Source organism: Solirubrum puertoriconensis, assembly GCF_001483135.1.
Classification (GTDB): Bacteria; Bacteroidota; Bacteroidia; order Cytophagales; family Hymenobacteraceae; genus Solirubrum; species Solirubrum puertoriconensis.
The window spans coordinates 1-228983 of record NZ_LNAL01000008.1; the positions used below are offsets into that span (position 1 = coordinate 1).

The 228983-nt window shown below is 59.2% G+C and carries 209 protein-coding genes, 1 tRNA gene and 1 rRNA gene (1 of these 211 running past the window's edge); 115 read left to right on the forward strand and 96 right to left on the reverse strand.

The annotated features are described in order from the left end of the window. The 4 genes from ASU33_RS14075 to galK form a co-directional block, all read right to left on the reverse strand. Window positions 1-493, reverse strand: a 16S ribosomal RNA gene (locus ASU33_RS14075); the annotation flags it as partial. A gap of 807 nt (window positions 494-1300) precedes the next feature. Continuing rightward, the gene (locus ASU33_RS14085) at window positions 1301-3139 is read right to left on the reverse strand and encodes a glycoside hydrolase family 13 protein (protein WP_078063153.1); all 1839 of its coding nucleotides are present in this window, start codon (window positions 3137-3139) and stop codon (window positions 1301-1303) included. A 157-nt stretch (window positions 3140-3296) separates the two neighbouring features. Continuing rightward, a complete protein-coding gene (locus tag ASU33_RS14090) occupies window positions 3297-4352 on the reverse strand; it encodes a UDP-glucose--hexose-1-phosphate uridylyltransferase (RefSeq protein WP_059071508.1) in 1056 nt (351 codons plus the stop codon). A 36-nt stretch (window positions 4353-4388) separates the two neighbouring features. Beyond that, window positions 4389-5561: a galactokinase gene (gene galK, locus ASU33_RS14095; RefSeq protein WP_059071509.1), complete on the reverse strand. Its 1173-nt coding sequence runs from the start codon at window positions 5559-5561 to the stop codon at window positions 4389-4391. A 498-nt stretch (window positions 5562-6059) separates the two neighbouring features. Here galK and ASU33_RS14100 point away from each other — a divergent pair, with 498 nt between their 5' ends. The 3 genes from ASU33_RS14100 (at window position 6060) to ASU33_RS14110 (ending at window position 11309) form a co-directional block, all read left to right on the forward strand. Continuing rightward, window positions 6060-7649 carry a family 43 glycosylhydrolase gene (locus tag ASU33_RS14100; protein ID WP_286130562.1) on the forward strand — a complete coding sequence of 530 codons (1590 nt, stop codon included), beginning with the start codon at window positions 6060-6062 and terminating at the stop codon, window positions 7647-7649. Window positions 7650-7770: 121 nt separating this feature from the next. Then, complete coding sequence (locus tag ASU33_RS14105) at window positions 7771-8826, forward strand: aldose epimerase family protein (protein WP_059071511.1); 1056 nt, start codon at window positions 7771-7773, stop codon at window positions 8824-8826. A 302-nt stretch (window positions 8827-9128) separates the two neighbouring features. Next, window positions 9129-11309, forward strand: a complete 2181-nt coding sequence (locus ASU33_RS14110; RefSeq protein ID WP_059071512.1) for a bifunctional alpha,alpha-trehalose-phosphate synthase (UDP-forming)/trehalose-phosphatase — start codon at window positions 9129-9131, stop codon at window positions 11307-11309. 234 nt (window positions 11310-11543) lie between these two features. Here ASU33_RS14110 and ASU33_RS14115 read toward each other — a convergent pair whose 3' ends face one another. Together ASU33_RS14115 and ASU33_RS14120 are read right to left on the reverse strand one after the other, a co-directional pair. Beyond that, the gene (locus tag ASU33_RS14115; RefSeq protein ID WP_059071513.1) at window positions 11544-13331 is read right to left on the reverse strand and encodes a glycoside hydrolase family 15 protein; all 1788 of its coding nucleotides are present in this window, start codon (window positions 13329-13331) and stop codon (window positions 11544-11546) included. Window positions 13332-13430: 99 nt separating this feature from the next. Next, entirely contained in the window at window positions 13431-13667 is a 237-nt protein-coding gene (locus ASU33_RS14120) for a hypothetical protein (protein WP_059071514.1), read from the reverse strand. 256 nt (window positions 13668-13923) lie between these two features. Between ASU33_RS14120 and ASU33_RS14125 the strand changes: the two genes are divergently transcribed. Then, window positions 13924-14940, forward strand: a complete 1017-nt coding sequence (locus ASU33_RS14125) for a helix-turn-helix transcriptional regulator (RefSeq protein ID WP_059071515.1) — start codon at window positions 13924-13926, stop codon at window positions 14938-14940. Between the two features lie 102 nt (window positions 14941-15042). On the opposite strand, the gene pdxH is transcribed toward ASU33_RS14125, so the two are convergent. The 3 genes from pdxH to ASU33_RS14140 all read right to left on the reverse strand — a co-directional run bounded on the left by pdxH (window position 15043) and on the right by ASU33_RS14140 (window position 18903). Next, window positions 15043-15672 (reverse strand): pyridoxamine 5'-phosphate oxidase, encoded by a 630-nt coding sequence (pdxH, locus tag ASU33_RS14130; protein ID WP_059071516.1) that lies wholly within the window; start codon window positions 15670-15672, stop codon window positions 15043-15045. Window positions 15673-15897: 225 nt separating this feature from the next. After that, on the reverse strand, window positions 15898-18417 hold the full coding sequence (locus tag ASU33_RS14135) for a DUF5686 and carboxypeptidase-like regulatory domain-containing protein (RefSeq protein WP_059071517.1): 2520 nt from the start codon (window positions 18415-18417) through the stop codon (window positions 15898-15900). Window positions 18418-18830: 413 nt separating this feature from the next. Further along, window positions 18831-18903 (reverse strand) — tRNA-Met (locus ASU33_RS14140). Between the two features lie 235 nt (window positions 18904-19138). On the opposite strand from ASU33_RS14140, the gene ASU33_RS14145 reads away from it, so the two are divergent. Beyond that, a complete protein-coding gene (locus ASU33_RS14145; RefSeq protein ID WP_059071518.1) occupies window positions 19139-19327 on the forward strand; it encodes a hypothetical protein in 189 nt (62 codons plus the stop codon). A gap of 7 nt (window positions 19328-19334) precedes the next feature. Here ASU33_RS14145 and ASU33_RS14150 read toward each other — a convergent pair whose 3' ends face one another. Then, window positions 19335-21212, reverse strand: a complete 1878-nt coding sequence (locus tag ASU33_RS14150) for a BamA/TamA family outer membrane protein (protein ID WP_149867234.1) — start codon at window positions 21210-21212, stop codon at window positions 19335-19337. 177 nt (window positions 21213-21389) lie between these two features. On the opposite strand from ASU33_RS14150, the gene hemW reads away from it, so the two are divergent. The 4 genes from hemW to ASU33_RS14170 all read left to right on the forward strand — a co-directional run bounded on the left by hemW (window position 21390) and on the right by ASU33_RS14170 (window position 24639). After that, on the forward strand, window positions 21390-22535 hold the full coding sequence (gene hemW, locus ASU33_RS14155; protein WP_059071520.1) for a radical SAM family heme chaperone HemW: 1146 nt from the start codon (window positions 21390-21392) through the stop codon (window positions 22533-22535). Window positions 22536-22711: 176 nt separating this feature from the next. Beyond that, window positions 22712-23152 (forward strand): hypothetical protein, encoded by a 441-nt coding sequence (locus ASU33_RS14160; protein WP_059071521.1) that lies wholly within the window; start codon window positions 22712-22714, stop codon window positions 23150-23152. Next, window positions 23145-23849, forward strand: coding sequence for an alpha/beta fold hydrolase (locus ASU33_RS14165; RefSeq protein WP_059071522.1), 705 nt, complete (start codon window positions 23145-23147; stop codon window positions 23847-23849). Before ASU33_RS14160 ends, ASU33_RS14165 begins: the two co-directional genes overlap by 8 nt. A gap of 7 nt (window positions 23850-23856) precedes the next feature. Next, window positions 23857-24639: a cyclase family protein gene (locus ASU33_RS14170; protein ID WP_059071523.1), complete on the forward strand. Its 783-nt coding sequence runs from the start codon at window positions 23857-23859 to the stop codon at window positions 24637-24639. A 216-nt stretch (window positions 24640-24855) separates the two neighbouring features. Here the strand turns inward: ASU33_RS14170 and rpmA are convergent, their stop codons facing one another. Beyond that, window positions 24856-25128 carry a 50S ribosomal protein L27 gene (gene rpmA / locus ASU33_RS14175; protein ID WP_059071524.1) on the reverse strand — a complete coding sequence of 91 codons (273 nt, stop codon included), beginning with the start codon at window positions 25126-25128 and terminating at the stop codon, window positions 24856-24858. A 108-nt stretch (window positions 25129-25236) separates the two neighbouring features. Then, on the reverse strand, window positions 25237-25545 hold the full coding sequence (gene rplU / locus ASU33_RS14180; protein ID WP_059071525.1) for a 50S ribosomal protein L21: 309 nt from the start codon (window positions 25543-25545) through the stop codon (window positions 25237-25239). A 482-nt stretch (window positions 25546-26027) separates the two neighbouring features. Between rplU and ASU33_RS14185 the strand changes: the two genes are divergently transcribed. From ASU33_RS14185 to ASU33_RS14215, 7 genes are all read left to right on the forward strand, one after another. Then, window positions 26028-26990 carry a ribonucleoside-diphosphate reductase small subunit gene (locus tag ASU33_RS14185; RefSeq protein WP_078063155.1) on the forward strand — a complete coding sequence of 321 codons (963 nt, stop codon included), beginning with the start codon at window positions 26028-26030 and terminating at the stop codon, window positions 26988-26990. 166 nt (window positions 26991-27156) lie between these two features. Further along, complete coding sequence (locus ASU33_RS14190; protein WP_286130564.1) at window positions 27157-28098, forward strand: DUF6624 domain-containing protein; 942 nt, start codon at window positions 27157-27159, stop codon at window positions 28096-28098. Between the two features lie 717 nt (window positions 28099-28815). Beyond that, window positions 28816-30534, forward strand: a complete 1719-nt coding sequence (locus ASU33_RS14195) for a CotH family protein (protein WP_059071526.1) — start codon at window positions 28816-28818, stop codon at window positions 30532-30534. Window positions 30535-30977: 443 nt separating this feature from the next. After that, the gene (locus tag ASU33_RS14200) at window positions 30978-33353 is read left to right on the forward strand and encodes a ribonucleoside-diphosphate reductase subunit alpha (RefSeq protein WP_059071527.1); all 2376 of its coding nucleotides are present in this window, start codon (window positions 30978-30980) and stop codon (window positions 33351-33353) included. A gap of 56 nt (window positions 33354-33409) precedes the next feature. Then, window positions 33410-34228 carry a hypothetical protein gene (locus ASU33_RS14205; protein ID WP_149867235.1) on the forward strand — a complete coding sequence of 273 codons (819 nt, stop codon included), beginning with the start codon at window positions 33410-33412 and terminating at the stop codon, window positions 34226-34228. 28 nt (window positions 34229-34256) lie between these two features. Next, the gene (locus ASU33_RS14210) at window positions 34257-34565 is read left to right on the forward strand and encodes a hypothetical protein (RefSeq protein WP_160328202.1); all 309 of its coding nucleotides are present in this window, start codon (window positions 34257-34259) and stop codon (window positions 34563-34565) included. Between the two features lie 92 nt (window positions 34566-34657). Further along, the gene (locus tag ASU33_RS14215) at window positions 34658-34942 is read left to right on the forward strand and encodes a hypothetical protein (RefSeq protein WP_059071530.1); all 285 of its coding nucleotides are present in this window, start codon (window positions 34658-34660) and stop codon (window positions 34940-34942) included. 245 nt (window positions 34943-35187) lie between these two features. Here the strand turns inward: ASU33_RS14215 and ASU33_RS14220 are convergent, their stop codons facing one another. The 3 genes from ASU33_RS14220 to ASU33_RS14230 all read right to left on the reverse strand — a co-directional run bounded on the left by ASU33_RS14220 (window position 35188) and on the right by ASU33_RS14230 (window position 37229). After that, entirely contained in the window at window positions 35188-35460 is a 273-nt protein-coding gene (locus ASU33_RS14220) for a hypothetical protein (protein WP_149867236.1), read from the reverse strand. Between the two features lie 258 nt (window positions 35461-35718). Continuing rightward, a complete protein-coding gene (locus ASU33_RS14225; protein ID WP_078063156.1) occupies window positions 35719-36771 on the reverse strand; it encodes a DUF6268 family outer membrane beta-barrel protein in 1053 nt (350 codons plus the stop codon). A gap of 11 nt (window positions 36772-36782) precedes the next feature. Beyond that, window positions 36783-37229 carry a DUF2147 domain-containing protein gene (locus ASU33_RS14230; protein WP_078063310.1) on the reverse strand — a complete coding sequence of 149 codons (447 nt, stop codon included), beginning with the start codon at window positions 37227-37229 and terminating at the stop codon, window positions 36783-36785. A 246-nt stretch (window positions 37230-37475) separates the two neighbouring features. Between ASU33_RS14230 and ASU33_RS14235 the strand changes: the two genes are divergently transcribed. The 3 genes from ASU33_RS14235 (at window position 37476) to ASU33_RS14245 (ending at window position 39981) form a co-directional block, all read left to right on the forward strand. Continuing rightward, window positions 37476-38411 carry a VOC family protein gene (locus ASU33_RS14235; protein ID WP_059071533.1) on the forward strand — a complete coding sequence of 312 codons (936 nt, stop codon included), beginning with the start codon at window positions 37476-37478 and terminating at the stop codon, window positions 38409-38411. 62 nt (window positions 38412-38473) lie between these two features. Next, window positions 38474-39061: a glycosyl-4,4'-diaponeurosporenoate acyltransferase CrtO family protein gene (locus tag ASU33_RS14240; RefSeq protein ID WP_059071534.1), complete on the forward strand. Its 588-nt coding sequence runs from the start codon at window positions 38474-38476 to the stop codon at window positions 39059-39061. 29 nt (window positions 39062-39090) lie between these two features. After that, window positions 39091-39981 carry a DUF5694 domain-containing protein gene (locus tag ASU33_RS14245; protein WP_059071535.1) on the forward strand — a complete coding sequence of 297 codons (891 nt, stop codon included), beginning with the start codon at window positions 39091-39093 and terminating at the stop codon, window positions 39979-39981. A gap of 113 nt (window positions 39982-40094) precedes the next feature. Here the strand turns inward: ASU33_RS14245 and ASU33_RS14250 are convergent, their stop codons facing one another. Both ASU33_RS14250 and ASU33_RS14255 read right to left on the reverse strand, forming a co-directional pair. Beyond that, window positions 40095-41117 carry a ScyD/ScyE family protein gene (locus ASU33_RS14250; RefSeq protein ID WP_059071536.1) on the reverse strand — a complete coding sequence of 341 codons (1023 nt, stop codon included), beginning with the start codon at window positions 41115-41117 and terminating at the stop codon, window positions 40095-40097. Window positions 41118-41330: 213 nt separating this feature from the next. After that, window positions 41331-42467 (reverse strand): peptidase MA family metallohydrolase, encoded by a 1137-nt coding sequence (locus tag ASU33_RS14255; protein WP_149867237.1) that lies wholly within the window; start codon window positions 42465-42467, stop codon window positions 41331-41333. Window positions 42468-42805: 338 nt separating this feature from the next. On the opposite strand from ASU33_RS14255, the gene ASU33_RS14260 reads away from it, so the two are divergent. Next, window positions 42806-44137 carry a TPM domain-containing protein gene (locus ASU33_RS14260; protein WP_059071538.1) on the forward strand — a complete coding sequence of 444 codons (1332 nt, stop codon included), beginning with the start codon at window positions 42806-42808 and terminating at the stop codon, window positions 44135-44137. A 278-nt stretch (window positions 44138-44415) separates the two neighbouring features. Beyond that, entirely contained in the window at window positions 44416-44802 is a 387-nt protein-coding gene (locus tag ASU33_RS14265) for a hypothetical protein (protein WP_059071539.1), read from the forward strand. Window positions 44803-44894: 92 nt separating this feature from the next. On the opposite strand, the gene ASU33_RS14270 is transcribed toward ASU33_RS14265, so the two are convergent. Next, window positions 44895-45272, reverse strand: a complete 378-nt coding sequence (locus ASU33_RS14270; RefSeq protein ID WP_059071540.1) for a hypothetical protein — start codon at window positions 45270-45272, stop codon at window positions 44895-44897. A gap of 168 nt (window positions 45273-45440) precedes the next feature. On the opposite strand from ASU33_RS14270, the gene ASU33_RS14275 reads away from it, so the two are divergent. Together ASU33_RS14275 and ASU33_RS14280 are read left to right on the forward strand one after the other, a co-directional pair. Continuing rightward, window positions 45441-45980: a GNAT family N-acetyltransferase gene (locus ASU33_RS14275; protein WP_059071541.1), complete on the forward strand. Its 540-nt coding sequence runs from the start codon at window positions 45441-45443 to the stop codon at window positions 45978-45980. A gap of 42 nt (window positions 45981-46022) precedes the next feature. Then, window positions 46023-46310, forward strand: a complete 288-nt coding sequence (locus ASU33_RS14280) for a hypothetical protein (RefSeq protein WP_059071542.1) — start codon at window positions 46023-46025, stop codon at window positions 46308-46310. A 77-nt stretch (window positions 46311-46387) separates the two neighbouring features. Here ASU33_RS14280 and ASU33_RS14285 read toward each other — a convergent pair whose 3' ends face one another. From ASU33_RS14285 to aspA, 3 genes are all read right to left on the reverse strand, one after another. Beyond that, window positions 46388-46909, reverse strand: coding sequence for a hypothetical protein (locus ASU33_RS14285; RefSeq protein ID WP_059071543.1), 522 nt, complete (start codon window positions 46907-46909; stop codon window positions 46388-46390). Between the two features lie 346 nt (window positions 46910-47255). After that, complete coding sequence (locus ASU33_RS14290; protein ID WP_059071544.1) at window positions 47256-47765, reverse strand: hypothetical protein; 510 nt, start codon at window positions 47763-47765, stop codon at window positions 47256-47258. Between the two features lie 262 nt (window positions 47766-48027). Beyond that, on the reverse strand, window positions 48028-49434 hold the full coding sequence (aspA, locus tag ASU33_RS14295) for an aspartate ammonia-lyase (RefSeq protein ID WP_059071545.1): 1407 nt from the start codon (window positions 49432-49434) through the stop codon (window positions 48028-48030). A 173-nt stretch (window positions 49435-49607) separates the two neighbouring features. Between aspA and ASU33_RS14300 the strand changes: the two genes are divergently transcribed. Then, window positions 49608-50015: a hypothetical protein gene (locus ASU33_RS14300; RefSeq protein WP_059071546.1), complete on the forward strand. Its 408-nt coding sequence runs from the start codon at window positions 49608-49610 to the stop codon at window positions 50013-50015. Between the two features lie 74 nt (window positions 50016-50089). Here ASU33_RS14300 and ASU33_RS14305 read toward each other — a convergent pair whose 3' ends face one another. The 6 genes from ASU33_RS14305 to ASU33_RS14330 all read right to left on the reverse strand — a co-directional run bounded on the left by ASU33_RS14305 (window position 50090) and on the right by ASU33_RS14330 (window position 54135). After that, entirely contained in the window at window positions 50090-50425 is a 336-nt protein-coding gene (locus tag ASU33_RS14305) for a hypothetical protein (protein WP_149867238.1), read from the reverse strand. Window positions 50426-50725: 300 nt separating this feature from the next. Then, window positions 50726-51019: a hypothetical protein gene (locus tag ASU33_RS14310; protein WP_059071548.1), complete on the reverse strand. Its 294-nt coding sequence runs from the start codon at window positions 51017-51019 to the stop codon at window positions 50726-50728. Between the two features lie 186 nt (window positions 51020-51205). Then, window positions 51206-52177 carry an alpha/beta fold hydrolase gene (locus ASU33_RS14315; RefSeq protein WP_059071549.1) on the reverse strand — a complete coding sequence of 324 codons (972 nt, stop codon included), beginning with the start codon at window positions 52175-52177 and terminating at the stop codon, window positions 51206-51208. Between the two features lie 201 nt (window positions 52178-52378). Further along, window positions 52379-53011, reverse strand: coding sequence for a nitroreductase family protein (locus ASU33_RS14320; RefSeq protein WP_059071550.1), 633 nt, complete (start codon window positions 53009-53011; stop codon window positions 52379-52381). 104 nt (window positions 53012-53115) lie between these two features. Continuing rightward, a complete protein-coding gene (locus tag ASU33_RS14325; protein ID WP_059071551.1) occupies window positions 53116-53664 on the reverse strand; it encodes a pentapeptide repeat-containing protein in 549 nt (182 codons plus the stop codon). 201 nt (window positions 53665-53865) lie between these two features. Then, complete coding sequence (locus ASU33_RS14330) at window positions 53866-54135, reverse strand: hypothetical protein (RefSeq protein WP_059071552.1); 270 nt, start codon at window positions 54133-54135, stop codon at window positions 53866-53868. Between the two features lie 158 nt (window positions 54136-54293). On the opposite strand from ASU33_RS14330, the gene ASU33_RS14335 reads away from it, so the two are divergent. Beyond that, window positions 54294-54695, forward strand: coding sequence for an NUDIX hydrolase (locus ASU33_RS14335; protein WP_059071553.1), 402 nt, complete (start codon window positions 54294-54296; stop codon window positions 54693-54695). A 21-nt stretch (window positions 54696-54716) separates the two neighbouring features. On the opposite strand, the gene ASU33_RS14340 is transcribed toward ASU33_RS14335, so the two are convergent. After that, window positions 54717-55067 (reverse strand): hypothetical protein, encoded by a 351-nt coding sequence (locus ASU33_RS14340; RefSeq protein WP_059071554.1) that lies wholly within the window; start codon window positions 55065-55067, stop codon window positions 54717-54719. Window positions 55068-55519: 452 nt separating this feature from the next. After that, window positions 55520-55780: a hypothetical protein gene (locus ASU33_RS14345; protein WP_059071555.1), complete on the reverse strand. Its 261-nt coding sequence runs from the start codon at window positions 55778-55780 to the stop codon at window positions 55520-55522. A gap of 212 nt (window positions 55781-55992) precedes the next feature. Between ASU33_RS14345 and ASU33_RS14350 the strand changes: the two genes are divergently transcribed. Continuing rightward, on the forward strand, window positions 55993-56586 hold the full coding sequence (locus ASU33_RS14350) for a hypothetical protein (protein WP_059071556.1): 594 nt from the start codon (window positions 55993-55995) through the stop codon (window positions 56584-56586). A gap of 85 nt (window positions 56587-56671) precedes the next feature. On the opposite strand, the gene ASU33_RS14355 is transcribed toward ASU33_RS14350, so the two are convergent. Then, complete coding sequence (locus tag ASU33_RS14355) at window positions 56672-58792, reverse strand: M13 family metallopeptidase (protein WP_059071557.1); 2121 nt, start codon at window positions 58790-58792, stop codon at window positions 56672-56674. A gap of 193 nt (window positions 58793-58985) precedes the next feature. Then, window positions 58986-61109 (reverse strand): M13 family metallopeptidase, encoded by a 2124-nt coding sequence (locus ASU33_RS14360; protein ID WP_059071558.1) that lies wholly within the window; start codon window positions 61107-61109, stop codon window positions 58986-58988. Window positions 61110-61284: 175 nt separating this feature from the next. Between ASU33_RS14360 and ASU33_RS14365 the strand changes: the two genes are divergently transcribed. Then, window positions 61285-61740, forward strand: a complete 456-nt coding sequence (locus ASU33_RS14365) for a hypothetical protein (RefSeq protein WP_059071559.1) — start codon at window positions 61285-61287, stop codon at window positions 61738-61740. A 129-nt stretch (window positions 61741-61869) separates the two neighbouring features. Here ASU33_RS14365 and ASU33_RS14370 read toward each other — a convergent pair whose 3' ends face one another. Continuing rightward, complete coding sequence (locus ASU33_RS14370) at window positions 61870-62946, reverse strand: NADH:flavin oxidoreductase/NADH oxidase (protein ID WP_059071560.1); 1077 nt, start codon at window positions 62944-62946, stop codon at window positions 61870-61872. Window positions 62947-63025: 79 nt separating this feature from the next. Continuing rightward, complete coding sequence (locus ASU33_RS14375) at window positions 63026-63466, reverse strand: hypothetical protein (protein ID WP_059071561.1); 441 nt, start codon at window positions 63464-63466, stop codon at window positions 63026-63028. A gap of 170 nt (window positions 63467-63636) precedes the next feature. Between ASU33_RS14375 and ASU33_RS14380 the strand changes: the two genes are divergently transcribed. The 3 genes from ASU33_RS14380 to ASU33_RS14390 all read left to right on the forward strand — a co-directional run bounded on the left by ASU33_RS14380 (window position 63637) and on the right by ASU33_RS14390 (window position 67172). Beyond that, window positions 63637-64491, forward strand: a complete 855-nt coding sequence (locus ASU33_RS14380) for a pirin family protein (RefSeq protein WP_059071562.1) — start codon at window positions 63637-63639, stop codon at window positions 64489-64491. A 281-nt stretch (window positions 64492-64772) separates the two neighbouring features. Beyond that, entirely contained in the window at window positions 64773-66587 is a 1815-nt protein-coding gene (locus ASU33_RS14385) for a serine hydrolase domain-containing protein (RefSeq protein WP_059071563.1), read from the forward strand. 135 nt (window positions 66588-66722) lie between these two features. Then, a complete protein-coding gene (locus ASU33_RS14390) occupies window positions 66723-67172 on the forward strand; it encodes an SUKH-3 domain-containing protein (RefSeq protein ID WP_059071564.1) in 450 nt (149 codons plus the stop codon). On the opposite strand, the gene ASU33_RS14395 is transcribed toward ASU33_RS14390, so the two are convergent. Continuing rightward, entirely contained in the window at window positions 67169-67687 is a 519-nt protein-coding gene (locus tag ASU33_RS14395) for a GNAT family N-acetyltransferase (RefSeq protein WP_286130568.1), read from the reverse strand. The genes ASU33_RS14390 and ASU33_RS14395 overlap by 4 nt on opposite strands. 53 nt (window positions 67688-67740) lie before the next feature. Further along, window positions 67741-68994 (reverse strand): TCR/Tet family MFS transporter, encoded by a 1254-nt coding sequence (locus tag ASU33_RS14400; RefSeq protein WP_059071565.1) that lies wholly within the window; start codon window positions 68992-68994, stop codon window positions 67741-67743. A 189-nt stretch (window positions 68995-69183) separates the two neighbouring features. Between ASU33_RS14400 and ASU33_RS14405 the strand changes: the two genes are divergently transcribed. Together ASU33_RS14405 and ASU33_RS21035 are read left to right on the forward strand one after the other, a co-directional pair. Next, window positions 69184-69546: a VOC family protein gene (locus ASU33_RS14405; protein ID WP_059071566.1), complete on the forward strand. Its 363-nt coding sequence runs from the start codon at window positions 69184-69186 to the stop codon at window positions 69544-69546. Window positions 69547-69737: 191 nt separating this feature from the next. Next, window positions 69738-70508 (forward strand): Hsp20/alpha crystallin family protein, encoded by a 771-nt coding sequence (locus tag ASU33_RS21035; RefSeq protein ID WP_078063158.1) that lies wholly within the window; start codon window positions 69738-69740, stop codon window positions 70506-70508. Between the two features lie 62 nt (window positions 70509-70570). Here the strand turns inward: ASU33_RS21035 and ASU33_RS14415 are convergent, their stop codons facing one another. Continuing rightward, window positions 70571-71272 (reverse strand): alpha/beta hydrolase, encoded by a 702-nt coding sequence (locus ASU33_RS14415; RefSeq protein ID WP_059071567.1) that lies wholly within the window; start codon window positions 71270-71272, stop codon window positions 70571-70573. A 194-nt stretch (window positions 71273-71466) separates the two neighbouring features. Between ASU33_RS14415 and ASU33_RS14420 the strand changes: the two genes are divergently transcribed. Then, on the forward strand, window positions 71467-71850 hold the full coding sequence (locus ASU33_RS14420; RefSeq protein ID WP_059071568.1) for an Hsp20/alpha crystallin family protein: 384 nt from the start codon (window positions 71467-71469) through the stop codon (window positions 71848-71850). Between the two features lie 269 nt (window positions 71851-72119). Here the strand turns inward: ASU33_RS14420 and ASU33_RS14425 are convergent, their stop codons facing one another. After that, on the reverse strand, window positions 72120-72449 hold the full coding sequence (locus ASU33_RS14425) for a hypothetical protein (protein ID WP_059071569.1): 330 nt from the start codon (window positions 72447-72449) through the stop codon (window positions 72120-72122). Between the two features lie 133 nt (window positions 72450-72582). Between ASU33_RS14425 and ASU33_RS14430 the strand changes: the two genes are divergently transcribed. From ASU33_RS14430 to ASU33_RS14440, 3 genes are all read left to right on the forward strand, one after another. Further along, window positions 72583-73419, forward strand: a complete 837-nt coding sequence (locus ASU33_RS14430; protein WP_059071570.1) for a glycoside hydrolase family 25 protein — start codon at window positions 72583-72585, stop codon at window positions 73417-73419. Between the two features lie 115 nt (window positions 73420-73534). Next, complete coding sequence (locus ASU33_RS14435; protein WP_059071571.1) at window positions 73535-73924, forward strand: septal ring lytic transglycosylase RlpA family protein; 390 nt, start codon at window positions 73535-73537, stop codon at window positions 73922-73924. Window positions 73925-73948: 24 nt separating this feature from the next. Then, window positions 73949-74146 carry a hypothetical protein gene (locus ASU33_RS14440; protein WP_059071572.1) on the forward strand — a complete coding sequence of 66 codons (198 nt, stop codon included), beginning with the start codon at window positions 73949-73951 and terminating at the stop codon, window positions 74144-74146. 82 nt (window positions 74147-74228) lie between these two features. Here the strand turns inward: ASU33_RS14440 and ASU33_RS14445 are convergent, their stop codons facing one another. After that, on the reverse strand, window positions 74229-74651 hold the full coding sequence (locus tag ASU33_RS14445; RefSeq protein ID WP_059071573.1) for a DUF6799 domain-containing protein: 423 nt from the start codon (window positions 74649-74651) through the stop codon (window positions 74229-74231). Between the two features lie 246 nt (window positions 74652-74897). On the opposite strand from ASU33_RS14445, the gene ASU33_RS14450 reads away from it, so the two are divergent. Continuing rightward, window positions 74898-75851, forward strand: coding sequence for a DnaJ C-terminal domain-containing protein (locus ASU33_RS14450; RefSeq protein WP_059071574.1), 954 nt, complete (start codon window positions 74898-74900; stop codon window positions 75849-75851). A gap of 20 nt (window positions 75852-75871) precedes the next feature. Further along, window positions 75872-76195 carry a chaperone modulator CbpM gene (locus tag ASU33_RS14455; RefSeq protein WP_160328203.1) on the forward strand — a complete coding sequence of 108 codons (324 nt, stop codon included), beginning with the start codon at window positions 75872-75874 and terminating at the stop codon, window positions 76193-76195. 100 nt (window positions 76196-76295) lie between these two features. Here the strand turns inward: ASU33_RS14455 and ASU33_RS14460 are convergent, their stop codons facing one another. From ASU33_RS14460 to ASU33_RS14485, 6 genes are all read right to left on the reverse strand, one after another. After that, window positions 76296-77030 carry a ZIP family metal transporter gene (locus ASU33_RS14460; protein ID WP_059071576.1) on the reverse strand — a complete coding sequence of 245 codons (735 nt, stop codon included), beginning with the start codon at window positions 77028-77030 and terminating at the stop codon, window positions 76296-76298. A 35-nt stretch (window positions 77031-77065) separates the two neighbouring features. After that, window positions 77066-77815 carry a class I SAM-dependent methyltransferase gene (locus tag ASU33_RS14465; RefSeq protein ID WP_059071577.1) on the reverse strand — a complete coding sequence of 250 codons (750 nt, stop codon included), beginning with the start codon at window positions 77813-77815 and terminating at the stop codon, window positions 77066-77068. 146 nt (window positions 77816-77961) lie between these two features. Further along, window positions 77962-78357, reverse strand: coding sequence for a hypothetical protein (locus ASU33_RS14470; RefSeq protein WP_059071578.1), 396 nt, complete (start codon window positions 78355-78357; stop codon window positions 77962-77964). Between the two features lie 51 nt (window positions 78358-78408). Continuing rightward, window positions 78409-79053: a hypothetical protein gene (locus tag ASU33_RS14475; RefSeq protein ID WP_059071579.1), complete on the reverse strand. Its 645-nt coding sequence runs from the start codon at window positions 79051-79053 to the stop codon at window positions 78409-78411. Between the two features lie 118 nt (window positions 79054-79171). Continuing rightward, window positions 79172-80032: a carboxylating nicotinate-nucleotide diphosphorylase gene (nadC, locus tag ASU33_RS14480; RefSeq protein WP_059071580.1), complete on the reverse strand. Its 861-nt coding sequence runs from the start codon at window positions 80030-80032 to the stop codon at window positions 79172-79174. A 94-nt stretch (window positions 80033-80126) separates the two neighbouring features. Then, entirely contained in the window at window positions 80127-80525 is a 399-nt protein-coding gene (locus tag ASU33_RS14485; protein ID WP_078063160.1) for a DUF4783 domain-containing protein, read from the reverse strand. Window positions 80526-80667: 142 nt separating this feature from the next. On the opposite strand from ASU33_RS14485, the gene gpmI reads away from it, so the two are divergent. Together gpmI and ASU33_RS14495 are read left to right on the forward strand one after the other, a co-directional pair. After that, the gene (gpmI, locus tag ASU33_RS14490; protein WP_059071582.1) at window positions 80668-82212 is read left to right on the forward strand and encodes a 2,3-bisphosphoglycerate-independent phosphoglycerate mutase; all 1545 of its coding nucleotides are present in this window, start codon (window positions 80668-80670) and stop codon (window positions 82210-82212) included. Then, a complete protein-coding gene (locus ASU33_RS14495; RefSeq protein WP_149867239.1) occupies window positions 82205-82789 on the forward strand; it encodes a hypothetical protein in 585 nt (194 codons plus the stop codon). The genes gpmI and ASU33_RS14495 overlap by 8 nt, the downstream gene beginning before the upstream one ends. A gap of 18 nt (window positions 82790-82807) precedes the next feature. On the opposite strand, the gene ASU33_RS14500 is transcribed toward ASU33_RS14495, so the two are convergent. The 5 genes from ASU33_RS14500 to fumC form a co-directional block, all read right to left on the reverse strand. Next, window positions 82808-83332, reverse strand: a complete 525-nt coding sequence (locus ASU33_RS14500; RefSeq protein WP_149867240.1) for a hypothetical protein — start codon at window positions 83330-83332, stop codon at window positions 82808-82810. 89 nt (window positions 83333-83421) lie between these two features. Beyond that, on the reverse strand, window positions 83422-83847 hold the full coding sequence (locus ASU33_RS14505) for a secondary thiamine-phosphate synthase enzyme YjbQ (protein ID WP_059071585.1): 426 nt from the start codon (window positions 83845-83847) through the stop codon (window positions 83422-83424). A gap of 70 nt (window positions 83848-83917) precedes the next feature. Continuing rightward, complete coding sequence (locus ASU33_RS14510) at window positions 83918-85438, reverse strand: hypothetical protein (RefSeq protein ID WP_149867241.1); 1521 nt, start codon at window positions 85436-85438, stop codon at window positions 83918-83920. A 147-nt stretch (window positions 85439-85585) separates the two neighbouring features. Continuing rightward, on the reverse strand, window positions 85586-86026 hold the full coding sequence (locus ASU33_RS14515) for a hypothetical protein (RefSeq protein ID WP_059071587.1): 441 nt from the start codon (window positions 86024-86026) through the stop codon (window positions 85586-85588). Between the two features lie 153 nt (window positions 86027-86179). Next, entirely contained in the window at window positions 86180-87583 is a 1404-nt protein-coding gene (gene fumC / locus ASU33_RS14520) for a class II fumarate hydratase (protein ID WP_059071588.1), read from the reverse strand. Between the two features lie 897 nt (window positions 87584-88480). Here fumC and ASU33_RS14525 point away from each other — a divergent pair. From ASU33_RS14525 to ASU33_RS21040, 5 genes are all read left to right on the forward strand, one after another. After that, a complete protein-coding gene (locus ASU33_RS14525; RefSeq protein WP_160328204.1) occupies window positions 88481-88840 on the forward strand; it encodes a cytochrome c in 360 nt (119 codons plus the stop codon). 72 nt (window positions 88841-88912) lie between these two features. Beyond that, complete coding sequence (locus ASU33_RS14530; protein ID WP_059071590.1) at window positions 88913-89446, forward strand: YceI family protein; 534 nt, start codon at window positions 88913-88915, stop codon at window positions 89444-89446. A gap of 27 nt (window positions 89447-89473) precedes the next feature. Beyond that, complete coding sequence (locus tag ASU33_RS14535; RefSeq protein ID WP_059071591.1) at window positions 89474-90397, forward strand: DUF5777 family beta-barrel protein; 924 nt, start codon at window positions 89474-89476, stop codon at window positions 90395-90397. Between the two features lie 56 nt (window positions 90398-90453). Further along, window positions 90454-90888, forward strand: coding sequence for a CHRD domain-containing protein (locus ASU33_RS14540; RefSeq protein WP_059071592.1), 435 nt, complete (start codon window positions 90454-90456; stop codon window positions 90886-90888). Between the two features lie 409 nt (window positions 90889-91297). Then, window positions 91298-91672, forward strand: a complete 375-nt coding sequence (locus ASU33_RS21040; protein WP_078063161.1) for a dodecin family protein — start codon at window positions 91298-91300, stop codon at window positions 91670-91672. Between the two features lie 85 nt (window positions 91673-91757). On the opposite strand, the gene ASU33_RS14550 is transcribed toward ASU33_RS21040, so the two are convergent. Beyond that, window positions 91758-92876 (reverse strand): energy transducer TonB, encoded by a 1119-nt coding sequence (locus tag ASU33_RS14550; RefSeq protein WP_059071593.1) that lies wholly within the window; start codon window positions 92874-92876, stop codon window positions 91758-91760. After that, on the reverse strand, window positions 92863-93456 hold the full coding sequence (locus ASU33_RS14555) for an RNA polymerase sigma factor (RefSeq protein WP_059071594.1): 594 nt from the start codon (window positions 93454-93456) through the stop codon (window positions 92863-92865). Before ASU33_RS14555 ends, ASU33_RS14550 begins: the two co-directional genes overlap by 14 nt. 132 nt (window positions 93457-93588) lie before the next feature. Between ASU33_RS14555 and ASU33_RS14560 the strand changes: the two genes are divergently transcribed. Next, complete coding sequence (locus tag ASU33_RS14560; RefSeq protein ID WP_078063162.1) at window positions 93589-95529, forward strand: YfbK domain-containing protein; 1941 nt, start codon at window positions 93589-93591, stop codon at window positions 95527-95529. Between the two features lie 18 nt (window positions 95530-95547). Next, the gene (locus ASU33_RS14565; protein ID WP_078063163.1) at window positions 95548-96318 is read left to right on the forward strand and encodes a carboxypeptidase-like regulatory domain-containing protein; all 771 of its coding nucleotides are present in this window, start codon (window positions 95548-95550) and stop codon (window positions 96316-96318) included. 166 nt (window positions 96319-96484) lie between these two features. Here ASU33_RS14565 and ASU33_RS14570 read toward each other — a convergent pair whose 3' ends face one another. Beyond that, the gene (locus ASU33_RS14570; RefSeq protein WP_059071596.1) at window positions 96485-97693 is read right to left on the reverse strand and encodes a tetratricopeptide repeat protein; all 1209 of its coding nucleotides are present in this window, start codon (window positions 97691-97693) and stop codon (window positions 96485-96487) included. A gap of 119 nt (window positions 97694-97812) precedes the next feature. Here ASU33_RS14570 and ASU33_RS14575 point away from each other — a divergent pair, with 119 nt between their 5' ends. Further along, a complete protein-coding gene (locus tag ASU33_RS14575) occupies window positions 97813-99213 on the forward strand; it encodes a lysophospholipid acyltransferase family protein (protein WP_059071597.1) in 1401 nt (466 codons plus the stop codon). Window positions 99214-99223: 10 nt separating this feature from the next. Here the strand turns inward: ASU33_RS14575 and ASU33_RS14580 are convergent, their stop codons facing one another. The 4 genes from ASU33_RS14580 to ASU33_RS14595 form a co-directional block, all read right to left on the reverse strand. Beyond that, entirely contained in the window at window positions 99224-99901 is a 678-nt protein-coding gene (locus ASU33_RS14580; RefSeq protein WP_059071598.1) for a hypothetical protein, read from the reverse strand. After that, window positions 99901-100752, reverse strand: a complete 852-nt coding sequence (locus ASU33_RS14585) for a metallophosphoesterase family protein (RefSeq protein WP_059071599.1) — start codon at window positions 100750-100752, stop codon at window positions 99901-99903. Before ASU33_RS14585 ends, ASU33_RS14580 begins: the two co-directional genes overlap by 1 nt. A 188-nt stretch (window positions 100753-100940) precedes the next feature. Then, on the reverse strand, window positions 100941-102602 hold the full coding sequence (locus ASU33_RS14590; RefSeq protein ID WP_059071600.1) for an NAD(P)/FAD-dependent oxidoreductase: 1662 nt from the start codon (window positions 102600-102602) through the stop codon (window positions 100941-100943). Window positions 102603-102703: 101 nt separating this feature from the next. Continuing rightward, complete coding sequence (locus tag ASU33_RS14595; protein ID WP_059071601.1) at window positions 102704-104107, reverse strand: sensor histidine kinase; 1404 nt, start codon at window positions 104105-104107, stop codon at window positions 102704-102706. Between the two features lie 280 nt (window positions 104108-104387). Here ASU33_RS14595 and radA point away from each other — a divergent pair, with 280 nt between their 5' ends. From radA to ASU33_RS14615, 4 genes are all read left to right on the forward strand, one after another. After that, a complete protein-coding gene (radA, locus tag ASU33_RS14600; protein ID WP_059071602.1) occupies window positions 104388-105773 on the forward strand; it encodes a DNA repair protein RadA in 1386 nt (461 codons plus the stop codon). Window positions 105774-105978: 205 nt separating this feature from the next. Continuing rightward, complete coding sequence (locus ASU33_RS14605; protein ID WP_078063165.1) at window positions 105979-107445, forward strand: TlpA family protein disulfide reductase; 1467 nt, start codon at window positions 105979-105981, stop codon at window positions 107443-107445. A gap of 140 nt (window positions 107446-107585) precedes the next feature. Then, complete coding sequence (locus ASU33_RS14610; RefSeq protein ID WP_059071604.1) at window positions 107586-108608, forward strand: SPASM domain-containing protein; 1023 nt, start codon at window positions 107586-107588, stop codon at window positions 108606-108608. A gap of 67 nt (window positions 108609-108675) precedes the next feature. Then, the gene (locus tag ASU33_RS14615) at window positions 108676-109089 is read left to right on the forward strand and encodes an Imm50 family immunity protein (protein ID WP_059071605.1); all 414 of its coding nucleotides are present in this window, start codon (window positions 108676-108678) and stop codon (window positions 109087-109089) included. Between the two features lie 114 nt (window positions 109090-109203). Here the strand turns inward: ASU33_RS14615 and ASU33_RS14620 are convergent, their stop codons facing one another. After that, window positions 109204-112272, reverse strand: a complete 3069-nt coding sequence (locus tag ASU33_RS14620) for a M16 family metallopeptidase (protein WP_059071606.1) — start codon at window positions 112270-112272, stop codon at window positions 109204-109206. A 215-nt stretch (window positions 112273-112487) separates the two neighbouring features. Between ASU33_RS14620 and ASU33_RS14625 the strand changes: the two genes are divergently transcribed. Next, on the forward strand, window positions 112488-114188 hold the full coding sequence (locus ASU33_RS14625) for a M28 family metallopeptidase (protein ID WP_059071607.1): 1701 nt from the start codon (window positions 112488-112490) through the stop codon (window positions 114186-114188). An 84-nt stretch (window positions 114189-114272) separates the two neighbouring features. Here ASU33_RS14625 and ASU33_RS14630 read toward each other — a convergent pair whose 3' ends face one another. Together ASU33_RS14630 and ASU33_RS14635 are read right to left on the reverse strand one after the other, a co-directional pair. After that, window positions 114273-116108, reverse strand: coding sequence for a family 10 glycosylhydrolase (locus ASU33_RS14630; RefSeq protein ID WP_059071608.1), 1836 nt, complete (start codon window positions 116106-116108; stop codon window positions 114273-114275). 76 nt (window positions 116109-116184) lie between these two features. Further along, window positions 116185-117294, reverse strand: coding sequence for a glycosyltransferase (locus tag ASU33_RS14635; protein ID WP_059071609.1), 1110 nt, complete (start codon window positions 117292-117294; stop codon window positions 116185-116187). A 147-nt stretch (window positions 117295-117441) separates the two neighbouring features. Between ASU33_RS14635 and ASU33_RS14640 the strand changes: the two genes are divergently transcribed. After that, window positions 117442-117864 carry a hypothetical protein gene (locus ASU33_RS14640; protein ID WP_160328205.1) on the forward strand — a complete coding sequence of 141 codons (423 nt, stop codon included), beginning with the start codon at window positions 117442-117444 and terminating at the stop codon, window positions 117862-117864. 78 nt (window positions 117865-117942) lie between these two features. Here the strand turns inward: ASU33_RS14640 and ASU33_RS21830 are convergent, their stop codons facing one another. The 4 genes from ASU33_RS21830 to ASU33_RS14660 form a co-directional block, all read right to left on the reverse strand. After that, on the reverse strand, window positions 117943-119655 hold the full coding sequence (locus ASU33_RS21830) for an MFS transporter (RefSeq protein WP_286130572.1): 1713 nt from the start codon (window positions 119653-119655) through the stop codon (window positions 117943-117945). Between the two features lie 88 nt (window positions 119656-119743). Continuing rightward, entirely contained in the window at window positions 119744-121600 is a 1857-nt protein-coding gene (locus ASU33_RS14650) for an alpha-amylase family protein (protein WP_078063166.1), read from the reverse strand. A gap of 109 nt (window positions 121601-121709) precedes the next feature. Further along, window positions 121710-122417, reverse strand: coding sequence for an SDR family oxidoreductase (locus ASU33_RS14655; protein ID WP_059071611.1), 708 nt, complete (start codon window positions 122415-122417; stop codon window positions 121710-121712). A 98-nt stretch (window positions 122418-122515) separates the two neighbouring features. Further along, window positions 122516-124417 carry a glycoside hydrolase family 13 protein gene (locus ASU33_RS14660; RefSeq protein ID WP_078063167.1) on the reverse strand — a complete coding sequence of 634 codons (1902 nt, stop codon included), beginning with the start codon at window positions 124415-124417 and terminating at the stop codon, window positions 122516-122518. A 342-nt stretch (window positions 124418-124759) separates the two neighbouring features. Between ASU33_RS14660 and glgP the strand changes: the two genes are divergently transcribed. Further along, a complete protein-coding gene (gene glgP / locus ASU33_RS14665) occupies window positions 124760-126433 on the forward strand; it encodes an alpha-glucan family phosphorylase (protein ID WP_059071612.1) in 1674 nt (557 codons plus the stop codon). Window positions 126434-126508: 75 nt separating this feature from the next. Here the strand turns inward: glgP and ASU33_RS14670 are convergent, their stop codons facing one another. Next, window positions 126509-127108 (reverse strand): arylesterase, encoded by a 600-nt coding sequence (locus ASU33_RS14670; RefSeq protein WP_059072726.1) that lies wholly within the window; start codon window positions 127106-127108, stop codon window positions 126509-126511. On the opposite strand from ASU33_RS14670, the gene ASU33_RS21595 reads away from it, so the two are divergent. The 3 genes from ASU33_RS21595 (at window position 127098) to ASU33_RS14680 (ending at window position 128071) form a co-directional block, all read left to right on the forward strand. Beyond that, window positions 127098-127268 carry a hypothetical protein gene (locus tag ASU33_RS21595; RefSeq protein WP_173664842.1) on the forward strand — a complete coding sequence of 57 codons (171 nt, stop codon included), beginning with the start codon at window positions 127098-127100 and terminating at the stop codon, window positions 127266-127268. The two genes, ASU33_RS14670 and ASU33_RS21595, sit on opposite strands and share 11 nt — an antisense overlap. Window positions 127269-127499: 231 nt before the next feature. Beyond that, complete coding sequence (locus tag ASU33_RS14675; RefSeq protein WP_059071613.1) at window positions 127500-127817, forward strand: thioredoxin family protein; 318 nt, start codon at window positions 127500-127502, stop codon at window positions 127815-127817. Window positions 127818-127828: 11 nt separating this feature from the next. Further along, entirely contained in the window at window positions 127829-128071 is a 243-nt protein-coding gene (locus ASU33_RS14680; protein ID WP_059071614.1) for a DUF6952 family protein, read from the forward strand. Between the two features lie 166 nt (window positions 128072-128237). Here the strand turns inward: ASU33_RS14680 and ASU33_RS14685 are convergent, their stop codons facing one another. The 5 genes from ASU33_RS14685 to ASU33_RS14705 form a co-directional block, all read right to left on the reverse strand. After that, the gene (locus ASU33_RS14685; RefSeq protein ID WP_059071615.1) at window positions 128238-128849 is read right to left on the reverse strand and encodes a TetR/AcrR family transcriptional regulator; all 612 of its coding nucleotides are present in this window, start codon (window positions 128847-128849) and stop codon (window positions 128238-128240) included. 44 nt (window positions 128850-128893) lie between these two features. Continuing rightward, window positions 128894-129556: a carotenoid biosynthesis protein gene (locus ASU33_RS14690; protein WP_160328206.1), complete on the reverse strand. Its 663-nt coding sequence runs from the start codon at window positions 129554-129556 to the stop codon at window positions 128894-128896. 56 nt (window positions 129557-129612) lie between these two features. Beyond that, window positions 129613-131133, reverse strand: coding sequence for a 1-hydroxycarotenoid 3,4-desaturase CrtD (gene crtD, locus ASU33_RS14695; protein ID WP_059071617.1), 1521 nt, complete (start codon window positions 131131-131133; stop codon window positions 129613-129615). A 52-nt stretch (window positions 131134-131185) separates the two neighbouring features. Further along, a complete protein-coding gene (locus tag ASU33_RS14700; protein WP_160328207.1) occupies window positions 131186-132268 on the reverse strand; it encodes a hypothetical protein in 1083 nt (360 codons plus the stop codon). A 268-nt stretch (window positions 132269-132536) separates the two neighbouring features. Continuing rightward, entirely contained in the window at window positions 132537-133724 is a 1188-nt protein-coding gene (locus ASU33_RS14705) for a class I SAM-dependent rRNA methyltransferase (protein ID WP_059071619.1), read from the reverse strand. Between the two features lie 169 nt (window positions 133725-133893). Here ASU33_RS14705 and ASU33_RS14710 point away from each other — a divergent pair, with 169 nt between their 5' ends. Further along, the gene (locus ASU33_RS14710; RefSeq protein ID WP_059071620.1) at window positions 133894-134370 is read left to right on the forward strand and encodes a GNAT family N-acetyltransferase; all 477 of its coding nucleotides are present in this window, start codon (window positions 133894-133896) and stop codon (window positions 134368-134370) included. Here the strand turns inward: ASU33_RS14710 and ASU33_RS14715 are convergent. Continuing rightward, window positions 134357-134809 (reverse strand): SRPBCC family protein, encoded by a 453-nt coding sequence (locus ASU33_RS14715; RefSeq protein WP_149867244.1) that lies wholly within the window; start codon window positions 134807-134809, stop codon window positions 134357-134359. The genes ASU33_RS14710 and ASU33_RS14715 overlap by 14 nt on opposite strands. Before the next feature lie 100 nt (window positions 134810-134909). Between ASU33_RS14715 and ASU33_RS14720 the strand changes: the two genes are divergently transcribed. The 3 genes from ASU33_RS14720 (at window position 134910) to ASU33_RS14730 (ending at window position 139760) form a co-directional block, all read left to right on the forward strand. Continuing rightward, window positions 134910-135983 (forward strand): aminotransferase class I/II-fold pyridoxal phosphate-dependent enzyme, encoded by a 1074-nt coding sequence (locus tag ASU33_RS14720; protein ID WP_059071622.1) that lies wholly within the window; start codon window positions 134910-134912, stop codon window positions 135981-135983. Window positions 135984-136297: 314 nt separating this feature from the next. Then, window positions 136298-138625 carry a TonB-dependent receptor gene (locus ASU33_RS14725; RefSeq protein ID WP_059071623.1) on the forward strand — a complete coding sequence of 776 codons (2328 nt, stop codon included), beginning with the start codon at window positions 136298-136300 and terminating at the stop codon, window positions 138623-138625. Window positions 138626-138638: 13 nt separating this feature from the next. Next, entirely contained in the window at window positions 138639-139760 is a 1122-nt protein-coding gene (locus ASU33_RS14730) for a PepSY-associated TM helix domain-containing protein (protein ID WP_059071624.1), read from the forward strand. Between the two features lie 10 nt (window positions 139761-139770). Here the strand turns inward: ASU33_RS14730 and ASU33_RS14735 are convergent, their stop codons facing one another. From ASU33_RS14735 to ASU33_RS14760, 6 genes are all read right to left on the reverse strand, one after another. After that, a complete protein-coding gene (locus tag ASU33_RS14735; RefSeq protein ID WP_059071625.1) occupies window positions 139771-140685 on the reverse strand; it encodes an alpha/beta fold hydrolase in 915 nt (304 codons plus the stop codon). 76 nt (window positions 140686-140761) lie between these two features. Next, the gene (locus tag ASU33_RS14740; protein ID WP_059071626.1) at window positions 140762-141331 is read right to left on the reverse strand and encodes a Crp/Fnr family transcriptional regulator; all 570 of its coding nucleotides are present in this window, start codon (window positions 141329-141331) and stop codon (window positions 140762-140764) included. A gap of 63 nt (window positions 141332-141394) precedes the next feature. Beyond that, complete coding sequence (locus ASU33_RS14745) at window positions 141395-144301, reverse strand: DEAD/DEAH box helicase (protein WP_059071627.1); 2907 nt, start codon at window positions 144299-144301, stop codon at window positions 141395-141397. Window positions 144302-144504: 203 nt separating this feature from the next. After that, on the reverse strand, window positions 144505-145734 hold the full coding sequence (locus ASU33_RS14750) for an ABC transporter permease (RefSeq protein WP_059072727.1): 1230 nt from the start codon (window positions 145732-145734) through the stop codon (window positions 144505-144507). 80 nt (window positions 145735-145814) lie between these two features. Further along, on the reverse strand, window positions 145815-146624 hold the full coding sequence (locus ASU33_RS14755) for a class I SAM-dependent methyltransferase (RefSeq protein ID WP_059071628.1): 810 nt from the start codon (window positions 146622-146624) through the stop codon (window positions 145815-145817). Window positions 146625-146724: 100 nt separating this feature from the next. Further along, window positions 146725-147141: a ribosome-binding factor A gene (locus tag ASU33_RS14760; RefSeq protein ID WP_059071629.1), complete on the reverse strand. Its 417-nt coding sequence runs from the start codon at window positions 147139-147141 to the stop codon at window positions 146725-146727. Window positions 147142-147398: 257 nt separating this feature from the next. Here ASU33_RS14760 and ASU33_RS14765 point away from each other — a divergent pair, with 257 nt between their 5' ends. After that, window positions 147399-148820, forward strand: a complete 1422-nt coding sequence (locus ASU33_RS14765; RefSeq protein WP_149867245.1) for a hypothetical protein — start codon at window positions 147399-147401, stop codon at window positions 148818-148820. An 89-nt stretch (window positions 148821-148909) separates the two neighbouring features. Here ASU33_RS14765 and rpiB read toward each other — a convergent pair whose 3' ends face one another. From rpiB to glyA, 3 genes are all read right to left on the reverse strand, one after another. Continuing rightward, window positions 148910-149344: a ribose 5-phosphate isomerase B gene (rpiB, locus tag ASU33_RS14770; protein WP_059072728.1), complete on the reverse strand. Its 435-nt coding sequence runs from the start codon at window positions 149342-149344 to the stop codon at window positions 148910-148912. Between the two features lie 92 nt (window positions 149345-149436). Continuing rightward, complete coding sequence (gene tatC, locus ASU33_RS14775) at window positions 149437-150312, reverse strand: twin-arginine translocase subunit TatC (RefSeq protein WP_350308181.1); 876 nt, start codon at window positions 150310-150312, stop codon at window positions 149437-149439. Window positions 150313-150442: 130 nt separating this feature from the next. Further along, window positions 150443-151738 (reverse strand): serine hydroxymethyltransferase, encoded by a 1296-nt coding sequence (glyA, locus tag ASU33_RS14780; RefSeq protein ID WP_059071631.1) that lies wholly within the window; start codon window positions 151736-151738, stop codon window positions 150443-150445. Window positions 151739-151965: 227 nt separating this feature from the next. On the opposite strand from glyA, the gene ASU33_RS14785 reads away from it, so the two are divergent. Beyond that, window positions 151966-153255 carry a tetratricopeptide repeat protein gene (locus tag ASU33_RS14785; RefSeq protein ID WP_149867246.1) on the forward strand — a complete coding sequence of 430 codons (1290 nt, stop codon included), beginning with the start codon at window positions 151966-151968 and terminating at the stop codon, window positions 153253-153255. A gap of 55 nt (window positions 153256-153310) precedes the next feature. Here ASU33_RS14785 and ASU33_RS14790 read toward each other — a convergent pair whose 3' ends face one another. The 4 genes from ASU33_RS14790 to ASU33_RS14805 all read right to left on the reverse strand — a co-directional run bounded on the left by ASU33_RS14790 (window position 153311) and on the right by ASU33_RS14805 (window position 158112). Continuing rightward, complete coding sequence (locus ASU33_RS14790) at window positions 153311-155890, reverse strand: T9SS type A sorting domain-containing protein (RefSeq protein ID WP_160328208.1); 2580 nt, start codon at window positions 155888-155890, stop codon at window positions 153311-153313. Between the two features lie 547 nt (window positions 155891-156437). After that, window positions 156438-157142 carry a metallophosphoesterase family protein gene (locus ASU33_RS14795; protein ID WP_059071634.1) on the reverse strand — a complete coding sequence of 235 codons (705 nt, stop codon included), beginning with the start codon at window positions 157140-157142 and terminating at the stop codon, window positions 156438-156440. 102 nt (window positions 157143-157244) lie between these two features. Beyond that, complete coding sequence (locus tag ASU33_RS14800; RefSeq protein WP_059071635.1) at window positions 157245-157469, reverse strand: hypothetical protein; 225 nt, start codon at window positions 157467-157469, stop codon at window positions 157245-157247. Between the two features lie 61 nt (window positions 157470-157530). Continuing rightward, window positions 157531-158112 (reverse strand): hypothetical protein, encoded by a 582-nt coding sequence (locus tag ASU33_RS14805; protein WP_059071636.1) that lies wholly within the window; start codon window positions 158110-158112, stop codon window positions 157531-157533. A gap of 145 nt (window positions 158113-158257) precedes the next feature. On the opposite strand from ASU33_RS14805, the gene ASU33_RS14810 reads away from it, so the two are divergent. From ASU33_RS14810 to ASU33_RS14840, 7 genes are all read left to right on the forward strand, one after another. Further along, a complete protein-coding gene (locus tag ASU33_RS14810; protein ID WP_059071637.1) occupies window positions 158258-158515 on the forward strand; it encodes a 4a-hydroxytetrahydrobiopterin dehydratase in 258 nt (85 codons plus the stop codon). A gap of 83 nt (window positions 158516-158598) precedes the next feature. After that, window positions 158599-159297 carry a 16S rRNA (cytidine(1402)-2'-O)-methyltransferase gene (gene rsmI, locus ASU33_RS14815; RefSeq protein ID WP_059071638.1) on the forward strand — a complete coding sequence of 233 codons (699 nt, stop codon included), beginning with the start codon at window positions 158599-158601 and terminating at the stop codon, window positions 159295-159297. Window positions 159298-159328: 31 nt separating this feature from the next. After that, window positions 159329-160906, forward strand: coding sequence for an apolipoprotein N-acyltransferase (lnt, locus tag ASU33_RS14820; protein ID WP_286130577.1), 1578 nt, complete (start codon window positions 159329-159331; stop codon window positions 160904-160906). A gap of 65 nt (window positions 160907-160971) precedes the next feature. After that, entirely contained in the window at window positions 160972-161772 is an 801-nt protein-coding gene (locus ASU33_RS14825) for an inositol monophosphatase family protein (protein ID WP_059071640.1), read from the forward strand. 94 nt (window positions 161773-161866) lie between these two features. Beyond that, window positions 161867-162067 (forward strand): FeoB-associated Cys-rich membrane protein, encoded by a 201-nt coding sequence (locus tag ASU33_RS14830; protein ID WP_059071641.1) that lies wholly within the window; start codon window positions 161867-161869, stop codon window positions 162065-162067. 128 nt (window positions 162068-162195) lie between these two features. Further along, entirely contained in the window at window positions 162196-162537 is a 342-nt protein-coding gene (locus tag ASU33_RS14835; RefSeq protein WP_059071642.1) for a hypothetical protein, read from the forward strand. Between the two features lie 105 nt (window positions 162538-162642). Next, entirely contained in the window at window positions 162643-163929 is a 1287-nt protein-coding gene (locus ASU33_RS14840; protein ID WP_059071643.1) for an erythromycin esterase family protein, read from the forward strand. 176 nt (window positions 163930-164105) lie between these two features. On the opposite strand, the gene ASU33_RS14845 is transcribed toward ASU33_RS14840, so the two are convergent. From ASU33_RS14845 to ASU33_RS14855, 3 genes are all read right to left on the reverse strand, one after another. After that, on the reverse strand, window positions 164106-165395 hold the full coding sequence (locus ASU33_RS14845; protein WP_149867248.1) for a protoporphyrinogen/coproporphyrinogen oxidase: 1290 nt from the start codon (window positions 165393-165395) through the stop codon (window positions 164106-164108). A gap of 37 nt (window positions 165396-165432) precedes the next feature. After that, window positions 165433-165774, reverse strand: coding sequence for a hypothetical protein (locus ASU33_RS14850; protein ID WP_149867249.1), 342 nt, complete (start codon window positions 165772-165774; stop codon window positions 165433-165435). A gap of 243 nt (window positions 165775-166017) precedes the next feature. After that, window positions 166018-166659, reverse strand: a complete 642-nt coding sequence (locus tag ASU33_RS14855; RefSeq protein WP_059071645.1) for a c-type heme family protein — start codon at window positions 166657-166659, stop codon at window positions 166018-166020. A 94-nt stretch (window positions 166660-166753) separates the two neighbouring features. Here ASU33_RS14855 and prfA point away from each other — a divergent pair, with 94 nt between their 5' ends. The 3 genes from prfA to ASU33_RS14870 all read left to right on the forward strand — a co-directional run bounded on the left by prfA (window position 166754) and on the right by ASU33_RS14870 (window position 168971). Further along, window positions 166754-167827, forward strand: coding sequence for a peptide chain release factor 1 (gene prfA / locus ASU33_RS14860; protein WP_059071646.1), 1074 nt, complete (start codon window positions 166754-166756; stop codon window positions 167825-167827). Window positions 167828-167980: 153 nt separating this feature from the next. Continuing rightward, complete coding sequence (locus ASU33_RS14865) at window positions 167981-168577, forward strand: GNAT family N-acetyltransferase (RefSeq protein WP_059071647.1); 597 nt, start codon at window positions 167981-167983, stop codon at window positions 168575-168577. Beyond that, window positions 168570-168971, forward strand: a complete 402-nt coding sequence (locus ASU33_RS14870; protein WP_059071648.1) for a diacylglycerol kinase family protein — start codon at window positions 168570-168572, stop codon at window positions 168969-168971. The genes ASU33_RS14865 and ASU33_RS14870 overlap by 8 nt, the downstream gene beginning before the upstream one ends. Here the strand turns inward: ASU33_RS14870 and ASU33_RS14875 are convergent, their stop codons facing one another. Beyond that, window positions 168972-169526, reverse strand: coding sequence for an RNA 2'-phosphotransferase (locus ASU33_RS14875; RefSeq protein WP_059071649.1), 555 nt, complete (start codon window positions 169524-169526; stop codon window positions 168972-168974). 93 nt (window positions 169527-169619) lie between these two features. On the opposite strand from ASU33_RS14875, the gene ASU33_RS21835 reads away from it, so the two are divergent. The 5 genes from ASU33_RS21835 (at window position 169620) to ASU33_RS14900 (ending at window position 172780) form a co-directional block, all read left to right on the forward strand. Further along, window positions 169620-170087 (forward strand): DUF6970 domain-containing protein, encoded by a 468-nt coding sequence (locus ASU33_RS21835; RefSeq protein ID WP_286130578.1) that lies wholly within the window; start codon window positions 169620-169622, stop codon window positions 170085-170087. A 72-nt stretch (window positions 170088-170159) separates the two neighbouring features. Continuing rightward, complete coding sequence (locus tag ASU33_RS14885) at window positions 170160-170639, forward strand: DinB family protein (RefSeq protein WP_059071650.1); 480 nt, start codon at window positions 170160-170162, stop codon at window positions 170637-170639. Between the two features lie 95 nt (window positions 170640-170734). Beyond that, on the forward strand, window positions 170735-171361 hold the full coding sequence (locus tag ASU33_RS14890) for a thioredoxin family protein (protein WP_059071651.1): 627 nt from the start codon (window positions 170735-170737) through the stop codon (window positions 171359-171361). A 76-nt stretch (window positions 171362-171437) separates the two neighbouring features. Then, complete coding sequence (locus tag ASU33_RS14895; RefSeq protein WP_059071652.1) at window positions 171438-172028, forward strand: nitroreductase family protein; 591 nt, start codon at window positions 171438-171440, stop codon at window positions 172026-172028. A gap of 41 nt (window positions 172029-172069) precedes the next feature. Beyond that, entirely contained in the window at window positions 172070-172780 is a 711-nt protein-coding gene (locus ASU33_RS14900) for a pirin family protein (protein WP_059071653.1), read from the forward strand. 75 nt (window positions 172781-172855) lie between these two features. Here ASU33_RS14900 and ASU33_RS14905 read toward each other — a convergent pair whose 3' ends face one another. Continuing rightward, window positions 172856-173671, reverse strand: coding sequence for a DUF4382 domain-containing protein (locus ASU33_RS14905; protein ID WP_059071654.1), 816 nt, complete (start codon window positions 173669-173671; stop codon window positions 172856-172858). Between the two features lie 223 nt (window positions 173672-173894). Beyond that, a complete protein-coding gene (locus tag ASU33_RS14910) occupies window positions 173895-177020 on the reverse strand; it encodes an AsmA family protein (protein ID WP_059071655.1) in 3126 nt (1041 codons plus the stop codon). A 152-nt stretch (window positions 177021-177172) separates the two neighbouring features. On the opposite strand from ASU33_RS14910, the gene ASU33_RS14915 reads away from it, so the two are divergent. Both ASU33_RS14915 and ASU33_RS14920 read left to right on the forward strand, forming a co-directional pair. After that, a complete protein-coding gene (locus ASU33_RS14915; protein ID WP_160328209.1) occupies window positions 177173-178243 on the forward strand; it encodes a PorP/SprF family type IX secretion system membrane protein in 1071 nt (356 codons plus the stop codon). 71 nt (window positions 178244-178314) lie between these two features. Further along, complete coding sequence (locus ASU33_RS14920) at window positions 178315-179583, forward strand: SUMF1/EgtB/PvdO family nonheme iron enzyme (RefSeq protein WP_059071657.1); 1269 nt, start codon at window positions 178315-178317, stop codon at window positions 179581-179583. 70 nt (window positions 179584-179653) lie between these two features. Here the strand turns inward: ASU33_RS14920 and ASU33_RS14925 are convergent, their stop codons facing one another. Both ASU33_RS14925 and ASU33_RS21940 read right to left on the reverse strand, forming a co-directional pair. After that, window positions 179654-180163 (reverse strand): ComF family protein, encoded by a 510-nt coding sequence (locus ASU33_RS14925; protein ID WP_286130579.1) that lies wholly within the window; start codon window positions 180161-180163, stop codon window positions 179654-179656. 51 nt (window positions 180164-180214) lie between these two features. Continuing rightward, complete coding sequence (locus tag ASU33_RS21940; protein ID WP_350308182.1) at window positions 180215-180349, reverse strand: double zinc ribbon domain-containing protein; 135 nt, start codon at window positions 180347-180349, stop codon at window positions 180215-180217. 125 nt (window positions 180350-180474) lie between these two features. Here ASU33_RS21940 and ASU33_RS14930 point away from each other — a divergent pair, with 125 nt between their 5' ends. From ASU33_RS14930 to ASU33_RS14985, 12 genes are all read left to right on the forward strand, one after another. After that, window positions 180475-180855, forward strand: coding sequence for a carboxymuconolactone decarboxylase family protein (locus ASU33_RS14930; protein WP_059071658.1), 381 nt, complete (start codon window positions 180475-180477; stop codon window positions 180853-180855). A gap of 2 nt (window positions 180856-180857) precedes the next feature. Next, the gene (locus ASU33_RS14935; protein WP_059071659.1) at window positions 180858-181217 is read left to right on the forward strand and encodes a hypothetical protein; all 360 of its coding nucleotides are present in this window, start codon (window positions 180858-180860) and stop codon (window positions 181215-181217) included. Between the two features lie 191 nt (window positions 181218-181408). Next, entirely contained in the window at window positions 181409-182173 is a 765-nt protein-coding gene (locus tag ASU33_RS14940) for an exodeoxyribonuclease III (RefSeq protein ID WP_059071660.1), read from the forward strand. Window positions 182174-182296: 123 nt separating this feature from the next. Next, complete coding sequence (locus ASU33_RS14945) at window positions 182297-185719, forward strand: DUF4175 family protein (RefSeq protein ID WP_286130580.1); 3423 nt, start codon at window positions 182297-182299, stop codon at window positions 185717-185719. A gap of 41 nt (window positions 185720-185760) precedes the next feature. After that, window positions 185761-186192 (forward strand): ATP-binding protein, encoded by a 432-nt coding sequence (locus ASU33_RS14950; RefSeq protein WP_059071661.1) that lies wholly within the window; start codon window positions 185761-185763, stop codon window positions 186190-186192. A 2-nt stretch (window positions 186193-186194) separates the two neighbouring features. Continuing rightward, window positions 186195-186710 carry an rRNA maturation RNase YbeY gene (gene ybeY / locus ASU33_RS14955; protein WP_286130581.1) on the forward strand — a complete coding sequence of 172 codons (516 nt, stop codon included), beginning with the start codon at window positions 186195-186197 and terminating at the stop codon, window positions 186708-186710. A gap of 180 nt (window positions 186711-186890) precedes the next feature. Beyond that, the gene (locus tag ASU33_RS14960; RefSeq protein WP_286130582.1) at window positions 186891-187619 is read left to right on the forward strand and encodes a GNAT family N-acetyltransferase; all 729 of its coding nucleotides are present in this window, start codon (window positions 186891-186893) and stop codon (window positions 187617-187619) included. Window positions 187620-187864: 245 nt separating this feature from the next. Further along, window positions 187865-189727 (forward strand): tRNA uridine-5-carboxymethylaminomethyl(34) synthesis enzyme MnmG, encoded by a 1863-nt coding sequence (gene mnmG, locus ASU33_RS14965; RefSeq protein ID WP_059072735.1) that lies wholly within the window; start codon window positions 187865-187867, stop codon window positions 189725-189727. Window positions 189728-189830: 103 nt separating this feature from the next. Further along, window positions 189831-190712 (forward strand): class I SAM-dependent methyltransferase, encoded by an 882-nt coding sequence (locus ASU33_RS14970; protein ID WP_286130583.1) that lies wholly within the window; start codon window positions 189831-189833, stop codon window positions 190710-190712. Window positions 190713-191008: 296 nt separating this feature from the next. Further along, window positions 191009-192631, forward strand: coding sequence for an Ig-like domain-containing domain (locus tag ASU33_RS14975; RefSeq protein WP_059071663.1), 1623 nt, complete (start codon window positions 191009-191011; stop codon window positions 192629-192631). Between the two features lie 827 nt (window positions 192632-193458). After that, window positions 193459-193950, forward strand: a complete 492-nt coding sequence (locus ASU33_RS14980) for a DUF4385 domain-containing protein (protein ID WP_059071664.1) — start codon at window positions 193459-193461, stop codon at window positions 193948-193950. Between the two features lie 155 nt (window positions 193951-194105). Further along, on the forward strand, window positions 194106-194585 hold the full coding sequence (locus ASU33_RS14985; RefSeq protein WP_059071665.1) for a hypothetical protein: 480 nt from the start codon (window positions 194106-194108) through the stop codon (window positions 194583-194585). 201 nt (window positions 194586-194786) lie between these two features. Here the strand turns inward: ASU33_RS14985 and ASU33_RS14990 are convergent, their stop codons facing one another. Continuing rightward, a complete protein-coding gene (locus ASU33_RS14990; RefSeq protein WP_059071666.1) occupies window positions 194787-196187 on the reverse strand; it encodes an inorganic phosphate transporter in 1401 nt (466 codons plus the stop codon). Between the two features lie 184 nt (window positions 196188-196371). Here ASU33_RS14990 and ASU33_RS14995 point away from each other — a divergent pair, with 184 nt between their 5' ends. Then, the gene (locus ASU33_RS14995) at window positions 196372-197889 is read left to right on the forward strand and encodes a glycine--tRNA ligase (protein ID WP_059071667.1); all 1518 of its coding nucleotides are present in this window, start codon (window positions 196372-196374) and stop codon (window positions 197887-197889) included. An 85-nt stretch (window positions 197890-197974) separates the two neighbouring features. On the opposite strand, the gene ASU33_RS15000 is transcribed toward ASU33_RS14995, so the two are convergent. After that, complete coding sequence (locus ASU33_RS15000) at window positions 197975-198310, reverse strand: hypothetical protein (protein WP_059071668.1); 336 nt, start codon at window positions 198308-198310, stop codon at window positions 197975-197977. A gap of 241 nt (window positions 198311-198551) precedes the next feature. Here ASU33_RS15000 and ASU33_RS15005 point away from each other — a divergent pair, with 241 nt between their 5' ends. The 8 genes from ASU33_RS15005 (at window position 198552) to ASU33_RS15040 (ending at window position 212960) form a co-directional block, all read left to right on the forward strand. Then, window positions 198552-201014, forward strand: a complete 2463-nt coding sequence (locus tag ASU33_RS15005; protein ID WP_059071669.1) for an efflux RND transporter permease subunit — start codon at window positions 198552-198554, stop codon at window positions 201012-201014. Between the two features lie 146 nt (window positions 201015-201160). Then, window positions 201161-204565 (forward strand): isoleucine--tRNA ligase, encoded by a 3405-nt coding sequence (gene ileS, locus ASU33_RS15010; protein ID WP_059071670.1) that lies wholly within the window; start codon window positions 201161-201163, stop codon window positions 204563-204565. Window positions 204566-204790: 225 nt separating this feature from the next. Beyond that, complete coding sequence (locus ASU33_RS15015; RefSeq protein ID WP_059071671.1) at window positions 204791-205429, forward strand: lipoprotein signal peptidase; 639 nt, start codon at window positions 204791-204793, stop codon at window positions 205427-205429. A 147-nt stretch (window positions 205430-205576) separates the two neighbouring features. Further along, a complete protein-coding gene (locus tag ASU33_RS15020; protein ID WP_059071672.1) occupies window positions 205577-207583 on the forward strand; it encodes an ABC transporter ATP-binding protein in 2007 nt (668 codons plus the stop codon). 441 nt (window positions 207584-208024) lie between these two features. Beyond that, window positions 208025-210601 carry a ribonuclease R gene (rnr, locus tag ASU33_RS15025; RefSeq protein WP_078063314.1) on the forward strand — a complete coding sequence of 859 codons (2577 nt, stop codon included), beginning with the start codon at window positions 208025-208027 and terminating at the stop codon, window positions 210599-210601. 307 nt (window positions 210602-210908) lie between these two features. Beyond that, the gene (locus ASU33_RS15030) at window positions 210909-211883 is read left to right on the forward strand and encodes a polyprenyl synthetase family protein (RefSeq protein WP_059071674.1); all 975 of its coding nucleotides are present in this window, start codon (window positions 210909-210911) and stop codon (window positions 211881-211883) included. Between the two features lie 50 nt (window positions 211884-211933). Then, on the forward strand, window positions 211934-212575 hold the full coding sequence (locus ASU33_RS15035; protein WP_059071675.1) for a rhomboid family intramembrane serine protease: 642 nt from the start codon (window positions 211934-211936) through the stop codon (window positions 212573-212575). Window positions 212576-212681: 106 nt separating this feature from the next. Continuing rightward, complete coding sequence (locus ASU33_RS15040) at window positions 212682-212960, forward strand: PLD nuclease N-terminal domain-containing protein (protein WP_216818570.1); 279 nt, start codon at window positions 212682-212684, stop codon at window positions 212958-212960. Between the two features lie 119 nt (window positions 212961-213079). On the opposite strand, the gene ASU33_RS15045 is transcribed toward ASU33_RS15040, so the two are convergent. Further along, on the reverse strand, window positions 213080-213712 hold the full coding sequence (locus tag ASU33_RS15045; protein ID WP_059071676.1) for a DUF2939 domain-containing protein: 633 nt from the start codon (window positions 213710-213712) through the stop codon (window positions 213080-213082). A gap of 244 nt (window positions 213713-213956) precedes the next feature. Between ASU33_RS15045 and ASU33_RS15050 the strand changes: the two genes are divergently transcribed. Both ASU33_RS15050 and ASU33_RS15055 read left to right on the forward strand, forming a co-directional pair. Next, complete coding sequence (locus ASU33_RS15050) at window positions 213957-214808, forward strand: glycerophosphodiester phosphodiesterase family protein (protein WP_059072737.1); 852 nt, start codon at window positions 213957-213959, stop codon at window positions 214806-214808. A gap of 391 nt (window positions 214809-215199) precedes the next feature. Next, entirely contained in the window at window positions 215200-215574 is a 375-nt protein-coding gene (locus ASU33_RS15055; RefSeq protein ID WP_059071677.1) for a helix-turn-helix domain-containing protein, read from the forward strand. A gap of 744 nt (window positions 215575-216318) precedes the next feature. Here the strand turns inward: ASU33_RS15055 and ASU33_RS15060 are convergent. Both ASU33_RS15060 and recF read right to left on the reverse strand, forming a co-directional pair. Next, window positions 216319-216636 (reverse strand): DciA family protein, encoded by a 318-nt coding sequence (locus ASU33_RS15060; protein ID WP_059071678.1) that lies wholly within the window; start codon window positions 216634-216636, stop codon window positions 216319-216321. Window positions 216637-216724: 88 nt separating this feature from the next. Then, window positions 216725-217834 (reverse strand): DNA replication/repair protein RecF, encoded by a 1110-nt coding sequence (gene recF / locus ASU33_RS15065; RefSeq protein WP_059072738.1) that lies wholly within the window; start codon window positions 217832-217834, stop codon window positions 216725-216727. Between the two features lie 75 nt (window positions 217835-217909). On the opposite strand from recF, the gene pdhA reads away from it, so the two are divergent. From pdhA to ASU33_RS15120, 11 genes are all read left to right on the forward strand, one after another. Then, the gene (gene pdhA, locus ASU33_RS15070) at window positions 217910-219004 is read left to right on the forward strand and encodes a pyruvate dehydrogenase (acetyl-transferring) E1 component subunit alpha (RefSeq protein WP_059071679.1); all 1095 of its coding nucleotides are present in this window, start codon (window positions 217910-217912) and stop codon (window positions 219002-219004) included. 55 nt (window positions 219005-219059) lie between these two features. Beyond that, the gene (locus tag ASU33_RS15075; protein WP_286130587.1) at window positions 219060-219836 is read left to right on the forward strand and encodes a tetratricopeptide repeat protein; all 777 of its coding nucleotides are present in this window, start codon (window positions 219060-219062) and stop codon (window positions 219834-219836) included. 123 nt (window positions 219837-219959) lie between these two features. Continuing rightward, window positions 219960-220436 carry a 6,7-dimethyl-8-ribityllumazine synthase gene (ribH, locus tag ASU33_RS15080; protein WP_059071680.1) on the forward strand — a complete coding sequence of 159 codons (477 nt, stop codon included), beginning with the start codon at window positions 219960-219962 and terminating at the stop codon, window positions 220434-220436. A 231-nt stretch (window positions 220437-220667) separates the two neighbouring features. Next, window positions 220668-221051, forward strand: a complete 384-nt coding sequence (locus ASU33_RS15085) for a TraR/DksA family transcriptional regulator (RefSeq protein ID WP_059071681.1) — start codon at window positions 220668-220670, stop codon at window positions 221049-221051. A 196-nt stretch (window positions 221052-221247) separates the two neighbouring features. Continuing rightward, on the forward strand, window positions 221248-222957 hold the full coding sequence (locus ASU33_RS15090) for a pseudouridine synthase (RefSeq protein WP_078063172.1): 1710 nt from the start codon (window positions 221248-221250) through the stop codon (window positions 222955-222957). Window positions 222958-223040: 83 nt separating this feature from the next. Beyond that, complete coding sequence (locus ASU33_RS15095) at window positions 223041-223781, forward strand: type III pantothenate kinase (RefSeq protein ID WP_059071682.1); 741 nt, start codon at window positions 223041-223043, stop codon at window positions 223779-223781. After that, a complete protein-coding gene (gene bamG / locus ASU33_RS15100; RefSeq protein WP_059071683.1) occupies window positions 223771-225105 on the forward strand; it encodes a BamG family beta-barrel-assembly machinery protein in 1335 nt (444 codons plus the stop codon). The genes ASU33_RS15095 and bamG overlap by 11 nt, the downstream gene beginning before the upstream one ends. Window positions 225106-225112: 7 nt before the next feature. Continuing rightward, on the forward strand, window positions 225113-225703 hold the full coding sequence (gene lptC / locus ASU33_RS15105) for an LPS export ABC transporter periplasmic protein LptC (RefSeq protein ID WP_149867251.1): 591 nt from the start codon (window positions 225113-225115) through the stop codon (window positions 225701-225703). Window positions 225704-225711: 8 nt separating this feature from the next. After that, window positions 225712-225963: a hypothetical protein gene (locus ASU33_RS15110; protein WP_059071685.1), complete on the forward strand. Its 252-nt coding sequence runs from the start codon at window positions 225712-225714 to the stop codon at window positions 225961-225963. Window positions 225964-226042: 79 nt separating this feature from the next. Next, window positions 226043-228151, forward strand: coding sequence for a peptidylprolyl isomerase (locus ASU33_RS15115; protein WP_059071686.1), 2109 nt, complete (start codon window positions 226043-226045; stop codon window positions 228149-228151). 197 nt (window positions 228152-228348) lie between these two features. Beyond that, window positions 228349-228983, forward strand: partial view of a tetratricopeptide repeat protein gene (locus tag ASU33_RS15120; protein WP_059071687.1) — the 5' end (the start) only. The gene runs 1201 nt beyond the window's last position; only the first 635 of its 1836 coding nucleotides appear in the window; its start codon is at window positions 228349-228351; the stop codon falls past the right edge of the window.

The following is a 228983-nucleotide window of genomic DNA, read 5'->3' on the forward strand; positions in this document are numbered from 1 at the left end:
GAGTTAGCCGGTGCTTATTCAACCGGTACCGTCGGTTTCCCCCGCAGGGGCTTTTTCTTCCCGGTCAAAAGCCGTTTACAACCCAGAAGGCCTTCATCCGGCACGCGGCATGGCTGGGTCAGGATTGCTCCCATTGCCCAATATTCCCTACTGCTGCCTCCCGTAGGAGTCTGGCCCGCATCTCAGTGCCAGTGTGGGGGATCGGCCTCTCAGCTCCCCTAGCCATCGTCGCCTTGGTGGGCCCTTACCCCGCCAACTAGCTAATGGCACGCAGGCTCATCTACACCCGAAATTCTTTAACCGCCAGCCGATGCCGGCCCGCGGTGTCATGCGGTATTAATCCACCTTTCGGCGGGCTATCCCCCAGGTGTAGGCAGATTGCCTACGCGTTACGCACCCGTGCGCCACTGACGCATTGCTGCGCCCGTTCGACTTGCATGTATTAGGCCTGCCGCTAGCGTTCATCCTGAGCCAGGATCAAACTCTCCATTGTAAAAAAACTTGCCGGCGCTGCCGAGGCAGCGCCCGTGTCGAGTGCTGATCCGACTCGTCTATAACGAGCTGTGCTTTTTACGCTTGCCCGCGTTCCGCTCGAAAGCAGAACGCACTTACCTTTTTGTCTTTCCAGTCTTTCAAAGAACGTGCGCCGAAACCTGTCGTCTCGGCGTCGCAACTGCCCGCGGCAGCCGTGGTGCTTTTTTTGCTTGCCGAGCGGCGTTTCCGTTCGGGGCGGCAAAGGTACGCGGTTTTTTTCGCTTGGCAAGCCAGCCGAAGATTTTTTTTCGACCCTTTCGCTGCCGGCCGCCTCCGGTTGAAGCGGGCTGCAAAGGTAGGCAACTTCCCGCCGCCCGCAAGCCCTCAGCTCAACTTTTTTTTCGGCGCCCGGTGATCAAAACCAGCCGCGAATCGCGTCTGAGCGCCGCCTTCCGTCTGAAGGGAGGGCAAAAGTAGTAGGCCTTGCTGATTTAAGCAAGCGCTCCGGCAAGATTTTTGCTAGTGCCGCCAACTCTCTTGCCTCATCAACGCGTGCAGAGAGTCTAACTATTAATAGGTTGCCGCAAGTTCCATTGCGGTGACCCCTAAAGAAAAAAATTGCTCTCTGACTTCTAGTATCCTAAAGGCGAGCACCTCAACCGGCACGAATTACCGGTGCTTTGGAGAGACACCATGGACAAATCATAAGTTCATCATTCTAAATAAATTTCGCAACTTACTGTAAATCAATACACATAAACAGCAGCCCAGCTTTCAAGGTTATTTCCAGAAGCGGGGCTGCTGTTTATCTATCAGGACAAGGACCCTATTTCCTTAAGATCATCCCCGTGAGCGGAGGTAGATCAACTTGGTCTGAGTTGATGAACGTTCCGTGCATCAAATTGGTCCAGCGGCCTTTTACCGGGAGTTTGAACGAGCGGCTGTTCTTCTCTAGGTTGAATAGCACTACTACTTGTTGCTCCTTGTCAAAACGCCGGTAGCTGAGTTGCTTACCAGTAGCCGTCAGAAACTCAATATCGCCAGTTATTAGTACTGGGTTATTCTTACGTATTCGGGCGAGCTTCTGATAAAACGCATGATGCTCGGCATTGTAGCCAACTGGGTCATAGGTCTTGGCGCCGGGCTGATAGTTGTTGTGGGTTTCGGACTCAAACTTTATGCCCGGCCACATAAGCGGCTTGCGGCAATCGGGGTCATCGGCTCCCCACATTCCGAGTTCATCGCCGTTCCAGATGTGAGGCGCGCCTACGTTGGTAAACTGGTGCATGAGGTAAAGGCGCACGCGGTTGTGGGTATCAGTATCGGGCCTGCCGGTTTTGTAGGCGGCGTTGTCGCGCGGGGTAGCCTGATACTTGTACTTGCCGGGGTTGAAGAAGTCGGTTAAAAGGCGAGGCGTATCGTGGGTGGCTGATACATTCATCATGGCGTAGCGCGTGGGTTTGGCCAAACGACTCCATTCGGCCTGCAGCTCGGCAACGAACTGCTTGGCGTCGATGCTTTCGGTGACGTTGGCAAAGAAATTACGAGCGGGCCGATAGATTTGGTAAAACATTACGGCGTCGAACACGTCGCCGCTAACGTAGGGCACGGGGTCCATTAGCTTATCGGGCCACTCTTCCCACCAAATCTCCCCAACCAAATAGGCGTCGGGCTTGATGCCTTTTACATAGGTGCGGTAGTCGCGCCAGAAACCCATGGGTATTTGGTCGGCCACATCGAGGCGGTAGCCATCGATGCCTTTGCCTATGTCGCCATCGGGAGCAAGCCAGCGTTTTGTGACAGCATATATATGTTGCTTGGCTCCTTCGCTGAGGTTGCCTTCGTATGGTCTCCCTGATTTTCGTTCCGTAGTAATGTTCGTCTTCCGGATTTCGGGCAAGCTCGCTAGGTTGGCCCAACCTTGATAAGCAAACTCGCTGGCCGGCGTAGCGGGGTTGTCGAAAGAGGTAATCTGATACCAGTCGGCAAATGAAGAAGCTTTCTGCTTCTTCAGGATATCCTGCCAAGCCCAGAATCCCACGCCGGTGTGGTTCCAGGAGTAATCAAGCACCACCTTCATGTTGCGGCGATGCGCCTCCTCCACCAGCTTCAGGAAAAGCTTGTCAGCAGAAGTCCATTTCCAAGTGCTCGGGTCGGCTGGGTTCTCACTGGCAATAATGCGCTGGTCGCCGGCGGGGTCGGGCCCGAAGGTCACATCTATATGATGGTAGTTGCGGGCATCGTACTTGTGCAACGAAGGAGCATCGTTGAGTGGGTTCAGGTACAAGGCCGACACGCCTAGGTCGCGCAGGTAGTCGAGCTTGTTGATGACACCCTGCAAGTCGCCGCCGTAGCGCCGTAAACCCAATTCATCGCCCCACGAGAGTTTGGCCTGCTTAGCCCACGGCTCGGGTTCGTACCAGTTGTGTGCCCAAGGTGTGATGCGCCAGCCAGGCGGAGCCTCAAATGCTGGCTGCATGGTTTGCGGTGTGGGGTCGTTTTTGGGGTCGCCGTTGCTGAAGCGCTCCACAAAAATCTGGTACCACACCACATCCTTAGCCCAACTGGTCGGTTGGCTATCGGCTGCAACTGTTTGCTGGGCAGAAGCGAGGCGTGAACAAGACAAAGCACCTAGGAGAAGTAAACCAAATCGGGAGAAGAGCATAGCAAGCAGCAAAAGATGCAGAAGGCTGCTAGTATAAGGTATCTGGCAGCAACTACCTCCCCAGGTGACTACACTTGCCGCAACACACCCTTAGGAAAACAACAACGGACGGCGGTAGCGCCGTCCGTTGCGTAATCTTAAAACTTGTGCCGAAAGCCTATTGCTGAGTGGCAGCCTTGTAATGCACCTCCGGAAGGCTGCGTAGCCTATCGGCACTGAACTCGGGCGTGATGTCGCGCTGCGGGTTGCCTAGCATTTCGTAGCCTACCATGAATTTGCGCACCGTGGCCGAGCGCAGCAGTGGCGGGTAAAAGTGCATGTGCAGGTGCCACTCGGGGTGCTCTTGGCCATCGGTGGGGCGCTGATGCAGGCCGGCTGAGTACGGGAACGAGATGTTGAATAGGTTGTCGTAGCGAATAGTAAGGCGGCGGATTGCATCGGCCAGCGCGTCGCGCTCTTCGGGCGCGAGTTGGGTAATGTCCTGCACCGGGCGGCGAGCTACCAGTAACGTTTCGAAAGGCCACACGGCCCAAAACGGCACGAGCACTACAAAGTGGTCGTTTTCCAGCACCACTCGCTCTTTCTTTTCAAGCTCAATACCTAGGTAATCGGCCAATAGGGTGCGGCCGTGCTGCTGGTAGTAGGCTAACTGTTGTACGGTTTCTTTGGCAGGCTCGGAAGGCACAGTGCGTTGCGCCCATATCTGCCCGTGCGGGTGCGGGTTCGAGCAGCCCATCATCGTGCCTTTGTTCTCAAAGATCTGCACGTAGTTGATATCAGGCTGGGTACCTAGGGCCAGAAATTCGTCTGCCCACAAATCAACGACCTTCCGGATGTCGGGGGTGCTCATTTCGGGCAAGGTAAGGTCGTGGCGGGGCGAAAAGCAGATAACACGCCCCACCCCCGATTCGGCTTCGGCCCGCAGCAAGCCACTTTCGTCGATGAAGCCGGCAGGCGTATCGGGCAACAGCGCCGCGAAGTCGTTATCGAATACGAAGGTGTTGGTGTAGGTCGGGTTCACGGCACCGTTGGCGCGGGTATTGCCGGGGCACAAATAGCAACCAGGGTCGTAAGCAGGACGTTGCTCTGCATCGGGCGTTTCTTGCTGGCCCTGCCACGGGCGCTTGGAGCGGTGGGGCGACACCAGTACCCACTCGCCATTAAGCGCGTTGAAGCGGCGGTGCGGGTGCTCGGTACTATCGAAGGCAGCCATAGGCAAGCTGTATAGTGAGGTACGACGAAGGAGAACCTAGGCCTGGGCCACCGGTGTATTAAGCGCCTCTACCCCACCCACAATCGTGGTCTGGTAGGTTTCGAGCGGGCGACGGAAATGTTGCTCGTAGGCAGTGCCCACTTGCTGAATGAAATTCTCGACCTGATCGGGCGCTACCAGGTTGATGGTACAGCCCCCGAAACCGCCGCCCATCATGCGCGAGCCATACACGCCGGGCACTTTGCTGGCGGCCTCCACCAACACGTCAAGCTCTTCGCAGCTTACCTCGTAATCGTCGCGCAGGCCGGCGTGGGAGGCATACATTTCCTTACCAAAGGCCTCTAGGTCGTGCACCTCTAGGTGGCGGCAGGCAGCCTCCACGCGCAGGTTCTCCTGCACTACATAAGCGCAGCGGCGGTACACTACGGGGCCAAGCTCGTCGCGGTGGGCGGCCAGGTGGTCGAGGGTAGCATCGCGCAGGCTTTGCACTTCGGGGTAATACTGCCGCAGCACCGATACGCCACGTTCGCACTCCTGCCGGCGTGTGTTGTACTCGGAGCTGGCGAGGCTGTGCTTTACGCCGGAGTTGCAAAGCACAATGCGGCAGGCTTGGGTATCGAAGGGGAAGTAAGCGTACTCGAGCGAACGGCAATCGAGGCGCACCACGTGCTCGGGCTTGCCGAATAGGCTGGCAAACTGATCCATGAGCCCGCATTGTACCAAGGCGTACTCGTGCTCGGCTTTTTGCGCAATGTGCGCCAGCTCCATTCTGTTGATATTGGTGCCAAGTAGTTGGTTGAGCGCGAAAGCCAGCCCGCACTCTACTGCGGCCGACGATGACATGCCAGCTCCTATAGGAATGGTGCCACCGAACACACAATCAAACCCCGTGAGGGTGTGTCCGCGCTTCTGCAACTGCGCCACTACCCCCAGAAGGTAATTGGCCCAAGGTGTGTCGGTACGATGCACTTGGTCGAGCGCGATGGTGAAGCAGTCGTTCAAATCGTGCGCTACCAAGCGGATTTCGGCGGTGCTGTTGAGCCCTACGGCGTAGTAAATGGCTTTGTCGACGGCCGCTGGCAGCACAAAGCCATTATTGTAGTCGGTGTGTTCGCCGATGAGGTTGACGCGACCAGGAGCACGCACCAACAACGGAGCGGCGTAGCCAAAATGGCGTTGGAAGGCAGAAGCAACAGTTTGGGCATGCATAGCAACGGGAATATGGTTACCGGCAGCAGCCGGCCTAGAACTACGAGTAATCCGTCGGTATGGCCGAACTAGTGGCCAATTGCCGATGCTGCCGCAACCACTAGGCAAGTCCTAGGCTGCAGCATATAAGCGAAGAGTTAATTAAACGTTTGACCGGGTGATTTGGCCTATTGAGCTGGGATAATTCGGTATTCAGCAAAAAAACCGTAAGCATAGTGGTTCCGCAATGAACCGTTGTATAACTTCGAAAAGTTGAAAACGCCGAACTCTTGGATTTACCATTGCGTTCGGCGTTTTCATTGCTGCAGAAAGGCTTTTGGACCAAGGTGGCGCTGAATTGCGTGAACAAAACTTCTTGATTAAGTACCAAACCATTTTGTTGATTCTGGCCCGCGTTTTGCACCCGGTGTTTTTGTGTAGTTGGCTATGCATCCCGGGCAGCAGGTTGGAGCAGCTTGTCGGCTTGGCCTGATTTCTTCCTTTTAAACTTCTCCTGCTTTGTCTTTCGAATTGGAACCCGGGGCTTACACCCCAACACCGGACGCCGATTTGCTCGTCGACCGCCCAGAAGTAATGTACTCTGGAGTCGACGCACCGGCTCCCGTAGCCCCGGCTCTGGTAGGCTACGACCGCCTAGTGCTGCCAGGAGATTTCCCGGATCCGACGATTACCAAGATCGGTGACACCTATTGGGCCAGCGCCACTTCGGCTGAGTGGGGCGCCGTGTTCCCGCTGTTTAAGTCTGATGACTTGGTGCACTGGGAGTTGGTAAGCCACGTGTTTCCGGGCCGCTTGCCCTCGTGGTGCGACTCGCAATTTTGGGCGCCCGAGCTCTTTTATGAAGGCGGTAAGGTATACATGTATTACACTGCCCGCAAGAGAGGAGGCGTGTTGTGCGTAGCCGTAGCCAGCGCCGACCGCCCCGAAGGCCCTTACACCGACCACGGACCGCTGGTTGGCGAAGCGGCCGGCTCGATTGACGGTTTTCCGGTGCGCGACGAGAACGGTGTGCTGCACCTTATCTGGAAGAACGACGGCAACAGCATCGGCAAGCCCACGCCCATTTGGGCGCAGCGCATCGATGAAGCAACGCTGAAGCTGGTAGGCAAACGTCACGAGTTGTTCCGCAACGACACGCCGTGGGAAGGTACTTTGGTAGAAGGCTCGGCTTTGGTGCGCCACAACGGCTACTTCTACATGTTCTACGCGGGCAACGCGTGCTGCGGCAAGTACTGCACCTACGCCGAAGGGGTAGCCCGCTCGCGCAATTTGCTTGGTCCTTGGGAGAAGTACGACCGCAACCCCATCCTCACCGATAACGAAGTGTGGAAATGCCCCGGCCACGGCACTGTTACCGAAAAGGACGGCCGCTGGTTTTTGCTGCACCACGCTTACCACGTCAACAGCCACGAGTTTGTAGGCCGGCAAGGTTTGCTGAGCGAGTTTACCTGGAACGAGCAAGGCTGGCCCGAGTTCGTGAATAACAGCCCGCAAGCCGCACCCCTGGCCGATGTGACGCTGATGAACGTGACCGACAACTTTGCCGGTGATGAGTTAGGCTTAACTTGGCAATGGCCTGTAACGCAGCAGCCGCCTATTGAGGTAACCGAGGGCCAACTGCACCTAGGCGCTAGCGCGGCCCGCTTGGGCTCGATTGTGGCACAGCGCACCTATTCGGCTACCTACACCGCCAGCGTGCAGGTTGATACCACTACCATGGGCGAGGGCACATTTGCCGGCCTAGGTGCTGTGGGCGACCCCTACAATGCCCTGGTCTTGGTAGCCGGCGACAACATGCTGCAGCTTTGGCACGTGAAGATGGGTAAAAAGCAACGCCTCACCGAGGTACTGCTCGAACCCTGCAGCACCCTAGGTTTGCGCCTTGAGTGCTGGGGTGGCAGCCGCTACCGTTTTTCTTACACCCTCGATGGTGGCCTGAACTGGGAACCGATCCGCACTGATGGCTTCGCTATCAATGGCACTTACCTGCCGCCGTGGGACCGTGGCGTGCGCGTAGGCCTGATTGCCCAAGGCGAAGAAGGCGACGTGGCTACGTTTTCGCAATTCAAGCTGCGCAACCAACGCTAAGGCGCTTTGCCTATTTGTACTACCGAGCCCCGGCTGCCCCTGCAGTCGGGGCTCGGTGCTTTTAGTGTCACCGGAGCAAGCAAACACCCGTACAAAGCGGCTCGGTCTCTTTGCATCGGATATGGCACAACCATCTATTACGGCCGCACCGTTCGGCGAGCTGCCCAACGGCCAAACTGCCCAACTGTTCACGCTCACCAGCAGCACTGGCCTAGAGGTGCGCATTACCAACTACGGCGGCATTGTAACGCACTTTTTCGCGCCCGATCGGCAAGGCCAGCCGGGCGATATTGTGCTCGGTTTCGGCAGCTTGGATGGCTACCTCAGCGACGCTTACGCTACAGCCAACCCTTACTTTGGTGGGCTGATCGGCCGCTTCGGCAATCGCATCAAAGAAGGCCGCTTCACCCTCGATGGGCAGCCCTACACCCTTGCTACCAACAACGGCCTTAACCACCTGCACGGCGGCATGCACGGCTTTAACCAGCAGCTCTGGGAAGCCGAGATGCTTGTAGACCTAGGACCAGTGTTGCGGCTTACCTACATCAGCCCCGATGGCGAAGAGGGCTACCCCGGCAACCTCACGGTAACGGTGCTTTATGGCCTTACTGCTGATAACTCCCTGCGCATCGACTACACTGCCACCACCGATCGGGCTACCCCCATCAACCTCACCAACCACAGTTACTTTAACCTAGGCGCTGATGCCACTCCCGATATACTAGGGCACGAGCTTACGCTGCACGCCGACCGCTACACGGTTGTCGACGATACCTTAATCCCGACTGGTGAGCTGCGCCCCGTGGCCGGCACGCCCTTCGATTTTACGCAGGCACACACCATTGGCGAGCGAATCGGGCAAGTGCCCGGCGGCTACGACCACAACTGGGTGTTGCGCGGCGAGGGTTTCCGGACGGTGGCCGAAGTGCACGAGCCTACTTCGGGCCGCACCCTGGAGGTACGCACCGATCAGCCCGGCATTCAGTTCTATGCTGGCAACTTTTTAGCGGGTACGCTTACAGGCAAACAAGGGCGCCCCTACCCTAAGCACGGCGGCTTTTGCCTCGAAACCCAGCACTTTCCCGACTCGCCTAATCAGCCTACCTTCCCCAACACGGTGTTGCAGCCGGGCGAGGTGTTCAAGTCCGTAACGGAATACCGTTGCGGGGTGCGCTGAGGCAAAACCCGTATTAGTCACCAAGCAAAATCGGTATTTGTTGGGCAGCCCGGCGGCAAACCCCGCCGTTAAAGAGTGTGGCAGGCTGCTCATCAAATGCGGCAACTAGCATGTACCTTATTGGTGCATGTAACGATGAGCGGCCTGCCTCTTTTTGTGCCCATACCTAGGGTACCACCATAGAAGCCTAGGCGCTAGGTGCTGCTTGCCGCTCCTCCATCACCGTCGAATAATCATTTAATAACACGCCCTAAACGGGGCGCTGTTCGTAGTGGACTAGCAGAAAAGCTCTGCTCTGACGTATGCCTCGTACCATTATTGTTTCTAACCGTCTTCCTACCAAAGTAAAACGCGCCGACGACGGTAGTCTCTCCTTTTCGCCCAGCGAGGGCGGCTTGGCTACTGGTTTAGGTTCGGTTTACCAGCAAGACGACAACGTGTGGGTAGGATGGCCCGGCCTGTACCTCGATAGCGAGGACGAGGAGCGCCACGTTACCGAACAACTTCGTCCCGACAGCATGGCGCCGGTGTTCCTCACCGAAGACGAAATTCGGGATTACTACGAGGGCTTCAGCAACGAAACCCTGTGGCCTACCTTCCACTACTTTGCGCAGTACGCCGTATTCAACCCCACGTACTGGCAGGCCTACGAGGCCGTGAACCGCAAGTTCTGCGAAGCCGTGGCTGCCCAAGCTGGCCCCGACGACACCATCTGGATTCAGGATTACCAATTGCTGCTGCTGCCGGGCATGTTGCGCCAGGCTCTGCCCAATGCTACCATTGGCTTTTTCCTACACATCCCGTTTCCGTCTTACGAGTTGTTTAGGGCGGTACCGTGGCGGCGGCAACTGCTCGAAGGCATGCTCGGAGCCGACCTCGTTGGCTTCCACACCTACGGCTATATGCGCCATTTCCTGAGCTCGGTGGAGCGCCTGCTGGGCTGCCCCAACCAGAATGGCTTGGTGGAATCGGGCAACCGCACCGTGATGGTAGATGCCTTTCCCATGGGCATCGATTACGACAAGTATGCTGAGGTGGCAGCCTCCGCCGAAGCGCAAAGCCTCGAAGCTGAATACCGGCAGGTCCTGGCCGATCAGCAGGTGGTGCTCAGCATCGACCGGCTCGATTACACCAAGGGCATTGCCCAGCGCCTGCGGGCGTTTGAGTTGCTGCTGCAGCGCCACCCCGAGTTGCACAACAAAGTAACGCTGCTGATGCTAGTGGTACCCTCGCGCGACCAAGTGCAGCAGTACAAAGAGCTGAAAGAGGAAATTGACGAGCTGGTAGGCCGCATCAACGGCGACTACCGCACCATCAGTTGGTCGCCCATTCAGTACTTCTACCGCTCTTACCCGCTCGAGGAGTTGAGCGCCCTGTATCGCATCGCTGATGTGGCGCTGGTGTCGCCGATGCGCGACGGCATGAACCTGGTAGCCAAGGAGTTTATTGCCAGCCGACTCGATCAGCGGGGTGTGCTTGTACTAAGCGAACGGGCCGGTGCTGCCCGTGAGCTGTCGGATGCGGTCATCATCAACCCCACCGACATGGAGCAGGTAGCCGACGCCATGTACCAGGCCCTGACCATGCCCGCCGACGAGCAGCTTAGCCGCATGACCAGCTTGCAAACCATTGTGAAGCGCTACAACGTGCACGCTTGGGTCGAGTTGTTCATGAACCGCTTGGCGTACAGCAAAATCAAGCAGCAAATTCTGAACACCGACACCCTCGACGAGCCCGCGCAGCTGCTCATGACCGAGCAATTTAAACAGGCCCAAAACCGCTTGCTGCTGCTCGATTACGACGGCACGCTGATGCCGTTCCAAACCAATCCGCAGCGCGTAAGCCCCGATGCAGAGTTGCGCCGCCTGCTGCAGGCGCTTACCGCTAACAAGCGCAACCGCGTGGTTATCATTTCGGGCCGCGACCGAGAAACGCTAACCAACTGGCTCGGCGATTTGCCGCTCGATTTCATTACCGAGCACGGTGTGTGGCTGAAGGAACGCGAGGGCGACTGGCATATGATTCAGCCGCTTCGCAACGATTGGAAGCGCGACATTCGGCCTATTCTGGAATTGCACGTGAGCCGTACGGCCGGTGCCTTTATCGAGGAGAAGGAGTACTCACTGGTGTGGCACTACCGCCGCGTCGATCCGGACCTAGGCGCCATGCGTGCCCGCGAGCTAGCGGCGCACCTCAACTTTATTGGCAGCGGCAGCGGCTTGCACATTATGGAGGGCAACAAGGTGGTCGAAATCAAGAATGCCGGCATTGATAAAGGCGTAGCTGCTGCGCATTGGGTGCAACAGTTTGGCCCCGACTTTATTTTGGCCATGGGCGACGACCGCACCGACGAAGACACCTTCCGGGCCGTGCCGCCCGAGGCGTACACCGTGAAGGTGGGCGCCCGCCCTAGGTCGCTGGCCCGCTACCACCTCGACAGCCCCGAGCAAGTACGCCAGGTGCTCTGGAACTTGGTTGAGTAAGCGGAAGCACCGGCTGTCATTGCGAGCAAAGCGAAGCAATCAGTCCTGAGCTGGGCACAAGCCCTCACCCAGCACCAACCGAAAACCCCGTACCAACCGAAACCGCACCGCCCGAATCCTAGCAACAGGATTTGGGCGGTGCGGTTTCGGTTGGTACTAGCTGAACGATTGTGTTGCTAGTGGAAGGATTGCTTCGTCCTCGCAACGACAACGTGAGGAACGGTTGAATTTGCTTTACAAGAAGTTGGGCACGTCGAGCTTCTTGGAAATGCGATAGGCAGCGTTTACCAAGCCTACGTGGCTGTAAGCCTGCGGGAAGTTGCCCCACTGTGAGCCGGTGCGGGCATCTACATCTTCCGACAATAACCCTAGGTGGTTGGTGTAGCCGAGCAGCTTCTCGAACTCGCGCACGGCGTCATCGAGGCGGCCGACGCAGGCCAGCGCTTCGATGTACCAGAAAGAGCAGATGAGGAAGGTCGTTTCGGGCGTGCCGAAGTCATCGGCGTGGCGGTAACGATAGAACAAGCCCTCGGGGGTTTTCAATTCGGCTTCGAGCGCGGCAAGGTGCGTACGCGCCACCTCCGAATCGGGCCGCAGGTAGCCCATCATAATGAGCTGCATGGTGCTGGCGTCGAGATGCGGCGAGCCGATGGCGTTGGTGTACACCTGCCGCCCAGGGTTAAAGCAAGCCTCAATTTTTTGCCCGGCTTGCCGCATCAGGCGTTCGGCCAAGCCAGCCATATCGGCGTTACCTAGGTTGTTGGCCACCTTGTGGGCGGCATGAGCACCAGCCCAGTGGAAGAGGTAGGTGTAGCAGTGAAATTGCGCTAGGTTGCGGAACTCCCACAGGCCGGCATCGGGCTGCTCCATGGTGCGCTCAATAAACGAGAGGGCATCGTACATGAGCTTTTCGGAGTGTACGCGCTCTTTCGTAACAAAACGCTGATCGACGTAGAGCGGCAGCAAAGCTACCAGCACCTGCCCGTACACGTCGTTCTGGATGTGCGTGTAGGCATCGTTGCCAATGCGCACCGGCTGGTTGCCTAGGTAGCCGGCCAGGTGCGAAAGCTCCTGCTCAATAAGCTCGGAGTTGCCGCTTATGGAGTACAGCGGCTGGTACTTATCGCGCACCTTCGTGGAGATGTTGGCGATGAAGTGAAAGTACTGCTCCATCTCCTCAAAGTGGCCGATGTTGTTGAAGGCCGTGAGGATGTAGTAGGTGTCGCGCATCCAGCAGTAGCGGTAGTCCCAGTTGCGCGTGGAGCCCGGCGCCTCGGGCAGCGAGGTGGTAGTAGCCGCGATGATGGCGCCCGTGTCTTCGTACTGATGCAGCTTCAGCACCAAGCCCGAGCGGATTACCTGCGGTTGGTAGAAGTTGCTGATGCTGGTGCTTTTTACCCACTGGCGCCAGTACTGCGTGGTTTCGCGCAAAAACCGCTCGCAGGTGCTTTCGAGCGCGGCCTCTAACGGTGCGCCGTAGGTGAGCACCAAGTACTTGGTTTCGGTGAGGGCAAAGTCTTCCTCATCCAAAATGTAGCTGAGCGGCACGTTGGAGGTTAGGCGCACCTCCTCGGGCAAGCCCATAAAGCTGATGTGGTTGGAGGAGCGGCGCGGGCTGAGCATTTGCCGGCCGTAGTCGCCCACAGGGCGGCACACGGCCCGCACGCGGGGCGTACCGGCCAAGGGCTCGAGCTTCCGAATCAGCATTAATGGCTTGTAGTACCGTTCGTACTGCTGAAAGCGGGGCGCAAAGTCGGTTACGCGGTAGCGGCCCTGCGCCGACTCCACCTCGGTGCACAGAATATTGGTGTTGTCGAGGTAGTATTGGTGCGTCCGGAACTCCCCCTCGGCAGGCCGCAGCGTAAACTCGCCGCCCTGCTGCCGATCGAGCAGGCTGCCAAATACAAAGCCGCTATCGAAACGGGGCCAGCACAGCCACTGCAGGCTGGTATCCTGATGAATAAGCGCCAAGTAGGCGCAGTTGCCGATTACGCCTAGGTCGTAAGTGTGTCGGTTGCTCATGGGCCGGTGCAGCACCCGCGTTTACAAGGGTGCATGGCCTGAGTGTACCCCATGCAGCCCGCCGAGGTTGCCTTGCCCGCGCAACTATAGCCCAAACACCTACCCTGCCATGCCCAGCAGCAAACCTGCTCCTAGCACTACAGTAGCCAACCAAAACAGGCGCGTGGCCCATTGCTGTTGCCGCTGCAGCATGGCGTAGCGGGCCGAGCAGGCGGGCTCTTGGGGCTCGCGCGGCTGCAGGGTTTCTTTGAGCAGCAGCCATACGGCGGCTACTACTTGCACAAACACTGCGCCGGGCACCAGTACTTTCGAGGAAGACAGAAGCGGTGAGTTCATAGCTGCAGAAGTGATTGGCTGGCGGGGCTGCTTGGGCCTAGGTGGTGGTGCGGTGTAGCGGCACTGCCAAGCCGAACGGTGAGGGATGTAGAACGATTTCGTTGCAAATCTGCAGGCTATCGGCTCGTTTCTGCTTTCGCGAAACGGAGTTCCACTTTCGCGAAACGGAATTTGTACGCAGTGCCCGTTCTCCGTTTTGCGCTATTCATTCTTGCTATACCACTGCTGCTGCTTACTTTGTAGTAGCAAGTGACCTATGGAGACCTTCTTCGAGTTCCGCACGGCCGAACTCACCGACAACTGCCAAACCGAGCTTCAGCAGCACGCTAATGTGGTGCAGGCCGATACGCTGTGGCGTAATCCCGCGGGTAGTACCGCCAAATTCACCGATTATTTCCTCGATGGTTTTCAGCTAACTAGCATGAGCGGCAAGCTGGTACAGCCGCTTAAGGCCGAGCTGGAAGTGGCCAAGCCGTGGGTGGGCATGCTGTTTCAGTTCGACGGCGACACGCACTCGCGCAGCTGCGCCAGCCGCCCTATGACGCTCGGCTCGAGCCGGCAAAACGTGGTAGGCGACGAAACCACCCGCAACCACTACACCTTTCAGGGCGAGCAGAGCGGCCGCGATTTTCACATGTTCTCAGTGCACCTCACGCCCGAGTTCTTTCGCAACCTCGTTACGAGCAATGCCGAGTGGCTGCGCATGCACGAGCGGCGCCTGGGCCGCGCCGAGCCTTTTGTGCTGATTCCCGATGGCGTGGCCGTAACGCCCATGATGCGCGCCATCATTCAGCAAATTGCCGAGTGCCCCTACTCGGGCGCCCTGAAGAAGATGTTCTTGGAGGCGCGCTTTCTGGATTTGTTTGTGGAGCAGCACGAACAAATGGCGCGCAATCTTTACCGCCTCTCCACCACCGAGCGCGACCTGTTTTACGCCATCCGCGACTTCCTCGACTCTCACTACGCCAACCCGCCCAGCCTGCTCGAGCTGGCGCGGCAGTTCGGCACCAACGACTTCAAACTGAAAAAGGGCTTTAAAGACCTGTTCGGCACCACCGTGTTCGGCTACGTGGCCGAGCGCCGCTTGGCCGTAGCGCACCAACTGATTACCCACACCGAGCAGCCGCTGCAAGAGGTGGCCGAGTCGGTGGGCTTTACCAACCCGGCGCACTTTGCCACGGCCTTTAAACGCAAGTTTGGCGTGGCGCCCTCGCAAATGCGCCGCTCGCGCTACACCGTGCCCGATACCGGTGCTTGGATGCAACTGGCCTAAGCAGCACTTAGGGCAGTTGCTGCCCAATTGAGTACGCCCACAAAGCACCTAGGCCCCGCAGCGCAACTGCGGGGCCTAGGTGCTTTGTGGGCGTATCTGGCGTTAAGGAGCTAGGCACACCTGCTGCCAGCCGGTCGGCGTCCGCTCAAAACGCATGCGGCTGGGCAAGTCGCCGGGGTTGCCAGCCCAAAACTCGATCATGGTAGGATGCACGGCATAACCGCCCCATTGCGGTGGACGCGGAACGGCTTTTTGGGTAGAAAAACGCTCCGTGGCTTCGTGCAAGCGTTCGGCAAGCTCCTCGGGGCTGCTGAGCACTTGGCTTTGCGGCGAGGCCCACACGCCCAATTGGTTGGCCCTAGGCCGTTTGCTGAAAGCGGCAGTGGCATCGTCGGGCGGCAATGGGTGTACCACGCCCTCCACGCGCACTTGTCTATCGAGCCCCGACCAGTAAAAAGTAAGCGCGGCGTAGGGGTTGGCTTCGAGCTCTTGGGCTTTGGGGCTGGTGAGACTGGTGAAAAATCGGAATCCGGTTTTATCGGTGGGTACGCCGTGCAGGTACACCACGCGCGCCGTGGGGTGGCCGTCGGAGCGCACGGTGGCCAAGGTCATCGGCACGGGGCCATCGAGCGGGGCTTCGTCGAGCCAGCGCTGAAAAAGATGCAGCGCATCGGTTTCGGCGAGCAGCGTGGCCCAGCCAGCCGGCAGGGCCGGCGCAAGGGTTGTTTCCATAGCAACAGGTAGGGTAGTGAGGGCGGAGTAGCGGCCACTGAAGCAGCCGATAGCACAAACGTAAACTATTGCAGCTCACAATCAAGGATTTATCACATCTATATGTGAAGCTCGACTATGATCGGCTTTCGCTGTAAGCGCCAAGCCCAAACACGTAGCCCCGGCAGCAGCTGTACAACCTGCGCCGGGGCTACGTGTTTGCGCTTGCGCCAACTTTAAGCAGGCCTACAGCTTAAACTGGGCGCAAAGCTTCACGCCGAAGTCGCGGGCACCGGGCAAGTCGCGGTAGGTGAGGCGGTGCAGGAAATCGACCCGCAGAAACTTAAAGATGTTCTCGACGCCGTAGCCCACCTCCAGGTAGGGCGTGCTACCTAGGGGCCGGAACGTAGGCAACGGCGCCCCGCTGGCATCGATGGCCGGCGTGGCGTCGCGGTTGGCTTGGCTTACGCCGCCGTACAGCACATTGCCCGAGGCCAGCAGGCGCCAATCAAGCTTTTTGAGCAGCGGCACCGCGTTAATGAGCAGGCCTTCGAAGTAGTGCTCGGCGTGCAGCGAGGCGTACCGGTCGCTCACAAACTCGAAGTAGCGCATCAGGTTGTAGGCGTTGGAGGTGTAAATGAACGACTCGTTGCCTAGGTGCGACTTGAGCACCGGATACGGCACCGTGCTCGGGATGTAGCCCGCATCCACGATGTACTCGGTGCGGCCCAGCTGGCCCAGCTGCACGCTGTGCGTCATCGTGAAGTTGAATTTGTGGTACTCGAAGTCGCTGCCCAACACATCGGGCAAGCCCAGGGTATAGCGAAACGTAAACACCGGCCACTTCATTAGCCCCACGGCGTAGCGGCGGTTCTGATTCTGAATCAGTACCTCGTCGGGAGCGTAGCGCGATTCGAATATCACCTCCGAAAGCGCGTACTGCCGCGCCGTGGGGGCGTTGGGGCCGTGGTCGGCGCTGGTGTAGTACGCAAAGTTGTAGAGCGGATCGAAGCGCTGGTGGCGCAGCGTCACCTTTTGGGTGAAGTTGTGGAACAGGTCGGTTTGGGCCGTTACGCTCGTCATGTCGCGCCACACCGGCAGGCCGGGCTTGATGTTGCCAAACCGCGCCGCGGCCTCGAACAAGGGGCTCTCGAGGGCCAGGTCGTTATCGAGCAGGGCTACTAGGTCTACGTCGTGACTGTGGCGCACACTGAAGAGCGTCCAGTTCTGCCGATCCACAATGCGGTCGGCCGAGAGGCCGTACTTAAACTGCCCGTCGCGGGTGCCGTAGGCCAGGTAGCCTTGCAGCAGCCAGTTGGGGTTCAGCTCGGGTGTGCTCCGGAAGCCCAGGCGCAGGCGGTGCCCCTCCACGTTGTTGTAGTTGTAGGAGCTGAAGATGGGCCCCAACTCAAACCGGCCGCGCGGGCCTAGCTCTTTGTAGCCGTTTACTACCAAATCGGCTACCTCCAGGAAGGTGCGCACCGAGGGCAGCTTGCCCACCGAATCGAGCACCGCGAGGGTGCGCTGCTCCTGCGCCGACAGGGTATCGGGCCGGTGCTGCTCCCAGAAACCAGCAGGCGTTTTCAGGGCTTCGGGTGCGGCGGCAAAGGGTTGGTCGTAAAACGGCAGCTCGTGCGGCCGGCCCGCCTCGAACTGGCTGTTGACGGTGGTGAACCGCACCAGCAAGCCGGTTTGCTTTTTCGTCGGTTTCAGGCCTACTACCACGCGGGTGCGTTGCGGCAACCACGGCCCGGCCGGCGAGGGCGCCAAATCCTGGTACACCCGAATCTGGTCGACGAAGTTGATGTTGGCCTTGGGGTCCACCGCCAGGTCGACGCGGCGTAGGGCGTAGGAATCGGTGGTCACCCAAATGCGGCCCGTGAAAGCCAGGTCCTGCGGCCGGCGCGGAAACACCTTGAGCTGGTAGCAGCGGTCCTGCCCGATCATCACCGAGTCTTCGAGGTCGTAGTCGTAGGTGAGGCGCCAGCCGTCGGCAATGGGCGAGATGAAGTCCTTGCCCATCACCACCTGCCAGTTGGGGTAAAAGTCGTAGTCCTGAAACGAGGAGCCCAGCACCTGCGAGAGCAGCGTGCCGTCCTTGGGCGCTACGCCGTGCAGCTGGGTGTGCTTGATTTCCTCCCGCTCGCGGTTGGGGCGGTGGCGCACGTAGTAGCGCGAGAGCACCTCCGAGGCAAACACCGGCACCGTGGGCTGGCCCGCAGCGTTGCGCTCCAGCTTCCCGACGCCGTTGGCCACGGCCGTCATGTCGCGGATGACCTTGCGGCGCGCCAAGCGGTCGGTGATGTCCGACAACGACACCTCGACGCGGTTGTAGCTGTCGAACTCAAAGGCCGACAATTCTTTCTTGTCGTGCTGCTTTTTGTGCTGCTGCACCTTCCGCAGAATGGCATAGGCAGGGTTCTCGGTGGGCCGGATGGTTACTTCACCGAGGGCAATGGCCGCCGAGGGCAGGCCAATGTTCACGGTTTGAGCAGGCTCCTTGCCAACGGCCTTGCTGCGCGGCTTAAACCCCACGGCCGAAGCCGTAACCGAATCGACCGGCTGCAGCACCTTCAATTCGTAGCGGCCTTCGTCGTCGGCGGTTGTGCCAAACGTGGTGCCCTTCACGTACACCGAGGCAAAGGGCACCGGCTGCCCGTTGGCCGCTTCGGTGATTTTTCCGGTAAATACAATTCGCTGTGCAAACGCAGAGTTGATACCGACCAGCAAAAAAGCGAGCCAAACCCAAGCGTAATGATACTTCATATCTATCCCAACTATTGTCGCAAAGGTACGACGCAGCCAGGCAGCAATTACTTTAATAATTAGTCATACCGCTGAGCTTTGATTTTTACAACAACTTAATTAACAGTTGATTATTCATAATACAGAAATAATATATCTACCCGGTGCGATTATAGTAGGCAAGCAGCACAAGATGATGCAGAAACAAGAACCAACCACCTCTGCCTAAGCCGGCCAATGATTACCGACGAAGCTAGGGCATCATCACTCTTCTAAAAGATTATTTATAACCTTACCCTCAGCAGCAAGCTCAAGCTGCGCCCAGTAGGTTTGACACGAGCAAACAACTTCAGCAAGCAGTACCCTTGTAGCGACCAAGGCAGCCAAAAGAAAAAGCCCCAGCGAGTTGATTACTCACTGAGGCTTTTCTGAGGTAGCGGGGACAGGACTCGAACCTGTGACCTTTGGGTTATGAGCCCAACGAGCTACCAACTGCTCCACCCCGCACTGTTTGGTGATGCAAAAGTAGTAGCCTTTTTCGGATTTGCAGCATACCCGGCAACAATTACCTACCGAAGCCACGTTGTCGCCTGATAATCAGTAAGAAAATATTTCCCCAAATTATTGTCGATAGCTGCTGTGGTTGAATGAACCTTGCGGGGCGGCGCTACCTACATTGCCAAAACAAGTGACCAAGTCACAGTTTTCTGCGTAAGGCAGAAAACACGTTATGCTTCAGCGGATGAAACGCTTTGTTGTCTACTCCTTGGCCGGCTTATTGCTCGCCTGCTCTTTGCTGGCCTGCGATAGTCAGCAACGCGACATGGACCAAATCTCCACCGAATCGCCCACTACCACCAACAGCACCAACCCCGAGGCCGACTCCGACACCAGCGTAGCCCCCGAAGACACGGCAACTGTGCGCCTCTAGCGCCCGCCTAAAAGCGGCTGGTAATGCCGAAGTGAATTTTAGAAGCACCTAAGGAGAAACGCTGGCTATTGCTGCGCCCTACTGAGTACACAAACTGAAATAGGCCGGCTCCGGTCCGGAAGCTCAGGCCGGCACCTAGGCCGGTAGGCGCGTCTTCGCCTAGGTCGTTGGGCAGGTCGCGGCGCAGATAAGCCTGATCGGCAAACAGAAACACGTAAGCATCGGGGCCGGTAAACTGCCGTAGCTCCACGGTGCCAATGCCGTACTGGGCGGCAAAAAACTGCAGTTCATTAAACCCGCGCAACGTAGCCAAACCACCTAGGCGAAACAAATCGTTGAGGAACAAGCGGCGGTTGAGCAGCGCTTCGCCGCGCACTCGCCCTAGCAACACCCCTTGCTTGCCTACGCGCAGATAGTATTCGGCCCGGCCGCTCAGGCTCACTTGGGTGGTGCGCAACGGCAGGCCCTCGTACAGCTCGGGGTTGACATAGGCGTTACGGCTGATGATTTTGTTTCCCACGGCGGCCTGCCCAGCTAGCAGCAAGCCCTGTCGCGGAAACAGCAGATCATCGAGTGTTGAACGGCTAAAATCGAGGCCGTAGGCGGTGTAGCGCGAGTCGATGTTTTCGGGCAGGGCTTGCAGTGTGGGCAAGTTGCGGCGCGGGTAAAGGCGCGAGTTGCGCTGCTCCACAAACACACTGAAGCGCCCGGCCTTGGCTGCCGGGTAGCCCACCTGCAGACGGGGCCGCAGCGTAAGAAAGGTACTGTCCTGCTTGAACAGGTTGAAGCTAGCAGCCACATCCAAAGGCGAACCGAAGAAGCTGGGATGCTGATACCCCACATCGAGCAGCTGCGAGGCTGTCCCGATTTTGCGCCATTGCAAGCCCAACTGCTTGCCGCCACCGCCTAGGTTGCGCAGGTTCAGGGTAACGTCGCCGGTGAGCTGCACGCGCCGCTGCTCGGCCGTGGGGTTCGGGTTGGGCAGCACTCCCACAATGGCATCGAACTGGTTGGCGTTACGGTCGTCGAGGAGGAGGTATACGCGGGCCCGGCCACGGGCAAAGCGCACCTCGGGCTCGGCTTTTAGCTGCACGTAGGGCAATTGTCGCAGCAGGCGTGCGGCCGCATCTACCCGCTGCTGGCTGTAGGGCTGGCCCGGCAAAATCTGCAGGTACTTGCTCAGGAAACGCTTGCGCGTTTTGGTGTTGCCGATGATTTGCAACGAATCGAACTCCACCACCGGGCCCCGATCCAAGGTAAGCCGGGCTGTGATATCGGAACCATCGAGCTGTACCGAATCGAGGCGTACTTGCGCAAACGGGAAGCCCTCGTTTTCGCTGTTTTCGAGCACGCGCTGCTGCAAGCGCGCCAGCTCGGTTGGCACCAGCGGCTGCCCTAGGTACAGCCTCTCCCGAAAGCCGGTGTGCGTCAGTACGTCCTCGGTGAGGTTGCCGCGTTGCAGCCGCGCCCACCGAAACTGCTCGCCCACGTACAGGCGCACGGCCAAGGTATCGCCGCGCCACTGCATGGTGTCGGCCGAGGCGGTGAGGTAGGCATCGGCCTGCATGGCCAGCAGCAGTTGGCGCACACTGCGCACGGCCTCTAGCGTATCGGCGGCCGTGGTGCGCACCCGGTAGCGGCGCAGCACGGCTTGGTCGGCGGCTTCGGTTTCGAAGCGCAGGTACTTGGGGCGGGCGGGTGCCACGCGGCGCTTGGCTAGCGCGGCCGAGTCGGGCAGCGTTGGGCGCGGCGGCAAAGGCGGCGCTTGGGTAGCGGGCAGGTTGGGCGCCGTTACCGGTGAGGTGGTCTGAGCCCACACGCTTGCTACCGCTCCGAGCAGGAGCAGGCTTGCCAACAGCAGGAAGCGCACGAAGCTGGTATACATTTGCAGGCTCAAACGCAGTAGCGGCCGTTTTCATTTCCTGCCGAAGCATTTGGCCCGTCGGTTACCTAGAGGCTAGTGTTTACTAAACCGGCATCGGCACCGCGGCAGGCAGCCCGGCAAAGCGCGAACTCCAAAGTTCGCGCTACTGTTGCACAATCTTAGCACATCCTCTTCTCCGTGGCCGGACTCTACCTTCATATCCCGTTCTGCAAGCAGGCTTGCCACTACTGCGACTTCCATTTCAGCACCTCCCTAGGTCGGAAAGAGCAAGTGGTGCAGGCCTTGGTGCGTGAGCTGGAGCTGCGCCACGATTACCTAGGCGGCGCCGGCCTGAGCACCATCTACTTTGGTGGGGGCACGCCCTCGTTGCTTACCGAGGCTGAGCTGCTCACGCTCTTCGAAGCTATTTACAAGTATTTCGACGTAGCCGCCGACGCTGAGATAACCCTCGAGGCCAATCCCGACGACCTCAGCGCCGCCAAGCTGCGCGAGTTGGCGGCTTCGCCCGTCAATAGGCTTAGCATTGGGCTGCAGAGCTTCCACGAGCCGCATTTGCGCCTCATGAACCGCGCCCACTCGGCCGAAGAGTCGCGCCGCTCGGTGCAGCTTGCCCAAGATGCCGGCCTGAGCAACATCAGCCTCGACCTGATCTACGGAGTGCCCGCCCCCGACCACAGCGTTTGGCAGCACGATTTGCAGCAGGCCGTGACCCTAGGTGTACCGCACCTCTCCTGCTACGCCCTCACCATCGAGCCGCAAACCGTGTTTGGCCGCCGGCTGAAGAAGGGCACCTTCCGCGGCGCGCCCGAAGAGTTTGTAGCGCAGGAGTTTGAAATGCTCCTGACAGCTAGCCGCGAGGCTGGTTACGAGCAGTACGAAATCAGCAACTTCGCCAAGCCCGGCTGCTACTCGCGCCACAACTCCAGCTACTGGCAGGGCGTGCCTTACCTAGGGCTGGGCCCCAGTGCGCACTCCTTCAATGGGCATAGCCGGCAGTACACGGTGCCGAGCAATACCAAGTACGTGCAGCAGGTGCTGGAGCACAACGCCTTGCCGGCCACCATTGAGCAGCTCTCGGCCACCGACCGCGCCAACGAGTACCTTATGACGAGCCTGCGCACCGCTCAGGGCTGCAACTTGGCTTACCTGCGCGGGCACCTAGGCATCGATCTAGCCACGGAGCGCGCGGCTTATTTACAGCAACTGCAGCACGATGGTTGGGCCACCATCAGCCACGAAACGCTGCGCCTCACCGACCGCGGCAAGCTACTCGCCGATCAGATTACCCTCGAGTTATTCTTGGAGGCACCCGAGGAAGTGTAGTTCACGCACTTCACGGTACGTGTTGCGTCGGCTAATTAGTGCTACTCTCTGAAGCTCAGCAATAAGCCGTTTTGCCTAGCAAAATTTCTGGTTGCTGATTCGGCAAACAGCCAGCTTTTGCGTAAATCCAAGGGTATTTTGTCTTACCCCCATCATTCCCGTACCCGCTTCCCCGCATGCAACGCCTCATTGACGCCGTCGAATACGGTGCTGATTTCTTTGTGGAGGAAGTACAAGTGCGCGCCATTGTTTTCGACAACTCCGACGACGTGACGCTGTGGGCCACCACCGTGTTCGATGGCCAGACGTACTTTTTTCACCTAGGGCTGCCGTTTGCGCAACTCGATTTACTGCTGCGCCAAGCGGGCGTGCGCTCCGGTGAGTTGCAGGAAGAAGTGGCCGACGCCTTGGCTACGGCCCCGCGCCCCTGCCTGCTCGAATACACCGCCGAGGGCCACGAGCCCTTCGTGCTGCCCGACATTGCCCTGAAGCTTTCCTTCACGTACCCCGCCGACGAAGACGAGTTCGAGGACGATGAGGACGAGGAAAGCGAAGAACGCTCAGCCGCCGACAACGTGTTTTACCTCGAAGGTATTTACCGCCGTTTGGATGCCTGATTCCGCCGCGCCGCAGCAACCCATTCTGTATCTCATTCCGGGCCTAGGTGCCGACGAACGCATTTTCACGCGGCTGCTTCCTCAGCTACGCGGGCACGTAACGGTGCTGAATTGGATACAGCCCACTCACCCCGATGAGCCCTTGCCCGCCTATGCCGAGCGCATGGCCGAGGGCATTCCGCTCGATCGGCGCTGCTGGCTGGTGGGCGTATCGTTCGGCGGTACCGTTGCTCTTGAAATTGCCCGGCTGCGTCCGCTGGCGCTTGTAGCCCTTATCTCTAGCATCCCTGGCGCCGACCAGCTGCCGCCCTTGCTGCGCATCATTCGGGCTACCGGCGTGCAGCACTGGGTACCGCCGCAATTGCTAAAGCTGTTTCCGCGGGCAGGCCAGTGGTACTTCGGCATTGGCGGCGGCTCCGAGTATCAGCTGTTTAAAGCAGTATTGCGCGACCAAGAGCCCCGCTACACCCGCTGGGCCATTCGCAGCCTGCTGCGCTGGGACAGCCGCGACATTGGCCCGTGCGTGCAAATCCGCGGCACCCACGACCGGGTATTTCCGCCCGGTCCGGCTAAAGTTGAGTACTTGATCGAGGGCGGCACACACTTTATGGTTTACAGCCGCGCCGACGAAGTAGCTCGTATTCTGAACGAGCTAACGGCGGAGTTCACCGCCGAGCCACCCGTGGTTAACACCTGATTCAGCCATGCTCACTGCCTCCATTCAGTACTGCGGCCGCTCCTTCAGCTACGATCCTACCGCGCCAATTAGCATTGCGTTGCCGTTGGCGCCCGGGCCCGACCAAGTGAATTGCTTTTGGGCCGAACCGGTGCAGATTGATGTCATTCGGGTAGGCGGCTTTGTGGGCAGCGTGGCCGAGGGAGGCAGCACTAACTACAAACGCGTGCACGTAACGCCCCACGGCAACGGCACGCATACCGAGTGCTTCGGCCACATAAGCCCCGATGCAGCCACATTGCCAAGCTGCCTCAAACAATACTTGTTTGTAGCCTGGCTGATTTCTGTTGAGCCACACCGCCGCCTCGATGGCGACTACGTGGTGGAGCTATCCGACGTGCAACCGCTGCTACAAGCGGCTCCGGTGCCGCCTCAGGCCCTCGTCATTCGTACGATGCCCAACGATGAGAGCAAGCGCAGCCGTCAGTACTCAGGTCAGAATCCGCCTTACATCTCAGCTGAGTTAGCGCAGTACCTGGTTGATGCCCACATTGAGCACCTCCTGCTCGACCTGCCTAGTGTTGATCGGGAGCTCGACAACGGCATATTGGCCGCACACCACATTTTCTGGCAATATCCTAGCGATATGCGCCGACAAGCCACCATTACCGAGCTCATTTTTGTGCCCGATGCCGTGCCCAACGGGTTATACCTGCTCAACCTTCAGGTAACTGCCCTCGAGCTAGATGCCAGTCCCAGCAACCCGGTGCTTTACCTCCTCACCGAAACCGACGGTTGGGCAGGGCACTAACGGTCAAGGAATTCGTCCAGTGAGTTAGCTAAACATTATCATCCTGAGCAAAGGAGCTTATTACGTCCGCTAGTCATTACTTGATGCAAGTGTATTAGGCGTGATAGGCTCCTTCGCTTTGCTCAGGATGAAATGATGTGCTCTTGATAGTCGGACCGCAAACACAAAAAGCCCGCCTGAACGGCGGGCTTTTCTGATGCTAGTTGCAGCAGCTACTTAAGCAGCTACTTCTTCAGCAGCCGGCACAACCGTCACGAACGAACGGTCTTTGCGGCCTTTGCGGAACTGAACCGTACCGTCAATCAGAGCGAACAAGGTGTGGTCTTTGCCAATACCTACGTTCTGACCGGGGTGGTGCTTGGTACCGCGCTGACGCACGATTACGTTGCCGGCAATGGCCAGCTGGCCGCCGTAAATTTTAACGCCGAGACGCTTCGAATGCGATTCGCGGCCGTTGTTGGAGCTACCTACGCCTTTCTTGTGAGCCATTTTGTTTGAGCTGTTAGCTATTAGCTATCGGCTATTAGCTGAGGTTCAGAGAAAAAGCCCGGTTGGGAAAGCAAGCTAACAGCTAAAAGCCATCAGCCAACAGCTTTCTTAGCCGATGCTGTTGATCATTACTTTCGTGTAGTCCTGGCGGTGCGTATTGAGCTTCTTGTAGCCCTTACGACGCTTCTTCTTGAACACGATTTGCTTATCGCCGCGAACGTGTGCGAGGATGGTGCCTTTTACTTTAACGTCCGACAGGAAGGGGGCGCCTACACTCAGCGTGCCGTTATTGTCGGTCAGCAGTACATTGCCCAGTTCTACTTCGTCGCCGACGTTGCCGGCCAGTTTGTGGGCGTACACAAATTTGTTGGCTTCGACCTTGGTCTGCTTGCCGGCTATGTCTACGATTGCGTACATCGGTTTTCCGCAGGTTTTCTGAAAATGGAAGGCAAAAGTACTAGCTCTATTCCACAATACCAAACCTAACTCACTAATCCTCTTTCAGTCGGCTTAAAAATAGCTACCTCGGCGAGTTAACAGTACTGCCTGGCGCGAGTACGTAATACAAAATTGGTGGATAACTTCTTTTGTCCACACAGCAAATGTGGATAACTTTTATATAAAGCAAAGAATTTCACTATTGCTTTGGCTTTTGCCGGGAAAATAGCTGCTACGGTTGTAGTGTCCGCTTAGCGAAAAATTAACAGACAAAAAAGCCAAAACGCACCTCGGCGGTCCGTTTAGCAGGGCTATCTTTGGTCTTCGCCAAGCCGTCGCCCGACTGGTTGTGACAGGCCTAGGTCGAACAATTGCCTGCCTGTCGAGGTTGGCAGCTCAACCGCTAGCTGGCCTTGCGTCGGCACTTCTCCTTGTCGTTTCCTCAACTGTTGCCCTACCCCATGGAACCGCTACTCGTTGAAAATCCCAACCGCTTCGTCCTCTTTCCTATTCAGAACGACGACGTGTGGCAGATGTACAAGAAAGCCGAAGCCTCGTTTTGGACGGCTGAAGAAATCGACCTGTCGCAGGACCAGAAAGATTGGGAAAACCTGAACGATGGCGAGCGGCACTTCATTTCGCACGTGCTGGCTTTCTTCGCAGCCTCCGATGGCATCGTGAACGAAAACCTCGCCGTGAATTTCATGCAAGAGGTGCAGATGCCCGAGGCGCGCTGCTTTTACGGCTTCCAAGTGATGATGGAAAACATTCACTCGGAAACCTACTCACTGCTGATTGATACTTACATCAAAGACCCCAAGCAGAAGGATTACCTCTTCAACGCGCTGGAAACCGTACCGGCCGTGACCAAGAAGGGCCAGTGGGCCATCAAGTGGATCAACTCGGAAAACTTTACCGAGCGCCTGATTGCCTTTGCTGCCGTGGAAGGGATTTTCTTCTCGGGCTCGTTTTGCTCCATCTTCTGGCTGAAGAAGCGCGGCCTGATGCCGGGCCTCACGTTCTCAAACGAACTCATCTCGCGCGACGAAGGCCTGCACTGCGACTTTGCCTGCTTGCTCTACGAGAAGTACCTCGTGAACAAGCTGCCCGAGGCCCGCGTGCACGAAATCATCCGCGATGCGGTGAGCATCGAGCAGGAGTTTGTAACCGACGCGCTGCCCGTGAACCTGATCGGCATGAACGCCCAGTTGATGTCGCAGTACATAGAGTTTGTGGCCGACCGCCTGCTGGTTGCCCTAGGTTACCGCAAGATTTACAACGCCACCAACCCCTTCGACTTCATGGAAATGATTTCGTTGCAGGGTAAAACCAACTTCTTCGAGAAGCGTGTGGGCGAGTACCAGAAAGCGGGCGTAATGACCGACCGCGAGCAGAACGTATTTTCACTCGACGAAGATTTTTAATCGGCCGCTGGCCAGTACTTCAAAGCCCCAAGCTGCCGCTTCGGGCTTTTTTGTTTGTGGCAGGCATGTTTACCAACTTCCGGTCCGCTGTATTTTACTTGCAACATCTCTTGCCATACAACTGTCTGGCGCTGTATTCTTGGCTCGTCAACTATCTACTTAGCTTATGATTAAATCCCTATTACTAAGCACAGCCTTGACGCTGGTCAGCCATTTGTCGCAGGCACAAACTTCTTTCGGCGCCCTTAATCAACAAGCAGCCGATGCCTACCAAAGCAAGCGCTACACCGAATCGGGCAAGCTGTACGAGCAAGCTTTTGCCGAACGCAAAGCCCAGCCCACGGCTACGCATTACTACAACGCCGCTTGTAGCTGGGCACTAGCTGGCAACAAAGACAAAGCCTTTCGGTACCTCGACCAAGCCACCACCGCTGGTTGGGACAACGTGCCGCACCTGAAACAGGATGCCGACCTAGGTAGCCTGCGCACCGATGCCCGCTGGCAGCCCATGTTAGCCAAGCTGGAAGCCACCCGAGCCAAGGCCGAAGCCCAATACAACCTGCCCCTGAAAAGAGAGCTGGAAGCCATTTACGCCACCGGTCAAGCCATACGGCTCAAGATTGATTCGGTGGAGAAAAAGCTCGGCATGCAGGCCGCCCAAAGCCAAGCCCTACTCGACGAAATGGATGCCGTTGACGAACGCAACACGGCCCGCGTAACGGCCATTATCGAGCAATACGGCTGGCCCGGCCAAAGCATGGTGGGTCGGCTGGGCAGCACAGCCGCGTTTCTGGTTATCCAGCACGCGCGGCCCTCGGTGCAACGCAAGTACCTGCCCCTGATGCGCGAAGCAGCGAGCAAAGGCGAGTTAGCTAAATCAAGCCTTGCTTTGCTCGAAGACCGCATCTTGGTGGAGCAAGGCAAGCCGCAGCTCTACGGCAGCCAACTGCGCCCCAGCACGGCTACAGGCAAGTATGAGCTCGAACCAATCGAAGACGAAGCGCACGTGGATGAGCGCCGCGCCGCAGTAGGGCTAGGTCCGTTGCGCGAGTATGTCAAGCACTGGGGCTTGGAGTACAAACCCCAGTCAAGCGCGACCAAGCCGTAGCAGCCTGTTGAACTTACCTGCCCAAGCCCACGCCCCTGCTGCGGGCTTGGGCTTTTTTATTCATGTGGCGCATCTTAGGTGCAATGGCTGCGCAAGTGATATGGCCATGCTTCTGCGTTCTGGATCAGGCAAGCTTGGCCCTGACCAAGCGCCAAAGCACTATGCAAGCAGCAGAGAATACAATTTGTACCAACGCTAGCCTTCAACTAATAGCAAATATAACGCAAACAAGATATTACTGCAATTATTGAACAACATCACTCTGATATGATATTACTTAAAATTTTATTTGTAAATCGCCGCCCGTTTGCAAAATCGATACGCGCGTTTTGCGGCAATTAACTGCCGATACACGCTCCTAAATATCGAATTCCTAATTGCGGCTCTACGCTAATATCACAACACCTCTATTTGCTTTTCTCTTATTACTCTCCGACTGTTCGAGTGCTGAAATAGTCCTGCAATTATAGGTTACTCCGCGCATAATTTCTGACAGACAACTCGCTCTTAAATAGCCATCTATGGCTTTTATCAGCGCGTGCGGTTAGCGGCCCAACACATTTTTTATCCGGCAGTGCAACCAAGGCCGGCTCTTTCGGCTCACTACGCCCAGACACCTGCCCGCATTATTACAACTAAGGCAGGCGACTGATTAGTGCGTGCCGTTACTCTGAGAAACAGATAATCATAAATCAATAGCATTTTCGCCCATTAACCATGCGAGAGATTTTTACCAAAAAGCTTTTACTACTAGTTTCACTCGTTGCGCTTATAACCCCATTTAGCGCTACAGCAGGAGATACGCTTGTAATTGCCCGTAATTTCTACCACGTCGACCACAAGAGCCGGCTGATTCTGGTTAATCAGAAGCCAGAGGCCATTAACCGTGAGTACAGCGACGTAAAGAGCCACCTCTCGCTCGACGGTGTGTACATCTTTACGCAAGGCGTGCCCGAAGTAGAAAGCAACACTTCCTACGAGGTAACGCGCGAAAACGAGCTGTACCAGCTCTATTTCACACAGCTGCCGGTGGTACGCATCAGCACTAGAAACAAGATTGTTGACAGCCCCAGCGTATATGCGCAGTTTTCGCTCGACGAGGCAGATGGCAAATCCGTCAACTCGTTTCTGAAGATCGAAATCCGCGGCAACTTCTCGCAAACGTTCCCTAAGAAGTCGTATGAACTGAGCTTCGTGAACGATACGCTAGCCGGTGAGTCGCGCGATATGAGCCTGTTGGGCTTGCGCAACGACAACAAGTACAACCTGCAGGCCATGTACAATGAGCCATTGCGCATTCGTAGCAAAACCAGCAACGAGTTGTGGCAGGAAATACACCAGATTTACTACAAAAACTTGGAGCCCGAGGCCAAAAATGGCATCGACATGAAATTTGTAGAGGTATTTCTGAATGACGAGTACAAAGGTATTTATACCCTGAGCGAACGGGTTGACCGTAAGCAACTCAAGCTAAAGAAGTACAACAACGCTATTACGGGCGAGCTGTACAAAGGCGAAGCCTGGGATGGTGCCGTAACGTTTACGCTGCTCCCGCCCTACGACAACAACAGCGAAATCTGGGGTGGTTTTGAATACAAGCACCCCGAGGAGAAAATCGACTGGAAGAACATTTACGATTTCGTTGATTTTGTAAAGAATAGCTCCAATCAGGAATTCAACAGCACCTACCAGAAGAAATTCCACCTAGGTAATGCAGTAGACTATTTCATTTTTCTGAACCTGTCGCGCGCTGGGGATAATACCGGCAAGAACATTTACATCGCCAAATACAAACAGGGCGAGCCGTATTACTACGTGCCGTGGGATTTGGATGGCGTATTTGGCACCGACTGGATGGGCCTCGATCAGCCTACCACTACCGATGTACTTTCTAACGGCTTCTACGACCGTTTGCTGCAAGACTGCTCCTCGACGGGTTTCCGGGATGCGTTGCGTACCCGCTGGACCGAGCTGCGCACTACCGTAATTACCGAGGACAACATCATGGCCAAGTTCCGGGCCAACCACGACTACCTGCTGGCTAACAACGTTTTTGAGCGGGAGAAACGTACCTGGGTCGATTTTGAGCAAACGCCCGAGCAGTTTACCTACATCAACACGTGGCTGAAAGCGCGGCTGGCTTTCCTCGATACCGAGTTCAACCGCAGCTGCATTACGCTGGCCAATAAGCCAATTAAGCAGAGCGAAACACTGAAGCTGTACCCCAACCCGGCCAACGACTACCTAAACATTGACACCGATGCAGCCCGCTCGTACGAGCTGAGCATCCGCGACCTGAGCGGCCGCGAGGTGCTGCGCTCGGCCCTGCAAGGCAAGCAGCACAAGCTTTCCATTGCACACCTGAAGAAGGGCGTGTACGTGGTAACGCTGCAGAACGCCGCCGAGGTACGGACCCAAAAACTGGTAATTAACTAAGCACCCAGGGCGGCCCACAGCCTTGCCCGCTTTTGCCAAACGGCCCGCCTTAGGTGGCGGGCCGTTTGCGTTTATACAGGAGGCCGAGGGGCCGCACCTTTTTACTGGTCGCTACTGGCGCGATTAGTTGCTAGCCTCCGCGGCATGAGTCCGCTGCGGGCACCTAGGGAGCTTACCAAATCCGCCGGAAATCAGCAACCCATTTTAGCCAGCTTCGGGGGCAGCTTGTTCTCTGTGGATAACTTAAAAAAATCGGCCCGCGCACAGGCGCCAGGCCATTGTGGAAAACTTTCTGCTGAGTTTGCTCTTGAGGAGAGCAGAAGGGCCGAGTATATTCCGGTCATGATCGGCGCGGGCTTGGGAGAGTTTACCAGTTATCAACTAGTTCCTCATCTCACAGGCCCGCGCCGCTGTATAATCTTCACCTCCACACCTTTCCGCCTATGCTGGTAATTAAACGCGACGGCCGGCGCGAGTCCGTCAAGTTCGATAAGGTTACGGCTCGCATCGAGAAGCTCTGCTACGGGCTGAACATGATTTACGTCTCGCCCATCGAGGTGGCCAAAAAGGTCATCGACGGGATTTACGACGGCGTAACGACCGTAGAGCTGGACAACCTGGCGGCCGAAACCGCCGCTTCGCTCACCACCAAGCACCCCGATTACGCCATCTTGGCGGCGCGCATCGCGGTAAGCAACCTGCATAAGGTTACCTCCAAGTCGTTCAGCAGCACCATGAAGCGGCTGTACACCTACGAGGACCCCAAAACCGGTGAAAACGCCTCGCTGATTGCCCGCGACGTGTGGGAGGTGGTGCACAAGCATGCCGCCCAGCTCGATTCGGCCATCATCTACGACCGCGACTACAACTACGACTACTTCGGCTTTAAAACGCTGGAGCGCTCGTACCTGCTGCGCCTCGATGGCAAGGTGGTGGAGCGCCCCCAGCACATGCTGATGCGCGTGGCTGTGGGCATTCACCGCGACGACATCGAGCAGGCCATCGAGACCTACAACCTGATGTCGGAGCGGTGGTTTACGCACGCTACGCCTACCCTCTTCAACGCGGGCACACCCAAGCCGCAGCTGTCGTCGTGCTTCCTGCTCACGATGAAGGATGACTCCATTGAGGGCATTTACGACACGCTGAAGAACTGCGCACTCATTTCGCAGAGCGCCGGCGGCATTGGCCTGGCCGTGCACAACGTGCGCGCCACGGGCAGCTACATCAAGGGCACCAACGGCACCTCCAACGGCCTCACGCCCATGCTGAAGGTGTTCAACGACACGGCCCGCTACGTTGACCAAGGCGGTGGCAAGCGCAAGGGCGCTTTTGCGGTGTACCTCGAGCCCTGGCACGCCGATATCTTCGACTTCTTGGAGTTGAAGAAGAACCACGGCAAGGAAGAAATGCGCGCCCGCGACCTGTTCTACGCCCTCTGGATCAACGACTTGTTCATGAAGCGGGTGGAGAGCAACGACCTCTGGACGCTGATGTGCCCCCACGAGTGCCCGGGCCTCGACACGAGCTGGGGCGATGATTTCGAGAAGCTGTACCAGAAGTACGAGCGCGAAGGCCGCGGCCGCAAAACCATTAAGGCGCAAGACCTGTGGTTTGCCATCCTGGAAAGCCAGACCGAGACCGGAACGCCCTACATGCTGTTCAAGGACGCGGCCAACCGCAAGAGCAACCAGCAGAACCTAGGCACGATTAAGTCGTCGAACCTGTGCACCGAGATTATCGAGTACACCGACGCCGACGAAATTGCCGTGTGCAACCTGGCCTCGCTGGCCCTGCCCCGCTACGTACGCGAGGAAAACGGCCGCGTATTCTTCGACCACCAACGCTTGTTTGAGGTGACGTACCACGCCACCAAGAACCTGAACAAGGTAATCGACATCAACTACTACCCCGTGCCCGAGGCTGAGCGCAGCAACAAGCGCCACCGCCCCATTGGTCTGGGTGTGCAGGGCCTGGCCGATACCTTTATTGCGCTGCGCATGCCCTTCGAGAGCGACGAAGCCAAGGGTCTGAACGAGGATATCTTCGAGACGATCTACTTCGCCGCCGTAACGGCTTCGAAGGACCTCGCCAAGCGCGACGGCCACTACGAAACCTATCCCGGCTCGCCCATCAGCAAGGGCCAGTTCCAGTTCGATATGTGGGACGTGAATCCCAACTCGGGTCGCTGGGATTGGGAGGCGCTGCGTGCGGAGGTGAAGGAGTACGGCGTGCGCAACTCGCTGTTGGTAGCTCCCATGCCTACGGCCTCCACGGCCCAAATTCTGGGCAACAACGAGTCGTTTGAGCCTTACACCTCCAACATTTACGTGCGCCGCGTGCTGAGCGGCGAGTTTATGGTGGTGAACAAGCACCTGCTCAAGGATCTGGTGAAGCTGGGCCTCTGGAACGAGCAGATGAAGAACGACATCATCGCCGCCAACGGCTCGGTGCAGAACATCCCGAGCATTCCGCAGCACATCAAGGATTTGTACAAGACGGTTTGGGAAATCTCGCAGCGCACCATTATCGATATGGCGGCCGACCGCGGGGCTTACATCTGCCAAAGCCAGAGCCTGAACCTGCACGTGCAGAACCCGAACTTCGGCAAGCTTACCTCCATGCACTTCCACGCCTGGAAGCGCGGCCTGAAGACCGGCATGTACTACCTGCGCACCAAAGCTGCTGTCGACGCCATCAAGTTCACGGTGCAGAAGCAAGCCGCTGAAACGCTGGAACCCGTGTACGCCGAGCAGAACCGCAACGACATGGCCTGCTCGCTGGATAACCCGGACGCCTGCGAAGCTTGCAGCGCGTAAGTATTTGCATTCAAATAAAAAGAGCCGTCTGAAATAAGACGGCTCTTTTTATTTGAATGCAAATACTATCATGCCTAGACTCTATTATTGAAGGTTTATTTCGTAGTAACAGCATTGTAATGGCTTTCAGAAGCATTCTTCTTATTGGCGGCTTATTTCTTTCCCTATCCGCTTGTGCCCAATCATCCCCAGCTTCAGCTGACCACGCTCAACTTCAACAAAGTGTAACCGAGCTATTACCAGCACGCAAGTACAGCGTTGCTATTATGGATGGTGTTGTTATGGACCCACGTCTGAAAACGTTAATGGTTAAGTTTCAGCAGGGGATTCAGCGACATCCAGAGGTAATCCAAGAACTACAAAAGGCTGGGGGTCAAGGTCCATTGCCTTACGACAAACGTCTTGGTCTTACCCAAGGTGAATACTCAGAGTTGCTTGCGTTAATGAATAAACGAGAGATGCGCTCAGTATCAACAGGTAGCGCTGATGTATCAGTCACGAATGAAAAAGGAATAATTCGTTTCGCTGCACAAGGGAAACTTGCTATTCTGAACGACATCTGGCTGGATTTACCCCACAACGAAGTCCACGCAGGCTCCCGCACGTTGCCATTTATCGAAGCCGTTAACGTTACTGATGCGCAGAATGCCTTCGGCAGTGCTTGGTTTGGATACAAGTGGGAACTAGCGGAGCCTAAGGATTTGGATATTAGCAAATATGATATGCGCGACCTCAGCAACCTGAACGCGAGTATGTACAAGGTAGTAGTGGGAAAAATTGCTACTACCGGCCAAACGCTGGTGCAGATCAAAGGCATGGAAATAAAGAATGGGGTGCGTACCGTGTCCTACGAAATTCCACTCTTCTTTCAATAGCGCTTTGCTGTTCCTAACTACACTGCTGTTGAGCGCCTCCCATACATGGGCTCAAACCGGGCCTGCTAAGAAAGCGCAGCAGTTAACGCCCTATGAATTGTTGCAAGGCGTATGGGCAACAAGCAAGGAGGAAAATGCCGTGTTTTGGGTGCGCGGCAGCAGCTTGTACTACACGGACTTTCAGGACACACCCGTACGCTACAGCATTACTGCCTCAAAGCTGACAATCTATAACGAAGGCACACCCAGTACTTCTCGCATTAAGAAGCTGACCAAGGACAGCCTTGTATATGTGAATGAGTTCGGCTTTGTAGGGCGGATGTACAAACGAAAGTAGATCAGCTTTATACCATAAAGTTTTTCACTGCTCCTTTGAGAAAGCACAACGGAGCTTGGCAAATAAATGCATTGCCATTTGCTTTCTGGCTTATGGTGCCCGTCACACTTGCCACGGTGGTGCAGGTTCTTACTTACCGCTCGGAAAGGGTGCCATCGTATGAACTACGCCACCCAGTAGCCGTGGTAGGACGCGAGGTTCCTATGCAATCAATTATGGACCAAAGCCAGCAGGCGGAGACACTCAATCCCGGCGACACCCTAGATCTGCAAGTGGTACAACCCAATGGCTGGTGCTTGGTGGTACTGCCCAAAGACCGAAGGGAAGGTAGCGGACCGGGTAACTTTGATACTACGCCCGGCTACGTACAGCGGTAGTTATTAAGCATACCCGACTCAACGTTGCAAGCTCTTACACATGACCGCTCATCGATGATGCAGCCGGTGTCGCAGTAAATAGCTGTCGAGAAATTGTCGCTTGTGCTTAATCATGTGTGGAGGCTGCACCTTCAATGCCACCCAAGTAGTAAGCTAAGCTTGCCATTTACTATCCGCAAGCCTCTATATAACACGGCCGGCTTTTGCTTCGCGCAAAGGCCGGCCGTGTGTTTGTAATAGTGCGCTTAGTGGCGGCCGTGCCCGTGGCCCCGGCCGCGGTGGCCGCCTTTCGGACCGTAATACACTGGTTGGGCTGGCACCAGCATTACAGGTTGCGCCCGATAGTGATGCCGGTGTTTCTTGTGCTTGTACTTAACGGGGTGCACCTCGCGCACCACCACTACCGGAGGCGGCGCCGGGCGGCCGATGTTGATGGTTACTTGAGCACGGGCCGGAGCTGCGCTGAAGGCCAAAGCGGCACCGGCGAGCAAGGCCGAGAAGAGGAAAGATGGACGCATGCGGTGGAGGTTAAGCTGAACGGTAAAGGGAGGCGTATCAGCGGGCAAAGATTAAGCCAACACCCAGCCAACGAATGCAAAGCAGCCCATCGGTGAGGGTAGCCTTAAGCAAGTGCCTGCCCAACTGCGCCGTGCTGCAGAACGTGGGCACGAATGGGGAGCCGTGTACCCTTGCCCAGCATGCCCCTACGCAAAGCACCCGCCCAGCTGCGCTGCGGCAGCTAAGCGGGTGCATGCCCGAGCGTCACGGCTACCCACCTAGGGGCTGACGAGGTTTACGCTGAGGTTGAAGTAAAGCGGGTTGCCGAGCGTGTTGGTGTACACCTCGCGGTTGGAGCCACCGGGGTTTTGCGAGTCGTACACATCGAAGCGCCAGTTGTAGCGGTATCCTACCTGCGCCGATAGCCACACGAAGCCCGCCAGCTGCCGCTCGTAGGTGATGCGCGGCTTCATTTCGCCGCGGCGCAAAAACAGCTCCTGCCCGCCCAAGGGCCCTAGGTAGTAGGTGTTGCCCTCGAGCTCGTAGCCGAACATGAGCAGCGAGCTGGTGCCAAAGCTGCGGCGCAGGTTGACGCGGGCCGGAAACACGGCCTCGACGCCCCAGCGCGGGCTGAAGGTACGGTTGTAGAACACCACCGGAATGTGCAGCAGCTGGCCGGCGCGGTAGGTGCGCGTGAGGCCCAGGCCCCACATGAAGTTGTCGTTGGGTTTCCAGCCGTAAATGGCCGTGCCGCTGTAGGTAAGCGCCTCGCCGCTGAGGTCGTCGAAGCCGCGGTAGTTGCCGTTGAGGTCGGTGTTGGCTTGCAGCAGCAGAAAGTGGCGGTTATCGAAGGGCTTGAACACGGTGGCGTTGACGCCGGTAGAGCGCAGACCGCGGCGCAAGGCCGTAAATAGGGGCCGCTGCTCGGCGTTGTCGAGGCCGATGCTGGTGTTCCAGTAGGTGAGGCCCAGGTTCAGAATAAAGCTGGAGCGCGAAATTACGGGCGCATTAAAGCCCAGGCGCAGCCCCCCAAAACGGTTAACCGACTCGGTAGCTTCGGGCACGGGGCCGGTGGTGAGCTGCGGCCCCCGGGCGGTTATGTCGAAGTCAGTTTGGGTTTCATAGCCCACCGAGATGAGCTTGGTCGGGCTCAGGTACAGCACCTTTTGCGTGGCGTAGGTGCGGGCGGCTTTGTCGTCGGCATCACCGAACTCGCTGAAATCGAGCGAGTCGGTGGAGGCGGCGGGAGGTGGCGTGGGGGCGGTTTGGGCCAAAGCTGGCGCGGCGGCCGCGGCCAACAGCCCTGCAACAAGGTAGGTGTGTGCTTTCATGGGCGCGCGGCTTAAGCCTTTCTTACCTGGCGCTTCCACACATCGGTACGGCCAAAGAGCGACACGCCGATGTAGCCGCGCACCTCCAGCGTGTTATCATCCACGAGCTTCATCTCGCAGGAGTAGTCGTTGCCGGTTTTGGGGTCGTAAATCTGGCCCGCTTCCCATTGACCGTCGCCCACGTACTTGAAGTTGCGCAGGTTTTCGAGGCCCTTAAGCGGACGGCTGCGCAGTTTTTCGTCGGGGTTGTTGATGTCGGTGCGGGGCGTACCATCGGGGTTGTTGGGCACCTTCAGCCACACCACCCGTCCGTAGTATTGGTCGCCTTTTTTGTAAATCTGGACCATACCAGTGCCCTCCCCGTTTTTCCAGACGCCCAGCACGGCATCGGGGTTGTTGGCAGAGGCAAGGCCAATCACAGCCAGCAGCAACAAGCTCGTCAGTAAAGTTTTCTTCAACCAGTTCATAGTTAGGTGGGGTTTGTTGAGCTAAAATAAAGCAACACATCTATTGTTTAAAGTATTACTATCATAATTTTATTTGGGCTGCTGTTTATGCTACTGCTGAGCATTTATCTGCTGAACCACGCCTGTTTATGAGACGCAGCACAACGTGCCTACGCAAAGCCTCTATTCGCGCAGCCTGAAGAGCACTAGCTTACCGAAACAAATGTCCAGAAGCAGCCGCTGGCCGTACTATCTGGCATGAGCACTGCTACTCTGCCTTACCTATCCGTACCCCCAGAGCGCATTGGGGTGCATGCCCCGGCGGGCTCGTTGCCGACCGAAACGCGCCTAGGTACCGTGCGCCTGCAAGTAGCCGACCTAGGCCGCTCGCTTGGCTTTTACCAACTGGTGCTGGGCTTTCGGTTGCTGCAGCAGCAAGCCGCTGCCGAGGGCCACGGCGCGGTAGCTCACCTAGGGGCCGTTGGCTCGAATGAGGTACTGCTGGAGCTGCACGAGAAACCCGGCGTGCGGCCCGTGCCGCGGCGCGGGCTGCTGGGTATTTATCACTTTGCGGTGCTGCTGCCCTCGCGCCCCGACCTGGGCCGCTTTGTGCGGCACATCCGCGAGGCGGGTGTGCCCCTAGGTTCGTCGGACCACAACTACAGCGAGGCCACCTACCTCGTCGACCCCGACGGCATTACCGTGGAGGTGTACCGCGACCGGCCCCGCAGCGAGTGGCAGGTAACGGCGCAAGGCGAAATCCAATCGGCCCTCGACCCCATGGACACGCACGGCCTGCTAGCTGCTGCAGGCGCCGAGCCCTGGGCCGGCTTACCCGCTGGTACCACCCTTGGCCACATGCACCTGTACGTCGGCGACCTAGGGCAGGCCGCTGCCTTCTACCACGTCGCCCTGGGCCTCGATAAAGTAACCTGGAGCCTGACGGGGGCGCTGTTCGTATCGGCGGGTGGCTACCACCACCACTTGGGCCTGAACGTGTGGGCCGCCAGCTCGCCCGCCGCCACCGACGACGACGCCCGCCTGCTGCGCTGGGAGCTGGTGCTGCCCACCCAAGCCAGCGCCGAGGCGGCAGCTCAGCGGCTCCGGCAGGCGGGCTACGCCGTGGAAGCCACTGCCGAGGGGCACCTAACCCGCGACCCGTGGGGCTCGGCCCTGCTGCTGCGCGTGGGGTAAGGATGCCGGTAGCCGTGGCGGAGAGCTTACTTTCTCAATCGAAACGTTAGAAGCAGTAAGCCATGGCTTCGGAACGACGAAAAGCGGTTCGGCTGGCGGCCTGGTACAACGCCGTGCCGAACGTGCTGTGGTCGGTGTTGGGCTTTGCGCCGGTGGTGACGTTCGGCTACGGCTACATGGAGCGCACGTGGCTTTACGGACTGGTAACGCTGAGTTTGCTGGTATACCTGCTGCCCATCCCGTGGCTGCAACGCCTGCAGCTGAGCCAGTCGGCAGGGGTGTACCGGCGGCTGGGTGTGCACCGGCTTAACCGCATTACCCAAAACGGCACGCTGGTGAATGCGCGGCTGCGGCAACGGTTTCCGGCGTTTCGGCAGGTGCAAGGGCGGGCATCGGCCGCGCGGTACGTGCGCGCCTCCTACCACCTCGAGCGGTTTCATCTGGTGCTGCTGGTGTTCTTTTTGGGCTGCACCCTGTATGCCGCCGCGCATGGCTACTGGGGCTGGGCTTTGCTTCTTCTGCTGGCCAACATCGGCTACAACCTATACCCCATATGGCTGCAGCAGTACCTGCGGTTGCGACTGAGGGCAGCGGCCGGGCAGCACGAGCAAGGAGCCGGTGCTGCCGAAATCAACAAAGCAGTACTTTAGCCAGCATCTAGGCCGCTTACAGTATCCACATGAATCGATTATTAGTACCGGGTTTACTGGCCCTAGCCAGCCTGTTTGGGTGCGCTACGGCACAAAAACCAGCCGGCGCCTCGGCCGCTAACCCCGACAAGCGTACGGCCATTTGGGTACTTGGCTCCGACCACCTAGCGCAGCTCTACAAGCCTGATAAGCCCCACACCGACGTGCTTACGCCGCAGCGGCAGGCCGAGCTAACCGCCCTTAACAACCAGATCGAGCGTTTTCGGCCCGATGCCATTATGGTGGAGCGACTGCCCGATCAGCAAGGCCGCATCGATAGCCTCTACAACCTGTACCGGCAGGGCAAGCTCGAGCTAGCCACGCTGCCCGATGGCCGCTCCGAGGTATACCAGCTGGGGTTTGTGCTGGGCAAGCGCCTAGGTCTCGAACGCATTTACTGCGTAAACGCCCCCGGCGGCACCTCGCAGGGCATTTTGCACGAGGGCACCAACATCGAGCTTTACCAACAGGCCACCACCCAACTGCGCGAGAAAACCAAGGCCGTAAGCCAGCAAATGCAAAGCGGCTCGCTTACGATGGGACAGTACCTGGCTTTCCTGAACAGCCCGGCCTTGGTGCAGGAGCTGCACACGCTGGTGTACCGCACCCCGGCGCGGGTAACCAACGGCACCCTCAAGCCCGATGCCATGGTAGATGCCGCCTTTATCAGCACGCGCCACGTGGGCGCTGAGTTCATTTCGGTGTTCTACAACCGCGACCTGAAGATCTACTCCAACATCGCCAACACGCAAATGGCTACGGGCAGCAAGCGCATTCTTACCATTTTCGGGGCGCGCCATACGGGCTCGTTGCAAGGCATTTTCGGTACCGATCCGGCTTTTCAGCTGGTGCAGGCTTCTAAATATCTCAAGCAGAAGTAAGCCCCAACTGCCGCTTGGCTGCGGCTTACTACTCAAGTATAAGCAACCAGCCCACCCGCTGCCCATGAGTTAGGGCGGCAGGTGGGCTGGTTGCTTAGCCAAGCACCTAGGGGCTAGTACTTTAGCTTACGAATGGTGCCAGCGCCCGTGCTCAGCACATAGTAGGTTTGCGGGTTGACGCGCTCGATATCGGTTAGCCGATCCTGCCCGCCCAGCACGGTGGTGCCTGCATCGTTGGCTACGCGGCCCGAGTTGGGCAGCCAGCCCACAAACGTGGGCGGCGTGAAGGCAAATTGGCCGTACTCGGTAACCAGCAGCCCACCGCGCTCGGCCTGCGTGAGGCTGGTAAGGGCCGTGAAGCCCGTGCGGTACACGCTTACCACGCCGCTGGTGCTGATTTGGTAAATGCGGGCGGCACCTGCGCTGAAGGGGAAGCCGGTGAGCGTGGTTACCAGAAATTTGCTGCCATCGAAGATGATGCCTGTAGGCACGGCCTGCACCTGCGGATTGATGTTGGGTATGCGGGCAAATACGCTGAGCGCCCGCCTGGCAAAGTTTACTTTGATGATGGCGTTGGCGCCCGCATCGGCAATGTAGAGGTGGCCATCGGGGCCAAAAGTGAGGTCGTAGAGGTTGGAGTCGAGGGGGTCGGAGAGGTTCTGCGACAACACGAAGGGCTTGATATCGATGTACGGCACCGAGCTGGCCGGTTGCGGCGCGTCGCCCTTCTTATAGTTATATACATCGGCGGCGTATAAGCGGCCGTTCAGGCCATCAAGAATGTAGAGCACGCCGTCGCGGTAGAGCAGGTGCCCCAGGCCACCGATTTCGCCGTTGGGCAGCACCTGCGAGCCAAACCCCGAGAACACCGTTTGCACTTCGCCGTTGGGGCGCACCACCACTACCGAGCCGTTGTTTTGCCCGTTGCCGCTTTGCGTTACCCACACTTGTCCTTTCTGATCCACGCTCATGCCGATAGGCTTCACAAGCTGATCGGTGAGGATAGCCGCTTGGTCGGGCAGCACTATGGCATCCGACTGGCTAGGCGCCACTTGGTCGAGCACGTGCTTATCGGCGCAGCTGGCACCAAGCATCAGCACCGACACGAAAGCAAGGGAAATGCGGGCGTACTTCATAACAACAGGATTGGAGGTGAGGAAGAAAATAGAACTTATACAAGCACAATACTCTGACTATCAGAGCATTGATATCCAATATAGATAAATCACCCGTAGATGCATATGCTTTTTCCAACCTATAATTGTCCGAAGACAAGATAAGCCCAAGCTACAGCCCAGGACGGTGCTTGGTTAGGTAGGATGTGTTCAGTGTCAGCTTGCGCAGGGAGCCTAGCCGCAGCCTTCTTTCTGCAGCTTTTCCCAATCGAGGTTGGCAGGCGCGGGCACTTTGCGAATGTAGGCCCGCCACTCGCGCTCAAACTGACTTAGGGAACGGCCATAGATGCGCTGAAACTCACCGAAGCCCGCCTTCCAGAGGTGTTGTAGCTTTTCGGGGCCGTACTGCTCGTAGAGGTAGCGCACCAAGGCGGCGCTCTGCAAGTAGGCGGCTACTTCGCCGTGGCGGGCGGCAGCATCGAAGTTATTGACGAGTTCGGCCACTGGCCGGGCCTTTTGGTGCTGCAGCATGTAGGCAGCAATGCCATACACCGCGTTGGGGTAGAGACATTCGTTGTCGGCGTACACAGCGGCGCCTTCGTTGAGCAAGCGCGAGTTAGTGACGCCCCACAGCTCGTTGGCTACCAAATGAAACAGCTCGTGCCGGGCCTGCAGGCGGCGCGTGCCGCTGTGCACCAAAAACAGCGCATCGTAACCAGGCAGAGCAAAGCCGCCGGCTACACTAAACCCCGTGAGGGCCTGCAGCTCGGCTTTCGAATCGACAAAGACCACGTTGATGTCTTTTCTGTAAGCTTTGTGCTGCAGCAGCGTGAGGCTGCGCGTAAGGGCTTCGCCAAGCAGCTGCTTAGCCTCGGCGAGGTGCGCCGCCGTAAACGAGTTGCCGCGGAAATACAGCCGGAAGTTGCCGTGGTTTACCGATACAAAGGGCAGGCTGTCGTTGTACAGAAACTGGCGCAGGTATGGCTGCGGCGGGGTAAAAACGATTTCGGGGCTAGGTCCAGCGTAGGTAGTACGCTCGGCCACAAGCTTGGCCTGGTGCTCGGCCTGCTGGCGGCTGCGCTCGGTGTGGGCCAGCAGCGGCTGCCAGCGCTTGTCGGAGTGCAACGGGGCCAGGGTTGCATCTTGTCGGAGCTGGGTGGCCTCGGTGAAACCCAGCCGCACGGCGCTGCCTAGGTGGTTGAAGGCGCTGTCGGGCTGGCGGGCGGTGGCCCAGGCACGAGCGGCTTTGACGTGGTCGTCGGCGCGGGGCAGCTCAATGGCTTTTTCGATGCGGGCGCGGGCGGCCTGCCCATACAGCGCTGCCGCGTTGGTGTATTGCTTGGCAGCAGCCGCCGAATCGGCTTTGCCCACAAGCGCCAGGTAGCGGTAGTACAGCGGGAAGCCTTGCTGCGCGAGGCAGCTATGGGCACTTGCTACCCAACAGAGAACAACCAGAAGGCAGCAGCGAAAACTGAAGCAAAGCATGAGGCAATAACAGAGGACGGCAACGCCGAAAAGTAACAGCTCGAGCGGAAGCACAACCAACCTGTTTGGCTGGTTGCCGAGCAACGCCGGCACACCGGCATTATTACCCGGCTACGCCCGGCCATAGGGCACATTGCGTGGCGGCTATGCACCCCACCCAACCCGAAGGCGTACAACACAGGCAGCCCGGACGTGCTCCGCGGCTCTAAACCCCTGATGCTCCGATGTACCGCTTTCTGATGATTTGCTTGCTGGTGGTAGCTGGCTGGGGCCAACCACTACTAGCCGCGCCGCCCGATGAGCTGCCGCCGCGGCCCTCCCCCTTTAAGTTCGTAACTGATCAGGCGCAGCTGCTCAGCCCAGCCGACGCCAACACCCTGGAGCGCGGCCTGCGCCGCTACGCCGACAACACCGGCACCCAAATAGTAGTGGTAACCGTGCCCACCTTGGGCAGCCGCTCCATAGCCGATTACGCCCGCGACCTAGGCGAGGCCTGGGGCATTGGCCAACGCACACAAAACAACGGCGTGGTGGTGCTGCTGGCCGGCCAAGAGCGGCAAGTGAGCATACAAGCCGGCAGCGGCCTGCGCCAGCAGATTACGCCCGAGCTGACGCAGCGCGTAATTGGCCAGCAAATGACGCCCGAGTTTAAGCAAGGCCGCTACTTTGCCGGGCTGCGCGCCGGGCTCAACCAACTAATGCTAGCGGCCAACCCCGAGTCGGCGCCGCGCCGCGAGCAGCCCGATGCCGCTGCCGCGGCAGGCAGCACCGCCCCGCTCAGCAGCAACCCGGGCCTGGGTGCCGATGCCGGCGCGGGCAGCGGCAGCCTGCAAACGCCCCCGCCCAGCTACGGCAACGAACCGTTTTCGCCAAACAACCAGCCTGCGGCTGCACCCGCTAGCCCAGGGCTGGGCATGGGCAGCATGCTGCTGGGGGCGTTGGTACTGGGCGGTGGCATTTGGCTGCTGCTGCGGCGGTTTCGGCGCAAGCAAACGCCAGCTACTGCCCAAGGCCCGGTGCCCGATTTCTACCCCAACCGCCCGGCCGGCCCAAATGGTGGCTACGGCACTGGCGGGGGCTACGGCGCTACCGGTGGCTACAGCCAAGCCGGTAATTACGGCCGCGCCCCCATGCACCAACCCGCCCCCGACTTTTACCCCAACCGCGGCGGTGGCATGAGTAGCGGCATGGGCGGCGCGCTGCTCACGGGCGCGGCGGCCGCAGCCGGCGCTTACCTGGGCAACCGCATGGCTTCCGCCCACGACCACCACCACGACTCCGCCGGCAACGACCTAGGTGCCGGCAGCGCACCACCGCTGCCCACTGCCCCGGCGACCGGCGCCGCAGGTGGCGGCTTTGCCGCCCTAGGTGGCGCTGGCGGTGCCAACGACCTAGGGCCCGATGCCGCTCCCGATTACTTCAGCGACGAAGCCCTGCAGGACAACTCGGCCGACTACTTCGCCAACGACGATGCCTCGGCCTACGACGATCTTTCGTCAGATGATACCGGCGGAGGCGGCTTCGACGATACCAACGACAACAGCGGCTCGTGGTAAGCCCCACCAGCCCCAGCCCAAATGCCCACGGCCCGGTTGCGCAGCGCAGCCGGGCCGTGGTGTTTGAGTACGGGCCGGTGCTTGCGTGCCGAGCTACCACATGAAAGGGTTAGGCAAGCGCTAAAAGCGCATTAAAAAGCTGGTTTTCAGAACTCATCACATCATTGTGTGAAACCAAGCAGGCAACGATTGGGAGTAATTTAGCACCTACTAAACCGAACGCCAGGCAAGCTGCTTGGCACCGGAAACCCGCCAACCCACTTCCAACCCTACCTACTATGAAAACGCTTCTGCAAACCGCCCCCCGAGTACTGATGATGGCTGCCTTCGCTGGCCTGGGTTTCGCTCAGCCCACCATGGCCCAATCGCCCACTGCGCAGCCCGTGTACGTGGATAAGGTGGCCGATTTTACCTACCTGGTGCGCGTAAGCAACCCCGCCCAACGAGCGGCCAAAGTGCAGCTCGTGCGCCTGCGCGACGGCAACGTGCTGTACCAAGGCAGCAGCTCGCGCCCCTCGTTCGGCGAGAAAATCAACGTGGGCAGCCTACCCGATGGCCAATACGCATTTGTAGTGCGCATCGGCAGCGAAACGCACCGCTACGAGCTGGATTTGCAAACCACGCGCACCGTGGCCCTAGGTACCAGCGCCACAGCCATGCGCTAAGGGTCAGGCTTCGCCTCTTATCAACAGCAACCAACAGCAACGCCTCCGCACTGGTGCGGAGGCGTTGCTGTTTTACTAAGTGCCCTAGGTGCTTAGACTAGCGGAGCGCCGTTGGGGCTAGCCGATGTTGGCGGGTTGGTAGCCGGAGCCGGCGGGGCAGCAGGCGTACCATTAGCTGCCGGCTTGCGGTTGAGCAGCAAGGCCAGCACCAGGAAAATAACCGGCAGGCAGAGCAGCACGCCCGGTAGCCAGGCCTCGTCGCGGTTGGAGTTCCAATAGGCGCCGTAGAGCAGAGCAAAGAAGTTGAGCCCGTGAATTAGTTTGTAGCGCCCTGTTGGCGGATCGGCGGCCGCGTTGCGCAGCAGCAATAGCACAAACAAGCACACGAGCACAAAAGGCACCGTAACCAGCGTAGTGCGGAACAGTTGCCCGAACGGTATGTGCAGGAAAACGGCGGCGTAGGGTAGCATAGCGGGCAGAGGTAGTGTAGAGAGAGCGAGTGTTCTCTAATGTAAAGCAAAGCAGCTAATTACCGCAGCGTCGAGCTACACCCCCGGTGTTCATTGCCCGCACGGCAACCCGGTACCTAGGGCGGCGGGCATTTGCTACCTTGCCCCCCGCAGCCGTTGTTTGCGCCCATGAACATTCGGGCCCTCTCCCCCGCCGACGTACGCCCCAGGTTAGCAGCCCTGCGCGAGCTATTAATTGATGCCGTGGCCAGCGGCGCCTCGGTAGGCTACCTGCACCCGCTGCCGCCGGCACTAGCCGCGCAATATTGGGCCGGCGTGCAGGCCTCGTTGGAAACCGGCGAAACCGTGCTGCTGGTAGCCGAAGCGCCCGATGGCCGCATGTGCGGCACCGTGCAGCTGGTGCTGGCTACTAAGCCCAACGCGCCGCACCGGGCCGAGGTAAGCAAACTGCTGGTGCACTCGGATTACCGCCGCCAAGGCATCGGCCGCGCCCTGCTGCAAGCCCTCGAAACCCACGCCCACCAGCACCAGCGCAGCACCCTGGTGCTCGACACCCGCCGCGGCGACGTATCGGAGCAGCTGTACCGGCAAATGGGCTACACGCTGGCCGGCGAAATACCCGCCTACGTGCGCAACGAGGCTGGCGAGTTGCAAAGCACCATGGTGTACTACAAGCTGCTTACTGAGGCGGTACCCAGCACCATCTAGGGCTAATCCTGCTACCTTACTGCAAACCCGAGCCTCAATCCGATGAAAGACCAGATTTTGGAGCTGGTGCACCAGGCACACGCCCTTACCGAAAGCACGGCCGTAGCCGAAATTGATTTGCTGGAGCGCAAAAAGTTGGTGCTGGCCGATTTGTCGCTGCACTTGGTGCAGGCCGCCCTGCGCCACGAGCAACCCAACCCTGCCGAGCTAAAGCGCTACTTGTTTTCGGTGCTCACGGTGGCCGATGTGTTTGTCGACGACCTCGACCTGAAAGCCATGGCCGATGCTTTGCTGGCTCCTGTGCCAGCCGCCGAGCCCACCGACATGTAGCAACGCATTGGCCCGCTCTCGGCCCTGGTGGCATGCGCCACCAGGGCCGAGAGCGGGCCGAACACGGCCGGGCGCCTCTACAGCCCGGCCACTGTGCAAGCAGCCGGCGCAGCCGCCAGCGAGCCTAAGCTAGCCTTGCCTAGGCGTGCCCGCATGCTGCGCATAGCCACCGTGCGGTACTGCCCATCGGCCTGCAGCTGCAGCGTGTAACGGTACTGCTGTTCGCCTGCTTTCACCACAATGGCGTAGCGGCCTGCTGGCAGCACCCCAAAGTTGAAGCGGTGCCCGTAGGCCGGGGCGGCGTAGTTTTCGCTGAAGAGCGTTTTGCCGCTTGCGAGGCTAAGCACCTGTACCTGCCCTTGTTGCGCGGCCGGGTTGCTGATGCGTACCCGAAAGCTTACGGCATCAACCCGCTCCAGCGCAACGGGCTGAACGGACTGCCCCGGCGCGGCTTGTACTGGCGCAGCAGCCAAGGCGCCACCTAGGGTAAGCAGGCCTAGTAGCATGCGCGAGGCATAAGCACCCGCCGCCCGAGCAGCCGTAGCAGCGCTGGCGGTTGGCAATTGGCGGCGGAGGACAGAAGGGAAGAACGTTTTCATAGCGGGGTAGTAGGGTAAAAGGGTTGATGTGTTTGAGTTGAGCAATGCACGCCCTATGCAGGGCGCTGGTGCTGGGCTAGGCTGCGGCTGCCTTATGGTGGGTGTGCAGTTCCGGACAGCCTTAGCATAGCAGCCAATCTATATTCCCAATCCCGATGCCAAACTTATAATTGTTTGTTTATCAGAATATTAACTACACATCAACTTTCCAGGCCTCGCCATAACGTGTCCGGTACTGGGCACGGTGTTCAGTTTTGCGGCACAAGTCAAAGCCCCGTTGCCATTCGTCTAGGCACTTGGCTTAGGCGAATGGCAACGGGGCCCGGGGGAAGGAAATGCAGGCGGCTTACATGCCCGCCGCTGCGTGGCGGGCCGTGGCGGGTGCCACTGCCAGCGAGCCTTGGGCCTGCTTTGCCAACCGCACCCGAATGCTGCGCACGGCCACGGCCCGTTGCGCACCGCAATCCTGCAGGCGCAAGGTGTAGCGGTACTGCAGCTTATCGGCCTTCACCAGAATGGCATAGCGCCCCTCGGGCAGGTTATTAAAGTTGAGTCGGTGGCCGTAGGCTTTGTCGGTGTACTCCTGACTGAAGAGCACCTGACCATTGGTTAGGTTCTGCACCTCTAGGCGGCCGGGTTGCAGGCGCGGATTGCTCACGCGCACCCGAAAGCTCACGTCATCAACCTTTTGCACGGTTACGGGCTGGGTTTCTTGCGCGCGGGCCGGCTGCGCGGCCAATGCGCCGCCTAGGGCAAGCAACCCCACCAACACATGCGGCAGGTAGGTTCGCGAGCCAGCGGCAGTGGGTAGCGCGTGGGCAATGGCTTGGGGAGCGGGCAATTGGTAAGTTTTCATAGCGGTAGGTTGTGAGGGCGTGTTGTTGATGCAATTCTACACCGCCGCGGCGCCTATCGCACTATGTTGCCCCGACATGATTGTGCTATAACTATCTGGCATATAGCCAGTAGATAACACAAATCAGCATACCGCGCATCACATACTCATGCCGCCCAAATTGGTTTTATCCAGCCCGGGCAGGCATCGGCAGCCCGTAAACAGCAAGCCGGCCGGCAACCACGTGGCTGCCGGCCGGCTTGCTGTTTACAGCCATAAGCGGCTACTGAATAAAGTGCGGGCGAATGAGGTTTTCGAAGGTGAAGATTTCATCCCACTTGGCCTGCGTGAGCAAATGGCGCTCGGCTACGGCAATCTGGTACACCGATTTGCCGGTGCGTAGGGCCTCCTTGGCTATTTCGGCCGAGGTTTCGTAGCCGAGCACGGGGTTGAGCTGCGTTACAATGCCCACGCTGTTGCGTACCATGTCTTCGGCGTGCTTGGCGTTGGCCGTAATGCCCACCACGCATTTTTCGCGCAGGGTGCGGCAGGCGCGGCTCATGTAGGAGATGCTCGTAAACAGCGCAAACGAAATTACCGGCTCCATCACGTTCAGCTGCAGCTGGCCGGCTTCGGCGGCCATGGTTACGGTAAGGTCGGCGCCGATAACGTAGAACGCGGTTTGGTTTACCACCTCGGGTACCACGGGGTTTACCTTGCCCGGCATAATGCTGGAGCCCGGCTGCAGCGGCGGCAGGTTAATCTCGAACAAGCCGGCGCGGGGCCCCGAGGATAGCAGGCGCAAGTCGTTGCAGATTTTGGAAAGTTTCACGGCCGTGCGCTTCAGCACGCCCGAGAGCTGCACGTAGGCGCCGGTATCGTAGGTGGCTTCAATCAGGTCGCCGGCCAGCACCAGGTCGAGGCCGGTAAGCTCGCGCAGGTGCTGCGTTACCAGCTCGGCGTACCCGTTGGGGGCGTTTACGCGGGTACCAATGGCCGTGGCGCCCATGTTGATTTCGCTGATGAGGTGGCGCGAATCATCGATGCGCAGCAGCTCTTCGCGCAGGTTGGTGGCAAAGGCCTTAAACTCGTCGCCCATGCTCATGGGCACGGCGTCTTGCAACTGGGTGCGGCCCATTTTCAGCACATTCCGAAACTCCTCACCCTTGGCGGCAAAGGCATCGGCCAGCATGGCCAGCTCGTCGCGGTAACCGGCCAGCTTGTTGTTGAGAGCAATGCGGAAGGCCGTGGGGTAGGCGTCGTTGGTCGACTGCGAGCAGTTGACGTGATTGTTGGGGTGGCAGAAATCGTACTGACCCTTCTTTCGGCCCATCAGCTCCAGGGCCACGTTGGCAATTACCTCGTTGGCGTTCATGTTCACCGAGGTACCCGCCCCGCCCTGAATCATGTCCGTCAGGAACTGATTGTCGTGCTGGCCGGCAATTACTTGGTCGCAGGCCTCGGCAATGTAGCGGGCAATAGTAGGATCGAGCACGCCTAGGTCGCGGTTGGCCAAAGCAGCGGCCTTTTTCACGTACCCGAGCGCCTGCACAAACAGTGGCTCGGCCCGGAGCGGAATACCCGTGATATCGAAGTTCTCGAGGGCGCGCAGGGTTTGAATACCGTAGTAAACGTCGTTGGGAAGGGTGCGTTCCCCAAGAAAATCGTGTTCGATCCGGGATGTTGGCATGGGCTGAGCTGGTCAGGTGTGGGATACTTCTACGCAAAGTTGGGCCTGCCGGGGCAAATCGAAAACTAAGTGTAGCTAATCGGGCGCGCAAAGCCCAACACTTGCTGCTGCGCCATGCAACCCTCAAGTGCTGGTTGGGCCTCTTGCCCTCGCCACCCTACCCCTTTTGTTGCATGAAACACCTCTCCTACCTAGCCTTGGCGGCGGGCATTGCCCTGAGCAGCTGCCACAAAAAACCAACCCCCGAACCTGCTCCCAAGCTCGAGGGCGACTGGAAAGGCATAGATGAGCGCCAGGACATGTTCGATGAAAACAACCAGATCCTGAGCACTTACTTAATGCCTTACCGCACCGGCTTGCACGCCATCAACTTCGACGAAGTAGACCACCTCTACACCGTTTACAACAACGGCACAGTAGTAGGCCGATTCAGCTACTGGATTACCGACAACCAATTACAGCTGCAGGGCGGCGGCACGTTCACCATCGAAGAGCACACCAAGAGCAAGCTGGTGCTGCGCGTCCGGCAGGACATCAACACCACGCGCTACCTCATCCGGACCCGCACCTACAACCGCTAAACGCTCCAAAAACAATCGGCCGCTCCTGCTGTGCGGGAGCGGCCGATACCTAGGGCATGCGCAGCGTAGCAAGCTTATTTGCTGCGTACGGGCTTATCAACGGTGATTACCCCCTTGCGCGAGCCGCCCTTGTTGGGATTGGCTTTGCTGGCGGCACGAATTTTACGGCGGGTTTTGCGGCGCTTTACCCAGCGCTTCATGGCAGCAATGGGGCCGCGCTTGCGGCGGCTGTTGCCTTTGTAGCGTTTGTAGCTGGGGCTCGGCACCAGGGTTTCTGCAGTGGTCTCGGCCGCTGTGCCGGCAGCCGCTTCAGTAGTAGCTACGGCGGCCAGTGCTACCTCGGCTAGTGCCTCGGCTGGCTCAACCAGCGCCATTAGGGTGCAAAGAAACAGGAGTAGAAATTTGCGCATGTCGAATGTGGTTTTTTGTTGATTAAACAAGAGGCGTGAGCAATTCGTGATTCGAAATGTGCAATAGATGGCGCGTGTTAGCACTAATATAGCGAGGATTCGGCAGAACAATGCAAAAAGAAGCGCGTACTAAAAATTGCATGCTTCCGATAGCCTTTACGTGCATCCTACCTGCTCTGGCCAAGGTATTGTCCTAACAAGCCAAGCATTGGTATCCAGGGTTTCGGCTGTGTAGCACAAAAAAACCGCCTGCTCCTTGGGGGAGCAGGCGGTTTTTGTAGGCGAATTCGCTGAGCATTACTAGTTGCGCACCGGCGGCTCAACCGTGATTACGCCACGGCGGGGCGTGCTCTTGGCTTTTTGCTTGGCACGGCGCTTGGCCGACCAACGACGAAAGATATTGCGGCGGTACTTGCGGCGGCTGTTGCCTCTGTAGCGCTTGTAGCTGGGGCGCGGTACGCGGGGCGGCGTAGCTACTGCTTCGGTTTCGAGCACGGCCTCGGTGGCAGCCGGTGCAGCAGGCTCGGCCATTGCCAAAGCCGGATCGGCTACGGCAAATATCAGGCAGAGGAACAGGAGGAGGAGTTTGTTCATAGAGTGGGGTAAAGCCAGTAAGGGCAGTGCAAACAGCTCCGCCTCGCGGATGGGGTTGCGCTGCTTGCGGGCGCAAATTACGGACCAATACGGCTAAACGCCGCGTATCGCCGAATTATGCAGCAACTCCGCGGTTAGCTTATATCACTAAGTATCAATTGCCTGTCCTTTCCGCTGCAGCAACCCCTAGGCTTTACGCGGCAGCTTACGGGCAAAGGCCGCCACGGCTTCCTGGAACTCTTTGTTGTTTTCGAGGAAGGGATAGTGCTTGCCGGGCAGCACCACCACCTGCTGCTGCGGAAACTTAAACGACTTGTAGTGCTCGGGGCCGGTGACGTAGTCCTCCTTGCCGGTGAGCACCAGCACGGGCGCCTGCAGCTTGGCCGAGGCGGGCGTGAAGTCTTGCACGTAGTCGGGTAGCTTGTACACGGCGGCGGCAAAGTCCTGGTTCAGGGGCATGCTGCGCACCACTTTGCTGGCGCGGGCGGCGGCCGTATCGGTTACGTACATCAGCTTGCCCATGAGCTTTTGCTGGCCCAGCATGCCCATTACCATGCCCCAGCGCTGGGGCAACGGCATGGCCGGGTCGAGGGGTGGGCGGCCGGCCTCGGGCAGCAGGTTGTAGCCGTAGGTGGCGGTGGTTTCCATGGTGGCAGGCAGGTTCAGGATGCTGTTTACCAGCACCATGGCCTGCACGCGCTCGGGGTATTTGCTGGCGTAGGCCGTGGCAATGGTGCCGCCAAACGAGTGCGACATCAGCACCCATTTCTCCAGGCCGAGCTGTTGGCGCAGGTCTTCAAGGTCTTGCACCAAGCGCTCGAGCTTGTAGTTGCCGTTAGGGTCGCTGGCCGAGCGGCCGCTGCCCCGCTGGTCGAGGTAAATCATCTGAAAGGTGTTCTCGAGCGACTTACCACCTAGGGCCTCGAAGCCGTAGCTGCCCGCGCCCGGCCCGCCGTGCACAAACACGCACGGCATGCCTTTGCCCGCTACGTGAGTGTAAAGTTTCACGCCATCGGAGGTAGTGATAGTGGGCGTACCGTTGGCCAATGTTGCCGCCGCTTTGCGCTGGGCTGCCAAGGGCTGCGCCGCGAATAGAGCTACTAAGATTACTGCGACTAGCCGGCCCATCAGAGCCGACTTTAGGTAAGCATACTTCATGATTGGATGGATTGGGAGATGATAATGGAGCCTCAATATAGAATTTTCGTATGGAGGCTGATACTTATCGCATTGCGCCCAACCATGTCCAAGTAGCCCAACCCGCGGTACCAAAAACAACGGCCCTGCTGCTAATTGCAGCCGGGCCGTTGCGCAGGTATGCAGTACTTATCTCTAAGCCTTGATACCCCAGACCTAAACTTATATCTGAACGAAGAACTTCTCTTTGGCGCGGCGCACTTTTTGGGCGCTGGCCAGGAAGTCGTTGGCGGCATCGCGGTAGCCCAAGGCCAGCAACGATACGCTGCGCAGGCCTTGCGCCGACAGGTTCAGCAGCTCATCGAGGGCGGCGGGGTTGAAGCCTTCCATCGGCGTGGCATCAACTTGCTCTACCGCGGCGGCCGTGAGGGCAGTACCTAGGGCGATGTAAGCTTGGCGGGCAGCCCACTGAAAACGCTCTTCGGGCGACTTGGTAGCCACTACGCCGCCCAGCATGGCCTTGCGGAAATCGGCCAGCGACTCGGCCGGCACGCCCCGCACCTCCTGAATGCGGCTCAGGTAATCATCTACCTGCTGCTCGGTTACGTCGGCCCAGGCGGCAAACACCAGCACGTGCGAGCCTTCTATTACTTGGGGCTGCTTGCAGGCTTTCTCGAAAATTTGCTGGCGCATGGCGGAGTTCTCCACCACCAGCACCGTGTACGGCTGCAGCCCCATCGACGAAGCCGACAGGCGGGTAGCCTCCAGAATGTTGTTTAGTTTCTCGGCCTCAATGGCTTGGCCATTCATGCGCTTGGCGGCGTAGCGCCAATTCAGTGCTTCTAGCAGGTTCATAGCGGTGTATGCAGTACTTCGGGTAGCGCGGCTCAGCGAGCCTGTGTTGCCGAACAATGGGCCAACAACTGCCCACCTAGGCCGAATGTTTTTCGACGCTCAGCTTAGCTTTCAATTACAATGCCCAGCTGGCTTACCAGGCCCGGTAGCCCGGCCGTGCTAAAGCGGGCTTTGCGCAGGAAATTCAGCGTAGGATCGATGATAAAGTTGGTGGCCGTGGTGAAATCGGCGCCGGCAAGCTGCGTGTGCTCGAACACCGCGCCCGCCAACGAGCACTCCTGCAACGCGGCCTCGGTGAGGTCGGTGTTGGTGAAGTCGACATCATGCAGGGCGCAATGCTCAAAACGCGTGCGCGGCATGCGCTTGCCAGCAAACGAGGCGTAATGCAGCTGGCACCGCTCGAAGTGTACGCCAAAAAGCATGTCGCGGCACACCGAAAACTGCAGCCCTGAGAGCTTGCACTCACTGAACGCTACATTTTGCAATGCCGTGTTGGCGAGGGTGGCCGAGGCCAGGTTACAACGCTCGAACAGGCAATCGATAAACATCAGGTTGCTGAGGTTGGCGCCCGAAAAGTCGCAGCCCACAAAACGGCACTGTTCCAGCTCGTGCGGGTAAGCGGCCAGCTGAGCGGCATCCCAACGCTCAAACACGTTCTCGGCCGGAAATACGGAGGGTTTTCGAGGGACAGAAGCGGAACGCCGGACTTTCACTTTAAAAGCTTTCTGGAGGGGTGGTACAGGCAACAATTGGCGCCGCAAGGTACCCAATAAACCGCGGGACACCGGCCCAAAACAACGGCCCGGCTGCTGGTGGCAACCGGGCCGTATGGGCACTTTTAACACCTAGGTGGCTTAGCCGCGCTTGCTGCTTTCCTGGTCTGAGTCGAGGGCCGCTTGGTCGTCGATCTGGCCTTCCATGCCGTTGGTTTGGTCGCTGTCGCCGTAGCCACCGCGCTGGCCGGCGCCGTCGCCCATGTTGCCTTGGGTGCTGGCCGGCGCACCGCCGTTGGCTTGCTGCGGCGCCGCACCGGGCGTGTTATTTTGCTGCTGGGCTTCCTGGCGGCTGTTCTGCTCGTCGGTTTCGTTGGGAGTGCTCTTGGGTTGGTTTTGGTCGATGTTCATTATCGTGGTCGGATTAAAGTTCGGGGGGCTGCGGCCCTACACCGGCAGCTTTCCTGCTGTACGCCGGCCGCGCCCAGTGGTTGGGCCAGTACTACCTACTGCCTTGCTGCACGCCGCCAGCCCTAGGTACCTTTGCTTGCTCCTACCCCACTCCGCGCATGAAGACTATCGACAAAATTGCCTGGCTGCTGCTCGATGCCGAAGGCCGCGTACTCAGCACCCGCAGCCGCGGCAAGGATTGTTACTACTTCCCCGGTGGCAAGCGCGAAGCCGGCGAAACCGACGCCGAAACGCTGCTGCGCGAAATCAAGGAAGAGCTTACCGTTAATTTGGACCCCGACAGCCTGCAGCACCTAGGTACTTTCTCTGCACAGGCCCACGGCCACGCCACCGGCATTCGGGTGCAGATGACGTGCTACGCCGCCCGCTACGAAGGCACCCTGCAGCCCGCCGCCGAAATCGAAGAAGTGGTGTGGCTCCGCTACCACGACCGCCCCCACGTGTCGCCCGTCGATCAGATCATTATGGATTGGTTGCACGCCGAAGGCCAACTCGCCTAGGTGGCCCCGGCTAATAACGGGCTACTTAGTATATACCCGAATGATGCCGTTGCGGCCTTGCTCGCCATATGTTTGCAGCAGCTCGGGGTGGCCGGTGATTACGGATACACCCTTGAAACGCGAGGCGGTTAGGGCGCGCAGCTGGGTCGGTGTGGCCACCTGCTGATCGATGTAGAGCAGGCGGCCAGCCAGCTCCTGCTCGGTAATGGGCTGCCCGGTTATGAATTTCTCGTAAAGCTGTTTGGTGTAGGCATACAGCTGCGCATCCAGCCCCGGGTGGGTGGCCGATGACGTGCCACGAAAGCGCGCACGGCCGGCTGCTCGGCATTTTGCCTGGTAGTGATAAGCACCACCACCGGCGACATGGGCCATAGCAAGCTGCTGCTAAACCCCTCGCGCTGCAAAAGGGCTGCTGCCTCCGCGTCGCGCAATGAGCTGATCTCATCAATATCGTCGGGGGCAATTTGGGTAGCGGCAGTGCGCTCGGTCAGCTTGCCGTCGATAAAATACACCGCCTTGCGGGGCAACGTGGCGGGGTCGAACCTGGGCCGAAACAGCGCCATGAGTTCGCTGCCTAGTTGCGGTTTTTGCTGCGCCGAAGCCGGAGAAAGGCACAGAAGCGCCGGTATTGCGAAAAGGGCCACGCGTAGCGCGTACCCCAACGTTGGTTTAATCATAGTAATAGAGGCGTTATGGTGACAAAGCGGAAGCGAATACCTATCCATAACGCTCTGCACCAGCGGGCATTGTGCGTCATCACGCTAGCATCAGCCGGTTGCGAGCCCGAAGGCGTGTTGCTGCTAGTTGCGTACTGCTCCGGCCACCTAGGCGCGCGTTACTTTGCCTTTCAAATCCCAATGGCTGGCCTGTACTTGCTGGCTCCCGGGCACGCGCTTAATGGTGCGCACGTACCGCTCGCCGACAATGGCGCCATCGGGCCGACGCTGGCCGACAAACAGCGTAACCGGCTCGCCTAGGTCGTTGGTAACAAACGTGATGTCGAGGCCGCGGAAACGGTCGTCGATGGTGCTGGAGGGCTCGTAGGTTTTGCTGAGCTTTTCGGCGAGCTGGGGGTGCAGGGGCATGGCTGGAGGGCAGTTGTACCAAGGCCGGTATACGCGCAGCGGTACGGTTGGGTGGGCGCTGTGCGGCAACTGTTGGCACCTAGGGCAACCCGTCCGAAACGGTACTCACATCATCATGTGAGGCGCTGCGCGGGCTTCTGGCATTGTTTTCGAGACTTGACTCAGCAGCTGTCGAGCTTTCGGCAGCGTCTGCTCTCAACACCTTTTTGCGCATGAAAACACTAGCTCTACTCCTGCTGCCAGCCGCTGCCCTGCTCACGGCTACCTCCTGCTCCAAAGACTCCGTAAAACCCAAGCCCGACCCGGCCGTTGAGTTGGGTATGCAGCGCAGCTTTCACTTCACGGCCGACAACACCCACCGCGACACCACCTTCGCATCGGGTGCCATGGAGAGCCTAGCCGCGCGCACTTCACAAGAAATGTATTTGTGCTTCGGGCCCGCTGCGGGCGCCGATTACATTAACCTGAAGCTTGATCCGCGCCAGATGCCCAGCAACCTCGTGGGCACCTACTCGCTCGACTCGAACACCGGCGCCGTGTACTCGCGCTACCTGTACCGCCGCATTACCCCGAGCGGCTACAGTGCCTCCATCCTCAGCAGCGACGACCACCCCACCACCGGCACGCTCACCATCAGCCACTACGATGCCGAGCGGAAGCTCATCAGCGGCTCCTACACGGCGCAGTTTACCGGCGTGTACGACCCTACTTCCACTTCCACCTCCACCAACCACACGCAGCTGCGCCGTTGTAACTTATCGTTGTCGGGCACATTCGAGAACGTAAAACTCTCGGTGGTTCCCTAGCTGCCGAAGCGCCTGTAACGCAAAACGGCCGGCCTGCACCCTGCAGACCAGCCGTTTTGCTTATGGCACCTAGGCCAAGGGCAGCTTACCACACCTTAGCGCGGCTTACTTGCGGGCGCACCATTTTGTCGCCTTCCTTGCAGCCAAACGCCTGGTAGAACTCTGGCATGTTCATGAGGGGGCCGTTCACGCGGAACTGGGCCGGCGAGTGCGGGTCGGTTAGTACCTGCTGGCGTAGGGCCTCGGGGCGCATGCTGGTGCGCCATACCTGCGCCCACGCCAGGAAGAAACGCTGCTCCGGCGTGAAGCCATCGTAGCGGGGCGCGTTGCCGTTGGGGTATTTTGCCTTCAGCTGCTTTTGCAGCGCTGAGTAAGCCAGGGCGGTGCCGCCAAAGTCGGCCAGGTTTTCGCCCATCGTCAGCTTGCCGTTCACGAATACCGAGTCGAGCGGCTGGAAAGCCGAGTACTGCGCCCCTACCAAATCGGCGCGCTTCTGGAATTCGGCCGCGTCTTCCTTGGTCCACCAGTCGCGCAGGTTGCCCTCAGCATCCGATTGGCGGCCGCGGTCGTCGAAACCGTGCGTGATTTCGTGGCCGATTACCGCGCCCATGCCGCCGTAGTTCACGGCGTCGTCGGCTTTCGGATCGAAGAACGGCGGCTGCATGATGCCGGCCGGGAACACAATCTCGTTGAGCGAGGAGTTGTAGTAGGCGTTTACGGTAGGCGGCGTCATGCCCCACACCGAGCGGTCGATGGGTTTGCCGTAGCGCTGCACGTTATCCTTGTACTCCCACTCGCGGGCGGCCAGCACGTTCTTCAGGTACGACTCGCGCGAAATCGTGAGGGCCGAGTAGTCCTTCCATTTGTCGGGGTAGCCGATTTTCACCGTGAAGGAGTTCAGCTTCTTTTGGGCTTCCTGCTTGGTAGCGGGGCTCATCCACTCGAGCTGCTGAATGTGCTCGGCCATGGCCTCCTTAATGTGGCCCACCATCTCCAAGGCCTTCTGCTTGGTTTCGGGCGTGAAAGCGCGGTCGACGTACAGCTGGCCGAACGCCTCGCCCAGCGAAGCATCCGTGGAGCGCAGCATGCGCTTCCAGCGGGGCTGCTGCTGCTTGGCACCCGTGAGCACCTGCTGGAAGCGGAACGACTCATCTACATAAGCTTTGGGCAGCGCCGAAGCCATGCTCGAGGTGAGGTGCCAACGCAGGTAGGTTTTCCAGTCGCTGAGCGGTTCGGCTTTCATGGCGGCGCTGGCGTCCTTGAAGAAGTCGGGCTGACCCACGATTACCTCCTTGGCCGCACCTAGGCCCACTTGCTGCAGCACCGCCGGAATAGCCAAGTTGCCGAACTGCTTATCGGCTTCGGCTACCGTCATTTTGTTGTAGTTGGCGTACGGGTCGCGCAGGGCTACACGGTCCTTCGAGGCTTTAGCCAGGCGCGTTTCAAGGCGCATCACCGTTTCGGCGTTCTTCTTGGCCGTAGCCTCGTTGTCGCCGAGCAGCTTGAAGGTGTTTACCAAGTAGGTAGTGTAGGCCGAGCGAATGCCCTTGGAGCGTGCATCGTCTTTGAGGTAGTAGTCGCGGTCGGGCAACGTAAGGCCGCCTTGCGAGAGATACACCGCGTACTGGGTGCTGTTCTTGCGGTCTTGGTTTACACCTAGGCCAAACACCGAGCGCGTTTGCAGCATTTGCTGGCGCGCCAACGAGGTTTGTAGGCCCTTCAAGTCCTTGATGGCGGCGACGCGGGCGAGTTCGGGCTGCAGGTACTTCAGGCCCGCCGCTTCGATGGCCGCGGTGTCCATGGCCGAGGCGTAGAAGTCGCCCACCTTCTGCAGGTTCGTGCCCTTTGCGGCGCTCTTGTTCGCCGCGGCTTCCTCCAAGATCTGCCGCATCAGGGCCTGGTTCTTATCGATGAGCGTGTTCCAGGAACCCCACGAGGTTTCGGCGGCCGGAATGGGCGTGTTCTTCAGCCAAGTGCCCGAGGCGTACTGGAAGAAGTTGTCGCAAGGCGATACTGATTTGTCGATGGTTGCAACATCGAGGCCTACGCCGGGTACGCTGGGCTGCTCGGTGGTAGTAGCGGTGGCCGTAGCCGCAGTGGGGGCAGCGGCAGCCGCCGTTTGCGTGGTGCTGCTCGAGGAGGCGCAACCACCTAGGAAGCTGGCCAGCGCGCCGGCAGCCAGCAGCAGGTACTTATTGTGTGTCATGCGTGGGATGGTAATGACAACAGTGAACGAACGGGGAAAAGCGCGGAGCTTCCGATGGGGTAAAGCCCCGCGCTTCTAAGTTCGGTATTAATGCCGGGTTTTGTAGCACAGCTTGGCAACAAGCTCGGCACTAAAAAAGCAGCTTGGTACTATCAAGCTGCTTTTTTTGCGTTTTTATCAACAAGCCAATGGCTTACCAAATTTTGGCCCGGTCGGCTTGGGCGCGTACCATCTTCTGGCCTTCTTGGCAGCCAAAAGCCTCGTAGAACTGCGGCATGTTCATCAGCGGCCCGATGGTGCGGTACTGCCCCGGCGAGTGCGGATCGGTGAGGATTTGCTGACGCAGGGCTTCGGGCCGAATGTTGGTGCGGCGCAGCTGCGCCCAGGCCAGGAAGAAACGCTGCTCGGGCGTAAAGCCGTCGATTTTGGGGCGCGGGTTGCTACCGTATTTCTGCTGCAGCTGCTTCTGCAGGGCGCCATACACCACCGTCAGGCCAGCAAAGTCGGCCAGGTTTTCGCCCATGGTCAGTTTGCCGTTTACGAATACTGAGTCGAGGGGCTGAAAAGCGGAGTACTGCGTGCCCACCACTGCGGCGCGCTTGGTAAACTCAGCGGCGTCTTCCTTGGTCCACCAGTCGCGCAGGTTGCCTTGCGAATCGTACTGCCGGCCTTGATCGTCGAAGCCGTGGGTGATTTCGTGGCCGATTACGCCCCCAATAGCGCCGTAATTCACGGCGTCATCGGCTTCGGGGTCGAAGAAGGGCGGTTGCAGGTACCCAGCCGGAAATACAATCTCGTTCATGGGCGGATTGTAGTAGGCGTTTACCGTAGGCGGCGTCATGCCCCACTCGTTGCGGTCGATGGGCTTGCCGAGCTTCTGGGCATTGTCGCGGTACTCCCACGCGCGGGCGGCCAGCACGTTCTTCAGGTACGACTCGCGCGAGATGCTGAGGGCCGAGTAGTCCTTCCACACGTCGGGGTAGCCAATTTTCACGCGCAGCGCGTTCAGCTTTTTCAGGGCTTCCTGCTTGGTTGGTTCGCTCATCCAAGTGTTCGAGCGAATGTGGTCGGCCATCGACGCTTTGATGTTGTTTACCATCTCCAGCGCTTTGGCTTTGGCCTGCGGCGAGAAGGCCTTGGCTACGTACAGCTCGCCAAAAGCCTCGCCCAGGGTGGCATCCGTCGAGGCCAGCATGCGCTTCCAGCGCACCGTTTGGGTTTTGGCCCCACCCAGCACCTGCGAAAAGCGGAACGTCTCGTCGACGTAGGCTTTGGGCAGCGCGCCGGCTACCGAGCGCACCAGGTGCCAGCGCAAATAAGTTTTCTGGTCACCTAGGGGCTCGGCCTTGAGCCTGGCGTTTAGCTCATCAAAGAAAGCCGGCTGGCCTACGTTTACCTCTTTGGCGGCGCTCAGCTGCAGCTCGGCAAGCAGGCGCGGCAAATCGAGGCTGGGGTAGCGCTTGGCGGCAGCGGCCACCGTCATTTTGTTGTAGTTGGCCTCGGGGTTGCGCAGCTCCACGCGGGTACGCGAGGCTTTGGCCAGGCGCGTTTCGATGCGCTCTACCGCGGTGGCGTTCTGGGCGGCCGTGGCTTCGTTGTCGCCGAGCAGCTTAAATATGTTACGCAAGTAGGTGCGGTACGCCTCCCGGATGCTCTTGGAGCGCGCATCGTCCTTGAGGTAGTAGTCGCGGTCGGGCAACGTGAGGCCGCCCTGGTTCATGCCCACGATGTACTGCGTCGAGTTCTTGTCGTCAATTTCGACGCCGGCGCGGAAGTAGCTGCCCACCTGCAACATCTTCTGCCGGGCCATAGCCGATTGCAACGCTTTCAAGTCCTTGATGGCGGCGACGCGGGCGAGTTCGGGCTGCAGGTACTTCAGGCCCGCCGCCTCGATGGCCGCGGTGTCCATGGCCGAGGCGTAGAAGTCGCCCACCTTCTGCAGGTTCGTGCCCTTTTGCGCCCCCTTGTTGCCCGCCGCTTCCTCCAAGATCTGCCGCATCAGGGCCTGGTTGCGGTCTTGCAACAGGTTGCGCGGGCCCCAGCTTGAGGCGTACGACGGAATGGGGTTGTTCTTCAGCCACACGCCGCCCGAGTACTGAAAGAAGTCCTCGCACGGCGACACCGATTTGTCGATATCGGCGGGGTTGATGCTGCGACCTTTGATTTCGGGTTCGGTGCTCACCGAAGCAGCGGCCGTGGCGGCGGAGTTGGTGGCGCTAGCAGCGGTGGTGCTGGCCGTATTGCTGGCAGCGCAACCGGCCAAGGCAAGTACCGAGGCCGCAGCAGCTACCCGCGTAAGGGCTAGTTGATGTTTCATGTGGAACAATGCAGGTAAGGAAAGCGCCTCGCAAGGCGAGGCAAAGACTTCGGCTGCCTAAGTTAGGCTGCATGGGCTACTTGCCGGCGTTATTTGGGTACGCTTGCGCCCGCCGCACTTAAGGCCCCGTGGCTAGTGCGTAACTTGCGGCCTTCACCTGCCCTTTGTTGACGTTGTGCGCAAGCTTCTGTTTATCTCCTTCGCTCTATTGCTTACCCTAGGTGCCGCGCCGGCTGCGCAGGCACAAGCACCTAGCACCACAGCCCCAACAGCCAGCAGCGGCCCCGAACAAGAGTTTCTAACCCTAGCCGATGCCGCAGCCAATTTGATGAAGCGCCTCATGGCCCAGCCCGCTACCGCGACGGCCGAGGCTCCGTTGCAGCGCGAATGCACCGCCCTTTGCCAACGCGCCAAAGCCCAACGCATTACGCCCGCCTACGCTCAGTGGCTGCGCAGCTTACGCAAAGAGGAATTGCGCACCGCCGTGCAGCACCTGCAGGCCAGTGCCTTTGTGCAATACCTAGGCAAGCTGCAAACCGCGCCCGAGTTTGAGGCCCGTTACAAACGCAGCCCCGCAGCCGCCGACATGATGCTGCAAATCCTGAATGCGTTTGATATTGAACGGTACTAGCGCGCTGTAGCGCGGACTTCAGTCCGCGTTTGCCAGAACAACAGCGTTATAAAGAATCTAAACGGCCCAAGGCGTCTGCCTTGGGCCGTTTAGATTTTCCTATCTGAAGAACGCGAATTAAAGTTCGCGCTACCGCCGGCGTGGCTTGGCGCGCACGTACTGGTTAGGCCACTCCACCTCGGCGCCTAGCTTCTCGGCGGCATGCAGCGGAAAGTACGGGTCGCGCAGTAGCTCGCGACCTAGCAGCACCAAATCGGCTTGGCCGCTGGCTACAATCTGCTCGGCATCGGCGGCAGTAGTAATCAGGCCAACGGCACCGGTGGCAATGCCGGCCTCGCGGCGGATGCGCTCGGCGAACGGCACCTGGTAATTCGGGCCGACGGGAATAGCAGCCGCGGGCACGTTGCCGCCCGTAGAGCAGTCGACCAGGTCGACACCTTTGGTTTTGAGCACCTGAGCCAGGGCCACCGAGTCGTCGTCCGACCAACCGCCTTCGGTCCAGTCGGTAGCCGAAATGCGTACCACCAGCGGGTAATCGGCGGGCAGCAGCTCGCGTGTGCTTTCTACTACCTCTACCAGCAGCCGAATGCGGTTTTCGAACGAGCCGCCGTAAGCGTCGGTGCGCTGGTTACTGAGCGGTGACAAGAACTCGTGGAACAAGTAGCCGTGCGCAGCGTGCAACTCAATCACTCTGAAGCCAGCATCCAAGGCCCGCCATGTGGCGGCCCGAAAATCGGCTTTTACCTTTTCAATACCGGCTAAGTCGAGCTCCACGGGGGCGGGCTCTTCGGGGCTGAAGGGCAGGGCGCTCGGCGCCACCGTGGGCCAGCCTCCTTGGCTTTCGGGTACTACCGTGCCGCCTTTCCAGGGGCTGCTGTGGCTGGCTTTGCGCCCGGCGTGGGCCAGCTGAATACCGGGCACGGCGCCGTGGGCCTCCATGAACGCGGTGAGGCGCTGCAGACCGGCAATATGCTCATCTTTCCAGATGCCCAAATCATCGGGGGTGATGCGGCCTTCGGGCGATACGGCCGTGGCCTCTAGGATGATGAGGGCCGCACCGCCTACGGCCCGGCTGCCGAGATGCACCAAGTGCCAATCGTTGCTAAAGCCGTCGGTGCTGCTGTATTGGCACATCGGCGACACGGCAATTCTATTTTTCAGGGTAACGCCGCGCAGCGTGAGCGGCGAAAACAAGGCTGCTGTCATACAAACCGTAAAAAATCGGATACAAGCAGCATAAACAGCCGCTTACACCGAATGGTTGTGCAGCCCGCAGCCTCGCACCCTAGGTATGCTTAGTTGCCGGCGCCTGCTGGCAACTAAGCAGCCACTCTACGGCCTGGGCCTCGTCGGTAAAGCGGCTCGACATATAGGGCTTGTCCTGAAAGTAGCTGACCGGCGGAAAGTTCGCATCAGAAGCCACGTCGCGCAGGTGCGTAGGAGCCACCAGGTACGCCAGGTAAGAGCGTTGGCCACCTAGGCGCAGCGGTAGTTGCGGAGCAAAGTAGCTCAGCATCCAGCCGGTCGCATCCTTGTCGGTATCGACGCGCCGACGGGCATCGAGCAGCCAGTATGGGCACTGGTGGGCAGCAGCCAACTCGAGCATATCGAGGTAGCCCTGCTTGAGTTCTTCTAAGTTTATCTGCCGCAACCAGCGGCCCACCACAATGTGCAGATCGGGGCGGTAAGCGAGGTCGAGAAAACCACGCGTAACGTACGAAGTCATACTTGAAGAAAAGGGGCGGGTGGCACCGCAAATGTAGGCAGCAGCTCGACAATAAGCTGCTACTCGCCAACTGCACGAAAACCCGCACAGCCCATTAATTGTAATACGCCTTTGTTGCTTCTCAGCGGCAAGCTGCCCCAGGCAGCCATCACTCCTACTTTGCATAAACCATGCGCACCATCAAGCAACAGCACCGCGCGCTTAGCGCCCCCATCGATGATCTGATAACCTACCGGGCGCTGCCCACGCAGTCCGTCGAGCATCTCGATCCGTTTCTGTTTCTGAATCACCACGGGCCGCAAACCTACCAACCCAACAACCGCGGCTTGCCTTTTGGCCCGCACCCGCACCGCGGCTTCGAAACGGTAACGTTTATTCTGGAGGGCGACATCATGCACAAGGATACCGGCGGGCACGAAAGCGTGATTAATGCGGGCGGTATTCAGTGGATGACGGCCGGCTCGGGGCTTATCCACGCCGAGGTATCGTCGGCGGAGTTCAAGCGGCAAGGCGGCCCGCTCGAGATTCTGCAGCTGTGGGTTAACCTGCCCGCTAAGCACAAAATGACGGCCCCGCGCTACATTGGCCTGCAAGCTCCCGATATTCCGCAGGCGTCGCTCGACGAAGGCCGCGTAACGCTGCACGCCGTATCGGGCGAGTGGGCGGGCACCACCGGCGCCGTGCAGCCGCTGGCGCCTGTTGCCCTGGCTTGGGCCGAGTTACGCGCCGGTGCTAAGCTGCACCTCAGCATTCCGGCCGAACACACCATTTTCTTCTATACCGTACGCGGCAAGCTACGCGTGAATGGGCAAGAGACCGAGGCCCTGCGCCTTACGGAGTTCAACCACGACGGCGACGAGCTTCAACTTGAGGCGCTTGCCGACGCGGTGGTACTACTGGGCCACGCCAAGCCCTTCAACGAGCCTATTGTGTCGTACGGACCCTTCGTGATGAACTCGCCGCAGGAGATTGAGCAGGCTTATCACGATTACCAAGCGGGTAAGTTCGGCCGCTGGCGGGGCTAGGACCCTAGGTGCTGCCAAGGCAATGCAGCCTTGGCAGCACCTAATAATAAGGCAACCGTTGCTAGCTGACCTACGCAGCCAGCCTACTTCATCGCAAAGCAAGCTCAACTATATGGAATCCAATATTATATAGATGGGAACAGATGCTTTAAAACATACAATTTTATCCTCCTAACCTATTACCACAATCCCGGAATTATATAATAAACTTGCTAAACGGTTCGAAGCCTTGATGAGGAGCCGCCAACGAGTTTGTACAACTTATACATTAAGCGGGGTTAGTGAAGAAGTGGCTTACGGTGCTGCTAGGGCTTTGGTCGCTGGCGGCGGTGGCGCAAACGGGGGTTTCTGATCCGGAGTTGGCGCAGTGCGACGCGGCGGTACAACGGTTTATGCAACGTTGGAAAATACCAGGCGCCACGGTGGCTATCAGCCGCCAAGGCAAGCTAGTGTACTCCCGCGGGTTTGGCCATGCCAACTTAGAGCGCACCGAATCAATGCAACCTTCGCACCTGCTGCGGGTAGCCAGCGTATCGAAGCCGGTTACGGCGGTGGCAATCATGAAGCTGGCAGAAGATGGCCAGGTGCAGCTCACGCGCAAGGCTTTCGGCCCCGATGGCTACCTCAACACCCCTTACTACACCGGTGTAATCGAAGATGAACGCATCTACGACATCACGGTGCAGCAGCTGCTCGAGCACACCGCCGGCTGGAACCGCAACGCCGGCGTGGATGGCTTCAGCAGCTCCGACCCCATCGATTTTCCGCTGCACGTAGCCGCCGTAATGCAGGTGCCCAACCCCGTACCTGATTCTACGCTGGTGCGCTACCTGCTGGGCAAGGGCCTCAACTTTACGCCCGGCAGCCGCTTTGCCTATTCCAACATCGGCTACATCGTATTGGGCAAGATTATCGAGCGCGTAACGGGGCAACCCTACGAAGCTTGGGTGCGCCGGAATATCCTGGAGCCCAGCGGCGTGCGCGAAGCCCACCTAGGCCACAACCTGCTGGCCGATAAGCTGGAGCGCGAAGCCGAGTACTTCAGCAAGGATTACAAAGAGTCGTGCTACGGCACGGGCAAGCGCGTGCTGTACCCCTACGGCGGCTGGAACCTGGAAGCCATGAACGCCCACGGCGGCTGGCTGTTCTCGGCCCGCGACTTGGTACGCCTGATGCTGGCCGTTGATGGCTCGCCCACGCGCCCCGACCTGTTGCTGCCTGCCACCATCGATACCATGATAACCTCGCACGAGCCGAACCACCGCTACGCCAAGGGCTGGCTCGTGAACAAGGACCGCACCACGTGGTGGCACACCGGCTCGCTCGATGGCACTGCCAGCTGCGTGGTTCGTACTGCCTCGGGCTACACCTGGGCCATTCTGCTAAACGCCCGCTCCACTACCAACCGCTTCTGGAACGACCTAGAGGAGCTGGGCTGGGAGTGCATCAACAGCACCAACACCTGGCCCGCATACGATCTATTTCCGCCGGAGCGAAACGCCAGCAACCTGCGCTTAGCCAACCTAAGCCCTACCAGTGCCCGCTTTACCTGGCACAACGGCAATGGCAACGGCCGCCTGCTGGTGCTGCAAGAAAAAGGACCTGTAAAGGAAATGCCGCAGGACGGCACCAACTACGTAGCCGATGTTTCGTTTGGCCGGGGGGCCATACTGGGCAGCGGCTCGGTAGTGGCTGCGGGCGCCGACAGCCTGGTAACGGTGCGCGCTTTGCAGCCCGGCAAAACGTATTACGCCCGCCTCGTTGAGTACAACCAGAGCGAGGCGACGGGACAACACCCAGTGTACGCACTGGAAGGCAGCCCCGTGCTCGAGTTCACCACGCCGGCAGCGCCGGTGGTAGCCAAGAGCAAGGCCAGCAAGGCGGCAGTGGCCCGCGTCGCCAAAACGCGAAACAAGCGAAGCACCCCGGCTACGCGTACGGTACCCAGCGTAATGCCGGCAACCAGCTCGGAGCGCGCGCAAACCGATCAGCCGATGCCAGTTTCACCAGCCATCGAGCCACAATCGGCTTCGTACTGGATTCGGCTACGCGAAATGAGCCGAGGCCTGTTCAAGTGGTTCGGCACTTCGAGCTAAACTTAGCCCCGCGGGTCGGTCGGCACATCTGTTTTTTTCAGCTGATGGTGCATTGAAATGGCCGCATTAGTTGCGGAATAAATTCTTCTGCTAACTTAGCTATCTAGCTATATCTCAAGGAGCCGCAGAGAAAGAATGATCAGCTTTTCGGATGAAGTCCTACATCTGCTGCAAGAGGCAGGTTGGTACGAAGGGAGAAATGTGGACACCAACCGTTATGCCGCAGCCATTCGCGCAAGCAAGTATCCTTGGCAGGAGGCTGCGCACCGGTTCCTGAGCGAATTTGGCGGCTTACTCCTGCGTTTTTTGCGCAGCGACGGCAGCGTTTCCACGCTGCATTTCAACGTGCCACAAGCACTAGCTAGCCAAACCAGCGCCAACGTACTAGCCGACTGCATGAAGCGCTTGGGCTCGGGTGGCTTTACAATTATCGGGCAAGCCTACGCCGAGGATTTGGTGTTGCTGATGGATAGCCAAGGCCGCGTATACGGCGGTGGCTGCGACGATTGTCTTTACCTCATTGCCAATACCGGCGAAGAGGCCATCGAGACCATCTGCCTCGATCTGGCCTTCGAGGTAGTCTAGTGTGCTGGGGCACCTAGGCGCTTTTCGTAGCAGTAGAAGCGCAGTCCCGGCCGAAAGGCCAACGTAATTTCGCCGGCAAAGCGGTAGCCCAGCTTTGGAAAGAGCTGCTGCGTGGCTTTATTCTCCGAGTTCGTATCCACGCGCAGGCTGCGCAGCCCCCACTCGGCGGCCAGCACCTCGGCTTGTTGCAGCAAGGCAGCCGCAATGCCTTTGCCCTGCACTTCGGGGTCGACGGCCAAGCGGTGGGTAACCACTGCTTGTTCGGCAGCATCCCAATCGGCTTGGGCATACTCGGAGTCTTGGTCGGTGGTTAGGGCTGCCACGCCCACTACTTGGCCCGCTAGCTCGGCCACCCACAGCTGCTCCCGCTCGATGTCGGCTTGGAATACGGCTTCGTTGGGGTAATCGGCCTCCCACTGGTAATTGCCCGCGGCTTGCATTAGCGGCACCACGCGGCGCACAACATTCAGGATAGCAGGCAAATCGGCAGGGGTGGCGCGGCGAATGTGCAGCATGCGGATGGCAGTTCGGGAAAGAAATAAGCAGCAAAAGGAGCGGCGCTGCAGTTCTACTCGGCAAGCACCTGCTCCGGGGCAGTGGGCACCGCTTGGTGCAAGTTTTTGCGCAACGAGCGCCGGGCCAGCAACACGCTGATAACCGTGAGCACCGCGCCCGTCAGGAATGGTGCTCCGGGAAAGTAAACCGGCGCTTTCGGCCCGGTGAAGTAGGCAAACAAGTTAGTCATCAGGGGCGGACCTATGATGGAGGTAACGCTTACCAAGCTGGTAAGCCCACCCTGCAGCTCGCCTTGCTCGTTGGCAGGCACCTGCGACGAAATGAGCCCCTGCAGCGCCGGCCCGGCAATGCCACCTAGGCAGTAAGGCACCAGAAACGCGAACATCATCCAGCCCTCGGTGGCAAATGCAAACAAGGCAAACCCCACGGCGTACAACGCCATACCTAGGTAAATGGAGCGTGCCGCGCCTAGGCGCGGGTTGATGTAGCGTATGAGTACGCCCTGCACCAACGCCACCATCAGCCCCACAACACCCAGGGAGTAGCCCACCCAAGCCTTGTTCCAGCCAAACTTCTCCATGGTATAGTACGACCAGGTGCTTTGCGTGGCATGGGCCGCGATGTATATGAATACCAGCGAGCCAACCAGCCCCAGCACCACCGGGTAGCGTTGCAGCTGCCGCAGCGAGCCGATGGGGTTGGCCCGCCGCAGCTCAAAAGGCCGGCGGTTCTCTGGCTTCAGCGACTCGGGCAACACCAGGTAGCCGTAGAGCCAGTTAAGGAAAGTAAGCCCCGCCGCGGCCAGAAAGGGCACGCGTGGGCCCAGCTCGCCCAACACGCCCCCAATCACCGGCCCGATGATAAAGCCCAGGCCAAACGCCGCACCCACCATGCCGAAGTTCTGCGCCCGATCCTCGGGCGGACTTACGTCGGCAATGTAGGCGGTGGCGGTAGTCATGCTGGCACCCGTAATGCCCGCAATTAATCGGCCCACGAACAGCCAGGCCATGGTGGGCGCAAACGCCAGCAATATATAATCGAGCCCGAAGCCGAACAGCGAAATCAGCAGCACTGGCCGGCGCCCGTACCGGTCGGACAGGTTGCCCAGCACCGGCGAAAACAAGAACTGCATGACGGCAAACGCAAACACCAGCCAGCCGCCGTACTGGGCCGCCTCGCTGATGCTGCCGCCCGTGAGCTGCCGAATCAGATCGGGCAGAACCGGAATGATGATGCCAAAACCGATTACATCGATGAGCAGCGTAACGAAAATGAAGCCCAATGCGGCTTTACGTTTATCGGCCATGGTTGCGGGGTGCGGCTACAACTAAGCAATGTGCCTTGGCCAAGCCCGAGCCCTAGGTAGTAAACCCGGTTGGCGGCTGCCGGCGGAGGCAAAGAGCAAAAGTAATCGGCTCTGGTACGCCAAGCATTAGCCTACGCTATTACTTTGGTGCGGCAGCCGTAGTCGGCTGCCTAACCGCACTATTTTCTTATGATTCAAGGATTACGCACGGTGGTGTACCCCGTGGGCGACTTGGCCCGCGCCAAGCAATGGTACAGCCAAGTATTGGGGCAAGAGCCGTATTTCGACGAGCCGTTTTACGTGGGCTACAACGTGGGCGGCTACGAGCTGGGCCTTGACCCCGATGGCCCCGTAGCAGGCCAGTGCGGCCCTACCGCTTACTGGGGAGTGGCCGATGCCCAGCAGGCCTACCAGCGCCTGCTCGAGCTAGGTGCCCACCAGCACGAACCCATACGCGATGTAGGAGACGGCGTTTTACTCGGCACCGTGCAAGATCCTTTTGGTAACCTCTTCGGAATCATCGAGAACCCGTATTTTCAGCTGCCAGCTTAACCCAGCCTGACGCTGCGACAGAATAGCCACAGTCAGCTTGTACATACAAGCTGACACCATGGCATTATTTTTTGTTTGGAAAGCACTTTGCTCAGAAACAAAACAGCTACTCCGGTGGTAATCAAGCTTTCGAGCAGTGCCGCACCGGAGTTCCGATGTTGTCTTCTTCCCAACTTAAAACGCTAAGTACCATGGCTATTCAACGTTATTCCGAGTCATTCGGCGACATGATACCGCAGAGCTTCTCGTCGATGCTGGATCGTTTCTTCAACGATTCGTTGAACACGCGCGGCCGCATGAATGCTTTTATGCCGCACGTGGATGCGTACGAAACCGAGCGGAGCTACGAAATAGAGGCTTCGTTGCCGGGCATGAAGCGCGAAGACATCAAGGTGGAGTTTCAGCAAGGCCGGCTGTCCATCTCGGGCGAGCGGCGCCTGCAAAACGAGCGTAACGACCGTCGTTACCACATGATGGAAAGCCAATACGGCTCGTTTCAGCGTTCCTTCCAGTTACCCGACGTAGCTAATGGCCAGGGCATTGAGGCTACTTTCGAAGATGGCGTGCTGCGCATTACCGTGCCTAAGGATCAGCAGAAAACCATGCGGCACCAAGTACAGATTCGGGGCGGCCAGCAGCAACAAAACAACCTCCAAACCGGCCAGGTATCGGCCCGCATGGGCCAGCAGGCGGTTGATGTTTCGGGAGGAGGAGAAGTAGGCAACGGCCATCAGCACACCGACCAGGGCATACAGCAAGAGCAGGCCGCTCGTTCGTACCAAGGTGCCACGGCCTCGGCTAGCACACCCGCTAGCGGCAGCTCGCAACCAAACACCACAATGGGCGGCCAAACCAATGCTGGCGGCTCCTGGACCAACGCCAGCTCGGCCTCGGACAGCTACGGCGACGGCCACCCCGACGACGGAGCCGGCACCATGCGCGGCTCGGGCGTAGGCTCCTGATTATTGCTAGTTTGTGAATGCAAAAAGGCGCTTTCTCCGCTGGAGGAAGTGCCTTTTGTTTGCTAGGTAACAGGACTAGGTGTGGGGTTATGCTCTACCGATTGCCCATCGGCCGCCGGACCTAGGGCGGCCAGGGTAATGGGGCCGGGTGTAACCAGGCGCAATGTGGCCGGCAGGCCCACATCAAGTAAGTCCTGCACGAGGCCGTCGCCGGCGGCTTCAGGGGTGTAGGTATCCACGGTAGTGGCTACCACGGTTACGGGCCGCTCGGGCAGGCTAACCAGCGTGGCGCGGCGGTCGAAATCGGGCGGAAATACTCCGGCGTACAAAATCAGCCGCTCGTAGTTGAGGCGGTTGCCGCTAAGCCAACGGCAGGCGGCAGCGGCGCCTTGGCCGTAGCCCAGCACAGTGCAGCTGACATCGGGCGGGCACTGCGCCAGGATGTGCTCGGCCAGGGCGTCGAGGTAGGCGGTGAGGTCAGTGAGGTCGGGCAGTAAGTCACCGCTACCGGGCGCTAGCCACGCAGCCGCTATGTGCGGTACCTCGGCCATGCTGTTGCCCGGCACGGTGTAGCGCGATAACCCCTCGGGCAAGACCAGCAACCGCTCGGCCGTATCGATAGGCGTTAGCTGCGCGGCCAGATCGGCTACGGATTGATCGGCATCGTGCAAGCAAAACCACACGCTGCGGATACCCGGTCCGGGCTCGCCGAGCAAAGCATACCGGGCCGTGCGGGTGGTAGCAAAATCGTGGAGGGGCAGCATAGGCAGGAGTTTGTTAGGTGGGCATTAGCCTATACGCACACCTAGGGTTTTGGCTGCCAAGCTGGCGCGCGTTTGGCACAGGTAAACTGCCAAATCCGGCCAATGTGGCAAGCCAACTATTCGGCACGCCTACATTTAGAGTTGGTACATAGTTTGCCTATAACCCTCTGACAAACAGAAGGACGACTTACATCATGAAGCTCATAAGCCAACAATTCCTGCACAACATCGCTCCCCAGCTCGACTTGCTGAACACCCTAGGTGGTGGGGTAGCGCAGGCGCAGGTTAAAGTGCATAAGCGCGAGCAGGGCGTGGTCATCCGGGTGTCGGCTCCAAGCGTACAACCCGAGACGTTCCACGTGGTGCTCAACAACAATACCTTGAGCGTTTTTGCTGAGTACCGCCACTCGCCCGAAGACAAGCTAGCGGCGCCGTTGTTCGTGCAGACGTTCGACCTGCCCGAAACACTTGATGTTACCCGCATCGATGCCGTGCATCAAGACGGTGAGTTGCGCGTGCGCATTCCGTACGAGGACCCTGCCGACCGCAGCCGCGAAATCAACATCAAGCGCCGCTAAGCTCGCGCCCATGAGCGCCGGTGCCTTTAGCTCTTCATTGCTCTACATAACGTCGGGACCGACCGACACCCATGGTTTCACAGCCACTGCAGCCCAGCAGTGGCTTTTTTGTGTTTAGAAGCTTGGGGTTTAACAGCCGAAGTTTTGGTTTACGCTTAGCTTAGGACGACAGCCACTGGTTGCTGTCAGCACGCAAGATGCCTCACCAAGCTCGCCATGACGCTCAGATAAAGTCGACTGACAACGCGAAACGAACAACCACTACCGCCCTACCCAAACAACGGCCAGAGCAGAAAGAACATGGTTACAAGCGAAAGCAAGAACCAACGCATGATTTGCCCGCGGTATTGACGCGGCAGCATGTTGCTGAGCACCAACAGGGCTGCAATCATCAGGGCCAGGTGCAGCAACAAAAAGGCGGTTGTTTTCACCCAATTGCGCACAATGGTGTTTTCGGGCTGAAACTGGTTGCTTTCGCCCAGGCCCGATACAACCCAGCTAAGCAGGAAATACGCAAGTACCTCGAAGGCCACAAAGCCCGCTAAACCAGCAAGAAATGCTTTGGAGCCATCAGAATTGGGTTGTACGTCGGTAGCCATACCGCCAAGATAGCAGCCGCCGATGATTGCACCTCCAAGCCATTTGCTGCCGCTGCTGGGCACGAGTTACGCCCGTGTTGGCGTTATCTTCGCTCTTAGCACCGTTTACCTCATGCCAAGTACCCGACGTTCTGTGCCCGTTTCGCCCCGGCCCCGCCCGGCCCCGAAGCGCCGCTCGTGGCTGCCGGCTGCGCTCTGGACGCTGGTAGTGGTGCTGCTGGGCACGGGTGCTTTTTACTGGCACTACCGCCGCCAGATCCACCGCTACGCCCGCCGGGCCTGGGCCACCTTCACGGCGGAGCAGCTTACGGGCCGCGAAAAAACCCCGCTGCTTTCGGGCTACTCGGTCCACGGCATCGACGTGTCGTCGTACCAGGGCCGCATCGATTGGGACGAAGTATCGCGCCACAACGTGCGCTTCGCCTTCATCAAAGCTACCGAGGGCGTGAGCCTGCGCGACCGGCGTTTTCAGCGGAACTGGGGCGCGGCCAAGCAGGCGGGCATCGTGCGCGGCGCTTACCACTACTTTCAGCCCAATTACGACGGTACCGACCAGGCCAACCTATTTGTGCGCACCGTGCCCCTAGGTACCGGCGACCTGCCGCCCGTGCTCGATGTGGAGCACCCCGAGTTTCATGACGTGGCCGTGATGCGCCGCAACGTAGCTACTTGGCTGCGCCTGGTGGAGCGGCACTACGGCGTGCGGCCTATCCTATACTCCAACTACAGCTTCTACAAGCGTTACCTAGCCGGCCACTTCGATAAATACCCGCTGTGGCTGGCCCACTACGAAGTGGAACGCCCCAGCCTGCCCCGCGATAAATGGATTATCTGGCAGCACTCCGACGAGGCCTACATTCCGGGTATTCGCGGTGCTGTCGACTTCAACGTGTACCAGGGCAGTTATGAGCAGCTGCTTTCGATGCGCATTCCGGATGCGGCGGGTTCTCCGGCCGGCCAGGCCAACTAGTGCCCCCTGTGGCACCGAGGCAACCGAGCTTCCGGCAGGGTTTTGGCTCGTCGGTTAGCAACAATCCGCCATACGGGTCTATTTTAGGCTTCGGTTGAGCTTGTGTTCGTTGCTTATGGTATCTGCTTACTCCCGATTGTTTTTCTCCTTGGCCCTAGGTGCCAGCCTGTTGGTGGGCTGTGCGGGCAGCAAGGCCTACACCGAAACCGGCAAAGCCTCGTACTACGCCGATAAATTCGATGGCCGCAAAACGGCTAGCGGCGTGCCTTACCGGCCGGGCAAGCGCACAGCGGCGCACAAAACCTTGCCTTTTGGCACAGTGGTGCGCGTTACAAATCAGCAAAACGGCCGCTCGGTAAAAGTGACCATCAACGACCGCGGCCCGCACGTAAAAGGCCGCGTAATTGATCTTTCGAAGAAAGCCGCCCGTAAAATTGGGGTTGATAAGGCAGGCGTGGCGCCGGTGCAAGTGCGCGTGGTGCGCCAAGCCAGCGCTGCCCGTTAGCTATCTACTTTCTCCTTCAACCTCATGCGCATCCGTAAAAAAGTAAAATGGACTGTGCCGCCCGCCACTGCCGAGCGGTTTGTGGTTCTCAGCCAATTCATCAAAGCCGCCGAACAACAAGGCTGGACGGAGCAGGAAGTTCAGTTTGTGATTGACGAGGTGGTAGAAGCGCGCGACGATGCCGAAGCCCGCGACATCCTGGCCGACTACACCTTTTCCTAAGTTCTACCCTAGGTACGAAAACGCACAAGAGCCCGCAGCAGCAACTGCGGGCTCTTGTGCATGGGCGGAGTGCAAATACGGTTTAGCCTTTGCGCTTTGATTTAACCTTGGCTTTACCGGATTGACCTGCTTTTACGGCTTGCATCAGGCTGTCCTGTTCGGCCTTCATGCGGGCTGTGGTAATGCGGCCGCTCAGCGACATGTAATCGCCTTCTTGCAGCTGCGAGGTGTTGCCATCGGCCATTACTACTACGCCATCGGCCTGTACTTTGGTACCGTTTGGGAAATCCTTAATGTTAGGGGCGGTCAGCTCGACCGTGTGGCCGTGCTCGGTCACCATTACCTTGCCTTGCTGCATGGTTACGCCGTCTTTAACGCCGGCGTTCTTCATTACGGGTCGTGGCGCGGGGGTAGCCGCTTTGCGCGGCGCCGGCCGGGTTTGAGCCTGTGCCGACAGCGTGAGGGCCAAGGCACCTAGGGTCAGGAGCGAGAAGAGAATTTTCATGTGTGGGTAGGAATGCAGAGAGAGCATTGAAGTTAACTACTGGCACGTTACCATGCTACTACCGCTTGCGCAATGCCTCGCCCAGAACGTGGTGGTAACCAGAGGCAATAAACGCGCCAGCTTGGTTGCACCTAGCCCTTCGAAAAAAGCAACCTAAACCCAACTGCCCTCGAATTATGAACTCTGGCGGCTGCTCGCGTCTTTGGCAGCCGATAAGCACCTAGCCCACGCGCAGCCCTGCCGGCCATGGAATACAAAGACTACTACAAGATTTTGGGCGTTGAGAAAAACGCTACCAAAGACCAGATCAAGAAGGCCTACCGCAAGCTCGCGCGCCAGTACCACCCCGATGTAAACCCCAACGACGCCGAGGCGGAGCGCAAGTTTAAGGAGGTGAACGAGGCCAACGAAGTACTCAGCGACGACGACAAACGCCGGAAGTACGACCAGTTGGGCGCCGACTGGCAGCGCTATCAGCAAGCGGGCGGCCGCGGCGGCTTTGGCGGGCAAGGTGGCTTCGATTGGTCGCAGTATGCCAACCAGGGCGGTGGGTTTGGCGGCTTCGGTGGTGCCCACGATTTTGCCGATGCCGGCGACTTTTCCGACTTCTTCAGCTCCTTTTTCGGGGGCATGGGCGGCCACGGCCACGCCCGCGCTGCGCGCCCCGCCGCCGGCCACGATTTGCAGGCCGAAATGGAGCTTACCCTCGACGAAGCATACCACGGCGGCCCGCGCACCGTGGTGGTGGGCGAGCGAAGACTACGCATCAACATTAAGCCCGGCGTGGAGGATGGCCAAACCATTCGGCTGCGCGACCAAGGAGCGCCCGGCCGCAACGGCGGCCCCAGCGGCTCGTTGCTTATCACCTTCCGCATTCAGCCCGATGCACGCTACGTACGCACCGGCCCCGACCTGACCATGGATGTGCCCGTAAGTCTGTACAAAGCCCTCCTGGGTGGCGAGCAGGTGGTGGAAACCCTAGGTGGCCCGGTGAAAGTGAAAATTAAGCCCGAAACGGCCAACGGCACCCGCCTGCGCCTGCGGGGCAAGGGCTTTCCGGTGTACGGCCACGCGGGCCAGCATGGCGACTTGTACCTGCGCCTGCAAGTGCAATTGCCCCAGCACCTCTCGGCACAAGAGCGTGAACTGTTTCAGCAATTGGCCCAGCTCCGCGGCGAAGAGGTAAGCCAACCTTCCTAATCCAGCCCATCACCATGACCATGCGCTACATCACCCTTTCCTTTCGCGACTGCGCCACTGCTTATGGCCTTCCCGAAGAGGCGCTGCAGGAACTGGCCGACCTAGGATGGCTGCGGCTGCAGCCGCAACCTGCCGCCGAGCCGCTTATCGAAGACGAGGCCGAGCACTTGGCCCGTATTGCGCGCCTGCACCACGAGCTGCACCTCCCACCCGAAGGCATTGATCTAATCTTAAACATGCGCCAGCGCATGTTGCAGCTGCAATACGAGCTGCGCCGCCAAACAGCTCGTGCTACCCAGCTCGAGGCTTGGGTACGCCGCCACCCCTCTACCGATGTGGATTAGTTAAGGCGTTTTTTCAGCTTGCTATTTTGTGAATCACGAGTTTAAGAGTTGTCGGAATAGAACTCCTAGACTCCTACCCTCGCTAACTCATTAACTAACCCTAGTGGCTGTTTGCTAGTAAAGCCAGCGCCGCACCTAGGAGCGTAGCCAACAGCTTGCGCACGTTAATCTTATGCTCGGGGCTGACCTCGAACAAAATGGTAGTAGACACGTGCAGAAAATTGCCGCTCACCAAGCCCAGCAATGCCGGGTACCAGCCGCCCTGCTCCTGTGGGTTCAAACCGCTGTAGTGGCTCCAGAGCACACCTAGGGGCGCCGCGGCCGCAAACAGCATCAGCCAGGGTAAGGCCCGGCCAAAGCTGCCAAGGCGCGTTACCAGCACCGCCATCAGGGCAAAAGCGGCTGGTATGTGGTGCAGCGCCACCCCAGCCAGCACGGCATAAAAGCCACCGGGCACCTCGGTGTGCGGCTGGCGCACCAAAATGCTGCCCTCCAAGAAAGCATGTAGCGTAAGCGAGCTAAGCAGCAGCCACGGTACCCCGGCATGGGCATGTTCGGCGTGTACGTGCTGGTGGCCGTGCTCCACGCCCTGCGAAAACAGCTCGAGCACCAACTGGCCAAAAAAGCCGGCTAGCAAAAAGTACCCCACGCGGTGCGCCGAGCCATCGAGGGCAATGGCCTCGGGCAGCAGGTGCGTAAGCGTGAGCGTAACTAGGTAAGCACCGCTAAACGCCAGCAACGGACGAAGCCAAATGGTGTGGCTGGTGGGCACAAAGCGCGTAAGCCAGCCGGCGCCAAGCACCGTTCCGAACAGCAGCAAAAGAGCTACGAGCATGGCGGAGAAGCTGCAGCACCGCGCGCGGGGCGCGGTTACTTTTTAAGAATGAAGATCATACGAGGACTCTCGGCCTCGATGTAAGGGTTCAGGTCGTAGTCGCCCAACACCTCGCCTAGGCGCAGGCCCGCGAGGTAGAAGTACTCCCTGAATCGGTCGATGGTAAGGGCCCGCACGCGCTCCTGAAAGTGCTGCTCCCGGCCCGCGGCATCGGTAAACCGGATGTCCTTAACGATAAAGTCACGGTCGAGGTGACGGTCGATGCGGAACAGCGTGCCCTCTACCTGTTTTTGCTCGTGCGCAACCAGCTCGCGTACAGTGCGCTCGGTGTTCATAAAATCGATGACGAGCTTGCCGCCGAACTGCAGCGCATCGGCTGCGTTGCGCAGCGCCACCACGTTTTCGGCTTCCTCATCAAAGTACCCAAAGCTGGTAAACAGATTCAGGATAAAATCGAAGGGCCCCTCGGGCAAGGGCGCCCGCATATCGTGCACGAAGAAGTGCAGCCGCTCGTTCTCAAACTGCCGGGCATGGTCGATGCTCTGCGGCGAGAGGTCGATGCCGGTTACGTCGTAGCCATGCTCATTTAGGTAAATGGCATGGCGGCCCTTGCCGCAGGCCAAATCGAGCAGGCGCTCCTTCGGCTTAGGATGCAGGTGCACCAATAGCTTATCCAGAAACTCACGGGCTTCGTCGTGGTTGCGGTGCTGGTACAGCAAATGGTAGTAGGGCGAGTCAAACCAAGTGCTGAACCACTCGGCCGATTCGGCGTAGGATCGTGCCATAAGGCAGAAGGCAATAAGGCGGAGTAAGCAGCCGAGCCGCTTTAGGGGTTAGCCAGCACGCACCGGCGCCCCGGCGCAGCCACTGGCGGGCATGCCAGCGCTGCGCCGGGGCGCTCTAGCAAACAAACTGGGGCGTGGGCCGAAGCTTAGTTCTGCTTCTGTACGCCTTCCTTGTTGTTCAGGTCGTGTTGGGTCTCGGTGGGGGCCGGAGTGTTGGCCTCGCCTACTTTATTACCTGCACCGCCGGCCGCGTCGGGCGTACTGGCGGCATCGGCTTGCGGCTTATCGGGCAGGCCACGGGCGGGGTCCAGCGTCTGCTCTACTTCCATTTGCGAGTTGGCTGGCTTCTCGATAGCGCCGCCTTTGTGCTGGCTCGGCGCGTCGGTAGCTTGGTCGAAATCGTACGACTCGCGGGTACCTGGAGGCACCATATCAACCGATACTTTTTTGTCGGCGCGCCAGTCCGAAGGTTCGCTGCTGCACGAAGCCAGACCCAGCAGAGCTACGGCAGCCAGGCCCAAAATGCTTTTGTTGGAGGTCATAAAGGAGAGAATGCGGAAGAAATCAAATGCGAAATACGGAGAAATCGACCATTAGGCCGCTTTCGGTGCGTTAGGAGTTGCGCCAGCCTCGGCGGGCAACAGGTTTTTGCGGCGCAGCAGGTTCTCAAACATCTGCTGATCCTTGCTTGAGTTAAAGATGCGGGTAGGAATGTGCAGGAACACGGGCACCCACATCAGCTTGGCCAACCACAGCCGCCAGCCCGAAATGTGTTCGGCTACGTCGGGCTGCTTCAGATTCAGTACGTAGGCATCTTTGTCGCGGCGCACCGACTCAATGGTGTCCCAGTTCATGCCGCGCGGCGGGTCTTTTTCGTTGCTGCGCATGGCAATGTAGCGCGGGTCGAACTCGTAGCTCACCCGATCGAACAGCACTTTGCTTTGCTCCATTTGGGTGACACCCGTTACCTGCGCCGAGCGCACCAGCACGTACAGCACTGCTACCAATAAAGCAGCCGCTACCCACCACCACGAAAAGCTGAACACGGCCGGTAGCAGCAGCACTACCAGCGGAATAACAGCCTGCCACCAATCGCGCTTCCAAACCTGGGTAAGCGCCATGCGGGTGAAGGTGTTCTTGTCGAGTTGATGTTTTTTGGTGCGTATGGCCAGCGGCGAAGATGCTTGCTGCTGCTGAACGAATTGCCGGCCGCCACCACGCGGAATAGGAGGTTGCATGTCTAGGTAATGTGCTGATGTGGGTAAATGTGGGTAATGTGCTAGTGGACGTGCTGGAAGCCAAGGGAGTAACCTCTCATTAGCACGTCAGCACATTCCAACACATTCGCACATCGAATTAAAAGGCTTTCAGACTGAGGTCCAGGCTTTTTACGGAATGCGTAAGCGCCCCGACTGAAATAAAATCGACGCCGGTTTCGGCCACCGCCCGGATAGTATGCTCCGTGATGCCACCCGAGGCTTCGGTTGGGAAACGTCCGGCAACCAGCTCCACGGCTTCGCGCAAGGTGTCGGGTTTCATGTTGTCGAGCATGATGCGCTCGATGCCGCCTACTTCCAACACCTGCTGCACTTCCTCGATCGAGCGAGTTTCAACCACAATGGGCAGCTCACGGCCTAGCTTCTGCAAGTAGATGTGCGTAGCCTCAATAGCCTGCCGAATACCGCCCGCGTAGTCGACGTGGTTGTCCTTTAGGATAATCATGTCGAACAAACCGTAGCGGTGGTTTACGCCACCGCCAATCAGCACTGCCCATTTCTCGCAAATGCGGAAGTTGGGTGTGGTTTTGCGGGTATCGAGCAGGCGGGCTTTGGTGCCGGCCAGCAGGCTAGAGAGGTAAGCCGTGTGGGTAGCAATGCCGCTCATGCGCTGCATGCAGTTGAGCACGAGGCGCTCGGCCGTCAGGATGCTGCGGGCCGGGCCCTCAACGGTAAGCGCTACGTCGCCGTGCTTCACGCGGCTGCCATCGGGCAGTTGCACTTGCACAGTAAGCGCGGGGTCTACTTCCTGGAAGATAAGCTCAGCCAACTCTACGCCAGCCAGCACGCCCTCATCCTTCACCAGCAGGCGGGCCTGCTTGCGGGCGCCCTCGGGCACCCCGGCCAGCGACGAATGGTCGCCGTCGCCGACATCTTCGGCTAAAGCCGATTGAATAAAAGAGCGAAGGGCTTCGGGAGTGAGGTAAGGAGCGTTTTGCACGGTGCAAAAATAGCAAAAGGCCCCGACTTGAAGCCGGGACCTGCTATTGTGTTCAGACCGCAAAAGAGAGGAGGAAAGTAGCGGTCTAAACCATCTATTCGTGTGTAAAATCGATGGTGTCGATCTGCTGGCTACCCTGGGTCGGTTTCATCTTGATGAAAACGCGGTAGCTGCCACTTTTGCCGGCATATTTGCCGATTGCATATTGAATGCCTTCGTTTGAAGCGCCTTGGTGCACTAGCTCAAACGTGGCGGGCGAGTTTTTGGCGAAGAAGTCCTTCAACACAAACTCGGCTTGCGTAGCACTATAGCTCTGCTTGTCGCCGTCGAAGCCCAACTCTACCGTACCCCCAAAATACTGGGATATAGCGCGGGAAGAGCCGTTGCGAATGGCCGAGCGCACCGCCCCGAACGTATCGCCCTGGGCGGTGACTGCGGGCGTGGCCAAAGCCAAGCACAGCACAGTCAGAACTCGGAAAAACAATCGTTTCATGTGTTAAGCTGGGTTGCAGCGGCGTTTGTGCCAAAACTGTGCCAAGGTAGGCAGGTATATAAGAAGCGACAAATGGGCGGCTGCTACCCCAAAATAGTGAATCGGTGCCGTTTGCCACTTGCCTTCCCGCTATCTTTGCTTCATGAATAAACCGGTACTGTTGGTAATCCTTGATGGGTGGGGTTTAGGCACCAATCCGGCCGTGTCGGCTATTGCCGCGGCCAACACACCCTTCGTGGATTCGCTATTTCAGCGCTTTCCGCATAGCCGCTTGCAAGCTTCGGGCGAGGCTGTGGGTTTGCCCGAAGGGCAGATGGGCAACTCCGAAGTAGGCCACATGAACCTAGGCGCAGGCCGCGTGGTGTACCAGGATCTGGTGCGCATCAACAAGGCCATCCGTGAGCGGAAGCTCGGTGCCATGCCGGCGCTGCAGCAGGCCTTTGAGTACCTGCGCCAACACCCAGACAAGAACCTGCACCTGATGGGTCTGCTGTCGGACGGCGGCGTGCACTCGCACATCGAGCACCTGAAGGCCCTATGCACCCTTGCCCACGACGAGGACGTGCACCGCGTGTTTATTCATGCCTTTACCGACGGACGCGACACCGACCCCAAGAGCGGTGTGCGCTACGTAAACGACCTCGAGGAGCACTTGCAACACGGCGCCAGCGGCAAAATTGCCTCGATTGTGGGCCGCTACTACGCTATGGACCGCGACAACCGCTGGGAGCGGGTGCAAGTAGCCTACGATTTGCTCGTAAACGGCAAAGGGCAGCGCTGCACCAACCTCATCGGGGCCATGCTCGATTCGTACAAAGCCGGCGTTACCGACGAGTTTCTGAAGCCGCTGGTGAAAATCGGAGCGGACGATCAGCCGCTGGCCACCATGCAGAATGGCGACGTGGTTATCTGCTTCAACTTCCGCACCGACCGCGGCCGCGAAATCACGCAAGCCCTCACGCAGCAGGATTTCCACGCCTTTAACATGCACCGGCTGAACCTGCACTACCTCACGATGACGAACTACGACGCCACGTTCGTAGGAGTGCAGCCGATCTTCGACAAGGACAACCTGAACCTGACCCTAGGTGAAGTACTGGCCGCCAACGGCCGCACCCAGATCAGGATTGCCGAAACCGAGAAATACCCACACGTAACGTTCTTCTTCTCGGGTGGCCGCGAGGCCGAGTTTGCCGGCGAAAAGCGCATTCTGCGCGCTTCGCCCAAGGTGGCAACCTACGACCTGCAGCCCGAAATGAGCGCCTACGAGCTGCGCAATGCGCTGGTGCCCGAGTTGCGCGCCCGTACATCCGACTTTATCGTGCTGAACTTTGCCAACCCCGACATGGTAGGCCATACCGGTGTGTTTGAGGCGGCTGTGCGCGCCTGCGAAACCGTTGACGAATGCACCCGCGACGTGGTGACAGCGGCAATGGAAAGCGGCTACGCCAGCATCATCATTGCCGACCACGGCAACGCCGACATGATGATTAACCCCGACGGCACGCCTAACACAGCGCACACGACCAATCTGGTGCCGTGCATTTTGGCCGACCCCGATTACCACGGCACTCTCGCCGACGGCAAGTTGGGCGACATAGCACCTACCGTGCTGCAGATACTGGGCTTGCCGCAGCCCGCCGAAATGACCGGCGAATCCCTGCTGCGCCCTCAGGCCCATGCGTAAGGGCTCATTTCTGATACAAATGGCGGCGCTGCTCCTACTAGGGTGCAGCGCCGCCTGCTCTTCCGACCCCTCGGAGCGGCCGGCCCGACAGCCTGCCGGATACTTTGATGTGGTGGGCTTGCTCGACGCCCAAGTGAAGCAGCTGCAGCAGCAAGGCCCAATCCTGCAAAAGCGCGTGGTACTGCGCAACAATCAGCCCGAAACGAGCCGCCTTACGGCTCCTAATTGGGCCAATGAGCTACAGCTGTTTTACCAAGCCGACATCAACAAGCCTGCGTTGCGCGGCGCTTACCAAGAGTCGGCTACGGATTCGGCTGGGTTGACGCGCCGCATATTTCGCCGCCGCCCCGAGGTAGACCACCCCGTAACGGAGCTGACCGTGCTGCAAGCCGGCCCAGTGGTGCGCGAGCTTACGGCCACCGTTAGCCAGGATAACCCGCTGTTTTTTTCGGGCAAGCAGTTTCGGATGCGTTTTGGCACAGATGGCAGCCTGAGCAGCTACGAGGTACGCGGGCAGCAAAAATTAGTCGCCTTCGACACTACGCGCTACCTAGCCAACGGACAGGTGGTGCGCTAACCTAGGCGGTACGGCTGCTTAATCGAGGTAAGGCTCGATGCGCACTTTGCGCACTTGTCCGCTGCTCATGGAAGCCACTACGCGGTTCATCTGCATGTCATCGGAGATGAGCAGACTGTCGCAGCTGCCGCCTTGGCGGCGGTAGCTAGCCCCCACCCGGCTGCGCAAGGTTTGGCCATAGGGCGTGGTAAACGATACCAGCGTAGCGCTGCTAAGCAAATCCTTTTCGGGGGTACGGTAGAACACCCATCGGTTGCCGCTTTGCAGCACCGTAACCAACGTATCGGTTTGCTCAGGCGCGTGGGCGTTCTTCACGGCTTTGCGGCCGACGATACGCCCGCCGCTGCGCACGATATCGGCGGCAGTGACTTCGGCGCCGAAGGGGTCGTTGGCGGCCGCGGCGTCGGTGATGGTGCACACGCGCTTGGCCCGTACTACGGCAGACTTAGCCGGCACGGCCTGGGCACGCGCCTTCGGTACCGAGCGGCGGGGCGGCTCGGTGCTGGCTGTCTGCGGATCGTCGCGGCAAGCAACCAGGATCATTATGCCTGTTAGGAGCATACCGGGCACCATAATGTTCATGCGCAAAGGCTATTTACTGGCCTATACGCAGCTCGACGCAAAATAACTATTTAGCCCACACCCATTAAGGTAAGTACCACCCAGCGCCGGCCGCCGTCGTTGCGATGCTCGCCTAGGTACACGCCCTGCCAAGTACCTAGGGCCAGCTCGCCGTTGCTTACCGGAATGCTTATGCTGCTGCCCAACATGGCTGCCTTTAAGTGCGCGGGCATGTCGTCGGGGCCTTCGAGGGTGTGGCGGAAGTACGGGGCGTTTTCGGGAGCCGTGCGATTGAAGAACTGCTCGAAGTCGTGGCGCACCGTGGGGTCGGCGTTTTCGTTGATGCAGAGGCTAGCCGAAGTGTGCTGAATGAACACATGCAGCGTACCAATCCTTACCTGCTCCAACTCGGGCAGCCCAGCCGTGATAAGATCGGTAATGAGGTGAAAACCGCGCCGCACAGCAGGCAGGCGCATTCGTTTCTGAACGCTAATCATGAGGCAGAGTTTGGAACGTAGCGCAGCCGAACTTACGCCCACCGTTTGGCAGGAGCCGCGGAGCAGGCCACTACGGGTTTACGCGCTCGTACGCACCAGGGTCGGGGGTGGTAGCGCTGCGACCTAGGTTGCGCAGGTCGGTGCCGAGTTGCGGCAGCGGCAAGGCTCGGTTGCTGGCCGGCGACAACGTATCGAGGCGGTAATCGAAACGCGAGGTGGCGTTTTCGGGCGTGCGGCGAAACTTGGGGTTCACGTTCAGCAAGTTGCCGTTGCGCGCTAGGCCGGGTCGGCCACTGGCATCGGTGGCCGCGTCGTAGTCTTTGGTGCGCAGCACGCTGTTGCGCACGGTAATTTGCCCTAGGTACTTCTGGCTGTTCACGAAGAGCAGCTCATCCTCAACCGAGCCCCACACGATGCTGTTCTGTAGGTTGAACACCGGTAGCACGCTCAAGGTAGGTTCGCGCACGGGCAGCACATCGGCAATGGTGATGGAACGCGTTTCGCGGCGGAACTGCGGTGTGTAGTTGGCAATGGTGCAGTACTGCAGGTTGTAGGTGCCGCCCTGGAAACCACCTAGGGCATACTCGCCGCAGTTGGTAAACAGGGTGTTGCGCACGTCGAAGTCGCCCGAAAAACTCAGGATACCGCCGCCGTTGAAGCGCTGCCCACCGCTGGCAAACGTGAGCCCCGCCCCCGAAATATTGTGGATAATGGTGTTCTCGACGGTGACTTTCGGGAAAGGCTGTTGGGCCTCGGGGTTGTACACCAACAGGCCAAACGAGGCGTTCTTGATTTCGCAGAAGCGCACCACGCTGTTGCGGCTGCTGCTGGCCTCAAACTGAATTCCGGCCCATTGGCCCGGAATATCGTTGTAGAACGCCTCAAGCCGGTCGCCCTGAAAGCGCACGATGCGGCGGTCGTCGGGGCGCACCTCGCCGGTGGGCTGCAAGGTGGGGTTCACCAGCAGCGTACCGCGTATGATAATGCCCGCCCGCGAGTGGCAGTACACGCGGGTACCCTCTTCGATGCGCAGGCTGCAGCCAGCCGGCACCACCACCCCGCCGTAGATGACATGCGGCTTATCGTTGCGCCACACGGAATTGCAAGCCAGCGTTTCGTTGAAGTGGAAGTAGGCATTTTGGCCGTAGGCCACCAGCTGCACGCGCTGTTGGTTGCCGTTGGTTCGAAACTCAATGCGGTCTTCCTGCAAGAACGGCCGGTTTTGCGGCTGGGCGTTGGCACCTAGGGTAGCCTTCACCAAAATCAGCAGGCTGTCATTGCCCCGGATGGTAAGGTTTTGGACCGCGGCGCCCGAGTCGCCGTTGATGATCAGTTTGTACGGGTCGCCGTAGGGCCCAGCGAGCTTAATTTCATCTACCCGCACGGCCCGCTTGTTGCGGTTGTACACCCACAGGCGCTTGGCTACAGTGCGCGTTTGCACGAACACCGTATCGAAAGCCACGGTATCGGCCGAAAAGGCGAGTTGCGCGCTGCCGTCGGTAGTAATCAGTTCCTCTTTGGGTTCGCAGCCGGGCAACACGGTGGCAGCCAGCATGGCCAGCAAAAGCAGAACGGGTAAGAGAAAGCGCACGGCAAACGGCTAAAATGAGAAATGACTGCCCGGAGCGGCATGGGCGTTGGCTTTGCGCCTGAAACCTGCAGCGCGCCTTGCAACCATTTGAATACAAACCTACGAGTCAGCAGCTTAACAACGAAGCCAGCCTAAAGTGCCACGGTGCTAATCACGCGGAGGTAACTGCATCGATACCAGCGGTTGGCGCACCCAGCGCCGGGCCTCTTCTACCCCGTCAAAGTACATCACGTGGGGTTGTAGCATCAGGCCTTTGCTGCGTGCCGTGCGCAAAGCCGTTTGCAGTTGCTCGTGGCGCACCGCATTGGCGGGCTTAACCACGGCTACTTTGTGCAGCGGTAGCTCTTGGTAGCGCGGAAAGTACTGCTGGTGCAGCCACGCATGCTCGGTGGGCAGCAAGGCGGGCAGCCGGCGCAGGTCGCTCAGCCACGCTTGCACTTGGTAGCGCTCTGCCATCAGCAAACTCTGCCACAGGCCCTCCCGAAACTGCTCTACGCCCACATTCTCGTTCAGCCACTCGCTTTCCAGCAACCGCAGGTGCTGATCGTAGTGCATGTGCAAAAAAGGTTGGTCGTAGAGTTTAATCATGAGCACGAGCAATGTACGGTGGCGAACAGCAAGCGGCCTCGTTTAACCATAAAGTACCGCAATAGTTTAACCAATTATAAAACAGTAACGCCGCAACCCGGCTGGGCTGCGGCGTTACAACGCTTGCTCGGCCATATTATTGGCCGAATACAACTAGCGGGGCAGCTCGCCCACCATGTCTTCGGGGCGCAGCCACTGATCGAACTGCTCCTCGGTGAGGTAACCCAGCTGCAGGGCGGTTTCCTTCAGCGTCGAACCGTTTTTGTGGGCCGTTTGGGCAATTTCGGCCGCCTTGTAGTAGCCGATGTGCGGGTTCAGGGCCGTTACCAGCATCAGCGACGACTGCACGTGCTTGCGAATGTTGTCCTCGAGCGGGCGGATGCCCACGGCGCACTTGTCGTTGAAGGCCACGCACACGTCGCCGATGAGGCGGGCCGAGTGCAGGAAGTTGTAGATCATTACCGGCTTAAACACGTTCAGCTCGAAGTGACCGTTCATGCCGCCGATGTTGATGGCTACATCGTTGCCCATTACCTGCGCGGCCACCATGGTCATGGCTTCCGACTGGGTGGGGTTTACCTTGCCGGGCATGATGCTGGAACCGGGCTCGTTGTCGGGGATGAACAGCTCGCCGATGCCGGCGCGCGGCCCCGAGGCCAGCAGGCGAATGTCGTTGGCAATCTTCATCAGCGAAGCGGCCACCGTTTTCAGGGCGCCGTGGGCTTCCACGATGGCGTCGTGGGCGGCCAGGGCCTCGAATTTATTTTCGGCCGTGATGAAGGGCAGCCCCGTGAGGTCGGCAATGTGCCTGGCCACGTTCTCGGAGTAGCCGGGAGGCGTGTTGATGCCGGTGCCCACGGCGGTGCCGCCTAGGGCCAACTCCGAGAGGTGCGCCAAGGTGTTGCGGATGGCGCGCAGGCCGTGGTCGAGCTGCGAGGCATAGCCCGAAAACTCTTGGCCAACCGTCAGCGGCGTAGCATCCATCAGGTGAGTGCGGCCGATCTTGACGATGTGCATAAACTCGCGGGATTTGGCCGCCAGCGTGTCGCGCAGCTTCTCGATGCCAGGGATGGTAACCTCCACCAGCGCCTTATAGGCCGCAATGTGCATGGCCGTCGGGAAGGTGTCGTTCGACGACTGCGACTTGTTCACATCGTCGTTCGGCGCCAGCGCCTTTTTCTCATCGGTGAGGCTGCCGCCCTGCAGCACGTGGCCGCGGTAGGCAATTACCTCGTTCACGTTCATGTTCGACTGCGTACCCGAGCCGGTTTGCCACACCACCAGCGGGAACTGGTCGTCGAGCTTGCCTTCCAGAATCTCGTCGCACACGCGGCCAATCAGCTCGGCCTTTTCGGCGGGCAGAATGCCGGCGTCGCGGTTGGTGAGGGCAGCGGCTTTCTTGAGGTAGGCGAAGGCGCGTATAATCTCCTTGGGCATGCGGTTGATGTCCTGCGCAATCGGGAAGTTCTCGATGGAGCGTTGGGTTTGGGCGCCCCAGTAGGCGTCGACGGGTACCTGTACGGTGCCCATGGTGTCTTTTTCGGTGCGGAATTGCATCAGCAGCAGACGACTCGGTGAAACGATGGGAATAAGCGCGGCAAAGGTAGGCAATGAGCCCACTTGACCTACTGCCGAGCTTGACGTGCGCGCAGCCACTTAGGGCATTGGCTTGCGGGCATCTATCAACGTTACTTTTTGCGAACGGTGGGCTGCAATATCAACCTAGCACCTCACGCTTCGCACACGCGCCAATCCGCATAATATCAGTTCGGAGGCCTAAGAATTAAACTATTCAAACATGCTGTGACATTTTGGGTTTACCTGATCCTAGGCAATGTTCATCGAGCAATAGTCGAGCTTCATCGAATAGCTCGAACCAGTAGGGAGGCCTGCCGTTTAGGTTGCGCTGTTGAAATACTGCCAACTCAACACTCCCCTATGCCCAAAAACTACTATTCTACTTGCCGTTTGATTGCTTCAATGCCGCTTGGCGCTACCCCAAGTACTACTGCTGCTTCGTACGGCCTGAAAGGCCAAGAGGCCCCGCTTCCAACCTTTATAACCGCCTAGGTAAAGCGGATGGCATCGGCAATGCTATTGGGTGTATTGCCGGGCCAACCTGGTGCCGTGCCCACCGCGGTAGCAGAAAAATACTAGTTGGCTAAATCCGCTTACTGACGAGCTTCCGTACATCCGCCGCTCAGCGTGTAACTGCCTGCCGGCTTGGGTAATAATGTTGATTTAGGTGCCATAGGCCCTAGTCTGCAAGTCAGCCCACACAGCCCCTGCCCAGGACTGCTACCCGCATGCTGGCTTTCCTTTTCGCTTGCGCCCTAGGTGGCTTGGTGCTGCCCAAGGCTCCTGAGTGCCGCTCCACAGCTTACTAGCTGCCGCGGCCACTATTACCCGCTTTCTCCTCACACGCCTCAGCCGCTTGGCGGCTTCCTGTTGCATATGCACCGATACGCTCTACTCTTTTTTATGACCCTTACGGGCTGTGCCTACGATAACGTGGAGGAACTGGCCGGGCCGAAAGTACCCTGCACCACGCCCGAGCAGGTTTCGTACTCGCTTAACGTGTCGCCGGTACTCGACCGCAACTGCCGCTCCTGCCACGCATCGGTGCTGCGTTCGGGCAACTTCAACATGGACGACATGAACGAGCTGCAAATCCGCGCCCGTAGCGGCCTGCTTATGCACGTCGTCAACCACGACCCCGGCTACCCGCAAATGCCACAAGGCGGCGCGAAGCTCTCCGACTGCGACATTGCTTTGCTGCAGAAGTGGGTTGACGCTGGCGCACCGAACAACTAAATGGCCACGCTCCCGACAACCGCATTCTGGCGGCGATATGGAGGCTGGCTGCTGATAACCCTGCTCTGGTGCATGCCCGAAGCGGGTGCCCAAGGCAAGTACCAAACCCGCACGGGCACGGTCACTTTCTTCTCGACGAGTATTCTGGAAGACATCGAAGCGCGCTCGGAGCAAACCGCGGCGCTTATCGACTTGCAAGGTGGGCAGGTAGCCTTTGTCATCCCGATTAAGTCGTTCCAGTTCAAGCGCACCCTCATGCAGGAGCACTTCAACGAGAACTACATGGAATCGGAGAAGTACCCGAAGGCCACCTTCAAAGGCCAAATCCAGAACCTCGACCGCGAAGCCCTGGCCAAAGGCCTGTCGCAGCAAGTGCAGGTAGAGGGCGACCTGAACATCCACGGCGTAACCAAGCGCGTGCAGGTGCAGGGCGCGCTCGAACTGCAAAAGGGCAGCCTGCTGGTGCACGCCTTTTTCAGCGTAGCCCCGGCCGACTACGGCATCGAGATACCCTTGCTGGTGCGCGAAAACATTGCCCGCATCGTGAGCATCAAGCTGGCAGCCACTTGCGAATCGGTGTCGCAGATATCGGCCGCCAAGCCCTAACAACCCCTCATCAACTCCTACACTCCTATGCATTTAACCGCTACCCGCCTAGGTCGCCGGTTGGCCGCTACACTGTTGGTGGGGGCCGCTGCCTCTACCGCCGCCCTGGCCCAAGACGACGACTTGCTGAACCAGCTGGAGCAAACGCCCCAAACCGCCACGCCCGAGTTGGTGGAAGCCACTTTCAAGGGGTTGCGCCTGATCAACGGCCACACCGTGCAAACGCCTGGCCAGGGCACGCTGGCCTTTCTGATCAGCCACCGCTTTGGCGCCCTCAACAGCGGCGCCTACAACTTCTTCGGCCTCGACCAAGCTACGCTGCGCCTGGGTTTTGAATATGGCCTGACGGACCGCCTCACGGTGGGCATCGGCCGCAACTCCATGGAAAAGGCGTTCGATGGCTTCCTAAAATACAAGGCGTTGCGCCAGAGCACCGGCCCGCGCGCTGTGCCCGTAACGGTGACGCTGCTGGCTACCTCGGCCCTGAACACGCTGCGCATCACCGACAACGTGGAGCGCACCTTCGGGCGGCGCCTTACCTACACCTACCAAGCGTTGGTAGCGCGCAAGTTCAGCCCCGATCTGTCTATTCAGGTGATGCCTACGCTGGTGCACCGCAACCTGGTGTCGCGCGCTACCGAACCCAACGACGTGTACGCCCTAGGTGTGGGCGGCCGCCAGAAGCTTACGAAGCGCACCTCGCTCAACCTCGAGTACTACTACCTCGTGCCCGCAACCAAGCCTTCCGATCTGCGCAATTCGCTGGCTGTGGGCTTCGATATCGAAACGGGCGGGCACGTGTTTCAGCTGCACCTCACCAACTCGCAAGGCATGATTGAGAAGCAGTTCATCACCGAAACGCGCGGCAATTTCTTCAAAGGCGACCTGTTTTTCGGCTTCAACATGGCCCGCAACTTCACGGTGCGCGCTAAGGAGGGCTTCCGCAAGTAAGCTCCTCCGCCCCAATCTGTTCCCTCTTTTTTCCTCTCTTCTTCACACCTCTTTACATGAAGCGTTTTTCTACCATGCTGCTGCTGGCCGGCCTCATTGCTACCACCGCCTGCAACAACGACGACAAAGACAACACCCCTACCGTGATGCAGGCCTCGGCCACCTTGAACGGCAGCCAGGAGGTACCGGCCAATAGCTCGGCAGCTACGGGCACCATGACGGGCACTTACGACAAGGGCACCCGCACGCTCACCTACACCGTTACTTACCAAGGCTTTACGCCGGCGGCTGGCCACATTCACCAGGCTGCTCCGGGCCAGAACGGGGGCGTAATTGTACCATTCTCGAGCGTGGCTAGCTCGCCCATCAAGGGCTCGGCTACCCTCACGGAAGCCGATGCCGCTAGCCTGATGGCCGGCAATACCTACGTAAACCTGCACTCCAGTACGTACCCCAACGGCGAAATCCGCGGCAACATCACGCTGAAGTAAACCGCGGCTAATACCCAAAAATCGGTTGTACCGCCCCACTTGTCGACAGCTGCCCGTGCGGCGGTGGCGGCAGGTGGGGCTTGTGTTTTTAGGGCCGCCGATAGCAGACAAGCTGCTTCTTATCGCGCACTTGAAAAGTATTTGAAACGAACTATATAGTTTATCTATAAACACTATAAGTGCTTCTGCATAAATACATTGCATATTGTAAACAAGTTTACAGTAAGCTCAACAATTAGCTCGGCTGTATATAGTTGTAAACGGGTTTACTACCGGTGATTTTGCTTGCTTCGGGGCGGGGCCTGCGCCCGAGGTAGCAGCTTTTTGAGTGGTGGCTGCGTAGTACCCAATGCCTTGCCTGGTCGGCCGGCCGGGCGACGCTTGCTGTTCACCTAACACCCCATCGGCTATGAGCACCATCAAAAAAGTCATCGAAGTGCTGGCGTCTTCGGATAAGAGCTTCGAGGATGCCCTGCAGCGCGCCCTAACCGAGGCCAGCACCACGGTTAAGGGCATCAAATCGATCTACATTAAAGACCAGAGCTGCAAAGTACAGGACAACAAGATTGTAGAGTACCGCATCACGGCCAAAATCTCGTTTGAGGTGATGCACCGCTGGCAGCCCAACCAACACGGCTCGGCGGCCGCTACCGAAACCATCGACGGAGGCGGCGTACCCGATTATTCCGGCGTCGACATTAACGCCGAGCCGCAGCTGCCCCGCCCTGTGGTACCGGGTGGCAGCGCCACCGCCCCCGAAAGCGGCGGCGGTTACAGCGGCTAAAACGCTTTATTGTAAAAGGCCCGTGGGCCCTAGGTGCAGCCATGCACCTAGGGCCCACGGGCCTTTTTTCATATGTAGGCCGCAGCTACTCGCGGAAGGGCACCTCCAAGAACACCGGCATGGTGGTGCGGCGGCCGTTTACGATGCCGGGGTGCCAGCCAGGGCCTTCGCACACCAACCGAATGGCTTCGGCATCGGCTTCAGGGCTCAGCCCTTTCACCACCTGAATATTCTGCAGCGAGCCATCGGCCTCCACAATGAATTTCAATTTCACGCTGCCGCGCACCTTGGGGGCTTCGGGGGGTAGTTGTTGCTCTTGCCGCAGGTAGCGCGTAAGGGCCGGGTAGCCTCCGGTGGGCAGCGGCGCTATGGGCGGCACGGCGGGCATGGCGGCTTTGCGGCGGGCGGCACCCTCGTAAGCTACCGCTGCTTTGCTTTGTTCGGTCAGCATCATCTTGCTGTCGGGGGCAGCGGCGGCCCGGCTGCGCAAAGCAAAAGCGGCAGCGCCCGAATCGGGTGTTGCGGCGGGTGGTGCAGCGGCAATGGTGGGGGCGTCGGCCTGCGGCTCGGTGGCGGCCACCGCGGCTGGGGGCGGAGTGGCTACATCAAGCTGCGGCGGCGGGGTAGCACCTAGGCGCGTAGCGCGGCGCGGTTTGGCAGGCGCAACAACAGCGTAGACCGGCTCGGAGCGCTTGGGAGCCACTGGCTTGGTGCTAGCCGCAGCGGTGGCCTCGGCCGGACCGGGTGCGACTGGCGTAGCGGTCGACGTTTCAGCTTCCGAAGCAGGTGCGGGTGGCGCTACGGCTATGCTTTCCGTGGCGGGTTGCTTGGTTTGTTTACTGGCTACTGGCGGCTGCTGCAGGTTGGGCCACTGCCACACCCCTAGGGCCACGAGCAGCACCAATACGGCCGCGGCTACGCCCATCCACCAAGCGCCAGTGCGCTGCGGCTCGGCGGCTTCGGTTACGCGGGTGTGCAGGCGCTGTTGCAAATCGGCCAGGGCAGCGGGGGCTATGGCTTGGGGCGCAGCGCCTAGGTAGCCCTCGAGGGCATCGGCGCACAGGGGGCAGTCCAGGGTATGGTGCTCTACCTGCCGGCGCTCGGCAGCCGCGAGGGTGCCGGCCGCATACTGGCGCAGCACCGCAGCCGGCACGTGTGCGGCGGCCGCGGCGGGGGCGTTCGGATGCTGGTTAGCGGGCGACATGGCTGGCGAGGTAGAGTTTGAGGTTGCGCTTGCCGTTTTGCAGGTGGCTTTTTACTTGCTTGAGGTCGTAGCCGGTGAGGTCGGCTATTTCCTGATACGATTGCTGCTGGCGGTAAAACAAATCGAGGCAGCGTTGCTGCTCCGGAGGCAGCCGCGCCATGGCCACCTCGAGCTGCTGCAGGTGCTCTTCGGTCGGAAAATCATCGTCGGCATCAAGCAGATGCGCCACGCCGTCGGATTCCACACCGGGCAACGAAATTTCTACGGCTTCGGGCGAGGCTTTGCGCCGGCGCAGCTCCATGAGGCAGTGGTTGCGGGCGGTGGTGTGCAGCCAGCTGCTGAGGTTTTGCACCTCGTGCCGGCGCAGGTCCGTCACCAGCTTCTCGAAGATCTGCATCACGGCATCCTTGGCGTCGGCCTCGTCGTGGAGGTAGCGCAGGCACACGCCGTACACCAGGTGCAGGTAGGGCTCGTAGAGGCGCCCTAGGTCTTGCACATCGCCGTGGGTGCGGTAATGCGCCAGCAGCTCCGCCTCGGTGGGCGGCTGCTCCTGGGGCTTGGTGCGGCGAAACAAAAACATGCGGCAAGGGTGAGCGGGCGGTTGCTAAAGGTAGTGGCTTTGGGCGGCGGCAAAAAAAGTTGCGGGCGTCGTGTGGAATTTCTGGCGAGGCTACATCAACCCAACAAACGCCACCGCTAACCACTCACCGCCATGCGCACCGTTCTATTCTGCGGCCTCCTAGGTGCCGCCCTATACCTAAGCGCTGCCACCCCGGCCGCGGCCCAGGTAAAACCCCAAGCCGAGCCCATCAGCCCCGCTTCCGATTCGCTTGCCATCAGAGGGCTCGTAACCGACGTTAGCACGGGTGTGGGCATACCGGGAGTTGCCGTGCTCCTGAAGGGCACTACCACCGGCGTCAGTACCGATGCCAAGGGAGGCTTTCGGCTTGTACTGCCCTCGACCAAGGGCAAATACCTACTGCAGATCAGCAGCGTAGGCTATGTTACCAGAGAAATGCCCGTACGGCCGGGGCAAACGGTATTTGTGGGCCTTTCGGCCGACACCAAAGCGTTGAACGAAGTGGTAGTAACGGGCGCCCCTTCGGGGCGAGTTGCCGGAGTTCAGATACGGGGAGCTGTCGGCAAAGCCAGGCGTTCACATGCCTCAGCTCCTAGCTACTACCCGTACGACCAAGCCCGACGCCCGCGCGAAAACCGCGAATCGTACGAGCATACTACCGAAAACGGCTTTCAGCAAGTACGCAAAGCGCCGCTGAGCACGTTCAGTATTGATGTGGATGCGGCCTCGTACAGCAACGTGCGCCGCTTTTTGCTGCAAGATGGCCAGCTGCCCCCGCCCGATGCCGTGCGCACCGAGGAACTGGTAAACTACTTCCGTTACAACTACCCGCAGCCTACCGATGCCAGTGCCCCTTGTGCCCTAACCCTGGAGCAAGCCCGCTGCCCGTGGGCCCCGCAACACCAGCTGGTACTAGTGGGCATGCAGGCGCGCACCGTGCCCACCGACAAGCTGCCGCCCGCCAACTTAGTGTTTCTGATTGATGTGTCGGGCTCGATGTCGTCGGCCGATAAGCTGCCGCTCGTGAAGGCCTCACTGAAGCAGCTGGTACGCGAGCTGCGGCCGCAAGATAAAGTATCGATGGTGGTGTATGCTGGCGCCGCAGGTTTGGTGCTGCCGCCCACGCCCGGCACCAAACGGGCTGATATTCTGGCAGCGCTGGATAACCTCGAAGCAGGCGGCTCCACGGCCGGCGGCGAAGGATTGCGCCTGGCCTACGCCACGGCCCGGCAGCACTACCTGAAAGAAGGCAACAACCGGGTGATTTTGGCCACCGACGGCGACTTCAACGTGGGCGAATCGTCGGACGATGCGATGGAGCACCTCATAAAGCAGGAGCGCGAATCGGGCGTGTTCTTGTCGGTGCTGGGCTTTGGCACCGGCAACTTGCAGGACAGCAAAATGGAGCGGCTGGCCGACAAAGGCAACGGCAACTACGCCTACATCGATAACCTCGCCGAGGGCCGCCGCGTGCTAGTGCAGCAGTTTGGCGGCACCCTATTTACGCTGGCCAAAGACGTGAAGCTGCAGGTCGAGTTCAACCCTGCCCGGGTGCAGGCCTACCGCCTCATCGGCTACGAAAACCGCCTGCTAGCCGACGAGGACTTCAACAACGACAAAAAGGACGCCGGCGAACTGGGTGCTGGCCAACAGGTAACGGCCTTGTACGAGGTAGTACCCGTAGGCGCGCCGCCCGTGGTAGATGGCCTGAAGTACCAGCCCGTAGCCCAAGCCCCCACCGGCGCGGCCACCGCCGAGCTGCTCACCGTGAAGATGCGCTACAAAGAGCCCCAGAGCCAACAGAGCCGCTTGGTAAGCCAGGCCCTAGGTGCAGCCGATGCCAAGAGCATAACCGACGGCTCCGAAAACCTGCGCTGGGCGGCAGCCGTGGCCCAAATGAGCCTGCTGCTGCGCCAAAGCGAGCGGCGCGGCAACGCCACCTGGGACAACACCCTGCAGCTGGCCCGCCCGGCCCGCGGCCGCGACGATGATGGCTACCGTGCCGAGTGCATCCGGATGATGGAAGCCGCCGCTGGCCTTGCGCCCACCAAAGAAGTGTACGGCAGCCGCTAACCGCTCACGCCTGACTTTATGCATCGTGAAACTATACAAGTGGAGGTGCCGCGCCCGTGTGCCGAGGCGTGGGAGGCCATGACGCCAACCGCGCACGGGCGCCATTGCGCTGCTTGCCAACACACCGTTACCGATTTCACCCACAAAACCGACGCCGAAGTGCTGGCCCTGCTGCGCCAGGCTGCCGGCCGGCGCGTGTGCGGCCGCTTTCGGGCCGATCAGCTGCAGCGGCCGTTGCTAGTACCCCAGTCGGCTTCGCGCTGGCAAACGCGGCTGCTGGCAGCTAGCACACTATTGGGTTTGCGCACCCTAGGTGCTGAGGCTACCCAGGCGCAAGCCGTACAAGTGCAGCACCCGGGCCCGCCCGCACCCGTTGCGCCAGCATCAATTAACCCTGATAAGGTATCGGGAGAAGCATCCATTTCACCCATAAGGTACCTCCAAATCAGCGGGCGTGTGCTCGATGCTGTCACTGGTGAACCTCTTCCAGGCGCTACGGTGTTGGTAAAAGACACAAGGGTTGGCGCTGCAACTGGTGCGGATGGAAGTTTTGAGTTTAATGCGCCAAGTGGTAAAGGAATGTTGCTGATCAGCAGCGTAGGGTTCAAACCTCGGGTGTTGGCTATTTCAGCAATAACCTCTCCCATTCAAATAGCATTGCAACAAGATGATACACGACTGCTAGGCGAAGTAATCATCATCCCAGTACCAAGGCCTTGGTACTCGCCGCGGACGTGGTGGTATACGTTACGCTCGGTACCGCACCGGGTGGCTAACATTTGGCGCTAGGAGGCTAAACCTTGCCCGCATTGAATAATCAAATGAATGCGCAACTTCGCGCCGCGTAAAGAATTGCTAACACACCTCCAACCATTCACTCACCTATGCAAACGGCCCGCCATTGGCGGGCCGCTTCTTTTTGGCTGATTTGCTGAGCAAAGGCAAGTGGTAAGCGCTACCGGCGGGGCTTGCTCTCGGCCAAACCGCGCCGGATGGTATCGAACAACGGATTATCGGGCTTGGCTACTTTACGCAGTTGCGCATCGGCTTGCTGAAAGTGCGGGTACGCGGCGGCCGTACGGCCCAGCTGCATGTTCAGGATGGCTACGTAAAAGTGCAGCATGCCCTGCGCCGTGGGGGTCTGCGGGGCGGTGGGCAATTGCTCCCGAAAAAACATTTCCATGGCCGGAAACTGGTCGTTGGCCTGGTAAATGTCCATCAGGTCGGCGTACATGCCGTCGTTTTCGGGGTCGAGCTGAAACAGCTTCAGGGTTAGCTCTTTGGCATTGCTGGCTTTGCGGGCCACGGCGGCAGCTACTTGCTCGCGCAGGGCTGCGTAGGCACCGGCAGGTTGGCTACCGTCAGCGTTGCGGGTGCCGAGCAGGTTTAGGGCCGGGCCACCTTGCAGGTGCTTTTCGAGGGCCTCCACCATGCCTTGTGCCTCGCCTTTGTAGGGCTGAAACGCGTAGAGCGCGGCGGCTTGCTTGGCGTGCGGCAAGGCCTCGGCGGGCCGCTCGAGGGCTGCGTAGGCGTAGGCGAGGTTGTAGTGCGCGTTAGGGTATTCCGCGTTTAGGGCTACGGAGCGCTCCAGTTCGGGCACGGCGGCGGCCAGTTGCTGCTTGCGCATCAGCATAAAGCCCATAGCAAATCGCGACTCGTAATCCTCTTGGTTGTGGCTGTGGGCTTCGGCATAATATTGTTGCGCTTTTTGCAGCAATTCTTCGTCGCTGAAGCGCTGTTTGCCGCAGCCGCACTGCTGCAGGGTATAGTAGTAGTGGCCGAGCCCTAGGTCGAGGCGGTAATCGGTGGGGCGACGGCGCTTGAGGGCCGTAAGCACCTCGGCTACCGGTAGTTGGTAGCTGCTGTACTTGCCCGGCTTGCCGCGCAGCTGCGCTACCTGCTCGTTGGCTTTCAGGTCGCGCAGCCCAAAAACCTCCAAGTTCACGCTGAGCAGGTAGTAGTTCAGGGCTATGTCCTCCTTCTTCAGCACCACGGCCACGCGGGTATTTTTGGGGTCGAACTCCTCGAGGGCGCGGTAGGCCGATTCGTATTTCTTTTGCCCGATAAGCTGCTCGGCTTTGGCCAGCACGGCGGCCTCGGTTTGGGCCCGGAGCGAGCCGGCACCTAGCAAAACCAGGGCGGCCGCCAATAAAAACACGCGCATAAACAACGATTACAGCCCCGGTTGCTGCCGGAAGCCAAATGGATTCATTAAATATGACTGATTTTGGCCAGTATGGGCAATTGTGCCCCCGCTCGCCACCGGCCGCCCTCCTACCGAGTATGCTCTTCTACGCTCTGATGAAGCCGCCCGTGCAGCTCGCGCTGCGCGTGTTTTTTCGCCGCCTCGAAATTCGCAACGCCGAGCGCTTGCAGGAGCCCGGGCCGTTGCTCATCGCCGCCAACCACCCCAACACCCTGATGGACCCCTTGGTGGTGGCCGCCAACTGCCGGCAGCAAATTCACTTTCTGGCCAAGAGCACGTTTTTTCAGAACCCGGTGTCGCGGTGGTTTTTTGAGCGCTCCAACTGCATACCCGTGTACCGCCGGCAAGATGTGGAAACCGGCGACGCCAACGTTACGCCCGAGCAGCTGGCCGCCCTCAACGAAAAAGCCTTTGGCCGCAGCTACGACCACCTAGGGCGCGGCGGCACGCTCATGATTTTTCCGGAGGGCACCAGCATAGCCGAGCGCCGACTGCGCCCGCTCAAAACCGGCGCGGCCCGCATTGCCCTAGGTGCCGAGGCACGCCACGATTTTAAGCTAGGGCTGCGCATCCTGCCCATCGGCATCAATTACTCCGAATCGAGCCGTTTCCGCTCCGATGTGCTCGTGAACCCGGCCGCGCCCATTGTGGTAGCCGACTACGCCGCGCAATACTACCTTGACCCCGAAGCCGCCGCCGATGCCCTTACCGATGAGTTGCGCCAGCGCCTTGAGCAGCACCTGATTGTAACCCGCGACGATGCCGAAGACGCGCTGGTGCGCCAGGTAGAGGAAACCTTTGGCCAGTACCTAGTGCCCGCGCACGACGAAGGCAGCCCCTACGAAGAATACCAGCTTACGCGCACCCTGCTGCAGGCGGTAGCGTGGTTCGAGCGCCACTCGCCCGACCACCTGCAGGAGCTGCACCGCCGCGTAACGCACTATACCGAGGAGCTGCGGCGGCTGCGCATCAGCGACGAAGCGATGCAGCGCAGCGGCGCCGGGCGCGGCCGCCTCGAGCGCGGCGTGCTTACCACGCTTAAAGTGGTGCTAGGCTTCCCGGTGTATGCTTACGGTGCGCTCAACAACTACCTGCCCTACATTATTCCCTCGATGGTGGCGCGCCGCGCCACCAAGGATGTAGAGTTTATTGCGCCCATTATGCTGGTTACGGGCATGCTCACCTTCGGTATAATGTACCCGCTACAAACGTGGCTGGTGCACCGCCTTACCGACAACAACTGGCTGACGGCACTGTACGCGCTCAGCTTGCCCATTACGGGCTTTTACGCTTTGCACTACTGGAACCGCCTAACCGTGCGCCTGCAGCGGTTGCGGTTGCTGCGCCTGTTCCGGGAGCAGCGGCCAGTGGCCGAAGGCATCCTGCGCCAGCGCACTACCATTATGCGCCTGCTGGCCAACGCCCGCGACGCCTACGTAGCCGCCCAGCGCCAAGGCACCGCCGAGAACCCGGCGTAACGACTGGTTGCTACAAGTCCAGCTTTACTCCAAAACCTAGGGTGAGAATGTCGTGCAGGGGCAGGCCGCCTAGGTTGGTCATGGCGCTGGTGAGGTACAGGTCGTTGGTGCCCAGCTCGTAGTACGCGGCTACGGTGCGCGGTTGGCCCAAGCGGTTGGTGCCGATTACGCGGGCCACGCGGCCACCCACAAAGCCGCCAATGCGCGTGTGCGACGACCACCAGTAGTAACCCTTGTAGTACTTCTCGTCGCGCGAGGAATTGATGCCTTTGCTGGCGGTGTAGCTCACGAACATGCCCACCGACAGCGGCCGCACCTGCCACTTGGTTGCGCCTAGGTCGAGGGTGAAGGGCGAGTACGTGGCTTTGCCGGTGAATACGCCCATGGGCGTGATGCTGTACTTTTTGGGCACATAGCCACCTAGCAAGTCCACATCGAGCTTGCCGCGCAGGGTGGTGTAGCCTACGCCGGCTGCTACCATGCCTTGCCCCCCGGCGGCTTGCACCAGTACGTGGTGCGGGCGGTACCAGGGTTGGGCAATCAGGCCCAGCGGTGTGGCGGGCTCATCGGTAGTGGCCGCAGCGGGGGCTACGGAGGTAGTATCGGGAACGGCGGCGCCTAGGTGAGCGGCGGGCGCGGGGGCTGGCAGCAGCAGGGCCAGCAGCGGAAGCAGAAACAGGCGACGCATCAGAACTGTACCGTTTCAAGCTTGAATTCCTTTTCGCCCCACACCGTGAGCACCACGTACTGGCGCTTCTCGAAGCTGTACGAGTTGATGAACGTCACCTCGTTATCGTAGGGCTTGCCAATGCTGAAATCGTGGTTGTGCCCGTTCAGTTCGAACGCCAGGCGGGGCGCGTCGCCTAGGGTTTGCACGTACGGCCCCACCACTTTGGGGTCGAAGTCTTCGCTCATGGGTGCCACGTGGCTCATCACCACCTGGCGCTTTACCTCAGGCGCGGGTTCGCGCAACTCGCGCTGCACCCAGCCTACATCCGGAATGCGGCCGTTGAAGCCGTACTCGCGTCCGTTGGTATCCACCATCACGAACTTGGTACCGGCGTAGGTAAAGGTGTAGTTGAGCGGGCCGTACACCTCCTGGTAGGCTTTGCGGCCGTTGGCTACCAAATCGTGGTTGCCAATCACCGTGAGGTAAGGCATGCGCAGTTGCTGGAGTTTATCGTGCACCCAGCGCAGCTCGCGCACCAGCCCAAAGTCCGATACGTCGCCGGCTAGCACTACAAAAGCAATGTTGCGCTGCTGGTTTACGCTCTTTACAAAGTCTTCGGCCTCGGAGTAGAAGCGCTGGGAATCGCCCGTGAACACAAAGCGCACCGTATCGCCGCCCGTGGGGTTGGGCTGCGCCTGCAGGCGCTCCAGGTTTTTCTGCGTGAGGTTGCGGTAGGCTTCGGGGGTGCGGGTTTCGTTGGGACTGAACTCGATTAGGTCGCAGCTCGCCAGGAGGCACACTACGGCACCGGCCATCAGGCTGCGGTGGAATAGTGAGATGGTATGGAAAAAGGAGAAGAGTTGTTTCATGTGATCTGCACCGAGCCCACATATGCGGCATGGGGCGTAGTGTGCAGTGTTCTATACCACCGAATACCTAGTTTTGTTAATATATTTTTTCAATTAAACAATATTTAATACCTAATTACATTTATACAACGCGTAACAAGCTCATCAACAGCCACTAAATTTATTTGAATAGCGCTCTAATGTTGAGCTTATTCGTCGAGATACTGGTGCACAAACTTGATGGCCATGGCGCCCTCGCCCACGGCCGAGGCCACGCGGGCCATGGCCCCGGCGCGGCTGTCGCCGGCGGCGAAAATGCCCGGCACTGAGGTTTCGAGGGCGTAGGGTTCGCGGCGCTTTTTCCAGATGGGGGCAAACCGGGCGTCGGCTAATAAATCGCGGCCGGTAATTACAAAGCCTTTGCCGTCGCAGAGCAGGGCATTGCACAGCCACTCGGTGCTGGGTTTGGCCCCTATGAACACAAACACGGCCCGGGCGGGGCACTCCTGCTCGGCGCCGGTTTGATTGTGGTGTAGCACCACGGTTTCGAGGCTATCCTGCCCGCGCACCTCTTTTATCTCGGTGTAGGGCAGCAGCTCGATGTTGGGCGTGCGCCCGATCTGCTCGATGAGGTAGGCCGACATGGACGCCGCCAACGACGCTCCGCGAATCACGATGTACACCTTGCGCGCAAAGGCGGCCAGGTACATAGCCGCTTGGCCCGCCGAGTTGCCACCGCCCACCACGTACACATCTTGCTGGCTGCAGGAGCGCGCCTCGGTGCGCGCCGCGCCGTAGTACACGCCCGCGCCGGTAAGCCGCTCCATGCCGGGCACCGCCAGCTGCCGGTAGCTTACGCCGGTGGTTAGCACCACGGCGCGGGTACGCACCTCGCTGCCATCGGCCAGGGTAAGCACCTTGTATTCATCCTGCACGCACAGCTGCGTTACTTCCTGCGGCGACAAAAACTCGGCCCCCAGGCGCACGGCTTGCGCCCACGCCCGGTGCGCCAGCTCGGCTCCGCTCAGGCCCGTCGGGAAGCCTAGGTAGTTTTCGATGCGCGACGAGGTACCAGCTTGCCCGCCGGGGGTTTGGCGCTCAATCAGCAAGGTTTTCAGGCCCTCGGAGGCGCCGTACACTGCGGCACCTAGGCCCGAAGGTCCGGCGCCCACCACCACTACGTCGTAGAGCGGCTGCGAGGCCTTGAGGGCCAAGCCCAGCTTTTCGGCAATGGTGGTGCGGGTAGGCTGCGCCAAGGCGGTGCCGTCTTCGAACACGGTTACGGGCAAGTCGCTCGGGGTGAGGCCCAGCGAGCTGAGCAGCACGGCCGCTTCGGGGTTAGTTTCGAAATCGAGCCACTGAAACGCCACCATGTACGCTGCCAGAAAGTCCTTCAGCTCGTGCGACTGCGGCGACCATTGAAAGCCCAGCAGCCGCACGCCCTGAAAACGAGGCTGGTACTGCGCCTGCCAAGTAGCTAGCAAATCGTGCAGCGTGGGGTACAGCAGGTGCTGGGGCGGGTCCCAGGGCTTCATGAGGTAGTAATCGAGGTGCGCCTCGTTGATGGCCCGGATAGCAGCCTCGGTATCGGCGTAGGCCGTGAGCAGCACGCGCTTAGCCTCCGGAAAAAGGGTGCGCGCCTGCTCGAGCAGCTGCACACCTTCCATGTCGGGCATGCGCTGATCGGAGAGTACTAGCGCCAGCGGCTCGGCGCGGGCTTTCAGCTGGCGAATGGCCTCGAGCCCCTCGGCCCCCGAGCCAGCGCGCAGAATGCGGTAATCCTGGCGGAACTCCTGGCGCAAGTCGCGGTCGATGGCGGCAAGCACCTGCGGGTCGTCGTCGACCACGAGCAAAGCGGGCTTTTTGGGCATAGTGGGATAATCAGGTAACAAGTGACACGCGATGAGCAACAGGCAACACGTACGTAGGTGGCTTTTTCAGCCTAAGGCATGTTGCGGGTTACCAATCATTTTTAATCGGCCAGCGGCAGCCACACGCAAAACTCGGTGCGGCCGGGCTCGGAGTTGGCTTGCAAGCGCCCGCCGTGGCTGAGCACGATGCGCCGGGCAATATCTAGCCCTAGGCCGGTGCCCTCGCCTACGGGCTTGGTGGTGTAGAAGGGTTCGAAGATGTGCGGCAGCACCTCCGGCGTAATGCCCGAGCCGCTGTCGATTACGCACACGCAAATAAACTCTCCCTCGCGGCGGGTCCGCAGCGTAAGCGTGCCCTCCTCGGGCAAGGCATCAATGGCGTTGTCGATGAGGTTGGTCCAAACTTGGTTGAGCGCCCCCGGCGAACCGTTTACCAGCACCAGGCCCGAGGCGTACTCGCGCACCACCTGAATGCGGCGCCGGCGCAGCGGGTAGCTGAGCAGGGCCAGGGTGCTATCGAGGCCGCCGTGCACATCGGTGGGCACCATGCCGGCGCCGCGGTCCATGTGCGAGTAGTCCTTTACGTTGCGCACCAGTTCCGAAATACGCCGGGCTGCCTCCTGCACATCGCGCACCAGCTGGCGGCTGGCTAGCTGGCCCTCCAGCCACTTTATTGCGGGCTGCCGTGCGTGCCTAGGTAGCGCCGACAGCACCGGCTCCAGAGCATCCTCATCGAGGCCGCCGCTGAGCAGACCGGCGGCTAGGTCGTGGGCATCGGTAATGCCTTGCTTGCGCAGCCAAGCCTCCAGCTCCTCCTCGCAATCGGCCTGCTCCAGCACCGAGAGCGAGGTACTAGCCAGCGCCGAGCGACTGGCCAAAGCCAGCAAAGGCGGCAGCTGCTCGGCCGGCACGCCAGCGGCCAGCAGCTCCTGCAGCAGCATGGGCTCGGCGCCGGTGCGGGCTGAGAGGTCGGCGGCGGCCCGGCTGATGGCGGCAGCCGGGTTGTTTAGCTCGTGGGCCAGGCCCGCGGCCAGCTTACCTAGGGCCCGCAGCTTGTCGTCGCGCTCCACGCCGCGGGCTTCTTCGCGCACCCGGTCGCTCATCAGGCCTACCAGGCGCTGCACCAACTCGGGACTTTGGTGCTCCAGCTCCGGAAACTGGCTGCGGTGCAGCATCAGCATGGTAGCATCGGCCGTAACCACGCCCGTGGCGCTGGTTTGGCGCAGCCGCGAATACGGCAGCACGCCCGACACGGCCGGCGCCTCAAAGCGCAGAAAAGGCTCGCGTTGTCCTCCTTGCTCGCGCCACAGCTGCAACGCGCCGCGCAACAACACAAACATATGATCGGCGGCGTCGCCGGGCCTGAACAGCTCGGTACCAGCAGGTAGAAAACGCGCTTCGCTGTGCTCCAGCAACCAAGCCAATACCTCCTCGGGCAAACCCGCCAGCACGGGTATAGTGGCTAGGTCATCGGGCGTAACAAGTGGGGTTGTCGAGGTAGCCATGGCCGCGATGAATGATTGAACAGTAAGCCACACGAACGTAGGCAACCGGCAGCAAACAAGCTAGCCGCCGCATGAGCAACCTGCTCGGGCACCCTAGGTTTGGCCCATGCATCAGTTGCGCAGACGCAGCACCGGGCCGGATGCTTTATGCCATGCCTCAAAAATTTAAGCTGCCGCCGCGCCACCTCGTAAAAAGTAGCGCCACTAGAGCCGAAATAGCGTTTTTTGCCAAACTTTTCCGCCGAGCTGCGCATTAACCTAGAATACCCCTGAGCATTATATGGCCAAACTCAAGACCCTTTATTTCTGTCAGAAATGCGGTGCGCAGTCGGCGAAGTGGATCGGCCGCTGCCCCTCGTGCGGCGAGTGGAACACCTACGTCGAGGAAGTTATTCAGAAAGAAGAAATTACCCCGGCTACCGCCTGGAAAGCCTCTACCTCGGTAGGCGGCACCAGCAAAGCGGCCAAGCCTAAAGCCCTAGGTGAAATCCTGTACGAGGAGGAGTCGCGCCTCGACACCCACGACGGCGAGCTGAACCGCGTATTGGGCGGCGGCCTGGTGCCGGGCTCGTTGGTGCTCATTGGCGGCGAGCCGGGCATCGGCAAAAGCACCTTGATGCTGCAGATTGCCATGCAGCTCCGCGATTTGCGCATTCTGTACGTTTCGGGCGAGGAAAGCGAGCAGCAAATTAAGATGCGCGCCGAGCGCCTAGGTCGGCAGCACCAGGGCCTGTACATCCTCACCGAAACCAACACGCAGAACATCTTTAAGCAGATTGATGCGCTGCAGCCCAACGTGGTGGTGGTCGATTCCATTCAAACCCTGCATTCGCAGCTTGTCGAGTCGGGGGCGGGCTCGGTAAGCCAGGTACGCGAGTGCACCACCGAGCTGCTGAAGTACGCCAAAGACACGGGCGTGCCGGTGCTGCTCATTGGCCACATCACCAAAGACGGCTCTATTGCCGGCCCTAAAATTCTGGAGCACATGGTAGATACCGTGCTGCAGTTTGAGGGCGACCGGCACCTGACCTACCGCATTCTGCGCACCATTAAAAACCGCTTTGGCTCCACGGCCGAGCTGGGCATTTACGAAATGCAGGGTTCGGGCTTGCGGCAGGTATCCAATCCTTCGGAAATTCTGCTGTCGCAGCGGGCCGAAACCCTCAGCGGCATTGCCATTGGCGCCACGCTCGAGGGCAACCGCCCCCTGCTAGTGGAGGTGCAGGCCCTCGTAACGCCCGCCACGTATGGCACGCCCCAGCGCAGCAGCACCGGCTTCGACAGCAAGCGCCTGCAAATGCTGCTGGCCGTGCTGGAGAAGCGCAGCGGCCTGCGCCTAGGTCAGCACGACGTGTTCCTGAACATTGCCGGTGGCCTGCGCCTCGAGGACCCGGCCCTCGATGCAGCCGTGTGCGCCGCCGTAGTGTCGTCGCTGAACGATATTCCGGTGCCCGGCGACGTGTGCTTGGCGGCCGAAGTAGGCCTGAGCGGTGAAATACGCGCGGTGTCGCGCCTCGATCAGCGCCTGTCGGAGGCCGAAAAATTGGGTTTCCGCGAGATGTACATCTCGCAGTTCAACGGCCGTGGCCTCGACCTAGGACGGTTTGGACTAAAAGTTCACCCGGTTGCACGTCTCGATGAAGTTCTCAGCGGACTGTTCGGCTAATCACATAAAAAGGGGATAATCACCTAAAAATGTGAGGCACGATATAGGATTTTATATACCTATTCGCCGTAACTTAGACCCAGCAATTGTCTTTTCCCGTGAATGACTTGAGTCACAACTATTATAAACTCAAGCACAACGGGGCGGCCTCGGTCGCGTATGCTGATTGTTGTTCTTGTGCCACACCCCGATACCTAGCCGCCTGATGTCTTTCGTCTCACGTCTTTCTGCTCTATCCCTGTTTGCACTGGGGTTGTTAGCCGCACCAGCGGCCGCACAGGCGCAGAGCACCGTGGTGCTCACCGGCAAAATCAACGGCAAAACCGCCGATACCGTAGCCGTATCGCTGCGCGAGCACCCCCTCGACCCCAAGGAGCAGCTTACCTACGCCCGCGTGGATAACAAAGGCGAGTTTAGGTTGGCCGTGAAGGTTGACGGCCCCACCAAGGCCGACCTTGTGTACGGCGACGATGTGGCCGGCCTGTGGCTGGAGCCCGGCACCAACATGGAGGTGCGCTTTAAGGGCGAAGACCTGGCCACCACGGTGAAGTTTAAGGGCAAGGGCGCCGAAGCCAACACCTACCTCGCCGATTTCGACGAGCGTTTTGTGGAAAACGACGGCTTTCAGGTGCTGCCCGACAATATTTCGCTTTACGAGGCGCCGTTCTTGTCGTTTCTCGACTACCGCCGCAAGGAGGAAATGAAATTTCTGCAGGACGTGAAGGAAGACCCCAACGTATCACCTGCTTTCCGCGACTATACCAAGGCCGAAATAGAATACAGCTACGCCAACGACCGCCTCACTTTTCAGGACCTGCGCGAGCAGGTAGTGGCCACCGAGGGCCGCCTGAAGATGTCGAGCACGTACTACGATTTCCTGAACGACGCGGCGCTGCTCAACAACCCCACAGCGCACCAAAACGAGAGCTACCAGGAGTTTCTGCTGAACTACGTGCACTACGCTGCTACGGCGGCGGGCCGCAAAAAAGGCGACCCGGAGTTCTACCAAATGTGCTATAACCTGGCCAAGGAAAAGCTGCAGGGCCCCATGAAGCCCATCATTATGGGCCGGGTGCTGCAGGAGTCGTTCCGCTTTGGCCACGTGAAAATGTCGGCGGCTATGCTGGAAGATTTTCGCAGCTCCGTTGATCAGAAAAACAAGCTGTACCCCGTTCTCAAAGCCGATTTCGACAAGCACAAGGACTTTGCTATCGGTTCGCCGGCGCCCAGCTTCAAACTGGTATCGGCTAGCGGCGACTCGTTGTCGTTGCGCGATTTTGCTGGCAAACTGGTGTATGTAAACTTTTGGCGCACCACCAGCGGCTTGTCGCTGCGCGACTTGCCCTACGCGCAGGAGCTGGCCAAGAAGTTTAACGGCCAGAACATTGTGTTTGTAAACATCGCCCTCGATGAAAACGAACCAGCTTGGCGCCAGCTGGTTACAAGCAAAAGGCTTTCGGGTGTGCACCTACGGGCGCCTGGTGGGCAGCGTGGCCCCTTGGCTCGTGCCTACATGCTGCAAGAGGTGCCGGCTTACTTCCTGATTGCTGAAGACGGTACTTTCCTGAACACCAAGCCCAAGCGCCTAAGCAGCCGTGCGGCCGTCGATGAAATAAAGGAATCGTTCGGTAAGGCCTCTACTTACAGCAGCGCCCTGCCTGCAGGCAAGTAACCGCTACCCAGGCAGCTAAGCATACCGGCCCCGCCCCCAAGGCGGGGCCGTTTTGTTTGTGCTTTGGCCACTGCCGGCGTGTCGCGCGGTAACTTATACCAGCTTCCTAGGTTTACCAGCCATTCGCGACCTTTGCAACCATGCGCTCCACCTTCCGCGACGGGCTTAATTTCTTTTCCAAGCTTACGCCCCTGCGCGCCCTCAACGCCGTGCAGGTAACGGGCTCCTACGTGCTCAGCCGCCTCACTCGCAAGTCGCGGGCGTGGGGGCTGCCCATGGCTGTTTCGCTGGAGCCTACCACCTCGTGCAACCTGCGCTGCCCCGAGTGCCCCAGCGGCTTACGCTCCTTTACGCGCCCTACAGGCATGCTCGAGGGCGAGGTATTCTACCGCACTATTGATGAGTTGGCGCCGCGCTTGTGGTACCTCACGTTCTACTTTCAGGGCGAGCCGTACCTGCACCCGCAGTTCCTGGAGATGGTGCAGTACGCCTCGCGCAAAAAGATATACACCGCCACCAGCACCAACGCCCATTACCTAACCGAGGCCAACGCCCGCAAAACCGTGGAAAGCGGCCTCGATCGGCTGATTGTGTCGCTCGATGGCACCACGCAGGAGGTGTACCAGCAGTACCGCGTGGGCGGCCGGCTGGATAAGGTGCTGGAGGGCGTAAAGCGTGTGGTGAAGTACAAGCAGGAGCTGCGTAGCGCCACACCGCGTATCATCTTCCAGTTTTTGGTAGTGCGCCCCAACGAGCACCAGATCGACGAGGCCAAGCAGCTGGCCCGCGACCTAGGCGTAGACGACGTGTGGTTCAAAACCGCCCAGATCTACGACTACCAGCAAGGCTCGCCGCTCATCCCCACCATCGACTACTACTCGCGCTACCAGAACAACCCAGACGGCACCTGGAGCATCAAGAACCGCTTGCTCAACCACTGCTGGAAGATGTGGCACTCCTGCGTGATTACCTGGGACGGGCTGGTAGTGCCCTGCTGCTTCGACAAAGACGCCGAATACCGCCTAGGTGACCTGAAGGGCCAGACCTTCCGGCAGCTGTGGCACGGCCCTAAGTACCAAGGCTTCCGCAAAGCCCTGCTCAAAGGCCGCGACCAAGTGGAGATGTGCCGCAACTGCACCGAGGGCACGCGGGTGTGGGGGTAAGCTGCGGAACCTAGCTTCAATAAGAAGGCGTAAGCCAAGTATCTGCCTCGACGTAAACCTAGGAAGTATGGCCGAACCAGAAAACCTTGTAGTGAGCCGAATTGGCAACGCCGAGGCTATTCGTGAGCATTTCGGCCATTGGCCTAGCTTTCACGATGCTGAAATCACCAGGGTGGTTTTCGATGCTAACCCTGGGTATCATGCCTCAGTCACGTTTTTCATAACCGTTTCTGCAACGTATACACACGTTGATGATCGTGGCCACCACAAGCAAACCAAGCAGTGTGATATAGAACTGCAGTTCGTCGGCATTAAGGAGTTAGAGGTTGACTACTTCGGGCATCAGAATGTCATTTTTGAATTGCTATTAGAAGAACAAGGCAGCGACATCAAGTGCACCTTCGATGCTTCGGTTGGTATGGATGCGTTTATCGTGGCCGAAGAAGTGCGTGTAGCCGGACTAACTCCACGGAAGCAGTAGAGATGCTTCGACGAGCTCAGCATGACGTTCTGAGAGCACACAGCATATAAAAACGGGGCGTTGCCACTGCGGCAACGCCCCGTTTTGCTTCAGGAGTTGGTTACGACCTAGGGCTTAGTCAGCCTTTTCGGTTTTCACTTTCTCCTTGCCGCCGTCTTCGTCGGATTTGCTCTTGCGCTTCTCCTTCTTGCCGTCGGCGTCTTTCACTTTGGTTTTGCTCTTCTTGTCGGAAGTAGCGGGGGCGGCAGCCGGAGCAGCGGCCGGGGCCGGAGCTACTTCGGCAGCTACGGCCGGAGCCACGGGGTTGCCATCGGCATCCAGCTCAATTACCTCGTAGCCCAGTTGCTTCAGCTCGGGCAGGTACTTCTTGTCGCCCACGGTTACGATGTACATGTTCTCGGCGGGCAGGTACTTCTGCGCCATGGCCGCTACATCTTCCTTGGTCAGCTTCTGCAGAATTTCGGCCTGCTTGGACACGTAGTCGGTGGGCAGGTCGTACTCTACCAGGCGGGCCAGGAAGCTGGCTTTCTGCTGGCCGGTTTCGTACTTCAGCGCATCGCTCTGGCCAATCGAAGCTTTCAGGAACTCCAACTCCTCGTCGGTGATGCCGGTTTTGCGGAAGGTCTCGATTTCCTTCATGAACTCGCGAACCGACGCAGCCGAGGCATCGGCGCGCACACCCGCTTGGGCGGTGTAGGGGCCAGCGTAGCGCGAGCCGCTAAAGCCCGAGCGGGCACCATAGGTGTAGCCTTTGTCTTCGCGCAGGTTCAGGTTGATGCGCGAGTTGAAGGCACCACCCAGGATGTAGTTCATCAGGTAGGCGCGGTAGTACTCGCCGGTGGCGTCGTAGGGCAGGCCTAGGTAGCCAATGCGGATTTCCGACTGCGGAGCACCGTCCTTGTTCACGAAGTACAGCTTTGTTTTATCAGCCTTAGCAGCCATGTTGCCGGCGGGCAGCGTCACGGCTTTCTGCTGCCACTGGTTCAGGAAGGTCAGCTTCGGCTCGATGGCTTTCTGGGCAGCGTCGCTTACTACCACCAAGTGGCTGATGTTGGGCGCGTAGTTCTCCTGGTAGAACTTCTTCACGTCGTCGAGCGTGAGGGCCGACACGGTAGCGGCCGTACCCGAGGTGGGCACGCTCATGATGTCGCCGGCACCGTAGAGCAGGCGCGAGAAGGTTTTATCGGCCACCATCACCGGCTGCGTGTTCTGGTTGGCAATGCCTTCCAGCGTCTGCTTCTTGATGCGGTCGAAATCGGCTTGGTCGAAGCGCGGGTGCAGCAGGCGCTGCTCCAGCAGGGCCAGCGTCTTGTCGAGGTTTTTGGTCAGCGACTGCACGTACACCGTGGTGTTGTCGGTGCCGGGGCTTACCGAAATCTGGCTGCCCAGCTTCTCCAACTCGGCCGAAAACTGCTCGGCGGTGTATTTCTCGGTGCCTTCGTTCAGCAACGAAGCCGTGAGCGAGGCGATACCAGCCTTGTTGCGGTCGTTCTGCTCGAGGCGGTGGCCACCGCGGATGGTGAGCAGCATGGTAGTCGTCGGCATCTCGGCGTTTTGGGTGCCGATTACCTTCAACTTATTAGGCATTTCGCTCTTCCACACGGCGGGCACAGCCACCATGGGGCTGGTACCGGCTTTGGGCTGCTTCGTGCGGTCGAAGTTGTCCTTGGCCTTCACGTACTTCAGGCCAGCGTACTCGTCTTTGGGGGCTTTGAAGCCGTCCTTCGATACGGTGTAGTTGTCGGCCTTAGCAACGAGGTCGGGCGAGGTTTTGGGCACCACGCTCAGTACCACGGCGTGTTTGCCTTGAACGTATTGCTTAAATACGCGCTGCACATCGGCCTTGGTAAGCGACTGAATGCGCTTCAGCTCCACGGGCAGCAGGTTGGGGTTGCCCGTCTGGTACTGGTAAGCGGCCAGGGTGCTCACTTTGCCGCTCACGCTGTTGAGGCGGTTAATGAGGTTGGCTTCGGCCGAGGCTTTGTAGCGGGCTACTTCCTCGTCGGTGATGCCGCGCTTAGCCAGTTCGTCGATCGAAGCACGCATGGTGGCTTCGAGGTCGGCCAGCGGCTTGCCGGGGTAGCTCAGGCCAACCAGCGTAAACTCGCCGCTCAGCTCGGAGGTGGGGTGGTACGACTGGGCTTGTACGGCCTTCTGGGCTTTTACCAAATTCTGGTACAGCGGCGAAGTTTTCGAGCCACCCAGGATTTCGGCCAGGGCGTCGAGGGCTACTTCGTCGGGGTGGTTGCCGGGCACCGTCGGGAACACCATCTGCAGCATCGGGAAACGTACGTTGTCCTGGTAGCTGGTGTAGCGGTCTTGCGTCAGTTGCGGAGCAGGCAGCTTCATGTTCTGCACCTCGGGGCCGCGCGGAATCGAGCCGAAGTACTTCTCTACGAGCTTTACCACGTCGGCGGCTTTCACGTCGCCACCCACGGTTACGGTAGCGTTGTTGGGGCCGTACCAGCGCAGGAAGAAGTTCTTGAGGTCTTGCAGGTCGGAGCGGTTCAGGTCCTCCAGGTAGCCGATGGTCAGCCAGCTGTAGGGGTGGCCGTAGGGGTACAGGGTTTTAGCTACGTACTCCGACGCTAGGCCGTAGGGGCGGTTGTCGTAGTTCTGGCCGCGCTCGTTTTTTACGGTGGCGCGCTGCACTTCAAACTTCTTCTCCGTTACGGCGTCGAGCAAGAAGCCCATGCGGTCGGCCTCGAGCCACAGCGCGGTTTCGAGCTGGTTGCTAGGTACCGTTTCGAAGTAGTTGGTACGGTCGCGGTTGGTAGTACCATTGAGGGTACCGCCAGCGGCCGTTACGGTTTTAAAGTGCTGCTCGTCGGCTACGTTATCCGAGCCTTGGAACATCATGTGCTCGAAGAAGTGCGCAAAACCCGATTTGCCGATGGTTTCGCGGGCCGAACCTACGTGGTAGGTTACGTCGACGTGGGCAATGGGGTCGGAGTGGTCCTCGGCCACAATCAGCGTCAGGCCGTTGGGCAGCACGTACTTCTCGTACGGAATGGCTACCTCACCGGCTTTGCGGGTAACTTTTTCTACTAGGCGCGTGCCGCCGGTGGTGGCTTTGGCTGCAGTCGCTTTAGCGGCGGGTTTGGCCTGTGCCTGGGCTAGCTGCGGCGTACCTGCCGACAGGAAAGCACCTAGGCCCAGCAGCAACAGTTGGTTGCGGGTCATAAGTGAGAATAGAGGAGTTAGAGTGAAGCCAAGTTAAGGACTGTAAGGTAAAACGCGCTGTGTGGCGAAACCTATTCGCGCGAATGACGTAGCCCGCGGCGCAAGGCTGCGTGCTACGGCCAACATATCGTGCTATTTTTTTGGCGCTTTGGGCTGCCTAGGTCATTTTGCCACTTCAGGCATTGCCAGGCCTTCTTTTCCACCAACCAAATCCTATGCGTTTCTTCGCTTTAGCCCCTGCGGCGGCCGCTTTATTGCTGCTCGCCGGCTGCCAAGGGCAATCATCGTCGGGCTCGGCCGCAACCGCCAGCGCCCCAGGCCAAGTTCCGGCCGACAGCATTAGCGCCCGCGACATTGGCGAGCATATTCGGGTACTGGCCTCCGACGAGTTTCAGGGGCGCAAGCCATTTACCGCGGGCGAAGAAAAAGCCACTGCCTACATCGCGGCCGAGTTTAAGCGCCTAGGACTGCAGCCCAGCCCCAACGGCACGTACTTTCAGCCGGTGCCGCTGGTCGAAATTACCGGTACCCCCGCCGCTACCATGCAGGTAAGCGGCGGCAAGGGCCAACCGCTTACCCTGAAACACCTGCAGGACTACGTGGCCTTTACCGAACGTGAGCAGCCGAAGGTGAGCCTCACCAACTCGCCGTTGGTGTTTGCCGGCTACGGCGTAGTGGCGCCCGAGTACAACTGGAACGACTACGCCGGGCTCGATGTGAAGGGCAAAACCGTGGTGGTGCTCATCAACGACCCGGGCTTTGAAATTGGCGACACCACGCTCTTCAAGGGCAAGGCCATGACGTACTACGGCCGCTGGACCTACAAATACGAGGAGGCCGCCCGCCAAGGCGCCGCCGGGGTGCTGATTGTGCACAACACCAAACCGGCCTCGTACCCCTGGGGCGTGGTGCAAAGCAGCTGGACGGGCGCCAAGCTGTACCCGCAAACGGCCGACAAAGGCGCCTCGAAGCCAGCCATTGAAGGGTGGGTGCAGCTCGATGTAGCCAAGCGCCTGTTTGCGGCCGCGGGCCAGAACTATGACGAAGCCTTTGCCGCGGCCAACAAACGCGGCTTCCGGGGCCGGCCCCTAGGTAACCTGGCCGTGAGCACCAGCGTGAGCAACCAGCTGCGCCGCACCGAGTCGAAGAACGTGGTGGGCGTGCTGCCCGGCACCACCCGCCCCGACGAGTACATCCTCTACACCGCCCACTGGGACCACATTGGCGTGGGCCCTGTCGTGGCTGGCGACTCCATTTACAACGGGGCTATTGACAATGCCTCGGGCGTGGCCGCCCTCATGAGCATCGCCAAAGGCTTTGCCCGCGCTAAGGAGAAGCCTGCCCGCAGCATTGTGTTTGTGGCCGTAACCGGCGAAGAGCAAGGCCTGTTGGGCTCGGCCTACTACGCTGCGCACCCGCTGTTTCCGCTGCACAAAACCGTAGCCGATTTGAACATGGACGCGCTTTCGGCCGCGGGACCCATGAAGGACCTGACGGTGGTAGGCTATGGCCAATCGGAGCTGGATGAGTACGCCCGCGACGCCGCCCAGGAGCAAGGCCGCTACATCGCCCCCGACCCCACGCCCGAGCAAGGCAGCTTTTTCCGCTCCGACCACTTCAGCCTGGCCCACGTGGGCGTGCCGGCTTTGTACGCCAGCGGCCGCGCCGAGCACCGCACCAAAGGCACCAGCTACGCCACCCAGCAGCGCGAGGAGTACCGCAGCAAGCACTACCACCAACCCTCCGACGAGTACACGCCCGAGCAGTGGGACCTCACGGGCATGGAGCAGGATGCGCGCTTGCTATTCCGGGTGGGCCAGCGCCTGGCCGGCGAAACCACCTTCCCGCAGTGGAAAGCCGGCTCCGAGTTTAAGGCCATCCGCGAGAAAAGCCTGAAGGCCGCGCCGCGCACCTAGGCGCTGCCTGTTTTTTTAATCATCACAAAAACGTCCCGGCAGCTCTGCCGGGACGTTTTTGTTGTGGCTGAAACCCTAGGTCAGCTACCGCGCTAGCAGCACCTTTTGCTGCCAGGTGCCATCGGTAGTGGTTAGCCTGATGATGTAAATGCCCGCAGGCAAAGCCCCGGCCCGCAGCGTTACGGTGTGCCGGCCTGCCGCGTGGCGGCCATCGGCTAGCTGCGCTACTTGGCGCCCCGTGAGGTCGTACACGCGTACGCTGGCCTGGCCGGCCGCTGGTAAGCGGAAGCTTAGCTGCGTGCTTTCGCTGAAGGGGTTGGGGAAAGCCGGCTCCAGCACGGCGGCAGCTACGGCAGCGCGGTTGGACAGCACCGTTGAGAACTGCTCCACGGGGGCGCTTTCGTTATGCAGCCGGTCGAGGGCCGTTACGGTGTACAGGAACTGCGGCGTACCCGTTTGGGCCGGCACCCGGTAGCTGGTGCTATCCTGCACCGACAAAATGTGCGCCGAGTTGGCAACGTCGGCGGCAGTGGCGGGGCCGGTATGGTAGGGCACCCGGTACACCACGTACCAGCGGGCCAGTTCGCCATCGGGGGCGGCGGGGCCGGGCTGCCAGCTTAGCCGCACCGAGCCAGCCGCTTCGGTTTGCATGCTGGCCTGCACCGGCGTGGCGGGCGGCACGTCGTCCTTCCAGGGCATGGTGGGCGGCAGGGCCCGGTGCCGGTAAAAGTTGGTGCGCAGCGAGTCGGCCACACCTAGGGGATTGGCCAGCAGTTCGGTGCTCTTGTAGAACATGCTGCCCTGCACATTGTCTTGCTGCCGCGCCAAGCGCAGCTGCGAGGGGATTTGCGTGGGCTGATTAAAGGCATCGGTAGCCGAGGCGCTTACCTTGTAGGCCGCGTGGCCAATGTACACGTGGCGCGGCATGGTGCTGAGCACCTGCTGGCTCCACCACGGCACAATCAGGTCGTAGCGGGCGGCTGAGGTGGTGCTGGTCCAGTACACCTGCGGCGCTAGGTAATCAACCCAGCCTTGCTGCAGCCACTTGCGCGAGTCGGCAAAAATATCGGAGTAGCTCTGGAAGGCTGTGGTGGCCGTGCCGCCCACGCTGGTGCCGTTGCGCCACACGCCGGGCGGCGAAATACCAAACTTAATGCGCGGCTTGGCCGCCCGAATGCTATCCGAAATGGTGCGCACAAACAGGTTGATGTTGTCGCGGCGCCAGTCGCTTTTGTTGGTGATGCCGCGCGGATCGGCCAAAAATGCGGCTTCGTCGTCGAAGGTGACGCCGCTCTGCGGGGCTGGGTAGAAGTAGTCGTCGAAGTGAATGGCATCCACGTCGTAGCGGCGCACCACCTGCATTACTACTTTGGTGAGATACTCGCGCACGGCCGGCAAGCCGGGGTTCAGGACGCGCAAGGTGCCGTAGGGCACCACCCACTCGGGGTGCAGCTTCGATACGTGGTTCTCGGCCACGCTGGAGGTGTTGGCGTTGGTTACGGCGCGGTAAGGGTTCAGCCAAGCGTGCAGCTCCAGCCCGCGCTTGTGCGCCTCCCGAATCATGAACTCCAGCGGGTCGTAAAGCGGCTGCGGCGCGCGGCCTTGCTGCCCCGTTAGCCACTCGCTCCAGGGCTCCAGGGGGCTAGGAAAAATGGCATCGCCCGAAGCCCGAATCTGCACCACTACGGCGTTGATGCCGTTGGCCTTGTGCCGATCGAGCAGGCTGATGAAATCGGCGCGTTGCTGCGCTGGTGTAAGGGTTTTGCTGCGGGGCCAATCGAGGTTGAACACGTGCGCCACCCACACGGCGCGCATCTCGCGTTTGGGGTGGGCCGGCGTTTGGGCCTGGGCACCTAGGCTTAGCCCCGCGAGCAGCAAAGCACAGCCCGCGCGGACTGCATAAGCGTAAGCTTGCTTCATGAAGAAATAGATTGGGTAGGAATGGAACGAGCTGTAAGTATAGCACTTCGGCCCCGCCTCCCCTACCCAGCCCAGCCTACACTTCGGCCCACACGTAGCGGCGCTCCTTCCAGTTGATGTGACCCGGCATGAGGGTGTAACCAATTACCAGCAACGACATGCCCGCCAGGTAGAACTCATATACCAGTAACACCCACAGTTTTTCGCGGCGGCCTACCTGCCGCAGACTGCCCCACAAAAACAGCACCTGCAGCAGCACTTTCAGGCCGAACACCAGCGGCGTAAAAGGCCACGAGATAAACGGCGGGCAAAACAGCACCGTGTAGAACAGGCCATACATGCCAAACAGCCCCGACAGATACCACGGCAGCCGCGTGGTGCCGCGCATCCAGCGTTTGCGCTGCTCCAGTAGGCACTTAACGGTAGGCTGCGGCACCGATACGCCCAGCACGTGGCGGTGCCACAGGTTGCGGTAGCCCCAGCCCGCTTGCACAATGCAGGCGAACAGCTGCAGGTCTTCGGTTATCTGAAAAGCCAAGGTTTCGTAGCCACCGATGCTGTTGTAGGCCGCACGCGTTACGAGCATGTTGTTGCCTACTGCGGTTACGGGCAAGCCCGCATCCGACAGAATCCGGATTACGCTTAGGCCAAACAACCAATCGAGCCCTTGCAGCCGCCCAAACAGGCCGCCCTCGGCCGTTGTAGAACCGGTTACCACGCCTACCCGGCCGCCGTTGTCGATGTCGGCAGCGCCGAGCATGTACTGCACCCAGTCGGGCGCCATAGCCATGTCGGCATCGGTGAGCAGGAAGTAGTCGGCCGTGGCTTGGCGGCTCAGTTGGGCAATGGCGTTGCTCTTGCCTTTGGCTTTGCCCACCGGCGCACCAATGCGCACCAACCGAAACTGCGGCTTATCCTTGATGAAGCGCTCCACGATGGCGGCCGTGTCGTCGGTCGAGTGGTCGTCGCCGATCAGGATTTCCAGCTTATCAACGGGGTAGTTGAGTGCGGCCAACGCCTGCAAGCAGCGCTCGATGTTAGCCGCCTCGTTGCGGGCCGGCACCAGTATGCTTACCATTGGGCGGGCCTTGGCCGCCGCCGGCACCCGCCGAGCCCATAGCAGCCGCACTAACAGGTACAGGCACACGCCAAAAAACACAACGAAGAATGCGTAAAGGAGTAACATAATAGCAGGCTTTCAGGATTCTGGTTGTGCGGCTTCTGCCTTACGTGAAATAACCTAGGTATAGTTACCGACGAGATACCGCCGAGCTGCCTGCCAGGCGCCCTTGTGGCCGCTACCTTTGAGCCCCCTCTTGTGCAAATCGCCGCTATGCACGCTGTTAACCACCACGATTACCTCCGCCTGTCGTACCGCCCCGATCTGCAGCTGCTGTTTATGCGCTGGGTGCGGCCCGTATCGTCGGAGGAACACCGCTCGGGCTACGCCGCCGCTCTAGAGCTGGCCCAACCGCACCAAAGCAACCACTGGCTTATCGATCTGAGGTCGCGCGGTTTAGCTTCGGTCGAAGATTTGATGTGGGTGCTGACTACCTTCCGGGGCCTGTTGCAACAAAGCGGCCTGCCCGCACCTAGGCGCTTGGCTTACCTGGTTACGCCCTACCAGGCCGAAACCATGGATGAACGCCTCCTCACGCTCGAGCCAACTATTGCCGAGCACATCCGGCGGGGTGCCGATGTACATCATTTTACCGAAGAACTACCCGCCCAAGATTGGCTGCGCCGTAGCTCGTAACCCTAGGTGCTACCAAAGCAAACAGCCCCGGCTGCACAGTGGCAGCCGGGGCTGTTTAGCGTAAAATCAACTTGGTTTTTACGCCTGCGGATTGGTAAGCACCGGCGTGTCGTAGCCGGGGTTTTCCATCACGGCCGCCACGTGCGTGTCGTCGTCGTCGCGCACGCGCAAGGTGAGCAACCCAGCCAGCAACATGCTTGCCCCACCTAGGGCCAGCGTGTTGAGGGTATTGCCCTGGAAGATGTTTACCGTGAAGTACCCTAGAATAGTGGCCGCCACGATTTGCGGAATCACGATGAAGAAGTTGAACACACCCATGTAATAGCCCATGCGGTTGGCCGGCAGCGAGCCGGCCAAGATGGCGTAGGGCATCGAGAGGATGCTGGCCCAGGCAATGCCCACCAGCGCCATCGACACGATGATGTAGTCGGGGTTGTTGATGAACCGGAGCGAAATCAGCCCCAGGCCACCCAGTAGCAAGCACAGCATGTGCGTGCGGCGGCGGCTGGTGCGGGCGGCAATCAGCGGAATGATAAAGGCAAACACCGCCGCCACACCGTTGCGCACCGAGGAGCACAGGCTCAGCCAGTCGGCGCCGTCGTTGTACTGCTGCTGCACGCGCTTGGCGGTTGCCATTTCGTTGGGGGTGAGCTGCCCTTTAGAAGTAGCGTAGTTAGCTAGGTTTAGCGTAATCACCTTGTCAGCTTGATCGGCCTGAAAACGGTCAATTTCTGCCACATCTTTCCGCAGAGACTTCAACTCGCCCCAGTTCTTTTTCGCAGCCGATGTTGGAGCAAACATTTCCGTAAAGAATGCTGTGATTTTTTCACCAAACGACTGCTTATCTGGTGCTTCAGCCTTCGCAGCTATGGCTGCTTGTGCTTCTTCGCGAATCACTTGTTCCTTAACCTTCTGGTACAGCGGCGCATCCACGCGCATGTTGTAGATGTTGCTGGTAACGGCGTTTGTGGAGTAAATCCACATCGAGAACAGCGCGAACCAGGTGAAGAACTGCACCACGGCCAGCTGGCGCATGGCCGCCGGCATGTGGAAAATGCCGGTGAAGGATTCGCGCAAACCGTCCCACATGCCCACCTTGGCGTTTTCGGCCCGGAAGGCTTCCATGTCCTCGGGTGGGGTTTCGGTGCTGGTGAATACCGTGTAGAGCACCGATAGCAGAAAGGCCGCTGCGCCCACGTAAAATGCCCACTTCACCGAAGGCGGAATTTCGCCGGCCGGGGCCGTATTGCTCATGCCCAGCCAGTTGGTAAATACCCAGGGCAGCAAGGCCGCAATTACCGAGCCTACCCCGATGAAAAAGCTCTGCATGGCAAAGCCCGTGGTGCGCTGCTCGGAGGGCAACTTATCGCCCACAAAAGCCCGGAACGGCTCCATCGAAATGTTGATGGAGGCATCCATAATCCAGAGCAGGCCGCCCGCCATCCAGAGCGCCGGCGAGTTGGGCATCAGGATAAGCGCCAAGCTGGCCAGCAACGCCCCGATGAGGAAGAAGGGCCGCCGGCGGCCAAAGCGCGGGCTCCAAGTGCGGTCGGAGAGGTAACCGATAATGGGCTGCACGAGCAGGCCGGTAACGGGCGCTGCAATCCAGAGTATCGGAATTTCATCCTTGTTGGCACCTAGGGTTTCGAAAATGCGGCTCACGTTGGAGTTCTGCAGCTCGAAGCCAAACTGAATGCCGAGGAAGCCGAAGCTCATGTTCCAGATTTGCCAGAACGAGAGCCGCGGCTTGTGCTGCGTGCCGGCCGGCACAGTGGCGGAAGCGGTGGCCATGAATGTAAGTGTGGTAATGAAGTGGTAAGCGGCAGGCCGTAAGTGAAACGCACAACCTGCCGCGTGTCACTTGTTCCCTGTGATTAATCTACAAAGGGTTGATTTCAAGCACTACTGCCGACAGCGGCGGCAGCGTAACGCGCGAAGTACTGCTTACAGCGCGGCCGTTCAGCACGTCGGTGTAGTTGAACTGCGTGCGCAGCGGATCGAGGCCCATCAGCTTCCAGGCCGTGGGCGGCACCTTAAGCGTGGGCACGTAGGTTTTGGTAGCGCTGAAGTTGACTACCACTAGCACGCGCTTGTTTTCGGTGTAGCGCAGGTAGGCGTACAGGTCTTTGTCGTTGTACTCCTTGGCGAGGTTGTTGGCGTCTTGCAGCTCGTAGAAACGGCCGCGGCGCAGGGCCTCGTGCGAGCTGCACAGGTTCAGCAAGCGGCTGTAGAAATCGCGCAGCTGCTTTTGCTGCAGGCTAAGCTTGCCGCCATCGAACTTGCCGCCGTTCAGCCATTTCTGATGCTCGGGCACGCCCCAGTAATCGAAGATGGTGGTGCGGCCGTCTTCGCCCGAGAAGCCCTCGGCTCCACGGCCCGGCTCGCCTACCTCTTGCCCAAAGTAAATCATAACGGGGCCAGAACCTAGGGTGGCCGATACCGTCATGGCCGGGATGGCGCGCAGCGGGTCGCCGGCGAAGTCCTTGGAGGCGATACGCTGCTCGTCGTGATTTTCCAGAAAGCGCAGCATGTGCGACGAGAAGCCGCGGCTTTCTTCGCTCCATACTTTGGTGATGTCCTCGGTTTTGCCCTCGCCGCGCATCAGGCGGCGCAGGCCGTCGTAGAGGCCCACCTTGTCGTAGAGGAAGTCGAATTTACCTTGCTCGATGTACTTGCGGTACTCCTTGGGGTTGTAGGCTTCGGCCAGGAAAATGATGTTGGGCTTCACCTTTTTCACCTCCGGAATAACCCAGGCCCAAAACTCCACCGGTACCATCTCAGCCACGTCGCAGCGGAAACCGTCGACGTCCTTTTTGGCCCAGTACACCAGAATGTCGCGCATTTTCAGCCACGTATCGGGCACGGGCTCGAAGTAGGTTTTGCGGCCGTTCTGGTAATCTACGCCGTAGTTCAGCTTCGTGGTTTCAAACCAGTCGTCGATTTTGGGCGCTTCCGAAAATACGTCGTTGCCAGTGGCTTTGGCTGGCGTTTCGGTGTATTTGCCGTCCTCTTTGGGGCCTTTGATGGCGGCACCTAGGGGGTCGTTGCCTTTGGGCACCACCAGGCTTTTGCCGGGCAGGTAGTAAAAGTTGTTGTTGACGGTGAAGGCTTTCGTTTTGTCGTCCTTTTCGCCTAGGTCAACCACGCCAGCGGGCTTGGCATCCGACTTATAGCTGCGGGCTACGTGGTTTGGAATGAAGTCGATGAGCAGCTTAAGGCCGTTTTTGTGGGTGCGCTGCACCAGGGCCTCAAACTCTTTCATGCGGTTTTTGGGGTCGGCGGCCAGGTCGGGGTCTACGTCGTAGTAGTCCTTCACGGCGTAGGGCGAGCCGGCGCGGCCTTTTACCACGTCGGCGTCGTCGAGGGCAATGCCCAGCTTGGAGTAATCGGCCATGGTGGCGTGCTCCAGCACACCAGTGTACCACACGTGCGATACGCCCAGCTTCTTCAGCTCTTGCAAGGCCGTGTCGTTGATGTCGTTGAACTTGCCGACGCCGTTTTCGGCTGCCGAACCGAAGGGCTTGTTGGTGGTTTTCTGGTTCCCGAACAGGCGCACCATCATCTGGTAGATGACGAGCTTATTGTCCTTCGGTACTTCGTCGGTGGTGTTGGGGTCGGCGGCTAGGTCGGCTACGTGGTCCACAGGCAAGGGGGCCGGGGGCGTATTGGAGTACAAGGTAAAGGAGGCCAGCCCTAGGCTTAACGCGGTGGCTGACAGGAGGAGGGAGCGTCGCATACGGCTGGTAAGTTAGGAAAAGTGCGAGGTGGTTGGGGCAGCGCGGCTACCGGCTTTTTGTTGCCTGGGTCAACAGGCCGTAAGCTGACTTGGCTTGCTGCCGATTCGGCTACCATTCCTGGGTTACGGGGTGTAGCGTTAGCTCGTCGATTACTACGTGGGCTGGGGCTTCGAGCACGTAGCGTACGGCTTGGGCTACATCCAAGGGTTGTAAGTGGGTAAGCTGCTTTTCGGGCGCGCCCGGCCGGGAAGCATTGAAATGGGTATCAACCAAGCCGGGGTAAATCACGCTCACTTTGATGCCGTGCGGCCGCACCTCTTTGCGCAAGGCATCGAGTACGGCGTGCTGCGCGTACTTGCTGGCGCCGTAGGCGGTGCCGTGCACAAAGGTGCGCTTGCTCACGTCGGAGGCTATGCCCACAATGTGGCCGCGGCGCTGCTCCTTAAGGTGCGGCAGGGCGGCTTTGCAGAGCAGAAAGGTACCCTTCACGTTCACGTCGAACATTCGGTCCCACTCGGCCTCCTCAAAATTTTCGAGCAGGTTAAACGAGCCTACCCCTGCGTTGCACACTACCATATCGAGCCGGCCATAGCGGTTTAGGGCTTCAGCCACCACGAGCTGTGCGTCGGCTTCCTGGCTTACATCGGCCACTACGGGCAGCCCATTGGTTTTTTGGGCTACTTCTAGCAGGTCGTGTTCGGAGCGAGCTACGCATACAACGCTTGCTCCTTGCAAGGCCAGCAGCGTGGCAATGGCACGGCCAATGCCGCGGCTGGCACCCGTTACAATGGCTACTTGGTTGGTTAGGTCGGTCATAGCAGAAAGAGCCTTGGTTTGCTTACCCAAGAACTACGGTGTTGTACGCAGCGCACCCTCGGGGTTGGCGAAAATGCGCTGCGTGCAACACCTAGGGACTACTTCTTCAGTTCCAGCACCCACGCGGTGTAGGCCGGCACTTTCAGCGAGGCCAGGTTATCGAGCGAGGTGCCGGTAATTACCTCCTGCGCCGATTTGTAGCCCTGCATGCGCTCGGCAAAGCGGGCGGTGTCTACGGTCTTGGCCTCTTTGCTGGCGTTCATCACCACCATCACGGTTTCGCCCTGCTCGTTGTAGCGGAAGTAGGTGTACACGCCGTTGTCGGGGATGAAGTGCATGTACTTGCCGGTGTGCAGCACCGGGTGGCTCTTGCGGTAGTTGGCCAGGCGGCTTACGTACTCAAAAGCGGCGTTTTGCTGCTCGTTGCGGCCCGCCTTGGTAAAGCGGTTCTCCTTGTCGCCGGGCCAGCCGCCGGGGAAATCCTCGCGCACTTTGCCATCGGGGTTGGAGTAGTTCTTCATCAGCACCTCGGTGCCGTAGTACAGCTGCGGAGTGCCGCGCGTGGTGAGCAGCCAGGCAATGCCCATCTTATACTTCTGGAAGTCTTCGCCCACCACCGAGAAGAAGCGGCTCACGTCGTGGTTGTCGAGGAACACCACGTTGCGCTGCGGGTCTTCGTACATCCAGTCGGCCTGCATGGTGTAGTACAGCTTGCTAATGCCTTCCGTCCAACCGGCATCCTTGGTCAGGCCCTCATTAATGGCGTACTGCAACTGAAAATCGAGCACGCCGGGCATGTTGCTCTTGAAGCCCTGCACCTCCGGGAAGACGTTGCGCGCGAAGTAGGCCTGCTGCCCCGTGCCCTGCACCCAGGTTTCGGCAAACATGCCTAGGTTGGGGTACTCATCGAGGATGGCCTTGCCCCAGTCCATCAGGAATTTGCGGTCGGAGTAGGTGTAGGTATCCACGCGGTAGCCGTCGAGGCCGGTGTACTCTACCCACCACAGGAAGTTCTGGATAAGGTAGCGCGACACCTGCGGGTTGCTCTGGTTCAGGTCGGCCATGTGCTTGTCAAACCAGCCTTCGCCAAACTGCTTGCGGTCGGCCGCCGACACGTAAGGGTCATTAAAGGCGGCATCGCGGAAGTTGGAGCGCGTAAACTCCGGCCACTGATGAAACCAGTCCTTCGAGGGCGCATCCTTCACGAGGTAGCCCGAGGTACCCATGTGGTTCAGTACCACGTCGTGCACCACCTTCAGGCCCTGCTTGTGGGCGTTCTGCACAAAGCGCACGTAGTCGTCGTTGGTGCCGTAGCGGGGGTCAACGCGGTACCAGTCGGTGGCGGCGTAGCCGTGGTAGCTGGCCTTGGGCTCGTCGTTTTCGACAATGGGCGTAGGCCAAATGGCCGTTACGCCTAGCTCCTTGAGGTAGCCGAAGTGGTCTTCGATGCCTTTCAGGTCGCCGCCGTGGCGCGAGAACATGGAGTCGCGGGCAATGCCCGGGGCGCGCATGCCTTTCACGATGTCATTCTTGGGGTTGCCGTTGGCAAACCGGTCGGGCATTAGCAGGTAAATAAAATCGGCGGTGTTGATGCCCTGCACCTTCGATTTGTCGCCCGGTGTGGTGCGGGCGCGCAGCTCGTACTGAAATTTTTGCTTTTTGGCTCCGCCCGTAAACGTGAGCGGCAGCTTGCCCGGCTTGGCCGTGGGCTCGATGCGCAGGTTAACGAGCAGGTAGTTCGGGTTTTCGAGTTTCTCTTGGCTCGTAAGCGTTACGCCGGGGTAGCTGCCATCGATTGCGGCCGTGCCGGAACCGATTCCGGGCCCGTACACGAGCAACTGCAGCTCGGGGTTTTTCATGCCCACCCACCAAAAGGTAGGGTCGATGCGGGTGATGCCGCTTTTGGCAACGGCTACGGGGGCCGGCTCGGCCGCTTGGCTGGCCGCAGGCGCGCCGAGCAGCATCAGCAGCAGCGGCGCCCAGGAATACTTACGGGGCATAGAATTGGGGAAATGAGCAGAAAAAGCAACCTAGCGGAAACGCACCAAAGTAGCATACTCCGGAGCGCGCACTCAAACCTACCTCGGCAATTGCAGATAATTTGCGTTATTTATTTACTTTTTCTTGCGCTTAGCCCCTAATTCGCATGCACTTTGCTGCGCCTTGGCCGTGCTAGCCCATCAGCACCTAGGGCTAACGGGCAGGCCAAGGCAGCCAGCCCAGGTAGCTGCGGCTTAAGGGGTTGCGCTCATTGTCTCTCAACGCATTTTGCCGCACTATGCCGTGCGGTCCTTTTCGATCAACAGCCTTACAAGCCTCATTTCTAACTGATTTCACACGAAATGGCCTTTTCATTTACCTCGTACCAGCCAGCGCCCGAGTTCAGCAAATCGGCGGCCTACTTCTCCATGGAGTTTGCCATCGACCAAGCCCTGAAAACCTACAGCGGTGGCCTGGGCTTTTTGGCGGGCTCGCACATGCGCTCGGCCTACGAGCTGAAGCAGAACCTCATCGGCATTGGTATTCTCTGGAGCTACGGTTACTACGACCAGGCCCGCCAGCAAGACGAGACCCTGCGCGTCGACTACATCCAGAAGCAGTACAGCTTTTTGCAGGACACGGGCGTGATGTTCGACATCACCATCCACAGCGCCCCCGTGAAGGTGCGCGCCTACTACCTCGCGCCCGAGGTGTTTGGCACGTGCCCCATGTTCTTCCTGACCACCGACGTGCCCGAGAATGATTACCTCTCGCGCACCATCTCGCACCACCTCTACGACGCCGACCTGGCCGCGCGCGTGGCGCAGAGCATTTTGCTGGGCGTGGGCGGCGGTAAGCTGCTCGATATCATCGGCAAAACGCCCGAGGTGTACCACCTCAACGAGGGCCACGGCCTGCCCCTAGGTTTCTACCTCTACAACAAGCACGGCCACAAGCTGGAAGAGGTGCAGAAGCGCCTGGTGTTTACCACGCACACCCCCGAGCTGGCCGGCAACGAGGAGCACGGCTTTAAGCTGCTCGACGACATGACCTTCTTCGCCGGTGTATCGGGCGACGAGGTGCGCCGCCTGGGTTTTGTGGAACACGAGCGCGTGAACTACACTCTCACGGCCCTGCGTATGTCGCAGATTGCCAACGGCGTATCGGCGGTACACGGCCGCGTATCCAACCAAATGTGGGCTGGCAACGCGGGCATTTGCCCCATCATCCACATCACCAACTCGCAAAACGGCACGTACTGGCGCGACAAGCAGCTGCACGAAGCCCTGGCCGCCAAGGATACCGACGCCCTAAAGGCCCGCAAGCGCCAGCTGAAGCAGGAGCTGTTTAAGGAAGTAGCCAACCAAACCGGCAACCTCTTCGACCCCGATGCCCTGACAGTAGTGTGGGCCCGCCGCTTTGCCGGCTACAAGCGCGCCAACCTCATTCTGCACGACTTTGCCCGCTTCGAGGCGCTGGTGCGCAGCTCGGATCGTCCGGTGCAAGTAATTTGGGCTGGCAAGCCCTACCCCAAAGACTACGCCGCCATCGGCCTGTTCAACGACCTGATTAAGCGCACCCGCCACCTGAAGCAGTGCGCCGTGCTTACGGGCTACGAGCTGCAGCTTTCGGCCTTGCTGAAGAAGGGCTGCGACGTGTGGCTGAACACGCCCCGCTTCCCGCGCGAGGCGTCGGGCACCTCGGGCATGACGGCCGCCATGAACGGCGCCCTCAACCTGAGCATTCCCGATGGCTGGATTCCGGAGTTTGTGCGCCACGGCGAAAACGGCTTCCTGATTCCGCTGGCCGAGCTAAACGAAGCCGACGACGTGAAGGACGCCATCGAGGCCAGCGGCACGCTCGACGTGCTGGAGCAGGAGATTCTGCCGCTGTACTACGACAACTCCGAGCAGTACTGGAACGTGGTGCAAACCGCCATGCGCGAGGTAGAGCCGCAGTTCGAATCGGGCCGCATGGCCGCCGAGTACTACGAACTGATGTACAACGCCTCGGTACTGGCTTCGCAAAAAGCGTAGCCATAGGTAATTAGGCACATACCACAAGGGGCGGACACCTAGGGTGCCCGCCCCTTGTGCGTTTAGGGCAGCGGGTTAATCAGCTTGTACCTGCTCGGTACTGCGTAGCACCGGCTCGAGCACCTGCCACACGTTTTCGGCCACAATGCGGTAGCCGGCGGCGTTGGGGTGGGCGCGGTCGGGCAGGTTCAGTTCGGGCCGACCTAGCACTCCCTGCAGCAGAAAGGGCACAAACGGCAGGCGGTTTTTGTCGGCTACTTGCCTGAACAGGGCCTTGAACTCCTGGGCATAGCGGGCAAACTGGTGGTTGCCGAAAGGCCCTAGGTCGAAGGGAAACTCCATGCCTACCAGCACGATCTGGGTGTCGGGGTACTTGCGGTGCACCTCCTCGACGATGCGCTGCAGGTTTTGGGTGGTTTCGCGCACGGGTATGCCGCGCAGGCCGTCGTTGGCGCCCAGCTCCAGCACAAACACATCGGGCCGGCGCTTGCTCAGCACCGAGGGCAGGCGCTGCAAGCCGCCGGCGGTGGTTTCGCCGCTTACACCCGCGTTGATGCACTGCCACGCCAAGCCGGCCGAATCAATTTTCTGCTGAATAAGGGCCGGAAAAGCTTGTTGGGGCGACAAGCCGTAGCCAGCCGTGAGCGAGTTGCCGAAGAATACAATGTTGCGCATACGAACCACGGGCGGAGCCGCTTCGGACCGGGCCCGTTCGTCGGGCGAGCAAGCCAGCAGCATTGCCATGCAGGTTACCAGCCAGGGAAAGAAGCGTCGCATGGTGTTGCTGTACGGCAAAGCATGTATGTGGGGTGGCGAGTTGGCTAGTACCGCCTAGGCAGGAACAGCAGCGCTGCAGCTAGGGTAGCTTTTGGGCTTGCTCGGGAGGGCATGAAGCCGGCTTGCGACCAGGTTGTGTAAACTATCTGGGCGTTGGTGCGTTGGGGATGTGCTGCCTTACTGCTTTAAAGGCTAAACTATTTTTTGCCCGAAACGCTTTAGGTTTGCAGCCAGATAAGAATGATTCTTATCTGTAACCGCTTCTTTTCTCTACATACACATACCATTCATGGCCGTAATCAAAGCCACCGACGCTGAATTTCAGCAGCTTCTGCAAGAAAACGAGAAAGTAGTTGTAAAGTACTACGCCGATTGGTGCGGCAACTGCCGCCTGTTTTCGCCCAAGTTCAAGCGCCTCTCCGACCAGGAAGGCAACGAGCAAGTGGTGTTTCTGGACGTAAACGCCGAGAACAGCCCCGAGGCGCGCAAGGCCGCCAACGTTACCAACCTGCCCTTCTTTGCCGTATTCCGCAATGGCGAGCTGGTCGATACCGTAGCCGCCAGCAAGGAAGAGGCTGTGGCCTCGCTGATCGATAAAATTCGCTAGGACTACCCGCTATGAAAATTCCGGCTATTAAGCGCCTCGTAGAAAGCCAAACGCTGCAAACCCTGGTAGAGGCCGAAGAAGCCCTGCTCGATGAGCGTCAGCCCTCGTTTGAGGTAGAAGGCGAAGACGAGGGCGAGCAACTCACCCACGTGTTTGCCGCCATCTGGATCCTGAACCACATGAAAGACCACGGCGTGGAGTTTACGGCCGCGCTGCGCGAGTACACCAAAAAGGTGCGCGTGTCGATTAGTTAACGAACCGATGCCGCGGCGGCAGACAAATACCACGTCTGCTGCTTACTCAGCCATTATCAACAGCAAGGGCTGCCCCGGTTGGGGCGGCCCTTGCTGTTTTTTGGTTGAAGCCGGTGTATAGCTCGCCAAGGTTGAGCTACCTAGGCGCACCTAGGTATCGCCCAAACTACATGCGGGCGAAGTACGCGGCGGCGGCCCGGATGCCCTCATCAGTGCAGAGGCCGCGGATGTAGTAGAGGTACACGCTCCGGAATACCTCGGCTACGTTGTAGCGGCTCGGCGGGAAGATTTGCTCGTTCAGCACCATGTTGAGCTGCTCGAGAATGATCTTGGCTACCAGTCCAATGTTAATGTCGCCGCGCAGCATTTTTTGCAGCACGCCTTCGTTGAGAATGCCCGAAATCTGCGGGTACGAGTACGTAGCCAAGTGCTGCTGGCCCACTTCCCACACATCGGGGTAGTGGTGAATCAGGTCGGCGAAATACGAAGGGGCAATTTCGCGTAAGTCCCGAATGCCGAGCTCGAGCAAGCCCAGCAGCCGCCCTACCGGGTTCTGCACGCGGGCAAACAGCTCCTCGTGTTCGCGCTTTTGCCGCTCGATGTCGTAGTAGGTGGTGTGCAGCACCAAGTCGTGCTTGTCGGCAAACATCTCGCGAAAAGTAGACGGCGACACATCGAGCGCTGCAATAATCTGCTCCTGCGACTGGCTCTCAATGCCTTCGCGCCGAAATAGCTGGTGGGCTTCTTCGAGCAGGGTGTCGCGTAAAGTTCGGCTCATGTGCGGGTAGTAAGCAGTGGGGGAAGGCGCGGCAGCCAGGCAAATTAGCTGATCAGCAAGCCCAATGCAAAAAAGAACAGCAGTTGCAGCATGTACACAAACGGTACCAGCGGATTACGCCCGCCGGCAATCCGGCTGGTGTTGTAATACACTTGCAGAATAAGCGACACGGCAAACCAAGCTTTGAAGTTCTGCATCGGGATTACGTCGGCGAACCACTTCCACCAGCCAAAATGCACAGCCACCGGCTCGATGCACACGTCCAGACCCACCATCAGCACGGCGGCCAACACGGCGCGCGCAAAGCCGGGCAAGGGCAGCCGCTGCGCCAAGCCACCAGCCACATACGTCAATATCAGCCAGTTAAGCCCAATGATTATGGGCGTACCCAAGAACTTGGGCCCGAGCGTAGTACCGTACTCGTAGCGGCCAAAGATGACGCCTGTTTGCACGCCGGCCACCTCCACGCCGTAGCCCACTAGCATGGCCGTTAGCGCAAACCACCCGAACATGGGGGTTGGGCTGTGCTTATCGAAGCCCAGCAGCAACGCCGCCGTGAGCAGCAGCGTGAGGGGCATAAACTGCAGGTAAAAGCTGGGGTCCTGCGAGTAACCTAGGCCCACAAGGCCTGTGCTATAGAACAACAGCAGCACAAACTGAGCGATGCGCAAGCGACGCGACGAGCCTGGCGCAGGCGGAGCAGCCACAGACGGGGTTAGTTGATCGGGTTGTGGCATCAACAAGGAGTATTACTAATTAATAATTATGAATTATTAATTAAGTCAGCAGTGATTTTGGCCGATAGCAGACACAGCGGAATACCGCCACCGGGGTGCACCGAGCCGCCGCAAAAATACAGCCCTTCTAGCTTGCGCGAGAAGTTGGGGTGACGCAGAAACGCCGCCATCATTGTGTTGGATGAGCTGCCGTACAACGCCCCACCCTGCGACGAAGTATCCGCGGCAATGCCCGGGGGCGTCCACACGCGTTCGGCCCGGATCAGCGTCTCAACGTCAATCCCTAGGGCTTGGTTTAGGCGGCGCAGCACGGCCGCGCGCGTATGCTGCGTAAGGGCCGCCCAGTCCTGGCCTTCGTCGTGGGGCACGTTCACCATCACAAACCAATTTTCGTGGCCGTTGGGGGCGTCGGTGGGCGTTTTTTTGGAGGTGATGTTGACGTACACAGTCACGTCGTCGGCCACGGTTTTCTGCTGAAAAATGGCCTCAAATTCGCGGCGGTAATCGGCCGAGAAGAAGATGTTGTGCACGCCCAGCTCCGCAAACTCGCGCCCAATGCCCCAGTAGAAGATCAGCGCCGACGACGACCTAGGCTGCCCTAGGGTACGCTCGGGCGCCGGCTGCTTGGGCAGCAGGCGGCGGTAGGTAGGCACCACATCCATGTTGCTGACTACCTCCGTGAAATCGTAGATATCCTGCGCCGTGCGCACGCCCGTAACGCGTCCGCCAGCAGTTATGATTTCCTCCACCGGTTCGTTGTACCTAAACTCCACGCCCAGCTCCTCGGCTAGCTGCACCAAACTACTGGCAATGCTGTAGATGCCGCCTTCGGGGTAGAACGCGCCAATGCCGTGCTCGAGGTGCGGAATCATGCTCAGCGTGGCAGGGGCTTGGTAGGGGTCGGAGCCGTTGTAGGTGGCAAACCGGTCGAAGAGTTGCACCAGGCGCGCATCCTGCGGAAAGGCCCGCTGGTGCCGCCGGTGCATGGAGTTAAGCAAACCTAGGCGCGGCATTTCGGCCACAGCGCGCAAGGTGTCGCGGCTGAGGTAGCTCTGCGGCCGGTGCAGCGACTTGTGCAGAAATGTACTGGCCGTGGCCTCGTAAGCGCGGCGGGCGCCGTGCAAAAAGCGACGCACCTCGGCGGCGGGCACCTGCAGCTTTTGCTCTACCTCGTGGGCAAATTTATCCTCGTCGGCCCAGGCCGTGAGGCGCGTGCCATCGGCAAAGAAGTACTGCGTAATCGGGTCGAGACGCTCGTAGCGGAAATAGTCTTTGGGGTCGCGCTCGGCTAGCCGAAACAGCTCGTCGACCAGCTGCGGCAGCGTAAACAACGAGGGGCCCGCATCGAACCGGTAGCCGCCGGGCAAGTCGAACTGGTGCATCTTGCCCCCGAACGAGTCGCGGCCTTCGAATACCGTGACTTTGTGCCCCGTGGCGGCCAGCCGCACAGCCGCCGCAATACCGCCAATGCCCGCCCCGATTACGGCCACGGGCTGCTTGAGGGAAGACGCTTGGCGGAACTTACGGGCGGCGGGCAAAACGGACATAAATCTAGTTGAACGCGAAAGTCAGAAGTAAACCGCAGGAAAGCCGATTCGTTCACAGTTGGTTGTTGGCGGCCTCCATACGCTGGTACCGTAAGCTGGTTGGCTGGGCCGGATCGACGTAAAAGGCAAACCGAGCAGTTTCCGTTTCCATCACGAAACGCACTTCATCAGGTCGCTGCGGGTTGCGAAAGCGCTGCATCTGCTGAAAGCGTACTTCCGTAACCCGTGCCGGGTTGTGTTTATCGAGCACGTGCACACCACGTGCTTCGTCGAGCAGGTAGTAGGAGTGCGTTTGCCAAACGTAGCGCCGGGGCACCTCGTAATCCAGCACTTCATAATAGCCTGCGTAGCGAAATTGCTGGCGTATTTGCCCCTGGGTATTCAGCACGAAAGCATTAGGTGCGTTGCGCAGGTGCTTGGCCGCCACCCATTCGTAATCCTTCAGGCTATCGGCACCTAGGAATTCGCGGTAGTGCCCGTAGCGGTAAACGGTAAAAAGCGTGGTATCCGTAAGCGGCAGCGCGGCTATTAGCGAAGCATCGGGCTTCTTCAGCTTCACGCTGGTACCGTTGGGGCGGCGCAACTCTTCGCAGTTTAGGACCGTTCCGTCGGCCAGGAGTTGGGCTTCGCAGTCGGGGCCTTCTCCGCCCATCCAGGACCCGGCCGTTAGCTGCCGCACTCGCCCATCAAGGCCGACTGTTAGCACACAATTCCTCGACACGTCGCTGTCGGGGATGCCCACCGGTATAGTGAAAACCAGCGTTTGGCTTGGCGCGTGGTAGCCGATAAAGCATGGGCGCTCCGGCGCACTCACTGTCACGATGTCGCGGCCAACCGTGTTGTAGAAGTCAGCCTTAGCTAGGTGACGCCGAAATACCTGCCGCCCTGTTGGGTCGAGCAAGGTGATGGTTTGTCCGCCTTCGTAGCCACGCACCCGGTGGGTAAGCCGAAAGGTGGCAGTGTCTTCGGCGTAGAACGGTCCCACAATTCCCTCCGTCACTGCTACTAACGGCTTAGTCGAATCCGTTTCAGCCCGAAGCAGCAGGCGGTAGCGTTGCTGGCCGATGTAAAAGGTGGTATCGTGCCCCGGTTGGTAACCGTATCGCGGGCGGCTCGCATCCACCGTGTCGGGCACTGCTACGGGGTTGGTTGGAGCGGTGACTGTTTTAGCTGCACGCTGCGCAACGGGCGGAGTAGATTGCTCCGCCGCACGTTGCGGTTCGCAGGCAGCTAATAGCAGCATAATTGCCAGTGCGGCACCTATTGGTCGGCTAATCATGCCGGAAAGTAGCCAAAGCTGAACCGTTGTAACTGCTGCTTACCTGCAATAACCAGTGTAGGCTGCTGAGGTAGGCATACTTACCCTCCTCAACAGCCTACACTGGTTGCTTATGTTGGTTAATTTAATCAACCGCCAGCACTAGGCCCTTCAGGTACTCGCCTTCGGGGTGGAACAGGCTTACGGGGTGGTCGGCAGGTTGGGTGAGGCGGTGCAGGATGCGCGCCGGGCGGCCGGCCTCGATAGCGGCGGCCATTACGGCGCCCTCGAACAGCTCCATGCTTACTACCTGCGAACAGCTGAAGGTAAACAGCAGCCCACCGGGCGCGATTTGCTTGATGCCGGCCACGTTCAGGCGCTTGTAGCCCATAATGGCGTTGTGGCGGGCCGAGAGGTGCTTGGCAAACGCCGGCGGATCGAGCACGATGAGGTCGTACTGGTTGTGGCGGTCTTTCAGGAAGCTGAACACGTCCTGCGCGTAGGCTTCATGCTTGTCACCTAGGCCCGATAGCTCGGCGTTGCGGTTGGTCAGCTCGATGGCTTTTTTGCTTGAATCGACGGAGTGCACCAGCTCGGCGCCGGCTTGCAGAGCATATACTGAGAAGCCGCCGGTGTAGCAGAACGTGTTGAGCACGCGGCGCCCCGGCGCGTAGCGGGCCAACAGGGCGCGGTTGTCGCGCTGGTCGATGAAGAAGCCGGTTTTCTGGCCGGTTTCCCAGTCTACGGCAAAGCGGTGACCGTTTTCGTTTACCACGTGCTCCGCCCCGGTGCTCTCGCCGAAGAGGTAGCTGTTTTGCGCATCGGGCGCGGCCTTAGCAGGCACGGTTTCGCTGCTCTTGTCGTAAATAGCGCGCAGACCGGGTACGGCTTGCTGCAGCGCGGCGGCAATTTCGGGGCGGGCCTGGTACATGCCGGCGCTGTGGGCCTGCACCACGGCTACGTCGCCGTACACGTCGATAATCAGGCCGGGCAGGCCGTCGCCCTCGGCGTGCACCAGGCGGTACACGTTGGTGTTGCCTTGGCCCGTGAGGCCTAGGCTGTGGCGTAGCTTGTAGGCGTTGCGCAGCTTCTCAACCCAGAAGTCGGCATCGATAGGCGCGGTTTCGCCGAAGGCCAGCATGCGCACGGCAATAGAGCCCGGCGCGTAGTGACCCTGGCCCAGCAGCTCGCCGTTGTGCGCGTGCACGCTCACCACCTTGCCTTCCACCACTTCGCCCTGCATGCGGGCAATGGCGCCCGAAAACACCCACGGGTGCAGGCGGCGCAAGGATTGGTCTTTACCGGGCTTAAGAAAGATGGTAGCGGCTGACATGGTATTCGGCAAAACAAGTACGAAAGGCAAAGGTACGCACCCCAGCGCGGCCAGCCGAGATAAGCACCAGGCATACGGACAACGCCCGCGCCGCCTAGGTTCAACCAGCCCTAGGTTTGCTCGGCAGCTACGGCTCGCATGTGCGCCAGCTTTCCGACCTTTGCCGCCGATGAATACCGCCCCTGCTGCCGTCGAAATTCTGGCCTACGCCCCCGAACACCAAGCCGCCTTCCGCGACCTGAACCACGAGTGGATTACCCGCTACTTCGTGCTCGAAGACCTCGACCGCCGCATGCTCGACGACCCACAGGGCTACATTCTTGATCGGGGCGGCTACATCTTCATGGCCCGCCACAACGGCGAACTGGTAGGCACCTGTGCCCTCATCTTCGAGCACGAGGGCGTGTACGAGCTGGCCAAAATGGCCGTAACGCCCAGCGCACAAGGCCTAGGTATTGGGTGGCTGCTGGGCCAGGCCGCCATTGCCAAAGCCCGCGAGATAGGTGCCCACGAAGTGGAGCTGCTCTCGAACCGCAAACTGGCGCCGGCACTGCAACTGTATTGCAAGCTGGGATTTTTGGAGGCGCCGTTGCCGGCCTCGGAATACCAGCGGGCCGATATCCGAATGGTACTTACCCTCGGGTAGGCCGCCCGAAGTAGCGCCGATAAATTGGCCGACGCCAGGCAAATTGCGCCCACACCAGCGGATACAGCAAAGCATCGAGCACCAGTGATGCGGTGCGGTACTCCAGATCTTCCACTATCACGGTGCCGCCGTTGGGGGCGGCTTCCATCAGGTGGCGGTGCTGCCAGTAGCGCAGCGGCGCGGGCAGTTGCTGTCCTAGGTCGACGAAGTAGCGCCCGCCGCTGGGTAGCTCGCCGTGCTCGGTAATGAGCGAGGTCCAGCGGGCAAGGCGCAGCGGTCCTAGGTGCATTTCAATCTCGACTAAGTCGCCGCGTTGGCAGCCATCGAAGCGCAAGAGGCGCAACTGCGGCAGCGGCGGGGCTAGGTCGAGGAATAGCTGACAGGTGAAGCCGGCCCACACTTGGGCGGGTGCTTGGGCCACGGGGGTGCGGAGCTGCATGCGCATATGCAAGGCTAACCGGACAAGGGCAAGGGATGTTGCCGCGGCGTTCGAAAGCTTGTATGTTGGTTGAGGTAGTTTCCTCTTAGCCAAGTTGTCTATGCTGCACGCCGACCACCTGCCGGGCCGCACCCTGCTTGCCGCCGACGGCCGCGAGTACCTGTTCTGCAGCGGCACGGGCTACCTGGGCATTGCTCGCAACCCAGCGTTTGCAGCGCTGCTCGCCGAAGGCCTTGCCCGCTACGGCAGCAATTACAGCAGCTCGCGCAACAGCTCGCTGCAGCTGCGCATCTACGAGGAGGCTGAAAGCTACCTGGCGCGCTACGCCGGCGCCGAGGCGGCCCTAACGGTATCTTCGGGCTACCTGGCCGGGCAAATGGCCGTGAAGGCGTTGGCACAGGCTGGGCGCTTTGAGTACGCCCCGGGCACGCACCCCGCCGCTTGGCTTACCGACCACCCCGGCCCGGTAGCTGCCACCCGAACCTTCGACGAATGGGCGCAGCACCTGCTGCGCCGCTTGCGCCACGAAACGCCGCACCCGGTAGTTCTCGTTAGCAACTCGCTCGATGCTTTGCGGGTGCAGCGCTACGATTTTAGTTGGACGAAAGAGCTGCCTACCGACCGCGCCATTACCCTGCTCATCGACGATTCGCACGGTTTCGGGCTGATTGGCCGCGAGGGGGCTGGCATCTTTACCGAAATATCCGCGCCCGCTACGGTGCGGCTGGTTGTCGTTAGCTCCCTAGGTAAGGCTTGCGGCATACCGGGTGGGGTGGTACTCGGCGATGCCGCTTTTGTAGGCAGTTTGCGTCGGAGTGCGTTTTTTGCGGCTAGCTCGCCCGTAGTGCCTGCTTACTTGTATGCTTTTCTGCACGCCCAAGAGCTATACCAACAAGCCCGGCAACAGTTGGCCGCCAACGTACAACGCTTTGCCGATGCTGCGCCAGCCGGGCTTTTTCAAGGTACCGAGGGATTTCCGGTGTTCTACACAGCCGCCAACGAGCTAGCCGATTACCTGCAACAGCGCGAGGTGCTTATCTCAAGTTTTCCCTACCCCGCTCCTACCGACCCGTGCATTACCCGAGTAGTGCTATCGGCCCTGCATAGCCCGGCCGATGTGGAGCGAGTGGCTGACCTGTGTACTGCGTTTGCGAAAAGGCAAGTGCTCAACTAGCACAAAAGAAGATAAACGGCAATTGGGCACGGCTGGTGGAAGCGCATGCTCTGCTCTTTGCAGTAATGCTCCAGTGTGTAGAATTGCGCTTATTGCCAGTGTAAATTATTTAGAAGATTCTAAACAAGCTTGTGTAAATAGGCTTGATCATATACTTTTGCTACTGTTTAGAACCATTCCAAAGTAGCAACCCCGAACACCTGCGTGGCTGCTACTCACCATTATTCATGCATTCATCACTTTTGCTCGCCCTGCTGGCGACGGGGTTGCCGCTTCCGTCATCAGCTGCTTCTGAATTTCCATCGCCCCTGGTTATGCCTGTTGCGGGTGGCATACTTGAAGGCGTAGTTCGCACCACCGATGGCCAACCTGCCGCTTTTGCTGCGGTAGCCCTCAAAGGCACTTCCTACGGCACCAACACCGATGCGCAGGGCCGTTTTGTGTTGTCGGGCGTGCCCGTGGGCCGCTACACCCTGGTAGCGTCGGCAGTAGGGTTTGCCCCCGCCGAGCAAGCGGTGGACGTAACGGAAAATGCCACCTTCACGGTGCCGGCTATCAGCTTGGCGCGCACCAATCAGGAGCTAGGCGAAGTAATGATTACGGGCCGCAGCTACACGGCCTACAAGCGCGACGCTACCAACCTGGCTACCCGTTCCGAAACGCCGCTGCGCGACATTCCGCAGAGCGTGCAGGTGTTGCCCGAAGCCGTGCTGCGCGACCAGCAGGTGCAGCTACTGCAGGAGAGCATTCGCAACTTTGCCGGCATTACGCAGTTTGGCGGCTACAACGACTTCAACATGCGCGGTTTCCGGTCGAGCACCGGCAACTTCGCCCTGAACGGACAACGCCTAGGTGGCTCCTCGTACACGCCGCAGCCTACCTACAACCTGGAGAGCGTGGAGGCCGTGAAGGGTCCGGCTTCGGTGCTATACGGTTTTGCGGCGCCCGGCGGCATCATCAACCAGACCACCAAGCTGCCCCAGGCCGAAGCCCGGCGCGAAATACGCCTGACTTACGGCAGCTTCAACCAAATGCGGGGCGTGGCCGATGCCACCGGCGCACTTACCGCCGACGGCAAGTGGCTGTACCGTGTGGTGGCGGGCGCCGAGCGCACCGGCCACCAAATGCGCGATTGGAAAACCCGCAACGTGTTCATTAATCCCTCGCTCACGTTCCGGCCTTCCGACCGCACCCAGCTTACGTTGACGTCCTCGTACTTCCACCAGAACGAAGACGGTGGCACCTGGTACAACCGTGGCATCATGGCCGTGCAGGGCGACCTAGGGGTGCTGCCCCGCGACTGGAGCCACCACGAGCCCGACGACAAGGCCCACGACAGGATCTGGAATACGCAGCTATTGGCCCAACACCGTTTGTCCGACAAGCTTAGCGTGAACCTGCTGGCACGCTACACGCACTACGATTTCCTGCAGCAGTATCACCACATCAACCGGCGCAGCTTCAACGCCGCCGCAGGTACCATTAGCCGACACTTCCGCGACTTCCATGACGTCAACTCCGATGTATTCGTCAACGGCTACCTGACCTGGAAGCCGACCACGGGCAGCATCGAGCATACCGTTTTGGCCGGCGTAGACTACGGCAACAGCCAGCGCCGCTACGACTACGCGCAGAGCTACGAGGGCGTGCCGGGCCTGAATATTTTCAATCCGCGCTACGGCCTCTCCGACCGCGCTGCTTACCGCGGCGAGGGTTACAACGCCACCTACCAGAACCCGGTGGCCTTTATCGGGGGCTACGTGCAGGACCAGCTCACGCTTACGCCGCAGCTGAAGGCCGTGCTGGGTTTGCGTTATGACACATACCGCAGCACCAGCCTCGACCTAGACCGCACCGAGCAGGTTAGCGACCCTGCGGCGGCCGTAGTAGCCACCCGCGATACTTCGTCGGCATCGGCTTTTGTGCCCCGTGCCGGGTTGGTGTATCAGCCGCTGCCGCAGCTAAGCCTGTACGGCTCGTACAGCCAGAGTTTCGAGCCGCAGTACTCCAACCTGCCCCGCTCCGGCGGCCCCTTCGACCCCGAAACCGGCAAGCAATGGGAAGTAGGTGCCCGCACCGAGCTGCTGGACCGCCGCCTGGTTGGTTCGCTGGCCTTCTACCGCATTCGTAAGGTCAACATTCTTACCACCGACCCGACCGACCCCGACGGGCAGCGGCAGATTGCCGGCAACGAGGCTACCAGCCGGGGCGTGGAAGCCTCGCTGACGGGCCGCGTGCTACCCGGCCTGAACCTGATTGCCAACTACGCCTACAACGAGGCGCGCATCACCAAAAACGGTAACCCCGACCAGCCCTACGGCTCGCCTTGGTTCGAGAATGCGCCCAACCACTCGGGCAACGTGTGGGCGGTGTACACCGTGCCCCAAGGCACCTTGCAAGGCCTGGCCCTAGGTGGCGGCGCCTACTACGTGGGCAAGCGTTACAGCTTCGATTCGGGTTTCTCGATACCGAGCTACAAAACCTTCGATGCCGTGGCGAGCTATGAGCTTAAGCGTGCTTCGCTGTCCCTGAACGTTTACAACCTGGCCGACACGCGTTACTACTCGGGCGTGTTCTTCCGCGATGTGGTGTGGGTAGGCAACGGCCGCTCGTTCCGCCTCACGGCAGGTTACACCTTCTAAAGCGGCCCAGCGCATGTCTCGCTCGCAAGTAACCAGGCGCCTGTTCAAGCTGCATAGTTGGCTGGGCCTGGCCACGGGTGTACTGCTGCTGGTGGTGAGTTTAAGTGGCGTGGTCCTGCTTTTTGAGCCCGAGCTGGATCACGCCCTGAACCCGCGTTTGCTTACCGTTGCCGTGCCCGCTCAGCCGCAACCCTCGCTCGATGGGGTGCTGCGGGCGGCCCGCCAGCGGTTTCCGCAACCCGCTTACCTGCGCCTGCGCCGGCTGCCCGTCACCCCCGATCAGGCCGTGGAAGTCAGCGTCGATCAGCCCGACCACACCTGGACGCTGGCTTATTTTGACCCTTACACCGCCCGCTACCTAGGCCAGCGCAACGCTCGGGAGCATTTGTTTGGCTGGCTCCTGGGGCTCCACTACAGCCTGCTCGGAGGCAAAGCGGGCGAGTTGGTAGTGGCCTTGTTGGGCATTGCGTTGCTGCTCAGCGTGGGCACGGGTGCTGTAGTGTACCGCAAGCACCTGCTGCCAGTGCTGCTGTTTCGGCAGCGAATCAACTGGAAAAATGCCCGCACCGCGGCCTCTGGCCTGCACCGGGTGGTGGGCGTGTGGGCGCTGCTATTTAACCTGGTTATGGCCGGTAGCGGCGCCTGGATGTTGCGCGCCTCCTTTCTGCCGAGCTCGTACCAAACAGAAGCCGAACCTGAATTAACGCTGCAGCCTACCCTACAGGTCTCGCTCGATACCCTGACCCAGCGGGCCAACGCGGCCGTACCCGGCTTGCAGGTACAGGGCCTGTTGCTGCCCCGCACAGCGGCTGATACCTTGGTGACGGTGTGGGGCCGATTGGCCGATAGCCCACTGTACGGCAACTTCAGCCAAACCGTGGAGTTCTCGGCCAGTACGGGGCGCGTTGTGCGAGCTGATGATGTGCGGACCAGCGGCGTGGCCGAACGCGCGGAGCTGGTAGCCCTAACGCTGCACTTCGGGCAGTTTGGCGGTTGGCTCATTAAGTTGCTCTGGACCGTGGGCGGACTTTCGCCAGCGTTGCTCAGCATCACCGGTTTTGTGCTGTGGCGCCGCCGCACCGCGCCCCGAAACCACACCGCTCGGCGCCAGCCCGCAAGGCAACTTTCGCGCTAAGCACCATTCATCAACTCGAAGTTGGCGCCATTTCGGCCAGAAAACCATCCAGCACTTGGGTTAGCTCGGCCGGCTTTTCTTCGGGTAGAAAGTGCCCGCAGTTGAGCCGCACGGTGCGGGCTTGCGGTAGCAAGGCTTGCCAGCGGCCTAGGTGCTGTTCGTTGAAGAAGGGGTCGTGGGCAGCCCAAACGAGCAGCGTTGGCTTGCTGGCTAAGCGCGGTAGATCCTGCCGGCGGGCTTCGTACCAATCGGAGGCGCGCACGAGCCATTGCCCGAGGCGCCAGGGGCCGGTGCGCTGACTGCGGCGGGCAAATGGCTGCAAGTAGTGTCGATGAATAGCGGGGGTGAGTTGCCGCGCGTCGGCGAAGCCTTTTTTCAGCAGCACCCGCGGCGAGAAGTTTAACCCTAGGTACAGCCAGCGGCCCAGCCAACTGTGCAGCAGCCAATCGGCCTGTCGGGCCTGCGGTTCGGTACTGGTGTCCCACAACCAAGTATTCAGCACCACCAAGCGGCTGATGCGCTTGGGGTGTTGCGCGGCAAAGCCGAGGCCAATGGGGCCGCCGAAGTCGTGCACCACCAGCGTTACCTGGGTTAGCTGCAGGTAGTCGAGCAGGTAAGCTAGGTTGGCTGCGTGGCTGGCGGGGTGGTAATCCCAATCGGTGGGTTTGTCGGAAAGGCCAAAGCCTAGGTGGTCGGGCACGATGCAGCGGTAGTGCTGCCGCAATGCCTTAATCTGGTGCCGGAACAGCCACGACCACGTGGGCGTGCCGTGCACGAATACAATGGCTTCTCCCCGGCCCTCATCGAGGTAGTGCAGACGGCCGGCCGGGGTTTGCAGGTAATGCGCGGTAAAGGGGTACTCGGCGGTGTCGAGCCAGGCTGGCGTAGCTGCTTGTGTAACGGGGGTAGCGGTTGGGGTTTCCATGGTTCCGTGGACTGGAGAAGTTGACGGAACAAAGGAGCCCACGCGGCTCAGCAAAACTCTTGGTTTGCACCAAGATTTAGACCGGCAGCTGGTTCAGCAGCTTGCTGAAGTTGGTAGCATCCATGCCTAGGTACGAGGCCAGGTGTTTGTGCGGTACCGCGTTGAGCAGGTGCGGGCTGCGCCGCAAAAACAGCTGAAACCGCTCGGCCATGGAGCAGGTAAGCAGCTCCGTTTGGCGGTGCAGCACGCCCACCAGTATCTGCTCGGTGAGCTTGCGCATCAGCCGCTCCGCCGCCGGCGACTCGAGCATGAGCTGCTCCATTTTGTCGTAGGGCAAGCGCAGCAAGCGGCTCGGCGTGATGCACTCCAGGAAGTGCGGCGAGGGCTGCCGCACCAGCACCGATTCCGGAATGCCCGTGAACGACGGCGGGTAGGTGAAAGCCAGGGTGTACTCCTTGCCGTCGCGCAGGTGGTAGCTGCGCTGTATGCCCTCGAGCACGAAGTACAAGTACCGCCCCACTTCGCCGGCCCGCGTGATGAACTCGCGCCGGCCGAAGTGCACCTCCTGCCACAGCGGTAATATGCGCCCTAGGTCGGCATCGGGCACGGGGTAGATGCGGCGCAGGAAATCGGCAAATGGCTCCATAACAAAGCAGCTCCTGCATATGCTAGGAGCTGCGCTAAAACTAGTCTACTGGCTAGGCACTTGCTACCCTAGTAGCTCCTCAATATCCTCCTTGGTGAGGCTCTTGATGATGGCCTCGTCGGTGGTTATCAGGTCCGACACCAGCTGAATCTTGCGGTTTTGCAGGGCCAGGATTTTCTCCTCCACCGTGCCCTTGGTGATGAACTTGTAGGTAAACACCGTGCGCTCCTGCCCAATGCGGTGGGCGCGGTCGACGGCCTGAGCTTCCACGGCCGGGTTCCACCACGGGTCGAGAATGAACACGTAGTCGGCGGCGGTGAGGTTGAGGCCTACGCCCCCGGCTTTCAGGCTGATAAGGAACACGCGCAGATCGTCGGTTTCCTGAAACCGGGCTACTTCCTTATGCCGGTCGCGGGTATTGCCGTCGAGGTAGGCGTACTCAATCTGCTTCTCATCAAGCACGTGGCGCACCAGCTCCAGGTGCTTCACAAACTGGCTAAACACCAGCACTTTGTGCCCTTCCGATACCACGCCGCGAATCATGCGCACCACCTCGCGCAACTTGCCCGATTCGGCCTCGTAGGTTTCGTCGGCCATGCGGGGGTGGTTGGCAATCTGGCGGAGCTTGGTAAGGCCCTGCAGCAGCATAAACTGGGTGCTGGCGGTGCCGTGCTCCTCAATGCTCTGCAGAATCTTGTTGCGGTAGTAGCTCTTGGTTTCCTCGTAGCACTGCTGCTGCTCTTCCGTCATGCGGCAGTAGCTTAGGTGCTCGATCTTTTCGGGCAGCTCGGTGGCCACCTGCGCCTTGTGCCGGCGCAGGATAAACGGCTTAATGAGCGTGTGCAGGCGCCGGGTTTTGAGCTCGTCTTTCTCCTTCTCAATCGGCTTCAGGAACTCCTTGCGGAAGAACGCCTGAGAACCTAGGAGGCCCGGGTTGATAAACGACATCTGTGACCACAAATCCATGGTGCTGTTCTCCACGGGCGTGCCCGTGAGGATCAGCCGGTGGCGCGAGTGCAGGTGCCGCACCGCCTGCGAGGTGGTGGAGCTGGGGTTCTTGATAGCCTGCGACTCGTCGAGGATGACGTAGTCGAACTTGTAGGTTTTGAGCAGTTCCGCATCGAGGCGCACGATGCCGTACGACGTCAGGATGAGGTCGTAGTCGGCAAACTGCTCCACGTTTTTGTCGCGGTAGGTACCGGTGTAAGTCAGCACGCGCAGGCCCGGCGTAAACTTCTGGGCTTCGTTCAGCCAGTTGTACACCAGCGAGGTAGGCATTACCAGCAACGAGGCCGCGCCGCCGGCCGCACCGCTTTCCTTGCGCTGCAGCAGCATGGCCAAGGTTTGCACGGTTTTACCTAGGCCCATGTCGTCGGCCAGGCAGCCGCCGAAGTGGTAGTCCTGCACAAAGTGCAACCAGTTGTAGCCGGCTTGCTGATAAGGGCGTAGCATGCCGTTGAAGCCGGCGGGCAGCGGGCGGTCTTCCACAGCCTCAAAGCCACGCAGGCGCTCCAGCTTACGCGACATGGTTACGGTGGCGAGGTTGCCGTTCTCCAGGTCCGAAACCAGCGCTACGTGGTGCTTTTTGAGCGTGAGCGAGTGGTGGTGCTCCTCGGAGAAGGCAAACAGCTCGAGGTACTGCGTAAACCACTCCTCCGGAATGATGGCAATTTGGCCGTTGGGCAGCTTAAACTCGTGGCGCTTCTGCAGAATGTAGGGCCGCAGCTTCACGAAGGGTATTTCGAACTCGCCGAAACGCACCGTGCCGTGAATATCGAACCAGTCGTTGGTCTCGGTGATGCCTACGTTCACCGTTACCGTGCCGATGAAGTAATCCTTGCCCGAGGTGCTGCCCTGCTGCACCGTGAAACCTAGGCGCGCCAACTCCTCGGCGTGCGAGTGCAGCCACTTAAAGGCGGTGGCTTTTTCGAGCACGGCGCGGCCGTTGCGCACCTCCAAGGCACGGTCTTGCAGCTCCCGGATGAAATTCTGCTCGTTTTCCAGGTCGCGAATAAGGCGGTGGAACACGTACGAGTCGGAGGTCTTCTCCAGCTTCACGCTCACACGCTTATCGTGGTTGCGCACGATATGGTCGCCGTACTGGAAGGCAATGTCGAAATGAATCTGCTCGGCGTTGGGGTCCGTGTCGTACATCGTAGCGCCATGCCCCGGTACATCCGAAAAGATGAGGTGCGGCTTGGCCTGGTAGCGCTCCGAGCGAATATCGAACCCGCGGGCATGCACATCAAAGGACTCTACCAAGGGCGCTACAAAGCGCTGGTAGTAGCTGTCTTCTACTTGCCTAGGTATGACGATGAACTTCTTATTCAGGAAAGGCTGCAGCTTCTTGCCGTCAACCTCGTTGCGGAAGTTGTGCAGCACACCGTCGAGCAGCATCCAAGCGGGTTGGCAGCACACCATCACGGCATCGCGCTGCTGAAAGTCGAGCTTCTGGCCGCGGTACTGAATGGTGGGGAAGTAATGCGTGTTTTCGGGGTTGCGGCGGAAGTGAAACAGCACCGAAGCCGGCTCGGGCGCTACCGAGATTTCCTTCCAGGTAGGCTCGCCGTCTTTGCCCATGATGAACACCTGCTTGCCGTGCAGGCCATCGAGCAACTGCCCCATGCGCTGCTGAATGTAGTTGCAGATGCGCTCCTGCAGGGCCTTGTCGCCTTTTTCGGGGTCGTAGATCTTCAGGAAGAAGTCGGCCGGGGTGGTTTTCTTTGGCCAAAACTCTTTGATGACGGCGTCTTGCTGAATTTGGTCAGTCAGGGCTATCAGCTCGAAGTCGATAGCGTCGAGGCCATCGGCAAATTCGGCCGCGTTCATGGCCGAAATGTTCTGGTGCTGCAGGGTTAATTGCCCCTTGGCATTACGCTGAACCACGTAGGATTCAAACAGATATCCCAAGTACTCGTGCTCAAAGAGCGAGTACACTATCTGGAAAGGCTGTAAAGTAGAAACCTTCATGGCGACAACGAAAGCAGCGTTGAAAGTAGGAACAAATGCTAAATAGCATATAATTTCAATAATATTGAAATTAATTCTATAAATAGTTATACGCTATAGACCAACAATACTAGTCCAGTAGGCGAACTACCGGCATAGCTCTATTAACAACCCAGAGGTGGGGCCAAAAGTTGGTTTGCCGCGGCCGAAAACGGTCGAGCTGGCTAGAGGTTCTCGCGCAAGTCTATCTGCGGGGCGTTGAGCGCCGGCCTGATCGACACCGTGATGGTGATGAGCACAATGGCCACGCCAACCCACACCACATCGGAGAGCTGCATTTTTACGGGGTAAGCATTTACCACGCTGGTGGCCATGCCCATCGAAACCAACTCGAAGCGCTGTTGCAGCCAGCAAATTGTTACCCCCGTGATTAGGCCGGTAACTGCCCCCACTTGGGCCACAATGGCGCCTTCCATCAGGAAAATGCGCCGAATGGTGTTGGGTGTAGCACCCATGGCCATCAGGATAGCCACGTCCTTCTTCTTGTCGATAACCAGCATCGAGAGCGAGAAGAAGATGTTGAGCGAGGCAATGAGCAGGATAAAGGCGAAGGTGATGAACACGAACATCTTCTCCACCTTAATGGCCTTGAGCAGCGACACGTGCTGCTCGTCGGAGTTGAGTACCTGAAACTGCTCGCCCAGGAGCTGCTTCAGTTCCGTCTGCACCTCATCAATGGAACGGCCGGTTACGTTCACCTCCAAGGAGGTGCGGCGGTTGCCGTACTTGAGCAGGCGCTGGGCAAACTCCAGCGGCACGAAGATGTAACTGTCGTCGACGTGTTGCTCGATGGCAAATACGCCGCCGGCCAATATGGGCTCTTGGTTGAACGCGTTTTCGGGGTTGATGCTGAGCGTGCGCTTGCCCGGCGTGTTGCGCGGGTACAACAGCTGCAAGGGCGAAAAGCGGTTCTCGAGCGCGATGCTGAGCTCGTGCTGCACACCGGCGCCAATTAGGGCGAAGTCTTCGCCGTTGCGGCGCAGGCGGTGGTCGCCGTCAACAATGGCCGAATCGATGTCGCTCTGCCCGTAGTAATTCTCCGACACGCCCTTCATCTTCACCACCATTTGCCGCTCGTGGTAGCGCAGCAGGGCGTTGTCTTCGATAACCTCGGTTACCAACCCCACGCCCGGCACCGTACCTAGGCGCTGCAGCAAAAAGCTATCGACGGCAAAGCTCTTGCCCTGCAAGGCGGTAATCTTCAGGTCGGGGTCGGATTTGCCGTAGAGCGAGCGTACTAGGTCTTCGAGGCCGTTGAATACCGATAGCACAATGATCAGCGCCATCGTTCCCACGGCCACCCCAATCATGGAGATGTTGGAAATGATGCTGATGATGTTGCGCTTTTTCTTCGAGCGGAAGTAGCGCCAGGCTATCAGAAAAGGTACGTTCATGCGGCGGAGCAGGCCCAAACGCGGGCTGTCGGGCTAGTAAAGTAGCCGGCCGGTAGTACGATGAACTACCGGCCGGGTTCTTATTTCCAAGCTTTCACGATCAAACCCGTGCCCGAATCGTGGCGGGAGGTGGTATCCAGCCAGTTCAGCAGCAAGCAGAGCGGGAAGGTAACGAGATAGTAGAAAGGCAGCACTAGGAAGAACAGCTTTGAGGCGCCAAGCAGCAAAATGGGGTACTTCATCGACAAGCGCCACGAAATCTGGCCCGGAATGCCGTAGCTGTACTTGGCCTCGATGCGGTCGAAACCGGCTTTGCGCAGCTTCTGCTGAATCTCGTCGATGTTATACCCGTCGCGCACGTGCTCCTCGATAAAGCTGGCGTCGTCGGCACCGTGCACATCGGAGCCGCCTTGGTCGGAAGGCGTGCTGATGATGAGCATGCCGCCGTCCTTTAGCGAAGTGTGCAGGTTGGTCATTACCTCCACATCTTCCAGAATATGCTCCATCACGTCGATGGCCAGGGCCAGATCGAAGGAATTGGGTTGCTGGTACAGCACGAGGTCTTGCATGGCAAACTGCACGTTGGGCCGCCCAATCTGCCGGAAGAAGTTGTTGGAGTCGTTTACCTGCTCATCCTTTACATCCACAGCCAGAATCTGCCACTTCGGGCTCATGCCCGACAGCCAGTAGGTGTACTGCCCGTAGCCTGCCCCCGCATCGATGATGTTGATGGCCTGGTCGCGGCGGTTCTGGGCCCACTGGCGTAGCTCGCGGTGCACGTGCCAGGTACGGAGCAGCAGCAGGTCGAGCAGGTTGTAAAACAGCCGGCGGAGCCAAGGCGTGCGGTTGAACACGTTGCCAAGCGTCCGCTTAATCGGGTCGTAATGCAAGGGGAGGAAGTATTGGGTACTAAGTACTGGGGTTGCGCAGTGAGAGCAGTTTTGGCGGCAGAATACTGAGTACGCACTACTCAATACCCGTTGCTCACTACTAGTCCTCGTCGGCGAAGAGGCGCGGGCGTTGCGGCTTGTCGTCTTCGTCTTCGGGCGGCGCCGGCGGAATGTTCAGGTCGGACAGGACCTTGTCCATATGCGTGGCATAAGCGGCCGAGTCGTCGAGGAAAAACTGCAGATCGGGGATGACGCGCAATTGGTTGCGCACGCGCTTGGCCAACGCAAGGCGCACCTCCTTGGTGTGCTCCTGAACCGCCGCTACCTGGCTTTTCGGATCGGAGGCCAGCAGCACGCTGAGGTAAATGCGCGCCACGCCTAGGTCGGGGCTTACGCGCACAGCCGTGATGCTGGGCGGCAGGGTGCCGGCGAACAAGTGCGGCAAATCGCGCCGGAACACTTCGGCCAGCTCTTTAGTAAGCAGGCTGGCGAATTTCTGCTGTCGTTTGCTTTCCATAGAATGTGCAAAGGTAAAAGGAGTTTAAGAGTTGGGCAGGTTAGGCGTTTAAGAGTTAGCGAGTTTTTGGGTTACCAAGGTGTGAGGCGGCAGGCACAGGCAAAGCAAAAGCGCATCACCACGAGCCAATACAGAGGCAACGGCGCGGCGCTACCTTTGGGTACGAATTGCGGAGTAGCGTTGATCAGCAGGCCGACGAACTGCCGCCTGCGCACCTAAACTCGTTAACTCCTACCCTCACAAACTCCTGAACTCCCTTGCTTCAGTTTTTTCGAAGTACACTTCCTTCGCGCCTCGTGCTGCTGGTGTTGCTGGCCCTAGGTTTGCGGTTGCCGCTGCTGTGGCTGGGCGAGGTGCCGCTCTCTTTGGCCGAGCTGCGGGGCTGGCTGCTGGGCGAACGGCTGCATGCCGGCGCCGTGCTCTACCGCGACCTGTACGACCACACCGCTCCGCTGGCTGCTGTTTTCTACGGTCTGCTCGATTTGGCCTTACCTCGCTCTTGGGTGCTCTACCGCGTTGCGGCCCTAGGGCTGGTGGTGGTGCAGGCCATACGGCTAAGCGTAGTGTTCAACCGCTACAACGTACACCCCGAGCGCGGCTACTTGGCCGCGCTTACGTACGTGCTGCTCGCCAGCGTTACCACCGACCTCGATGTGCTTTCGCCCTTGCTGATGGGGCAAACCTTTGTGGTATTCTCGCTGAGCGCCCTGCTGCCCACCTCGCGCGAGGGCTACGACAGCAGCCGCCTGTTTCGGGCGGGGTTTCTGCTGGGGCTAGCCGCACTTTGCTACTTGCCGTTGGCTTGGCTGCTGGTGGTGGGGTTGGTTGCGGTCATCAGCTTCGCGGCTAATTCGTTCCGGAGCTTTTTGCTGCTGCTGTGCGGCTTTGCCTTTCCGTACGCTGTAGCGGCTACCTTCTTCCTGTACACCAACTCGTTGCCGAGCTTTCGGCAGTTTCACTTCGAGCCCATGTTTACGGGCGCAGCCATGGCCGATGCCCTGCCCCGCAACCTACAGCTGAGCTTAGCCATTCTGCCGGGCATAGTACTGCTGGCAGCCCTGGCGCGCACGTTCACATCCTCGCTAGGATTGGTGTTTCAGGTGAAGTTTCAGCAGCTCATGCTGGTATGGTTGGCCGTGGCTTTGGTGTTGGGCGCACTGCTGCGTGCTACAGCGCCGGGCATACTGGCGGTAGCCTTGCCCCCGTTGGTGTACTTCGCGCTGTTTTTGTGGCAACGCACGCAGCGCGTGTGGGTGGCCGAAACTATGTTTTTGGTACTGGTGGGCGCGGTGGTGGTAGTGCGCTACCGCACCTTGCTAGGCATCGAGCAATTGCTGCGCCTGCCCAGCGAGGCCAACTACGCCGCTCAGCCCGATAAGCGCTACGCCACTGTGCGGGGGCAAAGCGTGCTGGTGCTTGGCCCAAGCCGCGGGGTGTACGTCGAGAACTCAGCGGGCAGTCCCTACATCGACTGGCGCTTGGCGCAGCGTGATTTTGGCTACCTCAATCAGTACAGCACTATTTTCCGGCTGGCCAACAACTTAGCTTCGCCCCCGCCCTACCTCATCGATGAACTGAACTTGCTGCCGGAGCTGCGCTACAAGCTGCCAAAGGTGTTTGGCCGCTATCAGCCCACCAACACACCTAGGGTGTACAAGCTACCTGCCGCTAAGCGCTGATACGGCCACTACCTGCCCCCATCAACACGAAGGCCGCTGATACTAATCAGCGGCCTTCGTGTTGATGGGGGCAGGTCCTTGTTGCCTGCTTAGCACTCAATCTTGCCCACGCGGTTCTGGTGGCGGCCACCCTCAAAGGCAGTGTTCAGAAACTCGGTGGCAATGGCGCGGGCTTCGTCCTCGGTTACGTAACGGGCCGGCAAGCACAGCACATTGGCGTTATTGTGCTGGCGGGCCAACGAGGCCAGTTCCGGCAACCAGGCAATGGCTGCCCGCACGCCTTGGTGTTTGTTGGCTGTAATGCACACACCGTTGGCCGAGCCGCAGATGAGGATGCCCTGCGGCAACTCGCCCGCAGCTACTGCCGCAGCCAGTGGGTGCGCAAAATCGGGGTAATCGGCCGAGTCGGTGGAGTGGGTGCCAAAGTCACGCACTTCGTAGCCTTGCTCTTCCAGCCAAGGCTTCAGCATTTCCTTGTAGGCAAAACCGGCGTGGTCGGAGCCAATAGCTAATTGCTTATTCATGCGGGTTATGGGTTTAATGCCACTGCTGGCACCTAGGTGAGTCAATGGGCAGCAAAGAAAAAGAGCGGGCCGCAACCCGCTCTTTCTGATATCTACACTTGGCCGTGGTTTTCGGCCAGCTGGGCGTTCAGGCGGTCTACATCCTTGCGCCGCACCACGCGGGCAATGTTGATGCTCAGCTCGTAGAGTAAAATCACCGGAATGGTTACGATAATTTGGGCCGTAACATCGGGCGGGGTGATGACCGCGGCCACAACCAGGATAACTACGATGGCGTGCTTGCGGTACAGGCGCATGACCTCGGGCGTGACGAGCCCGGCTTTGGCCAGGAAAAACACAATCATGGGCAGCTCGAACACGAAGGCGCAGGAAAGCGACATGGTGGTGAGCGTACTGATGTAGCTCTGCAGGTCGATTTGGTTTTCGATGGTGGGGTCGAGCTGGTACGAGGCCAGAAACTGAATGCTCAGCGGCGCCGCGATGTAGTACCCGAACAGCAGGCCCAGCACAAACAGCACCGACACGAAGAACACCGCCCCGCGCGAGTTGGCCCGCTCGTGCGGGTACAACCCCGGACTGATAAACCGCCACAACTCCCAGAACATGTACGGAAACCCCAGGGCCAAGCCCACCACAAACGACGTGCTGATGTGCATGCTCAGCTGCCCGCTCATCTGCCGGTTTTGCAGGTCGAAGGTCAGCTCCTTAAGACACAGATCGGGCGTGTTGAGGCTTTGCCCCAGCTGGCAGAACATGCGGTAGGTCCAGAAATCCGGTCGCGAGGGCCCCAGAATCAGCTCGTGAAATAGGAACTCTTTCGCCAGGAAAGCCCCCAGCGTGAATACCACAACGGCAATGGCGGCCCGGATGATGTGCCAGCGCAGGGCCTCTAGGTGGTCGATAAAAGACATTTCGCCCCCTTCGGCGGCCGCGCGGTTTTGCTGAAATTGTTGGGTTGGGGACTGCAAAGAGTTGATGAGTTAGGAAGTTGGCGAGTTTATGAGTTCAGGCATCCAACCCGTGGTAAGCAGGTAGAGGTACGCGCAAAGCCGGCGAGTAGATTTTCTCCGGCTCCAAAACTCATAAACTGTTCAACTCTTAAACCGAAAAGAGTGGCAAATCGCGCATCATGGCGTTTACCTGCTGGCGCACCTCGCCAATGCGGGTATCGTTGTCGTGGTTCATCAGCACCTGATCGATGAAGTCGACGATGCGAGCCATATCGGCTTCGCGCAAACCGCGGGTGGTTACAGCGGCCGAACCGATGCGCATACCCGAGGTAACAAACGGCGACTTGTCGTCGAAGGGTACCATGTTTTTGTTGATGGTGATATCGGCCTTAATCAGGGTGTTCTCGGCAAGTTTGCCCGTCAACCCCTTCGAGCGCAGGTCAATCAGCATCAGGTGGTTATCGGTGCCGCCCGAAATAATTTTGTAGCCGCGCTCCGTAAAGGCCGAGGCCAGTGCCTGCGCGTTGCGGATTACCTGCTGCGTGTACTCGCCGTAGGCGTCGCTCAAGGCTTCGCCGAAGGCTACCGCTTTGGCACCGATTACGTGCTCGAGCGGACCGCCCTGCGTGCCGGGGAACACGGCACCATCCAGCACCGACGACATCGAGCGGATTTCGCCCTTCGGGGTTTTCAGACCTAGGGGGTTGTCGAAGTCGTGGCCCAGCATGATGAGGCCGCCACGCGGGCCACGCAGGGTTTTGTGCGTGGTAGTGGTTACGATGTGGCAGTGCTCGAAGGGCGAGTTCAGCAAACCCTTGGCAATAAGGCCCGAAGGGTGCGAAATATCGGCCAGTAGCAGCGCACCTACCTCATCGGCGGCTTCGCGCAGGGCCTGGTAGTTCCAGTCGCGCGAGTAGGCCGAGGCCCCGCAGATGATGAGCTTCGGCTGCTCGCGGCGGGCGGTTTCCTTTACCTTTTCCCAATCGATGAGGCCGGTTTCGGGCTCCACGCCGTAGAACGAAGGCTGGTACAGCTTGCCCGAAAAATTTACCGGCGAACCGTGTGTAAGGTGGCCGCCGTGCGAAAGGTCGAAGCCAAGGATTTTGTCGCCGGGCTTCAGAATGCCCAGCATTACGGCGGCGTTGGCCTGCGCACCCGAGTGGGGCTGCACGTTGGCCCACTCCACGCCGAACAATTCTTTCACCCGGTCGATGGCCAGCTGCTCAATCTGATCGACGATTTCGCAGCCGCCGTAGTAGCGCTTGCCGGGCAGGCCCTCGGCGTATTTGTTCGTCAGGATGGAGCCCTGGGCTTGCATCACCTGCTCCGAAACAAAGTTTTCGGAGGCGATAAGCTCCAGCCCGTGCATCTGCCGCTCTTTTTCACGGCGAATCAGATCGAATACAACGGTATCGGGAGCGAGAGTGCGGGTCGTGGTTTCCATTCTTCAAAGGTAAGGCGCGGCTTCTTACCGATGAACAACCCTGCCCCTGGCTTGCGCACAACTACTTGCCCTAGGTGGCGCCTAGGTTTTGGGGTTGCCGGCCAACCAAAGCCAAGCCCGGCCGTTAGGGCAGGTAACCTAGGTTGTGGTACGTGCTTTTTCTTCATCGGCAGCAACGGGTGTAGTTTGCCAATTGTTATTACTTGCTGCCTGAAGCCTTTCGCCCCGTGAGTTACTTTCTGTCGGAACAGCTTGCCCGGTTGCGCACCGGCACCCTCACGCCGCTCACCGATTTCTATGAGCAGCAGCGCGATATATTTAGTCGTTGGGCCCGGCGCCAGTTTGGCACCACGCCCGATTCGGCCCATGCGGTGTTGCGCGAGGTATTGCTTGAGTTCTACGACCAAGCCAACGATGGCCGCCTTAGCCGCTGGCCCACCGACTTACGTGCCCACCTCTACGGGGTAGCGCGGCAAATCCTGACGGCTACCGTAACCAACACAGCGCTGCCGGCCGAAAGCCCCCTGCCCGCTTCCGAAGCCGACCGCCGCCTGTTGGTGCTGCGTACCATGCGCCAGCTGCCCTACGACAGCCAGTTGGTGCTGCAGCAGTTTTACTTCCATGGCTCCAACTTCGAAACGCTGGCCGTAAAACTCGGCTACCCCAATGCCAATGTAGCGCGCCGCCAGAAATCGGACGCGCTGCGCAAGCTCTACGAGGCACTCCAGCGTTTGGGAGCCGTGGGTACCGCCGAGCTGCTGCCTCACCTTACCGAGGTTGAGCGGGCATCTGATGGCCTGATGGCCAGCGCCGAACAAGACGAGTTTGATGCGCAAATGATGCTGGATGCCGAGCTGCGCCAAGCCTGCTTAGCCTACGAACAATACGCCGCCGACCTGCGCTGGGCTGCCGGCCGCGAAACCCTGCGCTTGCGCCTGGAGTCGCTCGATCGGCGGGTGGCGCAACGCATGGCGGCGCAGCAGCGCATTAGCCGGCGGCAGCGCCGCCAGCGGGTACGCTTGGGTGCCATAGCGGGTGCCTTAGCCGTGCTGCTTGGTAGCCTGGTGGTGCTGTGGCCCAAACGCGATACGCCTACCAGGGCCTGGGCTAATTATGATCTGCAGGAGCCTCGCCTACCGGCCACCACTACCGATGGCCGCCCCCTGCTGGAACAAAGCATGAACCTGTACCACAACGGTAGCTACCCAGCTGCCCTGCACACGTTGCGCCGTTTGCCCGCAGGTGCCCTAGGTCAGGATACCTTCTTGTTCTACAATGGCTTACTGCTGCTACGGCAAGAGCAGCCCCAACAAGCCGAAAGCTATTTTCAGCGGGTAAGCGAAATGCCTAACTCGCCCATGGCGGGGCGGGCCACGTTTTACCTAGGGCTAGCCCACTGGCAACAGCAAGAGCTGCCACAAGCCCAGGCAGCCTTGCAGCGCGCCGTTGGTACTGCCCCCAGCCCCCATCGCAATATGGCTCAGCGGGCCCTGCGCGAAGCTGGTTTTCAACAATAAAGCCCGGCGGAACAGCTGCTCCGCCGGGCTTTACGGTTTTGTGCAAGGCTACAACTTACTTGCGCACCACGCGCTGCTGGTAGCGCTGGCCGTTGAGCGTGGCCGTGAGCACGTAGCTACCGGCGCGGCAGTTAGGAGCGGCTTGCAGCTGGTTCAGGCCAGCAGTTACCTCTTGCCTCTTCGCCCACACCACGCGGCCCATCAGGTCGGTGAGCGTGAAAGTGGCTATGCCCGCTGCCGGGGCAGTAAGTTCTACCTCGAAACTGTTGTCGAAAGCCGTGGGGAAGGCAGCCAAAGCCGAACCAGCACCAAACGAAACCACTTGAGGACCATAGAAAGCGACTTTTCCGTCGTGGTCGAGTTGGCGCAGGCGGTAGTAGCGCGTGCCTTGCTTGCCGGGCTCGGTATCTACGTAGCGGTAGTTGCGCGCAGTTGCCGAGTTGCCTTCTGGTGCGGCCACAAAACCTAGCTCGCGGTAGTGCTGCCCATCGGCCGATACCTCCACGGCAAAGCCACGGTTGTTCAGCTCGGTGGCCGTTGCCCAGGTAAGCACGGCGGTTTGCTGCTGGCGGCGGGCGCTAAACGCCGTAAGGCCTACCGGCAACGGCCGCTGAAACGTTGCCAGCGCGTAGTAACCTAGGGCATCGGCTCCGTCGAGGGTGGCAAAATAGCCCGTGGCCGTGGTGCCGCGGCTCGCTACGCCCTTGGGTTGCCACGGCGACGACCCGTTGGCCGAGCGGAAGAAAGCTTGTTCCTCCCAAGGTTGTCCGGCCAGTTCGTGGTTGGCGTACTCAACGCGCATGTTCAGGCGCATGCCGCTGGGCGCCGCGTTGGCCGAGGTCAGATTGAAGTAACGCAGAATGCCGCGGTTGCCGTTGTTGCTGATGGGGGCTGTGCCAGTGATGCGCGTTACGGTAATCGCCGAGCTGGGCACTACCGATCCGCTGGCGGGTGCCAAAGCAAAACCCATGCTGCCAAAATCCTCGGTGCTGCCTTCGCGCAGCGTACGGGCCGCTTCTACGGTGCCCAGCACATAGCTGGTGGTGGTTTCGGCTATGGAGGCCAGCGGCGGCAGAACAATTTTATGCTGCCCCGCAGCCGACGTGTTTTCGTCGGTGGCTACAATGCCTTTGCTGAGCGTAAGCTTGTTGCCGATGATTACGTCGCCGATCAGGGTTTTGGTACCCTGCTCCAGCACCTCGAGGTTGTAGTACGTGCCGCCGCCAATCAACTGGTTGCCGTTGCCGGTAATCTGTACGGCACCTAGGGTCGAGATAAACGCCCCGTAGTTGTAGAGGTTGCCTTTGATATCGAGAATGCCGCCAGTTTGCGTAAAGCGCGACGAGGTGGTAAAATCCTTGTCGAACACCAGCTTACCCGCTGTCAATACCAAGTTGCCCGCAATGGCAAGGTTATTTAGCACAGTGGTGGTACCGCCCGCAACCGACAGCAGTTGGCCGGCAGGCACCGCATGCGAAGCAACCACAACGGTACCGCCGCGCACAAACAGCGAGTTTACCCCGCTCGAGCCGTTGTTTACCACCGTCGAAACCGTGTTGTTGCCGAGCTCGGCGCGCCCCGCTACTACTTCGATAGCCTTAAACGACTGCCCCGAGCTCGACGACGATAGGTTGATGTTCTTGGCTACGTTGTTGGCTACCACGTTGGGCAGGGCCGCGTTCGTACCCCAGCTGAGCGTCATGCCAATGAAGTCGTCGGTGCCGGTGTTTGTCCAGACGCCGCCGTTACCTTCTGCTGCCGTGCCGCCAATTACGTTGCCCGTAATGGTGTTGCTGTTGGAGTTGGTGCCGCCCCTGAAGCTGAGTGCGGTTTGCCCCGTGGCCGGGCGCGTAGCCGCCACTGCCGAGAGGGAGTGGTAAAAGCTGTTGTTGGTAATCGTCCAGGCGTTGTTGTTGGTGCCTACCGACAAGCCAAACGCACTGAAGTTGTCGAACTCGTTGTTGCTGAAGGTAACGTTGTCGTTGGCTGATGCCGCTGACATTGATCCTACATACACCAGATTGGCCGGAACTTCGGTGCTGCTGATGTTGCCAAAATAATTTCCGGTAAAGCTGTTGTTGTCGTTACCGACCGAGCTGGCTCCGCGGCGCAGCTCGACTACTCCCCCATCGGTAATGGTATTGTTGCCGAGCAACCGCACCCCGCTTATGGTGTTGTTGCGGGCATCGTTGGTAAGCACCAAAGCCGGCTCAGCGTCATCGGGAGCATTGTTCATCACAACGCTCAGCTGCTGGCTACCCACGTTGTTGGCACCACTGAGGGTTACGTAGTGTGCCCCGCTCAGCGTAATGGTGCCCTGTATTTGGGTGTTGGCCGCGTTATTATCGGGCTTAATCACGAGCGTTCGGCTCGCTGTACCTACTTTATTGATAAGCACATTCTCGCTCAGGATAGCTCCGTTCACGATGTGCAGCTCGTACGACTGATCGAGGGTAGTGGGTATTTCGGCCAACGCCTCCGTTAGGGTAGCGTACCTACCCTGCCCTACTTTATACACTTTGGGCTGGCCCTGCCCAAGCGCCTGCCCCGGCCCCAACCAGCCCGCCGCCGCTACCAAGAGCATTGCAGGTACTGTGGCCGCGTGCTGAGCAGCCCACCGCGGCAGCTTACTCATAAACGATGGTACACGTTGCTTCATATGCTTTGATTTAGATTTTATCAAGATTTCAGCTTTGTAATCGCGCCGCTTTTTTATTGAACAACTGCAGTTATTCCGGTTGCACAAGCTGGATGTTTACAACTCTTTTGGTAGGCAAAGGCTCAAATCCGCGTTAGGAAGCGCCGCCTCATACAACTCGCTATAACCATAAAAAAGCGTTCTGAGCCGGTCAAACAGAGTAATCAACATAACTTAGTAACCTAAGTTACTATTGGGCGACGTTGATGCAAACAGCTCATCTTTAATTTACTGTAATCATATTAGTACCTCGAGATTATAAAGCATAGTAATTATATAATATTTTAAACAGTATATATGATATGAAGTTATTCTGCTCGCTCAAAGGGCCATAGGTTTTAGTAGCTGCTTTTACCAAATCAGCATTGCTTGCCAGCTCCTTTTTATTTGTAATATTCTTATCAAAACACTAGTACAACTGCATACTCCATAAATAAGCCGCTGCTGTTAGTTATTTAGAAAGTTCTTACCGCTTCGGGTAGGGTTATCGGTGCCCGATGGGGTAAGGGGGTTCCAAGTTTTCCTGGCTCAGCAACTCCCACGTGTCCAAATTAAGCGCTGACAAGTGCCGAAGCTCGGGGTTGTGCCTGTACACGCAGCCGGTATCTAAGCCAATAGTCCCTGCCCGCCGCTTTACCCGCCGCCGTAGCTCCGCGGTTGGAGTGGGTGTGTGGCCGTGGAGCAGGCGCTTGCCCTGCAGGCGCGAAGCATCGAAAGTAAAGTTCTTGATGTTGAGCATACTGCGCTGATCGGTGCGCATGCGCTCGGGCGGCAGCCGAAAGTCGAATCCGGCGTGTACCAGCACAAAATCAGGCAGCTCCAGCGTAAGCGGCAGCGCCTCAAGCCACTGCAAGTAGAGCTCCGGAATATGCTGCGGGTATGTTACCCCAAAGCTGCCTAGGGTTAGTTGGTCGGCCTTTGGGCCGGCCGCCCACGGGGCCAGAGGCCGCGCCTCGCGGGCGGCCTGCAGCACCTCCAGATCGTGGTTGCCCAGCAGGCAGTGCACCTGGTGGCCGGTGCGCTGCAGCTCCATCAGGTAATCGAGCACGCCGCGGCTGTCGGGGCCTTTGTTTACGTAGTCGCCCAGCAGGTATAGCTCGTCGGTGGTGCTGAGGCCAATGCGCTCTTCAACCAAGTGGCGCAGGGTGCGCAGGCAGCCGTGAATATCGGTGGTAGCGTAGCGGGGCATAAGGTTGAGCAGCAGGGAAGCGGAAACAAGACTATACGCACGGGCACAAAAAAGCACCGCCTAGGTGGCGGTGCTTCGTTTTGGCAAAACAGTATGTAAGAACTAGTGGCCGCCGCCGTAGCTGGGCTTGTCTAGGTCGGGTTTGTTGAGGTTGCGGTTGGGATGAGCTTGCGGCGCATCTTTGGCCAGCTGCTCCAAACGCTCCTCGGTTTCGTCGTCGCGGTTGGTAACGGGCAATTGGCCTACAGCGCGCGGCTGGCCTTCGCCGGCCGGATCACCGTGGTTTTCTTTCGATTGCTTGTTGGTGTTATTGCTCTTGTAAGGCATGACTTTCTGAGGTTTAAACGTGATACTCCTAGGTTCTCAGTAGCCCGGCACTGCCAGAGAGTTAGAACCCTTTGGCAATGCCCGACTCCTGCGCGTCGGGGTCAGTGAGGTCGGCGTTGGTATCGGGCCGAGCATCTTCAGCCTTCATGTTGTAGTCGATGGCAGCGCCGCGGCGAGCATCGTTGCCGGAGGCTACGTCGGAGCCGGATTCATCTTCGCCGGCATCGTTGCGGCGGTCTACGCTGTCAAAATCGTCTTCGTCGGTCAGGTCTTCGTCGGCGTTGCGGGCCCGCATGGTGTCGCCTTCGGTCTCGCTTACCGGGTCGGGCAAGCGGCGCGGGTCGAGCATGTCGGGCGTAGGCATGTCCTCGTTGGGTACTACGGGGCGGCCTTCGTCGTCGGAGCGCATATTGTCGGCCGGGTGGCCGGGCTTGTCGGCGTCTTCGTTGACGGAAACCGAGGTAATGCCGTCCGACGAATCGGTGCCGAAGCCCTGCTTGCCGTCGCGGTTGCCGAAGCCGCCGCGGGCGTTTTCGTTTTTGGGCGGATCGGCGCCCGGAATTATATGTCCAGCGTTTAGTTCTTCGTCGGTCGTATCGTTAGGTACTTCCCGAATCGGCCGGTTTTTTGGATCAATAGCCATGGAAGTTGGGTGCGGTGTTTTGGAAGAGAAGGTTCTTGCGGAGGTTTACTGTGCGGGGCCGGTTTGGGTTGCCGTTCGGCCGAAGCTGTGTATGTTGGCAAGGCCCACCGGCTTGCACAACGTTTTACCGACCACCTCAACCATTATGTGGACCGAAACCGACAACTCGCTACGCTGCACCTTCCGCTTCAAGGATTTTCAAACGGCGTTCAGCTTCATGACCGACGTAGCCGAAGAAGCCGAACACCAGGACCACCACCCGTGGTGGGCCAACGAGTGGAACACCGTGGAGTTTCGGTTGCGCACCCACGACGCAGGCAACACCGTATCGAAGCGCGACCACCGCTTAGCCGAGGCCATCGATAAGATTGCGGCCGAATACGGTGGCGAGGCGGTAGCCTAGGTGCAGTTGTTTGTACCGAACGGCGCAGCTAAATCCACGTAATCCGTCGAAACCGAAAATTTCGTGGTTTAGCTTTGCTGCCCATGCAAGACAATACGCCCGAACCCGCCGCGCTTACCATCGTGCCCACGCCTATTGGCAACCTCGAGGACATTACCCTCCGGGCCATTCGGGTGCTGGGCGAAGTGGATGTGGTGCTGGCCGAAGATACCCGCACCAGTGGCCGCCTGCTGCAGCACCTAGGGCTGAAAAAGCCCATGCAGAGCTACCACCTGCACAACGAGCACAAAGTAGTAGCAGGCCTGCTCGAGCGCCTCAAAAAGGGCGAGCGAATGGCGTTGGTATCGGATGCGGGCACGCCGGGCATCTCGGACCCCGGCTTTTTGCTCGTGCGCGAGTGCTTGGCCAAGGGCCTGAAAGTAGAGTGTTTGCCCGGTGCCACGGCGTTTGTGCCCGCGCTGCTGAAATCGGGCTTCGGGGCCGAGCGGTTTACGTTTGAGGGCTTTTTGCCCGTAAAAAAAGGGCGCCAAACCCGCCTGCGCGAACTTGCCGAGGAGCGTCGAACGTTAATCTTCTACGAGTCGCCGCACCGTGTGGTGAAAACGCTCGAGCAGTTGGCCGAGGTATTCGGCCCCGAGCGGCCCGCCTCGGTAAGCCGCGAACTAACTAAGTTGTACGAAGAGACCGTGACGGACACGCTGGCCAATTTGGCCCGGGTGTTTGGCGCGCGTCCGGCTATCAAAGGAGAAATTGTCATTGTCGTTCAAGGACTTCGCGAATAAACCCTGGCTGCTGGTTCTGCTAGGGCCTCTGTTGCTGTGGGTTGGTTGGCCGGTGCACCCGGCACCCGCCCCGCTGCTACTGTTGGTTGGTTTGGTACCGCTGCTACGCCTCGAGCAGGTGCTGCGGACGCAAGGCGCCCGCACCGGCCGTTTTTGGTGGCTTAGCTACCTGTTTCTGCTGCTCTGGAATGTGCTCACCACCTACTGGGTGGCCTACAGCACCTTAGGCGGCGGCATTGCGGCCAACATCCTGAACGCGGCTCTGCAAAGCCTGCCGCTGCTGGCCTTCTGGCATACGCGTCGCCGGCTAGGCCCGGTGCTGGGCTACCTAGGGTTTGTGGTGTATTGGCTGGCCTTCGAGCAGCTGCACCTTACCTGGGACCTCTCGTGGCCCTGGCTGACGCTCGGCAACGGTTTTGCCATGGTACCCAGCTGGGTGCAGTGGTACGAGTACACCGGACAGCTCGGCGGCTCGCTGTGGGTGCTGCTGGCCAACCTGGCGGTGTTCTGGGTGCTGTTTGGCCGCCAAGAGCTGGGAGCACCTAGGGTGCTGGGCATGCGCTGGCGGCCTTGGCTAGCGGCTTTTGCCGCGTTGGTGGTGCCGCTGCTGGTGTCGTTTGCCATTGACGCCCGTTGGCAGGAGAAAGGCCCAGCGGCCGAGGTGGTGGTGGTACAACCCAACATCGATCCGTTTCAGGAGAAGTTTGCCGGTGGCGCCAACTACATTCCGCCCGCTCAGCAGCTGCAGCGCTTGGTGTCGCTCACCGAATCGGCCCTGACGCCGCAAACCAAGTTGGTGCTCTGGCCCGAAACGGCGCTGGAAGAAACCCACTGGGAAAACCAGCTGGCCCAGCAGCCCGATGTGCAGCGCGTGCAGAGCTTGGTAGCTGCGCACCCCGGTATGCGCCTGATTACCGGCATTACCTCCGTCAGTTCCTACGCCTCGAAAGAGGTAGCCAGCCCCACGGCCCGCTTCCGCGACGACCTCGGCTACTACGATGTGTTTAACGCGGCCCTGCACGTAAGCAGCCCCACCGGGCCGCTGCAGGTGTACCACAAATCGAAGCTGGTGCCCGGCGTGGAGAAAGTGCCCGGCTGGCTCAACTCGGCCCTAGGTACCATCGACCTAGGCGGCGTAGTTGGCTCGTACGGCTCGCAGGAGCAGCGCACGGTGTTTCGCTCGTTTAGCCCCACCGCCGACAGTTCGCTGCGCGTGGCACCGGTCATCTGCTACGAATCGGTGTATTCCGACTACGTGAGCGAGTACGTGCGGCGTGGGGCCACGCTTATCGGCATCATCACCAACGACGGCTGGTGGAGCGACTCGCCCGGCTACAAGCAGCACCTTACCTACGGCCGCCTGCGCGCCATCGAAACCCGCCGCGACATTGCCCGCTCGGCCAATACCGGCATTTCGGGCTTCATCAACCAGCGCGGAGATATTGTGCAGCAAACCGATTGGTGGGTGCCCGCCGTGAGCCGCTACACCGTGCACCTCAACGACGAGCTTACCTTTTACACCCGCCACGGCGAGCTGCTGGGCCACGCTGTGCAGGCCGTAGCCGTGCTGCTGCTCGGCTTTGTGGTTGTTCGGCGTTTTATAAAGTAGGTGCGCCCAAGCTCCACTCCTCAGATGAAGAGGGGAGTTTCGTTGTTCAATCCGTTCCTTATTCCATGACTCCAGATTTCAACCAACTAAGCCTTCAAGTAGCCGATGTAGCCCGCCGGGCCGGGCAGTTTATTCGCCAAGAGGCGGCCAACTTCGACCGTGGCCGTGTGGAAAACAAGGGCCTACACAACCTGGTATCGTACGTCGATGAGGAATCGGAGCGGATGGTAGTAGCGGGGCTGCGCGAGCTGTTGCCCGAGGCTGGTTTTATTACCGAAGAAGGCACGGCTGGCGAAGCCACGCGTCAGGAGTACACCTGGATTATCGATCCGCTCGATGGCACCACCAATTTCATCCACGGCTTGCCGTGCTACTCGGTGAGCATTGCGCTGCTGCACGGCCAGGAGCTGGCAATTGGCGTGGTGTACGAAGTCAACCTCGACGAATGCTTTCGGGCGGTGCGCGGCGGCGGCGCTTTCTGCAACGATACGCCCATTTGGGTGTCGTCCGCGCCCGACCTCAACCATTCGTTGGTGGCTACAGGCTTCCCGTACAGCAACTTCAACCGCATCGATATTTACTTGCCTATTCTCAAGGAGTTTATGCGCCGCACCAACGGCGTGCGCCGCGTGGGCTCGGCGGCCGTCGATTTGGCGTGGGTGGCCGCTGGCCGCTTCGAGGGGTATTTCGAGTTCAACATCAACTCCTACGACGTAGCCGCCGGCATTTTACTGGTGCGCGAAGCAGGCGGGCAGGTAACCCAGTTCCTCATCGACGGCGACCCGATTTTCAATCGCGAGATATTGGCTACCAACGGCCGCGTGCACCGCGAAATGCAAGGGGTAATAGCCGAGCACTGGCAGTAGATAGCAAGCAGTGGCAGAATAAACTTCCCTCCTCAGCGGAAGAGGGGATGTTCACTCGCAACTTTTTACCTGCCACGCTAGTTTTGCAAGCGTTATGCTGATTCAGGAACTCATCATTCTGGCGCTTTTCCTAGGTGCGGCCTTCTACGTGGGGCGCCGCCTATGGCAGAGCTTCTTTGCCAAATCGGAGGGTGCTTGCCCCAAAGGTTGCGGGGGCGCGTGCAGCGCTATCAACGTCGATGCCCTGCAGCGCACCATTGAAAAAGCTCAGCAGCAAAAGCAACAGCCCGCCTAGTTAAGCATTTCGCTTCTGGCATATAACCCGCCCCGCCCATGGCTGCGTATAGCCGGGGCGGGGCGGCGTGTTTTCGGCCGCTTCGTTTTCCTTCTCTCAATCCTTCCACACCAAGCACCCCCTGCGTTATGCAAGACAAAGAAGAAGAACGCGCCCTTGTCAACGTCGAACGAAAGCTGACCGAAGACGGCTTTACCTCCGATTTCAACGTGCAAGACGGCCGTTTGTGCGTTATCGGCTCCGAAACCAATAAAACCTACGGCCCCGAGGAGGTGACCATCGTTGATTTTTACCGTTTTGAGGGCGAAAGCAACCCCGACGATATGTCGATTCTGTACGCCATTGAAACTGCCGACGGCATCCGCGGCACCATCTCGAATGCCTTTGGCACCTACGCCGATGCCGACGTGGACGATTTTCTGCGGAAAGTAGAAGACCTAGGAAAAAACCTCGACAAGGCACACAAGTAAGCCTTCGCCCGTATACCTATTGCCGCGCCGCCACCAGTTGCCTCTCTACAACCTAGGGAGCAGCGGGGGCGGCGCTCCGTTTTTCATCCTTCCCCCAAGCTGGCCATGAAAACAAGCATTCCTCACCACCCGCTGCGCCGAGCCGCCGACCTCGATCCGCTCCTCGAGGCCATTGGTGATGCGCGCGTGGTGCTGCTGGGCGAGGCCTCGCACGGCACCCACGAGTACTACACCTGGCGCGCGGCCCTGAGCAAGCGCCTGATTCAGGAGAAAGGTTTCAACTTTATTGCTGTGGAGGGCGACTGGCCCGATTGCTTCGAGGTGAACCTCGCCGTGAAGCAGCAGCCCGACGCCCAGCCCAGCTCCAAATTGCTGCAAACCTTTAACCGCTGGCCCACCTGGATGTGGGGCAACTGGGAAATTGCGCACTTGGTGGATTGGCTGCGTCAGCACAATGCCCAGCAGCCTACGGGCCAGAAGGCCGGTTTTTATGGGCTCGATGTTTACTCGTTGTGGGAGTCGCTGGAGCAAATCATGCAGTACGCCGGCCGTAAAGGCGAAGCCGCAGCCCAAGCCGCCCAGCGCGCCTACCAGTGCTTCGAGCCGTACAGCGCCGACCCGCAGGAGTACGCCGAGGCCGTGGCTTTTGTGAGCGAAGATTGCGAAGACGAAGTACTCACGATGCTGCGCGCCCTGCAACGCCGCACGCCTACCACCGGCACCGACGGCCTCGAAAAGGAAATAGACTTTGCCACCGAGCAGAATGCGCTGGTAGCCGTGAATGCCGAACGCTACTACAAAGCCATGCTGCGCGGCGGGGGCTCGTCGTGGAACGTGCGCGACCACCACATGATGGAAACCCTGCAGCGCCTGCTCGATTTGCACGGCCCCGACAGCAAGGCCATCGTGTGGGAGCACAACACGCACGTGGGCGACGCCCGCTACACCGATATGGTGGCCGATGGCATGGTGAACGTTGGCCAGTTGGCCCGCCAGGAGCTCGGCCGCGAAAACGTGTTCATCGTAGGGTTTGGCTCGTACCAAGGCTCCGTAATTGCGGGCAAAAGCTGGGGCGCCCCCTTCGAGAAGATGACCGTGCCCGAAGCGCGCAACAACTCCTGGGAAGCCCTGCTGCATACCGATATCGGTCAAAATGCGCTGCTGTTCTCGAGCGAGCTGCGCCGCCACGATGCCCTGCTCGACCACCTAAACCACCGCGCCATTGGCGTGGTGTACCGGCCCGAGCGCGAACGGTTTGGTAACTACGTGCCCACGGTAGTGCCCGAGCGCTATGATGCGTTCCTGTACATCGACGAAACCAAGGCGCTGCACCCGTTGCCCACCGCCGCCGACGAGCACGTACCGCCCGACTTGTACCCCTGGGTGTACTAGCCCGAGGGCGCTGCTCGCCTCAAACCAGCCTATTGCCCCACGTATCTGCGGTGGCACCTAGGACGAAATGCTTCGGCTGCGCCTTTGCATGACGACCTAAGGAAGTCGTTGCCGCGTAATACGGTACTTCGGCTCGTGCCTCAGGATGCCCGGAGCGAAAACAAGTGCATTGCTAATCAGCCCTGCCGCTGCGCAATAATGGCTTCGGCTACTTCGCGGCCGGTAGCCATGGCGCCGTTCAGCGAGGGGTACGAGGCCCAGTCGCCGCAACGGTACAGGCTCTCGGCCAGCTGCAACGGTTGGCGCGCGGGTTGCCCGGCTTCGTACGCTGGTAAGGCGTGTTCGAGGTGGTAAGTACCTAGGCGGCGCCACTTGCCAGCCGTTGGGCCAAACCAAGCCATTAGTTCCTCGCGCAGGCGCTGGGCTAGTTCGTCGTCGGCGAAGCCGTGGTTGCCATGCGTACTTACCGATACCAGCGTTTGTCCCACCGGAGCGTACTCCTGCGCCACATCACTCAAAAAAGCCACGTTCTGCGCCAAAGCATTGGGAGCGGCGTTCAGGCGTAACAGCCCGTCGGCGCGGCCGGGCGAGCGGCCCTCGGCAGCAAAGTACGTGCAGGTAGTACGGCGCGCCTGGGTGGGCTCTTGTGTGCTGAGGGCCGGCACCAACTGGCGCAGGGCGGGGCCATCGGTGGCCAGCACCACGGCGCTGCCCTCGTAACTGCGGCCATCGGTTAGCTGCACCCTAGGTCCGTCGATGGCGGCTACGCGGGCGTGCAGTACCACGCTTTCGGCCGGGAGGCGCGCTGCTAGCTGCTTGGGTATTTCCTGAATGCCGCGAGCGGGCAGGGCCGCGTCGCCTTCCACAAACTGCTTGAATACGAACTCGAAGAAGTTACTGGCCGTGGTCAGCTCCCGATCGAGGTACACGCCGCCGAAGAAAGGCCGGAAAAACGATTCGATGATTTGTTCGCTCCAGCCGTAGCGCCGCAGAAAAGTAAGCGTATCGGTGGCTTCGCGGGCCAGCAGTTCCTCGCTGCTGTGGCGCGTTACGTGTTGCGCCAAGCTTACCAAGCGCAGCTTATCGGCCAAGCTGCCAATAGGCGCCGCAACGGCCGATAGCCCGCGCAAGGGCTGCCGCAGTGGGTTGCGCAGGGTAGTTTCTTGACCAAAGGGCAGCCGAATAACTGCACCCGAGGTGAAGGTTTTCAGCTGCAGCGCGCCGTAGTCGATGAGCCGCTGCACCTCGGGGTACTTGGTGAGCAGGATCTGAAAGCCGTGGTCGAGCCGAAAGCCGTCGGGCGTAACGTCGGTGCGCACGCGGCCACCCACGGCATCGGCCGCTTCGAGCAGCAGCACTGGCCAGCCGGCGCGGTGCAGGTAGCAGGCACAGGTGAGTCCGGCCATGCCGGCTCCAATGATGATAACGGGCTTTTGAGCAGCGGGGGAGGAGGCGTCGGGAGTCATACGTTGCCCAAACTTGAAAGTAGGCCGTAAGGTTGGCTTAGCCGTAGAGTTTCACCCCGTACTGCTGCTCGAAAGCGCGAATCTGTTCATAGCTCAGATTTTGCTTGAGCAGAAACGTACGTTGCCCTCCTACCATTTCCCACACGGGCACCCGCCGCTCGTACCACGCTTGCAGCAGTTGCTGCAACGTTTGCGCTTGCTGTTGCTGGCGAATACGCACTGCCATTTCGGGCCATTGCCCAATCCGTATTGTCGTTTCCCCCGGCGAACCTACCCACCGAAACGCGGCTTGCAGGTACCCGCAGTAGTCCAGTTGGATAGGCGAGCCAACGTGCAGTGACTGCTCTTCAATCCGGCCGTGGCACTCCCGGTAAGCCACGTCGGCGGTGAGTGTTAATACGCCAACCACCTGCTCGCTTCTGCTGGTCAGGGAAAATCCAGAAAAAGACAACAAACCCACCTCAACGCCGGCAGCCGGGGGTTCGGGTACTAGAATCGGCAAGCTCAACAACAGTACCTCACCCGGGTGAAAATACTCTCCACGCAGGGCAGCTCGATGAGCCCGCTCCAATAAATTGGGAGAAACATAGGGCATAAGTGGGCAATTACAGCGTAGGCTACCCTACCACAAGCGGCGGCGCTTCGGAATCTTGCGGGTTTTCTGGGTGTAGAATTCGGCCACCCCTTTGCGCGTCATCGGAATATCCCAACGGCCAATTAGCTGCCCGGCTGCATAGCCTGTTAGCTGCTTGCCGGGGTACGTTTCACCTAGGAGCTTGGCATCGGCGGCGGCAACATCGGTGCCCACTTGCCCGTGGCAGCGCAAGCACATATCGTTCGGCATCAGCACCAAGGGGCTCTGCACCAGAAATTTCTCCTGACTGGGGCGCTGGGCACGTAGCGAGTCGCCTTCGGTAATGGGGCGGGGCGGCAGCAGCTCGCGGTGCGGCTGTGCCTCCAGCTCGCGGGCTAGCGTAACCACGGCGGGCAGGCGCTCGGGCTGACAGAAAGGGTGCGCTGCGGCCACGCCACCGGCATTAAGGCGCTCGGTAAGCTGCGCGCGCCAGCCGCGGTCGGCGGTGCGGGTAAGCGAATCAGCAGCCCAGCGAGCGGCCTGCAGCAATTGCTCGGGCTTAATGCGCTTGGGATGAAAGTTTTCGACCTCGCGGGCCAACTCCTTGGTGTTCTCCAGGTGCTCAACTTGGTCGGGGCGGCAGGCGGCCAGCAGGGGCAGCAAGGCCAGCAGGAATAGGCTTCGGCGCATATAGCAAAACGACAACACTGCCGGAACCACTCCTAGGCCCGACGGGTTTTGTACCTTTGCAAAAGTACCGCCCAATTTCGGACCCCAACGACCGATGCTCGACAAATTAGAGGCTATCAGCCAGCGCTTCAACGACGTGAGCCAGCAACTGCTGGACCCCGAGGTCATGAGCGACATGAAGCGCTATAAAGCCCTCAACAAAGAATACAAAGACCTCAACAAGATTGTAACGGAGTACAAAGCCTACCAGAACGTACTCTCGAACATCGAAGGCGCCCGCGAAGTCATTGCCACGGAGAAGGATCAGGACTTCCGCCAGATGGCCAAAGACGAGCTGGACATGCTGCTGCCCGAGCAGGAACGCCTGGAAGCCGTCATCAAAGACCTGCTGATTCCGAAGGACCCGAACGATTCCAAGGACATCATTATGGAAATCCGGGCCGGGGCCGGCGGCGACGAAGCCGCGCTGTTTGCCGGCGACCTGCAGCGCATGTACATGCGCTTTGCCGAAAAGCAGGGCTGGAAGATGGAACTCATCGACGCCATGGAAGGCACGGCGGGCGGCTACAAAGAAATTATTGTGGCGGTGCGCGGCGAGGACGTGTACGGCAAGCTGAAGTTCGAATCGGGCGTGCACCGCGTACAGCGCGTGCCGGCCACCGAAACCCAGGGCCGCATCCACACCTCGGTGGCTTCCATCGTGGTGCTGCCCGAGGCCGAGGAATTCGACGTCGAACTGAACATGAACGACATCCGCAAGGACTTATTCTGCGCCTCGGGCCCCGGCGGGCAGTCGGTAAACACTACCTATTCGGCCGTACGCCTGACGCACTTGCCCACCGGCTTGGTGGCCCAGTGCCAGGACCAGAAGTCGCAGATGAAAAACTTCGATAAGGCCCTGCAGGTTCTCCGCTCGCGCGTGTACGAGATGGAGCTGGCCAAGAAGAACGAAGCCGAAGGTGCGCAGCGCAAGAGCATGATTGGCGGCGGTGACCGTTCCGACAAAATCCGTACCTACAACTACCCGCAAGGTCGCGTTACCGACCACCGCATCGGCTACACAGTATACAACCTGGTATCGGTGATGGACGGCAACATCGACGACTTTGTGGAGCAGCTGCGCATCGCCGAAAGCGCCGAGCGCCTGCAAGAAGGCACTGTGGCTTAAACTTCGCTGCCTTTCACTTATTTGCTATTCGTCAAAACGGGTTCTGCTACGGCGGAACCCGTTTTTTTTGCCTCTGGCTTAGTTTCTTTGCACTCGTACCTAGCGTTGCTGCAGGCCGTCGGCAACTCGCAACCAACCTGACTGCTCCTGCCCATGGATTGTTCGCGTTGCATTACGCTCGAGAATAGCCGCGTACGGCTGCGCCCCCTCGAAGCCTCGGACTTTGATGCTTTAAAGCAGATTGCTTTCGATGCCGACATTTGGCGCTATCTGACTACCCCTCCGCCGCGCGACAACATGGCTTTGGCCGCCTACCTAGCGCAAACGCTAAAGGACCGACAACAAGGCAAACGCTACCCCTTCGCCATCATCGACTTGGAAACTGGGCGCCTGGCCGGCAGCACCAGCTACGGCAGCTTTGCCATGCCCGATGGCCGTTTGGAAATTGGCTGGACGTGGCTGGGCAAAGAGTTTCAGCGCACAGGCGTAAACCGCGCCGCCAAGCACCTGCTGCTGAAGTATGCCTTTGGCGAGCTGGGCTGCGAACGGGTAGAGCTGAAAACCGATTTGCGCAACCACCAGTCGCAGGAGGCCATGCGCCGCATGGGCGCGGTGCAGGAAGGAGTGCTGCGCAGCCACATGGCCCTGCCCGATGGTTCGCGCCGCGACTCAGTGTACTTCAGCATTCTGCGCTCGGAGTGGGATAAGCTGCGCCAGTCGGTATTTAGGGAGTACGACAGCCGTGGCTAAGCCCCCGAGCCGGCACCGCGCGCGTTGGCGCCACGAGGTAGCCTCGTTTGGCTACGCCTTGCAGGGCATTGGCGAAGCCCTGAAATCGGAACCGCACCTGCGCTTTCATGCCCTGGCCACCGTGGCGGCCGTTGCCCTAGGTGCGTGGCTGCAATTGCCTAGGTACGATTGGGCCTTGGTGGTACTGGCCATTGGCGCCGTCTGGACGGCCGAGCTGATGAATACGGCCGTGGAAAGCATTGTCGATTTGGTGTCGCCCGACTTCCATGTGCTGGCCGGCCGCGCCAAAGACGTAGCCGCTGGCGCCGTGCTGCTGGCCTCGTTGGCCGCCGTGGTGGTAGGCTTGCTGGTGTTTGGCCCGCCGCTGTGGGCCAAGCTGCTGCCGCTGCTGTAGCTACTCGGCGGTACCTAGGATAAACCGCGGCGGTACGCTATCCGTCAGCCACACGCCGTTTTCTGATTGGTAAAATAAGTGCCCTAGATCGTGCATCTGGCCGGCGGCAATGGTCAGCACCACGGGGCTGCCGTAGCGCTGGCCCACGCTGCGGGCGGTAGCCGCATCAGCCGAAAGGTGCACGTGGTGGCGCTTTTGTTTGAGCAAGCCATGTTGCCGAATGCTGCCCAGATTACGCTCGGCAGTGCCGTGATACAACAACTCGGGTGGTGTTTGCGGCTGGTAGCCTAGGTCGATGGAAACCGAATGGCCTTGGTTGGCCCGAATGCGCTGCCCATCGGGGCTGAAGGCAAAGCGCTGCTTGTCGTTGTTGGCTACTACGGCCTCCAAAGTGGCCTGGCTAATGCCGCGGCCGTGCTGCTGCAGTCGCTCCAACAACTCTGCTACATTGGCCCAGCCGGCGCCATCGAGCCGAAGGCCGATAAGCTGCGGCTGGTGGCGCAGCACCAACGACAGAAACTTGCTTAGGCGGCGGTCGGAATCGGGGGTAGCCATGGCAACGCTGATTGCGTAAGGGAAAAGTAAGTAAGCCCGTCTGGCAACGCCGGGGCAAGTTGTAGATTTGCCGCCTTCTCTCGAAAAAAGCCTATGCGCTGTATTGCTGCTTTTGCCCTTGGTGCTTTGCTGCTGAGCGGTTCGTGCGCCCGCCGCGTCGACCTGACTACGCCCACCGATACCTCGGAACCTAGGGCTACGGGCAACGCCTCCACGCCCGCACCCACCACCACGCCAACCACCATTCCGGTGCCCGACGGCGGTCAGGTTCCTTTCGACAAGCGCAACCGCCCCACGTGGCTGGACGACAAGATCAACAAGTACCTGGCAGCCAAGCCCGAGAACCCGCCCATCCGCATCATGAGTTACCAGTACAACGGCCAAACGGTGTACTACGAATCGGCGCCCTGCTGCGACCAGTTCACTACGCTCTACGATGCCAAAGGCAACATCCTGTGCCGCCCCGATGGCGGCATAACGGGCCGCGGCGACGGCCGCTGCGCCGATTTTGAGAAGCGTCGCACCAACGAACAACTGGTGTGGCAGGATCCGCGCCAATAACCTTTTGCTCTTTACCTCGGGTAAGATGACCTACTCACACCTAGGCCCGTCTTCCGCATACACTACTCAACAATGATTAACACGATCGAAAAGCTCGGCGCCTACAACGTATGGGCCAATGGTAAACTACTCAGCCACCTCGATGGCATTGTAGCCACCGGCCAACAGCTGCCCGAGCGCGCCCTTCGCCTTTTTAGCCACGTACTGAATGCCCAAGCCATTTGGCTGGCGCGCCTTACGGGCACCCAAAGCCCTGTAAAAGTGTGGCAGGAGCACGATTTGCAAGGCCTGCACAAGCTGCACCAGCAAACTTCGCCCTCGCTGCACCAGTACATGCAGGATGCCGACGATGCCGAGATGACGCGCATGATCAGCTACGCCAACTCGCTGGGCAACGCCTACGACAGCCAAGTGTCGGACATCCTGACGCACGTGTGCGTGCACGCCAACTACCACCGTGCGCAAGTAGCTGCCGATTTGCGCCAGAACGGCTTAGAGCCCATCAACACCGATTTTATTACCTATTGCCGCGAGCTGGCCGGCCAGGCTTAGGCCGCGTAACCTAGGGGGCCGCTCCCTGCGTTTCAAAACCCTTCCAGCTCGGGAGGGTTTTTTATTGCTCCTTTACCTTATCAGCCACAGAAACCATGTCGGATAATACCACTGCCTCGGCGGCCGTGCTGGCGCCCGAGCGCCTGGCCCAGGCCTATACTTACGAATCGTACCGCCAACTCATCGACGATTTGCTGGCCCAAGGCCTCACCACGGGCCCCAACCAATCGGCCGATTTGCTGAAGTACGCCCGCCTGAACGAACAGCGCATGTCGCGCATCGACAAAACGGTGGTGCTGGTGCCCGAGCTGCAGGCCGAACTCGACCGCCTGCAGGGCCGCTACGTGTGGCTGGTGCTTACCGAAGGCTGGTGCGGCGACGCCGCCCAAATTGTGCCCGTGTTCGAAGCCGTGGTGCGCGCCAGCCACGACAAGCTAAAATCGGCCTACCTGCTGCGCGACGACAACCTGGACCTAATGGACCGCTACCTCACCAACGGCGGCCGCTCCATTCCGAAGCTCGTTGTGCTGCAAGCCGATACACTGACCGAAGTAGCCACTTGGGGCCCGCGTCCAGCTCCGGCCCAGGAGATGTTTCTGCGCCTGAAGGCCCAGCAGCTGCCCTTCGAGGAATTTGCCACCCAGTTGCACAGCTGGTACGCCAAAGACCGCACCCAGAGCACCCAGCAAGAGTTGTTGGCACTGCTGCAGCAATTAGCTTAGCTGCCCCAACCAGCCCGGCCCCGCGCCACCTAGGCGGTCCGAGGCATCTCTATTTCCTCCGATTTACGCTTTGTTCATGTCCGTAAAACACGCCCAAACCAAGTACCCGGTAGCCGATTTCATTAAGCACCGCTGGAGCGCCCGTTCGTTTTCCAACCAGCCCATCGACGACGAAACCTTGCGGACGCTGTTTGAGGCCGCGGCTTGGGCCCCCAGCGCCATGAACGAGCAACCCTGGCGCTTTGTGTACGCCCACCGCGAGCAAACCGAGGCTTTCGGGCAGCTGTGGAGCTGCTTGTTGCCCGGCAACCAACCTTGGGCTAAAAATGCGGCCGTGCTGGTGCTGGTGCTGGCGCACAAAGCCTTTGCCCAAAACGGCCAGCTCAACCGCCACTACCTGCACGATACGGGCATGGCCACTACCAATTTGTTGCTGCAAGCCGGCGAGCTGGGCATTCATGGGCACCCCATGGGCGGCTTCGACGTGGCCAAAACGCGTGAAACATACAACCTGCCCGACGAGTTGGAGCCCGTTACCGTACTGGCCCTAGGGTACGTGGGCCCAGCCGAGCAGCTGGAGGAGCCATTCCGTTCGCGCGAGTTGGCCGCGCGCAGTCGCAAACCCCTCGAGGAGTTCGTATTCGAAAACAATCTGCCCAAGCAGTAGCTTCTGCTGCTACCTTCCACACCTCATTCTGTTCTGCTGCAATGAAAACCCAACGCTTTGCCGCCGCCGAGCGCGGCCTAAAAGACATTGGTTGGCTGCAAAGCAACTTCACCTTTAGCTTTAGCTCCTACGCCAACCCTGCGCGGTCCGGCTTTGGGCTGCTGCGCGTGTTCAACGACGACTTTGTGAAGCCCGGCAACGGCTTTGGCATCCATCCGCACCAGAACATGGAAATCATTTCCGTGATGCTGGCCGGCCGCATGAACCACATCGACACCCTAGGGTACAAAGAAGTAGTGGAGCAGGACTGGGTGCAGATTATGAGTGCCGGCGCCGGCTTGCGCCACGAGGAGCACAACGTGGGCGACGACGAGGTGAACTTCCTACAGATCTGGATCGAGCCCAAGCTGCAGAACATCAGTCCGCGCTATCAGCGGCGGCAGTTTCCGCGCGAGCAGCGCCGCAACAAGCTCACCACCGTAGTGTCGAACGAGGAAGGCCAGGCCCATTGCTGGATCAACCAAAACGCCAAGCTGAGCCTGGGCTACTTTGATGCTGGCCAAACGCTGACGTACTCGCTGAATCCGCTGAATAAGTGCTTGTTCTTGTTCGTGATTGAGGGCGAGCTGCGCGTAGCCGGCGAGCCGCTGCCCAAGCGCGAAGCCCTAGGTATTTGGGAGACGGACAGCCTCGCCATCGAGTGCACCTCCGAAAGCCAGTTTCTGCTTATCGAGGTACCCGTAAACCACTAAGCTTTACTTCAGAAACAACAAAAAGCCCGCCCGGCTACTGCCGGGCGGGCTTTTTGCATGCGTGGCTAGCCGCGACTACTGCACCGCAATGGTGCCTAGGTCGGTGGTAGCGTTGTTGGTTACGGTTACGCCGGTGCGGGTTACCTCTTTGTAAGCCGCCTGGTTCTGCGGAGCCGTAGTGGTCGGGAACAGCTTTACGGTGTAAGTACCAGCTGGCAGGCTCATTAGCTGGAAGCTACCCGTAGCATCGGCTTGGGTGCTGAACGTATCGGGCACCGTGATGCTTTGGCGAATGGCCAACACTTGGGGCAGGGCAGCCGAGGGCGAAGCCACGCCGCGCAACATGCCGTTCAGGTCTTGGGCTACTACGCGAATTACCGGCTTGAGCAGGTAGCGGTCGGAGCCGTTGCCGCGCTCTACAATGGATTTAGCCACGTCGAAGTCGAGGAGCAGCTGATAGGTTTCGCGCTCCTTCAGGTTCACGTTCTGCAGCTTCAGCTTTACGCCCGAGGTTTGGCCGCTCGGGGTTTTGAGGGCGAAGGTGCCGGTGCGGGTGGTAACGGTGTTGTTGGGGCCGAGTACCAGGCGAATTTCCTTGATGTCGCCGGGCTCGAAATCGGTATCCACGAGCAGCGCCGACTTGCCGTTCACGTACTCAAGGATGTTGATGCTTTGTGCCGTGAAGGGCAGGTTCTGCCAACCATCGGGGTTGCCTTCGTCTTTGAGGTGTACCTCAATCTGGCGCAAGTCGAGGTTCACAGCCCGGAAGTCGCCAGGAGCGTCGGTCATCCGAATCTGCAATTTGGCCGACTTCGAATCGTTGTCTTTGCCGCAGCCACCTAGGGCCAGGGCGGCCATCAGGGCCAGCGGAGCGAGAGGAGATTTTTTCATTGGTGGAGAAAGAGGAGGCGGGGAAAAAATGCAAGCGGGCCTAATACGAGCGAACGGAAAAAAGGGTACGCAGCATAAAATATACCATTTCGGCTATTAATATCCTTCCGGTTACAGCATCGCCGCACTGGCTGCTTGTTAAAAATCCTCAGCGATAATCGGACCAAAAACAAACCGGCCCGCCGATGCAGCTCGGCGGGCCGGTACCTGGGAACATTGCAACTTACTTACGTCCAGCGGAGGTAGTATCGGTTTTGGTAGGCTCGGGCTGCGGCGCCTCGGTTGGCGGAGTAGCCTCGGTTGGGGCGGATTGTGCTGGCTGCGCGGGCTTCTTGCGGCGGTTCAGCAGGTTATCGAGGCCCTGGCTGGCCTTGGCTTTCAACTTGGCTTCGGCTTCGAGGCGCTTTTTTTCAATTTCCTGCTGTGCCTTGGCTTGCAGCTCCAGTTGCTTGCGCTCCAACTCGCGGCGGGCGCTGTCCTGGGCTACCTGGGCTTTGGCGGCCAGCTTAAGCTTGGCATCATCCACCTTGCTCTGCACCACGCTTTGCACGAGGCTCTTGGCTAGGTCCTTGGCTTGGGCTTTGGCACCAGCCGTGGTGAGGCGCACCTCGGGGTTAGCCATGGTGCCTCCAATCTTCAGGCCCATCGTTACGCGTTCGGTGCCTTTGATGTCCTGCACACCGGTTAGCTGCGTGAGCTTGGCGTTGAGCTGGTTGCCGATTTTGCCGGTAGGCACATCCAGCGCCATTACGTACTCGAGGTTGCCCGCCACGTTAGAGGAGCCGCCCACGGTAGTCTTGATCTGCCCAACGGTGAAATCAAACGGCTTGACAATGAAGTTGCCGTTGAGCATTTCAGCAGCCACGTCTTTGTTTTCCACCACAAAGCGCTTCAGTTCTTCCAGTTGGGTAAGGTTGCTCACCTTGGCCAGTGCAGGCGAGCTGCCCACGGCGGCGCGTACCACCTCAAACAAGCCTTTGCCGGTAAGCGTGCTGTACACGGGCATCATGTCCTGGCCCATTTCGCCGCTCACGTTGAAGTTGGTGGAGAAAATACCCTCCACCTGCGAGGCCAGCGGCAAGAGTACCTTCACGGAGTTGAAGGCCCGGAAAGCATTTTGGAAATCGAGGTTCTTGATGTTCAAGCCCAGCGAAAAGCGCGGATGCTGCAGGTTCTTGCTGCTGTAGCTGCCGTTGGTAGCAAACGCACCACCTAGGGTGTTGAAGGTAAGCCCGTTCAGGTTCACCGTTTCGTCGTTCACGGCCACGGTGCCCTTCACGTTGTCGAGCTTCAGGTTGTCGTACACTACCTGGCCCACGTTGGCATTCAGCTTCAAATCGAAATACTTCGGAATTTCCAGCACGCCCTGGGCAGCGGCCGGTGCTGCTTGGCCTGGGGTGGCCGCTGTGGCCGTAGCAGTAGGCTTGCCGCTTACCTCGTCCACCATCCACTCGTTCACGTTGAAGCGGCGCGAGTTCACGGTGAGGTTGCCGCGCAGCGGCTGGCCAGGCGTGAACAAATAGCCCATGTAGTTGCTGATGGTACCCGAAGCCGCAATGTCGGACGAGCCTACGAAGCCCGCCATGTTCTGCAGCACAATATTGGCGTTGTTGAACGTGGCCGTGGCCTGCGTAATGCGCATGCCCTGCGGCAAATCGGTGCTCTTGTAGGTTACGTTTTGGGCATTCACCGTGCCCGAAGCCACGATGTTCTGGTAGCGTTCGGCCTCGATGTCGGCCATGCTGCCTTTGGCGGCAATGTTGCCGTTGAGGCGGCCCGTTACGGTCATGCCTTCAAGCGGGAAGATCTTGGTCAGTTTGGTCAGGTCGACTACGCCTTTCACGTTGGCATCGAACACGGGCTTGTCGATGTTCTGGGCCGCCACGCGGCCCTCCAGCGGTTCGCCGTCGAGCAGCATCCGGAACTGCGGAATATCAATACGCGTGTCATTCACTTGGCCGGTGGTGTTCACCACGGTGCCATTCAGGGTCAGGTTCTGAATGGGGGCCGGAAACTGCTTGGCCTTTACGTAGCCGTTGGTGAGGCGCAGGGCGGCCTGCGTTACCGGCATCTGAGTTTTTGAGTACGTGCCTTTGGCGGTGGCATCCACAAATAGCAAGCCGCGCAGCACCATGTCGGGCACGGGATACACCTTGGTCGCTTCAGCCAAATCGATGTTGGCTTTCACGCGGCCATCCACTTTCATGGGCTCCAAGCCATCAATGGCTACGCTGCCGTCGACAGGGTTCTTGCCTAGGTCGAGGTGGAAGCGTTTGACGTTGACCTTCACGTTGTTGGTGAAGCCCGAGGGGTTATCCACCTGCATGTCGATGTTGATGTTGCGGGCCGCCTCTGGCAACTCGGGGTAGTGGAACATGCCGTTCGTTACCTGCAGGTTTACGCCGTAGCCGGGCATACGCACCTCGTTTTGCACTCCCTTGAAGTAACCATCGAACGCCACCTTACCGGCGGTTTCAATCTTGTCAAAATCCTTCGTGAAGGTGCCCGGCACCAAACTTAGAATGTTCTTAAAATCGGTTTCGAGCGCCTTGAAGGTGAGGTCGTAGGTGATATCGGTTTCGTTGGGCAGGCCAATAGCGCCTTGGAAGCTGAACGGAAAGTCATTCAGCCGCACCTGGTTGTCCTTAAAGGTGAAGAGCATCTTGCCTAGGTCCATGCCCATGGTCACGTCGGCTGTCAGCTGTTTCTTGTCGAGGTACGTGGTGCCGTCGTAGCTCATCGTCAGGGCTTCGGCCGTGGTCTGCGACTTCAGATCGAACATGTTCTCGGCAAAATTGCCCGCGCCCGAGTGGTCGATGCCGTGCAGCTGCATGGCAAACGGAATGCTCTCATCGGCGTAGCGCAGGCGGCCATCGGCAATTTTCCAACCTTTGATGGTGAGCTTCACGGCGGCCGTGTCCTTGCCCTGCTCGGCCAAAGCTGAGTCCGGAATGACAATATCCCAGTTCGCGCGGCCGCTCTGCAGCACGTGCACGTTGATGTCGGGCTGCTCCAGGTTTACCTGGTTGATCTTGATCTGGTCGCCACCGATAACGCTCATCAGGTCGAGCCCGATATCAAGGCGCGGTAAGTAAGCCAAGGTGTCGCGCGCAAACGAATCTTGCCCAATAATGCGTAGCTGCTCGATGCTCAGCGCCATATCGGGAAAGGTGCGCAGCAGGCTTACGCTCACGTTTTCGGGCTGGTACTCTACCCGCGCCGATAGCTTTTGGGCGAGTTGTTTGTCGAGGGCGGCTTTTAGCTTATCCTTGAAGAGTACCGGCGCTAGCGCAAGGCCAGCTACCAGCACTACGAGGAAAATCAGGAGGCCCAGAAAAAATTTACGCATGGGTATGGTATTGAAGGCGAAGCCGAAACACCTAGGGCAAATGTTCGGCCAGCTTAGGTGGCAGTAGAAAGATGGGCGAATTTGCAATTTTAGTTCCGGCGCCCCGCACCCACGCACCAAACGCAGCCATTCCGCCGTTAGTACCGCCACCTATGCGCGCTATATCTGCCCCCATATGCTTGCCCTGCCGTGCGCTACCCGTGCGGCGCACGTGGGTAGCGACAATGTTGGCGGCAGTTGGAGCCCTAGGTGCCGTATCCGAGTTGCAAGCGCAGGACGTGTACTACTCGCAGCCCTACGCTACGCGGCTGCACCTCAACCCCGCATTTACGGGCCTGCTCGATGACTTCAGCGCGACGTTGGCCTACCGCAATCAATACCCCACGCTCATCGGCACGCTGCAAAGCAGCCAGCTCGCCGCCGATTACCGCTTTCGTGACCAACGCAGCGCCCTAGGTCTGCTGGTGAATGCCGACAGAGGAGGGGGCCTGAACCTGACGCGACTCGAAGCGGGCTTTACCTACGCTTACCGCACCCGCCTTGCCCAGGACTTGTACGCCAGTGCCGGGGCACATGCAGCCTACGGCTCGCAACGCATCAACTACGGCAACCTGCTTTTCGGCGACCAGCTCGATGCCGATGGCAACTCCACCGGCCCTTCGGCCGAGCCCGTTGAGCTGTACGACCCCAAGCGTTACCTCACCCTAGGTGCGGGGGGGTTACTTTACAGCAGCCAAGCGTGGTTTGGCCTCGCCGCGCATCATCTCAATCAGCCGCTTATTGGCTATGCCACAGGTGCTAAGCTTCCGGTTCGATTGGCAGCACACGGTGGGTACAAATACTATTTCGTGCGCAGCAGCGTTAAGCAGCAGTACCGCGAGGTTAGCCTCGCGCCTACGGCCGCCTACACCTACCAAGGCGGTTCGCAGCGCGCCGAAGTGGGCCTTTACGGTACCAGCACTCCGCTTATCCTAGGCGTGCTGTGGCGTGGTGCTTTGCCCGGGCCCGGCAAGGCACAACAAAGCTTGGTAACACTTCTTGGCTTGGCATGGAACGGCTTCCGGTTCGGTTACAGTTACGACGTGAGCCTCAGCCGTTTCAGCCGCGAAGTTGGCGGCGCGCACGAGCTAACATTGTGTTTAGAAAAGATTGACTTGCTCGAAGCCGCGAAGCGTCGGCTCAGGCGCAAAAATTACGCCGCTCCCCCTTGTCCGACCTTCTGAAAACTCGTAGTATTGCATTCAGTTTGCCTATCTCAAGCCTTTTTCGCTCAAGGAGTTCCACGTAAACAAGTATGAATTTTTCCAAGTACCTGCGTTTAGCTGTCGTTGGCGCGTGCGCCCTGTCGGCTTGCAAAAGCGGTCCGCCTTCGGCTCAGAAGCCCGGTAAGTACTCGTCCACCACGGGCATCGAGTACAACACCGAGGAGGGCATGAAGGTAGCTGACTATCAAGGTATCCCGGAAGGCCCGGGCCTTGTGTTTATCGAAGGCGGCCGTACAGTTCTAGGTTCGGGCGAGGAGGACGTGGCCATGACCCACGACAACCTCGAGCGCACTGTGACTGTGGCCTCGTTCTACATGGACGAAGCCGAAGTAGCCAACATTCACTGGCTCGAGTACCTGCACTACGTTCGCAAAGACTCGTCGGAGGAAGTTTACCAGAAGGCGCTGCCGGACACCACGGTGTGGGCCCGCGACCTGTCGTTTAACGACCCCTACGTTGATTACTACCTGCGTTACCCCGGCTTCCGCTACTTCCCAGTAGTGGGTGTAAGCTGGCTGCAAGCCAACGACTACTGCACTTGGCGTACGGCTAAGGTAAACGAAAACCTTGCTGGCATTGCTGACGAAGGTGGTGGAGAGGCTCCGAAGAAAAAAGGTGGCCTGTTCGGCAAGAAAAACAAAGGCGGCGATGCTGCTGCCGATGGTGCCGAAGGCACCGACGAAGAAGGCAAGGTGAAAATCTCGATCGAGAACGGTAACACGCTCCCGAACTACCGCCTGCCCACCGAGGCTGAATGGGAATACGCTGCTCAGGCAATGATTGGCACCCAGGAAACCGGCAACGAAAACCAAGAGAACAAGCGCGTATACCCGTGGGATGGTCGCCAGATGCGTAACCCCTACGGCAAGAAGATGGGCCAGTTCCTGGCTAACTTCAAGCGTGGCCGCGGTGACTACGCCGGTATTGCCGGTTCGCTCAACGACGGTGCTATGATCACGGAGTACATCTACAACTACCCGCCCAACGACTACGGCCTGTACAACATGGCTGGCAACGTAAACGAGTGGGTGCAGGACGTATACCGCCCGCTGTCGTTCGAAGACATGGAAGACCTGAACCCCTTCCGTCGTAACGGTGTCCTCGACGAATCGGAGAAGTACGACAAGAAAGGCTACCAGTCGCTGATCGACGACCACGTACGCGTGTACAAAGGCGGCTCGTGGAAGGACGTAGCTTACTGGCTCTCGCCCGGTACGCGTCGCTTCATGGCCGAAGATTCGGCTACGGCCTCTATTGGCTTCCGCTGCGCCATGATCAACCCTGGCTCGAACAAGTAAGCCACCTAGGGTACCCTACTTACAAACGGCCCGGACTCTTGCAGTCCGGGCCGTTTTGCTTTTTATCTACCTAGGCGCAAGCAATGGTAGCAATGCTCACCCGCGCGGCCCCGGCTTGCAGCAGCTTTTGCGCGCAAGCCTCCAAAGTGGCGCCGGTGGTAAGCACGTCGTCGACCACCAGCACGTGCTTGCCCGTAACTGCGGCGGGTTCGGCCACCTCAAATACGTTGGCTACGTTTTCCCAACGCTCGGCTCGGGTTTTCTTGGTTTGGGTAGTAGTGTAGCTGGTTCGCCGCAGCACATGCGCCGACCACGGCACCTGCAGGCTGGCGGCCAAGCCTTCGGCAAATGCATCAGCTTGGTTGTAACCGCGCTTGGCCAGCTTGCGGCGGTGCAGCGGCACGGGCACGATCAGATCTACCGTACCTAGGCTACCATGAGTTGCTAGCTCCTGCCCATACATCCTGCCGAGTACGGTGCCTATATCCGACTGACCGCGGTACTTAAGTTGGTGCAACAAGTGCTGCACGCGGCCCCGGCGCAGAAAGCGCAAATAGCTGAGCACGTGCCCGACGGGCACGCGGCCCCAAAAGCGCGGCGCCAGTGGGTTATCGGCAGGTGAGAGTAGATGTTAGTCGGTGTAGGGCAGCGCGGTACGGCACGGGGTACATATGTGCTGTTCGCCGCGGCTCAGGGCTTGCTCACAGGCTAGGCAGGTGCGCGGAAAAATCAGCGAAACGAAATCGGATAGGGCAGTGCGCACCATAAGCAACGGCAATGGGTAACTGATCCAGCATACGTGCCTAGGAACCGACTGTTGAAACCTAGGGCGCAAGCAGGCGGTTGTGGTTACTTTCGTGCTTTCACTTAGCCATACCCTTGCCGAAGCCCATGAGCCTCGTTACTGAATTCAACGACTACCGCCAGCGCATGAACGAAAAGATCATGGCGGCGGATAACAAAGTCATCAAGCGCTTCTTCAACCTCGATACCAATACCTACCAAGCCGGCGCCCTCGATGTGCGGACCAAGGAAATGCTGGGCCTGGCCTGCTCCATGGTGCTCCGCTGCGACGACTGCATCAAGTACCACCTAGGCAAGTGCTACGAGGAGGGCATCAACGACTCGGAGATTTACGAGGTGTTTGCCATTGCCAACCTCATCGGCGGCAGCATCGTGATTCCGCACTTCCGCCGCGCCGTGGAGTACTGGGAAGCCCTAAAGGAAGAAACCGCTACGCCGGCTGCGCCCCACGCCGAACACAGCGCCTAGGTATGCTGAATCCCCAGGAAACCGAAGCGCAGTTTGAGCACCGTTGGTGGGAGCTGATGACCGAGCTGCGCCAGCGCTTCGGCAAAAAGCCCGACCTAAATGCCCTGCTGCTGCTCATTGGCGTGCAGGAGCTAGGGCAGGGGGCAGGCCCGTTCTCGAAAGAGCAAAAGCAGGACCTGATGCACATTGCTACCTGCAAGCTGTTCAGCCTATCGGGCTACTACGAGCTGGAGCGCATCGACGAAGACGGCTGGCCGCACTACCGCTTGGCAAAGCCGGTGCCCTTCGCCAACCTGAAAGAACAGGAGCGCATGCTGAGGTGGCACATCCTGGAGTACTTCGCGCAGCAGGAAGACGAGTGACCATTCCGCTTTTCCTGTGAGCGGCGAATGGAAAGACGCTTGACGCATCAGACAAGGTCTCTGCTTCCTTGAACATCCAATTCTAGGCCGTCATGCTGAGCTTGTCGAAGCATCTCTACTGGTAGCGCTGCAACGAAGCGGTAGAGATGCTTTGACAAGCTCAGCATGACGTTCATTTTATTGTTTAGTCTTTGAAAATCATCTCTTACAACGTCAACGGCCTGCGCTCGGCCCTGAGCAAAGGGTTGCTTGATTGGGTGAAAGAAGCCAATCCCGATGTGCTCTGCCTGCAGGAAATAAAGGCCGGCCGCGAGGCATTGGACGTAGCCGGCTTCGAGGCCCTAGGTTATCACGCTTACCTGTACCCCGCCCAGAAACCGGGCTACAGCGGCGTAGCCATCTTCAGCAAGCAGGTACCTAGGTCGGTAACCATGGGCTGCGGCCACGAGCTGTACGACCACGAGGGCCGCGTGCTGCGCCTCGACTTTGCGGATGTATCGGTGCTGAACGTGTACATGCCCTCGGGCACCAGCGGCCCCGAGCGGCAGCAGTTCAAGCTCGAGTGGCTGGCGTGGTTTTCTACCTACATCAAAGCACTGCGCCACACGGTGCCGCCGCTGGTTATTTGCGGCGACTTCAACTGCTGCCCCACGCCCATCGACCTGCACAACCCCAAGGCCAACCAGAACAGCCCCGGCTACACGCCCGAGGAGCGCGCCTGGTTTGCGGCGTTTTTGGCCGATGGCTACACCGATTCGTTCCGGCACCATCACCCCGAAACGCCGCACCAGTACTCGTGGTGGAGCTACCGGGCGGGCAGCCGCTCGCGCAACGTGGGCTGGCGCCTCGATTACCTGCTGGCCGACAACGCACTGCAACCTAGGTTGGCGGCGGCGGGTCTGTTACCCGATGCCGTGCACTCCGACCACTGCCCGGCGTACGTAGAGTTGGCGTAGCCAAAGTCTGGGCTACAACTGGGCAATTTTTTCGAGCTGGCAGTGGTTAAAAGCTCAACGGCGCGGTACCGCTCAGCCTACTGAGCGGTTTCGTCGTATCTTCCTGTACTCTGCCGTTCACCTGTGTCGAAAGGTTCTGCCATGCCGGCAACGCAATACGTTTCTTCTGCGGCCGCTCCTGCCAGTTGGCAGGCCGTACGCCAACACTTAGAAGGCTTCAAACGCAAGTTTTACCTCAGCCTGCTGGTGCGCGGGGTGCTGGTAGCCGGTGGGCTGCTGCTCACGCTGTTTGTTGTCTTCAACCTGCTCGAGTACTTCCTATACCTGCCCACGTGGGTGCGGGGCGGCCTGCTGTTCGGGTTTTTGGGGCTGACGGTGTGGGCTTTTGTGCACTGGATTTGGCAGCCGCTGGCCGCCCTTACCAACCTGCGCCGCCTGCTTTCCGACGAGCAAGCCGCCCAGCGGGTAGGTCAGTTGTTCCCGGAGGTGCAAGACCGCCTGCTGAACGCCCTGCAACTGCAAGGCCAAGCCCGCGACAACGCCCTGATTGCCGCCAGCCTCGAGCAGCGCGCCGGTCAACTGCAAGGCATCGACTTTGCCGGCCGCATCCGCATTAAGGAAGAAACCCGCCCCTTGTGGAAGTACGCCGCCGTGCCGGCCTTGGTAGCCGCCAGCTTGCTGCTGGTGTGGCCGAGCCTGTTTGTGCAAGGCACCGAACGCATTTTCCACTACAACCGGGCGTACTCGCGGCCCATGCCGTTTCGCTTTGTAGTTGGTAATAAGCAGCTACAAACCTTCAAAAACGAAGACTTCAAGCTAGAAGTAACCGTAGAGGGCGACGTGATGCCCAACGAAGTGAGCGTGCTGTACGACGGCCGCGAACGACGCCTTACCAAGGTAGGTCCGGGCCGGTTTGCCTTCACGTTTCAGCAGCCGCAGCGCAGCACTGAGTTTCAGCTGGCTGCCGCGGGCTTCACCTCCGACGATTACCAGCTGCGGGTGCTGGAGCGCCCCACGCTGCGCGAGTTTGCCGTGCGTGCCGAGTACCCCAGCTACCTGCGCCGCGCCGCCGAAACTCTGCCCAACGACGGCAATCTGACCGTACCCGAAGGCACCCGCCTTACCTGGCAGTTCAATACCACCGCTACCGAGCAGGTAAAGCTCGAGTTCCTGGATCCGAACGAAACCGTAACGGCCCAAGCAGCCTACGATGACCGCTTCACCGTTACGCGCCAAGCCTTGCGCAGCCAGCCTTACCGCGTGCAGTTGCGCAACGCCATCAGCCCCCAGCGTGACCCCATTGAGTACCAGCTTACGGTAGTGCCCGACCAAGCACCTAGCATCACGGTAGAGGCCTTTGCTGACACTGCCACGCGCCGCTACCTCGCCCTGGCCGGCACCCTGCGCGACGACTACGGCCTGACGCGCCTAGCGCTGCATTACCGCGTGGGCACGGCCCAACGCCCCGGCCAGTGGCGCACGGCACCTATTGCCTTGGCCAACAACGGCCCTGCCCAAACCTACACCCACCAATGGGATCTAACCCCGCTACGCCTGAAGGCCGGCGACCAGCTGGAGTACGCCGTGGAGGTATGGGACAACGATGGGCTGCATGGCCCCAAAAGCGCCCGCACGCGCCCGATTACCTACCGCCTGCCCTCGCGAACGGAGATGCGCGAACAGCTTAACGCCGCATCTTCGTCGATGCAAAACAAGATGACCAGCGCCCAGGAGCAGAGCAAAAAGCTGCAACGTGAGCTGGCCAAAGCCGAGCAAAAGCTGAAAACCAAGCGCGAACTGAGCTATTCCGACCGCAAGGAGATGCAACAGCTGCTGCAGCAAAAGCAGCAGATGGATCAGCAGCTTTCGGAGATGAAGCAGATGTTTGAGCAGCTGCAGCAAAAGCAGGAGCAGATGGATCCGCGCAGCCAGCAGCTCGCCGAAAAGGCCCAGGAGCTGCAGAAGCTGATGGACTCGATGATGGACGAGCAGACCAAGAAGCTGTACGAGGAGCTGCAAAAGCTGCTGCAGCAACAGAAGGCGCCCGAAGGCGAAATCCAGAAGCTGCTCGAAAAGCTCGAGAACAAGGAGGAAACGCTGCAAAAAGAGCTGGAGCGCGCCATGGACCTGTTCAAGCAATTGCAACTCGAGCAAAAGATGGAAAGCACCACCGAGCAGCTCGAGAAGCTGGCCGAGCAGGAGCAGAAGCTGGCCGAGCAAACCCAAAAAGCTGCCGACAAGCCCAACGACCAGCGCAAGCAGGAAAACGAGCAGCTAAAGCAGCAGCAGCAAGAAGCGCAAAAGGCGTTCGAGGAAGTGAAGAAAGAACTGCAGGAACTCCAGAAGATGGATCAGCAGCTCGACAACCAGAACAACCTTGACCCCATGCAGCAGCAGCAACAGGAAACCGAGCAGCAAATGCAGGATAGCCAGGAGCAGCTGCAGAAAAACCAAAACCAGAAAGCCAGCCAAAGCCAGCAACAGGCCGCCCAAAACATGAAGGAAATGGCGCAGAAGATGCGCCAGCAGATGGAGGAAGAGGAGTCGGATGAGCAGCAAGAGAACATCGACCACCTGCGCGACATCCTCGAAAACCTGCTGAAGCTTTCCTTCGACCAGGAAAATTTGATGAAGCAGTTCCGGCAGGTCGATCAGTCGGACCCGCGGTTTGTGCAGCTCAGCCAAAACCAGCGCAAGCTCCGCGACGATGCCGTGGTGGTGCAGGACTCGCTGAATGCTTTGGCCAAGCGCGTGTTCCAGATCCAGAGCTTTGTAACGCGCGAAGTGGCTGAGATGAACGGCCAGATGGACCAAGCCATGGAGCAGCTGCGCCAGCGCAACCTAGGGCGCGCCACCAGCTCGCAGCAGCTGGCCATGACCTCGATGAACAACCTGGCGCTGATGCTGAACGATGCTCTGAAGCAAATGCAGGAACAGCAGCGCCAGGCCCAGCAAAACCAGTCGGGAAGCGGCAGCCGCGGCAAAAAGAAGAAAAGCGGCCAGCAGAACCCCGGCGCCGGCCAAATGGGTAAGTTGCAGCAACAGCTCAACCAACAAATTCAGCAGTTGCAGCAAAGCGGCAAAAGCGGCCGCCAACTTTCGGAAGAATTGGCCAAGATGGCCGCTCAGCAGCAGATGCTACGCGAGGCCCTGCAGCAGCTCGAAAAAATGCAGCAGCAAGCTAAGGATGGCAAAAACGGCCAGCAAAAAGGCAACGACGGCCAGGGCGGCCTAGGGGATTTGAAGAAGATGATGGAACAAACCGAGGAAGACCTCGTAAACAAACGGTTGACGGAGCAAACCGTTATGCGCCAGCGTCAGATCCTGAGCCGCCTTCTGGAGGCTGAGAAATCGGCCCGGGAGCGGGACCTCGACAACAAGCGCGAAGCCGAAACGGCACGGACGGTGCCGCCCGGTTTTCCGCCCGCTTTCGAGAAATATCGTCGGGAACGTAACCGTCAGACGGAGTTGCTACGTACGGTACCGCCGGCCCTCACTCCATATTATCAGCGGGAGGTGAGCGAGTATTTTCAGAAAATGAAATAGCGCTGCCTATTTTTACGCCCGTTGCCCCCTTTCTCCACACCATGAAGCAGGTTAAAATCCAGATTCCTTCCCTCGTCGAGAACATCCGCGTGGTGGAAAGTTTCATCGACAACTCGAAGGAAACGTTTCACATTGAGGACGACATTTACGGCAACATCATGGTGGCCGTAACGGAGGCCGTGAACAACGCCATTCGCCACGGCAACAAGTTCGACAAGGACAAAAATGTGTTGCTGTGCCTTTCCGTGGACGAAGGCCAGGTGAAGTTTGAAATTGAAGACCAAGGACCGGGCTTCGATTACAACAACCTGCTCGACCCTACTGCCCCCGAGAACCTCGAAAACCCCGGCGGCCGCGGCATCTTCCTGATTCGCCACTTGGCCGACGAAGTGGAGTTCACCAAGGACGGCCGCAAAGTAGAACTTACGTTCTTCTTGCCGCCGAGCTCGGGCAACGGCCACGCTACTGCCTAACCGTGTCATCTTACCCTCTCGACACCGCCATGCAAGACGATACCCAGCTACCGCCTTCCCACGACGACGAGGCCTACGACCCGTTGCACGATGCGCCGGGTATCGAGTTTGTGGTAGAGGATGTAGACTTTGAGCTGGCCGACGCCACCGCCCTTACCGATTGGATTGAGCGCGTAGCGGCCGTGCACGAGCACAAAATTGTGCAGCTCACCTACATTTTCTGCTCCGATGAGTACTTGCACCGCGTAAACGTGGAGTACCTCGACCACGACACGTACACCGACGTTATTACCTTTGACAACGCCGATGACGCCGACATCATCGAGGGCGACGTATTCATTTCGGTGGAGCGGGTGCGCGAAAACGCCCAATCGCACAACGTGAGCTTCCGCGACGAACTGCACCGCGTGATGATTCATGGCGTGCTGCACCTGCTGGGCTACAAAGACAAAGATCTGCTGAGCCAGACGGCCATGCGCAAGAAAGAAGACGACTGCTTGTCGCTGCGCACCTTCTAGCTCATTTTAGCTGCTGCTATTACGAAAAACGCCCGCTTAGCCGCGGGCGTTTTTCGTGTGGGCCTTATGTCGGCGGCGCTTAGGCAACCTCAACCACCTAGGGTTAGGAACTATCCGGTCTTGCTCTTACTCTTGTAGTTGTTCGGCACTTAGGCAGGCCTGGGTCCGGCTTTTTCAGCTATGTCCGTCTCTCCATCTTCGCTGCCCATCATTCAGGGCGAGGTGCTCGATTTTTACTTAAGCCAGGGCTACTACCGAATGCATCAGGACCTGTTTACCTGCCGGTTCCTGCCCATCGACGAAGGCCTGTACACGGTGCACTGGCTGCGCCTCGACCTAGGGCGCGTATCGTTTGGCACGGAGCAGCGGCGCCTGCTGCGCCAGAACAAGCGGTTTACGGCCGTGGTGCGCCCGTTCCGACTTACCGCCGAGTACGAGGAGCTGTATGCCCGCTACCGCAGCACCGTCACCTTCGATGCGCCCGAAACAGTGGAGGCTTTTTTGCTGGCTGGCGCGCAGCACAACGTATTCACCACGCAAGTAATCGAGCTGCGCGACGGGGAGCGGCTGATTGCCGCCGGCATTTTCGACAGCGGCGAGCAAAGCTTGGCGGGCATCATGAACTTCTACGACCCCACGTACCGCAAGCACAGCCTGGGCAAGTACCTGATGCTGCTCAAGATCATCTATGCCTTGCAGGAGGAAAAAGCTTATTACTACCCCGGCTACGTGGTGCACAACTACCCCAAGTTCGACTACAAGCTGTACCCGTGCCCGGCCGCTACAGAGGTATACGATTGTGCCAGCGGCTATTGGCTGCCTTTTTCATGGGATACAGTAGCAGCTCAATCGGCTGAATTGCTGAAGGATTGGCCGCCCAAGTTCGGGGAAGAAGCGGAGGCGGAATAAGGCGCTTCTGTTCCCTAGGTAGGTAATGCCAGCTGTCACCGAAGACAGCCATATTGAGCTCGTTATCAGCTAATCACCTAAAAAAGCGGCAGAGTGCGTATCTTTGCGCACGTTCTGAGCGGGTTAGACCACAAGTCACTTGATATACGAAAACCGTTTCTGCCGAGCGTGGAAGCGGTTTTGTGTTTTGGCACAAAACGCGGGCTAACGCTGTTCATACCCTCCGAAACAACCCTCCAGCTATGCTGACTCAGGAATACGATGTAATTGTGGTAGGCGCCGGCCACGCCGGTTGCGAAGCAGCGGCGGCCGCGGCCAACCTAGGCTCGAAGGTGCTGCTCATCACGATGAACATGAACACCATCGCGCAGATGTCGTGCAACCCGGCCATGGGCGGGGTGGCCAAAGGCCAGATCGTGCGCGAGGTGGATGCCCTAGGTGGCCAGAGCGGCATCATCACCGACAAAACCATGATTCAGTTCCGGATGCTGAACCGCTCGAAGGGCCCCGCCATGTGGAGCCCCCGCGCGCAAAGCGACCGGATGCGTTTTGCCGAAGAGTGGCGCCTCACGCTGGAAGGCATTGCAAACGTTGATTTCTGGCAGGAAGCCGTAACCGGCCTGCTGGTAGAAGGCGACGTGTGCGTAGGTGTGCGCACGCAGCTCGGCATTGAGTTCCGCTCGAAAACGGTGGTGCTCACCAACGGCACTTTCCTGAACGGCCTCATCCACATCGGCGAGAAGAACTTTGGCGGCGGCCGCGCCGCCGAAAGCAAAAGCACCGGTATTACGGAGCAGCTGCGCGACCTAGGATTTGAAACCGGCCGCATGAAGACGGGCACGCCGCCCCGCGTGGATGGCCGCACGCTCGACTACGCGCGCATGGAGGAGCAGCCCGGCGACGAAGAGCCAAGCAAGTTCTCGTACCTCGATACGCCGCGCCTCGCCAAGCAGCGCCCCTGCTACATCACCTACACCAACGAGAAGGTGCACGACATTCTGCGCACCGGCTTCGAGAAGTCGCCCATGTTCCAGGGCCGCATTAAGGGCCTAGGTCCGCGCTACTGCCCGTCGGTGGAGGACAAAATCAACCGCTTCGCCGACAAGGACCGCCACCAGATTTTCGTGGAGCCCGAAGGCTGGAGCACGGTAGAGGTGTACGTAAACGGCTTTAGCTCGTCGTTGCCCGAAGACGTGCAATACAACGCGCTGCGCCAGATTGCCGGCTTCGAAAACGCGAAGATGTTCCGGCCGGGCTACGCCATCGAGTACGATTTCTTCCCGCCTACGCAGCTGCACCTCACGCTTGAAACCAAGCCGGTGCGCAACCTCTACTTCGCGGGCCAGATTAACGGCACCACGGGCTACGAGGAAGCCGCTTGCCAAGGCCTGATGGCCGGTATCAACGCCCATTTGCGCGTGCGCGAGCAGGAGCCGTTTGTGCTGCGCCGCTCCGAGGCCTACATCGGTGTGCTCATCGACGACTTGGTGAACAAAGGCACCGACGAGCCCTACCGCATGTTTACCTCGCGCGCCGAGCACCGCATTTTGCTGCGCCAGGACAACGCCGACCTGCGCCTCACGCCCTTGGCCCACAAACTGGGCTTGGCTTCGGATGAGCGCCTGCAGCGCGTGGAGCAAAAGCGCCAGCAAACCGCCGACGTGCTGGAGTACCTCAACAAGAAAGCCGTGGAGCCGGGCGAAATCAACGGGCTGCTGGTGGAGCTGGGTTCGGCCCCGATCAGCGAGAAAACCCGCGCCGTAAACCTGCTGCGCCGCCCGCAAATCGAACTTACCGATTTGCAGCGCGCTTTGCCCGAGCTCAGCCAGTACCTAGGCACCTACGGAGCTGAGGCGCTGGAGCAGGCGAGCATCCACGTGAAGTACGAAACGTACATCGAGAAGGAAAACCAGCAGGCCAAGCGCATGGGCGAGCTGGAAGATGTGCGCATTGTGGGCCGCCTCGACTACAAGCAAATGCCCGCCCTGTCGCACGAAGCGCGCGAAAAGCTGCTGCGTATTCAGCCCGAAACCATTGGGCAGGCCTCGCGCATCAGCGGTATTTCGCCGGCCGATATTTCGGTGCTGATGGTGTACCTGGGCAAATAATCATGATTTTTGCGCGTCGAATGCTGAATGCGGCAGGTAACCAACCGGCCGCATTCGGCATTTCGCATTTAACATTTCGCGAGCAAGGGTGTCTTTAGAACACGTGGAACAGTGTCCGGTGTGCGGGCAAAGGAATTTTCGGCCGAAGATGACGGTGGAGGATTACTCCGTCAGCCACGAGCAGTTTGCCATTGTGCAATGCACCAACTGCACGTTGCTGCTCACCAACCCGCGCCCCGACGCGGCCAGCATCGGCCGCTACTACGAAAGCACCGCCTACGTTTCGCATTCCGACACCCGCCAAGGGCTCATCAACCAGCTCTACCGGGTTGCGCGCTCGTTTACGCTGCGCCGCAAAGTTGCCCTCATCAACCGCTTTGTACCTAAGCCGGGCCGCGTGCTCGATTACGGTTGCGGCACGGGCTATTTCCTGGCGGCTTGCCAAAAAGCCGGTTGGCAAATTGCCGGCGTCGAGCCCAATGCTACCGCCCGGCAGCTAGCCGAGCAGCACACCGGCCAGCCCATCAGCGCCGGCGACCTAGGGCAGTTTGAGTCGGCCTCGTTCGATGTCATTACGCTCTGGCACGTGCTCGAACACGTACACGAGCTCAACGCTACGCTCGCCGAGCTGACGCGCCTGCTCAAGCCCGAAGGCGTACTGATTGTGGCCGTGCCCAACGCCGCCAGCCCCGATGCGCAGTACTACCGCGAGCAGTGGGCCGCCTACGATGTGCCCCGCCACTTGTACCATTTCACCGACAAAACCATCGACCTGCTTTTCGGCAAGCACCAGCTGCAGCTGCGCCAAACCCTGCCCTTGCCGCTCGATGCCTACTACGTGAGCATGCTGAGCGAGAAGTACCGCGCCGAGCGCGACGGTGGCCTAGTAGCCGCCGTGAAATCGGGGTACAAATCCAATACCCAGGCCAAGCAAAAAGGCGGGCAATACTCAAGCCTGATCTTTGTAGCGGGCAAAAACACCTAGCAATACCCAGCATTTTGGAGCAGGGGAGAGCAATTGCTAAGCACATGATTGCACCCGGCCATACGTGCTCCTGAACAGCTGCTCGGTTACAGTGACCTAGGGCGTAAGGCGGTGCAAGCCCGGGCGCATTTTAAGCGCGCCGTATTCGCTTTGTATTTTCGCCCGTGTGGCGGCGCCTGTGCGTACAAGCGCTGCTGGCCGGAAGTACTTAGCCTAGGGGCTGCGCGTTAGCTTCGGCAACGGCAGGCCACGCGGCTAGGTAGCCCGCATGTGTGCCTTTCATTCCCCGATCCTTCATGTTCGTACGCCCCCATTTGCTGTTGTTGCTGCCAGTTGGGCTTTCGGTAGCGGGTTGCGCAGCCATAAGCCAGCCCGAGGGCGGCGCCCGCGATACCGTAGCGCCCAAGTTTGTGAGCAGTTCGCCCAAAAACGGGTCTACCAACGTGTCGCAGCAAAGTATTCGGCTGGAATTTTCGGAGCCGGTGCAGCTGAAGGACCTGACGAAAAACCTCATCATCACGCCTAGCCTGGCCGAGGGCAACGAGTACAAAATTCGGGAGGAGCGCAATGCCATTGAGTTGCGCTTCGATAAACCGCTCGACCCCAACACCACCTACGTGTTCAACTTCGGGGAGGCCGTGGTTGATATCACCGAGAGCAACAAGGCCGCCAACGTAGTGCTGGCGTTTAGCACCGGCGCGGCCCTCGACTCAGGCTCGGTAAGCGGCACGGTGGTGCAGTTGCTCACGGGCCAGCCCGAGGCCGATGCTGTTATTGCTTTGTACCCGGCCCGCGACACGGCTGATATCCGCCGCGCCCGGCCGTACTACCTAGGGCGCACCGACAAAAACGGGGCATTTAAGCTAAGCAACCTGCGCGCCGACAGCTACCGCCTCTACGCCTTGGTCGACAGAAACCAGAACACCCGCTACGAGGAGCCCGAGCGCATTGCCTACCTGCCCCAGCCCGTGCAGGTGCAGCCCCGCGCCGATTCGTTGCGGTTGTTTACAGTACGGCCCGATGCGCGCCGGCCGCTTATCCAGGCGCAGCAACCGGGGGGCGCCCAGTTCCGCATCAGCTACAACGAAGGCCTGCGCCAGCTAACCTTGGCAGCCCTAGGTCGGCAGCCTACCCCCGAGCTAAACCAACTTGTTTCGTTGGCCGAGAAGGGACGTATCGCTGTTCTTCACCGCGCGGCTGCGCTGCCAACGGGCCGTTACCTCGTTTCGGCTACGGATAGTGCCGGCAATGTGGGTGTTGATACTGTGAATGTGCGCTTCGAGGGACAAACAGCGCCGGTGCGCAAGGGGCCACAGTACCAGTTACCCAACAACCAACGCGAAACTCCCGCTACCGGTCAGCTACGCCTGCAGTTCAACGAGCCGCTGCGCTTGGCTACCAACAAGCCCTTCGCTACGTTAATCGAAGACTCCACTACGCGGCGCCCGTTGCGTGCCCCCGCCGACGGGCAACTCAGCCCCGACCGCACCCAGCTTATCATCAATTTGAACACGCGGGCCCGCCGCGTCATCAGCATTGTGCCCGATAGCACCGCCATTACCGGTGTTACTGGTTTGTCGTTGGGGCTGCGGCCCGTGCGGCTGCGCGTCACCGAGCAAGCCACCACCGGCAGCCTGTCGGGTACCGTACAAACCGCAGCCAAGCGTTTCGAGCTACAGTTGCTCGACGACAAATACCAGTTGATAGCGTCGCTGCAAAATCCGCGCACCTTTCGCTTTGACAACCTAGCGCCTGGCAACTACCGCCTGCGCGTACTCGTCGATGCTAACAACGACGGCCGCTGGCAAGGCGCCGACCCGGGCTTGCGCCGCCCCGCCGAGCCCGTGTGGCTTTACCAGCAACCGCTAACGGTGCGTGCCAATTGGGAGGTCGAAGACATTCGCCTCAGCTTCAAGTAAGCTACTCACGCTGTGTGCTAGCCCCGGTGCCCTAGGTGCCGGGGCTTTTTTGTGCCTCACGGAGCTGCAATAGTCAATCTATATTCGGGGAAGTAACTACGCTCTGATTTTCAGCAGCATTGTTTTGCCCTGATATTCAGTTATCCACGAATCCACAGGGCATTGTGGACTACTTAGGCCCGTTTCGGGGCCTTGGGCACACCTCCGGGGATAAGCCGTGGAAAACGACTGTATAACCAGTGGACAGCGGTGGAGAACTTTCGGAAAAGTTTTTTTGGTGTTTAGCGCCTCGTACCACTGCCAAACCGGTGTGAATAGCCGTGGACAACTTCCCCACGGTTTTGGCACTATCCACTATGCACACCCATGTGAATTCACACGGCTGTGAACAATTCTGTGGATTGTCGAAAAGCCTGTTAAGTAGCTGATCAATAAACTACTACTTTTCACATACCCTGTGGAAAGGCAGTGTATAAATGCGTTCTTGTGCACATGTTATCCAGCACTGTGCATAAGGCCCATTTTTATCCACTTATGCACCGCCCTAACAACTGAAGACAAAAAAGATTCTTAAAATTTTATTTAGTGAAAAGTTATTAGGCAGGTGGATAAGTTGGGGCCGAATTGAAAAGCGTTGGAACGAAGCCGCGGGCTGAAAAGGCCGAACCGAAGCCCGCTCGGATAATGCCGGCGCGAAAAGCGGGTTAGCAGGCGAACGGATAGGTACTGGGCGAAAAGCAGAAGCCTAACGTGCCCGCCTCTCAGCGGGCAAATCATTTGCGCGGCGGTTTTGCGTATACAGCCACTCATTGCTGCCGCGCCGCACTATGCCATTCGATTACACTCTCGATTTTCACCACGTCGATTTCCGAGCACAGCCCGAACTCTACCGGGTAGGCAAGGGTGAGCAAGGAGTTTTGCTCGTAGAGCCGTATAAGAGCGAGATCCTGCCCTTCTGGCGCTTTCGTACGCCCGCGGTAGCACGCGAATCGTCGGAAGTGATTTACGGGCTGTTTCTGGCGTATTTGGAAAAATCAGACTTTGTAGGTGCCGATATGGCCCGAAAGTTCTTGCAGATGGGCTTTACCCGCGCCCGCCGCTACGCCAACCACCGCGGCGGCAAAAAGTACGATGGCCCCGTGCCCGACGATAAAAAAGGCCAAAGCGGAGCCCACGGCCGCGCCGAATTGCCCCGCACTGCCGAAGACCCCGTAAAAGCGGAGGCTGCTGCCATCTTCAAAGCCAAGTGGGACGAAGCCAAGCAGCACCCCGAGTACCTACGTCAAAAAGCCGAGTTCGAAGCGCGCTACGGCAAATGAGTTGCGGATTGTCCGTTGCCGGTAGTAATTCGTGATGAAGCAGCCAGTCACACAAGCTCACCGCTCACAACCAATAACCACCAACTCGAAGCTGACAACTGCAACCAACGCCTACCTTTACCCGACTACCAACCCTACAAACCTCCCTCCCCGATATGAATACGACCCAACCCCGCAGCACCGAGGAAAACGAAATCGTGTTGGGCCAAGGCATGGGCCCGCTGAAGTTTGGTGCCAGCATGGACGAAGTACGCGCCCTGATGGGTGAGCCCGAAGAAATCGAAGAGTCGGAAGACGACGACGAGTTCGAGCACCAAGCTTGGAATTACCTCGAAGAAGGCTACTCGCTGTACTTCGACCGCGAAGACGATTACCGCCTCTCTTGCATCGAAACCGACCACCCCGGCATGCGCCTCTACGGCGAGCCAATTCATAGCAAGTCGCTCGAGCAAGTGCAGGAACTGATGCGCCGCCACGGCCACGGCGCCGGCGAAGTTGAAAAGGTGGATACGGGCGAAGTGCGCCTCTCCTACGAGAAGGAGATGATTGACCTTTACTTTGATGAGAACGAGCTGCAGTTCGTGAACTTCGGCGTTTTCATCAACGACGACTTAGAGGTGCAGTGGCCTGCATAGGCGCCTAGTTATCCACAAAAACGACGTTTTTGAGTGTTGATAAGTTGATAAGTGTTTGAAAACAAAAGAGCAACGCCTCAAAACCAATCGTTTTTTAGCAAAGCCCGTATAGATTCGTTACGGCGCCGAGCAACCGCCAAACAAAAAGCCGCTCCATTTCTGGAGCGGCTTTTTTGTGTCTTTCGAAGAATGCGGCTGAGCTTACAGCAGTGTGCGGAATAGCAGGAACAGCACGCCCGAGAGGGCCATTGTTACGGGCAGCGTAAGCACCCAGGCCAGCGCAATGTTGCGCACCATGCCGGGGTTGAGGTTGCGGATACCGCGGTTGGCTACCATCGAGCCAGCAATGGCCGACGACAGCACGTGCGTGGTTGAAGAGGGCAGGCCCGAAGCCGTGCTCAGGCCAATCATGGTGGCGGCAATAAGCTCCGAGGAGGCACCTTGCGCGTAAGTGAGGTGCTCTTTGCCGATACGCTCGCCAATGGTTACCACAATGCGCTTCCAGCCAATCATGGTGCCGATACCTAGGGACAGTGACACGATCAGCACTACCCATTTCGGGGCGTAGTCGGTGAAACTGCGCATGTCTTTAATGCCTTCTTCGTAGGCTTTGCGGTCGGCGGGGCTGAGGCTTACCCGGTCGCTATCCATCAGCTTTTTGGCCCGGTTGTACGTCAGCAGAATGGCCTTGCGGATCTGGAAACGGTCAGATTCGGGCAGCTGCTTCACGTCGGTTTTGCCGGCGAAAATGCGGTCGAGGTTACCCGTTTGCTGGTTGATGTCGGCCAGGGCTTTCTGCTCGTCGGGAGCTAGTTCAGCGGGGTTGATCTTGCGCATTACCTGCTCTACGCGCACAAGCGAGTCGCGCATGTCGAGCGGGTTCTTCGATTCGTCCAGTGCAAACTTGATGGGCACGATGCCGATCAGGATCAGCATAATCAGGCCCACACCCTTCTGGCCGTCGTTGGAGCCGTGGAAGAAGCTTACCAGCGTGCAAGTGGCAATCAGGATCAGGCGAATCCAGAGGGGTGGTGGCTTCCGCTTGTGTGGCTCCTTGAAGATGGCCTTCGACTTTACAAACCGCTTCAGGATGAACATCACCAAAATGGTAAGCGTAAAGCCAAACAGCGGGCCAATCAGCAGGGCAATGCCCGTTTCGGTGGCCTTGCTCCAGTTAACAGCCGCGCCGTTCGAGTCGGGCAGCAACGAAAAGGCAATGCCCACCCCCAAGATGGAGCCGATAAGTGCATGCGACGACGAGGCCGGAATGCCGTAGTACCAGGTACCCACGTTCCAGATAATGGCGGCTAGTATCAGCGCGCCTACCATGGCTATGCCGTGGTAAATGTTCTGATCGACCAAACTTTCGACGGGCAGCAGGTATACAATGCCCATGGCCACGGTGATGCCGCCGCCAAATACGCCGATGAAATTCCAGAAAGCCGACCATACTACGGCTATCCAGGGCCGTAGCGTATTCGTGTAAATTACTGTTGCTACTGCGTTAGCAGTGTCGTGAAAGCCGTTGACGAATTCGAACGCGCAAGCGGCTATCAGACACACCAGCAGCAGCAGGAGCACTTGGGGCTCTAAGCCAAGCATATTGGTGAGGGTTAGTGAGCAAAAAGTTTGGCCGCCCAAAAGTACGGGCCACCGAAAAGGGCACAAGATTATGAAATTGTTACTCGATGCGCCCGCACCTCGGTGTAAAGAACAGGCCTTGTACCATTGCTTCTACAAAAAGTTTAGTCGACAGCCTTTTATCGGAAGCCGTACTTTTGCCCCTATGAGCAACCCGACGCAGAAACCAACCCTCGAAAATACCCAGCTGAAAGACATTGTAGCCCACGCCAAGGAATACGGCTTCGTGTTCCCGTCGTCGGAAATCTACGACGGCCTGGCCGCCGTGTACGACTACGGCCCCAACGGCGTAGAGCTCAAAAACAACTTAAAGCGCCTGTGGTGGGAAGCCATGACGCAGCTCAACCCCAACGTGGTGGGCATTGACGCGGCCATCTTCATGCACCCGCTCACGTGGCACGCCTCGGGTCACGTTGCCGGCTTCAACGACCCGCTCATCGACAACCTCGACAGCAAGAAGCGCTACCGCGCCGACGTGCTGGTGGAGGAGAAAGCAGCTCAGTACGAAAACAATGGCGAGGTGGAGCGCGCGCAAGAGTTGCTGCAGCACCTAGGCCGCCTGCTCACCGACAACGACCTAGCCGGCGTAAAGCAGCTCATCATCGACGAGAAGATTACCTGTCCCGTATCGGGCACCGGCAACTGGACGGACGTGCGCCAGTTCAACCTGATGTTCTCGACGCAGGGCTCGGCCGTGGAAAGCGACGCCGCCCAGATTTACCTGCGCCCCGAAACGGCCCAGGGTATTTTCGTGAACTTCCTGAACGTGCAGAAGTCGGCCCGCATGAAGGTGCCCTTCGGCATTGCGCAAATTGGTAAAGCCTTCCGCAACGAGATTGTAGCCCGCCAGTTCATCTTCCGGATGCGGGAGTTCGAGCAGATGGAGATGCAATTCTTCGTGCGCCCTGGCACCGAGATGGAGTGGTACCAGCAGTGGAAGGAAACCCGCCGCCGCTGGCACGAGGCCCTAGGTCTGCCCAGCGCCAAGCTGCGCTTCCACGACCACGAGAAGCTGGCCCACTACGCCAACGCCGCCGTCGACATCGAGTTTGAGTTCCCCTTCGGGTTCAAAGAAATCGAGGGCATTCACTCGCGCACCGACTTCGACCTGACCCAGCACCAGGAGCTGTCGAAGAAAAAGCAGCAGTACTTCGACGCCGACGTGAACCCCGAAACCGGCAAGCCCTACGGCAATTACGTGCCCTACGTGGTAGAAACCTCCGTAGGGGCCGACCGCCTGTTCCTGGCCACGCTTTGCAACGCCTACACCGAGGAAACCCTGACCGAGGGCGAAGGCGAAGCCCAACAAACCAAGCAGCGCACTTACCTGAAGCTGCACCCAGCGGTGGCGCCCATCAAGGCGGCCATATTCCCGCTGGTGCGCAAGGATGGTTTGCCTGAAAAAGCCCAGCAGATTTTCGACGAGCTGCGCCACGACTTCCGCATCATTATGGAAGAGCGCGACGCCATCGGCAAGCGCTACACCCGCCAAGACCTCATCGGCACGCCGTTCTGCATCGCCGTCGACCACCAGACCTTGGAAGATGAAACCGTAACCGTGCGCCACCGCGACTCGCGCGAGCAAACCCGCATGCCCATTGCAGAGCTGCGCCAGTACATTGGCCAGGCCGTAAGCTTCCGCCGCATTTTTGAGCAGCTGTAAGCCCTAGGTGCTAGCAAAGCAAAGAGGCCCCGGACGAGTGTCCGGGGCCTCTTTGTGTTTTGAACGGTGGCTAGCCAGAATACTACTACGCCAAGCGGTGCGAAGCAACGTAGCTAAAGCGTGCTTGCCCGGGCCGGAACGTGCTGCCGGTTGGGTAGCTGCCAATGCTGTACTGGTACTGCCCCTCGCTGGGTAGCGAAGCCATAAACATGGGCTGCGCAGCACGGTTGGGCTGCGGCCCTAGGTGCACCTCGGTAAGCCACTGCTCGTAGGAGAGGGACGCCGGGGCACTACGCCGCAGGTTAAGCAACAGCTTGCCTACGTGCTGCGCCAGCATGTGCTCGAGGGCACCGTGGTACCCCCCGCCAAAAGACAAGTGGCGGTAGCTAGCGGAAGCGGTAAGCGGTAGCGTATCGGACACGGCACCGCGGCGGGGTGCTGCATTCGGAGTAAAATACCATGTCATTGCGTGCATACAAGCCGCCGAGCAAGGGTGGGTTGCGTAGGCTGGCAGAAAACTAAGCACTTATACGCGCTTTACAACATTGTGAGTTACAAATACTTGCACTATTGATGCTTTTTCGGCGCTAGGTGCAATCGGCCCCGGAAAAATAGCCCCACAGGCATTGCGTACCTTTGCCCCAATTTTCCTGACGTAGCCGATGTGGAGTAAGCTTGCCCTGCTGATTATCAAGAACCGCCGCCTGCTGGTTGGGCTGCTGGCTGTTATCACCGTATTCATGGCCTGGAAAGCCAAGGACGTGGAAATGACCTACGACTTTGCCCAGGTGGTGTCGCCCGACGACCCGGACATGGTGTACTTCCAAGAGTTTAAAAAAACTTTCGGCGAAGACGGCAACGTGCTGGTGCTGGGCATGCAGGACAGCTCGGTGTACAAACTGGGCAACTTCAACGAGCTACGCATTCTTACCGATACCCTGGGCAAGGTGCAGGGCGTAAGCGGGGTACTTTCGGTAACCAAGCTGATACAGCTCACCAAGGATACCGCCGGGCAGCGCTTTGCCGCTACGCCCATCTTCCGCACGTTTCCGCAAACGCAGAAGGAGCTCGACTCGCTGATGCAGATCGTGAACCGGCAGGAGTTCTACAAAGGGCAGCTCATCAGCCCCGCTACTGGGGCCACGCTGCTGGCCCTTACCGTGGACCCCAAGTACCTGAACTCCTCTAGGCGGCAGGCCGTGATGCAGGACATCCTGGGCCATGCCGAGCGGTTCACCCAGAAAACCGGCATTAAGCTGCACTACGCCGGCCTGCCCTACGTGCGCTCGACGATGACGAGCAAAGTGGCCAGCGAAATGAAGTTCTTCCTCATGCTGGCGGCGCTGGTTACCAGCGTTACACTGCTGGTGTTTTTCCGCACGTGGTCGGCGGTGGTGTTTCCGCTGCTCATTGTGGGTGTGGCGGTAATCTGGTGCGTGGGCACCATTGTACTGCTCGGCTACAAGATTACGCTGCTGACGGGCCTGATACCGAGTATCCTCATTGTTATTGGTATTCCTAACTGCACGTACCTGCTCTCGCGCTACCATTACGACTACCGCATTTCGGGCAACCAGGTGCTGGCCATGGTGCGCGTGGTACGCAAAATTGGTTTGGTAACGCTAATGAACAACACGGCCACGGCCACGGGCTTTTTCGTGTTTTGCTTCACCAACATTGCCATTCTGTACCAATTTGGTTGGGTAGCTACCATTAGCATTTTCGCGGCGTTTTTCATCTCGATCATCCTCATCCCGATCGTATTTACCTACCTGCCGCCCCCCACGCCCAAGCAGCTCGAGCACCTCGATGCCAAGCCGCTTACCAAGCTGCTCGAGTTTTTCGATTACTTGGTGCTGGAGCGCCGCGGCTTTGTGTATGGCACAGCAATCGTGCTGTGCGCCCTAGGTGCCCTGGGGGCCAGCCGGCTGCAATCGGTAGCCTACATGGTCGATGATCTGCCCAAGAACTCGTCCGTCAATGCCGATCTGAAGTTCTTCGAGCAGCATTTCAACGGCATTATGCCGCTCGAAATCGTGATAGATACCGGCAAGAAGCGTGGCATTCTGAAGCTGAAAAACCTTGAGCGCATCGACCGCCTCGAAAACTACCTGCGCACGCAGCCGGTGCTAACCTCGCCCATCAGCATCGTTACCTTCTTGAAAGCCTCCACGCAGGCTTTTTATAACGGCGACCCGGCTTACTACCGCCTGCCCGATAACTCCGAGCGCAACTTTATTCTGAGCTACCTAGCCCGTTCGCAGGGCAAAGAAGGCTCGGGTATGGACAGCAAGCTGCTGCGCTCCTTCACCGACTCGACGGGCCAGAAAGCGCGCATCTCGCTCAAGATTGCCGACATCGGCTCGCGCAACCTCGATACGCTGCTGCTCAATAAAATTGAGCCCAAAATCAAGGAAATATTCAACGGTACGGGCATGGAGGTGAAGATGACCGGCACCACCATCCTGTTTACCAAAGGCAACGAGTACATCATCGGCACGCTGCGCAACAGCCTTATTCACGCTTTTGGTTTGGTAGGCCTCATCGTGCTGGTGCTGTTCCGCTCCATTCGCTCGGTGTTCTTCACCTTGCTGCCCAACTTCGTTACGCTGCTGCTCACGGCCGGCCTCATGGGCTACTTCGGCATTGCCCTGAAGCCCGCCACGGCCCTGATTTTCTGCATTGCCCTAGGTATCGACGGCGACAACTCCATTCACCTGCTGGCCAAATTCCGGCAAGAAATGGCTACCAACGGCCGCCGCGTGCGGGCTGCTATCAGCACCACGCTTTCCGAAGCCGGTACCAGCATGATTTACACCAGCATCGTGCTCTTTGTGGGCTTCAGCATCTTCGCTTTCTCGGAGTTTGGCGGCACCAAAGCCCTCGGGCTGCTGATGTCGGCCTCATTGCTGATTACTAATTTCTCGAACCTGATTTTGCTGCCGGCGCTGCTGGTAACCTTTGAGCACGGCAAGGAAGAAACCATCGACCGTGCCCTCATTCAGCACTACGACGATCAGTACCACGAAGAAGACGACGACTTGGAGCTAAACCTGGATAAAATGACCGTGCAGCCGCGCTTGTCGCGCAGCGCCGACTCGAACAACCCCGGTGCCAACATCTAGCCGTACAGCATACTGTTTCTGAGCCTTTTTGCCCACACTTTTGTTTGCTTTCGATAACCAACTTTCCTAGGTCATACTAGCTTCTTAGGGCTAGTATCTCTTGGCCGCCGGCCGGGAGCTAGGAAATGAGGTACGATACTAAACCGATGAGATACCCCGAATTTAAGCAGCCCTTCAACTACGCCCAGGTAGGCGCCGATATCCTGCAGTGGTGGCAGGAAAACGGCATTTTCGAGAAAAGCGTGAGTACCCGCGAAGGGCGCCCGAGCTTCGTGTTTTACGAAGGTCCGCCCTCGGCCAACGGTGCGCCCGGCATTCACCACGTGATGGCCCGTACGGTAAAGGACATCTTCTGCCGTTACCAAACGCTCAAGGGTTTTCAGGTAAACCGCAAAGGCGGCTGGGACACCCACGGCTTGCCCATAGAGCTGCAGGTAGAAAAGGAGTTGGGCATTACGAAGGAGGATATCGGGAAGAAGATTACGGTTGAGGAGTACAACCAGCGCTGCCGCGAAACGGTGATGCGCTTTAAGCACCAGTGGGACGAGCTGACGGAGAAGATGGGCTACTGGGTCGACCTCTCCGACCCGTACATCACCTTTGAGCCGGAGTACATCGAAAGCTGCTGGGCCTTGCTCAAGAAGCTCTACGACAAGGGCTTGCTCTACAAGGGCTACACCATTCAGCCGTACTCGCCGGCGGCCGGCACGGGCTTGTCGTCGCACGAGCTGAACCAGCCCGGCACCTACAAGGACGTGAAGGACACGACCATTGTGGCCGAGTTCGAGGTGAAGCGCGACGAGCAGTCGGAGAAGCTGTTTGCCCTGGCCGATGGCCTGCCGGTGTTCATCCTGGCCTGGACGACTACACCCTGGACCTTGCCGGCCAATACCGGCCTGGCCGTGGGCAAGAACATCCGCTACGCCGTGGTGCGCACCTACAACCCCTACACCCGCGAGCCGCAGGTGGTAGTGCTGGCCAAGGATTTGCTCAGCCGTCACTTCTCCGAAAAAGGGGCCGAAGCCTCGTTGGAAGAGTACAAAGCGGGCGACAAAGTGCTGCCCTGGCGGCAACTAGCCGAGTTTAGCGGCGGCGAGTTGGTGGGTATCAGCTACCAGCGCTTGTTTAGCACCGAAGCCGGCTTCCCGGCCTTTGAAGGGGAGGAGCGCGCCTTCCGCGTAATCCCCGGCGACTTCGTGACCACCGAAGACGGTACCGGCATCGTGCACATATCGCCCACGTTCGGCGCCGACGACTTCCGGGTAGCCCAGCAGAACGACATTCCGGCCCTGCTGGTGGCCGACGATCAGGGCAAACTTGGCCCCATCGTCGACCGCACCGGGCGCTACGCGGCCCAAATGGGCGAATTTGGCGGCCGTTGGGTGAAAAACTACGACGGCCACGACGATTCGGCGGCCGACTACCGCACCCTTGATGTCGACATCAGCGTGCGGCTGAAGGAGCGCGGCCGGGCCTTTAAGGTGGAAAAGTACGAGCACACCTACCCGCACTGCTGGCGTACGGATAAGCCCGTGCTGTACTACCCGCTCGACTCGTGGTTTATCAAGACTACGGCCGTGAAGGACCGCCTCATCGAGCTCAACAAAACCATCAACTGGAAGCCCGAAAGCACCGGTACCGGCCGCTTCGGCAACTGGCTTGAGAACCTCGTTGACTGGAACCTGAGCCGCTCGCGCTACTGGGGCACGCCGCTGCCCATTTGGCGCACGCAGGATGGCTCGGAGGAAATCTGCATCGGCTCGATTGCCGAGTTAAGCGCCGAAATTGACAAGGCCGTAGCCGCCGAGGTGATGACGCATAACCCCATCAAGAGCGGGGAAATGACCGATTTGCACCGGCCCTACGTCGACGACATCTTCCTGGTGTCGCCCTCTGGGCAGCCGATGTACCGCGAAACCGACCTCATCGACGTGTGGTTCGACTCGGGTGCCATGCCCTACGCGCAGTGGCATTACCCCTTCGAAAACCACGACACTTTCGAGCGCAATTTCCCGGCCGATTTCATTGCTGAAGGTGTCGATCAGACCCGCGGCTGGTTCTTCACGCTGCACGCCCTAGGGGTGATGCTCGAGGATTCGGTAGCGTTCAAAAACGTCATTGCCAACGGCTTGGTGCTCGATAAGAACGGCAACAAGATGTCGAAGCGCCTCGGCAACGCCATCGACCCGTTCAAAACCATCGACCAGTACGGCCCCGATGCCACCCGCTGGTACATGATTGCCAACGCCCAGCCCTGGGACAACTTGAAATTCGACCTCGCGGGCATCACGGAAGTGCAGCGCCGCTTCTTCGGCACGCTGTTCAACACCTACTCGTTCTACGCCCTCTACGCGAACCTCGACGAGTTCCAGGCCCGCGAATTCGACCGTGTGCCCCTCACCGAGCTATCGGAACTGGACCGCTGGATTCTCTCGAAGCTGCAGTCGCTCATTCTCGAAGTGCGCGGTCATTTCGACAACTACGACCCCACGAAAGCGGCTCGTGCCATCCAGGATTTCGTCACCGATCAGCTCTCCAACTGGTACGTGCGTCTCTCGCGGGGCCGCTTCCGCAAGGGCGAACTGACTGCCGACAAGAAAGCCGCGTTCGAAACGCTGCAGGAATGCTTGGTGGTGGTAGCGCAATTGATGTCGCCAATTGCGCCCTTCTTCGGCGAGTGGCTGTACCGCAACATGACCAACGGCATGCGTGCCGAGGCCATGGCGAAAACCACGCCGCTGCGCCACGAGTCGGTACACCTCTCCGAGCTGGTAGAAGCAGAAGAACATCTGATTGACAAGGCTTTGGAAGAGCGCATGGACCTGGCCCAGCGCATCAGCTCGCTCACGCACTCGCTGCGCAAGAAATCGGTGCTGAAGGTGCGTCAGCCGCTGCAGCGCATTCTGGTACCGGTGCTCACCGAAACCACCCGCGAGCAGGTAGGGAAGGTAGAGGACCTGATTTGCGCCGAGGTAAACGTGAAGCACGTGGAGTTCCTCGACGATACCAGCGGCGTGCTGGTGAAATCGGTGAAGCCCAACTTCAAGCGCCTAGGTCAGCAATTCGGTCCGCGCCTGAAGGCGGTAGCCGCCCGCATTCAGCAGATGACGCCAGAGGAGATCAGCCAGCTTGAAAAAGTCGGTCAGCTGGCGGTAGAGGTTGAGGGTCAGCCGGTAACGCTTTCGCCGGAAGACGTGGAAATCCGCACCGAAGACCTGCCGGGCTGGCTCGTGGCCACCGATGGCCCGCTGACGGTTGCTCTCGACGTGACCCTCACCGACGAGCTGCGCCACGAAGGTATAGCCCGTGAGTTGGTGAACCGCCTGCAGAATTTGCGCAAGGATTCGGGCCTCGAGGTGCAGGATAAAATTCGCGTGACCCTAGGTGCCAATCAGCCCGAGCTGGTGCAGGCCGTGGAGGCGTTTGGCGAGTACATCCGCACCGAAACGCAGGCCTTATCGCTCGATCTGACCAACGGTCTGGCCGATGGCGCCGTGCTCGAATTTGACGAGTACAGCGTGCCGGTGCGCCTCGAAGTTGTAAAAAGCTGAGCCACAGTAGCCGGACGGCATGCTAATTTCGCCGTCCGGCATACCGGCGCACAAAATGCCGCCGGAATAGTCTGAAAAGGTCAAAAATCCCCATTTTCAAGCCCGAAAGGGCAAACTCATCAGCACAAAGCTCGACAGAATCTTGTGCTAAGCTAGTCTAAGGTTGGGGTGCAGTGGTGTGCCATTTGCAGTCCAATTCGGCCCGGCGGCTAAATCGGCGAATTCATGAAATACTGGAAGTACTACCTGCTCGCGTTGCTGGTAATTGTTATCGACCAACTCTCGAAGTGGGCCGTGCATACCTACATGCAACCGGGCATGCCGGGCGAAATTCCGCTGCTGGGCGACTGGTTTAAGCTGCACTACACGCTGAACCCAGGCATGGCATTTGGCGTGGAACTGCCGCCGCCCTACGGCAAGATTTTGCTCACGAGCTTCCGGTTGGTAGCCGTTACCGGCATTGCGTACTACATCTACCGCTTGCGCAAAAACGGCATGCCTAATGGCCTAATCTGGTGCGTGGCCGCCATATTGGGAGGGGCCATCGGCAACCTTATCGACTCGATCTTCTACGGGTTGATCTACGATAACGCGCCGTTTGGTTCGCCCACGCCGTGGTTCCACGGGCAGGTTATCGACATGCTCTACCTCGACTTGTATGAGGGCTTCTTGCCCGACTCCTGGCCGCTGATTGGCAACATGCACCTGTCGCTCTGGCCCATTTTCAACATCGCCGACGCGGCCATTTTCATGGGCGTGGTATTCATTTTGCTTAACCAGAACCGCTTTTTTCACCCGCATCCGCAGCCAGCCCACCACGCTGAACACCGTTCTGATGCCGAAGCTGCTACCGAAGTAGCCTAGGTACCTAGGATTATGTTAAGTAGCTGAGCTTAGCCACTTTTTTGCAACAGCCCGCGCCAAAACGCGGGCTGTTGAATTTTTACGCCGAACGTTGCCGTTCTTGCAACTGCGCAGCTGTGTGCTGGCGCTTTTTACCTTACTTGACCTTTGAAGCCGCTGCTCGACATCCGCGACCTGACCATTGATTTTGCCTCGCAATACGGCACCACGCGCGCTGTCGAAGGAATTTCCTTTCAGCTGAACGCGGGCGAAACGGTGGCCATAGTGGGCGAGTCGGGTTCGGGCAAATCGGTGACGTCGTTGGCGCTGCTGGGGCTGATTCCGATGCCGCCGGGCAAGCTAAGTGGGGGAGAAGCACGCTTTCAATCGCAGACCCTAGGTGCCGAGGTCGATTTGCTGCGCCTATCGGAGGAAGAGCTGCAACGGGTGCGCGGCAACGAAATCTCGATGATTTTTCAGGAGCCGATGACCTCTCTGAACCCCGTGCATACCTGCGGGGAGCAAGTGGTGGAGGCTTTGCTGCTGCACACTTCATTGAGCAAGCGGGAAGCCGCGGCGCGCACCATCGAGCTATTCACGGAAGCGCAGCTGCCACGACCCGAGAAAATCTTCAAGTCTTACCCGCACGAAATTAGCGGCGGGCAGAAGCAGCGGGTGATGATTGCCATGGCCATGGCCTGCCAGCCCGCCATCCTCATTGCCGACGAGCCCACCACGGCCCTCGACGTAACGGTGCAGGCCCGCATTCTGCAGCTCATCGACGATTTGCGCCGGCAGCGCAATACGGCCGTGCTTTTCATTACCCACGACCTAGGCGTGGTAGCCGAAATTGCTGACCGCATTTTAGTGATGTACCGCGGCAAGGTGGTGGAGCAGGGGAGCGTACTCGAAATCTTCACCAACCCGAAGCACCCCTACACCAAAGGACTGCTGGCTTGCCGGCCAAAATTGTCGTTGGGCAAAAAAAGATTGCCCACGGTGGCCGATTTCATGCGGCAAGATGCCGCTGGAGCCTTCTTCAGCACTGGAGATGCTGCGCTGCAAAGTCCTGCAAACGAAGTAGCTGCTGCAGTATACGAACCCCCTCAGAACGCCGACGAAATTGCCAAATTGTTCCCCGTGGAACATACCCCCGATGTTCCACAATCGGCCGATGCGTTGGTGGGCTTTGAGCAAGCCCCGCTGCTCGAAACGGGGGTGCCGGTGCCAAGTGCCGCTGCTGCGCCCGTCGTAACAGTGCCGGCCGAGCCAGCTGCGGCCGATGTGGTTTCGGGTAATGCCCTAGGTGCAGATGTAGCCAAAGGCCAGGCCAGGCCAGCAGGAGAGGTGCTGCTGCGCGTACAGGATCTGCGTGTGCACTACCCAGTGCGCAAGGGTTTCTGGGGCCGGGCTACCGAAGTGGTGCGCGCCGTGGATGGCGTGAGCTTCGACATTTACCGCGGCGAAACCGTGGGGTTGGTAGGGGAGTCGGGTTGCGGCAAAACCACCCTAGGGCGTACGCTGTTGAGGTTAGTGGAACCAACCAGCGGCAGCATTCTGTTTGAAGGAACCGACTGGGCAAAGCTGCGGACGGGCGAGTTGCGCCGCCGCCGCCGCGATTTCCAGATGGTGTTTCAGGACCCCTACGCCGCCCTCAATCCCATGTTAACAGTGGGTGAGGCCATTTTGGAGCCAATGCGCGTGCACAACGTAGGAGGGACCCGCCAGCAGCAAAAAGACCGCGTATTGGAGCTGCTGCGCACCGTAGGCCTGAAAGAAGAGCACTACCTCCGCTACCCGCACGAGTTCAGTGGCGGCCAGCGCCAGCGCATTTGCATTGCGCGGGCATTGGCGCTGCAGCCCAAGTGCATCATCTGCGACGAATCCGTGTCGGCGCTCGATGTATCGGTGCAGGCGCAGGTGCTCAACTTGCTGAACGATCTAAAACGCGACTTCGGCATTACCTACCTGTTCATTACCCACGATTTGTCGGTGGCGCGCTTTATGAGCGACCGGCTGCTGGTAATGAACCAAGGGCAGATTGTGGAGCAGGGTCCGGCGGCTGAGCTCTACGACAATCCGCAGCATGAGTACACCAAGCGCCTGTTGGCTGCCATCCCGAAGGATGAGCCGGCTGATATTCGTGCGGCCGTGGCTCGCCGTCAATTGGCGTAGCACCGGCACGGCAGCCGGATTGACTAATAATTATTTAACCGTTGGCTTAATCAGCCACACCCCAAGCCGTAGCTTGTGATGCGTTGCTGAGCGCATTAGAGCTGTTTCACGAGCACATTGTAGCTCGGCTGTGGTTGATGTTCATCGAAACATCAGAGTGGCTAAAAAGCCCTTAAAACCGCATAAATACCTCTCGGCTGCTTGCCGCGTATCATCTAGCAGCGGTCATTACCGTCGAAATATTCAGAAGTTCTGTTTTTTCGCACAACCTAAGTCGGCACTTTGCCGAACAACTACTGCCCGCAGGCCCATAGGTCTGTAGGCAGTTCCCATCCACCTGTGGGCAAGCCCGGTACCCAACCCAGCGGCTACCCACTGTTTCAAGCTAACTCGCCGCCCGTCAGAGATACCCAAAAGCAGCCCGGCGGCGACCCTTTTCGAATGAGAAGAAACCATGACTCGGCCGATGCGCCGCGCCCCTCGCGCGACCCGGCCCGCCGCCGTGACGCAGCCGCTCCGGCCCCCCTATCGAAGACCCAAGTGTTCCGGATTTTTTCCGAGAACCCGGGCAAGGTGTTCAGCTACCGCCAGATTTCGCGCCGCCTAGGTGTCGTGAGCAAAGAGCAGCGCGAGGAGGTGTTTCACTACCTCAAGGACCTGAAACGAAGCGGGCACATTGCCTTGCTCCAGAACGACGATTACCGCCTAGTGGAGCTGCCGGGTCGCTCCTTCAACGAGCGCCCCGACAACGACAAGCCCGCCCGCGACCGTGGCCCCAAGCGCGGCAAATTTGACCCCGGCTTTGTGGCCGAATTGGGCGAAGAGCCCGTGACGCACCGCCGCCGCACGCCCGGCTTCGACTTCCCTGGTACCACCGACCGCACCCATCGCCCCGGCAACTACCGGCACCGCGAGAGTGGGTTTGGTGGGCAGGAAATCACTGGCACCGTCGACCTGGCCAACAACAAGTACGCCTACATAGTAAGCGAAGAGCTCAGCGAAGATTTGCGCGTGTACACCGACCGGCTTGGCTTTGCCCTCGACGGCGACACCGTGCGGGTACGCCTAGGCAAGGCCCGCGACGGCCGCCCCTCCGGCGACGTAGTGGAGGTGGTAGAGCGCCGCAAGGAAGAAGTAGTCGGCCGCCTGATGATGCAGGCCGGCTTCGGCTTTGTGCAACCCGACAACAAGCGCATCTACTTTGATGTGTTTGTGCCCGGCCACGCGTTTGCCGATGCCAAGAACGGCGACAAAGTGCTCGTGAAAATCACCGAATGGCCCGACGAGTTTGGCCGCCAGCCGGTGGGCGAAGTGCTGCGCAGCTTTGGCGCGGCCGGTGAGCACGAAGCCGAGATTCACGCCATCATGGCGGAGTTCGGTTTGCCCTTCGAGTTCCCCGAAGAAGTGGAGCGCGAGGCCAACGAAATTCCGGCCAACATCTCGGCCGAGGAAATTGCCAAGCGCCGCGACTTCCGCGACATCACCACCTTCACCATCGACCCCGTTGATGCCAAAGACTTCGACGATGCCCTCTCCTTGCGCAAGCTCGAGAACGGCAACTGGGAAGTAGGTGTGCACATCGCCGACGTGACGCATTACGTGCTGCCGGGCACCCGCCTCGAGAAGGAAGCCCACTGGCGCGCCACCTCGGTATACCTCGTCGACCGCACCATTCCGATGCTGCCGGAGCGCCTCTCCAACGGCCTATGCTCGCTGCGCCCCCACGAGGACAAGCTGACCTTCTCGGCCGTGTTCGAACTCGATGAGCAAGGCAAGCTGTACGACGCGTGGTTTGGCCGCACCGTGATTCACTCCGACCGCCGCTTCACCTACGAGGAGGCACAGGAGCGCATCGAGTCGGGCGAAGGCGATTTTGCCGATGAAATCAACCTGCTCAACCGCATTGCGCACCAGCTGCAGGCGGCTCGCTTCCGCAAAGGCGCCATCAGCTTTGAAGCGCCTGAGGTGAAGTTTAAGCTCGACGAGCACGGCAAGCCGGTGGGCGTGTATGTGAAGGAGCGCAAGGACGCGCACAAGCTAATTGAGGAGTTTATGCTGCTGGCCAACCGCAAGGTGGCCGAGTTTGTGTACCGCCTCAAGAAGACGAAGCCGCGCTTCACGATGGTGTACCGCACCCACAACGCGCCCGACCCCGAGCGCCTCGAGAACTTCGCGCAGTTTGCCCGCCAGTTTGGCTACGACCTGAACCTTGGCGAGGAAGCCAATGTGAGCAAGGAGCTGAACAAGCTGACAGCCGAGGTAGAAGGCAAGCCCGAGCAATCGGTGATTCAGGCCCTGGCGGTGCGCTCCATGGCCAAAGCCATTTACACCACCGAAGCCCTAGGTCACTTCGGCCTGGCCTTCGACCACTACTCGCACTTCACCTCGCCCATCCGCCGCTACCCCGACATGATGGCGCACCGCCTGCTCGAGCACTACCTGCAAGGCGGCAAGAACGTGGATGCCGAGGAGCTGGAAGAGGACTGCAAGCACTCCTCGGAGCGCGAGAAGCGGGCCGCACAAGCCGAGCGCGCCAGCATCAAGTACAAGCAGGTCGAGTTCATGGCTGAGCACGTAGGCGAGGAATTCACCGGCGTGGTATCGGGCCTTACCGAGTGGGGCCTGTACGTGGAGATGGGCGAAACCAAGAGCGAAGGCATGGCTCGTCTGGCCGATATTCAGGAGGACTTCTTCGAGCTAGACAAGGAGAACCTGCGCATTATTGGCCGCAACACGGGCCGCATCATTCGCTTCGGCGACGAGGTGCGCGTCATCATCAAAGCCGCTAACCTGCTCGACCGCACCATCGACCTAGAGTTGGTGTCGCTGCCGCGCAACGCCGGCCGTGCTGCCCGCCCCCGCGAGGAGTTCGGCGACCGGGCCCCGCGCCAGCGCCCCGGCGGCCGCGGCGTGGCTGGTGGCACCGGCGGCGGTGGCCGCTCGCGCCGCGAAGGCGGCCGCTCAGCTTCCGATAAGCCGAAGCCTAAAGGCAAAGGCCGCAGCCGCTACCACGGCTAAGCTAGCTTATTGCTGATAACTAAAACCGCTCTGTTGGCCTAGTGCCAGCAGGGCGGTTTTGCATGTAGCGTGGGCTTCAGCCCGCGTTTGCTTGAACTGTGCCGTTGAACTGAAAACGCAGTAACAAAGTCGTTCGCTCAAACGCGGGCTGAAGCCCACGCTACATTGCGTCGCATTCATGCTTGTGCTGGGGCGCGGACTGCAACCGAAGGGAGCGTAGCCGGAGCTTGCGTTACATCACGCTGCGTGCAACCACCCGTGCCACCTAGGCGTCGTACCTTGCACCCGACGACTTACTGCCGCCTCTGTGGATCTTTCTGTATTCTCAAACACCCTTACCTCTGCCCTGGCCGAGTTGCATTACGGCAACCAACCCCAGGAACTCTACGAGCCCATTCGCTACTCCATGAGCATGGGTGGCAAGCGCATTCGGCCGCTGCTCACGCTCCTAGGTGCCCAGCTCTTCACCGATGATTGGCAGCGTGCCCTGCGCCCTGCTATGGCCGTGGAGGTTTTCCATAACTTCACCCTGCTCCACGACGACATCATGGACCAAGCGCCGCTACGCCGCGGCCAGCCCACGGTGCACGTCAAGTGGAACCCCAACGTAGCCATCCTCTCCGGCGACGTAATGCTGGTGCGGGCCTACGAGCTGCTCTTCGACATCGAGCCCGCGCTGCTGCCCGAGGCCCTGCGCCGCTTCAGCCAAACGGCGGCCGAAGTGTGCGAAGGCCAGCAGCTCGACATGAACTTCGAGAAGGAAGCCCACGTCAGCATAGCGCAGTACCTCGATATGATTCAGCTGAAGACGGCCGTGCTGCTGGGCTTTGCTTTGGAGCTGGGCGCCCGCCTAGGCGGTGCCTCTCCTGCCGACGCCGACCACCTGCGCCGCTTTGGTACCGACATTGGCGTGGCCTTCCAGCTGCGCGACGATTTACTCGACGTGTACGGCGACGCCGCCACCTTCGGCAAGCGCGTCGGCGGCGACATCGTGTCGAACAAGAAGACCTACTTACTGCTTACCGCCCTGGAGCAGGCCAACGAAGCCCAACAAGCCACGCTGCAGCGCTGGATAGGTAACAACGCCCCCGAAGCCGCCGAGGCCAAGGTGGCGGCCGTAAAGGGTATTTACGACGAGCTGCAGATTCGCACCCGCACCGAGGCGCTCATCAACGAGTACTTCCAGGATGCCTTAGCGCACCTAGAGGCCGTGCAAGCCCCCGCCGAACGCAAGCAGCTACTGCGCGGTTTAGCCTTGCAGCTGATGGAGCGCGAAAACTAACGGCCGGCGCCGAGGCTTCTTTTTGTTTCTGACCCCCTCTCTTAATCATCATGGCTATTGACCTTGTGCTGCTGCTGATTCTCGTCACCAGCGGCATTTCCATTTACGCCTGGCAAAATCATTCGCTGCTCGAGCGTTGGATTTTCAGCCCGTACCGCGTGCAGAAAAACCGCGAGTACCACCGCTTCCTCACGTCGGGCTTTCTGCACGCCGACTGGATGCACCTAATCTTTAACATGTTTTCGTTTTACTCGTTCGGGCAACTCGTGCTCAACCGCATGCAGGTTGAGTTTGGTGGCCTGAACGGCATGTGGGTGTTTCTGCTGCTCTACATCGGCGGCATCATCGTGTCGGATGTTCCCACGTTCTTCCGCCACCGTCGCGATGCGCACTACGGCAGCCTGGGTGCTTCGGGCGGGGTGGCTTCGGTCATCTTTGCGGCAGTGCTCTTTTACCCAGTAGCACCCGAAGGCGGCGGCATCCTCATCTTTCCCATTCCGTTTCGCATTCAGCCGTTTGTATTCGGCTTCCTGTACCTGGCTTACTCCTACTACCAGGGTCGCCGCATGGGCGACAACATCAACCACGACGCGCACTTTTATGGCGCACTCTATGGCGTAGTGCTCACCATGCTCATGAACCCTCAGGCTGGGCTTGAGTTCTGGCAGCAAATAAGTGATAAGTACTTGTAAATCAGTATTTTAATATCAATAAGTATTGATAAATATATCCAATGTGTAGAGCTTTCGTAAAGAGAGGCAAACTGAACGCTCCTTTCTTACCTAAGCCAAACACCACATGAACTTCCTTGCTAAATATCCCCTGCGCCCAGCCGTAACGGCGTGCCTGATGACGCTGCTCACCTTATGCACGTCGGCTTGCAGCCGGCGTTCGTCGAGTGGCGGCCTTACCATCTTCGGGGCTGTCATCCTGATTCTCGATATCCTGGCCCTGATCGACATTCTGCGTCAGCCGTGGTCGTTGGGTAAGAAGATTCTCTGGGTAGCCATCATTTGGTTCCTGCCTCTCCTAGGTCTTATCCTGTACTATCTGGTGGCTGGGCGCGGCAAATCATAAGTTAGCCTGCTGATTAAACACAAAGGCCCGCTGCACATAGCAGCGGGCCTTTGTGTTTTAAAGTACATCTCTGGCTTAGTAGCTCAAAGCCTGCTCTAGGTTATGCAGCTAGTTGGGAACTACTGCACCGGGCCGAAAAGGCGCTGCTTCTCGAGCCGAGCAGTTTGGCGTAGTACCTCTCCTAGGTTCGTAATTTCAGTCACCTGCCAATAGTCGCCGCGGTTGCGCATTTGCAGCTCCAGCACCAGCGTAGTGTCCAGCTTCGGCTGTGTAAACTCAAGCCCCACCAAGGCTTGCTCGCCCTGCTCCTTCAGGTATTTTACGCCTTTAAAGCTGCTTTCGGGGCTTACCACCCTGCTAGCTAAGCCTGCCAACGAAAACTTCACCACGCGCTCAAATTCATTGTTGGCGTTGGCATCGAATGAACCTGTTTCCACAAAGTGCTGCACCTCTTTGCGGGCAGCTTTGGCCAGTTGCGGCTTAGCCAAGTTTAAGGCGCCGCGCATCATCATTCCGCTCGTGTTTGCACTGATCAGGCTGAGCACTTGGTCTTGCTCGGCTACCTGATCAACGAGGCTACCGGCAACGCTTTCCACGTCTACGTATTTCTCGAAGCTGGCAACGTCGTGATCGTGCACAGCCTTCGCGGCTTTAGCTAGGGCAAATTTTGGTCCTGTAGTCACCGTGCGGTAGTACAAATAGCCACCTACGGCTAATACAACCACCAGTATCAAAAGAAGAATACGCTTCATATGCGGAGTTTGGTAAGCAGGTCGAACTCGTCCGTAGCTGGCAAAATAAGGCTTTGCTGCCGCTTCCAGTTCTGCCATACTCAACAGCGAACCACAATCGGTTTGTGCCCTAAGCTGAAGTATACGGCTTGCCGAATGGCTAAATGCCTGTTGCTCGCGCTGTTTAACGCTTCGTTGTGCGCTCAACAGCGCTACATAACGGCCTGAAATCATTCAGAAGCCTTGCTACCTGCGTATGAGCTGCATGGCTCGTCGTATTCAGTCGCCGCACCGCCCACGTATTTATGGCCACCGCGGTTGCCGAGGGTTGCGCCCCGAAAACACCTTGGCCGCGTTTCTGCACGCGCTCGAGTGGCCCATTGATGGGTTGGAACTCGATGTGGTGCTGTCGGCCGATGGCGAAGTTGTTGTGTCGCACGAGCCGTGGCTTAATCCTGACATCTGCCTGGGGCCTGCTGGGGAGCGGCTCACGCCCGAGCAAGCGCATAACTTCAACTTATACCAGCAGCCGTATTCCATTATACAGCGCTGCGATTGTGGCACCCTGCTGCATCCCAACTTCCCGGAGCAAGAGCTAGCGCCTGCCCACAAGCCGCTGTTGCGCGAGGTGTTTGAAGCCGTAGCGCTCCGCGCTGCCGCGCTGCACCGACCAATTCCCTTTTACTCCATCGAGCTTAAGAGCGAGCCCCACACCGATGGTTTGTTTCATCCGGCGCCTGGTGCATTCGTCGAGCGCGTACTCGCAGAGCTGCGCAGCACGTTGGCCGAACCTCAGTCTGAGGTGCTCATCATGTCCTTTGATCATCGCGTGGTGCAAGCCGCACGTCAGCTTTCCGGCCTACCGATTTGCTTGCTGGTCGAAGACAACTTGACAGTCGAAGAACACATAGCTAAGCTGGGCTTTTTGCCCGACGTGCTAGGCCCCAGATACACGCTCCTCTCTGATGACTTGCTCAGCTTTTGCCGTACAAATGATCTGCCCATCGTAACCTGGACGGTGAACGAGCCAGAAGACATAGCCGCAGTAGCTCAGCTAGGTGTCCGTGGTATCACCACCGATTACCCCAACCGCGCAGTCAGTGTACTTGGGGCGTAACAACACACCGAACAAAAGTGAACAAACGAGCCCAGTCACCGTCAGTGGCTGGCTCATAAGTGTGTTCGTGCAGGGTAGGGAAGGGGGTACAAGAACGAAGCAAGGTTTTGTGCCCCTATGGGGATAGCACAAGCTCTATAATTCTCAAGACCGCCGAGGGGCCAGCAGTGGCTTATTGCACTCGACGTGTCCGTTATGGCCTTTGGTGTTACAACGGAGTGATGCAACAAGTGTACATGTGTATGTGTTGCAAATGGTTTGTAACAGTGTTACAAGGCGTGTTTGTTACAGTTACAAAGGTGTTTTGTATCATTAATTTTTTCACTGTTGTGTTTGATACAATGAAACGTTTTTACATCTTTACAACGCACCCCGTAACGACACACTGTATATGGCTCACCAAGGCGAAATCTTGCAGGAAGCAATCAAAAACAGCGGTATTTCGATTAGCAAGTTGGTACAGGAACTGGGTATTACACGTCCTACCATTTACCGTAAATTCAAAGAGACAACCTTGGATTACAGTTTTGTTAAGCGTGTTGGTGAAGTGATACAACACGACTTTACGGACGAACTTGATACACCTGTACAGTCTCAATTACAGTTTACACCTCCAGCTGTAAAGCACTCTTCTGTAACACGCAGTGTGTCATTACAATCTGTAGATCAGGATCCTGTGAAAGCCTTAATGGCACTGCAGGCGAAGTACATAGCGCTTCTGGAAGCATATAATGAGCTCCTGTTAAAAGTCTATGGACCGAAGTGAACAAACGATGTTTCACGTGGAACATTCTAGTGTTGCGCCACGAGTAAAATCTGTGTCGCTCGTTACACAACTACCCTGCACTTGGTAAGAAAGAGCAAGCAGGTTGTCCAAAGCAGGTGAGTGAGAAAAGCTCATGTTGCCTTGGGACACCAATACCCGTTTGATGTGGATGTGAAAGGCGGAGTCAGCACCACTTACTGACATGGTTCATCCTGGTCACTTAATTGCTGCTAAGCACTAGACAGCACTGGCCTAAGGGGGTGTAAGAAGAGCTATTAGCTATTTCGAGCAGTAGAATCTATAACGGCCAAAAAGGCAGTCCGGGAAACAGTTTCAACTAAAACCTTAGTGAATAAGCCGAGTGATAGGCTCAGCAATACACGCTCAGCCACGAGGTTGTAGCGAGGAACGTTGCAAGAAGGTAAAGGGGGGGGGGAGGGAGGCTCTTAAGTGAACTAGGCAGAAGAACTAGTCAGAGAGCAAGACGATTGTTAAGCTCGGAAGGAGGGCAGCAGTTGAGTATGCTCATCATCCGTAGGCAAGGCGTGAGCTAGAGCTGCGTCTTGTTAATACTTTGCGCAGTCAAGCTTAGCCGGGGCAACAACCGATTCCAGGAGCCATTGGAATAGGGCAAACTCAAACGCCTCGAGAGGGCAGGGTGACATGGTCAAAGCTCTGCCTGCTCACCTAGGATCAGGTGAGTAATAACAAAGAATGGTAGCTTGATCGAAAACGGGCCGTGGCCTAGAGAAACACTATCTCTTGCACTATGTCCTCGCCTACCTCGCTGTTGATGATTTCAGCGACGCGAGTTTTAGCCATGAAAAGCTCGTGCTTGAGCGGAGCCGAGGTAAGCCGTACAAACAGCTTGTTGTTCCGAAAGTAGACCTCCTGGGTCTTAAGGGCAACAGCGCGCCCCATAATCCTCTCCCACGACGAGACTACATACACCTCGTTCATCTTGCCCTGTAAGCGGTAAGCCTTCAGCAACGCCTGGATGCCCTCCTTAAGAGGGACAACATCGGCCTTACGGGAAAACTCGGAGGCGTTGCGTGATTTCAAGGTGGAGTAGGTAAAATAGTGCGCGGAGGGCACGCCAATGCCTATTTAGGTAAGCGGGTGTGCAGCGCAAAGGTAGCTCAACCCAAGGCTAAAGCGGTTGTACTGATCCTTTATCTACTCGAAACCGCGTGATATGTTCCGACAGTCCGGCTAGGGCACGGTCAGTGCGCTCCAAGTGCGTATCAGTGAGGAAAACCTGGCCGAAGGTGTGATTGGCTACCAACTGGAGGAGGCGCGTAATGCGGCGTTCATCTAGGCGGTCGAATATGTCGTCGAGCAGAAGCAGGGGCTTGTGCTGCTTCTGGGTTGCCATAATCTCGAAGTGGGCCAGCTTCAGCGCTATAGCATACGACTTTTGCTGACCTTGCGAGCCAAAACTCTTTACCGGCGCCTCGTCCATCAAGAACACATAATCGTCCTTGTGCGGACCGGTAGTAGTTCGCTGCAGGGCTAGGTCCTTGCGCTCGTGCTGGCGGAGCATTTGGGCGAAGTCTTGGCCAGGCAACTGACTCTTGTACTCAAGTGTTACTTGCTCGCGGCTATCAGCCAACTCTTGGTAGTGACGCTGAAATACAGGCGTAAACTGCTCCAGAAACTCCTGCCTTCTAACCACTAACTGCTCGCCCGCTGGTATCAGCTGCTCATCGAGAACTTGGAGGTAGTCACGGTCGAAAGTGTGCCGCTCGGCGAACTGCTTGAGCAGCGCATTACGTTGCTTAAGCAGAAAGCTGTACTGGATAAGCAGCTCCAAGTAAGCATAGTCGAGCTGCGAAATAATACTATCGAAATACTTCCGTCTGTCTTCGCTTCCCTGTCGTATAAGGTCGGTATCGTAGGGCGAGATGAGAACGACCGGGTATTGGCCAATGTGGTCGGAGATTCGGTCGTAGGGCTGCTTGTTGTGCGTAACCAGCTTTTTCTGATTTGTGCGCAAGCTGCATTGGATAATGTCGGGAGCAGAAGAGGAGGGAAGCAAGAAGCTGCCCTTTACCAAGAAGAAGTCGGCACCTTGCTTCATGCACTGGGCATCAGAGGCAGCGAAGGCGCTCTTGGTCATAGAGAGGTAATGAATAGCGTCGAGCAGGTTTGTCTTGCCGCTTCCGTTCTCTCCGATAAAGCAGTTGATGTGAGGCGAAAGAGTTAAGCTGGCCTCGTCGTAATTCTTGAAAAAAAGGAGTTGCAGCGAGTCCAGCGTCATGAAAAGCGGAGGTTTCGGAGTTGCAATGCTTTTACGTACTTTCGCATTCCAAAACCCGAACAAGAAGAGCTACTAATGGCGGATACGAAGGTAAAGGCTGCTTCGAAGGCATCCAATTCGGTAGGCAAAGCCAAGAACGGCGCCCAGCAGCAAGGCCAGGCGCCAGAGGCTGCCGCCGGCAACGCCGAGTTCAATAAAGACACTTACCTCAACTGGTACGAGAGCATGATGCTTATGCGCCGGTTTGAGGAAAAAGCTGGTCAGCTATACGGTCAGCAAAAGATTAAAGGTTTCTGCCACCTCTACATCGGGCAGGAAGCTTGCGTAGCTGGTGCCGTTTCGGCTCTGCAGAAAGACGATAAGTGGATTACCGCTTACCGTGACCACGCGCACCCGCTGGCCCTAGGTACTTCGGCAAATGCCCTGATGGCAGAGCTGTTCGCCAAGGAAACCGGCTGCTCGAAGGGCAAAGGCGGCTCCATGCACATGTTCGATAAGAACGTAAACTTCATGGGCGGCCACGGCATTGTGGGTGGCCAAGTGCCCCTAGGTGCCGGTATTGCCTTTGCCGAGAAGTACAACAAAACCGGCAACCTGTGCATCTGCTACATGGGCGATGGTGCCGTGCGCCAAGGTGCTCTGCACGAGGCCTTCAACATGGCCATGCTCTGGAAGCTGCCGGTAATCTTCGTAGTAGAGAACAACGGCTACGCTATGGGTACGTCGGTAAGCCGTACCTCGAACGTGACGGACCTGTACACCCTCGGCGAAGCCTACGACATGCCGTCGGAGCCGGTTGATGCTATGCAAGTAGAGGAAGTACACCGCGCCGTGGCTCGCGCAGCCGAGCGTGCCCGGGCTGGCGAAGGCCCAACTTTCCTCGAATTCAAAACTTACCGCTACAAAGGCCACTCCATGTCGGACCCGGCCAAGTACCGCACCAAGGAAGAAGTAGAAGGCTACCGCCAACGCGACTCGATTGAGAACGTGCGTGCTGTCATCCTGGAGCGCCAGTACGCCACCGAAGATGAGCTGAACGCCATCGACGAAAGGATTAAGGCAGTGGTGGCCGAGTCGGTTGAGTTTGCCGAGAACTCGCCCTTCCCGCCCGCCGAGGAGTTGTTCCAAGACGTTTACGTGCAAGCGGATTATCCTTACATCCGCGAGTAACTACTGCTTACGCAAAGCTGGGTAGCCGTGCAGGCTGCCACCCTTTTCTTCTCTCATGTCGAAGATTCCCTATACGCGCAACTCGCCGCAAGCGCGCCAGAACCAGCCGCAACAGCAGCCCGAGTCGGGTCAGCCGGACCCCAATGCGCCCGCTGCCCATCCCTTGCTGGAAGACCCTAACGCCTTGGCTGCGCGCCTAGGTGAGTCGGAGGATTTTGTTCGCCGTAACAAGAACATCCTGTTCGGCATCTTAGCCGCGGTGGTGTTGCTGGTGGTAGGCGGCTTTGGCTACTACACCTGGCGCAGCTCGCAAGACGAGAAAGCCCAAGCGGCCATGTTCCAAGCCGTACACTACTGGGAAGCGGACTCGCTGAAGAAAGCAATGAAGGGCGACGGGCAGTACGCCGGCCTCGAGGCAGTAGCTAACGAGTACAGCGGCACCAAAGCGGCTAACCTTGCCAACTTCTATGCGGGTGCTGGTGCCCTGAAAAACGGCGAGTACCAGAAAGCTATCGACTACCTCGAAGACTTTAGCTCGGAAGATTTGCTGGTACAGGCCCGCGCTTACGCCCTCATCGGCGACGCCAACATGGAGCTGAAGAAATACAAGGAAGCTGCTAACTACTACCAGAAGGCAGCCGACTACAAAACCAACGATTACTTTACTCCGGCATACCTCATGAAGCTGGCTTTAGCTCAGGAGTTGCAAAAGGACTACGCCGCGGCTGAACAGACATACGCCACCATCGTGAACGATTATCCGACCTCGTCGGAAGTAACCGATGCCAAGGTGTACCAAGCCCGGGCCAAGGCCATGCTGGGTAGTAAGTAAGCTTTGCGTTTGAAGACCAAGGCGCCGCTCTCGTAACCGGGAGCGGCGCTGCTGTTTTTAGGGCAGCCAAGGATTGTTGCTCCAGAAGCAGATATTTGCGCCACAAATCAACCAGCCTTAGGTATGGCTACCTCTCTGAAGAACTTAAGCGATTATACTTCCGACCAGTTTATTGACATCAGCGATAAACGTTTTGGGTTGGTAGTGGCCGAGTGGAACCGCACAATTACCGATACGCTTTGCCAAGGTGCCTACGAAACGCTGCTAAAGCACGGGGCTAAGGACGAGAACATCTACCGTAATACCGTGCCCGGCAGCTTTGAGCTCGGCCTAGGTGCGCAGTTGCTGGCACAGCATGAGGAGATTGATGCCGTGATTTGCCTAGGTGTCATCATTAAAGGCGAAACGCGTCACGACGAGTTTATCGCGCATGCTGTTGCCCAAGGACTCATGAACGTAGGGCTGAAGTTCAATAAGCCCGTCATCTTTGGCGTACTCACCACCGAGAATGAGGAACAGGCCTGGGACCGCGCCGGCGGCAAGCACGGCAACAAAGGTGTAGAGGCCGCGGTTACGGCCATCCACATGTTGGGATTCTGAACCTTGGCAAGCTCGACAAGGTTTGAGTGACAGTAAAGTCTTAGCTTTGTACTACGAACGCCGGGCTTATTGGTCGGCCGGAGCAACTTGGAACATTGAGCATTGCAACTGTAGGGCACTATTCCCGAGCGGCTTGCGTTGCCAAAAAACGAGTCCAGCGTAGTTCCGCAGCTAAGATGCGCTTGGTAAGTTATTTATTTTCAACTGCTTACACCATTTTCCTGCCTCACCATGAGTGAAGAATCACTACGCTACTCCCGGGAAGAGCTGGCCGAGTTTGAAGCCATTATTCAGGAAAAGCTGGCCGCCGCCCGGAAAGAAGTAGCGTTCATCAAAGAAACGCTGAGCCGCCGCAACGACTCTGGTACCGATACCACCGCTTCGCCCTCGAAGGTGTTGGAGGATGGTGCCGACACTGCCGAGAAGGAAAGCCTCAACCAACTGGCTTCGCGCCAGATGAAGTTTATCCAGCAGCTCGAAAACGCCCTCATCCGCATCAAGAACGGTACCTATGGCGTCTGCATCGGTACTGGTAAGCTTATTCCGAAGGAGCGCCTGCGGGCCGTGCCGCACACGCAGCACTCCATCGAAGCCAAAATGGCGCGCCGCGACTAAGCCTCGGCCGTTGTTTTTCTAGCCGCCCGGATTTGCGCGGTCGTCTTCGCTCCAGTTGGAGGGAGGCCGTTCGCCAGATCCGGGCGCTGTTTTCGCTAGCCCTTTTGTGCACGAAAACATTTCTTCTGACGTTTGTCAGCTTTACACAAGCCACATCATAGCCCGGCAGCGATGCCGTGCGTCTGAATATTCCCACATGGGTAAGAAGCAGCAATCATTTGGTGGCCCCGGCAACCGCCGGCCCGGCCGCCCCGACTCCGCTAACAACCGCGGAGGCAAACCATTCAATTCTTTCGGCGACGACCGCCGCTCCGGTGGTGCTCCGCGCCGCGAAGGCGGCAACGATTTTCCTTCGCGCCCGCCGTTTGGCCGCCCAGCTGGCAAACCCGGCTTCGGCAACAACCCCGAGCGTCGTTTCAGCCGCCCTGCTGGCGACGAGCGCCGTTTTGAGCGCCCGCGCTACAACAAACCCGCCGAGCCCGACGGGGCAGCCGACTTCATGCGCGGCCGTTTCAACAATCCCGATTTTCGTAAAGACGAGCGCCCCAACAACGAGGAACGGGCTCCACGTCGCAGCTTCGATCGTCGTCCGGAGGGCAACGACCGTCCGCGTCGTTCGTTCGGAAACGAGCGCGGCGGCTTTGGTGCACGTGACAACAACTTTGGTGGAGAGGGGCGCTTCGGCCGCGATGAGCGTCCGGCACGCCGCTTCGAGCGCGATGGTGACACGCCGCGTCCAAGCCGTGGCAACCGTGGACTGGGCAACGACGAGCAACGCTTTGTTGGTCGTGATGAACGCCCCGCACGCCGGTTCGACCGCGACGAACCGCGCCCGGAACGCCGCTTCAACAACAATGAGCAGCGCTCGGAGCGTCCGGAGCGCCGCTTCGGCAACAACGAAGAGCGTGGTGGAGCCGGTCGGTTCGGCCGCCCTTCCGATGACAAGCCGCGTTTCGGCGGTGCCAACCGCTTTGAGCGCCCGCAGCGCGACGACCGCCCAAGCCGTGGCGAGCGTACGGAGCGCTTTGGCCGAGAAAAACGCCCCAGCTTTGATCGTAAACCCCGCAACCCAAAGGGCAACCGTTTTGGGCAGGAAAACAACGAGCAGCAAGAAGCACCGGCTTATAAGAACCTTAAGTATTACGAAGAGGACAAGACGCGTGGCAACAAGCGCCGGCGCGATGAGCCGGAAAACGATGATACCGTACGCCTGAACCGCTACATTGCCAACGCCGGCATCTGCTCGCGCCGCGAGGCCGATCAGCTGATTGATGCGGGCGAAATCCGCGTAAACGGCGAGGTGGTAACGGAGCTCGGTTACAAAGTGAAGCCGAGCGACACCGTACACTACGGCAAAACCAACCTGAAGCGTGAAAAGCAGGTGTATGTGCTGCTGAACAAGCCGAAGGACTTCCTGACCACTACCGAAGACCCAGAGGGCCGTAAAACCGTGATGGACCTAGTGAAGAACGCCTCGAAGGAGCGCATCTTCCCGGTAGGTCGCCTCGACCGCAATACCACGGGCTTGCTGCTGTTCACCAACGACGGCGAAGTAGCCCAAAAGCTTAGCCACCCTTCGCACCGCAACAAAAAGGTGTACCAGGTAGAGCTCGACAAGGAGCTTGCCGAAGAGCACCTGACGCAGATTGCTGCTGGCTTGGAGCTGGAAGATGGCAAAGCTGAGGTAGACGACGTAGCTGTAGTAGCTGGCAACCGCCGTTTTGTGGGTGTTGAAATCCACATCGGTCGAAACCGCATTGTGCGCCGCATTTTTGAGCACCTAGGCTACGAGGTGAAAGCCCTCGACCGTGTGCAGTACGCTGGCTTGACCAAGAAGGACCTGCCCCGCGGCAACTGGCGCTACCTCACCGAAAAAGAGGTAATCCGCCTGAAATATTTCATGTAAGCACGCAACCCCAGCCACGCGCTTGGGGCTCTTACCGACGGCGGTCTGGCTCTAAACAAGCCGGACCGCCGTTAGTCGGTACTATGACCACACTGGTTCTCGACATTGGCAACACAGCGGCTAAGTATGGCTGCTTCCGCGGCTCGGCTTTGGCCGAAAGCGGCAGCGTAGCTACGCCTGCCGAACTGCGTGCCGTGGCCGAGCAAGCCAAAGCGGAACACGTACTGCTGGCATCGGTAGCAGGCCCAGCCGAGCCTTGGGCCAATGCCCTAGGTGGGGTGGTGAGCGGAAAAGTGGTGGTGTACGAATCGGGCAAAACCCCGGTGCCAATTGCCAATGCGTACGCTACGCCGCACACCCTAGGTGCCGACCGCCTAGCAGCGGCAGCAGGAGCCGCCTACCTATTGCCTGGCCGGCCGGTGGTGGTAATTGATGCAGGCACTTGCATTAAGTGCGACTTAGTGCTGAATAATATCTTTGTGGGAGGTAGCATTGCTCCAGGTTTGCGCATGCGCCTGCAGGCCATGCACCACTATACGGGCCGCTTGCCCGAACTGCTGCTGCCGAGCACAAGCGAGGCTGCAGCACTGGCGTTGTGTGGCACCGATACGCGTACGGCCATGCTCAGCGGGGCCCTCAACGGGGCCGTAGCCGAGGTAAATGGTTTTGTGAGCAGCTACCGTCAGCAACACCCCAACTTAGCAGTAGTGCTAGCCGGTGGCGATGCTGCCTTTTTTGAATCGCGCCTTAAAGGCCACATCTTTGTACTGACCGAGCTAGTTTTGCTTGGTCTTCACCGAATACTGGTGCATAATGTCGGGTAACAAACTGACCGCACTGGCTCTGCTGAGCCTGCTGGGGGCTGCTTCAGCTGCTTCAGGGCAGGGTCTTGGCAACTCCCCATACTCACGCTTGGGCCTGGGCGACTTCAATCCCAATGTCGGGGGCGTTCGTCAACAGGGCATGGGCGGCGTGGGCCTCGCGGCTCCCAACGCAATTCAGGTAAACGAACTGAACCCTGCGCTGCTGTATTACACCAGCCGCACAACCTATGAGGCTGCCTTTACCGGGCAGCTCAAACAGCTCCGCAGCAGCACAGCTTCGCAGCGAACGGGTAGTGCCAACCTCAGCTATATTGCCCTGGGGGTGCCCATTTCGCGCCGCTGGGCGTTGGCTGCTGGCCTGAAGCCGTTGTCGTCGGTGGATTACGAAACCGTCAACATTCGGTCCGTCGAAGGCAACGCCGACGCACTGGTGCGCAACGAACTGACTGGTTCGGGCGGTTTGTCGGAAGTATACCTAGGGCATGGCGTGCGGTTGGCCAAAGGACTTAGCCTAGGGGTTACCACGTCCTACATCTTTGGAACCATCGACCGCTCCGCTTACGCCATTGTGCAGCCGCCGATTGAGCAGCTGGAGCCCGAGGAGACGCTGAAGCGGGTTGGCCTCGTCGACCGTACGCAGTACACCGACTTTGGCTTCCGGACGGGCCTGCACTACCGCCGCGACCTCAGCAAGAAGATTGCGGCCAATGTGGCAGCGGTGTACTCATTCAAGACCAACTTGAACGGCCGGCGCACGCTGCAGCAAGAAACTCAGGATGTGAACGGCACCAACTTGCAGGATCCGCGTATTCTGCAGGATGAAGTGAAAGGCGAAGCCGTATTGCCGGGCTCGTTGCAATTGGGCGTAAGCCTCGATAACAACAAGAACTGGAGCCTGAGCGCCGATGTTGCTCGGCAACAATGGTCGAAGTACCGCGACTTCAACGGCACGCAGCAGGTTTTTAATAATACTTGGCGCGTGGGCATTGGCGGTGAGCTAGCGCCCGATCCGAGTTCGGTTACCAGCTACTTTCAGCGCGTAACGTACCGCTTTGGCCTAAGTGCTGCCCAGTTGCCCTACCGGCCAGGGGGCCAAGCGCTGTACGACCGGGCCGTTAGCTGGGGTTTCAGCTTCCCGTTCCCGACCTCGTCGGCGCTGGATGCTACCAATATGAACCTGAGCTTCACGTACGGGCAGCGTGGCAATAGCGATGTTGTAACTGAAGGCACTGTTCGGCAATCCAACATCAAGGAAAACTACATGCGCGTGCAGTTGGGCGTATCGCTGAACAGCCGTTGGTTCCTGAAGCGTCGAATTGAATAGGCAAGCCGTGAAAGCCACGGAACGCAACACCATTCGCATGGCTTGCGGTGCTCTTATCCTGAGCACTGCCGGAGTGCTGGTTGGCTGCCAAGAAAAGGCTGCTGAACCTACCCAGAAGGTGGTGTATACCGGCCCAACGATCGAAACCTCCAACGTAACGACGCTCTTCAGCGATTCGGCGCGGTTGCAAGGGCGGCTTACGGCGGTGGTGGAGCACACCTTTGAAAACGGCGACTTGGTGTACCCCAAAGGCATGAACATCGTGTTCTATGCCAAGGATGGTACTACTGTGGTAAACACCCTGCGCGGCAACTACGCCAAATATACCCGTGCCGAAAACGTGTACTTCGTGCGGGGCGATGTGCGTGTGCGCAACGAGCAAAAGCAGCAGGGCATGCGCTCCGAGGAACTGTATTACGATCGACCGCGGGCGCGCATCTACACCAACAAATTTGTGCGGGTGGAAACGCCTACGGAAATCCTGACGGGCCACGGACTAGAAGCCAACGAAGATTTTTCGCGCTACAAAATTCTTAAGCCCGAAGGTGTGTTTACCATAGACCAGAGCCAAGCGCCTGCGGATTCGGTTAAACCCTAGGTTCCCTCATGAAGCTTCCTTCCTTCGACCGTGGCCTCGTGCGCACGGTACTGTTTTCGGTAGCGGTGGTGGCGTTCATCATTGGTGTGTACGAAACGCTGCTCACCAACGACATCCTCCGCAACTACCTGTTCTTCATGGTCAGCATCATCTGTTTGCTGATGTATCGTCGCCTGAAGATTGATGAACAGGAGGCCACGCCTGTTGCGCCTGAACCCAAGCGCAAAATCGCCAAGCCCAAGTCCAAAGGCCGCCGCTAGGCCTGCTTTTGTCTTTTGCCCTAAAAGGGGTTATTTTGCGCGTCTTACTGCGTTTTCTTTGCTGCTTACTTTCAACTAAATGGCTTTAATCAACACCATCCGGGAAAAATCAGGCTGGGCCGTTGGCACCGTAGCCATCGGGATGCTGCTATTCATCGTGGGCGGTGACCTAATCGGTAACCAAAATGGTTTGTTTAACCGACAAGACACCTCGGTTGGCGAAGTAGCTGGCGACGAAGTGAACCTCGATGAGTTTAATGCCGCCTTGGAGCAGTCGAAAGAAGCTTTTGCGGCGCAGAACGGCCGCCAGCCCACCGAGCAGGAGCAACAGCAACTGCGCGACCAGGCTTGGAATCAGATTGTGTTCCAGCGCGCGTTCCAGCCGCAGTTCGAGGCCCTAGGTCTGAAAGTGACCGACGAGGAGCTGACCGACATGGTGCAGGGCAAGAACATTCACCCCACCATTCAGCAGGCCTTCACCAATCCGCAAACCGGCCAGTTCGACCGCGCCCGCGTGATTGAGTACCTGCGTGCTTTGGATAAGCTGCCTCCGCAGCAGCAGCAGGCGTGGTTGAGCTTCGAGCAAAACCTGCCGCAGGAGCGCATGGGCAACAAGTACTACGCCCTGCTGAAGAACTCCGACTATGTAACCACCGCCGAAGCTCAGCGCTTCGACGCTTCGCAGAACAGCCGCGCCAACTTGCGCTACCTGTTTGTGCCCTACTACAGCATCTCCGATTCGGCCGTGAAGGTGAACGACTCGCAGCTGCAAGACTACATTTCGCGCAACAAGGCCCGCTACAAGGTGCAGGATGGCCGCGACATGGAATTTGTAGTAGTGAACGTAGTGCCTTCGAAGGAAGACTCGGCTGCCGTGCGCCAAACCGTAGATCAGCTGGCCCAGCAGTTCCGCACCGCTCCGAACGATTCGCTGTTCGTGCGCCTGAACTCCGATCAGCCTTACAACGGCCAGTTTGTGTCGCCGGCCGACCTGCCCGAGAAGCTGCGCCAGCAGCTGCCGCTGCAGCAAGGCCAGGTGTACGGCCCCTTCGCCGAAAATGGCACCTACTCGCTGTACAAAGTAACCGGTACCAAAGCTGGCGCTACGCAAGCTGCCCGTGCTAGCCACATCCTCATCAAGCCCGAGGGCACCACGCCCGAGGCCGATGCAGCTGCCAAGGCTAAAGCACAGGGTATTTTAAACCAAATTAAGGGCGGTGCCGATTTCGCTGCACTGGCTCGTCAGCACGGTACCGACGGTACGGCGCCCCTAGGTGGCGACCTGGGCTGGTTTACCACGGGCCGCATGGTACCCGAGTTTGAGAAGGCCGTATTCGGCGCTTCTTCGGCTGGTGTGCTGCCCAACTTGGTAAAGACCTCTTTTGGTTACCACATCATCAAGGTTACGGCGCCCAAAACCAACCAAACCTACCGCGTAGCAGCCGTGCAGAAGGGAATTACTCCTTCCGACGCTACTAACGAAACGGCTTACCAGCGCGCTCAGGAGCTAAAGGCCAAGGCCACCGACCTCGAGTCGTTCCGCAAAGCCGTAGCAGCCGACAAAACCTTGCAGAAGCAAGAAGCCCGCGGCGTTGGCAAATCGGATGCCGTAGTTGGCAACGTGCCCAACGCCCGCGAAGTAGTGCGCTGGGGCTTCAACAAAGAAACCGAGGTAGGCGAGGTTTCGGACGTGTTTCAGGTGAACGACCAATACGTAATTGCTGCCTTGACGGGCACCCGTACGGAAGGCACTGCCGACGTAGCGGCCGTGAAGCCCGAAGTTTCGACTTACGTGCGCAACGAGGAGAAAGCCAAGCAGATTATGGCTAAGCTGAAGGGCAGCACCCTGGAGCAAATGGCCGCTGCGTATGGCGCTAACGCCCAGGTGCGCACTGCCAACGACGTAACCTTAGGTCAGGGCGTAATCCCGGGCCTCGGCAACGAGCCGGTAGCCGTAGGTACGGCGTTCGGCCTGAAGCCCGGCCAGCGTTCGGCTCCCATCAAAGGTGAGCAAGGCGTACTGGTAGTTGAGCTGGTGAATAAAAACGAGCCGGCTGCTCCGTCGACCGACCTGAAGGCGGTACGCAACCAACTGCAGCAAATGCGCGGTGCCCGCTCGACCGGTGCCATCTACGAAACCGTGCGCCAGAAAGCCGAGGTGAAAGACGAACGCGTGAAGTTCTTCTAAGCCACTGCCGCTACCACAAGTACCGAAGGGCCGTATCTTTCAAGGGTACGGCCCTTTTGCTTTGCGCAACGGCGACCGTATTGGTTGGTCTTTGGAATTGCGGAGGCCGAGCTTGAATGAAACCAAAGCGGTGGATGTTGAGCGCCCAAAGCCACTCCTGTTTGTTGTTGCGAAGCCGCTATTTGTTATTGCCTGCTATGAGCCTGTTGTCTGCGTTGAGGAAGAAAACCTACCTAGGGCTGCTAGGCCTACTGCTGGCCGCAGGGCCGGCACTGGGGCAGGAGGGAGGAGGCCCCATTGCAAGTGCGCGCGAATACGCCCGCAAAGGAGAGTGGCTGAAGGCGGAAGCGTTGTTCGAGGGTTTGCCCAAAGACGCGCAGCTAGCCCCCAACGTGCTGCCCGATTACTTGCAGGTACTGCTGGAGCTGAAAAAGTATAAAGACGCGGAGAAACTCGCCCGCCGCGCCATCAAAAAGAGCCCTGCCGAACCAACCTTAGGTGTTGCCCTAGGTGGTGTGTACGCCGCTGCCGGCGACAGCACCGCCGCTAACAAGCAATACGGCCGCGTGGTGGCTAGCCTACGCCCCGAGCAAGTGCTGCCGCTAGCGGCCGAGTTTCAGCAGCGCGGGCTGGTGCGCTGGTCGGAGCAGACGTATTTGCAGGGCCGCCAGCTAGCTCAAAACCGTACCGAGTACGCGCAGCAACTCATCGACCTGTACAGCCGGCAGAACCGCGTAGAGCCGCTCATGAACGAGGCGCTTAACTTGGTGGAGCAGGACGAAAAGCAGGTGACGTTTGTGCGCAACATGCTGCAGAACCTAGGGCAGAACGA

Coding starts and splice junctions, on each gene's coding strand:
- rplU (WP_059071525.1), bottom strand. CDS start 25,545: ATGTACGCAATCGTAGACATAGCCGGCAAGCAGACCAAGGTCGAAGCC.
- ASU33_RS14485 (WP_078063160.1), bottom strand. CDS start 80,525: ATGAAACGATTGTTTTTCCGAGTTCTGACTGTGCTGTGCTTGGCTTTG.
- ASU33_RS14875 (WP_059071649.1), bottom strand. CDS start 169,526: ATGGCTACCCCCGATTCCGACCGCCGCCTAAGCAAGTTTCTGTCGTTG.
- ASU33_RS14720 (WP_059071622.1), top strand. CDS start 134,910: ATGCTGCACGCCGACCACCTGCCGGGCCGCACCCTGCTTGCCGCCGAC.
- ASU33_RS14250 (WP_059071536.1), bottom strand. CDS start 41,117: ATGAAGTACGCCCGCATTTCCCTTGCTTTCGTGTCGGTGCTGATGCTT.
- ASU33_RS14115 (WP_059071513.1), bottom strand. CDS start 13,331: ATGAGCAACCGACACACTTACGACCTAGGCGTAATCGGCAACTGCGCC.
- ASU33_RS14800 (WP_059071635.1), bottom strand. CDS start 157,469: ATGCCTTACAAGAGCAATAACACCAACAAGCAATCGAAAGAAAACCAC.
- ASU33_RS14145 (WP_059071518.1), top strand. CDS start 19,139: ATGAAACGCTTTGTTGTCTACTCCTTGGCCGGCTTATTGCTCGCCTGC.
- ASU33_RS21040 (WP_078063161.1), top strand. CDS start 91,298: ATGAGCACCATCAAAAAAGTCATCGAAGTGCTGGCGTCTTCGGATAAG.
- ASU33_RS14610 (WP_059071604.1), top strand. CDS start 107,586: ATGCGCTCCACCTTCCGCGACGGGCTTAATTTCTTTTCCAAGCTTACG.
- ASU33_RS14635 (WP_059071609.1), bottom strand. CDS start 117,294: ATGTTACTCCTTTACGCATTCTTCGTTGTGTTTTTTGGCGTGTGCCTG.
- ASU33_RS14715 (WP_149867244.1), bottom strand. CDS start 134,809: ATGCAGCTCCGCACCCCCGTGGCCCAAGCACCCGCCCAAGTGTGGGCC.
- ASU33_RS14475 (WP_059071579.1), bottom strand. CDS start 79,053: ATGCAACCTCCTATTCCGCGTGGTGGCGGCCGGCAATTCGTTCAGCAG.
- ASU33_RS14565 (WP_078063163.1), top strand. CDS start 95,548: ATGCATCGTGAAACTATACAAGTGGAGGTGCCGCGCCCGTGTGCCGAG.
- ASU33_RS14190 (WP_286130564.1), top strand. CDS start 27,157: ATGATTAAATCCCTATTACTAAGCACAGCCTTGACGCTGGTCAGCCAT.
- ASU33_RS14335 (WP_059071553.1), top strand. CDS start 54,294: ATGAAGACTATCGACAAAATTGCCTGGCTGCTGCTCGATGCCGAAGGC.
- ASU33_RS14655 (WP_059071611.1), bottom strand. CDS start 122,417: ATGACCGACCTAACCAACCAAGTAGCCATTGTAACGGGTGCCAGCCGC.
- ASU33_RS14625 (WP_059071607.1), top strand. CDS start 112,488: ATGCGTTTCTTCGCTTTAGCCCCTGCGGCGGCCGCTTTATTGCTGCTC.
- ASU33_RS14535 (WP_059071591.1), top strand. CDS start 89,474: ATGCATTTAACCGCTACCCGCCTAGGTCGCCGGTTGGCCGCTACACTG.
- ASU33_RS14375 (WP_059071561.1), bottom strand. CDS start 63,466: ATGACTTCGTACGTTACGCGTGGTTTTCTCGACCTCGCTTACCGCCCC.
- ASU33_RS14825 (WP_059071640.1), top strand. CDS start 160,972: ATGACTCCAGATTTCAACCAACTAAGCCTTCAAGTAGCCGATGTAGCC.
- ASU33_RS14740 (WP_059071626.1), bottom strand. CDS start 141,331: ATGGAGCCATTTGCCGATTTCCTGCGCCGCATCTACCCCGTGCCCGAT.
- glyA (WP_059071631.1), bottom strand. CDS start 151,738: ATGGAAACCACGACCCGCACTCTCGCTCCCGATACCGTTGTATTCGAT.
- ASU33_RS14185 (WP_078063155.1), top strand. CDS start 26,028: ATGGAACCGCTACTCGTTGAAAATCCCAACCGCTTCGTCCTCTTTCCT.
- ASU33_RS14085 (WP_078063153.1), bottom strand. CDS start 3,139: ATGCTCTTCTCCCGATTTGGTTTACTTCTCCTAGGTGCTTTGTCTTGT.
- ASU33_RS15085 (WP_059071681.1), top strand. CDS start 220,668: ATGAGTGAAGAATCACTACGCTACTCCCGGGAAGAGCTGGCCGAGTTT.
- ASU33_RS14650 (WP_078063166.1), bottom strand. CDS start 121,600: ATGCGACGCTCCCTCCTCCTGTCAGCCACCGCGTTAAGCCTAGGGCTG.
- ASU33_RS14170 (WP_059071523.1), top strand. CDS start 23,857: ATGCTCACTGCCTCCATTCAGTACTGCGGCCGCTCCTTCAGCTACGAT.
- ASU33_RS14320 (WP_059071550.1), bottom strand. CDS start 53,011: ATGAACCTGCTAGAAGCACTGAATTGGCGCTACGCCGCCAAGCGCATG.
- ASU33_RS21595 (WP_173664842.1), top strand. CDS start 127,098: ATGTTGCGCATACGAACCACGGGCGGAGCCGCTTCGGACCGGGCCCGT.
- rpmA (WP_059071524.1), bottom strand. CDS start 25,128: ATGGCTCACAAGAAAGGCGTAGGTAGCTCCAACAACGGCCGCGAATCG.
- rpiB (WP_059072728.1), bottom strand. CDS start 149,344: ATGAATAAGCAATTAGCTATTGGCTCCGACCACGCCGGTTTTGCCTAC.
- recF (WP_059072738.1), bottom strand. CDS start 217,834: ATGACGCTGGACTCGCTGCAACTCCTTTTTTTCAAGAATTACGACGAG.
- ASU33_RS14395 (WP_286130568.1), bottom strand. CDS start 67,687: ATGCTGCACATTCGCCGCGCCACCCCTGCCGATTTGCCTGCTATCCTG.
- ASU33_RS14845 (WP_149867248.1), bottom strand. CDS start 165,395: ATGACTCCCGACGCCTCCTCCCCCGCTGCTCAAAAGCCCGTTATCATC.
- ASU33_RS14260 (WP_059071538.1), top strand. CDS start 42,806: ATGTACCGCTTTCTGATGATTTGCTTGCTGGTGGTAGCTGGCTGGGGC.
- ASU33_RS14135 (WP_059071517.1), bottom strand. CDS start 18,417: ATGAAGTATCATTACGCTTGGGTTTGGCTCGCTTTTTTGCTGGTCGGT.
- ASU33_RS14505 (WP_059071585.1), bottom strand. CDS start 83,847: ATGATTAGCGTTCAGAAACGAATGCGCCTGCCTGCTGTGCGGCGCGGT.
- ASU33_RS21940 (WP_350308182.1), bottom strand. CDS start 180,349: ATGGTGCGCACTGCCCTATCCGATTTCGTTTCGCTGATTTTTCCGCGC.
- ASU33_RS14105 (WP_059071511.1), top strand. CDS start 7,771: ATGGCACAACCATCTATTACGGCCGCACCGTTCGGCGAGCTGCCCAAC.
- ASU33_RS14555 (WP_059071594.1), bottom strand. CDS start 93,456: ATGTTTTTGTTTCGCCGCACCAAGCCCCAGGAGCAGCCGCCCACCGAG.
- ASU33_RS14225 (WP_078063156.1), bottom strand. CDS start 36,771: ATGAAAGCACACACCTACCTTGTTGCAGGGCTGTTGGCCGCGGCCGCC.
- ASU33_RS14450 (WP_059071574.1), top strand. CDS start 74,898: ATGGAATACAAAGACTACTACAAGATTTTGGGCGTTGAGAAAAACGCT.
- ileS (WP_059071670.1), top strand. CDS start 201,161: ATGAGATACCCCGAATTTAAGCAGCCCTTCAACTACGCCCAGGTAGGC.
- ASU33_RS14560 (WP_078063162.1), top strand. CDS start 93,589: ATGCGCACCGTTCTATTCTGCGGCCTCCTAGGTGCCGCCCTATACCTA.
- ASU33_RS14660 (WP_078063167.1), bottom strand. CDS start 124,417: ATGCCCCGTAAGTATTCCTGGGCGCCGCTGCTGCTGATGCTGCTCGGC.
- ASU33_RS14990 (WP_059071666.1), bottom strand. CDS start 196,187: ATGCTTGGCTTAGAGCCCCAAGTGCTCCTGCTGCTGCTGGTGTGTCTG.
- ASU33_RS15015 (WP_059071671.1), top strand. CDS start 204,791: ATGAAATACTGGAAGTACTACCTGCTCGCGTTGCTGGTAATTGTTATC.
- ASU33_RS21835 (WP_286130578.1), top strand. CDS start 169,620: ATGCGCTGTATTGCTGCTTTTGCCCTTGGTGCTTTGCTGCTGAGCGGT.
- ASU33_RS14570 (WP_059071596.1), bottom strand. CDS start 97,693: ATGCGCGTGTTTTTATTGGCGGCCGCCCTGGTTTTGCTAGGTGCCGGC.
- ASU33_RS14275 (WP_059071541.1), top strand. CDS start 45,441: ATGAACATTCGGGCCCTCTCCCCCGCCGACGTACGCCCCAGGTTAGCA.
- ASU33_RS14670 (WP_059072726.1), bottom strand. CDS start 127,108: ATGCGCAACATTGTATTCTTCGGCAACTCGCTCACGGCTGGCTACGGC.
- ASU33_RS14960 (WP_286130582.1), top strand. CDS start 186,891: ATGTCCGTCTCTCCATCTTCGCTGCCCATCATTCAGGGCGAGGTGCTC.
- ASU33_RS14605 (WP_078063165.1), top strand. CDS start 105,979: ATGTCTTTCGTCTCACGTCTTTCTGCTCTATCCCTGTTTGCACTGGGG.
- ASU33_RS14865 (WP_059071647.1), top strand. CDS start 167,981: ATGGATTGTTCGCGTTGCATTACGCTCGAGAATAGCCGCGTACGGCTG.
- ASU33_RS14790 (WP_160328208.1), bottom strand. CDS start 155,890: ATGAGTAAGCTGCCGCGGTGGGCTGCTCAGCACGCGGCCACAGTACCT.
- ASU33_RS14290 (WP_059071544.1), bottom strand. CDS start 47,765: ATGAAAACTTACCAATTGCCCGCTCCCCAAGCCATTGCCCACGCGCTA.
- ASU33_RS14240 (WP_059071534.1), top strand. CDS start 38,474: ATGGCTTCGGAACGACGAAAAGCGGTTCGGCTGGCGGCCTGGTACAAC.
- ASU33_RS14495 (WP_149867239.1), top strand. CDS start 82,205: ATGCGTAAGGGCTCATTTCTGATACAAATGGCGGCGCTGCTCCTACTA.
- ASU33_RS14675 (WP_059071613.1), top strand. CDS start 127,500: ATGGCCGTAATCAAAGCCACCGACGCTGAATTTCAGCAGCTTCTGCAA.
- ASU33_RS15050 (WP_059072737.1), top strand. CDS start 213,957: ATGGCTCGTCGTATTCAGTCGCCGCACCGCCCACGTATTTATGGCCAC.
- ASU33_RS15055 (WP_059071677.1), top strand. CDS start 215,200: ATGGCTCACCAAGGCGAAATCTTGCAGGAAGCAATCAAAAACAGCGGT.
- ASU33_RS14280 (WP_059071542.1), top strand. CDS start 46,023: ATGAAAGACCAGATTTTGGAGCTGGTGCACCAGGCACACGCCCTTACC.
- prfA (WP_059071646.1), top strand. CDS start 166,754: ATGCTCGACAAATTAGAGGCTATCAGCCAGCGCTTCAACGACGTGAGC.
- ASU33_RS14435 (WP_059071571.1), top strand. CDS start 73,535: ATGGTATCTGCTTACTCCCGATTGTTTTTCTCCTTGGCCCTAGGTGCC.
- rnr (WP_078063314.1), top strand. CDS start 208,025: ATGAGAAGAAACCATGACTCGGCCGATGCGCCGCGCCCCTCGCGCGAC.
- ASU33_RS14455 (WP_160328203.1), top strand. CDS start 75,872: ATGCGCTACATCACCCTTTCCTTTCGCGACTGCGCCACTGCTTATGGC.
- bamG (WP_059071683.1), top strand. CDS start 223,771: ATGTCGGGTAACAAACTGACCGCACTGGCTCTGCTGAGCCTGCTGGGG.
- ASU33_RS15075 (WP_286130587.1), top strand. CDS start 219,060: ATGTCGAAGATTCCCTATACGCGCAACTCGCCGCAAGCGCGCCAGAAC.
- ASU33_RS14390 (WP_059071564.1), top strand. CDS start 66,723: ATGATCAGCTTTTCGGATGAAGTCCTACATCTGCTGCAAGAGGCAGGT.
- ASU33_RS14900 (WP_059071653.1), top strand. CDS start 172,070: ATGAAAACCCAACGCTTTGCCGCCGCCGAGCGCGGCCTAAAAGACATT.
- ASU33_RS14330 (WP_059071552.1), bottom strand. CDS start 54,135: ATGAACATCGACCAAAACCAACCCAAGAGCACTCCCAACGAAACCGAC.
- ASU33_RS14120 (WP_059071514.1), bottom strand. CDS start 13,667: ATGAACTCACCGCTTCTGTCTTCCTCGAAAGTACTGGTGCCCGGCGCA.
- ASU33_RS14315 (WP_059071549.1), bottom strand. CDS start 52,177: ATGAAGTATGCTTACCTAAAGTCGGCTCTGATGGGCCGGCTAGTCGCA.
- ASU33_RS14195 (WP_059071526.1), top strand. CDS start 28,816: ATGCGAGAGATTTTTACCAAAAAGCTTTTACTACTAGTTTCACTCGTT.
- ASU33_RS14245 (WP_059071535.1), top strand. CDS start 39,091: ATGAATCGATTATTAGTACCGGGTTTACTGGCCCTAGCCAGCCTGTTT.
- ASU33_RS15110 (WP_059071685.1), top strand. CDS start 225,712: ATGAAGCTTCCTTCCTTCGACCGTGGCCTCGTGCGCACGGTACTGTTT.
- ASU33_RS14830 (WP_059071641.1), top strand. CDS start 161,867: ATGCTGATTCAGGAACTCATCATTCTGGCGCTTTTCCTAGGTGCGGCC.
- pdxH (WP_059071516.1), bottom strand. CDS start 15,672: ATGGAAACAACCCTTGCGCCGGCCCTGCCGGCTGGCTGGGCCACGCTG.
- ASU33_RS14980 (WP_059071664.1), top strand. CDS start 193,459: ATGCCATTCGATTACACTCTCGATTTTCACCACGTCGATTTCCGAGCA.
- fumC (WP_059071588.1), bottom strand. CDS start 87,583: ATGCAATTCCGCACCGAAAAAGACACCATGGGCACCGTACAGGTACCC.
- ASU33_RS14540 (WP_059071592.1), top strand. CDS start 90,454: ATGAAGCGTTTTTCTACCATGCTGCTGCTGGCCGGCCTCATTGCTACC.
- ASU33_RS14735 (WP_059071625.1), bottom strand. CDS start 140,685: ATGGAAACCCCAACCGCTACCCCCGTTACACAAGCAGCTACGCCAGCC.
- glgP (WP_059071612.1), top strand. CDS start 124,760: ATGGCCTTTTCATTTACCTCGTACCAGCCAGCGCCCGAGTTCAGCAAA.
- ASU33_RS14150 (WP_149867234.1), bottom strand. CDS start 21,212: ATGTATACCAGCTTCGTGCGCTTCCTGCTGTTGGCAAGCCTGCTCCTG.
- ASU33_RS14985 (WP_059071665.1), top strand. CDS start 194,106: ATGAATACGACCCAACCCCGCAGCACCGAGGAAAACGAAATCGTGTTG.
- aspA (WP_059071545.1), bottom strand. CDS start 49,434: ATGCCAACATCCCGGATCGAACACGATTTTCTTGGGGAACGCACCCTT.
- ASU33_RS14575 (WP_059071597.1), top strand. CDS start 97,813: ATGCTCTTCTACGCTCTGATGAAGCCGCCCGTGCAGCTCGCGCTGCGC.
- ASU33_RS14890 (WP_059071651.1), top strand. CDS start 170,735: ATGTCGGATAATACCACTGCCTCGGCGGCCGTGCTGGCGCCCGAGCGC.
- ASU33_RS14370 (WP_059071560.1), bottom strand. CDS start 62,946: ATGACAGCAGCCTTGTTTTCGCCGCTCACGCTGCGCGGCGTTACCCTG.
- ASU33_RS14910 (WP_059071655.1), bottom strand. CDS start 177,020: ATGCGTAAATTTTTTCTGGGCCTCCTGATTTTCCTCGTAGTGCTGGTA.
- ASU33_RS14710 (WP_059071620.1), top strand. CDS start 133,894: ATGAATACCGCCCCTGCTGCCGTCGAAATTCTGGCCTACGCCCCCGAA.
- ASU33_RS14270 (WP_059071540.1), bottom strand. CDS start 45,272: ATGCTACCCTACGCCGCCGTTTTCCTGCACATACCGTTCGGGCAACTG.
- rsmI (WP_059071638.1), top strand. CDS start 158,599: ATGCAAGACAATACGCCCGAACCCGCCGCGCTTACCATCGTGCCCACG.
- ASU33_RS14515 (WP_059071587.1), bottom strand. CDS start 86,026: ATGATTAAACTCTACGACCAACCTTTTTTGCACATGCACTACGATCAG.
- ASU33_RS14420 (WP_059071568.1), top strand. CDS start 71,467: ATGAAGCTCATAAGCCAACAATTCCTGCACAACATCGCTCCCCAGCTC.
- ASU33_RS14750 (WP_059072727.1), bottom strand. CDS start 145,734: ATGAACGTACCTTTTCTGATAGCCTGGCGCTACTTCCGCTCGAAGAAA.
- ASU33_RS15090 (WP_078063172.1), top strand. CDS start 221,248: ATGGGTAAGAAGCAGCAATCATTTGGTGGCCCCGGCAACCGCCGGCCC.
- ASU33_RS14220 (WP_149867236.1), bottom strand. CDS start 35,460: ATGCGTCCATCTTTCCTCTTCTCGGCCTTGCTCGCCGGTGCCGCTTTG.
- ASU33_RS14840 (WP_059071643.1), top strand. CDS start 162,643: ATGAAAACAAGCATTCCTCACCACCCGCTGCGCCGAGCCGCCGACCTC.
- ASU33_RS14915 (WP_160328209.1), top strand. CDS start 177,173: ATGCGCGCTATATCTGCCCCCATATGCTTGCCCTGCCGTGCGCTACCC.
- ASU33_RS14215 (WP_059071530.1), top strand. CDS start 34,658: ATGGTGCCCGTCACACTTGCCACGGTGGTGCAGGTTCTTACTTACCGC.
- ASU33_RS14300 (WP_059071546.1), top strand. CDS start 49,608: ATGAAACACCTCTCCTACCTAGCCTTGGCGGCGGGCATTGCCCTGAGC.
- ASU33_RS14760 (WP_059071629.1), bottom strand. CDS start 147,141: ATGGAAAGCAAACGACAGCAGAAATTCGCCAGCCTGCTTACTAAAGAG.
- ASU33_RS14855 (WP_059071645.1), bottom strand. CDS start 166,659: ATGCGCCGAAGCCTATTCCTGCTGGCCTTGCTGCCCCTGCTGGCCGCC.
- ASU33_RS14305 (WP_149867238.1), bottom strand. CDS start 50,425: ATGCGCAAATTTCTACTCCTGTTTCTTTGCACCCTAATGGCGCTGGTT.
- ASU33_RS14380 (WP_059071562.1), top strand. CDS start 63,637: ATGCGCACCATCAAGCAACAGCACCGCGCGCTTAGCGCCCCCATCGAT.
- ASU33_RS14895 (WP_059071652.1), top strand. CDS start 171,438: ATGTCCGTAAAACACGCCCAAACCAAGTACCCGGTAGCCGATTTCATT.
- ASU33_RS14160 (WP_059071521.1), top strand. CDS start 22,712: ATGCAACGCCTCATTGACGCCGTCGAATACGGTGCTGATTTCTTTGTG.
- ASU33_RS14725 (WP_059071623.1), top strand. CDS start 136,298: ATGCCTGTTGCGGGTGGCATACTTGAAGGCGTAGTTCGCACCACCGAT.
- ASU33_RS15095 (WP_059071682.1), top strand. CDS start 223,041: ATGACCACACTGGTTCTCGACATTGGCAACACAGCGGCTAAGTATGGC.
- ASU33_RS14355 (WP_059071557.1), bottom strand. CDS start 58,792: ATGACACACAATAAGTACCTGCTGCTGGCTGCCGGCGCGCTGGCCAGC.
- ASU33_RS14525 (WP_160328204.1), top strand. CDS start 88,481: ATGCACCGATACGCTCTACTCTTTTTTATGACCCTTACGGGCTGTGCC.
- ASU33_RS14400 (WP_059071565.1), bottom strand. CDS start 68,994: ATGGCCGATAAACGTAAAGCCGCATTGGGCTTCATTTTCGTTACGCTG.
- ASU33_RS14310 (WP_059071548.1), bottom strand. CDS start 51,019: ATGAACAAACTCCTCCTCCTGTTCCTCTGCCTGATATTTGCCGTAGCC.
- ASU33_RS14345 (WP_059071555.1), bottom strand. CDS start 55,780: ATGCCCCTGCACCCCCAGCTCGCCGAAAAGCTCAGCAAAACCTACGAG.
- ASU33_RS14445 (WP_059071573.1), bottom strand. CDS start 74,651: ATGAAAATTCTCTTCTCGCTCCTGACCCTAGGTGCCTTGGCCCTCACG.
- ASU33_RS14235 (WP_059071533.1), top strand. CDS start 37,476: ATGAGCACTGCTACTCTGCCTTACCTATCCGTACCCCCAGAGCGCATT.
- ASU33_RS14630 (WP_059071608.1), bottom strand. CDS start 116,108: ATGAAGCAAGCTTACGCTTATGCAGTCCGCGCGGGCTGTGCTTTGCTG.
- ASU33_RS14360 (WP_059071558.1), bottom strand. CDS start 61,109: ATGAAACATCAACTAGCCCTTACGCGGGTAGCTGCTGCGGCCTCGGTA.
- ASU33_RS15115 (WP_059071686.1), top strand. CDS start 226,043: ATGGCTTTAATCAACACCATCCGGGAAAAATCAGGCTGGGCCGTTGGC.
- ASU33_RS14950 (WP_059071661.1), top strand. CDS start 185,761: ATGAAGCAGGTTAAAATCCAGATTCCTTCCCTCGTCGAGAACATCCGC.
- ASU33_RS14340 (WP_059071554.1), bottom strand. CDS start 55,067: ATGGCCCATGTCGCCGGTGGTGGTGCTTATCACTACCAGGCAAAATGC.
- ASU33_RS14090 (WP_059071508.1), bottom strand. CDS start 4,352: ATGGCTGCCTTCGATAGTACCGAGCACCCGCACCGCCGCTTCAACGCG.
- ASU33_RS14440 (WP_059071572.1), top strand. CDS start 73,949: ATGCGCATCCGTAAAAAAGTAAAATGGACTGTGCCGCCCGCCACTGCC.
- ASU33_RS14460 (WP_059071576.1), bottom strand. CDS start 77,030: ATGCTCGTAGCTCTTTTGCTGCTGTTCGGAACGGTGCTTGGCGCCGGC.
- ASU33_RS14835 (WP_059071642.1), top strand. CDS start 162,196: ATGCAAGACAAAGAAGAAGAACGCGCCCTTGTCAACGTCGAACGAAAG.
- ASU33_RS14615 (WP_059071605.1), top strand. CDS start 108,676: ATGGCCGAACCAGAAAACCTTGTAGTGAGCCGAATTGGCAACGCCGAG.
- ASU33_RS14930 (WP_059071658.1), top strand. CDS start 180,475: ATGAGCCTCGTTACTGAATTCAACGACTACCGCCAGCGCATGAACGAA.
- ASU33_RS14500 (WP_149867240.1), bottom strand. CDS start 83,332: ATGATCCTGGTTGCTTGCCGCGACGATCCGCAGACAGCCAGCACCGAG.
- ASU33_RS15035 (WP_059071675.1), top strand. CDS start 211,934: ATGGCTATTGACCTTGTGCTGCTGCTGATTCTCGTCACCAGCGGCATT.
- ASU33_RS14685 (WP_059071615.1), bottom strand. CDS start 128,849: ATGAGCCGAACTTTACGCGACACCCTGCTCGAAGAAGCCCACCAGCTA.
- ASU33_RS14465 (WP_059071577.1), bottom strand. CDS start 77,815: ATGGCACGATCCTACGCCGAATCGGCCGAGTGGTTCAGCACTTGGTTT.
- ASU33_RS14415 (WP_059071567.1), bottom strand. CDS start 71,272: ATGCTGCCCCTCCACGATTTTGCTACCACCCGCACGGCCCGGTATGCT.
- ASU33_RS14350 (WP_059071556.1), top strand. CDS start 55,993: ATGAAAACACTAGCTCTACTCCTGCTGCCAGCCGCTGCCCTGCTCACG.
- ASU33_RS14905 (WP_059071654.1), bottom strand. CDS start 173,671: ATGAAAAAATCTCCTCTCGCTCCGCTGGCCCTGATGGCCGCCCTGGCC.
- crtD (WP_059071617.1), bottom strand. CDS start 131,133: ATGTCCGTTTTGCCCGCCGCCCGTAAGTTCCGCCAAGCGTCTTCCCTC.
- ASU33_RS14470 (WP_059071578.1), bottom strand. CDS start 78,357: ATGACCTCCAACAAAAGCATTTTGGGCCTGGCTGCCGTAGCTCTGCTG.
- ASU33_RS14550 (WP_059071593.1), bottom strand. CDS start 92,876: ATGTCGCCCGCTAACCAGCATCCGAACGCCCCCGCCGCGGCCGCCGCA.
- ASU33_RS14110 (WP_059071512.1), top strand. CDS start 9,129: ATGCCTCGTACCATTATTGTTTCTAACCGTCTTCCTACCAAAGTAAAA.
- ASU33_RS14205 (WP_149867235.1), top strand. CDS start 33,410: ATGCAAATACTATCATGCCTAGACTCTATTATTGAAGGTTTATTTCGT.
- gpmI (WP_059071582.1), top strand. CDS start 80,668: ATGAATAAACCGGTACTGTTGGTAATCCTTGATGGGTGGGGTTTAGGC.
- galK (WP_059071509.1), bottom strand. CDS start 5,561: ATGCATGCCCAAACTGTTGCTTCTGCCTTCCAACGCCATTTTGGCTAC.
- ASU33_RS14265 (WP_059071539.1), top strand. CDS start 44,416: ATGAAAACGCTTCTGCAAACCGCCCCCCGAGTACTGATGATGGCTGCC.
- radA (WP_059071602.1), top strand. CDS start 104,388: ATGGCCAAACTCAAGACCCTTTATTTCTGTCAGAAATGCGGTGCGCAG.
- ASU33_RS14935 (WP_059071659.1), top strand. CDS start 180,858: ATGCTGAATCCCCAGGAAACCGAAGCGCAGTTTGAGCACCGTTGGTGG.
- ASU33_RS21830 (WP_286130572.1), bottom strand. CDS start 119,655: ATGGCCACCGCTTCCGCCACTGTGCCGGCCGGCACGCAGCACAAGCCG.
- ASU33_RS14680 (WP_059071614.1), top strand. CDS start 127,829: ATGAAAATTCCGGCTATTAAGCGCCTCGTAGAAAGCCAAACGCTGCAA.
- ASU33_RS14585 (WP_059071599.1), bottom strand. CDS start 100,752: ATGAAACAACTCTTCTCCTTTTTCCATACCATCTCACTATTCCACCGC.
- ASU33_RS14885 (WP_059071650.1), top strand. CDS start 170,160: ATGATTAACACGATCGAAAAGCTCGGCGCCTACAACGTATGGGCCAAT.
- ASU33_RS14745 (WP_059071627.1), bottom strand. CDS start 144,301: ATGAAGGTTTCTACTTTACAGCCTTTCCAGATAGTGTACTCGCTCTTT.
- ASU33_RS14200 (WP_059071527.1), top strand. CDS start 30,978: ATGCTGGTAATTAAACGCGACGGCCGGCGCGAGTCCGTCAAGTTCGAT.
- pdhA (WP_059071679.1), top strand. CDS start 217,910: ATGGCGGATACGAAGGTAAAGGCTGCTTCGAAGGCATCCAATTCGGTA.
- ASU33_RS15040 (WP_216818570.1), top strand. CDS start 212,682: ATGAACTTCCTTGCTAAATATCCCCTGCGCCCAGCCGTAACGGCGTGC.
- ASU33_RS15005 (WP_059071669.1), top strand. CDS start 198,552: ATGTGGAGTAAGCTTGCCCTGCTGATTATCAAGAACCGCCGCCTGCTG.
- ribH (WP_059071680.1), top strand. CDS start 219,960: ATGGCTACCTCTCTGAAGAACTTAAGCGATTATACTTCCGACCAGTTT.
- ASU33_RS14530 (WP_059071590.1), top strand. CDS start 88,913: ATGCCCGAAGCGGGTGCCCAAGGCAAGTACCAAACCCGCACGGGCACG.
- ASU33_RS14125 (WP_059071515.1), top strand. CDS start 13,924: ATGGAGACCTTCTTCGAGTTCCGCACGGCCGAACTCACCGACAACTGC.
- ASU33_RS14730 (WP_059071624.1), top strand. CDS start 138,639: ATGTCTCGCTCGCAAGTAACCAGGCGCCTGTTCAAGCTGCATAGTTGG.
- ASU33_RS14810 (WP_059071637.1), top strand. CDS start 158,258: ATGTGGACCGAAACCGACAACTCGCTACGCTGCACCTTCCGCTTCAAG.
- ASU33_RS14805 (WP_059071636.1), bottom strand. CDS start 158,112: ATGGCTATTGATCCAAAAAACCGGCCGATTCGGGAAGTACCTAACGAT.
- ASU33_RS14640 (WP_160328205.1), top strand. CDS start 117,442: ATGCACGCTGTTAACCACCACGATTACCTCCGCCTGTCGTACCGCCCC.
- ASU33_RS15045 (WP_059071676.1), bottom strand. CDS start 213,712: ATGAAGCGTATTCTTCTTTTGATACTGGTGGTTGTATTAGCCGTAGGT.
- ASU33_RS14595 (WP_059071601.1), bottom strand. CDS start 104,107: ATGGCTACCTCGACAACCCCACTTGTTACGCCCGATGACCTAGCCACT.
- ASU33_RS14995 (WP_059071667.1), top strand. CDS start 196,372: ATGAGCAACCCGACGCAGAAACCAACCCTCGAAAATACCCAGCTGAAA.
- ASU33_RS21035 (WP_078063158.1), top strand. CDS start 69,738: ATGGCTATTCAACGTTATTCCGAGTCATTCGGCGACATGATACCGCAG.
- ASU33_RS14405 (WP_059071566.1), top strand. CDS start 69,184: ATGATTCAAGGATTACGCACGGTGGTGTACCCCGTGGGCGACTTGGCC.
- ASU33_RS14920 (WP_059071657.1), top strand. CDS start 178,315: ATGAATTTTTCCAAGTACCTGCGTTTAGCTGTCGTTGGCGCGTGCGCC.
- ASU33_RS14285 (WP_059071543.1), bottom strand. CDS start 46,909: ATGAAAACGTTCTTCCCTTCTGTCCTCCGCCGCCAATTGCCAACCGCC.
- ASU33_RS14795 (WP_059071634.1), bottom strand. CDS start 157,142: ATGCCCCGCTACGCTACCACCGATATTCACGGCTGCCTGCGCACCCTG.
- ASU33_RS14425 (WP_059071569.1), bottom strand. CDS start 72,449: ATGGCTACCGACGTACAACCCAATTCTGATGGCTCCAAAGCATTTCTT.
- ASU33_RS14620 (WP_059071606.1), bottom strand. CDS start 112,272: ATGACCCGCAACCAACTGTTGCTGCTGGGCCTAGGTGCTTTCCTGTCG.
- ASU33_RS14705 (WP_059071619.1), bottom strand. CDS start 133,724: ATGTCAGCCGCTACCATCTTTCTTAAGCCCGGTAAAGACCAATCCTTG.
- ASU33_RS14580 (WP_059071598.1), bottom strand. CDS start 99,901: ATGCGTCGCCTGTTTCTGCTTCCGCTGCTGGCCCTGCTGCTGCCAGCC.
- ASU33_RS14590 (WP_059071600.1), bottom strand. CDS start 102,602: ATGCCCAAAAAGCCCGCTTTGCTCGTGGTCGACGACGACCCGCAGGTG.
- ASU33_RS14975 (WP_059071663.1), top strand. CDS start 191,009: ATGTTCGTACGCCCCCATTTGCTGTTGTTGCTGCCAGTTGGGCTTTCG.
- ASU33_RS14165 (WP_059071522.1), top strand. CDS start 23,145: ATGCCTGATTCCGCCGCGCCGCAGCAACCCATTCTGTATCTCATTCCG.